This window comes from Chimaeribacter arupi (assembly GCF_002858805.1).
GTDB lineage: Bacteria > Pseudomonadota > Gammaproteobacteria > Enterobacterales > Enterobacteriaceae > Chimaeribacter > Chimaeribacter arupi.
Genome location: NZ_PJZI01000001.1, coordinates 1 through 230,686, shown reverse-complemented (window position 1 = coordinate 230,686; position 230,686 = coordinate 1). Strand labels below are relative to the sequence as shown.

The following is a 230,686-nucleotide window of genomic DNA, read 5'->3' as shown; positions in this document are numbered from 1 at the left end:
GCACCGGCCAGATTCTGGGGTAAAGAGCAAGCCTCAAGATATTCATTAATAATCCAGTGTGCAGTCATTATATTTCCTTTGTGGTTAACAGAATGAAAACGTAGCGGGTAAGAGGCGTTAAGCCTGTTTCCGCAGTCTATGCAGGCTATTTAACTTTTTGGTGAATATAAATAAATGAGGGCCGTAATGACAAATTATGTAATTAAAGGGCTGAGTTCTGTGATTTTGGTCGCATAGTTAATAACAGGTAAGCATAACCTAAGAAATAATGCATTGAGTCCAATATATAATGAGGGTAGTAGTTTTAACCCAAAACTATTTCCGCATTTGTGTTCTCCCTGACGCAAACCTGAATTGCGTCAGGGCGTCCGTGTTATTTGCTTTTTTTCTGGTTATCCATGCGGCTGAGCAGAAATTTCAGCAGCAGTACCAGTGCCACTGCCCCGATAATCAGCAACGCGCCGGACGTCTTTTTGTCCAGTGACCCCAGCAGGGTTTCAATGAAATGGCCGCAGAAATAGCCCAGCAGCACCCAGACCAGCGCCCAGATGCAGGCACCCAGAATGTTCAGGCTGACAAAACGAGCCACCGGCATTTTACTGGCACCAATAATCAGCGGGCCAATAATGCGGAAGCCATACATAAACCGGACACCCAGGACAAACAACGCCGGATGGTGGTTAATGAGCTGGTTGGCGCGGTCAATCTGCGGTTTCCGGCGTGTCAGTTTGCCCAGCAACATTGGGCCAAACCGGCGTCCGGCAAAGTAGAGGATCTGATCACCCAGGCAGCCGCCAAAAGCCACGACTGCCAGCACCCAGGGTAATTTCAGCAAGCCATGATGTGCGGCAATACCGCCGAGCAAGGTAATGGTTTCCCCCTCCAGCAGGCAGCCGGCCAACAGCGCCCAATAACCATAGTCAGTAATAAGCTGTGCAATATCCGGCATAAAGGTCCTTACAGACTGAGCGTGATGCGAATAAAAAATAAACACATTGACTCAGGTAATACAAAACAGAGATAACAATAGCTTAGTCAATAAATGGCCGGGAACCTACGCTCGCCGTGCCGTCTTTTTCAGCTGCCAAGGAGCACACCATGTTTACCCTGTATGTGGATGATCACTATTTCAGCCCTTATGCCCTGTCTGCATTTGTGGCGCTGACAGAAAAAGGCGTTGCGTTCACGCTGGAGACCGTGGCGTTGGGGGCGGGTGAACAGCAGCAACCGGCATACAGTGCCCTTTCACTGACGCAGCGGGTGCCGACGCTGGTGGAGGGCGATTTCCGGTTATCAGAGTCCTCCGCGATTGATGAGTATCTGGAAGAGTGTTTTCCGGCCCCCGATTATGTGGCCCTTTACCCGGCGTCGCGCCGGCAGCGGGCAAAAGCGCGGGAAGTGCAGGCATGGTTGCGCAGTGATTTGGGCGCAATCCGTACTGAGCGGCCAACAGACGTGGTTTTCGGCGGGTTGCGAATGGCACCATTGACCCCTGCCGGGCAGCAGAGCGCAGAGAAACTGATCGCTGCCGCCGGGAAACTGTTGCCGGAGGGGCAGCACACGCTGTTTGAGACGTGGAGCATCGCGGATACCGAGCTGGCGCTGATGCTCAACCGGCTGATCATGAACGGAGATGCCGTACCGGCCCGGCTGGCCGCGTATGCACACGCGCAGTGGCAGCGCCCGTCCGTGCAGCGCTGGCTGATGTTGTCGCAGCAAAAGCAGTAACATCAACAAGAAAGGCGCAGCAGATGCCGCGCCCTCTGAAACAGGCCCAGACCGTCGCAGGATCAGGCCGTGCCGGTGCCGCCGTCCGATCCCCAGACCTGCCCGGAGGTGAAACTGGCTTCCTGGGAGGCCAGCAGCACATACAGCGGGGCGATTTCGACCGGCTGGCCGGGGCGGCCAAACGGCGCATCGCTGCCGAACTGCATCACTTTTTCCTGTGGCTGACCGCCGCTGGACTGCAAAGGTGTCCAGTAAGGGCCGGGCGCCACGGCGTTAACCCGGATGCCTTTCTGTGCGATCTGCTTGGCCAGCGCTTTGGTAAACGCCACAATCGCGGCCTTGGTTGACGCGTAATCCAGCAGGGCTTCACCCGGTTTGAATGCCTGCACCGAGGCAGTATTAATAATCGCTGCGCCCGGTTGCAGATGCGGGATGGCGGCTTTGGTCAGCCAGAACATCGCATAGACGTTGGTTTTGAAGGTGGTATCAAACTGTTCGCTGGTGAGATCCAGAATCGAATCCACGGATTGCTGGTGACCGGCGTTATTCACCACAATGTCCAGCCCGCCGAGCTTCTCCACGGCTTCACTCACCAGTTTTTTGCAGAATGCCTCGTCACGCAGATCGCCGGGGATCGCCACGGCATTGCGCCCTTCGGCACGGATCAGGTCGATCACTTCGCGCGCATCCGGCTCTTCTACTGGCAGGTAGTTGATGGCGACATCGGCCCCTTCACGGGCGTAAGCAATGGCCGCGGCACGGCCGATGCCCGAATCACCGCCGGTGATCAGCGCCTTGCGGCCAACCAGTTTGCCGGCACCGCGGTAGCTGTTTTCCCCATGATCGGGGCGCGGCTGCATTTTGCCTGCCAGCCCCGGCGGGTCTTGCGGCTGGCGGGCGAAAGGCGGTTTCGGATACTGATCAATCGGGTTCTGTTTAACCGCCAGCGGCACGGCCTGCCCGGCGGTGCTGGTGTCCCCGGTGGCGGCTTGTGCCACGCCCGGCAGCGCCATGCCTGCCGCCACGCCGCCTAACATGCCGCCGACCACCTGTCGCCGCGAAATACCTTTTTTGCCTGTGGGTTCCACTTCCTGCCTCCTTAAGGTCTGCATTGTCTTTGTCCGGGCTGGCCGGAAAAGCGGGAGTTAACCCTTAAAGGATAGTGGGCATGTGACGGCCGTCCACAAATTGAGCAAAATTGGTGTAATAGCGTCTCGCTTTCCGGCCGGCAATGGCTGGGTTTACCACGGCCGGCCGGGGCGGCGTTCTAAAATGCTTAGCGGCGTGTGGTTGCCAGGCGGGCAGCAAACGCCAGGAAAACGCAGCCGGTCAGCCGATCCAGCGTTTTGACCACTGCCGGGCGGCGCAGCCAGCGTGCCAGCGGGCGGGTAGCGGCAATCAGCGTGCAGGACCACAGCGTACCGATCAGCACATGGATCACCGCCAGGCCAAATACCGAGGCAGCCATCGGGTAACCGGACGGCACAAACTGCGGCAGGAAGGAGACATAAAACACGCCCATTTTAGGGTTGAGGAGATTGCCGAACAGCCCTTTGACGAACCAGTTACTGCCGGGGGACGCCGCGGTTGCCGTTTCCGGTGCCATAGCGGTGCGCGGCCGCAGGATCATGTTCAGGCCAAGCCAGCAGAGGTAGCCCGCGCCGATCCATTTCAGGGTGGTAAACGCCAGCTCGGAGGCGGCCAGCAGCGCCCCCAGCCCAAGCGCCACCAGTGCGCCCCACACCAGGCACCCGGCGTTAATGCCCATCGCGGCCTGTAAGGCTTTACGGCTGTTTTCTGTGGCGGCAGTGCGCAGGATTAAGGCAGTGTCCAGCCCCGGCGTCAGGGTCAGTACCCCGGCAGCAAAGGAGAAGGAAATCAGGGATTCAGTGAGGGTCATGGCGGCTCCGGCTAAAGAAAGAGGCCAGCATATAAGCCGCTCAACAGGCAGGCAACTGCTTGTTAGTGAAAGGTTGTCATTATGGAAGATGTGCCGAAAAACACGCTGTAATTAAGGGAAGGGGGTGACATCAGGCATCCAGTGAACCGGCATCGCGTTGCGCCTGCCGGCATCACCTGGAATACGCCGGGCTTATTTATAGAGTTCAGCTGTACCGTGCAGCTTGTTGTTGCCGGTCACGGAAATGATGCGGTAGGAAGAGGCACCCGCCTGCTGGGCTTTCTCTGCCAGTTGCGCTTCTACGGTGGAGAGGTCGGTTGCACCGCTGGCAGTGACCACGCCCAATTTCTCACCGGCGTCTTGTTGGGTCAGGGTTGCTGCCGCAGCAGTACCGGCGAAGGCAGCCAGGGAGAGGGTAGCAGCTACTGCAAAATATTTGATGTTTTTCATGATGCATTTCCTGTCAGTAAGAGTTGAATTTATCCGGTTTGAAAGGGCGTTTCCTTTCGATGAGATAATTATAGGCGGCAGGGGTTCAAAAGAAAAACGGGATGTTTTGAGGAACTCATTCAAAAAAACTGGTGTATATTTTACGCAACCTTACCCTGAACAAACCTTGATTGACATGCTTTATGTCAGCGCTGGAAAAAGGCCCGTAAGTGGTACAAAAAAACGCCGCAGATGAAGAAATAAGCGCCTACATGCTGATTTTGTGCAGTTTTCTTAACCCCTGCTAGACTTACTTTTGTTTACACCGCGGCGGGAGATGCCGGTGCGGCACAGGAACGTAAACATGTCGCTGTGGCGACGCCCGCATGGCGTAACAGCCCGGCTAAAGACACTGTTGGAGGAGTCTATGGGAATTTTATCTTGGATTATTTTTGGTCTGATCGCAGGTATCCTGGCTAAGTGGATCATGCCGGGTAAAGATGGCGGTGGCTTCTTCATTACCATCATCCTGGGGATCATCGGTGCCGTGGTCGGTGGCTGGATCAGTACGTTCTTCGGCTTTGGCCGGGTGGATGGCTTCAACTTCGGCAGCTTTGTTGTCGCGGTTATCGGTGCGCTGGTGGTGCTGTTTATCTACCGTAAAGTCCGTAGCTGACACAGACCGTTGTTCAGGGCCGGCGGCGTGATAAGCCAGGCCCGATACGGCTGAAAAGCCTGAACCTGCTTTCCAGGGGTTCAGGCTTTTTTATTGCCGCCTGCCTGGCTTCAGCCTTTTACTGGGGCTGATGCCGGCCAGGTTTTTAACGTCACGGCGACGTCCATCAGCGGCTCATGCTGCTGGAAACACTGGATCCCCATCCTGAGCACAACGCCGCCGGCGCTGTCGCCCAGAACCAGTGTCGGCGTAATGCAATAGTGCAACGAAGCAGGCTGTTGCACCCGGCCGGTATAGAGCAGCGACGCCGAAAACCGGGTTTCATGGTGGGTTTGCACCAGCGGCACCTGCGTAAAAACATCAACCAGGTTGGTGGCGTGCAACCCAGGCAACACGTCATGCACGGTTATCAGGGTTTCAGGCGCATGCACGATCCGGCTGAACAGCATGGCATCCAGGGCTATCCAGGGGTATGCGCCGGTCACAGCAGAGATCTTATCCAACAGGGCAAACATCGGGCCGTAGCAGAGTTCATACGGGGTATAGGCCTCTGCAAAGGTGAGGGCTGACGTTTCATGCAGCGCGGCGGAATAGGTGACGTCACCAGTATGCCGCGCCACACATTTCGCCTGCCACTTTTTTGCCTCCGGCGATGCGGCGATCGGCAATTCATACGGGGTGCGGCATAGCGTCGGCTGCCGTAAGCGTGCATGAAACCGCAGCACGGTGTCTTCCGGGAAGGTGGCCCGGCCTGCCGCCCGGCTCAGTGCGGCTTTGCCGTCCAGCAGGGCGCGCATCCCATGAATGGCTACCTCGGGTAAGCCCATGCTTGCCGCCCGTTTCAGGTCAAAATGCAGCGGATTGCGGTCACCTGAAAATTCGGCCCACTGCTCAGCATGCTGTGCGGTATAGATGAGGCTCATTGCGCACTCCGGAAAATATCCTGCGCGGCTCCTTCCAGGCACTGATTCAATGTCGTTATCTCCTGTTCTGTTTATGATGTTTTTCAATACCGCCGCGGCCTGGTGCCATCGCCTTAATAGGGGGACAGGGCGTAAATAGCCTGATCAGAAAGGTATAGAAAAACAGAATAATAACGTGCTCCGTAAGATGCTATTAACGTATTTATAACGATGCGGCGGCCATTAAAAAACCGGCGTGTAAAAGGCCGGTTCGGGGCGTGTCATCAGCACCAGTTTTTCGGATGATATTCGATAAATGACTTATTTTTATCGACGTTACCATGTTTGTTATAGCATCTGTAATCGACAACACATGCGTTTTTGTTGTCGCTTATATAGGTAAATGCCTTACATGTATTCGGTTTGCCGCCGCCGACGATCTCATTTGCTTTCAATGGGCTGATAATTTGCATAAAAACATCCTTTTATAAAATGAATCATGATGGGGAAAGTAATCGTTATTAAGGTGGTTACATTTCCTCAAAAGCCTATTGATAACTTTTTCAGAAATTAAACAACCGGTGACGCTTTATTTAAGCTGTTTTTCTGGTAACGCAGGCTGTACATATTAATAAAACAGGGAAGCACAGTATTTATTCAATGGCTTGTGAGCAATTAAAGGGGAAAGATAAAAATGAGTCAAGAGATTTGTCTTTAATTAATTATCTATAAGGGGAATGAGTTATTGCGCAGGTTAATAAAGTACAACGTTATTTTTATTTTATATTTTCATTTTGGAATATATTCAGCCCGGATATTAATTTAAGCCGCCGTCACGTTGACTTTTTACAGCAGGGCCGCGAACGCGCGGCCACCCTCAAATTGCCACCAGCCCCCGTACCCCGTCTGCGTCCATCTCCGGGCCACGCCCGCGCTGGATAATCGTGCCGCGTGACATCACCAGATAACTGTCCGCCAGCTCTGCGGCGAAATCATAAAATTGCTCCACCAGCAGAATCGCCATATCACCGCGTGCTGCCAGCGTGCGGATAACCAGCCCGATTTCCTTGATCACCGAGGGCTGAATACCTTCGGTGGGTTCGTCCAGAATCAGCAGTTGCGGCTTACCGGCCAGCGCCCGGCCAATCGCCAGTTGCTGCTGCTGGCCGCCGGAGAGATCGCCGCCGCGCCGCTGTTTCATTACCTTCAGCACCGGAAACAGGCTGTAAATTTCCTCCGGCACCTGCCGCGCCTGCGCGCCGTTAAAGCGCGACAGCCCCATCAGCAGGTTCTCCTCCACGGTCAGCCGGGGGAAGATTTCCCGCCCCTGCGGCACATACGCGATGCCTGCCTGCACCCGCTGGTGTGGTTTGCGGCGGGTGATCGCCTCATTCTGCCAGTGAATGGTGCCGGATTTAGCCGGCAACAGCCCCATCAGGCACTTCAGCAGGGTGGTTTTCCCCACACCGTTACGCCCCAGCAAACAGGTGACCTCGCCCACACGTGCCTCAAACGACAGGCCGCGCAAAATGTGGCTGCCGCCGTAATACTGGTTCAGCTCATTGACCTGTAACATCTTTTCTCCTCAGCGCCCAAGATAAACCTCAATCACCTGCTCATTGGCCTGTACCTGTTGCAGCGAGCCTTCCGCCAGCACCTGCCCCTGGTGCAGCACCGTGACATAGTCAGCGATGGTTTCCACAAAGCCCATGTCATGCTCTACCACCATCAGCGAATGTTTACCGGCCAGCGAGCGGAACAGCTCGGCGGTGTACTCGGTTTCTGCGTCAGTCATGCCGGCGGCCGGTTCGTCGAGCAGCAGCAGGTGCGGCTCCTGCACCAGCAGCATGCCAATCTCCAGAAACTGCTTCTGCCCGTGCGAAAGCAGCCCGGCCGGGCGGTGGCGCTCGGCGGCCAGCCGCAGGGTGGTGAGCATCTCATCGATGCGGTCACGCTGTTCGCCGCTCAGCCGGGCGCGCAGCGATGCCCAGACGGACTTATCCGCCTTCTGCGCAATCTCCAGGTTTTCAGAGACCGTCAGCGCCTCAAACACCGTGGGTTTCTGGAATTTGCGGCCAATACCGGCCTGGGCAATCGCCATCGGCGCCAGGCGGGTGAGGTCGGTGCGCTGGTCAAAGGTGACGCTGCCGCTCTGCGGCCGGGTTTTGCCGGTGATCACATCCATCAGGGTGGTTTTGCCTGCGCCGTTGGGGCCGATAATGCAGCGCAACTCCCCGACACCGATCTGCAATGAGAGATCGGTCAGCGCGCGGAAGCCGTCAAAACTGACGTTAATCTTCTCCAGCGACAAAATCGGGTCACGCTGGTGGCGGTATTTGTCGGCCGGTTGCGGCTGGGTAAACAGCGGTTCAGTGATCATGGCGTTGCCCCCGTTTTTTCCGGCGTAACAGCCCGATCACACCCTGCGGCAGGCAGAGCGTCACCAGAATGAACATCCCGCCGAGGAAGAATTGCCAGTATTCCGGCATCGCCACGGTGAACCAGCTCTTGGCCCCGTTAACAATCCCGGCACCCAGCAACGGCCCGACCAGCGTGCCGCGCCCGCCAAGCGCCACCCAGATCGCCGCCTCAATCGAGTTGGTCGGGGACATCTCGCCGGGGTTGATGATGCCGACCTGCGGCACATAGAGCGCCCCGGCCAGCCCGCACAGCACGGCGGAGAGCGTCCAGACAAACAGCTTAAAGCCGCGTGGGTCATAGCCGCAGAAGGTCAGGCGGTTTTCGGCGTCACGCACGGCGGTCAGCACCCGGCCGAATTTGCTTTTCGCCAGCGCAAAGCCCAGCGCCAGGCTGGCGGCCAGCAGCAGCACCGTCGCGACAAACAACCCGACACGGGTGCCGGTGGCGGTGACCGGGAAGCCGAGCAGGGTGGTGAAACCGGTAAAGCCGTTATTGCCGCCGAAGCCGGTTTCATTGCGGAAGAACAGCAGCATCCCGGCGTAAGTCAGCGCCTGCGTCATGATCGAGAAATAAACCCCTTTGATTTTCGAGCGGAACGCGAAGAAGCCAAACAGATAGGCCAGCCCTCCCGGCACCAGCACGATCAAACAGAGCGCCCAGGCAAAATATTGCGTCCCGGCCCAGAACCACGGCAGTTCCGTCCACGACAGGAATGACATAAACGCCGGCAGGCCGTCACCTGCGGCCTGGCGCATCAGGTACATGCCCATCGCATAGCCACCGAGGGCAAAAAACAGCCCGTGCCCCAGCGACAGCAGCCCGGCATAGCCCCAGACCAGATCCAGCGCGATCGCGACGATCGCATAACAGAGGATCTTGCCGAGAAGTGTCAGGGTATAGGTGGAGATCGCCAGCGGGTGCGCCGCCGGCAACAGCGCCAGAAAAGGCAGCGCCAGTAACCCCAGCAGCGCCAGCGTGCCGAGGCTCAGGGTCAGGCGAGGCGCTTTCTGCACGCCGGTTAAGGTCAGTGGTTGTGTCATCAGTCAGTCACCCGGCCCTTGAAGGCGAACAGCCCCTGCGGACGTTTTTGGATAAACAGGATAATCAGCGCCAGAATCAGGATCTTGCCCAGCACTGCGCCCATCTGCGGCTCAAGGATTTTATTGACGATCCCCAGCCCAAACGCCGCCACCACGCTGCCCGCCAGTTGGCCGACGCCGCCCAGCACCACCACCAGGAATGAATCGATGATGTAGCCCTGGCCCAGTTCCGGGCCGACGTTGCCGAGCTGCGACAGCGCCACGCCACCCAGCCCGGCGATGCCGGAGCCGAGGCCGAAGGCCAGCATGTCGATACGGCCGGTCGGCACGCCGCAGCAGGCGGCCATCGCCCGGTTCTGGGTCACGGCGCGCACGTTCAGCCCGAGGCGGGTTTTATTCAGCAGCAGCCAGGTCAGCGCCAGTACCAGCAGCACAAACCCAATCACCGCAATGCGGTTCCACGGCAGCACCAGGTTCGGTAACAGCTGGATGCCGCCGGAGAGCCACGCCGGGTTGGCGACTTCCACGTTCTGCGCGCCGAACAGCATCCGCACGCCCTGGATCAGCATCAGGCTGATGCCCCAGGTCGCCAGCAATGTCTCCAGCGGGCGGCCGTAGAGATGGCGGATCACCGTGCGCTCCAGCGCCATGCCGATCCCGGCGGTGATAAAGAACGCCACCGGCAGGGCCGCCAGCGGGTAGAGCGCCAGCCAGCCGGGCGCGTAGTGCTGGAACAACGACTGCACCAGCCAGGTGGCATACGCGCCGAGCATCAGCATTTCGCCGTGCGCCATGTTGATCACGCCCAGCAACCCATACGTAATCGCCAGCCCGAGTGCCGCCAGCAGCAGAATCGAGCCGAGCGACAGCCCGGTAAATGCCTGGCCGAGCAGGTCACCGATCAGCAGCCGGTGCTGGATCTGCGCCAGGCTCTCCGCGGCGGCCCGGCGCACGGCGGCGTCAGGTTCGGTGCGGGCATCGGTCAGCGGTTGCAGCCGCGCCTGGGTGTCCGGGTCAGCCGCGTCACCAAGCTGCCGGACCGCGTTCAGCCGCACCTGTGGGTCGGCGTCGGCCAGGTGCAGGTTAGCGATCGCCAGTACCAGCGCCGCATGGACATCCGGGTCTTTTTCCTGCGCCAGCCGCGCCGTGAGCAGCGGCAGCTGGTCAGGCTGCGCCTCCCGTTGCAGCGACGTCGCCGCCTGCAACCGGGTGGCAGTATCGGTGCTGACCAGCCGGTGTGCGGCCAGCGCATTGGCGATCAAAATCCGCAACCGGTTGTTCATCCAGACTTTTTTGGTGCTGCCCACCGGTGCGGCGCTGCCTTCCAGCGGCGTCAGGGTATCGCCCTGGCGGGTGAAGGCGTGTTTTGCCTGGTCAACCACTACATTTTCCTGCTTCAGCGCCTGCAACAGCGGCAACCGCGCCGGCTGCGGGTCGGCTGCCCATGCCTGTAACAGCGTCGCCTGCCGGCTGCGGTTGGCGGCGGCGAACTCGTCCGCCGGGCCGGCCTGTACCAGCCACGGCAGGCAGCCGAGCGTTGCTATCAGCAGGCGCATCATGAAAGGGAGTCGCATCAGAGATCTCCTGTGCGGGCCGGGCGAACCCGGCCCCGGTCGGTTACTGGCCGCTGGTTTTCACCGGCGTATCCGGTTTTTTGTCATTGCCGGGAATGTACGGGCTCCACGGCTGGGCGCGAACCGGCGCATCGGTCTGCCACACCACGTTGAACTGGCCGCCCGGCTCAATCTCGCCAATCATCACCGGTTTGTGCAGGTGGTGGTTGGTCTTGTCCATCGTCAGGGTGAAGCCTGACGGCGCGGCGAAGGTCTGCCCGGCCATCGCATCACGCACTTTGTTGACGTCGGTCGTGCCCGCTTTTTCCACCGCCTGCGCCCACATATGGATGCCGACATAGGTCGCTTCCATCGGGTCGTTGGTCACCGCGGAGGCGGCATTCGGCAGGTTGTGTGCTTTGGCGTAAGCTTTCCATTCGGTGACAAACGCCTGGTTGGTCGGGTTATCGACTGACTGGAAGTAGTTCCAGGCCGCCAGGTTGCCCACCAGCGGTTTGGTGTCGATGCCGCGCAACTCCTCTTCGCCCACGGAGAAGGCCACCACCGGCACGTCGGTGGCTTTTACGCCCTGATTTGCCAGCTCTTTATAGAACGGCACGTTGGAGTCACCGTTGATGGTGGACACCACCGCGGTTTTGCCGCCGGCGGCGAATTTTTTGATGTTGGTGACGATGGTCTGGTAGTCGCTGTAACCGAACGGCGTGTACACCTCTTCGATGTCTTTGTCCTGCACGCCTTTGCTGTGCAGGAACGCCCGCAGGATTTTGTTGGTGGTGCGCGGGTAGACGTAGTCCGTGCCGAGCAGGAAGAAGCGTTTGGCTTCGCCGCCGTCTTCACTCATCAGGTACTCCACCGCCGGGATCGCCTGCTGGTTCGGCGCGGCACCGGTATAGAAGACGTTCGGCGACATCTCCTCGCCCTCATACTGCACCGGGTAGAACAGCAGGCCGTTCAGCTCCTCAAACACCGGCAGCACCGATTTGCGCGACACCGACGTCCAGCAGCCGAACACCACGGCCGCCTTGTCCTGCGTCAGCAACTGGCGCGCTTTCTCGGCGAACAGCGGCCAGTTGGAGGCCGGGTCGACCACCACCGGCTCAAGCTTTTTGCCGAGCACGCCGCCTTTGGCGTTGATGTCATCGATGGTCATCAGCGCCACATCCTTGAGCGGCGTTTCAGAGATCGCCATCGTGCCGGACAGCGAATGCATGATGCCGACTTTGATGGTGTCAGCGGCCTGAACGCCGAACGCCAGGCCAACACTGACCATAGTGGCGGAGAGGGCGAAAGCCTGGATAACGCGACGAGGTTGCATAAAACGCACTCCTGATGAAGGTGAAAGTAAAGGCGCGCGGAAACCCGCTCACGCCCTGCCTGCCGCAGCAGGCGGTGATGTTCCCGCGCGGGCAGCGCGGTGTTATGGTGCCGCGCCGGTGGCGCGGGGTCGTGTTGCGCTAACTGCGCCGGGCGGGGCGCGCCCCAGGCTCCTCCTCTGCACCGGGTGGTGCCGTGCGTGCCTCATGCAGCCGGTGCAGGGTGATTTTGCGCACCTCCGCCTTGCTGACGGCGATGTGGTCATGCAGCAGGCGCTGCGCCTCGTCGGTGCGGCGCTGCATAATGGCGTGCAACACCGCGGCGTGCTCCCGGTAGGTGGCGTCAACGCGCGCACCCTGGGTGAAATCGAGCCGCCGGATGATGCGGATCTTCTCGGTGATATCGCGGTGAATGCGCGCCATTTCCCCGTTGCCCACCGCCTCCACCAACGCCATGTGGAACGTCTCATCAAAGCGCGACACCTCCGCGCCGTCCGGCAGCGGCGGCTGGTCTACCCAGAAATCCACCACCGGCAGCAACAGCGCGGGCAATGTCTCGCCGTGGCGGGCGCAGAGCCGTTTCACGGCTTCCAGCTCCAGCACAATCCGCAGGTCATACAGCTGTTCGAAATAGGCGAAATCGAACGGTTTCACCTGCCAGCCGCTGCGGAAATGCACCTCGACATAGCCTTCGCGCTCCAGCCAGAACAGCGCCTGCCGCACCGGCGTGCGGCTGGCCGCCATCCGCCCGGCGATTTCGCTCTCGCTGAAGCGGTCACCGGGCAGCAGGCGAAAGTCAAAAATCTCCTGTTTCAGTTGCTGGTAGATCCGTTCCGCCAGCCCTTCCGGGCGGGCTTTGGTGGGGTGTCCCGCAAGTTGCATACGCATCCTTAAGGGGCCGGTCTGCCCGGCCCGTCTCCGTTATGAGGCCGCCGTATCCAGCCACAAAAGGGCATCGCCGGGGCCAACCGGCCGGCCGGGGCGGCAGCGGATCTGCGTCACTGTCCCGGCGCAGGGCGCGTAGACTGACAGCTCCATTTTCATCGCCTCGACCACAATCAGCGGTTGCCCTTCGCGCACCACGTCGCCCGGCGCCACCAGGATTTTCCAGACGTTGCCGTTGAGATCGGCACTGACCAGCTGCCCTTCGCCTTCCTGCTCCTCCACCGGTTGCGGGCGGTTGGCGGCATCGGCCACGGCGGCGCTCTCCTGGGCCTGCCAGTGCGCCACTTCGGTGGTAAAGGCGGTGTGCTGCCGGGTGCGGAATGCGTCGATATCGTCGGCGTTCTCCGCCAAAAAGCGGGTGTATTCAGCGAAATCAAACTCACCCGGCTCAATCTTCACCCCGGCGCGCCCTTCGCGGAACGCCTCGCGGAAGGTGTCCAGTTCTGCCTCGCTGACCGGGTAGAAGCGCACCTGATCAAAGAAGTGCAGCAGCCACGGCTCGCCGGGCGCGAATTGCGGATTTTTGAGGAATTTGTTCCAGATCGGCAGCGTGCGGCCCACCAGCTGATAACCGCCCGGCGAATCCATGCCGTAGATGCACATGTACATTCCGCCGATGCCCACGGTGCCTTCGGCGGTGTAGGTGCGCGCCGGGTTATATTTGGAGCTGAGCAGCCGGTGGCGCGGGTCGAGCGGCACGGCGCAGGGCGCGCCGAGGTAGACGTCACCCAGCCCGAGGATCAGGTAACTGGCGCTGAAAATGATGTCGCGCACGTCCTCGCGGCTCGCCAGCCCGTTGATGCGCTGGATGAAATCGACGTTGTTCGGCAGCCACGGTGCCTGTTCCCGCACGGTTTCGCGGTAGCGTTCCACCGCGCCCAGCGTGGCGGAATCTTCAAATGCCATCGGCAAATGCACGATGCGCGTCGGCACTTTCAGCGTGCTGACGTCGCCCAACTGGTTTTCCAGCGTCAGCAAGAGCTGGAGCAGCGCCGACTGGCTGAGGGTGCGGTTGTCATAACGGATTTGCAGCGAGCGCACGCCGGGGGCGAGTTCGGCAATGCCCGCCACCGCCGCTTCGCGGATCGCCTGCATCAGCAGGTAAAGGCGCAGCCGCAGCGCCAGATCGAGCACGTTGTCGCCATATTCCAGCAAAATGTAGCTGTCACCCGCCTGCCGGTAGACCACGGACGGGCGTTCTACCGTGGCGGGCAGCGTGGCCAGAATCGCCGCCGACGGCGTGGTTCCCGGCAGCAGCGACGGCACCGGCAGCGCCAGTGCCTCAACCGGGCTGAGGGCGGCAAGGGTGCCCGCCTGCGCCTGTTCCAGCGCCTGTGCCTGCTCAATGCTTATCGGGTGGAAGCGCAGGCGGTCGCCCGGTTTCACCTGCCCGACTTTCCACAGCTCGGCGTTGGCAATGGTCACCGGGCAGACGAAGCCGCCGAGGCTTGGCCCGTCACGGGTGAGGATCACCGGGAAATCGCCGGTAAAGTTGATCGCGCCGATGGCGTATTCGCAGTCATGCACGTTGGAAGGGTGCAGCCCGGCCTCGCCGCCATCCTGCCGCGCCCACGTGGGTTTCGGCCCGGTCAGGCGCACGCCCAGCCGGTTGGAGTTGTAATGCACCTGCCACTCGGCCGCGAAAAAGTCCGCGATTGATTCCGGCGTGAAGAAATCCGGCGCGCCGTGCGGCCCGTACAGCACGCCGATGTGCCACAGGCTGCCGTAGTGCGGCAGCAGTGCGGTATCGGCGGCCTGCGGCGCGTCAGTGGGTGCCGGGGTGGTGCAGGCGGGCAGGTGTGGCTGGGAGATCGGGAGCAGATCCGCCACCCGCAGCGTGCGCCCGGCGTGGCCGCCAAACTCACCAAGGGCAAAGGTCGCGCGGCTGCCGAGATAGACCGGTACGTCCAGCCCGTTGCGCACCGCCAGATAGGTGCGGCAGCCGTGGCGCGCACGGCCGAGCGTCAGTGTCTGCCCGGCGCTGACCGCCACCGGTTCGGCATAGCGCACCGGTGTGCCGTCAAGGTCGGCCGGGCAGTCGGCCCCGGTCAGGGCGATCAGGGCATCCGCATGAAAGCGCAGCGTCGGCCCCTGGAGGGTAAACTCCAGCCCGGCGGCGTCCGGGTGGTTGCCGACAATCCGGTTCGCCAGCCGGAAGGCGAAATCATCCATCGGCCCGGACGGCGGCACGCCGATATCCCAGTAGCCCAGGCGGCCGGGGAAATCCTGCACGCTGCTGTAGGTGCCGGGTTGCAGCACCTCAATCGCCTGCGGGCGGTAGGTGAAGCTGTCGAGCATCCGCGTCCAGACGTCACCGTGGCGGAAGGCGTCGGTGGCGACGATCTGGCGCAAATAATCGAGGTTGGTAGCGATGCCGTGCAGCCGGGTGGCGTTGAGTGCCGCCGTGAGTTTTTCCAGCGCCTGCGTGCGGTGCTCACCATACACAATCAGCTTGGCGATCATCGGGTCGTAGAATGCCGACACCTCGCTGCCGGTCGAGACCCAGCCATCCACCCGCACACCTTCCGGGAAGTGCACATCGGTCAGCACGCCGGGGCTGGGCTGGAAATTGCGCAGCGGATCTTCTGCATATAAGCGCACCTCTATCGCCGCCCCGTGCGGCGCCCGCGCCAGATGCAGCCAGTCCGGCGCGTCACCTGCCGCCACCTGCAACATACAGTCGATCAGGTCGAGGCCGGTGACCAGCTCCGTGACCGGGTGCTCGACCTGGAGCCGGGTATTCACTTCCAGGAAATAGAACGCCTCCTGCGCGGCGTCGTAGATGAACTCCACCGTCCCGGCGCTGCGGTAGTTGACCGATTCGCCCAGCGCCACGGCAGCCCGGTGCAGCGCGGTGCGGGTTGCTTCCGGCAGGTGCGGCGCGGGCGTTTCCTCAATCACTTTCTGGTTGCGGCGTTGCAGTGAGCAGTCACGTTCGCCCAGTGCCACCACGCGGCCGCTGCCATCACCAAAAATCTGCACCTCAATGTGGCGCGCCCGGTCGATAAAGCGCTCCAGGAAGACGCCGTCATCACGGAAAAACTGCCCGCCGAGCCGCCGCACACTCTCCCAGGCGTTCCGCAGCGCGTCTGCGTCATCACAGCGGGTTAAGCCAATGCCGCCGCCGCCCGCGGTGCTTTTCAGCATGACCGGGTAGCCAATCTGTTCCGCCGCCGCCAGTGCCGCACCGAGATCCGGCAACAAGCCGGTGCCGGGCGTCATCGGCACCCCGGCGGCGGCAGCCAGCTCCCGTGCGCGGTGCTTCAGGCCAAATTCGCGGATCTGCCGGGCGGTCGGGCCGATAAAGGCCAGCCCGGCGGCTTCGCAGGCGTCAGCAAACTCTGCGCTCTCGGATAAAAACCCGTAGCCGGGGAAAATGGCCTGCGCGCCGCTTTGTTTCGCCGCCGCGAGGATTTTGCCGATGTCGAGATAACTGTCGGCGGGTTTCTCACCGCCGAGTGCGACGGCGATCTCCGCCTCGCTGACGTGCGGTGCATTGCGATCCGGGTCGGCATACACCGCCACGCTGGTGATGCCGCGTTTTTTCAGGGTGCGGATGGCCCGGCAGGCGATTTCGCCGCGGTTAGCGATCAAAACAGTGGTGAACATGGCGCAGTTCCTCAGGACGCGGTGGAGGGAGAGAGGCTGCTGAGGTAATTGCGCCAGCCGCCAAAGGAGGTGATCTCCTGCGCGCCGTTCAGCGCCGCAAGCTCGCAGATAAACCCTTTTACCCGGCGGCCGTCCGCCAGTTCCAGCGTGCCGATGCCGAGCGGCGCAGGAATTTCCGCCACAAACTCGCCGAAGCGCGCCAGCGGCATCGCCCACAGCTCGACCGTGATGGCGCTGCCGCCCTCATCGCGGACCAGGCCGGGTTTGGGCGGCTGGGTGCCGGGCAGGGCGAACAGGCGGTAATGGGCGGCGGTGGTGGTCTGCGCCAGTAACACCGCGCGGCGGGTGGTCAGCTGGTGGTTGAGCGGCATCCCGGTAAGGTGTGCGCCCACCACCGCCACCTGCACCACGCCGTCGGTGGGCGGCAATGGCGGGGTGAGATAAGCGGGCGGCAGCGGCCGGCCGGTGGCCCCCAGCGGCAGGGTCAGGCTTTGTTGCCAGCGCCGGCCGAAGTGCGCCAGCGCGGCGTCATGCCAGGCAGGGGCGATCAGCGTGATCCCGGCGGGCAGGCCGTCTTCACGCAGGGAGGCGGGCAGGGCCAGCGCGCTGAGGTCAGCCAGGTTGGTGAAGTTGGTATAGGTGCCGAACTGGGAATTGAAGCGCACCGGCTCCTGTGCCATTTCGTCGAGTGTGCGGAGGGTGGGCGAGGTCGGCACCACCAGCGCATCAAAGGGGGCCAGCGCATCATTGATCTCACGGGCCAGCTCCGCCCGCAGGTATTCAGCGCGCCAGGCATCACAGGCGCTGTAATTTTTGCCGCCGGCAATAATGCCGCGCACCACCGGATCCATCGCCTCCGGCTGCTCATCCAGCAACGCGCCCACGGCCACGGTACGTTCGGCGACCCACGGCCCCTGATAAAGCTGCTCAGCCAACGCACGGAACGGGCTGAAATCGACGGTTTCCAGCGTCACGCCGCAGGCTTTCAGCTGCGCCAGCGCGGCGGCGAACGCCTGCTGGTTCTGCGTATCGCCGAAGAACGCCAGGCTGTCCGGCACCGCAAAGCGCGGGGCGGCGGGCATCATCGCCGGGGCAGTGTGTGGGTTGCGGCGTGAATAGGCATCGGCCGCGTCATAACCGCCTGCGGCCTCCGCGACCGTCAGCGCATCCGTGACTGTCAGGGCGAACACCGAGACGCAGTCATTCAGCCGGCAGGCGGGCACCACGCCCCGGTTGGAGAGCCAGCCTTTGGTGGGTTTCAGCCCGACAATATTGTTAAACCCGGCCGGGACGCGGCCGGAACCGGCGGTGTCCGTGCCGAGGGCAAAAGCCACCAGCCCGCGCGCCACCACGGAGGCCGAACCGGCGCTGGAGCCGCCGCTGACGTAGGCCGGGTTAAAGCTGTTACGGACTGCGCCGAACGGCGAGCGGGTGCCGACCAGGCCGGTGGCGAACTGGTCGAGGTTGGTTTTGCCGAGCACAATGGCCCCTTTGGCGCGCAGGTTCGCCACCACCGCGGCGTCACGCTCTGCCTGATAGGTGAACGCCGGGCAGGCGGCGCTGGTGGGCCAGCCGCCGACGTCGATGTTGTCTTTGACGGCAAACGGCACGCCGAACAGCGGGAAGGCCGCCAGATCGCCGCCCTGTGCTTCCAGGCGTTGCAATAAAGCTTCGGTCTGCGCGTTAAGCTGTTCCACCGTGGCGCGGTAAATCCAGGCGTTGTCCTGCGCGTCCAGCCCGGTGAGCACCTCATGTAATGTGGTGAAAAGCGTTTCCGGCGCGGCGCGGTAGTGCTCGCGATAGTGCTGTTGCCATTCATCAAGGGTAAAGCCGTTATAAGGAGTCGGTTGCATCTGCTGAATTCCACCCTGTACACAAGTTTGAATTCACCAGAGCAAAGCGCGTGCCACAATGTAACTGTTTGTTATAAAGCGGATATTTTTGAGGGTAGGCAAAAGGGCGGGACGCGGTGCACCAGCGCTGAACATTTTTTGCGCGCTGAAGGCGCACACCAACAAAGTGCCGGATTCACGCTGGGCGGGCTATGATGATCACCATCATTGACTCAGCAACGGTGGAAGGGCATGCGGTTTCGGGCATTCAGGAAGAGGGTAAAACGCCTGACAATTTTGGTGGCGGTCGCGGCGGTGACGCTGTTTACGGTGCGGGTATATGACACCCAGCGTGGCCCGGCACTGGAGCCGTGGCACACAGAAGCGCCGCCGGAGCTGGAGGCGGATGCGCTGGATCACACCGATTGGGCCGGCTACCTGAAAGCCGAGCAGCGGGCATTTGATGACGTCTACCGAAATGTGACGCAGAAACTCGACAGCAGTGAACGCGTGCCGCTCAACCGCTATTTTGAGGGCAGCCCGATCTACCCGGAGCATTTCCGCCAGGACTGGAACCGCTCTTATGAGCTGGTGCCGCCGGGCCGGCCGCGCGGCGCGGTGGTGATGCTGCACGGGCTGACCGATTCCCCCTACAGTTTGCGCCACCTGGCGGCGCACTACCGGGAGCAGGGCTGGCTGGTGGTGGGGATCCGGTTGCCGGCGCACGGCACGGTGCCGGGCGCGCTGTCCCGCGTCAGCTGGGAAGACTGGCTGGCCGCCACCCGGCTGGCGGTGCGTGAGGCACGGGCAAAAGCGGGGCCGGATGCGCCGCTGCAACTGGTGGGTTTTTCCAACGGCGGAGCGCTGGCGATGAAATATACGCTGGATGCCTTGCAGGATCGGGCACTGCCGCGCCCGCAGAGGGTGATCCTGATTTCACCGATGATAGGAGTGACCGCCTTCGCCCGCTTTGCCGGGATCGCCGGTTGGCCCGCCGTGTTCCCGCCGTTTGCCAAGGCCGCCTGGCTCAGCATTCTGCCGGAGTTTAACCCGTTCAAATATAACTCGTTCCCGGTTAACGGCGCGCGCCAGTCCTGGCAACTGACCCAGGCGCTGCAACAGCAGATTGCGGCGGCGCAACGCAGCGGGCAACTCGCACAGTTGCCGCCGGTGCTGACGTTCCAGTCGGTGCTGGATTCCACCGTCAGCACCCGCGCTGTGGTGGATGCCCTCTATAACCGGTTACCGGCCAACGGCAGTGAACTGGTGCTGTTTGACATCAACCGCCGGGCGGATTTCGGCCCGCTGCTGCGGCCGGATGCAGATACCGCGATCGATACGCTGTTGCCCCCGCCGCCGCGCCGTTACACCACCACCATCATCAGCAATGGCCCGCAGGAGACGGCCAATGCCGGGGAGTCCGCCGTCGCCGCCACGCTCAGTGCCGGGCAGCGGGTGCCGCAACAGCAGGTGCTGGGCATCCCTTACCCGCCGGAGATCTATTCGCTGTCCCATGTGGCGCTGCCGTTCCCGCCGGATGACTCGCTCTATGGCCGCACGCCCACGGCACCGCGCCAGTTCGGCATCAGTTTCGGGACGCTGGCATCGCGCGGCGAGCGCGGGGCGCTGGTGGAGAGTATGGATGCGCTGATGCGCATCGCGTCAAACCCGTTTTACCCCTATCTGCTGGCGCGGATTGATCAGGGCATCACTCAGGAGTGAGGGCGATCGGCGTTCAGGTAGGCGCGTTCGGTGTCCCGGAACCATTGGGCTGGGACGTTGTACGGCGGCTGGTGCAGGCTGTCGAGCGCCTGATCGATGATCTTCCGGGCGCGCTTCCACAAGGTTTTGTTGCCCTCTTTCAGCACCTCAAGCTGTAGCCGTTTCTCGATCAGGTAAGTTTTGGCAAACTCGGCATCACATTTCAGGATTTCATCGAGGTTGTCGATCAGATCGGCCAGTTTGATGGTTTTGGCCTGCGGGCTGGCCTGCGCAGTATGGCGGCGGTCGAGGTTTTTCCGCTGGATGCGGTCACCTTCGTCGGGCTGGCTGGCGTTGGTCAGCATCCCGACCAGTGTGGCCACCTCCGGCCCGAATTCACGCTCAATGTCCTGAAGGGTGGTCGGGGTGTCTTCCACCGTGTCATGCAGCCAGGCGGCGGCCAGCATGGCTTCGCTGTGCGGTACCCGGCTGACGATCTCCGCGACGGCGCGCGGATGCACAATGTAAGGATCGTCCGTATACTTGCGTCGTTGGTTAATCCCGGCGTGGGCTTTGCCGGCAAATAAACGGGCGCGTTCAACTAAAGTCGTCATGAATTTCTCCCTTTATCCCTGTGGCGCGGCCTGCATCAGCAGGCAAGAAACATGCACGCCTCTCTATCATTTACGTAAAAGAAGACAGGTTCACGCAGAAGAAGGCGGCTCATACGCTTTGTGACTTCTTTCAAGATAGCGTGGTTTACCGGATTACGCTGCCGGCAGCCCGCTTTTTCAGAGCAGGCTGAGTGGCGCGTACAAATCTGCGTCATGAATGCTTGCTATTATATCGCACACTATCTATATTGGCACTATGAACAAGAAAACAGATGATGCATTGCCCGATCTGCCGCTGATGCACCTCGACCAGCAGATGTGTTTCGCGCTCTATTCCGCCAACCTGGCGTTGCACAAAGTGTATCGCACGTTGCTGGCGCAACTTGGCCTCACTTACCCGCAATATCTGGTGATGCTGGTGCTGTGGGAGCGCGATGGCGTCACGGTCTCTGAGATTGGCGAACGGCTGTTCCTGGACTCCGCCACCCTCACGCCGCTGTTGAAACGGCTGGAGAGTGCCGGGCTGCTCTCGCGCCGCCGTGCCGCCGCGGATGAGCGCCAGGTGATGATTACCCTGACCGACGCCGGGCGTGGCTTGCGCGCGCAGGCACAGTCGGTGCCGGAAGCGGTGGCCTGCGCTGCCGCGTGCAGCACTGAGCAGTTGAACGGCATTAAGCAGCAACTGGAGTTGTTGCGCAGCAACCTGTTGAAAAAAGGCTGAACCGCTGCCCGTCCGGCAACGCGCTTTAGCGCCGGGCGGGATGTAAAAACCGCGACATCGCGGCGCGCTGTTCTATACTTAGCTTGTCAGTGCTATTTGAATCGCACACGATTTAATCGTGAATATTTGCACCATCGCCCGGCCCCGGCCGGTTCTGTTCCTACCTGAAGAAGGAAATGTGTATGTCTATCGAAAAAGTTGTCTACCAGGCCCATGCTAAAGCTACCGGCGGCCGTGACGGCCGTGCCACCTCGTCAGATGGCGTGCTGGATGTGAAACTGGGCGTGCCGAAAGAGATGGGCGGTGCAGGCGGTGAAGCCACCAACCCGGAGCAGCTGTTTGCCGCCGGTTACTCGGCCTGCTTCCTGGGTGCGCTGAAATATGTGGCGTCACAAGAAAAAGTGAAAATCCCGGCCGAGGCGCAGATTGAAGGCACGGTGGGTATCGGCCCGGTGCCGACCGGCTTTGCGATTGAAGTACAACTGGACATCAGCCTGCCGGGCGTTGAGCGCAGCGTAGCAGAAGATCTGGTGAAGAAAGCGCACGTGGTGTGCCCTTATTCCAATGCCACCCGCGGCAATATTGATGTGACGCTGAACATCAAATAAGGCTGATTTCGAAAATAAAAACAGCGAATTTCTGCATAAAAAAGAGGGGTTACCCCTCTTTTTTTATCAACCAACTGTTTTCAACTCCTTTTCCGGCATTTTCGCGGCTTTTCGCTCAGAATTTTCTTGTTTTGGTGAGACATTAAGCATTTATTCAGCAGCTAAATGAACCCGATTTGATCAATAATGTCTGATTGATTCAGATTGCGTTATCGGACCGGGGTTCAGACAGTACATGAATAGAGTTAAAACTCTATCGCAACAAAATCTTTCTCTCTTGTTAGCGATTTATATCGGCATTTTTCTTAATTTTTCCGTTTTTTACCGTCGTTTTGACACATTCACCCAGGGTGTGCATACCTTACAATTGATCTCCGCCGTGACGGAAGTCATCGCCATCGTACTGTTTACTTTCTTTGTGATGCGTATGGTGTCGCTCGGCGGCAAGCTGTTTTACCGCCTGATTGCCTCGTTGCTGGTGCTGGTGTCAGTGGCGGCCAGCTACTACATGACCTTTTTCAACGTGGTGATTGGCTACGGCATTATTGTGTCGGTAATGACCACGGATGTGGATCTGTCAAAAGAGGTGATTGGCTTCCACTTTGTGCTGTGGATGGCGACAGTCAGCGCCTTGCCGCTGCTGCTGATCTGGAAAAATAACCTCAGCTTTACCCTGATTGAGCAGATCAAAACACCGGGGCACCGCATCAAACCGCTGGCCGTGCTGCTGGGTGTCGGGTTGCTGGTGTGGCTGCCGTTGCGCCTGCTGGACCTCGAACAGTCCGCTAACGAGAAAGTCACCAATATCGACATGCCGAGCTATGGCGGCGTGGTGGCGCACTCCTACCTGCCGTCTAACTGGCTGGCCGCGCTTGGCCTGTTTGCCTACACCCAGTATGACGAAAGCCAGGATGCGGAAGACCTGGCTGACCCGGCCAAAAAGTTCACCTACATTCCCCCGGCCGGTATCGACGATACCTATGTGGTGTTTATCATTGGTGAAACCACCCGCTGGGACCACATGGGGATGCTCGGCTATAACCGCGACACCACGCCGCGCCTCTCCAAAGAGAAGAACCTGGTGGCCTTTAAAGGCACCTCGTGCGATACCGCCACCAAGCTCTCTCTGCGCTGCATGTTTGTGCGTGAGGGCGGGGTGGAAGATAACCCGCAACGCACGCTGAAAGAACAGAATGTGTTTGCCGTGCTGCGATCGCTCGGCTTCACCTCGGAGCTGTTCGCCATGCAGAGCGAGGTGTGGTTCTACAACAACACCAACCCGAATAACTTCTCATTCCGTGAGCTGATCGCGTCTGAAAAACGCAATGATGGTAAACCGGTCGACGACATGCTGCTGGTGAACGAGATGCATGAATCGCTGAAGCGCTACCCGACCGGCAAGCACCTGATAGTGCTGCACACCAAAGGCTCGCACTACCTCTACTCCCAGCGTTACCCGCGTGAGTATGCGCGTTACACCCCGGAGTGCATGGGCGTGGACCAGTCCTGCAGCAAGCAGCAGCTGATTAACGCGTTTGATAACAGCGTGCTCTATACCGACAGCTTTATTGATAACGTCATCGATCAGGTGCGCGACAAAAAAGCGCTGGTGTTCTATGCCGCTGACCACGGTGAGTCGATTGATGATAACTATCACTTCCACGGCACACCGCGTGAAATGGCCCCGCCGGAGCAGTTCCGCGTGCCGCTGATGGTCTGGGCGTCGGACAAATTCCTCTCCCAGCCGGAGCACCGCAGCGCCTTCGAGCAGTTGCAGGCACAGCAGCGGATAGGCGAAACCCATCGCCATACGGAGCTGTATGACTCGATTCTGGGTTGCCTGGGCTTCACCTCACCGGACGGCGGCATCAACCCGAAAAACAACTGGTGTCACTTGCCCGGTAAGGCGTAATGCCGGGCTGATGAATTAATAAACAGTTGATGAAAAGGACAGAAAAAAGGGATTGACGATAAAGGCGCAGCGGCAGTAAGATGCGCCCGCACTCTCGGTGAGTGGCGCAGCCTGGTAGCGCACTTCGTTCGGGACGAAGGGGTCGGAGGTTCGAATCCTCTCTCACCGACCAAATTCTGCATCACGGTTCCCGACCCGTGAAATAAAAAACCCGCAACCTCTGGTTAGCGGGTTTTTTATTGCCTGCAATTTACCGCGATACCCGCCGTGTGGCCACTGCGGGTAAAAACGGGTGCCGAAGGCCCGGCCTGACAATGCTCAATCAGCGGGGCAATCTGCCGCCCCGCCGTTGCTCTTAACGTTTAACTTCGTAGGCTAATACCGCTGCAAGCGTGGTGTTTCCCATGGTGACCTGTAATTCACAAAGCGAATCACGCACCAGCCAGGTAAAAACCAGGATGGTGAAGCACACCATGAAAACCCCTGTATTAAACTTATGCAGCATATCAGTTCCCTCCATTGCCTTGCGGCGGTTAAGAGGCTAACATCCACATTGTTGAGGTGTGAGTGTTAGCCCCACGTTGGTATAAACCTCGTGGGGCTTTTCTCTGCCTGACCGATGCTTAAGCCAGACAGCCTTAAGCACCCGCCGCGCAGTGTACGCCTTATTTCCTTATGCTATCTCCTTTTAATCATTGATATTTTTTTGTCGCATGAATAAAAGCAATTCGTTGCTGAGAAAATAGTTTGAAGGCAATTAAATAAATCACGTAAAACCCGTAACAGGATTGCGTCATTTATTTTTTGATGGGAAACAACGTTATTTTTTTATAATGGCGGGCGCGGGAAGGAAATAAAAAAGGCCGCCTGCAGGCGGCCTGGGAAACAGATGCCCATTACGCCTGGGCAGTTTCATGCACCACCCGCCGGGCATGGGCCATGCTCAGCTCATGCTTTTGCATTTCCATCATCAACCTGCCGGTGGTGCGTTCCCGGCCGGTTGCCACCACGGCGACCAGTTGCTCTTTCAGGCCATACAGCGCCACAAAGTCCTGCCCCTCCAGCGATCCGATCAGATCGATCTGATCCCAGCGTTGCGGGTGGCCAAGGTAGTCGAACCGGGTGCCGTAATGCTGTGTCCAGAAGAACGGGATGCGGTCGAAGACCTCGTCCCCGCCCAGCATGTTTATCGCCGCGACGCGCCCTTGCTGCTGCGCAACCCGCCAGTGTTCAATGCGGATCGGGTTGCCCTCATAAGGGAAGGTGGCGATGTCCCCGACTGCATAGATGTTTTCCGCCGCCTGCATCGCCTGATTTACCCGCAGGCTGCCGTCTTCACACAGCGGCAAGTCATGGATAAAAGAGGTCACCGGCTCAATGCCGGTCGCCAGCAGCACCAAATCAGTAGGAATTTCCCGCCCATCTTTCAGTTGCACCGCCGTGACCCGGCGATCACCACGGAATCCGGCGGCTTCGCCATCCACAAACGTCACCCCGTGTGACTCATGCAGCTCACGGAAATAGTGCGCAATGCGCGGGCCGAACTGTGCTTCGAACGGCAGCGGATGCGGCGCAATCACCGTCACCTCAATGCCGCGTTTGCGCAGGGCAGCGGCCATTTCCATGCCGATGAAATTGCTGCCGACGATCACCAGCTTTTTCAGGGTGTCCACCGCATGCAGCAAGGTTTTCTCATGCTGGAGATTACGCAGCACATGGATGCCGCTGAGGTGTACGCCCGGCAGATCCGGCACCTGGGGCCGCCCGCCGCTGGCAATCAGCAGGGAGTCAAAGGTGATGCGGCGCTGGTCTTCCAGCACCAGCGTGCGCGCCGGGCTGTCGAGCTGCGCCACCCGTGCGGTAATGCGCTCCACATTGGCCTCACCGGTGACGCCATCGTCCAGCAGCCCCGGTACCTCTTCCACCGCCATATTGCCCATCGGCACGAATTTGCTCAGTGCCGTGCGGTCATAACCCGCCTGTTTTTCGGCATCAATGGTGATGATCCGGCCGCGGTAGCCGCGTTCATGCAGCGCACTCAGCGCCGCGCTGCCGGCCGCCCCGGCACCGAGGATCACCAGCGTGCCTTTGTCATCCGGCGCGTCCGGGCTGGCCGGCGGCAGGGCGATGTCCGGGTCGACCCATACCGCACCGGCTTCTGTTTTCACTGCATAGCGGGTCAGCCCTTCCAGAGCGGGCGGCTCGAGCAGCATGCCGTCATCCAGCGAGTACACCGCTTTGTGCCACGGGCACACCAGCTTACCGTCACACACGGCCCCTTCGGCCAGCGGCGCACCGGCATGGGGGCAGGTTGCCTGGAAGGCGTGCACGCGATCGCCGCGCCGGACCACCATGATCTTGTGCTCGCCCAGCGTAACCGGTTCGGGTTGGCTGTCGGTCAGTGCTGATAAAGCGATGACTTGTTGATAGGCCACGACATGCTCCTTTTATGTAGGGTGGTAAGAAGAGGGGCGTCTTACAGAGGCCCGGATCAGGCCTGTTTCGGCTGGCCGTTGGACGCCGTAATACCGCCGTCTACCGGCAGGTTGACCCCCGTGATGTAGCGCGCATCGTCACTCGCCAGGAAGGCGATGACAGCAGCCACCTCTTCCGGCTCGCCGGGGCGGCCAAGCGGGGTACGCTTGCGGAACTCGTCCAGCAGCGGTTCGTTCTTTTTGATGTCAGCGGCCATCGGCGTGATGATAAGGCCGGGGCAGACCGCGTTGACGCGCACGTTGTCGGCACCGTGATCCATCGCCAGTGAGCGGGTGAAGTTGGTCACGCCGCCTTTCGCCGCGTTATAGAAACTCATGCCCCAGTCGCCGCCCAGCCCGGACACCGACGAGACGTTAACAATGTTGCCCTGGCTTTTGATCAGCGCCGGCATGAAATAGCGGCAGCTATGGAATACGCCATACAGGTCAACCTTGATCGCCTTTTCCCAATTTTCGTAATCGCCTTCATGGACTCTGCCCTGGGCCGCGACCCCGGCATTATTCACGACCACATCGACCCGGCCATATTTCGCCAGCACGTCTGCCGCCAGTTGCTCAACGTCTTGTGCTTCTGCCATATCAGTAGGGCGCACCAGATGGTCACCACCCGCCAGGGACTGTAAGGTTTCCTGCAATTTGTCTTCAGTGCGGCCTACCAGCACCACAGACGCGCCTTCTTCGGCGAAGCGTTTGGCAGTGAATTCGCCGATACCGGAACCTGCACCGGTTACCACCACGACTTTTTTGCTGAATCGTTGCATGTTGCCTCCTTTCTGGTTACCGGGCCTGATGCCCGGCAACGTTGCTGATGTGATCACTACGTCTGTCATAAGCCTAGCAAACCGCGGGGAAATACCCCGGCCAAACCCCTCCCGTACCGGATAACCTGCTGTTTCCCGGCCTTTTTAAAGTTTTAAAAAGTGTTAACAGCACACCTGGGAGTGATCATTGAGCTTAGGGTAATAGAGGCCAGGGAGCTGAACGTGGATGGGCAAACGCCGGGAGGGAAGGGAAGAAGATTGCCGCGGCTTCTGCCGAGGGCAGGGCCGCCAGGCAGCATATTGTCCGGTAAAAAATGACCAGTGCGGAATGAGACGTTTTTTCGTTACGCGGCAGATGTCATCGCCATAGGCACAGCTTATGGTAAAAAGGCTCCCCATTTTGGGTTAAGGGTCAGCATTTTACGCTGATTTTCCTGCACTTCCCGGCGATAACCGCTCAGATTATCGCCATTTGATGAAAAAGTTTTTTCGTTTTTTAGCGGTGGAAACCTCTGAAGACAAACTGTTACAGCGGGACGAATCGCCTGCTAATTCTCACTGTTCATTATTTAATCCTGAATATGTTAGAGAATGGTTTTTTTTATGTTTGTTTGCTGTTTCTCACACTCTGTGTAAATGCCCGTTGGTTATATTGACGTCACCTCAAACAGTTGCCAAATTGGTAGCCTCAGGGGTATGACCAGAGGATAGTTCGGGTGAATTCCACGCACCCGGACACGCCGGTAAACGCTTTCACCGGCACCCGCACCGTATTCCTTCAGACGCCTCCCGGCGTCAGCCGCAACCGGCCACCGACAAAAACATTACAGGCCGGATTGTACAAATAACACACAACACCACATCACTATCTATGGAGTAACGCAATGAGAATCTCCTTGGGAAAAACAGGGATACTGAAGTTTGGCATGGGCTTGCTGGCACTGTCTGTGGCAGCGGGCGTGCAGGCGAAAACGCTGGTCTACTGTTCAGAAGGGTCGCCGGAAGGCTTCAACCCGCAGTTGTTCACCTCAGGTACCACGTATGACGCCAGCTCCGTGCCGATCTACAACCGTCTGGTGGAATTCAAAATCGGTACCACGGAGATTCAGCCCGGCCTGGCTGAGAAGTGGGAAATCAGCCCGGACGGCAAAACCTACACCTTCCACCTGCGTAAAGGTGTGAAGTGGCAGACCAGCAAGGATTTCAAGCCGACGCGTGAGTTCAATGCCGACGACGTGCTGTTCTCCTTCAACCGTCAGAAAGACGAAGCCAACCCGTACCACAAAGTCTCCGGCGGCAGCTATGAGTACTTCCAGGGCATGGGGATGCCGGACCTGATCAGCAAGATTGAAAAAGTGGACGACCACACCGTGCGCTTCGTGCTGACCCGCCCGGAGTCGCCGTTCCTGGCGGACATGGCGATGGACTTCGCGTCCATCCTGTCTGCGGAGTATGCGGACAACATGCTGAAAGCCGGCACGCCGGAGAAAATCGACCTGAACCCGGTCGGTACCGGCCCGTTCCAGCTGCTCCAGTACCAGAAAGATTCACGCATCCTCTACAAAGCCTTTGATGGTTTCTGGGGCACCAAGCCGCAGATTGACCGCCTGGTCTTCTCCATCACGCCGGATGCTTCCGTGCGTTATGCGAAATTGCAGAAAAACGAATGCCAGGTGATGCCGTACCCGAACCCGGCTGATATCGCGTCAATGAAGAAAGACAAAGCGATCAACCTGATGCAGCAACCGGGGCTGAACGTCGGTTATCTGTCATACAACGTCGAGAAAAAACCGCTGGATAACGTGAAAGTGCGTCAGGCACTGAGCATGGCGGTAAACAAGAAAGCGATCATCGACGCGGTTTACCAGGGTGCCGGCCAGTCCGCCAAAAACCTGATCCCGCCGACGATGTGGAGCTACAACAACGACATCAAAGATTACGACTACAACCCGGAGCAGGCCAAGGCGCTGCTGAAAGAGGCCGGGATGGCGGACGGCTTCAGCATCGACCTTTGGGCAATGCCGGTGCAGCGCCCGTATAACCCGAACGCCCGCCGCATGGCGGAGCTGATCCAGTCTGACTGGGCGAAAATCGGCGTGAAAGCCAACATCGTGACCTATGAGTGGGGCGAATACCTCAAGCGCGCCAAAGCGGGCGAGCACCAGACGGTGATGATGGGCTGGACCGGCGACAACGGGGACCCGGACAACTTCTTCGCCACCCTGTTCAGCTGCGATGCGGCCAAACAAGGCTCGAACTACTCCAAATGGTGTTACAAGCCGTTTGAAGACCAGATCCAGCCGGCCCGTGCTGAATCCGACCACAACAAGCGTATTGAGTACTACAAACAGGCGCAGGTCGTGATGCATGACCAGGCCCCGGCGCTGATCATCGCCCACTCCACCGTCTATGAGCCGGTGCGCAAAGAGGTGAAAGGCTACGTTGTTGACCCGCTGGGCAAACACCACTTCGAAAACGTCTCTATGGAGTGATGCCGCCACGGCATCCGGCACAGGTTCCCGGCCTGTGCCGTCCCTGCTTTTATCGATGGATCGATATGTGACTACTGTGAGCTGTTGGGGCGCGGTTTTCCGCTGCGCCCGATTCAGATGTGAGCCTTAAATAAGCCCGGCGAGCTACGGTTCTCCGGGCATTTTATACAGAGAGTTCGGGTTATGTTTCAGTTCATACTCCGGCGTTTGGGGCTGGTTATCCCAACGTTTATCGGCATTACCCTGCTGACCTTCGCGTTTGTCCACCTGATCCCCGGTGACCCGGTGACCATTATGGCCGGTGAACGCGGCATCTCCGCCGAGCGCCACGCGCAATTGATGGCCGAGATGGGGCTGGACAAGCCCCTGTATCAGCAGTACTTCCATTACATCGGTGCCGTGCTCCAGGGCGATCTGGGCATCTCGCTGAAAAGCCGCATCCCGGTCTGGGATGAGTTCATCCCGCGTTTCCTCGCCACGCTGGAGCTGGGCATCTGCGCCATGCTGTTTGCGGTGGTGGTGGGCATCCCGGTCGGCGTGCTGGCTGCGGTGAAGCGCGGCTCTATTTTTGACCACACCGCCGTGGGCATCTCACTGACCGGCTATTCGATGCCGATTTTCTGGTGGGGCATCATGCTGGTGATGCTGGTCTCGGTGCAGCTGAACCTGACGCCGGTTTCCGGGCGCATCAGCGATACCGTGTTCCTCGACGACACCCTGCCGCTGACCGGCTTTATGCTGATCGACACCTTCTTCTGGGGCGAGCCGGGTGACTTCAAAGACGCGGTGATGCACATGATCCTGCCGGCGATTGTGCTCGGCACCATCCCGCTGGCGGTGATTGTGCGTATGACCCGCTCCTCGATGCTGGAAGTGCTGGGTGAGGATTACATCCGCACCGCGCGCGCCAAGGGCGTCAGCCGGATGCGGGTGATCATCATCCACGCCCTGCGCAACGCCATGCTGCCGGTGGTCACGGTGATCGGCCTGCAGGTCGGCACGCTGCTGGCAGGCGCCATCCTGACGGAGACGATTTTCTCCTGGCCGGGGCTGGGCCGCTGGCTGATCGATGCGCTGCAACGGCGTGACTACCCGGTGGTGCAGGGTGGGGTGCTGCTGATCGCGACCCTGATTATTCTGGTTAACCTGCTGGTAGATCTGCTCTACGGCGTGGTCAACCCACGTATCCGACACAAGAAATAGGGGGGCGCACATGTCTCAAATCAGTGAGCCGGTCGGCACAGAGTCACAACGCAGCACCGCGCCGGTGCCGATGACCCCGATGCAGGAGTTCTGGCACTACTTTAAACGTAACAAAGGGGCGGTGGTGGGGCTGGTCTACATCATCATCATGCTGGTGCTGGCGATTGGTGCCGGTTTCCTCGCCCCGCACGCCCCGGCGGAACAGTTCCGCGATGCGCTGCTGAAACCGCCGGTCTGGCAGGAGGGCGGCAGCTGGAAATTCCTGCTCGGCACCGATGACGTCGGTCGCGATATCCTGTCACGCCTGATGTACGGCGCGCGGCTGTCGCTGCTGGTGGGCTGCCTGGTGGTGGTGCTGTCATTGCTGATGGGCGTGGTGCTCGGCCTGCTGGCCGGCTACTTCGGCGGCATGACGGACATCATCATCATGCGCGTGGTGGACATCATGCTGGCGCTGCCGAGCCTGCTGCTGGCGCTGGTGCTGGTGGCGATTTTCGGCCCGTCGATCGTCAACGCCTCGCTGGCGCTGACCTTTGTGGCGTTGCCGCACTATGTGCGCCTGACGCGCGCGGCGGTGCTGGTGGAAGTCAACCGCGACTACGTCACCGCCTCCCGGGTGGCGGGTGCAGGCGCGATGCGCCAGATGTTCGTCAACATCCTGCCCAACTGCCTGGCACCGCTGATTGTGCAGGCGTCATTGGGCTTTTCCAACGCCATCCTGGATATGGCGGCACTCGGCTTCCTCGGTATGGGCGCGCAGCCCCCGACGCCTGAGTGGGGCACAATGCTCTCCGATGTGTTGCAGTTCGCCCAGAGCGCCTGGTGGGTCGTGACCTTCCCCGGCCTGGTGATCCTGCTGACGGTACTGGCATTTAACCTGATGGGGGATGGCCTGCGTGATGCCCTCGACCCCAAACTCAAGCAGTAGAGGACGCACGATGTCTGCAACAGAAACGTCTATTCAGGCGCAAGCATCTGCTTCCGCCACCAATAAAACCTTACTGACCGTGGATCAGCTGTCCGTGCATTTTGGCGAAAAAACCGCGCCGTTCCGCGCCGTTGACCGCATCAGCTATCAGGTGAAACAGGGCGAGGTGCTCGGCATTGTCGGCGAGTCCGGCTCCGGCAAATCGGTGAGTTCGCTGGCGATCATGGGGCTGATTGATTTCCCCGGCCGCGTGATGGCTGACCGGCTGGAGTTCAACGGCCGTGACCTGCAACAGATCAGTGAAAAAGAGCGCCGCCAGTTGGTAGGCTCGGATGTCGCGATGATCTTCCAGGACCCGATGACCAGCCTCAACCCGTGCTACACCGTGGGCTACCAGATCATGGAAGCGCTGAAGGTGCACCAGGGCGGCAATAAAAAAACCCGCCGCCAGCGCACCATCGACCTGCTGACGCAGGTGGGCATTCCTGACCCGGCCTCGCGGCTGGATGTGTACCCGCACCAGCTCTCCGGCGGGATGAGCCAGCGCGTGATGATCGCGATGGCGATCGCCTGCCGCCCGCAGTTGCTGATTGCCGATGAGCCGACCACCGCGCTCGACGTGACCATCCAGGCGCAGATCATTGAGCTGCTGCTGGAGCTGCAACAACGCGAGAACATGGCGCTGATCCTGATTACCCACGATCTGGCACTGGTGGCGGAAGCCGCACACCAGATTATCGTGATGTATGCCGGGCAGGTGGTGGAAGTGGGCAAGGCCGCGGAGATCTTCCGCGCGCCGCGCCACCCTTACACCCAGGCGCTGCTGCGCGCCCTGCCGGAGTTCTCCACGGACAAGGCGCGGCTGGCCTCCTTGCCGGGCGTGGTGCCGGGCAAATATGACCGCCCGACCGGCTGCCTGCTCAACCCGCGCTGCCCGTACGCCACGGAGCACTGCCGCGCCGTAGAACCGGCGTTACGCCAGATCCCCGGCCGCCAGTCCAAATGCCACTACCCGCTTGATGATGCCGGGAGACCGACTTATGACCACTAATGCGCCGCTGTTACAGGCGATTGATTTAAAAAAGCACTACCCGGTGAAAAAAGGGCTGTTCGCCCCGGAACGCATGGTAAAAGCGCTGGATGGCGTCTCGTTCACGCTGGAACGCGGCAAAACGCTGGCGGTGGTGGGCGAGTCCGGTTGCGGTAAGTCCACGCTGGGGCGTTTGCTGACCATGATTGAAATCCCGACCGGCGGTGAGCTGTACTATCAGGGCCAGGATCTGCTGAAACCGGATGAGACAGCCGAAAAGCTGCGCCGCCAGAAGATTCAGATCGTGTTCCAGAACCCGTACGGCTCGCTGAACCCGCGTAAAAAAGTGGGGCAGATTCTGGAAGAGCCGCTGCTGATCAACACCGGGCTGAGCGGGGCGGAACGGCGGGAAAAAGCGCTGGCGATGATGGCGAAAGTCGGCCTGAAAACCGAGCACTACGACCGTTACCCGCACATGTTCTCCGGCGGCCAGCGCCAGCGTATCGCCATCGCGCGCGGGCTGATGCTCAACCCGGACGTGGTGATTGCCGATGAGCCGGTCTCCGCGCTCGACGTGTCAGTGCGTGCGCAGGTGCTTAACCTGATGATGGATCTGCAACAGGAGCTGGGGTTGTCTTACGTCTTTATCTCGCACGACCTGTCGGTGGTGGAGCACATTGCCGATGAGGTGATGGTGATGTACCTCGGCCGCTGTGTGGAGAAGGGCACCAAAGAGGCGATCTTCAACAACCCGCGCCACCCGTACACCCAGGCGCTGCTCTCTGCCACGCCGCGCCTGAACCCGGACCAGCGCCGCGAGCGCATCAAGCTTACCGGCGAGCTGCCCAGCCCGCTCAACCCACCGCCGGGCTGTGCCTTCAATGCCCGCTGCCGCCGGGCGTTCCACATCTGCCCGCAGCAGCAGCCGCAACTTAAGCAGTACGGCGACCAGCTGGTGGCCTGCTTCGCGGTGGATCAGGACGAGCAGGAAAAAGCAAAACAGGCCGCACCGGCCCACGGCTGATCCCTCTAAAAACCACCCAGGGCGCGAGCAATCGCGCCCTTTTTTATGGGCGCTGTCCGCACTACCGATCAAGTAGCGGCTACGTCCTGGCCACCTTACCGGCATAAAAAAACCGGGTCTCCCCGGTTTTTTCCTTCAGCTTACGGCTATTTTTGCAGTGACCAGTAAGCGAGTTGCTGGAGGGCGGAAGAGTAGTAGCCGTCATCCGGCGTCAGGGTGTCATTCACATAGAAGTTATTGCCGAGCGTCACGTCGCGGATTGCCAGCATCCCCGGCGACAGCGGATAGTCAGCTTTTGCGCCGCTCTGCACATCAATAAAGGCCGGGGTATTTTCACGCGGGTAGCCCTGCCAGTAACGGATAAAAGGTTGCAGCGCCGGGGAATTCGGTTCCGCCCAGCTGATGTAGAGCGGGATGCGGATGGCGTCATAACTGAAGCGCGGCGGCCAGCCTTTGCCCGGTGTCAGGGTGCCGTCTGCCTGCATCGTCACCCAGTCAGTCGGCAGGCCAACCTTGCCGAAATCCATCTGCTTCAGCAGCGCCAGCCCATCATCATTCAGGGATTTCCACACCTTCAGGTGGCTGTGCTGGTAGAACGCTTTCCACGCCGGGAAGAGGAAGTAGGAAGGGTTGAGCGTGATGGTGCTGGTGTGGTTAAAACCGTAAATGCCCGGCAGCATCACCGTATGCCCGGCGAACTCAATGACATTGTGCTTCACAATCGCCGCCTGCAACTTCTCAGAGGCGTCGGTATAGACGGAGTTATGCCATTTTTCCCCGGCCAGCAGCAGCGCCCACGCCATCAGCATGTCACCGTCTGAGGCGTTGTTTTTGTCCGCCACCTTATCTTTGGCATTCGGGTCATAACGCCAGGCATACAGCCCGACGTCTTTGCGGTAGAGGGTTTTGTCCGCCCATTTCAACAGCTGGTCAAACGTCGCGCGGTCGTCATTAAACACCGCCAGCAGCATACTGAAACCCTGCCCTTCGGTATGGCTGACATTGCGGTTGGCGGTGTCAACAATCCTGCCGTCCGGCATCAGGAAACGCGTTTTGTACTGATCCCAGCCAGTTTCCTGCGCACAGGCCAGCGAAGAGAACAGGCTGAGTGCCAGCCCGAAAATCAGCGCCATGCGGCGTACGGTACTCATCATCAGTGGGTATCCCTATAAACAGCGGCCGCACCGGGAAGGCGCGGCCGGGAAACCGCCTTAAAGGCCGGCCTGGTAACGGAAATGTAAGGTGTGCTGCGGGTTGGCGCCCTGCCAGCGTAACGGCACCCGGTCGTGGCCGCCCTGCGCCTGCAACCAGACGGCATACGCGCCCTCCAGCACCGCGGCGAAAGCCGCCTGCCAGTTCCCCTGATCGGCATCGGGGGCTTGCGGCCAGGCGATGTGCGTCAGCGTCAGGCTGCGCTCGCCCGGCATCAGCGTCACTTCACCCCAGTCAAACCCGGCCAGCAGCCGGTTAAGGTTGTCCTCCAGCTCACCGACCGTCCGGCAGGCGGGCAGCGGGTGGCGGCGCGCCAGGTCACCGCCCATCAGGCGCAGGAACTGGTGGCCGTCCTCGCCTTCGGCCGTGGACAGAATGCCGGAAAACAGCGTCTGAACCAGATCCTGCCAGCCCGGTTTGCACTGGCGGCGCTGGTGGTAGGCGAGTTGTTGCGCGTGGGCGTCTTGCATTAAATGGCTCATTCCGCATTAATTCCTGTCGAGCAGATAGCGGAAGTAGAGTTCCGCCCTGCTTTCATTGTAGTCACCAAAGGTGTCATAACCCACTTTCCCACCGACGATCATATTGCGGTTCAGGTGGTAGTTGCCGGCGGCCCCCAGGTTCCAGCCGATGCCGTTCTCACTGCTGCCGGCGTAATACGCCTCGCTGCCGAAACCGGCCGCGACCAGCGATTCAAGCTGCGACTGGAGCGCCGGGTCATCCGGGAAGTAGGCGCTTTTGTCTTTCGAGTAGGACTGGTAGCCCACGGACGCATTCAGCTTCAGGTCCCAGTCATCCATCTTCTGCGTGTACTCCACCGGGAAGGCGACGCTGACGTAGTTCTGCGGGCTGAAATAGCCGCCCTGGCCGTAGCTGAAGTAGCTGAGGTTTTTCGAGAAATCCATATAGCCGACGTTAACGCCGGTTTTCAGCTCGCGATCCTCGAGGCGGTAAGGGCGCACATACAGCCCGGCGTTGGTTTCAATGCTCTGGTTTGAGGCGACGTGGTGGCCGAGGTAACTGTAGTAGCCTACCCCGGCGTAGAACCCGGCGTCGCCGTTGTCATAGGAGAGGTTGAGGCTGCCGCCGTTTTTGGTGACCTGCCCCCACGTTTTGCCGCTGTAGGTGTCTTCGGTGCCGACGTAAGCGAGCAGGCTGTCCGTGACGGCGCGGCGTTCGGCGGTCACGGTCAGCGTGGTGTTGTCGCCAAGCTTCGGTGACCACTGCACGCCGCCCACCAGCGCGTTGAGATCCTGCCCCAGCGGGGTGGAGCCGATGTCCGCTTTATAGCGATCGCCGCTGACCGCCAGCGCCAGTTCCACGCCGGACGCGTTCTGGTTGCCCGATTCCGGCGCGCTGTAGGTGGTCGGGTCGGCGCTGGTAATCGCGGTGTAGGCGGCGCACTGCGCGGTGGTGGCGTTGGTGCCGCAGTTGGCAATGTAGCCGGCAGCGGCGGCCGTTTGCAGTTTCGCCAGCGTACTGTAACTGGCGATGTCCAGCCCGGCTGCGGTGGCCGCTGCGGCAACGGTCTCTTTCGCCGATTGCGCCTGTGCCAGCGCGCCCTGGCCGAAGCGGCTGTTGCCGGTATCACTGCTGCTGCCGGCGCTGAGCGACACCGGGGTGGCGGTAAAGCTGACGCGCGCGCTGTCAAACGGCTCGGCCGAGAAGGTCATCGGCGCTTTCGCCTCGGTCAGCTGGCTGAGGCCGCTTTCGCCGTCACGCCCGCGGATCGACAGGCCGCCCTGCGCCCAGGTGGCATGCTGTTCCTGCAACGCGTCCAGCATCGCATCGACCTGTTTCAGCGTCGCGGATTGGCGCGCCCGCAACGGTGACACCGGCGCACCGGGGATCTGCCCGCCGTTGAGGGTGGCGTCAGATTGCTGCCACGGCATTACACTGCCGTAAGAGGAGGCAGTGGTTGGGCGGGCGCTGCGCGTGGTGCGGTTGATAAACGGGTTATCCGCCAGTGCCAGCCCGGCGATGGACGGCGTGCCGCGGCCGTCTGCCCCCTGAAGGCCAATCATCTTGCCTTTGGCCGAGCGCAGCAGGGCGAGCGCCTCCTCGTGATCGCCCTGCGCCTCGGCGACGCGGGCCGCCTGCAACAAGCGCTGCGGCGTGCGCGGGCCGGTGAAGCCGCTCATCAGCTGGCGCGCGCGCGGAATGTCATTGTCGGCCAGCGCCACATCGACTGCGCCTGCGCGGGCATCCTGCGCCGGGGTGTCGCGGGCCAGCAGGTAGTCATAGACCTTACCGGCTTCTTTATTCATCTTGCCGGACTGGTAGAGCCGCGCCATCGCCAGCATGAGATCGCGGTTTTGCGGATCGTTTTGCAGCGCGACAATCAGCGTGTCGTAAGCGGCGGCGTTCTGCCCCTGCTCACGCAGCTGATCCGCCTCGTTGATCACAAAGCCGGTACGTAACGTGCTGATCTGCTGCGGGGAACTGTTGGCCTGAATTGCCGGGTTGCTGAGCCAGGCCTGCGCCTCACTGCTCAGCCCGGCGGCGTTCAGCACGGTAATCTGGTCGGCGTAATCCCCGGCGTTGCCTTTCACGCCCTGCTGCATACTTTGGCGTACCAGCGCCACCGCGCTGTCAGCCTCACCCGCTGCCAGTAACCCTTTCGCCAGCGCACCGCTGTCTGCCGGGCTGGTGGGCGGCGTTTGCGCCAGCGCATGGAATGTATTGGCGGCGGCGGTGAGGTTGCCGCTTTGCAGGTAAGCATTGGCGGCGGCCATCTGCCGGTTGAACCGGGCGCGCCCGGCCAGCTCGCGCATCGCCGCCGTGCGGTTGCGCGCCGGAATACGCGCCAGCAGGGTGTCCGTTTGCGGCCAGTTGCCGTTTTCCGAGGCAAACAGCGCGGCGGCATAGGCGGCGCTGGCCGGGGCATTGGGTTCTGCGGCCTGGGCCATCAGCGCCTGCGCCTGGGCGCTGTCCCCCAGTTTGGCCAGGATGCGCGCCCTGTCGAGCGTCACCCAGATGTTGTCCGGCTGCTTCTCCTGTGCCTGTTGCAGCAGGAGCAGGGCGCGTTGCGGGTTATTGGCCTGTAGCGCCTCCGCTGCCTCACGGCGCAGCGGCTCAACGTTGACCCCGGCCGGTTGCACCCGCGGCCGCAGTGCGACGGGCAGGGTTTGCAGCACCGCGTTGGCCTGGGCGTTGTCCCCTTGCTGGCGCAGCACATAATACAGCCCGCTTTTGGCGTCATTATTTTCACTGTTTTGCGTCAGCAGCGCGCGGTAGAGCTGCACGGCCCCCGGCAGGTCGCCGGTGCGGCGCAGCACATCCGCGCGGAACAGCGCCGCCGCCGTGCCTTTTTCACCGCCCTCTGCGGTCAGCGGCGCAGAAAGGGTGAGCGCGCGGTCGGTGTCTCCGGCCGTGGCCGCTTTTTTGGCGTCGGCCAGCGCGGCATAGAAATGGGCATCCTGCGCCTGGGCGCGCCATTTTTCGCTCTCCGGCCCGCCCTGTTGGGCGGCGCGGGTCAGGTACTCTTCCGCTTTGGCGAAGTTGCCGCTGCGCTGGGCGATGTAGCCCATCCCGGCCAGGGCGTCAGCGTCGTTTGGGTTGGTGGCCAGCACCGAGGCAAATTTGGCCTCGGCATCGCCGGTATTGCCGCTGTTGAGGGCAGTGAAGCCCTCGCCTTTGGCTGCGCCGCCGACATTTTTCTGGAAATAGGTCATCACACCGCTGTCGTTCGGGTGCTGCTGCTGATACGCCTGATAGAGCGGCTGATCTTCCGGCTGCGGGGTGAGCCACAACAGCGCCTGGCGCAGCGCCGCCGCGGCATCGGTGCTTTTTTCCGACAGCCCCGCCAGCAGGCTGATGCCGTCGCGGCGGGTGGCGGCCTGGTAAGTCATCGCTTTGCCGAGCGCCAGGCGCGCTGCGCTGTCCGTGGGCCGTGCGTTAACCCGTGCCTTCAGGCCGTCGATCGCCTGCGGCAGCAGCGTCTGGTCTCCGGCCATCGTCAGGTAGTATTCATCGGCCAGGCTCTCCGGCGGCGTACTGCCGCTGAACAGCATACGGTACGCCTCAAGCGCCTGGCCCACGGCACCGCGCGCGGCCAGCTGGCGTGCGGTAGCGAGCTGCGTCGGCGGGATCGCCTGCACCGCGCTGGCGTTGTCGAGCGCGGTTAAACGCGGGTCGCCCGGCGAGGCCGCGCTGAGTTTCTGCCGCCACTGCGCCGCTGCGGCCTTGTCACCGCCCTGCATCGCGTACAGTGACATCAGGTAGAGCGCCTCCGGGTTGTCGGCCTCCACCATCAGCACCTTTTGCAGGGCGTCCCTTGCCAGCTCGTCATGCGCTTTCTCATGCCAGTAAGCGGCCTGATCAAACAGCGCTTTCAGCGCCGGGTTGCTCCCGGCGGCTGTGGCAGGCAGCACCGCCAGCCCGGCGGCCCACAGGGCGAGGCGCAGGCGGGACGGAATCAGGAAGGGCACCGCGCGCCCCGTCGGGTTACTCGTTTTCATCAGGGAAATCCTTGCCGGCGGAGCCGCGGTGCGGGGCCAGACGCTGTGCCGCATGGCGCGCCAGCAGCACATAAATGCTCAAACCGATCGCCGCAGCGAACAGCAGTGTCACCAGCGACAGCACCACAATGTGCTGGCTGGCGTACCAGACAATCATCAGGTACCACGGCAACTGGCCGACCGGGAATTGCGGGCCGACGCGGAAACTGCGCACGCCGTTCTCATCGGTGATCACCGCCAGGTCGCCGCGTACCCCGGCGTTGATCGCGGCGGTGTTCAGGTCCTGGTTAATCTTCAGCAGTTGGTCATCATCGGTGGCGGTGGCCAGCACCACCACGCGGTTTTTCGCCCAGGCGGAAGGGAAACTGACGAAACCGCGCCACGCCTCGGTGGAGGAGAGGTAACGGTCAGCCTCGACCGGCGTGCGGAACCAGTCGCCGGTGGCCCAGGCTTTCAGGCGTGCCGGCATGTCCGGCGTGCGCACCGTCAGGGTGTCATTCTCCGGCTGGAACGGCGTGCCGCGCAGCAGGGCCCCGGTGAATGCCTTGTCCTGCAGCGGCGCAACCGCCAGCACGTCGCGATCCGCCGTATTGCCCGGCACACCGAACGCCACCTGCACCTGCGCCACCGGGATGCCGGTGGCATTACCGGCGCGGCCCATCAGCCCCAGCAGGGTGTGCAGCTCCGCTGCGCCCGGCTGTGCCGGCAGCAGCAGCAGCGTCTGCGAGAAGTCCGCCAGGCGCGAGAAGGGGAACGACGCGCCGACGTAGTAAGAGAGGTTCGGCAACTGCGAGAAGTGGTGCGTGTGCGTCAGATCAATATAGGAATCGTCATCGATGCGGCTCTTGATATTGCTGCTGGTCAGCAGGTTACAGGGCGCATCCTTTTTCGGCGCGATGGCGTAATAGAACGTCAGCTGGTTGTCGCCGTAGATCAGGTAAGGGGCCAGCCGCAGCGTGGTGCTCTCCTGCCGGGTGTCGCCGCCGAGGGCGCGCCAGGCGCTCTCCACCAGCCCGTTTTTGTTGACCGTGAGGTTGCGCAGGAAGGTGCCGTTGATCGAGACATTCAGCTGCGATTTATCCTCATCAATCCAGTTTTCCGTCGGGAAACGGTAGCCGAGGTGCACCGGGATGGTGTCGCCGTCCCACATAAAGAGATCCGGCGCGGCGCGGAACGCCACATGGATGCTGTCATGGTAGATGCCGTTGGCGGTCAGCGCGTCCGGGTTCGCCACCAGGCTTTTCAGGGAAACCGGCGCGTGGGTGTTGATCCAGCGCGGCGCATCATAAGGCTGCCGCGGCGGGATGGCGTGCGGCACCACCGGCAGCGTGCTCTGGCCGGCAGGCAGCGGGGCGTTCACCAGCCGCCACGCCGCCTGGCGCAGCTGTTGCGGGTCACTGCCCATCACCAGCAGCAGTTTGTAGACCGGGTTGATCGGGTTGTCGATCACCTGGAGCTGCGGGCCGGTGGCGGCGGGCAGCGTCAGCGTGCCGATGCGGTCACCCGGTTTGCCGAACACAATCCCGTTCTGTTCCGGCAGGCGGTCGAGCGCCACCGGGAAATCGATGCCGCGGTAACCGGCGCGCATCCCGAGGTAGGAGGCGACGGTGGCCGCGGCACTGACTTCCGCCGGTTGCAGCGACGCCGGGAACACCATCGTGACCTGTGACGCCTTCATCTGGAGCGGATCAAAGAACGGGCGCGGGAAGTGGCCGAGATCGCGGCCGATGTTCAGCCGCTGCCCTTCCAGTTGCAGCCGGGTTTTCGGCAGCACCGTGACCCAGTATTTATCTGACAAATCGCGCTCGCACTGCATGGCGTTGCTGTCCTGCACCTGGAAACTCAGGTTGTTGCTGGACACCACCATCGCGGCCGGAATATCCAGCTCATACTCGTTGTCGCGGCTGCCGTCGCCGGTCAGCGGCAGCGCGCCGAGCGGCTGGCCGTTGAGCATCAGTTGCAGGCTGGTGTCACGCGCCAGCAGGGCAGGGGAGACCTTGAGCACCAGCGTCAGGCGGGCGTTGGTCATCACCTGGTCGCCCGGCAGGGTGAAGATGACGCCGGAATGGAGTTGGCCGCCGCTCAGCGTCAGGCCGTTTTGCTGGCCCATCTCCGCCAGCGTCAGGCTGGTAGTCACGCCCTGCGTCAGGGCGATGTCCGGCACCGCAGCCTCCGGGGCCGGCACATCCGGCGCGGGCATATCCGGCGCTGGCGGCGCGGCGTCCGGCTGCGGCGCGTTGTCTGCCGGGCGCGGCAATGTGGAGAGATCCAGCGCGGCCGGCTCCGCCTGGCCGACAGCCAGCGGCAGCAGGGCGAGGCCGACCGCCAGCCACGGGCGGGTGCGGCGCAAGGCCGCGAGGAATCGGGTCGGGTTCATCAGGCGGCCTCACCCTTATTGAGTTTTGCGCTGCGGCGGCGTGCCTGGCGCTCTTTCCAGGTGTGGTAGAAGAGTTCAAACACACAGCGCACGATGCCCATCAGCGAATGCAGCGGGCGATCTTTCGGGTACGGCGGCTCAATCCAGGCGTCGGCACGCGCCAGCACCACCCGCACCAGCTCGCGGCGGCGGGAGAGCGGCATCTCACCGAATTGCAGGCGGATCACCTCCGGCGTGGCATCGATCAGGCTCACCGGAATGCAGACCGCACCCGATTGCAGCAGGATTTCCACCTCTTCAATCACGTCATGCTGGTAGCGGTCATCCGGCGTGACCAGCTTGACCCCACCCATCGACATATCCACCGTGGTGGTGCGCACCGAGATACCGCTGGCGTAATGCACGATCGCCGGCAGGGCCACATCAATCCGGATGGTTTTGCGCACCTGACGCGTCTCTTTGGCGACGGCAATCGCCGCCAGCAGGATCAGCACGCTGAAGCAGCCCCAGCCGATGTTAAGCGCCATGACTTTCGGGTCTACGCCAAAATAGTTGTGCGCCACGGCGCGGACGATGCCCGCCACAATCCCGGTCAGCATCATCACCACCACAATCACGTGCGGTTTCACGATGTTGAAATCAAAGAAGCCGTTGTCGAGCAGGCCGCCTTTGTCGGTCACGTTGAATTTGCCGTGTTTCGGCGAAATCAGCGTCAGCAATGTCGGGATCACCAGGTGGAACGCCATCACCGTTTCATAAATTTCACCCCAGAAGGCGTAACGGTAGCGGCCGTTCATCCGTGAGTTGATATACACCGACATCAGCAGGTGCGGCAGCATGTAGGCGAAAATCATCGTCGCCGACGAGGAGATAATGTTCTGGTTAAACAGCAGGTAGGCCATCGGTGCGGTGAGGAAGATCACCCGCGGCAGGCCGTACTGGAAATGCAGCATAGCGTTGAGGTAGCAAAGGCGTTGCGGCCAGCTCAGCCCGCGGCCGAACAGCGGGTTATCGACGCGGAAAATCTGCGTCATGCCGCGCGCCCAGCGGGTACGCTGGATAACATGCAGGCCGAGGCGCTCTGTCGCCAGCCCGGCGGCCAGCGGCAACGCCAGAAACGCGGAGTTCCAGCCCAGGCGCTGCATTTTCAGCGCGGTATGCGCATCTTCAGTCACCGTTTCCACCGCAAAGCCGCCGATTTCTTCCAGCGCCACACGGCGGATCACCGCGCAGGAGCCGCAGAAGAACGTCGCGTTCCAGTTGTCATTGCCCTGCTGCACCGGGCCGTAGAACAGTGCGCCCTCATTCGGGATATGGCGCGCCGCTGACAGGTTGCGCTCAAACGGATCGGGCGAGTAGAAGTAGTGCGGCGTCTGGAGCAGCGCCAGCCGCTCCTCTTTCAGGAAGCTGCCGACGGTGGCCTGCAGGAAAGCGCGGGTGGCAACGTGGTCGCAGTCAAAGATGCAGATCAGCTCACCTTTGGTCAGCGTCAGCGCGTGGTTCAGGTTGCCGGCTTTGGCGTGGCGGTTGTCATTACGGGTGATATAGCCGACGCCCGCATCGGCGGCGAACACCGCGAACTCATCACGTTTGCCGTCATCCAGCACGTAGATTTTCAGCTTGTCTTTCGGGTAGTCGATGCATTGCGCCGCCAGCACCGTGTCGCGCACCACGTCGAGGCTTTCGTTGTAGCTCGGCACATAGATGTCCACCGTCGGCCACAGGCTCATGTCGTCCGGCAGGGGTTCAATGGTGCGTTTCAGCGGCCAGGTGGTTTGCAGGTAGCCGAGCAGCAGGATCACCCAGACATACAGCTCTGCCGCAAACAGGCCGGTGCCGAGCACCGCCTCAATGGTGGAGTTAAAGTGCAGCGTCTCGGTCGCGCGCCAGTAGATGTAGCGGGTGGACATCAGGATCGACATCACCACCATGATCACACTGACTTTTTTGCTTTTGCTCAGGCCGAGCAGGAACAGCATCGCGATGCCGATCAGGCCGAAAATATACTGCTTTTCGCTGTCGAGCGGCGTGACGATGACCAGCAGGGCCACCGGCAGCAGCAGGAGCAGCAGCAGGGAAAACAGGAGTTTGTTCATGACGTCAGGGGATCGCTGTCAGTAAGTGTGGGGAGGGGTGATCGACGCGTGGAATTCACCATCGCCAACGTTGATGCCCAGGATGGCCGCCACTTTTTTGCTGACCAGCTCAATGTCGAAGGCCGCGGCAGAGACCGGGCTGAAATCGATGATTGCCCGCTGGGAGGCGTTGGCCTCCGGCACGCACTCGTCACGGTGGACGGTGCCGAGCAGGCGGTCACCCAGGCGTTGCTCAAAAAATTGGGTGACGTCGCGGCTCAGGGTGCGGCGCATGTCGATCTGGTTGATGACGTAGTAGTCGCCCTGTTTGTCGTTCAGCGCGCTGCCGATCATCTTGTGGTTTTCCATCTGCGGCAGCAGCGACAGCGAGGCGGTGTCTGCCAGCATCACCACCAGGTGCAGGTCCGCCAGGGTTTTCATGGCTTTCAGCGCCGGGCTGGGGCCGGGCGGGAAGTCCGCCAGAATCACCAGGCCGGGGTAGTTCAGCACCGACTGCAGGCCGCGCGCGAGGAAGTGCGGATCGGTGGTGAGCTGCTGCTCAAAGGCGAGGCGCTGCGCCTCTTCCACGTCACCATATGGCAGCACAAAAGTATTGGAACCGGCCTTGAGGATGAACTGGCTCCAGTCGGAGGCGTCTGCCGCTTCCGCCACAAAGCCGCGCCCGTCAGAGACCGGCACGCCAAAATGCAGCCGCAGGGCGTTCTGCACATCGAAATCAATCACCAGCACTTTGCTGCCGCTGCGCGCCAGCGCATAAGCAAGATTGGCGGTCAGGGTGGTTTTGCCGACGCCCCCTTTGGGCGAGCAGACACAGACTAACGGCATGAGGCAATCATCTCTAACAGGGGTTGAAGCGGTGTGTCACGGCGGCTGTCCGCCGCCGGTTGGGCAACGGGTTTGGGCCGGAACAGCGAGGTGTAACGCGCCGCCTCAGGGGCCGGGGGCGCAGCGGCGGGCTGCGCAGGCGATACCGCCGCCGGGGCCGGTGAGGCGGTGTGGGGTGCGGCCGGGGCAACGGCCGGGACCGCCGGCAGCATGTCGCTCAGGGTGCTGAGCAGGCTGTCAGTGGCGAACTCGCGGTCTGACACCGGCGTCGGGGCCGGTTGCACCGTGCGCTGGCTGCTGCCCAGGGCGCCGGGGGCCTCTGCCGTCGCGGACAACTGGCGCAGGATCGCCCAGTTCTGTTGCGCGCCCTCCTGGCTGCTGTCAGAAATTTCCTTGTAATCAATCCCTTCCATATGGGTTTTTTCTTTGAAGCGTTTTATATCGTCGTACTTATTCATCAGGGCGGCCTATACGATGGGGTCAATGCCGGGGATAAAGACGCAAAAAGCCGCAGTCAATCGTGCCGGCATTCCTTACAGGAAAGGATGTTCAGGTGACGTCGCAGCCCCCCGTTGCTGGAGCGTGCCTAATATATCAATTCCTAAACAGATTAATAGTGCAGCGATTAAGCAGAAAAAACAGCGCCTGAAGAGTGCGTTAGTGTTTTGTTCTGAGGTAAATCCTATTAGGATTTTTTCATACTTGCCTAAATGAATCATTAAATTACTGCCAGCGGAAAGCTCTGTTTATCCCATATTGATGTAGTGAATTTTATAAATATTTTTAATGTTTTAGCGTGATCATCCGACCACCGTCAGCCGCAGGCGGCAGGGGGCCGCGGGCGGTGGGGCACTGAAAAAGGGGGAATTGGGCCGCTTTAGGCTAGGATAAGGATGAAAACCGGCTTTTTCCTGCTGAATATCACGGCCGCAGGGCCGTTGCGGGGGGGAAATCCGTATACTGGGGCGTGCGGCGGCGGCCGCTGAGCCGGTTGTCCGGGCCGCCCTGGTTTTGGTAATGAATTTAACTGTTTGTTACCAACGCGGATCACGTATTACCATGAGGAACCGTGCCGGAGGGGTTGACCTCCGATGTGACGGCCAAAAAACATGATGAACAGGCAATGATGCCGCGTGAGACACTTCCGCGCCGGACGCAGTTCTCAACTCTTTCCAGCCACGGGCGCGCGCCGGTGGCCGATCCCAGTGTGTGACGGAGACGTATGTTGCGGGTCAGACGTTCGTTAACGATTAAGCAGATGGCAGCGGTATCCGGTGTAACGCTGGTAACGCTCTGCATCTTTATCACCATCCAGCTGTTTCACCTGGCGCAGCAGCGCCGGGAAGATTACGCCCAGCAAATGGAACAGGTTGCCCATTCCATCCGCCAGCCGCTGGCGGAGGCCGTGCTGAATGTTGACCTGCCGCAGGCACATGCGTTGCTGAATACCTTTAAGCCGCTCGGCATTGTGACGCGCGCCAACGTGGTGCTGCCGAATGATATCCAGGTGCTGCACGGCGATTTCCCGCCGGAACGGCCGGTGCCGGGCATTATCTCCAGCGTGTTTGACCTGCCGGTGCGCATCAGTGTGCCGCTCTATACGCTGGAACGGATGCCCGCCCACCCCAAACCGCTGGCCTACCTGGTGTTGCAGGCGGACTCCTGGCGGCTCTACCAGCAGATCCGCAGCATCATGATTACCCTGCTCGCCACCTATTTGCTGATGGCGCTGGTGCTCTCCGTGGCGGTGAGCTGGTGCATGAACCGGCTGATGGTGCACCCGTTGCGCCATATCGCGCGCGAGCTGGACGCACTGGAAGAGGGGCAGATCCTGCACCATCAGCTGAAGGTGTCGCCGCTGCATAAAGATGACGAGCTGGGGATGCTGGCGCGCCACTACAACCGGAACCAGCAGTTGCTGGCGCGGCGCTTTGGTGAAAACCCGCGCGAGTGGCCGCGCCACCCGGTGACGGCGCTGCCGAATGACTCCCTGTTTACCGAGCTGCTGGCGCAGTACCTGCGTTTCCAGCCGCGCCCGGCGCGCTTCAACCTGTTGCTGATCGATGTGGAGACGTTACAGGAAGCGGCCGGGGTGCTGAGCGAGGCCCAGCGCAACGCGATGTTGCAGACGGTGGTGGGCCGCATCTGCAGCGCGCTCTCTGACAATGATGAGCTGGGCCAGCCCGGCCCGCATGAGTTTATTGTGCTGGCGCGCGATGCCGAGCGGCCGTTCCAGGCGATGCGGCTGGCGCGTGAAGTGATGGCGGCGGTCAATGCGCCGTTGACCGAGGGTGAGCTGACGGTGCGCCCGGTCGCCAGTATCGGCATCGCCCATTATGCCGGTGACGGCAACCTGGGGGCAGAGGCGCTGATCCTGAATGCCCGCTCGGCGCTGGTGTCTGCCCACCATCAGGGCAAAAACCAGATCCTGTTCTTTGACCCGGAACTGACGCGCAAAACCCAGCAGCGGCTGACGCAGGAGAGCGATACGTTGCAGGCGCTGGAGCACAACGAATTCACCCTGTTCCTCCAGCCGCAGATTGACCTGAAAAATAACCGGATTGTCGGGGCCGAGGCGCTGTTGCGCCGCCGGATGCCGGACGGCAATTACAGCCTGGATGCGGAGTTCATCCCGTTTGCGGAAGAGATCGGCCTGATTGTGCCGCTGGGTTACTGGGTGCTGGAGCAGAGTTGCCGCATCCTGGCGGACTGGCAGCGCGACGGGATCACCATTCCGCTGTCGGTAAACCTGTCCGGGGTGCAGATTCAGCAGCGTAACTTCCTGCTGGAGCTGAAAACGCTGCTCAGCCGTTACCAGATCAAACCGGGGATGCTGGTGCTGGAGATTACCGAAACTGCCCGCATCGACGATCTTGACCGCGCGCTGAAGTTGCTCAGTGAATTGCACCATTCCGGCGTATCGGTGGCGCTGGATGATTTCGGCATGGGCTATTCGAGCCTCAATTACCTGAACCGCCTGCGCGGCCTGCCAATCAATATCATTAAAATTGACCGCAGCTTTATCAGCAGCCTGCCGGGCGATGACCTGATGGTACGGATTGTCAGCTCGATCGCCGGGGCCATGAACATCAGCATTATTGCGGAAGGGGTCGAAAACGCGGCCCAATACCAGTGGCTGAAAGACCACGATATTCCGATGGCGCAAGGGTACCTGTTTGCCCGGCCGATGCCGCGTAACGCGTTTGAAACGCTCCTGCGCCAGGGCTTGCCGCCGGCCGGCCTGCTGCCGGAGGAGACGGGCCGCTGACACCTTTTCAGGCCGGGCGTATTGCCCGGCCTGCTCCGCATTCATTCCCCTCATTTTTTCATTGAATCGATTCAGCTCATATTTTGTCATGAACATTTGTTGCAATGGGAGACAAGGCATTTCCAAGATGTTGTCTTGGTGTTACTTTCGCCCCTGCTGTCATGCCCGTTTGGATGGCGGGTAGCGGTCCTCTCCAGCACAGGATATCGATCATGAAAAAGTTGTTTAAGAGCCTCTATTTTCAGGTATTAACCGCGATCACCATTGGGGTGTTGCTCGGTCATTTCTATCCGGAGCTGGGGGCGCAGATGAAGCCGCTGGGTGACGGTTTCGTCAAACTGATTAAGATGATTATCGCCCCGGTGATTTTCTGTACCGTGGTGACCGGTATCGCCGGCATGGAAAGCATGAAGGCGGTCGGGCGGACCGGGGCCATTGCGCTGCTCTATTTTGAGGTGGTGAGTACGCTGGCGCTGATTATCGGGCTGGTGATTGTGAACGTGGTGGAGCCGGGTGTCGGCATGAACATCGACCCGGCCACGCTGGATGCCAAATCCGTGGCGATCTATGCCGAACAGGCGCAGCAGCAGGGCATCATCCCGTTCCTGCTGGACGTCATCCCTGCCAGCGTGATCGGCGCATTCGCCAGCGGCAATATTTTGCAGGTGCTGCTGTTTGCGGTGCTGTTCGGCTTTGCGCTGCACCGGCTGGGCGACAAAGGCCAGCTGATGTTCAATATGATTGAGAGCTTCTCGAAGGTCATTTTCGGCATCATCAATATGATCATGCGCCTGGCGCCGCTGGGGGCATTCGGGGCGATGGCCTTCACCATCGGCAAATATGGCGTCGGCTCACTGGTGCAGCTCGGCCAGCTAATCCTCTGCTTCTACCTGACCTGCGTGCTGTTCGTGATTGTGGTTCTGGGGCTGATTGCCCGCGTGACCGGCTTCAGCATTTTCCGCTTTATCAACTACATCAAAGAAGAACTGCTGATTGTGCTCGGCACCTCCTCGTCTGAGTCGGCACTGCCGCGGATGCTGGACAAAATGGAGCGGCTCGGGTGCCAGAAATCGGTGGTGGGGCTGGTTATCCCGACCGGGTACTCGTTCAACCTCGACGGCACCTCCATTTACCTGACGATGGCGGCAGTGTTTATCGCGCAGGCCACCAACTCGCACATGGACATCTGGCACCAGATAACCCTGCTGGTGGTGTTGCTGCTCTCTTCAAAAGGAGCCGCCGGGGTGACCGGCAGCGGCTTTATCGTGCTGGCAGCGACGCTCTCTGCCGTAGGCCACCTGCCGGTGACCGGGCTGGCGCTGATTCTGGGCATCGACCGCTTTATGTCTGAGGCGCGTGCGCTGACTAACCTGATTGGTAACGGCGTCGCTACCGTGGTGGTGGCAAAACGGGTTGGCCAGCTGAACGAAAAACAGCTGCACACCGTGTTACACGACAAAAAATCCACCCCCGGCGCGATCTCCTCTTCCTGATCGCGCCACTATCGCGGCATTAAGCCGCACTTGCACGCGGTTTGCTGCTAAAAGCCACCCTTTACTTGATGTAAGCGGTGGCTTTTCCTCATAATACCCCGCCGCCCCTGGCCCGCTGATGTTCAAATCGCCGCTTTTTTTCACTTTTCCGTGGTGACATCGGCAGGGGTTCGCTGTCAAACACGGGTTACCTCCCGTTTCCGCATGATTGACACGCACAGGGCAGAGCTGCGTTCCCGGAGTATGGAACGAACGAATTCTAATAGAAAAATCGGACTGTTATTTAAGTAGGGGTTCACATGCAGGGCACCAAAATTCGTCTTTTAGTTGGTGGGTTACTGCTGGTTGCCGCCGGCAGCAGCGTGCAGGCTGAAGCACTACAACCCGATCCTGCCTGGCAGCAGGGTAAGCTGGACAATGGGTTCACCTGGCAGCTGCTGGCCACGCCGCAGCGTCCCTCCGACCGTATTCAACTGCGCCTGATCGTACGCGCCGGTTCGCTGGTGGAAAGCGCGCAACAAACCGGTTTTGCCCATCTGTTGCCGCACCTGGCACTGATCCGCAGCCAGAGTTTCAGCGCCCCCCAGCTTCAATCTTTGTGGCAGCAGGCGATCGACAACGACCGGCCGTTGCCGCCGGCCATCTCGTCGTATGACTACACCATGTATAACCTGAGCCTGCCCAACAACCGCCCGGAGCTGTTGAAAGAGGCGCTGGCGTGGCTGTCTGACGCCAGCGGCGCGCTGGTCACCGACGCCCCGACCGTGCAGGCGGCGGTGGACGCCTTCCAGGACCCGATCGGCACCCAGCCGGCAGACGCACAAGACCCATGGTGGCGCTACCGCATGAAAGGCTCCACGCTGCTGGCGCATGATCCCGGCCAGCGGCCTGACCGGCCGGTCAATATTGACGAGCTGAACAAATTCTACCGCCAGTGGTACACACCGGACGCCATGACCCTTTATGTGGTCGGCAATGTGGACAGCCGCAGCATCGGCGAGCAAATCACCAAAACCTTCGGCGGGCTGAAAGGCAAACGCGAGACACCGCCGGTGATGCCGACCCTGTCGCCGCTGCCGTCACAGGCGGTCACGCTGATCAACGAGAGCTTATCGCAGGATCGGTTGTCACTGGTCTGGGATGCGCCGTGGCAACCGATCCGCGATTCCCAGGCCCTCAGCCGTTACTGGCGCAGCGATCTGGCGCGTGAAGCGCTGTTTATGCACCTGCAACAGCAACTGAACGGCAAGGCCAAGGCGATGAACCTCGGCTTTGACTGCCAGGTGCAGTACCAGCGCAGCCAGTGCGCCATCCGCATGGAAACCCCGAACGCCGCGCTGCTGCCGGACTTTACCGCGCTGGTCACTGCGCTGGCTAAAGTGCGGGATAACGGCCTGACGCAGCAGGAGTTTGATGCGCTGATGGCGCAGAAGAACGAGCAACTCAGCAAGCTGTTCGCCACCTATGCCCGCACCAGCACCGATGTGCTGATTACCCAGCGCCTGCGTTCGCAGGAAAATGGGGTGGTGGACATCGCGCCGGAGCTGTACCAGAAATTGCGCCAGGAATTTTTAACTTCGCTCAGCCTGCCGTTGCTGAACCAGGAGCTGAAGCAGCAACTGTCGGTTGACCCGGCGCTGGTGCTGATGCAGCCGAAAGGCGAAGCGGAGATGAGCGTGCAGGCGTTGCAGGATGCCTATAACAGCGTGATGCTGCCGGCCCCGGCGGTGGTGCCGTCGGTGGAAGAGGCGAAAGCCGACGCTGCGGCGACTGTCACGCCGTAACCCGCCACGGTGGGGCCATCAAAAAAACGTGCCGGCATTTGCCGGCACGTCTGTTTCTGCGGTACGCAACGGGCAGCGCAGCCGGCGGTCAGCGCGGCATGGCTTCCAGCGGGATGATGGCGCCCCGGTGGCGGATGACGGTGCTGGCGGTCAGGTGGCCGCGCTCAGCCGCGGCCACCACATCCCCGCCGGTCAGCCGCACGGCCAGATACCCGGCGCTGAAGGAGTCCCCGGCGGCGGTGGTGTCGACCACCTCCTCTTTCGCCAGTTTCACCGCCGCCACTTCATGCAGTGTGCCCTGCTCATCAGACACCAGGCAGGCGTCTGCCCCGCGTTTGATCACTATTTCCGTCACACCCAGCGCGCGGGTGCGGGCGATCACCGCCTCAACCGGCTGTTCGCCCCACAGCGCATCCTCATCATCCAGCGTCAGGAACGCGATGTCGGTGCAGGCGAGCATCGCCTGATACGCCTGCTGCGTCTCTTCCCGCTGTTGCCACAGGCGCGGGCGGTAGTTGTTGTCAAAAATCACTTTGCCGCCGTGGGCGCGGCAGTCACGCAACAGCGCCATTAACCGTTCGCGCCGTTCCGGCGTCAGGATCGCCAGGCTGATGCCGCTCAGGTAGAGATAGTCATAGTGCGCCAGTTGCTCACAGAGCGCGTCAGCCTGCGGGCCGTCCAGCCAGAAGCGGGCGGCGGCGTCATTGCGCCAGTAATAGAAGGTGCGTTCGCCCTGGGCATCGGTCTCGATGAAATAGAGGCCGGGCAATTTGTTCTCCAGCCGCTGCACCAGGGAAGTCTTGACCTTTTCACGCTGCCAGGCGGCCAGCATCTCCTGACTGAACGTGTCGGTGCCGAGCGCGGTGACGTAGTGCACGCCCAGCTGGGTGTCCGGCACCTGGCGGGCAAGGTAGACGGCGGTGTTCAGCGTATCGCCGCCAAAACCGCGGCTGAGATCCGCGCCTTTTTGCGACAGTTCGATCATGCATTCGCCGATAACGGCAATTTTCTGGCTTGTCATGGTGGCTGGCCTGCTTAAGGAGTGAAAAGGGGGTTTCCGGTAGTCTTAACCGAAGGCGAAGGTGAGTCAACAGTAATAAAACAACGTTTTAAAATTATTGGCAGAGATCGCGCTTTTGGCGTCATCAGGGATTTCAGCAGCTTAGCGCATACGCCGTGAGAGGGCCGCGAACCCTGCGCCAAAGCGGCTTCCGGAGGTAAAGTTTTAGGCGCAGAAGCCGATAGTAAGTAGGCGTATAAAACACGGCGCAGGGCAGGTGATCGGCGGTGGCATCCCGCTGCTGCACCCGGCATACGATGTCGGCTTTCCCTCAACCACCACGAACATGGCAACAGCAACGATGATAACCAAGATGATGTCTGGTCTGTTCACGCCATCATTCTCTGTGATTGATCGCGCGAAAGAACAGAGTTTCTGGCGGCAATGCCAGCGGACCTACAAATTTCAGCCCATTTACCTGACCAGCGGCCATATGCTGGGTCTGGAGCTGCTGACCGCCGTGTCACATCCTTCAAACCCTGGGAAATTCCTCTCGCCGGAACGTTATTTCGCCGCCATCAGCGTGACGCGGCGGCTGCTGATTATTCAGGAACAGCTTCAGCTGTTGGAACAGTGGCGGCCCGAACTCGAGCCGAGCGGGCTATTGGCCTCTATCAATGTGGACGGCCAGTCCCTGGAGGCGTTGCAGCAGCAACCGGCCCTGTGCGCCCGCATTGCGGCGATGCCGTTTGTCCGTTTCGAACTGGTTGAGCAGGCAGAAATGGCGTTGACCCGGCCACTGGGCCAGATTGCCCAGTCAGACCGTTTATGGCTGGATGATTTCGGCAACGGTCTCGCCAATTTCTGCTCGTTCACTGCCTGGAAGTATGAATACATTAAAGTGGCGCGGGAGCTGTTTATCCTGCTGCGCCAGAGCGAAGAAGGTTCCCGGCTGTTCTTTACGCTGGTGACGCTGCTGAACCGCTACAGTAAAGGCGTGATCATTGAAGGGGTCGAAACCGCCGAAGAGTGGGCGATGGTGTGCGAGTCTGACGCCCATGCTGCCCAGGGCTACTATATGTCCCGCCCGCAAGTCTTTGACCGTGACGCCGGCCTGCCGCTGTTTTTCTCCGGCTGACATACCGGGTTACACTCCCGGCTTTCCTTGTAAACCCAGTTACCTTCTGCCCTGACCGCCTCTTTTCCTCGTTTGCCACGGGTACCGCACAGGCAAGACCGGCCAATTTAAACTATTGTTAAGCTGACGAAACTGTTAATTCTCTGTCAGGTATAACTCATGTCGCGAACAGGAAAAATCATAAGCTGGGTCGTGGGCGTCCTGGTGGTCGTGCTGATCGCCCTGGTGGTGTTCATCATGACCTTTGACTGGAACCGCCTGAAACCTACCATCAATGAAAAAGTCTCCACCGAGCTGAACCGGCCTTTTGCCATTCGCGGCAACCTGGGGGTGGACTGGTCACGCCAGAAAGAGGAGCGCGGCTGGCGTTCATGGGTGCCGTGGCCGCATATCCATGCGGAAGATATCGTGCTCGGTAACCCGGAGGGCATCCCGGACACTAAAGATCTCGGCAACAATATGGTGATGCTGCAACGGGCGGATGCCACCCTGGCCCCGCTGGCGCTGCTGGGCAAAACCGTGAGCATTCCGCATATCCGCCTGACCAAACCGGACGCCGCCCTGCAACGGCTGGCGGACGGCAAGAACAACTGGACGTTTAACCTCGCCAGCAGCCAGAACCCCGATCCCAACCCGCAACCGTCCGCCTGGTCGGTCAACATCGGTGATATCGCCTTTGATCGCGGCCAGATCGATTACAAAGATGCCATTGCCAAAGCCGATGTGCGCGCTGTGATTGACCCGCTAGGCAAACCGCTGCCGTATGCGGAAATTTCCGGGCAGAAAAAAGACGAGGGCGCGAAACAGAAAGCCGACACCACGCCGCCGGACTTTATGTTCGGCTGGAAAGTGAGCGGCCGCTACAACGGCCAGCCGCTCTCCGGCAGCGGGAAAATCGGTGGCCTGCTGGCGTTGCAGGATGCCCGCACCCCGTTCCCGGTGCAGGCGGATGTGCGCTCCGGCAATACGCGGGTAGCGGTGTCCGGCACCTTAACCGACCCGACCAACCTCGGCGCGCTGGATCTGCGCCTGAAACTTTCCGGTGAAACGCTCTCTGACCTCTATGGCCTGACCGGCGTGCTGCTGCCGCAATCCCCGCCGTATGAAACCGACGGACGCCTCTCTGCGGCGTTGAAAGAAAAGGGCGGCGCCGTCTACCGTTACCGTGATTTCAACGGGAAAATCGGCGACAGCGACATCCACGGTTCGCTGGTGTACCGCGCCAGCGAACCGCGGCCGAAACTCACCGGCGATGTGGTGTCGAAACAGCTGCGCTTTGCTGACCTCGCGCCGCTGATTGGGGCGGATTCCAACAAAGATAAGGCGAAACGCGGCGAAACCACCCGTCAGCCATCGGATAAAGTGCTGCCGGTCGAGAAATTCGATACCAAAAGCTGGGACGTCATGGATGCGGATGTGAAATTCGCGGCCAGACGCATCGAGCACGGCAAATCCCTGCCGCTGAACGATTTGAGCACCCATCTGAAACTCACCAACGGCGTGCTGCTGCTCGACCCGCTGCGCTTCGGCGTGGCCGGCGGTAACCTGAACTCCACAGTCCGGCTTGAGGGCAATAAAAACCCGATGCCGGGGCGGGTGGATATGCACGCGCGCGGCCTGCAACTCAAACAACTGTTCCCGAACGTGGAAGCGATGCGCAGCAGCCTGGGCCAGCTGAACGGCGATGCCTCCTTTACCGGCACCGGGAATTCCGTCTCTGCACTGCTCGGCAGCAGTAACGGCCAGTTGCAGCTGTTGATTAACGACGGCGTGATCAGCCGTAACCTGATGGAGATTGCCGGGCTGAACGTGGGGAATTACGTGGTCGGCAAACTGTTCGGGGATGATGAAGTGGCGATCAACTGTGCCGCCGCAGACATCAACATCCGGGACGGGGTCGCGGCACCGCGGCTGTTTGTGTTCGACACAGAGAACGCCATCATCAACATCAGCGGCACCACCAACTTCGCCAATGAGCGGATGGATCTTTCGATAAATCCGGACAGTAAAGGGCTGCGCATCATCACCCTGCGCTCACCGCTCTATGTGCGCGGCACCTTCAAAGACCCGGATGCCGGGGTGAAAGCAGGGCCGCTTATCGCCCGCGGTGCGGCTGCGGTGGCGCTCGGTGCTGTGGTCGGCCCCGCTGCCTCGCTGCTGGCGCTGATCTCCCCCAGTGAAGGGGAAGAGAACCAGTGCGGCCCGCTGTTGCAGAAAATGAAAGCCGGTAAATAAGCCACGACGGCAATAAAAAAACCGCTCCCAAAAGGAGCGGTTTTTGTTTTAGCGTTACCTGGGCTGGAACAGGTTCAGCTGAAGCTGAACGTTGGAGACGTTAATCTGCCAACTTTCCTCCGCAGCCGTCTGCATCACCAGCGCAACGAACAGCGTAATAAACACTTTACGCGTAGTTTTCATTGCCGAATCCCTGACAGGCGATCCGCTATTTCTGCAAACCCACCGGGAAGCCTCCAGAAAAACAAGCAGCGTGGTACTGCCTGTGATTCACGGAAGGAGGTTATCCGTTACCCAAACCCGGTGACCCGCTGCTAAACGGGCGGAACGGCCCCGGCAAGAGTCTACAGGGTTTGGTGCTGATAATAAGCCTTTCACATTTAATCTGTTATTAATCAAAACTTTACTCTTAGTTAATCGTCAAGTAAAAACGGGTTTTCTGCCCTTTTTTCTACAAAGAGCGTGACGGAGAGAAAGCAGAGAGATATCATTGTTGAGCGTGGTACTGCTTGTGTTTTTTTTCAAAGCACCCCTGCCTGCGTAGCCTGCTAACTGCGTAGGCAGACAAAAAAACCGCTGAAAGGCGGTTTTTTTGTGTCTGTTATCTGCCCGGTGGTACACCGGCGTTCTCCAGCAACCGGCACTCATGGTCCTGCAACGTTTCGGCCGAGGCCAGGTTCAGTGACAGCAGGTCACGTTCAATCGCCAGCAGCAGGAAATCCCCGCTTTTCGCCCTGACCATCGCCAGCCCGTAATGGCCCATTTTTTCTTTTGCCCCCGGTACGCCCTCGGCCAGCAGGCGGAAAGCGCCCTCATGCGCGAATTCCTCCGGTGTGACCCGCCGTGCCAGCCAGGGCCGGCCGTCCAGCGTCAGCGGCTGCCAGCGCGGCGTAATGCGGCGGTCAGCCGCCTGAAGCTGTTGCTGCACTGCCGGGCGCAGACAGGAAAGATGGATATGCAGCTGGTTCTGCGTCCGCCCCCATTCAGAGTTAATCGCCAGGGAAATCACGCTGTCATCAATCGGCCGGCCGTAGCGCCGGGCCATCACGCCGCGCGCCTGCCAGGCCTGCATAAAGAAGTTCGGCGTTTTCGCCGCCAGCAATTCAGGGCTTTCGATGCCGGTTGTCTTCGCGGCAGGCATCAGCAGGTATTGCAGCGGGCCGTTCTGGTCTTTCAGCACCACATAACCGGCGGCCGGGTTCGCCAGCGCACAGGGCGAAGCCTGCCCGGTACGTTGCAGGTTGGGCAGACACTGTTCACTGACAATTTTCCACAGGGCGTCCGGATGGGCCGGGCGCAGCCAGAGGTACGCCCCCGCCGCCAGCAGGCACAGGGCAATACACAGAACACTCCATACACGATAACCGCGGATTCGGGGCATACAAGGGATTCCGGTAACAGGTTGAAAAGAGAGCATACGCGGGGGGTATGACGAAAGAAAGGCGGGACGCAAACAGAAAAAAGCCGGTGCAGGGCACCGGCTGGGGGAGAGGGTAAGGCTTACAGCGCCTGGTGACGGGTCTCTTTCATCAGCAGCAGCGCAATCAGCGTCAGGGACGCCATCGCCGCCAGATAGAAACCGACATAAGCGAGGCCGTAGTGGGTCGCCAGCCAGGTGGCGATGTACGGTGCCACCGAGGCCCCGAGGATCGACGCCACGTTATAGGAGAACGACGCACCGGTATAGCGCACTTCCGTTGGGAACAGCTCCGGCAGCAGCGCACCCATCGGGCCGAACGTCAGCCCCATGATGCTCAGGCCGAGCAGCAGGAAGCCCATCACTAAGACCTGATTACCGGACCCCAGCAGGCTCGGGAACACAAAGGCGAAGGCGATCATCAGCAGGGTAATCGCAATCATGGTTTTGCGGCGGCCGAAGGCATCCGCCAGCAGCCCGGCGATAGGCACCATGATGCCGAAACCAATCACCGCCACCATCAGCATCCACAGGAAGCTGTTGCGCGAGTAACCCAGCCCCAGTGGCTGTGCAGTGGTGCCGTAGGTCATGGAATAGACCGTCATCAGGTAGAACAGCGTATAGGTCGCCAGCATGATGAAGGTGCCGAGAATGGTTGCCTTCATATGTTTGCTCAGCAGCGTGCCGAGCGGAATTTTTACCTGTTTGCCCGCTTTCGCCACCTTGGCGAACACCGGCGTTTCGTGCAGTGACACGCGCACATACAGGCCGATCAGCACCAGCGCCGAAGAGAGGATGAACGGCACACGCCAGCCCCATGACATAAATTGCTCATCGGTGAGCAGCCAGGAGAGCAGCAGGAAGGTGCCGTTGGCAAAGAAGAAGCCGATCGGCGCGCCCAGTTGCGGGAAGGAGCCATACAGCGCCCGCTTTTTCGCCGGGGCGTTTTCGGTGGCCAGCAGCGCCGCGCCGCCCCACTCACCGCCCAGGCCGAGGCCCTGACCGAAACGCGCCAGCGCCAGCAACATTGGGGCAAATACGCCGATGGTGGCGTAGCCCGGCAGCAGGCCAATCAGGACGGTCGAAATCCCCATTGTCAGCAGCGACGCCACCAGGGTGACTTTCCGGCCGACGCGATCGCCGAAGTGGCCGAACAGGGCGGAACCGATAGGCCGGGCGACAAAGGCGATGGCAAACGTTGCCAGGGATTGCAGCGTGGCGGCGGTCGGGTCGCCCTGCGGGAAGAAGATGTGCGGGAACACGATCACGGCCGCAGTGGCGTAGATGTAGAAATCAAAAAACTCGATGGCGGTACCAATAAGGGAAGCAACGATCACTTTGCCGCGTGAGTTGGTCGGTGTGGCCTGTTGCTCAGAATCGATGGGCGGTGCGATGGTGGCTTGCATAAATGTATCTTATTTAGGATTTATGTAAAAAATCATCTTAAGCACAGCAAAGCGCCATTTCAACGCTGTAAAAAGCGCCGGAATCCGGGTGTTGGGGCAAAAAAGAATATTCTTTCTGAGATAACCGGTTTAGCACTTCATAAGTTTGCAGTATGGATAAATCACAGCGGAAGACACCAGAAACCAGTGAAAGAAAATTTTCAGGGTAGTGAGATATGCTGGTTTTAGCTGTGTGCCACTGCAAAGTTCAGCATTTATGAGAGGTTTTTGATAAACAGATTGGAATATCATGCCAGGCATCAGGCGGTGCCTGGCATGATAGGGAAGTTTACGGTGCTTTTGTCGGCGGCGGTGTACCAATCGGTTGGTCGCCTTTATACCTGGCGGTGGCGATCCAGGCGGCGCAAAACAGCGTCAGGCGGGCGAAATAGTAGAAGAACGCCATCAGGCCGATAACCGAACCGAACGCCGCGCCGGAGGCGGATTTCGCCAGGCTCGGCAGCGTCAGGGTCATGATCATCTTAATCACCTCGAAACCCACGGCGGCGATCAGCGTGCCGCGGAACAGCGCCTTTTTACGCGGCTTGTGGCGCGGCAGCATCCAGAAGATCCACAGGAACAGCAGATAGTTCGCCATAATCGAGATGCTCAGGGCGATGATGGTCATCGCCGGGCGTAACCACTCCACATGCGACAGCCCCAGCGCCTCAACAATCGTCTCCTGCGCCGACCCGGCCACCGACGTCAGGGAGAGCGTCAGGATCAACGCCACCACCAACCCAATCAGCGAGATAAAATCACGCAGGTAGCGCAGGTAAATCTTCTCTTTATCCTGCGGGTTACGTTCCCAGACTTCACGCGACTGCGCCAGAATCGCCTCACGCAAATTGCCCATCCAGCTGATGCCGGAGTAGAGCGCCAGCAGCAAACCGGTCAGGCCCACCGCGGTGCGCTGCTGAACCGCAGTGTTCACCGTGTTTTTCAGCGTGGCGGCCAGCGACGGATCGCTGATGCTGTTCACAATCTTGCCAATCAGCTCGGTAAGCAGATCGGGGTGCGAGGCCAGCACAAACCCCACGGCGGCGAATGACACCATCAGAATCGGGATCAGCGACAGGAAGGAAAAATAGGTGATCGCGGCACCAAACTGGCTGCCCAGCCGGTCATTAAAACGTTCAACGGCCCGCAGCACATGGGCGACCGGCGCCCACGCCTGAAAGCGGGCCACCAGCCGGGAAAAACGGCTGATCTGGTGGTCAATGTCGGCGTTGCCGGTTTTGACATTGATCAGCGGTTTTTCCGCCGACAGGTTAGCGGTGGCGTGCTCCGTGATGGTCGGGTGGTCGCTGCGCTGCGCCACGCGATGCAATTCAGAATCTTTCGGCATTACGTACAGTGTCCTTTGTGAAAACGTCAGGGCTTGGGGCTAATTATAGCCGAGGCCACCCGGCTTTCCGGTTTACCCCTGAAGAGTCAGCCGGATAGCGTAAAGGAAACGGCAAAAAACCGGCAATTGCGTAAAGAATGGTCATTTTTTCCCCGGCACGCAGATGCCCGGATAGGATGTGCTACGGTGTGATGGCCATTCCGGTGCCATACACCCTTTACCGGCCGCTTTTTGGCGGCCAACAGTTTACGAGTCAACAACAGGAACCTGCTGATGAAACTGCTCCCGACCCTGGTACCGGTGCTGGCGGCGCTGCCGTTTGCCGCACTGGCTGCCCCGGCCACCTATGACGCTGAACTCTCTGGTTTTACCTACCCCCATCCGGTGGAACATTTCTCCTTTACCTCACAGGGCCAGCCGTTGCAGATGGCCTACATGGACGTCAAACCGGCAAAGCCGAACGGCAAAACCGTGATGCTGATGCATGGGAAAAATTTCTGTGGGGCGACCTGGGAGCAGACCATTACCACCCTGAGTGACGCCGGTTACCGCGTGGTCGTGCCGGACCAGATCGGCTTTTGCAAATCCTCCAAACCACAACATTACCAGTTCAGCTTCCAGCAACTGGCCGCCAACACCCACGCGCTGCTGGAGAAACTGGACGTGCAGCACCTGACGGTGATGGGCCATTCCATGGGCGGGATGCTCTCCACCCGTTATGCGCTGATGTACCCGCAGCAGGTTGAACAACTGGTGCTGGTGAACCCGATCGGCCTGGAAGACTGGAAAGCGCTCGGTGTCCCTTACCAGGGCATTGATGCCGCCTATCAGGGCGAGCTGAAAACGAATGCCGATTCCATCCGCGCCTACCAGCGCAGCACCTATTATGCCGGCCAGTGGAAACCGGAGTATGACCGCTGGGTCAACATGCTGGCGGGCATGTATGCCGGGCCGGACAAGCAGAAAGTCGCGTGGGATCAGGCACTCACCACTGACATGGTCTTCACCCAGCCGGTGGTGTATGAGTTCCCGCACCTGAAAATGCCGACGCTGCTGCTGATTGGCGGCAAAGATAATACCGCGATCGGCAAGGCGCAGGCACCGGCTGACCTCAAGCCCAAACTGGGGCGCTATGAGGAGCTGGGCAAACGTACCGCCGCCGCCATTCCGCAGGCGACGCTGGTGGAATTCCCGGCGCTCGGCCACTCACCGCAGATCCAGGACCCGGCCGCGTTCCATCAGGCGCTGATGGGCTGGCTCGCCGCGCCGCATAACGGCAGTTAAGCCGCCGTTGCCCCACTTCCCCCCCCAAAGCCGTTGCGCCTGCGCAGCGGCTTTTTTAAACAAATTGCGCAACGCATCAACACCCTCGCCATAAACCCACACAAAATTTGTTGACAAATTTTAAAGTTTAAAATCCTTTTTAGCCGGGCTAACAACGATGTTATATTGATAACGAAAAGTTGAATTTTTCATATTTCTTGACCAGATATGTTAATTTATTGTTAAATTCAACCTTCAACCGGTTGTGGGAATAAAGGATGCAACGCCGCGATGCACACATTGCTGACGTTGTACGACTCAGCATGTTTTATTTTCATGAAGTTATTGTTTTTCAAGGATGCAGAGACGGGTTATGAACAAACTACGTGCCAATGCGCTTTGCTTGAATACGGTAATGTCTGTTACGCAAGCGGCAGCAGAGGAAAAGCCGGTCGTCGATGTGGTACTGATCGGCGGCGGCATCATGAGCGCGACGCTCGGCACCTATTTACAGGCGCTGGAGCCGGACTGGACGATCCACATGGTGGAGCGCCTCTCTTCCGTCGCGGACGAAAGCTCCAACGGCTGGAACAATGCCGGCACCGGCCATGCCGCACTGGCTGAAATGAACTACACGCCGGAGAAGCCGGACGGCTCCATCGACATCAGCAAAGCGGTGGCGATTAACGAATCGTTCCAGATTTCGCGCCAGTTCTGGGCGCATCAGGTGCAGCGTAACGTCATGCACTCGCCGCGATCCTTTATCAACAGCGTCCCGCACATGAGCTTTGTCTGGGGCGAAGACAACATCAACTTCCTGCGCAAACGCCATGCGGCCCTGCAACAGAGCACCCTGTTCCGCGGCATGGAGTACTCCGAAGACCCGGCGCAAATCCGTGACTGGATCCCGGCGGTGATGGACGGGCGCGACCCGCAGCAGAAAGTGGCGGCGACCCGCATCCCGATCGGCACTGATGTTAACTTCGGTGAAGTGACCCGCCAGCTGGTGACCTCCCTGCATAACAGCCCGAACTTTGTGCACCAGACCGGCCATGAAGTGCGTGACATCAAGCGCAACAGCGACAAAACCTGGACGGTGACCATCGCCGACCTGCAAAACGGCGGCCGCGAGCGTCGCGTGCGCACCCGGTTCATCTTTATCGGGGCGGGCGGTGCCTCCCTGACACTGTTGCAGAAATCCGGGATTCCGGAAGCGCGTAACTACGGCGGTTTCCCGGTGGGCGGGGAATTCCTGGTCACTGAGAACCCGGAAGTGGTCAAACGCCATATGGCGAAAGTCTACGGCAAGGCGACCGTCGGCGCGCCGCCGATGTCGGTGCCGCACCTGGATACCCGCGTGCTGGACGGCAAACGCGTGCTGCTGTTCGGGCCGTTCGCCACCTTCTCCAGCAAGTTCCTGAAAAACGGCTCGCTGTGGGATCTGTTCGGCAGCCTGCGCCCCGGCAATATCATGCCGATGGCGCACGTCGGGCTGGATAACTTCAACCTGGTGAAATACCTGATTGGGCAGTTGATGCTCAGCGAGGACGACCGTCACCGTGCGTTGCAGGAGTATTTCCCGGAGGCCCGCAAAGAGGACTGGAAACTCTGGGTGGCCGGCCAGCGCGTGCAGATCATCGAAAAAGATGAGAAGAAGGGCGGCGTACTGCGCCTCGGCACCGAAGTGGTGACCTCGCGTGACGGCACCATCGCCGCGCTGCTGGGTGCCTCACCGGGTGCCTCCACCGCCGCGCCGATTATGCTGGAGCTGATGGAGCGGGTATTCAAAGAGAAAGTCGCCTCGCCGGCCTGGCAGGCGAAGCTCAAAGAGATCATCCCTTCTTATGGCCAGTCATTGAACGGCAACCCGGCCCTGGCGGAACAGGTGCTGGAAGAGACCAGCCGCGTCCTGCAACTGGAGAGCCTGCCGCAACCGGCCCCGGCCAGTGCGCCGGCCGGCACCCCCGTGCACGGCCTTACCCACGCCGAAGCCGCACTCTGAGTGCCGCTGAAAAAAAGCCCGCGTAATGCGGGCTTTTTTATGCCTGAGGCTGCCGGTCAGCCTGCCGGTGTGATGCGTTGGCCATCAGCACCGATGACCGGTTCGCCATCCTCTTTGCTGAACGCGCCCTGCTGGGCGTCGGGCAGCAGATCCAGCACCTTTTCTGACGGGCGGCAGAGCGCCGTGCCGCGTGGCGTGACCACAATCGGCCGGTTAATCAGAATCGGGTGTGCGACCATCAGCGCGATCAGCTGTTCATCGCTGTGCGTTGCCTGCTCCAGCCCCAACTGCTCGTAGGGGGCGGTATTTTTCCGCAACAGGTCGCGCGCCGGGATGCCCATCGCGGCGATCAGCGCCGTGAGTTGCGCCATTGTCGGCGGCGTCTCCAGATAGTGAATAATCTGGGGTTCTACGCCGCTGTTACGGATAATTGCCAGCGTATTGCGCGAGGTGCCGCACTCCGGGTTGTGGTAAATCGTGATTTCAGTCATCGCAAACACCTTCTTATTACCGTTAAACGGGCCGGGCTGTCCGTGTGTCCGGCCGTATCATATAGTTCGGGCATTATTTTCCTGAAGCGAAAATTCATGGGGTCAATACGCCTCAGAATAATGTTAAAAACGGCGGCGTCGTTTCTTTCAATAATTGCGAGGCCAGGCTCAAATTTTTAACCTGAATAACGTGACGGTGCATTGGCTTTTTACCGGGTGAGCAAGCAGGCGTACTCTTTTCTCCGGTTTTCTATCAGAGATAAACAGAGGATGTGATTCATGATGTTTGCCTATATGTGGTTAAAAGATGAAAACGGGGAGCCGGTTCCGGGGTCAGTAAAAGAGGCGGGTAAAGAAGGGAGCTGTGAAATCCTCGGGATGGATTATGACATAGGGATTTCAGCCAACCACGATGTGCAGCCGCCTGTGCTGACCCGGCGGCGCGGGCCGGTGCATGTTGAGAAGCCGCTGGACAGGGCTACACCCTGGCTTCAGGAAGCGATTGATACCGGGCGTAAGCTCGGGGAAATCAAAATAATGTGTTACCGCAACGAGAAAGCGCGCCAGGAAGACCAGCCCTTCTCCATGACGTTTACTGGGGTGCAGCTCACCTCCATTTTCGTGAATATCGGCCCCGGCTTTGAGAACGGCACGCCGCCGCACTCCATGCTGGAAACGCTGGGTTTCCGTTACGACGCCTTTATCTGGAAAGATGAGCAGGGTGACGTGGTGTATGAAGACCCGGGCGATGAAAACCCGGGTGAAGCAGCATAATAAAAAAACGCCGGGTATCCGGCGTTTTCAGCAAAAACAGAGGCAGGGTGCCGGTCTGTGAGTATCAGAACGACATGGTCACACCGGCATAATAGGCGCGGCCCGGTTCGTTATAGGTTGAGGCACCCTCATTTTCACGGTAGATCTGTTTATCAAACAGGTTGCTGATTCCCGCATTCAGGCGCAGGTTCTTCACCAGTTCGTAATTTGCCCCGATGCCGACCACCGAATACGCGCCCACTTCCCGGTCAGACATCGCCCCGGCTTCGTTACGGATTTCCGCATAATCACGCGGTTTCTGCCGGCCATACATCGTCCAGGTCAGGTTGGTGGAGAGCTTCTCCGTGACCTGCCAGTCCAGCATGGTGTTGATGGTGTATTCCGGAATAACTGACAGCGGGTTGCCGGTCTCTTTGTCTTCCGAGGTGATCATATAGGTGGCGTTGGTGCGCCAGTCGAGTTTTTCACGGATAACCGGTACCGTCAGGTTGGCTTCCAGCCCTTCGACCAGCGCTTTGCCGCCATTTTCCCAACGCAGGATGTTATAGCCGTTGGAGGCGTAACCGATGAGGTCCGTCCCCGAGACAATTTTGTTTTTGTAATCATTGCGGAAATAGGTGATGCCCGCCTCATAGCCACTGCGGCTGAACTGCAGCCCAATCTCTTTGTTGATGCTGACTTCCGGGTCGAGGTCATCATTGCCCAGCAAATAGCAGCTGCCGGACGCGATGCCGATCGGGCAACCGTTGCCGCGCGTAGAGAGCAGATAGCCTTCGCTGGACTGGTAAAGGTTAGGCGCTTTGAAGACCCGCGCAATCCCGGCTTTGAGTTTGAAATCCTCGCCCAGATCCTGTGACACGTTCAGGCTGGGGCTGAAATTGCCGCCGAATTTGCTGTGGTAGTCGAACCGGAGCCCTGGGATTATCACGGTGCCGGGGATGGCCTCGATATTGTCTTCAACATAGAGGGCGCTCAGCTCGGCGCTGTTTTTGCTGCTGCGGCCGGACGGATCGCCTGATATGCCGTTGATGGCTACGCCCGCGGCGTTGGTGGCGCTCATCGACGCCGGATCGTCAAGCTCCTCGCGGTTCCACTCCGCGCCGACCGTCAGTGTCTGGTCAACCCACAGATTCAGCGGAATATTCAGCTCACCGCTGGTGCGATAGTTCTCCAGCCGGCTGGTGTCATAGGCGTCACTGTTGATCATCCCTTCTACCCGGCCGGTCGAGCCTTCCTGCATACGGGTATTGTTGGTTTTTTCGTAATACACGCCGAATTTGGACTGGCCCCAGTCCCAGATGCCGTTATGGGTGATGCCGTAGTTCTGGCGGTAGAGCCGGTTAGTTTCGTCCCCATACAGCGTTGACACCAACCCATTTGGGCTGACGTTGCCGTTACTGTATTGGGTGTCCCCGGCATAGATGTTGCCCTGGCGGCTGTAGCCGTAATTGAAATCCACAATCTGCGTCGGTGTGATTTTCCAGGAGAGCAGGGCGTTGATGTCTTTATTGCGTACGCCTTCGTGCCCGGCGGCGTAGGAGCCGTTTTGCGCCGTGTTGATATCAGCCGCATCGGCATCGGTTTTATTCAGGTTGCCGTACAGCCGCATGGTCAGCGCATCTCCCGCCAGCGGGCCGTTCAGGCTGAAGTTGGTGCGTTTGGTGGCACCCTCTTTGTCGTTTTCCGGCTGGTTGGTGTAAAACGACAGGGAGCCGTGCCAGTCATTGGTCGGGCGTTTGGTGATGATGTTCACCACGCCGCCTGCCGCGCCGGAGCCGTAGCGGGCCGCTGCCGGGCCGCGCAGCACTTCAATGCGTTCGACCATTTCCGGCGGCACCCAGTTGCTGTCGCCCCGGGTGTCACGCTCGCCGCGCCAGCTGTAGCGCACGGAATTGCGCGAAGTCACCGGCACGCCGTCGATCAGGATTAATGTGTTTTCCGGCCCCATGCCGCGGATGTCGATCTGCCGGTTGTTGCCGCGGCTGCCGGTGGCGCTGTTGCCGGTGAGATTCACACCGGGCATTTTGCGGATGATGTCGGAGAGATCGTTCACCGGCGGGGTTTTCTCAATATCTTTGGCGGTAATGATTGAGACGCCGGGCTGCTGTTTCAGCTCCTCGGCTGCCGTGGCCTGCACCGTCATCACTTCGCCATCGTCCCCGGAGAGCGCAGGCGTTGCGCCTGCTGCATAACCACTTCCGCTAATCAGCCCCGCCAGCATCACCGCACAAGGCCGGAGACGGTAAGATTTTGTGGTATTCATTAAGAAAAGCCCCTGTTTTTTATATGAATTTGTAACTAAATGCATATGGTAATGATAATCATTTTTATTTAAATAGCGAATCGTTAACTTTCATAATTTCTTCACAATTTATCCAGTACCCGGCAAACCGGTCAGATACGCTGCTTTTTTGTACGTTATCGGCCATAAGTGATTCATAAACAAACCTAATTCTGGTGGGCAGTCAGCAAGTGCAGCAGAAAAAAAGGGCTGGGGAGGGGGCCAAAAACCAAACTGTTCATCCTGGCCCTCAATCAGGTATCATCCGGCTCGACAAATAAGAATAGTAATGATTACTATTTGCAATCAGTGGTTACTTAGCGACATCAGGAGATGAAATGCGTTTACGTGCAGCTTTGTTTGCGTCATTGATGACGGCCTCCCTCGCCCTGACCGGGTGCGATGACTCTTCTGCCGGGGCCGACACCGCCCCAACCCTGAAAGTGGATCATGCACAGGGCAGTACGCAGGTGCCGCTGAACCCGAAAAAGGTGATCATCCTTAACCCCGCCACGCTGGACAACGCTGACGCGCTGAAAATCCCGGTGGCCGGGGTGCCGCAAACCAGCACGCATCTGCCGTCCTATCTGGCGAAATACCGCGGCAGTGAGTACCTGAATGCCGGCACGCTGTTCGAGCCGGATTATGAAGCGCTCAGCAACGCCAAACCTGATCTCATCATCGCCGGTGGCCGCGCGCACGATGCCTATGACAAGCTCAGCGAAATCGCCCCCACCGTCGCGCTGGACGTTGACCCGCAACACTTTATGCAGAGCCTGGCGCAGCGCACCGAGCAACTGGCCGCCATCTTCGGCAAACAGGCCGACGCCAAAACCCTGCTGACGAACTTCACCGCCCAGGCAGAAAAAATTAAGCAAAAGTCCGCCCATGCCGGATCGGCGATGATCCTGATGATCAGCGGCGGGAAGATGTCCGCCTACAGCGCCGGGTCACGCTTTGGCTTTATCTTTGATGAGTTGGGTTTCACCCCGGCTGCCACCTTCCCGCAGGCCGGTAAACACGGCAACGTGGTGTCGTCAGAGTTTATCCTCAACGCCAACCCCGATTGGTTGTTTGTGCTGGATCGCGATAACGCGATTGGCCGCGCCGAAGGGCAATCTGCGCAGCAGGTTCTGGATAACCCATTGATTGAGAAGACCAACGCCTGGAAAAACCAGCGGGTGATCTACCTGGATTCTGCCTCCCTCTATATCGCCGGCGGCATCCAGAGCTATACCCAGCTGATGGACAAGGTCAGCGCGGCACTGGACAGTGCGGCCGTGCAGTAACCCACCATGAAGCTCCTTACCTTAACCGGCCTGGCGATGCTGCTGGGCCTGATGGCCTGCAGCCTGTTTATCGGGGCGGGGCAGGTGACACCGGCAGGGTTCTGGTCTGACCCGGCCATGCGCGACATCTTCCTGCTCAGCCGGGTGCCGCGCACGCTGGCGCTGCTGCTGGCCGGCAGCGCCATGAGCGTGGCCGGGCTGATTATGCAGATGCTGACCCAGAACCGCTTTGTTGAGCCTTCCATCGCCGGGACGACCCAGTCCGCCGGGCTGGGGCTGCTGCTGGTGATGGTGGTCAGCCCCGGCGCGCCGGTGATGGTGAAAATGCTGGTGGCGACCCTGTTTGCGCTGGGCGGCACGCTGTTGTTTATTCTGTTGCTGGGACGAATGAAGATGAAATCGCCGCTGATGGTGCCGCTGACCGGCATCATGCTTGGGGCGGTGTTCAGCGCGGTTACCACGTTTCTGGCAATGGAATTTGACCTGTTACAGTCGCTTGGCGGCTGGGAATCCGGGGATTTTTCCGGCGTGTTGCAGGGGCGTTATGAACTGCTGTGGGTCGTCGGCGCGTTGACGCTTATCGCCTGCCTGATCGCGGACCGCTTTACCGTGGCCGGGATGGGGCGCGAGTTCTCAGTGAATGTCGGGCTGAATTATCAGCGGGTGATGCTGGCAGGGATGGCGATCATTGCGGTCATCAGCGGCGTGGTGGTGGTGGTGATCGGCGTGCTGCCGTTCCTCGGGCTGATTGTGCCCAACATCGTCAGCATGATGATGGGCGACAACCTGCGCCGCACCCTGCCGTGGGTCTGCTTCGCCGGCGGCGGGCTGGTACTGCTGTGCGACATCATCGGCCGCCTGCTGATCGCGCCGTTTGAGATCCCGGTGAGTGTGATCCTCGGGGTTATCGGGGCGGCGGTATTTTTGGCCCTCATCATAAGGAACCCGCGCCATGCACGTTAAAGAGTGCAGCCGGCACGCCGAAAAACCCCAGGCACGGCAGCCGCTGAGCCGGCCGGCGAAACGCCTGCTGCTGCTCGCCGCGCTGGCCGGGTGTGCCGTCACCGGGTTTATGACCCTCGGCCTCGGCGGCAATATCGGCTACATCCTGACGCACCGCGGGCTGGTGCTGGCGACCATGCTGCTGGTGGCATTTGCCTCCGGTACGGCGACGCTGCTGTTCCAGACCGTGACCGGCAACCGCATCCTGACGCCCTCCATCATGGGGCTGGAAGCGCTGTTTATCCTGATCCAGACCCTGCTGATTTTTCTGATTGATGCCAACGGCCTGGCGCATCTGGGCGTCAGCGGGAAATTCCTCTGTGACACGTTGCTGCTGCTGGTGTTCTCGCTGTTCCTTTACCGCTGGCTGCTGGCCGGGGCAGGCATCGACCTGCACCGCGTGCTGCTGGTGGGGCTGGTGTGCGGCACCCTGTTCCGCAGCCTCTCCGGGCTGCTGCAACGCCTGCTCTCGCCGGGGGATTTCGCCATTTTGCAGGGGCGCATTTTTGCCACCTTTACCCGTGCCGCGCCGGAAATCATCGCGCTGGCTGCCGGGCTTTGCGCCCTGGTGGCGCTGATGGTCTGGCGGATGCGCCACCAGTTGGATGTGATCGCCCTCGGGCGGGAAACTGCCATCAATCTGGGCATCGCCTATCAGAAACAGATCACGCTGATCCTGCTGCTGGTGTCGCTGCTGGTGGCGGTGTCAACCGCGCTGGTGGGGCCGCTGACGTTTCTTGGGCTGTTGGTGGCTAACCTCGCCTATCAGCTCATCGGCTCCGCGCGGCACCGCCACCTGTTACCGGGCGTGTTTCTGATTGGCGCGGTTACGCTGGTGGGCGGCCAGGTGATTCTGGAACGCCTGCTGAACATGGCGGGCACGCTGTCGGTGGTGATTGAGTTCATCGGCGGCGCGCTGTTTATCATTCTGTTGATCAAAAAGGCGGCCGTGTGATTGAGATAAAGAACATCAGTAAGCAGTACCACCAGACGCCGGTATTGCAGGCGATTGCCGAAACCATCCCGGCCGGGGGCGTGACGTCCATCATCGGCCCCAACGGGGCGGGAAAATCGACCCTGCTGTCGGTGATTGGCCGCCTGCTCACGCCGGATGCCGGGCAGGTGCTGGTGGGCGGGCTGGATGTGGCGCGCACGCCCGGCAAACAGATGGCGACACGGCTGTCAGTGCTGCGGCAGGAGAACCACTTCACCAGCCGCCTCACAGTGTACGATCTGGTCGGCTTCGGCCGCTACCCCTACACGCAGGGGCGGCTCAACGACGAAGATCGTCAGCATATCCAGATTGCGCTGGCGTTCCTTGACCTGGTGCCGCTCCAGGATCGTTACCTCGACGAGCTCTCCGGCGGCCAGCGGCAGCGGGCGTATGTGGCGATGGTGCTTTGCCAGAACACCGACTATGTGCTGCTGGATGAGCCGCTCAACAACCTGGACATGAAGCACGCGGTGTCGATGATGAAGCAACTGCGGCGTGCGGCGGATGAGCTGCATAAAACCATTATTCTGGTGATCCACGACATCAATTTCGCTGCCGCCTACTCAGACCACATCATCGCGATGAAAGCAGGCCGGGTGGTCTGCCGCGGCGGGCCGGATGCCATCATGCGCCCGGAGGTGCTGGAGGCCATTTTTGACACCGAGGTCAGCATCGAACAGGTGCGCGGCCGCCCGGTTGCCATCTATTACCGCTGATTGCCCTGGTACAGATAACAAAAAAGGCCGGAATTCTCCGGCCTTTTTTACAGGTTACGCCGCGCTTAGCGCATGGTAACGAACTCTTCTGCCGCCGTCGGGTGAATCGCCACGGTGTTGTCGAAATCTTTCTTGGTTGCGCCCATTTTCAGCGCCACTGCGAAGCCTTGCAGGATTTCGTCCATGCCGAAACCGATGCCGTGGATACCGACAATCTTCTCGTCTTTACCCACGCAGACCAGCTTCATGCGGCACGGCTGGCGGTGCTGGGTCACTGCGGTGTACATGGCGGTAAACGCGGATTTGTACACTTTTACTTCGCTTTCGCCATACAGCTCAACCGCCTGCGGCTCAGTCATGCCGACAGTACCAATCGGCGGGTGGCTGAAGACCACGGTCGGGACGTTGCTGTAGTCCAGGTGCTCGTCCGGCTTGTTGTTGAACAGGCGCTCGGAAAGGCGGCGGCCGGCGGCCACGGCAACCGGGGTCAGCTCAATGGCACCGGTGTTGTCACCCACGGCGTAAATGCCCGGAACGTTGGTGTTCTGGTATTTATCGACGTTGATATAGCCTTTTTCGTTGGTTTCCACACCCGTGACGGACAGGTTCAGGTTGTCGGTTTCCGGCTCACGGCCGATCGCCCACACCAGGCAATCCACTTCAAAGCTGTTGCCGTTTTCCAGCTCCAGCGTCAGGCTGCCGTCGGCATTTTTCACGATCGCTTTCGGGATAGATTCCGTGTGCAACGACGGGCCTTCGGTGTTCATGACTTCCACCAGCGTATCGACGATCAGCGGATCGAAGGTACGCAGCGGCGCGTGCTTACGCACAAACAGGTGGGTCTGCGCGCCGAGGGCGTTCATCACACCGGCAATCTCTACCGCGATGTAACCCGCGCCGACCACGGCCACGCGCTGCGGCATTTCGTCGAGGTCGAAGAAGCCGTCAGAGTCGATGCCATATTCCGCGCCCGGAATTGCCGGGTGGCTCGGGCGGCCGCCGGTGGCGATCAGGATGTGGTCAGCCGTGATCTTCTCACCGTTCACTTCTACGGTGTGCGCATCAACGAAACGCGCATAGCCGCGGATCACGTCGACGTTGTTTTTGCCCAGCACGGTGTCGTAGGAGGTATGGATACGGTCGATGTAGGCGGTACGGTTGGCGACCAGTTTTTTCCAGTCAAACGCGTTGACGGTGGTGTCAAAACCGTAATCCGGGCCGTAGTTATGGATCGCTTCAGCGATCTGTGCGGCGTGCCACATCACTTTTTTCGGTACACAACCTACGTTGACGCAGGTGCCGCCCAGCGCTTTGGCTTCAATGAGCGCGCACTTCTGGCCGTACATGGCTGCACGGTTAATTGAGGCGATGCCGCCGCTGCCGCCACCAATTGCAAGGTAGTCATAATGTTTGGTCATCGAAAGTGTTCCATAAAGATGAGAAGAAAAATTGATGTAGAGTTTAACGCCAGTCTGCCGATTGCCGCAAAGTTTGCGCCTATGATTGTGATAGGGCGACAACGATCTATTCGGATACAGACGTTTAACAAAGTGGAAGCATAGCATGTACCTGACCTTTCTCGGCACCTGTGCCGGTACCCCAAGTTTGCAGCGTAACGTCACGGCGATTGCCCTGACCCTGCGCAATGCCCGCAGCGGCGGCACCTGGCTGTTCGATTGCGGTGAAGGCACCCAGCACCAGTTCATGCGCAGCCCGCTGAAACCGGGCAGGCTGGAAAAAATCTTCATCACCCACCTGCATGGTGACCACATTTTCGGCCTGCCGGGCCTGCTCACCAGCCGCTCAATGGGCGGGATCACCGAGCCGCTGACGGTCTACGGGCCAAAGGGCATCCGGGCGTTTATCGACACCAGCCTGACCCTCAGCAGCTCCTTTGTGACCTTCCCGCTGGAGATCGTGGAGATAGGTGCCGGTGAAGTGTGTGATGACGGCAACGTCCGCGTGACGGCCTGGCCAATGAACCATGTGGTGGAGTGTTACGGCTACCGGATTGAGGCGCATGACAAGCCGGGCTACCTGGACGGCGAACGCCTGAAAGCGGACGGCGTGCCGCGCGGGCCGTGGTTCCAGCAACTGAAACGGGGCGAAACCGTGACGCTGCCCGATGGCCGGGTGATTGACGGCAGCGCCTATCTCGGGCCATCCACTAAAGGGAAATCGCTGGCGATTTTTGGGGACACGGCCCCCACACCGGTTTCCGACCTGCTGGCGGACGGGGTGGATCTGATGGTGCACGAAACGACGTTAGAAGCGGCGATGGCAGAAAAGGCCAACGGCCGCGGCCACTCCACCACCGTGCAGGCTGCTACGGCTGCCCGGCTGGCCGGGGCGAAACGGCTGATCGCCACCCATTTCAGCTCGCGCTACGGTTTTGCCGAGTGCGAGCAGTTACTGGCAGAGTGCCGGGCCATTTTCCCCAATACCGAACTGGCACGTGATTTCGCCGTGTTTGAGGTGTGACGGCATTCCGCCCCTGTCATATGCGCATAAAAACCTGCGCGTAAAACGCTGTGCCGCGCCGGGTTGCCCGGCACGGCGGGCCATCACTCCGGCACAATCCATTTCACCAGCGTGTGGCCGTTACCGGACGGCACCAGCACCTTGTGCAGCCACGGCAGCACGTTGTTCATCTGCTGTTCCAGCTTCCACGGCGGGTTGATCACAATCATGCCGGAGGCGGTCATGCCGCGCTGGTCGCTGTCCGGGCGCACGGCCAGCTCAATTTGCAGGATGCGGCGGATGCCGGTGGCTTCCAGGTCGCGCGTCATGCGTTTGATCTGCTGGCGGATAACCACCGGGTACCACAGGGCATAGGTGCCGGTCGCAAAGCGTTTGTAGCCTTCCTGAATCCCTTTCACCACGTCCTGATAGTCGGTTTTCATTTCATACGGCGGGTCAATCAGGATCAGCCCACGGCGGGAGAGCGGCGGCAATTGCGCTTTCAGCTGCTGGTAACCGTCCGCTTTCAGCACTTTTGCCCGCTCATCTTTCTGGAATTCACTGCGCAGCAGCGGGTAGTCGCTGGAGTGCAGCTCAGTCAGGTGCAGTTTGTCCTGCTCGCGCAGCAGGTGGCGCGCAATCAGCGGCGAGCCGGGGTAGTAACGCAGCGTGCCGGTGCGGTTGAAGGCGTGCACTGCCTCCAGGTACGGTGCCAGTTCTTCCGGCAGATCTTCCTGTTGCCAGAGGCGGCCAATGCCTTCCAGGTATTCCCCGGTGCGTTCCGCATGTTCCCCGCTGAGCTGGTAACGCCCGGCACCGGAGTGGGTGTCCAGATAGAGGAAAGGTTTCTCTTTTTCCTTCAGCGACTCAATGATCAGGCTCTGAACGGTATGTTTCAGCACGTCGGCGTGGTTGCCGGCGTGGAAGCTGTGGCGGTAACTAAGCATGGCGGTAATGGGTTCCGGTTTTTAAGGATGCACTGCGACATCAGGCAAAATGGCAATCGCCGCACCGCACCCGCCTGGCTGGCAGGCGGCAGGCGCACAGGGTGCGCCGGGGGCGATAAAGCAAACGCCCTGCGGTATTCGGCAGGGGAGGCATGACGCACAGTATAAACTGTCTGGCCGTGAAAAAGGGAAAAGCCTTTTGCCCTCTGCGAGACAGGTTCCAGGAAACGTTCGCCGCCTGCTATTCCCCTTGCTATCACCCCCCTCCCGATTACAATGCAACTCCTTGAAATCCATTGACCGAGCAAAAGCCTATGGAGTTGTTGCGCGTTGTGTACCGCCAGTATCGCTGGCCTTTCCTGATGGTGATTCTGCTCAGCCTGGCCAGTGCCGCGCTGGGTATTGGCCTGATTGCGTTCATTAATACCCAGTTAATCAACCGGTTTGACGGCTCACTGGCGGTGCTGCCGCAATTCCTGGGCTTCCTGGTGCTGCTGATGGCGGTCACGCTTGGGTCACAGCTGGCGCTGACCACGCTGGGGCACCATTTCGTCTACCAGTTGCGCGGCGAGTACATCAAACGGATCCTGGATACGCACGTGGCGCGTATTGAGCAGATCGGCAGCGCCCAGTTGCAGGCCAGCCTGAGCAGTGACATCCGCAACATCACGCTGGCGTTTGTGCGCCTGCCGGAGCTGTTGCAGGGCATCATCCTGACGATAGGCTGCGCCCTCTACCTTGGCTGGCTTTCGCCGAAAATGCTGGTGGTGACCGCGCTCTGGCTGACCGTGACCATCGTGGGCGGCTGGCTGCTGGTGGCGCGGGTTTACCGCCACCTGAGCAGTGTGCGTGAGGCGGAAGATGCCCTCTATCAGGACTACCAGACGGTGATTGACGGCCGCAAAGAGCTGACGCTGAACCGCAGCCGCGCGCGCCATATCTTTGAAGAAGAGTACCAGCAGCATGCGCAGGCGTACCGCCGCCATGTGATCCGCGCTGACACTTTCCACCTCAGTGCGGTGAACTGGTCAAATATCATGATGCTGGGCGCCATCGGGGCGGTGTTCTTTATGGCTAACCGCCTCGGCTGGGCCAACACTGCGGTGGCGGCCACCTATTCGCTGACGCTGCTGTTTCTGCGTACCCCGCTGCTGCAGGCGGTGGGCGCGCTGCCGGTGCTGCTCAGCGCGCAGGTGGCGTTCCGCAAGCTCAAGGCGCTGGAGCTGGTGCCGCACCAGCCGGGCTTCCCCACCGCCGTCGCGGCCAAAAACTGGCAGACGCTGGAGCTGCGTGACGTGACCTTCCGCTATGCCGGGGCCGGTTTTGAAGTCGGCCCGGTGAACCTGACGCTGCGCCGGGGCGAACTGGTGTTCCTGATTGGCGGCAACGGCAGCGGCAAATCGACCCTGGCGATGCTGCTGACCGGGCTGTATACACCGACGTCCGGCACCCTGCTGGTGGACGGCGTGCCGGTCACGGCAGACACGCTGCCCGCCTACCGCGCGTTGTTCTCGGCGGTGTTTACCGATTTCCACCTGTTTGGCCGGGCGATGGGGCCGCAGGGCAGTGAACCGGATGCCGCGCTGGTAGAAAGCTGGCTGCAACGGCTGAAAATGGCAGAGAAACTTACCTGGGAGGCGGGGCAGGTCACCAACCTGAAGCTGTCGCAGGGGCAGCGCAAGCGTGTGGCGCTGTTAATGGCGGTGGCTGAACAGCGTGACATCCTGCTGTTGGATGAGTGGGCTGCGGATCAGGACCCGCAATTCCGCCGCACCTTCTACCGTGAACTGCTGCCGCAACTCCATGCGATGGGCAAAACCGTGCTCGCCATCAGCCACGACGACCACTATTTTGAGCACGCTGACCGGCTGCTGGAGATGCGCACCGGGCAATTGCATGAACTCACCGGCGAGGCGCGCCGTGCCGCCAGCCGGGATGCCGTGGCGCAGATTGACCAGGCTGCCCTCTCCGGCGAAGGCCACCACGCACCTGCAGAGAGTGTACAGCCGGGCAGCGGGGTGCATTGATTTTCACTACACTTGGCCTCATGTTACTTATTGGCCTTACAGAAGGGCGCTGAGGCGCCTTGACAGCCGGAAGCGGATTGCGCGCAACCGGCCCACAACGATAAACAGGACTGCCTTATGACAAACCCATTGCTGACGCCTTTTACCCTGCCGCCGTTCTCTAAAATTGAACCTGAACACATTGTGCCGGCGATGGAATCCGCGCTGGATGCGTGCCGCAAAACGGTCGAAAGCGTGGTCGCACAAGGCGGGCCGTACACCTGGGACAATTTGTGCCAGCCGCTGGCGGAGTCTGATGACCGCCTGAGCCGCATCTTCTCGCCGGTAAGCCACCTGAACTCCGTGAAAAACAGCCCGGAGCTGCGCGCCGCCTATGAACAGTGCCTGCCGCTGCTCTCTGAATACAGCACCTGGGTCGGCCAGCATGCCGGCCTGTACCAGGCTTACCGTGACCTGAAAGAGGGCGAGAATTTTGCCCGCCTGACCGCGCCGCAGCAGAAAGCGGTGGACAACGCCCTGCGTGATTTCGAACTGTCCGGTATTGGCTTGTCACCGGAAAAGCAGAAGCGTTACGGTGAAATCTCGACCCGCCTGTCGGAACTCGGCTCCACTTACAGCAACAATGTGCTGGATGCCACGATGGGCTGGAGCAAGCTGATTACTGACGTCAACGAGCTCGCCGGCATGCCGGAAAGCGCCCTGGCCGCCGCCCAGGCGCTGGCGCAGGCAAAAGATCAGGAAGGTTATCTGCTGACGCTGGACATCCCCAGCTACCTGCCGGTGATGACTTACTGTGACAACCAGGCGCTGCGTGAAGAGATGTACCGTGCTTACGGCACCCGCGCTTCCGACCAGGGGCCGAACGCCGGCAAATGGGACAACAGCGCCGTGATGGCCGAAGAACTGGCGCTGCGCCACGAACTGGCCCAGTTGCTCGGTTTTGCCTCGTTTGCCGAGAAATCCCTGGCAACCAAAATGGCGGAAAGCCCGCAACAGGTGCTCGACTTCCTGCAGGATCTGGCGAAACGTGCCCGTCCGCAGGGCGAGCAGGAGCTGGCGCAGCTGCGTGCCTTTGCCAAAGAGCATTACGGCGTTGAGACGCTGGAAGCCTGGGATCTCTCCTACTACGGCGAGAAGCAGAAACAGCACCTGTTCTCCATCAGTGACGAGCAGTTACGCCCTTACTTCCCGGAACAGCGCGTGCTGGGCGGCCTGTTTGAGGTAGTGAAACGTATTTACGGCATCACCGCCAAAGAGCGCCACGACGTCGATACCTGGCACCCGGAAGTACGCTTCTTTGACCTGTTTGATGAAAGCGGTGAACTGCGCGGCAGCTTCTACCTCGATCTCTACGCCCGTGAGCACAAACGTGGCGGGGCCTGGATGGACGATTGCGCCGGCAGCCTGCGTAAAGCCAACGGTGAGCTGCAAAAGCCGGTGGCCTACCTGACCTGTAACTTCAACCGCCCGATTGGCGACAAACCGGCGCTGTTCACCCATAACGAAGTGACCACGCTGTTCCATGAGTTCGGCCATGGCCTGCACCATATGCTGACCAAAATCGACACCGCCGGCGTCGCCGGGATCAGCGGTGTGCCGTGGGATGCCGTGGAGCTGCCGAGCCAGTTTATGGAAAACTGGTGCTGGGAGCCGGAAGCGCTGGCCTTTATCTCCGGCCATTACCAGACCGGCGAGCCGCTGCCGCAAGAGATGCTCGACAAACTGCTGGCAGCGAAAAACTACCAGGCGGCGCTGTTTATCCTGCGTCAGCTGGAGTTCGGCCTGTTCGACTTCCGTATGCATGCCGAGTATGACCCGGCCAAAGGCGCGGAAATCCTCCAGACCCTGGCTGAAGTGAAAAAACAGGTGGCGGTGGTGCCGTCCCCGAGCTGGGGCCGCTTCCCGCACGCGTTCAGCCACATCTTCGCCGGGGGCTACGCCGCAGGTTACTACAGCTACCTGTGGGCGGAAGTGCTCTCAGCGGATGCCTACTCCCGCTTTGAGGAAGAAGGGATCTTTAACCGCGAAACCGGCCAGTCGTTCCTGGATAACATCCTGACGCGCGGCGGTTCCGAGGAGCCGATGACGCTGTTCAAACGCTTCCGTGGCCGTGAGCCGCAGATCGATGCAATGCTGCGCCACTACGGCATCAAAGGCTGAGTTGTGAGCATCTGTTTACTTTGTGAAGAAGGCGCCGATCCCGGCGCCTTATCGCTTTTGGCGGCGCGCTGGCAACTCACCTCTGACGATAACGCCGTGATGGCGCTGGTGCTGACGCCGGAACGTCTCGAACTGCGTAAGCGTGATGAGCCGAAACTGGGCGCCATCTATGTGGATTTCGTCACCGGCACGATGGCACACCGCCGCCGTTTCGGTGGCGGGCGCGGGGAGGCGGTCGCCAAAGCGGTGGGCATTAAGGGCAGTTACCTGCCGGACGTGGTGGATGCCACTGCCGGGCTGGGGCGTGATGCATTTGTGCTGGCGGCGTTGGGCTGCCGGGTACGGATGCTTGAGCGTAACCCGGTGGTGGCCGCCCTGCTGGATGACGGCCTGCAACGCGGCTATCAGGATGCAGAAATCGGCCCCTGGCTGCGTGAGCGCCTGACGTTGCTGCACGCCTCCAGCCTGACTGCGCTGGCAGACATCACCCCGCGGCCGGAAGTGGTCTACCTCGACCCGATGTATCCGCACCGGCAAAAGAGTGCGCTGGTGAAAAAAGAGATGCGGGTATTCCAGTCACTGGTAGGGCCGGATCTTGATGCTGACGGGCTGCTGGCCCCAGCCAGAGCGCTGGCGTCCAAACGGGTGGTGGTAAAACGCCCGGATTACGCACCACCGTTGGCCGGCATTGCCGCCCAGGCCGCCATTGAAACCAAATCCCACCGGTTTGATCTCTATCCCGGCACCGCTGACCCAGCGGACAAGTCATAAGTCAGTGAATACGGTATAGGATCGCCGGCTGGCCATGTGCCCCGTTTTCGCTGCAGGGGCACACCATTTCTGCCTGTTTTCCCTTCATGTTGCGAAGAAGTTTCCTTTAACGCAGCATTTTCCTGTATGGTTCAAAAAACGCCCATCCCACTTAAGGAAACCGGCATGGCACTCTATAGTATCGACGTCGTGGCACAACTTTGTGGTGTCAACCCGGTCACCCTGCGCTCCTGGCAGCGGCATGGCTTGCTGAAGCCGCAGCAGGGTGAAGACGGTAAACGACGTTATTCAGACAGCGATCTTTCACGCGCGCACATTATCCTGCATTGGGTATCACGCGGGGTGCCGCTGACGCAAATCCGTGCCATTTTAACCGGTGATGCAAAACAGGTCTCCCAGGGCTGGCAGGCGCAACAGGAAGCACTGCTTTACCACCTTGAGCACCATCAGACGGCCAAACTGCGCCATCTGCTGTGGCGTTACGGGCGTGAAATTCCCTCTGAGAACCTGGTCAACGATATTCTGCGCCCACTGCGGCTGTTCCTGAGTTCCGGCCGCCAATCGGCGCTGTTGCAACAGCGGGCAATGCTGGATGTGGCGATCATGGAATATGCCAGTTTCGCCATGCACACGGCCCGCAAACGGCCCGGTGCGCCGGTGCTGTTGCTGGCCTGGCAGGTCAAAGACAGCCTGGAGCTGTGGCTGGAAGTGATCCGGCTGGTCAGTGAGGGGCTGCGGGTCGAGCTGTTGCCTTATCCGCTGCCGGAGCCGGAGCTGGAACGCTATCAGGTCGAGAATTTCTTTATCTGGTCAGACAAACCGCTGACCGTGGCGCAGCAGGTGCAGTTTGACGCCTGGCTGGCGAAAGGGCTGGCCGTGATGCTGGTAGGCGCGGCGGCAACCTCGGTGTTAATGGCCCCGGCCAACGCTCTGGTTCTGCCGGCGGAGAATGACAATGAGATTCAGGATAACGTCACCGATCTGCCTGCCTGAAAAAAAGACGCCCGCATTCGCGGGCGTCCGGCAGAGCCTGAGGCTGTTTGCTGCCTTACTCGTCGTCTTCATCATCCTGCAACGGCACAATCAGCATGTCGATGTGGATGGTGTTAATCAGCTGGCGGGCTGAAGACATCAGCTTGCTCCAGAAATCCTGATGGTGGCCGCATACCACCAGATCAACATCATATTTTTTAATCGCGTCCACCAGCACCTGGCCCAGGTCACCGCTGCCGCTCAGGGTTTCCGCCACCGGGTAGCCCGCGTTGGTCGACAGCTCCGTCAGCGCGTTGTGGGTCTCCTCAGAGATACGCTTTTGCATATCCCCCAGATTGACGTCAATCAGGCCGGTGTAGAGGTCGGAATAGTTAACATCGACGTGGATCAGGGAGACTTTGGCATTGTAAGGTCTTGCCATTGAAACCGCCTTGTCGACCAGGATTTTGCTCTCCGGGGACAGGTCAACAGCAATCAGAATATGTTGGTAAGCCATAAGTGTACTCCTTCCATAAAGCCGGTTAAAAAATCACTCTCTGAGGCGCTGCCCGGGAGCAGAATGCGCTGCGGCCAGCCCCATCTGAATCATTATTGTTTTACCTGTTCGCGCCGTTCCCGGCCGCGTAACGCACTCGCTGCTTTTCACCCTCAACGGCAACCTTTAACACCTTGTTGCGTATCCTGTTCTCCTGCGGCAGCCCCGCCATGACGGCGGCTTACCTCTTTTTTACACCTTAACGCCTGAAAAGTACCCTTTTTTCCTTTTCAGCGCGCGTTAGTGTGAGAAATATCAGCAGCATGAGCTAAGTATAGCGCCTTTGGGGCACTCCAGATTTTATCATTAATCCGGGGGTAATCCCGCCGTGCTGTGGCAGGGGCGTGAAGGGGGTCACGTGCGGTTGCAACACACAGCCCCGCTTATGCATCCGGGTATGATCCCGGCGGCGCACAGCACGGCAACGGCGAAAAAACGGCAGGCTTCGAACAAATTGTTATGAACAGGCACGCCGTTTTACTTTTTCATTTTCTACACTCAATAAGGAGCCACCGCCCGGCGTGTGCCGGGGGCGGTAGCTCAACAAAAAGATGATCCAGGGGCGAGGGTAGGTAAACGCCCCGGTATGTCAGGAGTCAAGCAGACGCGGGGCGAGTGCGTTCCCTACCGGCCAGGCCGGCTTTGGGAGCGGTGCCCTGAGGGGGGATCATGATCAGTACTGTTGCGCTGTTTTGGGCATTGTGTGTGGTATGTGTGATTAATATGGCGCGCTATTTTTCTTCATTGCGGGCATTGCTGGTGGTGTTGCGTGGCTGCGATCCGCTGCTTTATCAGTATGTGGATGGCGGGGGATTCTTCACGTCACATGGGCAGCCCAGCAAACAGATCAGGCTGGTGCGTTATATCTATTCCCAACGTTATCTTGATCATCATGATCCTGAATTTATCCGCCGTTGTGCCAGGGTTCGCGGGCAGTTTATTTTGACCAGCGCCCTGTGCGGATTGGTGGTCATCAGTCTGGTCGCGATGATGATCTGGTACTGAGTACGGTACGGGCATAAAAAAGGCGACCCCGGAGGGTCGCCTTTTCTTTGCATGTCGCCCGGCCGGGCCGGTGGCAACGGAGGTTAAATCACCTGCAATGCCAGCCAGTAGAGCACGCCGGAAAGCACAATCGCAATCGGCAGGGTCAGGAACCACGCCAGCAGGATGTTTTTCACGGTTTTGCTCTGTACGCCGCCGCCATCCACGATCATGGTGCCGGCAACCGCAGAGGAGAGCACATGGGTCGTTGAAACCGGCATACCGGTGTAGCTGGCCACGCCAATCGACACCGCCGCGGTCATCTGCGCGGAGACGCCCTGGGCGTAGGTCATGCCTTTTTTACCGATCTTCTCACCAATCGTGGTCGCCACACGGCGCCAGCCCACCATCGTGCCCAGTGAGAGCGCGAGCGCCACGGCCAGAATGATCCAGACCGGTGCGTACTCGACGGTCGCCAGCAGGTCAGTGCGCAGGTTGCTCAGGAAGCGCTTGTCTTCCGTAGAGGTGCCCGGCAACTTGGCCGCCTTGTCAGCGGTATCCGCCACGCACATCAGCAGGCGGCGCATATGGCTGCGCTGGTCTACGGAGAGGTCGCTGTAGCTGGCCAGGTTGGTCAGCAACGTCTGGGCGCGGTTAATCGCCTCCAGCGCGCGGCTGCTGTCACAGTGGAACTCTTTCGGCGTATCCGGCAGGGTTTCTTCCGGCGTCGGCACCAGCGGCTTCTGCACGGCAATATGCGACAGGGCATCAGTGTGTTGCTGATAATACTGTTGCAGGTGCACCACGGCATCACGGGTACGGGTGATGTCATAACCGGTGGCATTCATGTTGACCACGAAGCCAGCCGGAGCCACCCCAATCAGCACCAGCATAATCAGGCCGATGCCTTTCTGGCCGTCATTCGCGCCGTGCGAGAAGCTGACGCCAATGGCGGAGAGGATCAGGGCGGTACGCGTCCAGAACGGCGGCTTTTTCTTGCCGTCGACTTTTTCGCGTTCTGCCGGGGTCATGTGGATACGGCGGCGCTTCTTGGTGCCGCTCCAGTAGCGGCGCAGCAGGAACACCACCGCACCCGCCAGACCCAGGCCGACCAGCGGAGAGATAATCAGCGACAGGAAAATGCTGACCATTTTCGGGATGTTCAGCGCGTCGACCACGGAGCTGTCCGTGATGATGGCGTTGGTCAGCCCGATGCCGATGATGGCACCAATCAGGGTGTGGGAACTGGAGGCCGGTAACCCAAAATACCAGGTACCGAGGTTCCAGATAATCGCTGCCAGCAGCATGGAGAAGACCATCGCCAGGCCGTGGGAAGACCCCACGTTCAACAGCAGATCGGTAGGCAATAAGTGGACAATAGCGTAAGCAACACTCAATCCGCCGAGTATGACGCCAAGGAAGTTAAAGAAACCCGCCATTACGACCGCAATTTGCGAACGCATAGCACGGGTATAGATCACAGTGGCTACCGCATTTGCCGTGTCATGGAAACCGTTAATGGCTTCATAGAACAGCACAAACAGCAGCGCGAGGACTAACAACAGGCCGGTATGGAAATCCAGCCCAGCGAACAGATGTAGCATAAGCGTTACGCCAGTTGGTGGACATGAACGCGGCGCATTATCCGCGACAAGGGGGGGTATCGGAAAGCAAAATATGTCATTTTTTTGACAAAAACGTTGCCAGGCTCACGGTATTTTTAAGAAAACTTAAAAGGAATCATACTGTTAATAAGGCTTACGCTTTTTAACGTTTGCTTACGCTGGTACTTCCATCAGGGCAGACATACAATTTGCCGCCTGAATATTCTGCCCGAAGCGATTCGGTACTTCTTTATATGTAGCAGAAAATTCAGGTATAGCGCGTAAAATCAGTGACTTCATAAGCAAGAGGTAAGGCAGTGGAACAGTTTGATGTGGTGGTGATCGGCGCAGGGGCAGCCGGGATGTTTTGTGCTGCGCTGGCCGGGCAGGGAGGCTGCCGCGTTCTGCTGCTGGATAACGGCAAAAAGGCCGGGCGTAAAATCCTGATGTCCGGCGGGGGCCGCTGCAACTTCACCAATATGTACACCGAACCGGCCGCCTACCTCTCGCAAAACCCGCACTTTTGCAAATCAGCGCTGGCGCGTTACACCCAGTGGGATTTCATCGATCTGGTTAACCGCCACGGTATCGCGTACCACGAAAAGACCCTCGGCCAGCTGTTTTGTGATGACTCCGCGCAGCAGATTGTCGATCTGCTGCTGAAAGAGTGTGAGAAGGGCAACGTGACGATCCGCCTGCGCAGTGAGGTGCTGGCGGTGGCGAAGAGTGACGAGGGCTACACGCTGGCGCTGAACGGTGCTGAGGTGAGCGCCCGCTCAGTGGTGGTGGCGTCCGGCGGGTTGTCGATGCCGGGGCTGGGGGCATCGCCGTTTGGGTATAAGCTGGCGGAGCAGTTTGGCCTGAAGGTGCTGCCGACCCGCGCCGCGCTGGTGCCGTTCACCCTGCACAAGCCGCTGCTGGAGCACCTGCAAACGCTGTCCGGCGTGTCGGTGCCGTCGGTGGTCACGGCGGAAAACGGCGTGGCGTTTAAAGAGAGCATCCTGTTTACCCACCGCGGCCTCTCCGGCCCGGCGATCCTCCAGCTCTCGAGCTACTGGCAGCCTGGTGAGTTTGTGAGCATTAACTTACTGCCGAATCTGGATCTGGCAGCGTTTCTGGATGAGGAGCGCCGCGCGCACCCGAACCAGAGCCTGAAAAACACGCTGGCGCAGCAGTTGCCGAAGCGGTTGGTGGAGTGCCTGCAAACCCTGGGGCAGTTGCCGGACGTCACCCTCAGGCAGCTTAACGTGCCGCAACAGGCGGCACTGGTAGAGAGCCTGCAGGCGTGGCGGGTGCAGCCGAACGGCACCGAGGGCTACCGCACCGCCGAAGTCACGCTGGGCGGCGTTGACACCCGCGCGCTCTCCTCCAAAACCATGATGGCGAACAACGTGCCGGGGCTCTACTTTATCGGCGAGGTGGTGGATGTCACCGGCTGGCTGGGCGGCTATAACTTCCAGTGGGCGTGGAGCAGCGCCTGGGCCTGTGCGCAGGCGCTGGTGGCGGAACAGCAGCCGTAAAAACAAAAAGGGCCTCATGATGAGGCCCTTTTGCTTATCCGCGTTTTATGTCCCCCGCGCCATCGGGGGGAGCGCATTACTCTTTGTGATGCAGTGACTTACGCACGTCAGCGACCTGTTCTTTGGTCACGGCCTCAGCGTGGTTGCTCCAGCCCTGGCGGATGAAGGTGGTGAGCGCGGCCACCTCTTCATCGCTCAGGCGCGCCGCGAAGCCCGGCATCGCCAGCGTGGACGGTGCTTTCGCGGTGGAAGGCTGTTGCGCGCCGGCCAGCACGGTGTGGATCAGGCCGGTCGGGTCATCCGCATTCACAATGGTGGCCTGGTCCAGCTCCGGGAAGATGCCCGGTGCGCCCTTGCCGCTGACAAAGTGGCAGGCGCCGCAGTTGTCGAGGTACAGGCGCTCGCCTTCGCTCAGGTTTTTCGCTGCCGTGAGTTTGGCTTCGGTAGCCTGTGCCGCTTTCTCATTGCGTGCCGGCAGGGCCGGGTTGCCGCCCAGGAACTTCAGGTAAGCCGCCACCGCTTTCAGGTCAGCCTCCGTCATGTGCGAGGAGCTGTGCTCGACCACGGAGGTCATTTCGCCGCCGACTGCCGCTTTGTCATTACGCCCGGTCTGGAGGTAATCCACGATCTCCTGCTCCGTCCAGCGCGGCAGGCCGCGCAGGGACGGCACATCCCAGTGGTTCAGGCTGCCGCCGGAGAGGAACTTATCCTCGCCGCTGTCGAGCGCTTTCTCGTTCATGCCGAGGCCGCGCGGAGTGTGGCAACTGCCGCAGTGGCCGAGGCTCTCCACGATATAAGCGCCGCGGTTAACTTCCGCTGACGCGCCGCCAATCGGCTTGAACGGCGTGTCCGTGGTAAACACCCAGTTCCAGAACATCATGCCCCAGCGCTGGTTGAACGGGAAACTGAGATCGGTTTCCGGCGGCTGCTCGGCGCTCGGTTGTACCCCTTTCATGAAGTAGGTGTACAGCGCGTGCATATCCTCATCGCTGATTTTGGCGTAATCCGGGTACGGCATCGCCGGGTAGAGGTGGCTGCCGTCCGGCAACACCCCTTTGCGCACCGCGTCCGAGAACTGCTGCTCGCTGTAATTGCCGATACCGTGCTTCTTGTCCGGTGTGATGTTGGTGGAGTAGATCGTGCCGAGATCGGACTCGATCGCCAGGCCGCCGGAGTAGGCCGGTTTGTTGGGCAGCGAGTGGCACGCCATGCAGTCACCGAGCCGGGACAGGTACTCACCCTGCTTAATCAGTTGCGCGTCATCCGCCGCCTGCGCCTGCCAGGCGAAACCGGCCGCCAGCGCCACCGTGCTTACTTTAAAAAAACGTTTCATCGTTAACATTTTCATGCGCTTACACCTGCACCAGTGGACCGGGGTTTTTCAGATACTGTTCCTTGATCGCCTGCGCCGCCATCAGGGTAATGGCACCGATGGTGTCGGTGGGGTTCGCCTGGAAGTTCTGCGGGAAGGCGTTGCCGCCCGGCACAAACACGTTGTGCACGTCCCAGCTTTGCAGGTAACGGTTCAGCGCTGAGGTGCGCGGGTCGTCGCCCATCACCGCGCCGCCCACGTTATGGGTGGAGACGTATTTGGTGAGGTCAAAGGTGGCGTCCATCGGCAGGAAGCTCATGCTCATGCTGTCCGGGTTCAGCTCTTTGGCGATGTTGCCCACAATCCCTTTCAGGTACTGTTGAAGCTTCAGCTCGTTCTGCTTCCAGTTGAAGGTCATGCGCAGCAGCGGCTGGCCATGCTCATTGGTGTAGTTCGGATCGAGATCGAGGTAGATATCGCGATACGACATACAGGTGGTGGTGATGCTGATCTTCATCGAATGGCCGTACCACTCTTCCAGGCCCTCTTTCCAGCCGGTGCCCCAGCTCGGGACGCCTTTCGGCAATGCGGTACCGATCGGGGTGCCGGTGGCCTGTGAGCTGTGGATCTTCGCGCCGCCGATAAAGCCAAGGCCGGGGCCGTCGAAGTTGCCCGGCGAGATGTCATTGAACATCTGCCCGGTCGGGCCGGAGGTGGCGAACGGGTTGAAGTTTTTGTCTTTGAAGAACAGCGTCGCGCCGCCGTTGCTCAGGAACGCATAGTTACGGCCAACCACGCCCTCTTCAGTCACCGGGTTGTAAGGCTTGCCGATGCCGGAGAGCAGCATCAAATGCACGTTGTAGAGCTGGAAGCTGCTCAGCACCACGATTTTTGCCGGCTGGAAGCACTCGTTGCCGTCCCGGTCGATGTAGGTCACGCCTTTGGCGGTTTTCTTGTCATCATGCAGTTCGACTTTCAGCACATTGGCGTGCACTTCGTAGGAGAAGTTGTCCATGCGCTTCAGCGCGTCCATCACTGCCGTCTGCGGCGAGGCTTTGGAGTAGTTCAGGCACGGGTATTTACTGCAATAGCCGCAGTAGTTACACGGCGCGATCTGGTTGCCGTAAGGGTTGGTCCAGGCACGGGAAACCGCGGCGGACGGGTTCGGGAACGGGTGGTAGCCGAGCTTTTTCGCTGCTTCCGCGAACATCACGTTATTGAGCGTGTCATCCAGCGCCGGCAGCGGCATCGGGTTGGAGCGCGGGCCTTCGAACGGGTCACCGCCCGGCAGGATCTTGCCGCGCAGGTTACCGGTATTACCGGACTGGCCGCAAATGCGCTCGAACTTGTCAAAATAGGGTTCGATCTCATCCCAGGTGAACGGGAAATCCATAACGCGCATATCGTCCTGAAGGATACCCGGCTTGTACGCCTCATCGGCATAGGTTTTCAGCTTCAGGTCAATCGGCGTCGGGCGGATCAGTACCCCGGTCCAGTGCAGGCCGGAGCCGCCTACGCCGCCGCCGGGCACAAACGCGCCCCATTTACGGGTCGGCAGGGCGGTGTCCTGCATGGTATAGCGCACCGTCACGGCAGATTCCGCCGGGGTGGTCATCACTTTGTTACGCACGCCGTAAGCGTACTCGTCTGCCGGTTTCGGATAGGCGAAATCGTCATAGGTACGGTCCGCGCCTTTTTCCAGCGCCCGCACTTTTAATCCTGCCATTGCCAGCTCGATACTCATCAGCGAGCCGGCCCAGCCCAGGCCGACCACGACAACGTCGACTTCTTCTTTATTCAGCTGTGCCATCATTTACCCTGTAAAAATCACAAAAATTGCTTAAAAACACCTCACGGCTGCCCGGTTCAGGCACGCGCGCCCTGCAGGCTCACCGGCCCCAGCGGATAAGGGATGTTGTGTTGCTTCACCCACTCCAGATAGCTGGCGCGTGCACCGGGGAAGCCAATGGCGATCCAGGCTTTCATCCCTTTGTTGCCGCCGTAAATCGGGTCAGAGAGGTAGCCGTGTTTGGTATCGGTCAGCAGCTGGTTAAAGAAATGCGAGGCTTTCAGGTCGTTTTCGCCCAGCGTGGCGAAATCGATGCCGTTTTTCTGCATCTGCGTCAGGGCGTCATCTTTTTCTTGCTGGGAGAGCTGGTGGAACGGTTTCTGGTGCGTTGCCTGGCTCCAGGCATTCACCAGGCGGATACCGTTTTTATAGATCTGCTGCGGGCGGAACGGCAGCTGGTAACCCATGGTGGCCGGGGCGTGCGCATTGAACGGCCCTTGCATGTAAATCTCTTCGCCGAAATCGCCGTGCAGTTGCTGGTCGATAAACACCGGCACATTGGTTTCCAGCGCGCCGGGCGCTTTGCCTTTGCCGCCGGCCGGGATCAGGCGATCGGTCGCCGCGAGGATAAATGCCCACTCCTCAGGGCCAAAAAAGATCGGTTTGTAGTCTGCCAGCTCCGGGGCAGCCAGTTCAGCGGCTTCTGCGGCTGTCAGGCCTTTCAGAATCATGCCGCTTAATGGCAATGCAGCCAGCGACCCAAGCAGGAACTTGCGTCGGGAAGTCTCTTTTTGAAGAAGCATAAAAGGAGGTGTCTCACATTAAAGGGTTGTTAATTTTTTATAGGTATCTTTAAAAGTTCGTTAGTTTACATAGCCGGACTACACCTGAAAATGTTAATGGAATTACAAGATACGAATAAATGTAAATATAATTCAATAAGTTGGCTAAAAACCCACCAATTTAAAAAGCCAAATTCATTAACTATTTCTTATATATCAGTGTGATAAAGATCACACCCCTGCACTGGAACCGGTTCCTGCCTTACGCCTGAAAATGTAACAATGCACCGCACTTTTCGGTAAAGGGGTTTACTGATTGCCAATCTGCAAGCTTTCAGGGTTACGAATGAGGCCGCTTTCGCGTTTATATGACAGAAATGTTAAAAGAAACGCAGCACTCACACTCAGTATCGGCCGGAAACCGGCAGGACTTTACTACGCCGTGCCGCTGCCTGATATTGTGGTGAAAATACATCTAAGATATATTTTACGCCCGCAGGCAGTGATGAACCGCCCGGTGGCACCTCTCCTGTACGTTCCTATTTCAACCAGAAGGCCCCGTGATGCAGCACTCTACTTCCCCAGCTTTAACCCCATTACCCACCCGCGTGCGCAATCCGCTGGTGTTCCGGCAGATCACCGTAAAACAGGCGGACACCGTCGCCGGCTGCTTCCGCCGGATCGTGTTCCACGGCGACCAGCTCAAGGGCTTCAGCTCTGCCGGGTTCGATGACCACATCAAAATTTTCTTCCCCGATCGGGAAACCGGCGAGCTGCACCTGCCGCAGGTGACGCCGGAGGGCATCGTCTGGGGTGACCAGCGCCCGGCCTCACGTGACTACACGCCGCTGCATTTTGATGCGGCGGCGAACGAACTGACGGTGGATTTCTTCATCCATGCGCAGGGCCTGGCGAGTGACTGGGCCGTGGCCGCCAAACCAGGGGACGCGCTGGCGATGGGCGGGCCGCGCGGATCGCTGGTGGTGCCGGAAACCTACGCGCACCAGATTTACCTTTGTGATGAGTCCGGTTTGCCGGCGTTACGCCGCCGCCTGTTGGCACTGGCCCCGCATCAGCACATTACGTTGACGGTGCTCGTCAGCCTCCACCGCCCGGAAGCGAAAGCCTATCTGGCGGATCTGGATCATGTGCAGTGCGAATGGCTGCCGGCGGATGCTGCACAGCTTAACGCCCGCATGGCCGCACTGGCGCTGCCGCCGGAAGACAGTTTCATCTGGGTCACCGGTGAAGGGGAAGGGGTGAAAGCGATCAGCGACCAGTTGATTGAACGGGGCGTTAACCCGGACAGGCTGCGCGCTGTGGCCTACTGGCATCAGAAATAATTCTCCGGCTCCCTGGCCGGGGAGCCTTATTTCCCGTGCGCCTTACCGGGTTATTTCCTGCGGCGGCTATTCAAAATAGCCTGAACCCCATGCGTTATTTTTATCACGCTGCGTCCCTGCAAAAAAAACGGGTAAGGTTATTCCCCGGATATATCCTGTTTCATTTTCTGAAAAAAGCCTGACGCCATCACGTAATAACGCCGGAATTAAGGATGTGGGTAAAAAGGTATGCTGAAGGCGGCATAAAATAAAAAGGAACAATCATGGTGTTTACCCGTAATAAGTATTACCGCGCGATCTTTGCCTTAATAACGGCAGGCATGGGCGGGCTAAGTGGCCATGCGCACAGCGCAGAAAACCCGGTTCCGGCTTTATCTGTGATTAAACCCGCCACCGGCTGCGCAACACTGACGAATATTGACCTGACGGGGATAGGCGGCGCAGGCAGCAAAATTACCTCTGCCGCCGAGACCACGCAGAACGGCGCAGCGTTCTGCATGGTGGAGGGCACGCTGGCCCCGGCCATTGGCTTCCGGGTAGCATTGCCGATGGCAAGCTGGCGCCAGCGCTTCCTGCAAGTGGGCTGCGGCGGGCTGTGTGGCCGGATTGATTTGCAGGCCGGCGCGGCAGCGGGTTGCGCCCCGCTTAACAGCAATGGTTTCGCCATCGCCTCGACCAATATGGGCCACACCCAGGAAGAGGAAGACTTCGGCAATGATGCGCAAAAACGTAAAGATTTCGCTTACCGCGGCGTGCACCTGACGGCGGTGGTCTCGAAGAAGATTATTGAGGCGTTTTACCACCACCCGGCAGCCTACGCCTACTTTGACGGCTGCTCAGACGGCGGCCGCGAAGCACTGATGGAAGCCCAGCGTTACCCGCAGGATTTCAACGGCGTGATTGCCGGCGCGGCAGCGATGAACTTCCAGTCGCAGAACGCGCTCTACCATGCCTGGCAGGCGGTGACCAACACCGGCAGCGATGGCAAGGCGATCATCACGGCAGCCCAGTTGCCGCTGATCCACCAGGCGGTGCTGGCGCACTGTGACGCCCTGGACGGCCAGAAAGATGGACTGATCGCGGATCCGCAGGCGTGCCATTTTGATGTCTCCAGCCTGCGCTGCAAGGCGGGTGACAATGCCTCCTCTTGCCTGTCCGGGCTTCAGGTTGCGACCTTGCGCCGCCTGTATGACGGCCCGCGCGCGGAAGGGAGCGGGCAGAAAATGATTGTCGGCGGGCCGCAGTTTGGCTCGGAGCTGGCCTGGGCCGGGGTGTTTATTCCGCAGTCCGCCAATGACCCGATCTTCAGCCGTAATATTGCGCTGCCGGCGCTGAAGACCATAAGTTTTGTGAACAACCCTCCGGCAGGCTATACCCTGAAGGATCTGCGCTTCACCCGTGAAACCTTTGATGCCCTGCGCGCGCTGCACCCGCTGTATGACGCCACCAACCCGGATCTGTCGGCATTTGCTGCCGCAGGCGGCAAGCTGATCATCTGGCACGGCTGGGCCGATCCGCATATTTCACCGCTGAATTCAGTGGCCTACCACACGGCGGTGGGTAAAACGCTGGGCGAGGCGAAACGCGACAGCTTTGAGCGCCTCTACCTGTTGCCGGGCATGTACCACTGTTCCGGCGGTGAAGGCCCAAGCCTGCTCGACCTGCTGACCCCAATGGTCAACTGGGTGGAGCGCGGCCAGGCCCCGCAGGCCATCACCACCTGGCAGGCGGCGCCGCAGCAGAAAAACAGCTTTGGGCAACCGATGATGGAGAAAGGCACCCCGCCGCCGGAGGCCGCCGGGCACCAACAGCCACCGATGCGCCTGGAAACTATCCCGGCCAATGCAGCCTCACGCCCGGTATTCCCCTACCCGGATTACGCGGTATACAGCGGCAAAGGGGATGTGAACCGCACTGACAGCTACGTCCGTAAGCCCCTGCACCAGACATATGACACGTATCATTGGCTGGGCGAAGATTTCTACACGCCTTATACCTTTATTGAATAATCCCACTGGGGCAGCACAGGCTGCCCCATTTTATTTCCAGCCTCCTTTTATTTCCGGCCCCGATGGCGGCCGCGCGCCTTGTAATCCGCAGGCTGCCCCGATATGCTTCGGGGCTGTTTCCCTGCCTGTGCCGTGACCTATGAAAAATCCCGTTACTCATGCCGATGCCCCGCTTATTTTTTCTGCCGGTGAAAAAGCACGGAGCGATCGCAGGCAGGGAATGGGCGGCAAAAAACAGCGCCGTGAAAAATTATTCGATGCCAATGATATTCGTTTGCTGATGCTGTCGGCGCTGGAAACCCGCCCGGCACATGGCTATGAATTAATTAAGGCGATTGAAGATCGCTCCGGTGGGGAATATGCGCCCAGCCCCGGCATTATTTACCCTAATCTCACGCTGATGGAAGAGATGGGGTATATCGACGCCTTTGATCATGCAGGCGGAAAAAAAGCCTACCGCCTCACTGCACAGGGCGCCGCCTTCTTGCAGGAAAACCGGGAAACACTGGCGCGCGCCGCCGGGCGGTTACATGCGCTGGCGGTACTGGCCAATAACCGCGCTATCCCGGAAATTGAACGCGCCATTAATAATTTCCGCACTGCGCTGAATATGCGTCTATCGAAAGAGAATTTATCCGCTGAGACGCTGCACGCCATTATTGACAGCCTTGACCGCACCGCCAAAGAGATTGAGCGCAGCTGACGCACCTTGCGTTAGACGTACCTTGTGTCATCGGCACGTTACCCTTTCCCCTTTATTTGTGCGCCGGCACATATCGGCATTATTTGTGATCCGGTGCTGAAAAAACGCTTTTTCCTCCCTGCTGGCGGCCATTAAAAAAGCAATGTGCGATCTATCGCGCATTGCTTTAGGCATCCCGATATTTATCGGCTTTTATTCATCGCGTGAATTGTACATTTGCACAATGGTATTCGGATGAATGTCCTTTAAGATTTCATTTCTTTCCTGAATGTTTATTACCCCCATTATTTCCCGCGGCGGCGGGCTGATGCCGCTGTGCCGAATAAAAGGCAAAAAATCAATCACTTTGAGGATCAAGAGATGAGCGTCACGACCGTTGAAGCGGCAGCAAAGGGCCATCGCACCCGCTATCTGATCTTACTGATTATTTTTATTGTGACGGCGGTCAATTATGCTGACCGCGCCACCCTCTCTATTGCCGGCAGCGCGGTGGGTAAAGAACTGCACCTCAGCGCCATGTCGATGGGCTATATATTTTCGGCATTCGGCTGGGCCTATTTATTGATGCAGATCCCCGGCGGCTGGTTGCTTGACCGCTTCGGCTCTAAAAAGGTCTATACCTACAGCCTGTTTTTCTGGTCGCTGTTTACCTTCCTGCAAGGGTTTGTGCATCTGGTGCCGTTGGCCTGGGCGGCGGCCTCGATGTTTGCCATGCGCTTTATGCTCGGTTTTTCTGAGGCTCCCTCTTTCCCGGCCAATGCGCGTATTGTCGCCGCCTGGTTCCCGACCAAAGAGCGCGGCACCGCCTCCGCGATTTTTAACTCGGCACAATACTTCTCCCTGGCGATCTTCTCGCCGCTGCTCGGCTACCTGACCTACGCCTGGGGCTGGCAACATGTGTTCACCGTGATGGGCGCGATAGGCTTTGTGCTGACGGCGGTGTGGGTGAAATATATCCACAACCCGACCGACCACCCGCGGATGTCCAAAAGTGAGCTGGAATACGTGGCGCAGGGCGGCGCGGTAGTTGACATGGATCACCCGCAGGCGAAAAAAGCGGGCGGTGGCCCGAAACTGGGTTACCTCAAACAGTTGCTGGCGAACCGGATGATGCTCGGCATTTTCTTCGGCCAATATTTTATCAACACCATCACCTGGTTCTTCCTGACCTGGTTCCCGATCTATCTGGTGCAGGACAAAGGGATGTCGATCCTGAAAGTCGGGCTGGTGGCCTCGATCCCGGCGCTGTGCGGCTTTATCGGCGGGGTGGCGGGCGGCCTGTTCTCTGATTCGCTGATCAAACGCGGGATGTCGCTGACGCTGGCGCGTAAACTGCCGATTGTGCTGGGGATGCTGCTCGCGTCCAGCATTATTTTGTGCAACTACACCGACAGCACCACGCTGGTGGTGGCGCTGATGGCGCTGGCGTTCTTCGGCAAAGGGTTTGGTGCGCTGGGCTGGCCGGTGATTGCCGACACCGCACCGAAAGAGATTGTTGGTTTGTGCGGCGGCCTGTTTAACGTTTTCGGTAACGTCGCCTCGATCGTCACCCCGCTGGTGATTGGCTACCTGGTCAGCGAGCTGCATTCATTCAACGCCGCGCTGATCTTTGTCGGCTGTTCCGCGCTGATGGCGATGGTCTGCTACCTGTTTGTGGTCGGCGAGATTAAACGGATGGAACTCAAGGTGTAACCGGCCTCCTTTCTCCTGCAGGCACCCTTCGCGGTGCCTTTTTTCTTCCACCCAGGCACCCTTCGCGGTGCCTTTTTCTTTCCCGGACAAACCAGCCTGAACTACCCTTGAAACAGGCGGGGCCGTACAGTTTCCCCTTTTTCTCTTCAGCAATCAGCGTGGTATCCAATGAAAGCAGCCAAACGAGGGCAAACGCCCGGTATCGAAAATATTGTGATTGAACAGGTAGCGGAACCGGGCGAACCGGGGCCGGGTGAGGTGCGGGTGCGCATCCACGCCAACTCCCTTAACTTCCATGATTACGCGGTAGCGGCCGGGATGATGTCCTCAGAGGCCGGGCGGCTGTTGCTGTCTGATGGCGCGGGCGTGGTAGAGAGCGTCGGTGCGGGCGTCACCACATTGAAAGCGGGCGATCATGTGGTTTCTTGTTTCTTCCCGGACTGGGAAGACGGCCCCTGCCCGGTGACCGGGTTTTCCGGCACGCCGGGCGACGGCATTGACGGCTATGCTACGCCCTGGGTGGTGCGCCCGGCCCGGTTCTTCACCCTTGCGCCGCAGGGCTGGAGCCATGCGCAGTCTGCCACACTCACCACCGCCGGGCTGACCGCCTGGCGCGCGCTGGTGGTCAACGGCGGGTTAAAAGCGGGGGACGATGTGCTGATCCTCGGCACCGGTGGTGTGTCGTTGTTTGCGCTGCAACTGGCCCAGATGATGGGCGCACGCGTCTTTGCCACCTCCTCATCTGATGAAAAACTCACACGCCTGAAAACGATGGGTGTGCATGCCGGGGTGAACTACCGTCAGCACCAGGACTGGGGCAAACAGATTTGGGAACTGACCGGCGGCCGCGGCGTTGACCATGTGATTGAAATCGGTGGGCCGGGCACGCTGGCGAACTCCATCGATGCGGTAGCCATCGGCGGCCATATCGCGCTGATTGGCGTCTTTACCGGGCTGGCGGGTGATGTGCCCACCGCCCAGCTGATGGCCAAACAGGCGGCGCTGCGCGGCATCACCGTGGGCAGCCGCCGCCATCAGCAGGAGATGATCCGCGCGCTGGACGCCAACCGCGTCACGCCGTTTATCGACAAATCCTTTGCCCTTGAGGAACTGGCAGACGCCTTTAACTACGAATATTCCGGCCAGCATATGGGCAAAATCGTTATTGAACAGTGACCCGGCGTCACCCCACGCCATACGGGCGGCCTGAGCCTGCACACTGCGCTCAGGCCGCCTGATCTTTTGATTTCACCCGTCCCACTTTCCCAGGAGAACATCATGAGCAACGCGATAACCCCGGAACAGGCCACGACCGACCGCCATATTGAGCAGTTTCTCAGCCAGCTGAACGCCGCGGGTGGCCCGCCGATGGAGCAGCTCTCACCGGAAGCGGCGCGGCAGGTGCTGACCGATGCGCAGAACGCCGTAGCGGTCGACCTTTCCGGCGTGGAGATCACGGAGCGCACCGTGAACAGCGGCGGGCACGATCTCAGCCTGACCGTGGTGCGGCCGGCAGGGGCGGTGGGTATGCTGCCGGTATTTATGTTCTTCCACGGTGGCGGCTGGGTGCTGGGGGATTTCCCGACGCATCAGCGGCTGGTGCGCGATCTGGTGGTGGAGAGCGGCGCGGCGGCCGTGTTCGTTAACTACACGCCCTCCCCGGAGGCGCAATATCCGGTGGCTATTCATCAGGCCTATGCCGCGACCTGCTGGGTGGCGGGCCACGGCGCAGAGCTGAACCTTGATGGCGGGCGGCTGGCCGTGGTGGGCAACAGTGTCGGCGGCAATATGGCGGCGGTGGTGGCGATGATGGCAAAAGAGCAGGGCGCGCCGCATGTGCGTTTCCAGCTGCTGCTCTGGCCGGTGACGGATGCCGCGTTTGACAGCGGATCTTACCAGTCTTACCCGGAAGGCTTTTTCCTCAGCCGCAATATGATGAAATGGTTCTGGGACAACTACACCACGGATGAGAGCAAGCGCGTAGAGCTGCACGCGTCGCCGTTGCGGGCCACGCCTGACCAGCTTGCCGGGCTGCCGCCCGCTCTGATTCAGGTGGCGGAATTTGATGTGCTGCGTGATGAGGGCGAGGCGTACGGGCGCAAGCTGAATGAAGCCGGGGTGGAAACCACGCTGGTGCGCTATAACGGCCTGATCCATGATTACGGGCTGCTGAACCCGCTCAGCCAGGTGCCGGCGGTGAAAATGGCGTTGTCGCAGGCGGCACAGGCGCTGAAAACATACCTCGCCTGACGCGCCTCGCCTGACACATCTCGTCTGCCACACCTCGTCTGACACGCTCCCCCCGCGCCTGACACGCACAGCGCAGAAATGCCCGGCCATAACAGCGGCCGGGCAGTCAGATCACGCCAATAACGGCCTCGGCTGACGAGTGGCCTCAGCCCTGAATCAGCGCCATGCTTTGTTTGATTTCACGCTCAATATCCGCTTCCTGCCAGTTTTCCAGCACCGAGGAGAACGGCTCAAACGAATAGATCCCCTGATACCCCAGCCGTTCCAGGTTATCCACCTGCTGTTTGCTTTTCAGCAGGTCGCCCTGGCTCAGCATGATGCGCTCTTCATCGGTCAGCAGGGATTTGTCACGCGGGTCTTCCACGCCGGAAAGGTGCACCAGCCCGATGCTCTCCATCGCCATTTGCTGGTCAAACGCGGCCTGATCCACCTCATCCAGATGGTGGTGGAAGGTGTCGATCACCAGTTTATAAGGCGCGGCTGAATCCCGGATCAAGGACTGGGCCAGCAATGAGGAGCGCAGTGAACTGATGCCGAAACCCAGCGGCTCCACTAGCCCAGTCACGCCATACTGTTTGAACAGCGGCGCAAGGGCGATCAGCGCCTGAAGTGTTTCCTGCTGCTTCTGTTCCGCGCTGCGCGCATCACCGGCGCTGCAATGCGGGCAGAGGATCAGCCCACGGCTTCCGATCGCCTGCGCTTCCTGCAACATTGCTTCTGCATTGGCCCAGACCTTGTCGCGCTCCGCCCCGAGGTTAAAGCGGCCCAGCGCGTTAATGGTGATGATGTCCATGCCGTATTGCTGCGCCAGCGCCCTGACCTCGCCGGTGCTCAGGCCGTCCGTGACCTGGCCGCTGGGCATATCATTGCGTAACTCCACCTTATTCAGGCCACATTTCTTCACCACCCTGAAAAACTGCTCAAGGCTCAGGTTGGGGGCAATTTTACGGTTGATACAAAAACGATGTTGCGCGATAGCCATGTTGTTACTCCATACGCGGTAGCGTTATGACGAGGTTGACGTTGACGTGTCCTGCGCGGCGGGGGGCTGCCGGGCCGTCAGCGGCCGGCGGTCGCGCTTCGCCAGGATCACATCATCCATTTTTTCCAGAGAGACACCTTTGGTTTCCGGTACATAGCGGGAAATAAACCAGAAACTGAATACGCAGAGCAGCGCGAAGACCCACATCGGGAACGCGCCGTGGAAATGGGAGAAGAGGTAAGGGTGGTCATTGACCATCGGGAACGACTGTGACACCACAAAATTCACGATCCACATGGCGCCCACCGCCAGGCTCATGCCCTGCGCCCGCATCCGGTTGGGGAACACCTCAGCGATCAGCACCCAGGTGCCGACGCCCCAGGAGAGCGCATAGAACGTCATAAAGAACAGCATGCCGCACAGCGCGATGTAGCCGCTGTCCTGGGTGTAGAGGCCATAAGAGGTGATCAGGAGGCCGATGACCGCCCCGGCTGTTCCGGCGCGCATCAACGGGATGCGGCCCATGCGGTCCATCAGGGACGCGCCGATAACGGACCCGGCCAGTTGCACCACGCCGATCCAGATGGTCTGGAACATTGCCGTTTCGGCACTGCCGGTCACCTCTTTCAGCACCACCGGCGCGTAATACATCATCACGTTCACACCCGTCACCTGTTGCAGCACCGCAATCATCGCGCCGACAAACAGGATGAAGCGCACATTGCCGTCCCGCAGGCTCAGCCGGGCGCTGTGTTGCTGTGCATCCTGACGCAGTGATTCCTTAATCTCCGCCAGCACATGGGCGGCATGGGTGGGGTTCGAAAGCCGGGAGAGCAGTGTGAGCGCCTGCTCATCACGCCCGGTCATGGCACACCAGCGCGGGGATTCAGGAATAAACAGCACCAAAATGCAGAACAACACACAGGGCAGCACGCCGGAGGCGAACATCCAGCGCCAGCCCATGTCGACCAGCCACTGTTCCGTGGCGATGCTGGCGATTTTGTAGTTCACATAGAAAATCAGGATCTGGCCGAACACGATGGCGAACTGCTGCATACTCAACGCCCGGCCGCGCATGTCTTTGGGCGACACTTCTGACATGTACATCGGTGACACCGTGGCCGCCAGCCCGACGGCCACGCCGCCGATGATGCGGAAAATCACAAACCCGGTGAAGGTGTGGGCCAGCGACGCCCCAACGGCGGACACGGTAAACAGCACGGCCGCCAGCATCAGCGCTTTTTTACGCCCCCAGCGTGCCGCCACGCCGCCGGCACAGAAGGCCCCCGCCACACAGCCGATCACGACATTCGACACCGCCCAGCCGGTTTCAGCCGGAGTCAGTTGGAAGTAAATCTTTAAGGATTCAATCGCCCCCGAGATCACGGCCGTGTCATAGCCGAAAAGGATGCCCCCGAGGGCGGCGATGGCGCAGATGCGCAGGATGTACCCGGTATTATGCTTTCGTTGAATGACCATACAGACTCCGTTTGCGCGCACGACAGTGGCTCGCGTGCTGTGAGGAACATCAGGGTAATTCGTGCCGTGAGGGAACCCACGCCTCCGGGTTTTAAAAGAACATTTATTCCATAAATTTAAAATAATGAAATATTGATTTTTAGACACGGTTCAAAAAATTCATCGGCTTTTCACGCAACACCATTGCAACATGCGAGCCAGCTTCCAGGATAAATCCACGGCCTGCATAGGCGTTGTCCTCCCAGCAGGCGCGCGGCTCTGTTAACTTTTTGTGAATGCTGGACGAAGCCCTGGAAAGGGGCTCGCAAAGCTGCCTGCACTTTCTTGGTCACATTCACATTTTTGCGAGGTGTGCCGCTAAAATAAAACATTCCAAAATAAAATATTTGAAACTTTTTTTTCAATGAAATAGAGTTTTTGCCAACAGCGGCTGAACCGGGCGTGCAGGGTGCACACCGGTTTATGCCCCCGCAAACCCGGCACTGCCCGGCTCCACCGATCACATAACGAGGGTGAGACATGAACATCGTGGGTAACTTTATTGGCGGCAAAACCAGCGTCAGCACCAGCAACCAGACGCTGCCGGTCTATAACCCGGCAACCGGCAAGGCAGATCGTGAAGTCACACAAAGCACCGGCGAAGAGGTGCTGGCGGCCATTGAAACGGCACACCAGGCTTTCCCGGCCTGGGCCGCCACCACGCCGCTGCGCCGCGCCCGCATCCTGTTCAACTTCAAAGCCCTGCTGGAGCAGCACCGTGATGAACTGGCTGAACTGATCGTCAGTGAGCACGGCAAGGTCTACTCCGACGCACTGGGAGAACTGACCCGCGGGCTGGAAGTGGTTGAGTTTGCCTGCGGCATTCCGCACCTGATCAAAGGCGAATACTCGCCGGATGTCGGCAGCGGCGTAGACAGCTTCTCCATGCAGCAGCCGCTGGGGGTGGTGGCGGGCATTACGCCGTTTAACTTCCCGGCGATGGTGCCGATGTGGATGTTCCCGATTGCGCTGGCCTGCGGTAATACCTTTGTGCTGAAGCCACCGGCACTGGTGCCGTCTGCCTCCGTCCGCATGGCGGAACTGCTGAAAGAAGCGGGCCTGCCGGACGGCGTATTCAACGTGGTGCACTGCGCCAATGAACATGCCGAACAACTCTATACCGACCCGCGCGTGCAGGCGGTGAGCTTTGTCGGCTCCTCCACTGTGGCGGAATATATCTACAAAACCGCCAGCGCCCACGGTAAACGTGTGCAGGCGTTCGGCGCGGCGAAAAACCACGCCATCATCATGCCGGATGCCGATCTGGACGCCACCGTCAATGCCCTGATGGGCGGCGCGTTCGGCTCAGCGGGCGAACGTTGCATGGCGCTGCCGATCGCCGTGGTAGTGGGTGACAGCACCGCCGATAAGCTGGTGGAAAAGCTCAAACCGCTGATTGCCCAATTGCGGGTGGGCCCCGGCCTGCAACAGGGCGGTGAAGAAAACGAGATGGGGCCGTTGGTCTCCTCAGATCACCAGAAAAAAGTGCTGGGCTACATCGACAAAGGGGTGGAAGAGGGAGCCACGCTGGTGGCCGACGGCCGCAACTACAAGGTGCCGGGTGCGCCGGACGGCTACTTCGTGGGCGGCACACTGTTCGACCACGTGACGCCGGAGATGGTGATTTACCGCGAAGAGATCTTCGGGCCGGTACTGGGCATTGTGCGGGTGCCGGACTACCAGACCGCCATCGAGACGGTAAACGGCCATGAATACGGCAACGGCAGCGCTATTTTCACCAGCAACGGCCGCTATGCACGTGAGTTCGTCAGCAGCGTGCAGGCGGGCATGGTCGGCGTGAATGTGCCGGTGCCGGTACCGATGGCCTTCCACAGCTTCGGCGGCTGGAAACGCTCGGTGTTCGGCGCGCTGAACGTCCACGGTAATGACGGCGTGCGCTTCTATACCCGCATGAAAACCGTTACCGCCCGTTGGCCGACCGGCCAGCAAACGGTGTCTGAATACAGTATGCCGACGCTGGGCTAAGTGAACGGACAAGACGACAGTTAACCGACAGTAAAGGAGGGAACGATGTCTTCACTGCTTTCCAAATGCCAGAAACCGGACGCGCAGGGGCGCGTCCAGCACGTCACCCCAGAGAATGCCGGCTGGGAGTATGTCGGGTTTGACGTCTACCAGCTCAACGCAGGCCAGTCGCTGACGCTGCAAAGTGACGGCAATGAACTCTGCCTGGTGCTGGTGGCCGGGCTGGCTTCTGTCTCGACCAGCAAAGCGGAGTTTCCGCATATCGGCAAACGCATGAGTCCATTTGAGCGGGTGCCGCCCTATTCGGTCTATGTGCCGCACCATGAGAGAGTGAACGTGCTGGCCGAAAGCGACCTGGAGCTGGCGGTGTGTCGTTCACCTTCAGCCGGTTCGCTCCCTGCACGGCTGATTTCGCCGGAAGAGGTCGGCGTAGAGCATCGCGGTAAGGGGCGCAACAAACGGCTGGTACATAACATCCTGCCTGACAGCGAACCCGCCGACAGCTTGCTGGTGGTGGAGGTGTATACCGCTGAAGGGGATACCAGTTCCTACCCGAGCCACAAGCATGATGACAAAAACTCGCCGGATGAAACCTATCTGGAGGAGTCCTATTATCACCGGCTCGACCCGGCGCAGGGGTTCTGTATGCAGCGCGTCTACACGGATGACCGCTCCCTGGATGAGTGCATGGCCGTTTATAACGGCGATGTGGTGAAAGTGCCGCGTGGCTACCACCCGGTCGCCACCCTGGCCGGTTACGACAGTTACTACCTTAACGTGATGGCCGGGCCGGTACGGAAATGGAAATTCACCTGGGAAAAAGATCACGCCTGGATCAACAGCGATCACTATCCCAAAGGGTGATCGCGCATTTCAAGCCGGATCGCGTTTGACGCATGATTATGACCCAACGAAAAGCGGCCACCCCAGGGTGGCCGTTATGGTTGTCAGAGGGCCGGTTTGCTGCCCTATTTGGCGGGCTGGGCGTTCAGGGCGTCGACGGGGCCGTGACGGGCGTTAGTGAGCGCGAGGGAGACGGCGAGGGTCTGGGCGAGGCACATCGAGGCAACCTGTGAGCGGAAACCGTCTACCTGTGCTTCACGCACCACAAAACAGACATCGCTGAAAGCGGCCAGCGGGCTGACCTGGCTGTCCGTTATCGCAATCTGCTGCGCGCCCTGTTTCGCGCCGAGTTGCACCAGATCCACCGCTTCCTGTGCGTATGGCGAGTAGCTGATGGCAATCACCACATCTTTGGGTTTCACCATGCTGAGCTGCTCGGTGAACATGCCGCCCAGCCCGTCGATCAGGAAGGCGCGGCGTTCCAGGTGGCGCAGGGCGTAGGTGAGGTAAGAGGCCACGCTGAAGGAGCGGCGCAGGCCAATCACATAAATGGTGTCGGCGTTGTTGAGCAGATCGACCGCTTTTTCAAGCTGGTCCGGGCTGATTTGCATGGCCAGTTGCTGCAACGCCTGTGCATTCACCATCGTGAAGACGTTCAGGATCTCAGCAGGTTTTTCCGGGACGTTGTTCTCTTCGGTGGAAGTCTGGCGGAACAGGCGCGCACGCTCGGTATAGCTCACCGTCTCTTCCATCAGATGCTGGCGGAAAACCTGTTTCATCTCATTAAAGCCGCTGAAACCAAAGGCATTGGCGAAACGGATCAGGGTTGAGGGCGGCACGCTGGCCTGCGCGGCGATTGAGGCCACGGTGTCAAAGGCAATGCTGTTACTGTTATCAAGAATATAGCGGGCCACCTGCTTCAGGCGCTTGCTCAGCGTGTCGTAGCGACGGCGGATCTCATCCTGTAACAACGAGAGTTGGGTCGGGTTAGTCATGTCAGTGGCTCACAGAGAGAAGACAGGGGATCAGGAAAACGAAACATGTTTTCATTGCGGCTATTCTACCAGACGAATCGAAAATTTCATTTAATGTGGCAGATCCCCAGCTTTATTTCATCGGACCTTGAAAAGGCTCACAGATTGCTCAAAAAATAACAAAAATGCACGGTGGCAGGCCATAAAAAACGGCCCCCGCAGGAGCCGTTTCAACCCGCTACTGTTTCAGCGCGTCCGGCAGTGGGCGCACGTCCCGCCAGTAGCCGATCAGCGTCAGGTAGTTCTGTTTCACTTGCCGGATAAGCGCGGCGTCATCCAGTTCGCCCTGCAGCCACTGGCGTGACGCCTGGCCGAAAATAGTTCGCCCGACGGCAAACCCTTTCACACACGGTGCGGCGGCTGCCTGGGCAAAGCCCGCTTTCAGCTCCGCTTCCGGTGCATCCAGGCCGAGAATCACCACCCCACGGCAATGCGGGTCGTTAGCCTCAATCACCTCACCCACCTGTGTCCAGCCGGCGACGGAGAGCGGCGGCAGTTTCCACCAGTCAGGCTGAATGCCGAGCTGATAAAAGCGCGACAGTGACGCCACATAGAAACGCTCATCTTTATCAGCGCTCCCTTCCGGCAGAATCACCTCCAGCAGCAGTTCATGGCCGCTCTGGCAGCAGGCGCGCCATACGTCGAGCAGCTGCGCTTCTTGCTCCTGGCGCAGGGCCGCCGGGTCTTGCGGATGGTAAAACACCAGGCATTTCACGACATGTTCCAGCGGCCAGCTCACCAGCTGCGAGCCGAGATTACCGTGTTCCAGCCGGAGCGGGCGTGAACCGGGCATTTCAATCGGGCGGCCAATCCACCAGCCCTGGCCGGTAATGGCATTCAGCGCCGGCTGGCCGTAGGTGGTGTCTGCCAGGATGCCGCTGTTGTGCGCCAGCCCGGCCTCGGCGGCCGCTTCCCTGGCGGCCTGTAACAGCAGCTGTTTCAGCGGCGGGATGTTCTGGTAACTGACACCCGCGTCATCGGCCATCTCTTCCAGCTGTTTGCGGTGGTCGAAGGCGAACACGCACAGCTCCGGCCACGCCTGTTGGCGGGTGGTGACGCGGTGCAGGTGGTTGAGGCGTGCATCGCGATCCGGGCGTTTCACTTCGCGGTCACGTTTCAGGTAATCGTCCAGTTCCTCTTTGGTCGGCATTGCCGGGGCGCAGCCGTGGCGTGACACCACCAACGCGCCGCAGGCATTGGCGTAGCGGCAGGCCTGATCCCAGCCCTCATCATTCAGGTAGCCGCGCAGCAGGCCGGACATAAAGGCATCGCCTGCCCCCAGCACATTCAGTACGTCCACCCGGACGCCCGAATGCAGTTTGACCTGATCCCACCCCTCCGGGATCGCGCCCTCAAACACCGAGCAGCCTTGTGCGCCGCGTTTGCACACCAGCGTTGCCTGGCTGTGGCGGCGCACGTTGGCCAGCGCCGTCAGGGTATCGGTGCTGCCGCCGGCGATATGGAACTCCTCTTCGGTGCCGACAATCAGGTCAAACTTGTCCAGCACTTGCTGGAGCTGGCGCGTGACCGGGCCGGACTCGATGAAACGCGTTTCACCGTCGCCCAGCGAGGTCAGCCCCCAGAGCACCGGGCGGTAGTCAATGTCCAGCGCGGTGCGCAGGCCATGTTTGCGGGCGTAATCCAGCGCTTTCAGCACGGCAGCGCGGGTGTCCGGGTGTGAAAGGTGGGTACCGGTCACGGCCACGGCGCGGGCAGAGGCGATGTAGTTCTCGTCAATATCGTCCGGCACCAGCCCCATGTCTGCGCAGTTATCGCGGTAGAAAATCAGCGGGAACGTCTCTTCATCCTTGATGCCGAGCATCACCAGCGCGGTCAGGCGCTGGGTGTCGGTGATCAGGTATTGCGTGTCTACGCCGGCCCGTTGCAGCGTTTCACGCAGGAAACGGCCGTTATGCTCATCACCAACACGCGCCAGCATGGCGGACTTCAGCCCCTGGATGGCCGTGCCGTAGGCCACATTGCCGGATGAACCGCCGAGATATTTGGAAAAGGTGCTCATATCTTCCAGCCGGGCGCCGATCTGCTGGCCGTAAAGGTCAACCGCGATGCGGCCAATACAGATGACATCCAGCTGTTTTGGGTGTGTCGCCATACCAGATTCCTTCTTTGAAAGGGTGAAGAAGCATTTTTCCGCAGTATGAGGAATAAAAATTTCAAAAACAAGAAAGAGTGAAACTTGAAAACCAGAATTGTGAGAGGGATAAAACAACGGCCAAAGAGAGTAAATAATTTTTCATCAAAACAAGGGCGGAAGCCGCGTCATGTCTCGTTTTTCTGGAGAAGCCCCCCGTGCCGCACCTCAGTGCCCTGCGTAGGGAAACCTGGCTGCTGCCTGGGCTAACCCCTTGAATTGTCATGTATGGGTAACGGGGTTGTGGCAGAACGGTGAATGGACGTTTTATTTCATTTTTTGATCTCTCTCGCAAAATGAAATGTTTCTTCTGGAATGGGATTTTGTGGAAAAAAAATTTGTTTATAATCGCTCCACGTTTCACCCCGACGGGCTAAAAAGCAGCCGCTCTACGGCCCGGTGCCACCAGATAACGCAAACAGGAAGGGTACAACAATGGCTAAGACGAGACTCACGATGGCGCAGGCGCTGGTTAAGTTCCTGGATAACCAATATGTCCTGGTGGATGGGGCGGAGCACAAGTTCGTCAAAGGGATTTTTGCCATTTTCGGCCACGGCAACGTGCTGGGGCTGGGCCAGGCGCTGGAGCAGGACCGCGGCGGGCTGGTGGTGCATCAGGGGCGCAACGAGCAGGGCATGGCCCATGCGGCCATTGGCTACGCCAAGCAGAAGCTGCGCCGTGAAATCTACGCCTGTAGTGCCTCGGTGGGGCCGGGCTCGGCCAATATGGTGACGGCTGCCGCCACCGCCACCGCCAACCGGATCCCGCTGTTGCTGCTGCCGGGAGATGTGTTCGCCACCCGCCAGCCTGACCCGGTACTGCAACAGATTGAGCAGCCGCATGACCTCAGCATCAGCACCAATGACGCCTTCCGCGCCGTGAGCAAATACTGGGATCGCATTACGCGGCCGGAACAGCTGATGAGCGCCTGCATCAACGCGATGCGTGTGCTGACTGACCCGGCGGAAACCGGTGCGGTCACGCTCTGCCTGCCGCAGGATGTGCAGGGCGAAGCCTATGACTACCCGGATTATTTCTTCCAGAAACGCGTGCACCGTATGGATCGCCGCCTGCCGACTGAGGGCATGATGCAGGATGCGCTCTCCCTGCTGGCCGGTAAACGCAAGCCGTTGATTGTGTGCGGCGGCGGGGTGAAATATGGCGCGGCCGCGGCCGCGCTGCAACAGTTTGCCGAACGCTTCGGCATCCCGTTTGCGGAAACCCAGGCGGGCAAGGGCGCGATTCTCTCTGAGCATACGCTGAACCTCGGCGGCATCGGTGAAACCGGCAGCCTGGCCGCCAATACGCTGGCCAAAGAGGCCGATCTGGTGATAGGTATCGGCACCCGTTATACCGACTTCACCACCTCCTCGAAATGGATTTTCCAGAACCCGGAGGTGGCCTTCCTTAACATCAACGTCAGTGCGTTTGATGCCGGCAAACTCGACGGCGTACAGATCCTGGCGGATGCCCGTGAGGCGCTGGAAGCCCTGACACCGCGGCTGGCTGCCACGGGCTACCACGCCGCCTGGGGCGATGCGATCCGCACAGCGCGCGAAAGCCTCTACCGTGAAGTAGACCGGGTCTATCAGGTGGAGTACAGCGGCGAGGCGTTTGTACCGGAAATCGACGACCATCTCGACCGTAAGACGGTGTTCGCCGAATTTATTGAACAGACAAACTCCGTGCTGACGCAAAGCAAAGTGCTCGGCACGCTGAACGAATGTTTGCCGCAAGATGCGGTGATCGTGGCTGCTTCCGGCAGTTTGCCGGGCGATTTGCAGCGCGTCTGGCGCACCACCGGCATCAACGGCTACCACGTGGAATATGGCTACTCCTGCATGGGCTATGAGGTGAACGCCTCGCTGGGCGTCAAACTGGCGGAGCCGCACCGCGAGGTATACACCCTGCTGGGCGACGGCTCATTCATGATGCTGCATTCCGAACTGGTCACCTCAATTCAGGAAGGCTGCAAAATCAATGTGGTACTGCTCGACAATATGACCAACGGCTGCATCAACAACCTGCAGATGGAACACGGCATGGACAGCTTCAGCACCGAATTCCGTTTCCGTGACCATGAGGCCAATACCCTGACCGGCGGCTTTGTGCCGGTGGACTTCGCCATGCTGGCCCAGGCCTATGGCTGCAAAACCTACCGGGTCACCACCTATGCGCAGCTGCGCGAGGCGCTGGAGGATGCGCGCAAGCAAACCGTCTCCACGCTTATCGACATCAAAGTGCTGCCGAAAACCATGGTGCACAAGTATTTCAGCTGGTGGCGGGTAGGCGGCGCGCAGGTGTCAGACAGCCCCCGTATCCGGCAGGTGGCCGATATGCTGAACGAAAACATCAGCCAGGCCCGCGACTACTGAGCCGCCGGGCAGCCCCGGCTGCCCGGATAAGCCGCGTCACGCCTTTTACACCCTTAAACGCAATTAAGCCGTATGCGATGAAGAAAACGTATGCGGGCGGGCAGCCCGTTGATCTGAATCCAGAGGAGTTTCCACTATGTCATTGAATATTGGCGTTATCGGCACCGGTGCGATCGGCCAGGAACATATTCGCCGTTGCAACAAAGTGCTTCAGGGTGGGCGTGTCGTGGCGGTAAACGACATCAATGCTGACCATGCGGCAAAGGTGGTAATCAACCAGCGCCTCGAGGCCAAAGTCTATGAAAACGGGCACGACCTGATCAACGCGCCGGACGTCGATGCGGTGCTGGTCACCTCCTGGGGGCCGAGCCATGAAGAGTTTGTGCTGTCTGCCATCCAGGCCGGTAAGCCGGTGTTCTGCGAGAAGCCGCTGGCGGTGACGGCGGAAGGCTGCAAACGCATTGTGGAAGCGGAGGCACGGCACGGCAAACGGCTGGTGCAGGTCGGCTTTATGCGCCCGTATGACAGCGGCTACCGCGCGCTGAAAGCGGTAATCGGCAGCGGCCAGATCGGCGAGCCGCTGATGCTGCACTGCGCCCACCGCAACCCGGAAGTGGGTGACAGCTACACCACGGATATGGCGATCACCGACACGCTGATCCATGAAATCGACGTGCTGCGCTGGCTGCTGGATGACGACTACGTGTCGGTGCAGGTGGTGTTCCCGCGCAGAACGTCCAATGCCTACAGCCACCTGAAAGATCCGCAGATCGTGCTGTTCGAAACGGCGAAAGGCACGCGGATTGACGTCGAGATCTTCGTGAACTGCCGTTACGGCTATGACATCCAGTGTGAGGTGGTGGGTGAAACCGGCATCGCGCGCCTGCCGGAGCCTTCTTCGGTGCAACTGCGCAGCGAGGCAAAACTCTCTACCTCGATCCTTATGGACTGGAAAGATCGCTTCATCGACGCCTATGACGTCGAGTTGCAGGGCTTTATCAATGACGTGCTGGCCGGGCAGCTCACCGGGCCGTCTGCCTGGGATGGTTACGCCGCTGCCGTCACCGCCGATGCCTGCGTGGCCGCGCAGCTGAGCGGCGAGATCGTGCCGGTGACCATGCCGCCGCGCCCGGCCTTTTATAACCAGCCGGCGGGCTGACCTTATTTTGCCGGGTTGCTGCCTGCGGCCCGGCTGCTGCCACACTGACTTAGGGAGACACCATGAAAATCGCGTTTGATGTCGACGTCATCAAAGATATGGGCATTACCAGAATGGTCCATCAGGTAGCGGAGTGGGGCTACAACTACATTGAGCAGTCGCCGCACCCGCAGATTAACCCGTTCTACAAGCACCCGAAAGCCAGCCGTGAAGTGATGACGGAGTACCGCAATGCGCTGAAGGCCACCGGCGTCGAGATCTCGTCGTTTATCGTGGTGTATCGCTGGTCCGGCCCCGGCGAGGATCGCCGTGTGGCGGCGGTGAAGAACTGGAAACGCATGATTGAGATTGCCGTCGAGATGGGCGTGCAGGTGATCAACACCGAGCTGGCCGGTAACCCGAACGAGCCGGAGATCTGTGAGGAGCTGTGGTACAAATCGATGGAGGAGCTGCTGCCGATCATCGAACGTGAAGGCATCCGCATGGAAATCCAGTCCCACCCGTGGGATTTTTGCGAGCTGAACAACGAAACCTGCGATCTCGTGAAATCCCTGCGCAGTGACCATGTGAAATACCTCTACAGCGTGCCGCACACCTTCTTCTATGACAAAGGCGTGGGCGACGTGGCGAACATGCTGCGTTACGCCGGGGACGATCTCTCCCACGTGCTGATCGCTGACACCCATAACCACACCAAACATTGCCGTTACATCGTCAACCCGCCGGGTGTGGATGCCGCGGTGCATCAGCACGTCGGCATCGGTGAAGGGGAAGTGGACTTCGACACGCTATTCAAAACCCTGCGTGAGATGGATTTCGCCAATAAAACCTTCAAGGTCGGCGGCGAGCCGATTATCGCGGCGTCGCTGTTTGGTTACCCGGAAAAGATGAAATATCAGGCTGTCGAAACCCGCGAGCGCATCGAGCGGGAACTGTTGGTCAAATAACGTTTTCCTGCCTGCGGGCGGGGGAGGCTTACCCATGAACAAAGACAACATCAAACTGGCCATCGCGCCGATTGGCTGGACCAACGACGACATGCCGGATCTGGGCAGTGAAAACACTTTCCAGCAGTGCGTCAGTGAAATGGCGCTGGCCGGGTTTACCGGCAGTGAAGTGGGCAGCAAATACCCGCGTGATACCGCGCTGCTGAAACGGATGCTGGACGCGCGCGGCATCCGCATCTGCAACGCCTGGTTCAGCACCTTTTTCGCCGATGGCCAGAAAGAGAAGACCATTGACGAGTTCGTCAACCACATGAATTTCCTGCATGAAATGGGCGCGAAGGTGATTGGCTGTTCCGAGCAGAGCAAAAGCATCCAGTGCACCACCAAAGCGGTGTTTGATGAGAAGCCGTACTTTACCGATGAAGAGTGGCAGCGGGTGGCGGACGGATATAACCAACTGGCGAAGATCGCAGCGGAGAAGGGGATGCAGGTCTGCCTGCATCACCATATGGGCACCGCCATCCAGACCCCGGCCGAGATTGATCGCTTTATGGCGCTGGTGAATGACGATGTCTACCTGCTGTTTGATACCGGCCACCTCTACTACTCCGAAGGCTCCCAGCAGGTGATGATGGACGTACTGGAAAAACATCTGCCGCGCATCAACCATATCCACCTGAAAGATGTACGTGATGAGAAAGTCGCTGACGTGCGGGCGCATCGCCGCAGCTTCCTGGATGGCGTACGCATGGGCACCTTTACGGTGCCGGGCGACGGGGTCATTGATTTCCGCCCGGTGTTCACGCTGTTGGACCAGCGCGGCTATAAAGGCTGGATGGTGGTTGAGGCGGAGCAAGACCCGGCGCTGGCCAACCCGTTTGAATACGCCGTTAAAGCGCGCCGCTATATCCGTGAGGTTGCCGGGCTGTAAGCCGGCATCAATGCATTGAAAAAGCCACCGGGATTGCCGGTGGCTTTTTATTTTGTAGCGGGGAAAAGCGCCGATTGAGCCGCTATCCGCCGCGATGTGGGCATCTGCGTCAGTGGCCCCCTTTCAGCCGGCCCATATGGTAGGCATCCACGAACAGGCCATCGCGCATGGCAAATTGCGGGCTGGTGCCTTCCACCTCAAACCCAAATTTGCGGTAAAGCGCCAGCGCTGCGTGGTTATCGGTGTAGACCGTGAGTTCGATGCGCCGCACCGCGAGCCAGTTGTCACAGAGATCGATGGCGGCCCCCAGCAAGCGGCTGCCGACGCCATGCCCCTGATACTCCACTGACACGCCCATGCCGAACGTCGCCACATGGCGGCGGCGTGGCGTCAGGTTATGGCTCAGCATCAGTTGCCCGGCGAGAGTGCCGTCCAGCAGCGCGACCAGGTTGCAGGTATCCGGGGCAGGGTTTTTCAGGCGTTCCTCCCAACGGGCAAGCGGTGCGTAGGGGAGTTGCAACGTATCACGGTATAGCGCCGGCTCGCTGTAAAGGCGGTGCAAAGCAGCGGCATCTTCCGGGATGGCGTGGCGGACAGTGATCTCCATAACAGGCTCCTTGTTGAGGGCGTGATAATAACCCCTTAAATTATCTGCTTTATTTTTTTGTGCAAGCCAAAAATTGGGCAAAAAAATACTTTACAGATACGAATGATAATGATTATTATTGTCATGCGTTCCGGGGAGACCGCACTGACATGCTGAGGTTTCCCTGCGAAGGCACGACATTGCTCACATTGCTTCCAGTATTATTTTAAGCCAGCTCGGGTGCTGGCTTTTTTTTTGCCTGCTGTTTCCCCCTCGCCCAATTTCCCTGCGCAAACCGCGCAAAGTCATTCACTTTTTTTGACCAGAGGCGTTAAGTTTTTGCGCTTTCATATTCCCGGCCCGCCGCTAGACTAAGTGAAAACATTGAGGAGAATTGAACATGATTTACTTACGTAAAGCACAAGAACGCGGACACGCCAATCATGGTTGGCTGGACAGCTGGCACACCTTCTCATTCGCGAATTATTACGATCCGAGCTTTATGGGCTTCTCCGCCCTGCGGGTGATTAATGAGGATGTTATCGATGCCGGCCAGGGGTTTGGCACGCACCCGCACAAAGATATGGAGATCCTGACTTACGTGCTCTCCGGCACTGTTGAGCATCAGGACAGCATGGGCAACAAAGAGCAGATCCATGCCGGTGAGTTCCAGATCATGAGCGCCGGTACCGGGGTGAAACACTCGGAGTACAATGGCCGCGACGATGCGCCGCTGCACCTTTACCAGATCTGGATTATCCCGGATACGCAGGGCCTGCCGCCGCGCTATGAGCAGCGGATGTTCGACGCCGCGCAGGGCCGCCAGCTGGTGCTGTCGCCGGACGCGCGTGACGGCTCGCTGAAAGTGTTCCAGGACATGACGCTGTGGCGCTGGGCGCTGAACCAGGATGAACAAAACAGCTACGCGATCGAAAACGGCCGCCGCATCTGGATTCAGGTGGTACGCGGGTCAGTGACGGTCAACGGCCAGCCGGCCGGGAAAAGTGATGCGTTCGCCGTCTGGGATGAACCGCATCTCGACATCCGCGCGACAGAAGAGAGTGAAGTGCTGCTGTTTGACCTGCCGCCGGTGTAAGCCACACGGTACACAGGCAGGGACAGGAGAAGGGCGATGCGCAGGCATCGCCCTTTTTTATGCGTCAGAACCTTTGGCTAAGGTTCAGCATAAAGCCGGTATCCGTGAGGCCATCCTCTTTCCAGTGATAGGCATCCAGCCCCAGCGTGGCGGCGTTGCTTTGGTAGGCCAGCCCAATTTGGGCCAGCCCATTGATACCACCGCCCTGTTGGCCGTCATCTACCCGGAACGTCTGCCCCGCCGCGCCTGCCAGTGATGCGCTGCGCTGGCGTTGGTGATAACTCAGATTCGGCCCGCCCTCCAGCAGCGCCGTCGCGCGCCAGCCGTTTTGCCCCTCATAGGCCAGTTTCAGCCCGGCCACGGCATCTACTGCGGTTTCCGCGCCCGCGCCCATGTTCAGGTTAAAATCTCCGGCGCCGCGCTCCTGATATCCCTCTTCCATCACATGGCGCAGTGCCAGCCCGGCAAACGGCGTGACCGTCAGGTTTTCACCCAGCGTCAGGGGCCTGGCGGCTTCGCTTCGGAACGATAACGCGTGCTGACGCTGGCTGGCATCACTGCTTTTGTTGATGCCGTCGTAACGGATGGCGCGGCGGCTGTCGAGCGAGTGAACGTCATAATGCAGTGCGTTGCGCCACATCAGCGTATCACCCAGCGGCTGCGTATGTTGCAGGCCAAAGAACTGGCTGTAACCGCCGGTCACGCCGTTGTCACCCGGTTGCCGGCTGCCGTTGCCGGCCAGCCGCGCGATGCCGTACTCCACTTCCAGCGCCTGATTGCTGCCGAATGCCAACGACTTACGCAGCGCCAGCATGTCATATTGCGTGTCATTGCCCAGTTCTGCCCTTGGGTCGCCCTGTGCTACCACATTGAATGCCAGCCCGTTGCCAAACTGCGGCGCGCTGTCAGCCAGCATGGAGAAGCGGTTGCTCAGCACCCTGGCTTCACGCGTTAATGAGGTCGCCTGGTTGCCGGAGATCTGTTTCAGCGCGTTGTTCAGCGCTTGCGTCGTGCTGAGGTTCAGGCTGGTGAAGAGTTCGTTATTGGTGTAACCCTTATCCAGCGCCTGCGCGACCCCACTCGCCTGCGGGTCAGTGACCAGCCCGGCGTAGCTGTTTTTGGTCATGGTGATGTCGATGTTGCCGTGTTCATCTTTATCGGCCTGCGCCTGCCATACCACGCTGGCGGAGCGGATGTTCTGCTCGTTGATCTGGCCGCTGGCCAACGCATCCTGTAACACCACCTGTTGCGCGTCTGTCCCGGCAGTAAAGCCGGTACCGATGCGAACACCGGTTACGGCGATGCGTTTCGCGCGGGCAGCGCCATCCGTCAGGCGGGCAGTCAGCACCGGCGAGGCCCGGCCACGGGATAATGTATCCGCGCTTTCCAGTGTCATGTAGCCGGCAGCGTTATACGTCCACGTCAGATTGTCATCACCGTAGGTGCCTTCCAGCAACAGGTCGCCATAGGAATCTTCCCACCTTTTCAGGTACAGCACGTTACCGTATGGGGAGGTCAGCCGGTAGCCGCTGCCATAGGTGTCATAGGTAAAGGTGATATTGGGGTAAAAGCCGTGATTCAGAAAAAGAGAATCAAAAGTCAGGGTATGGGCCTTTTTATTGAGCGTGACACCGTTGTCGTAAGTAATCTTTACCGGTGGGTCAACCTCCAAATACCCATAATAACTATAGGACCAGTTGCGCTCGTCCTCATCGCCAACGCCACTCAGATAAACGGCATTATCTCTTACCCCCCAATCTGTCAGGTAAATAAGCCGGCCTTCTGGCGTAGTAAGTGTGTAGTCGTTGCCGGAAGTTTCATAACGCAGGGTGGTGTTGGTATAGGTTGTGCCGTCGACCGTTAATGAATTGAAGGTCAGGGTTTGAGCGACAGTATCCACGCTTACCCCATTACTGAAGGTATGGCGTTCCGGGTAGGGGGTGGGCTCTGGCGTTGGGGACGGGCCGGTGTTCAGCGTGAGGCCGCGGGAGTCATACGTCCACGTCAGATTGTCATCACCGTAGGTGCCTTCCAGCAACAGGTCGCCATAGGATGTATACCATCCGTTTAGTATCAGCGTTTTGCCATCCGGCGAGGTTAACTGGTAGTCGATGCCATAGGGCGTGTAGGTAAACGCCGTATTGTAATAGGTTTGGTTGTTTACCGTCAGCTCACCAAAGGTCAGGGTTTTGGCGCGGGTATCCAGCGTCACGCCATTGCCATAGACAAACAGCGTCTTATCAGGGTCATTAGAGGGCGTAGGGGTCGGGTCGGACGGCGAATCATCACCCCCACCGCCGGCGGCGGCGCTGATGGCTACCCCGGCGCCCGCAATAGCGAGGCTGCCGAGTGTGGCCCACAGCGCCCCATTGCCTTGCTCTGAATGCGCTGCCGCCGGGGCCACTTTCCGGCACGATTCCGGCAGGGCGTCCCGTTGTGCTTTGGTTAACGTCTGAAGATCAGCAGGGCAATCCGCTGACGCCGCAGGCGGGGTGGCGGCCACGCTCTGCGTACTGATAGCGAAGGCGATACAAAGAGAAAGCATTTTCCGTTGCATACGGTTCCTTATCTTATTTTCAACCAGGGGTTGCCTGCCATGCGTGAACAGGCAGAAATAAATAACAACATCACACCGAAGGACAAAAAATCGCGGGAATGCTAATACAAAGAAAGTAATGGTGGCTATTTGTCAGGAATAAGGTTTTATGGAAATCACTTATTTTTTATCAATAAATACAATGGTTAATGTTGGTTTATTTCTTCTATTAAAATCTAATTAATTCAACTTTAAATTAATTTAAAATTAAATAGGCAAGACGCCGCTATTTTTAAGAATAATGCATAAGATGATTCTCATAATAATTCAGGTGACATGCGGCATCTTTATTTACTGAAGCATTGTTCACTACTGCTTCTCATAAAGCAGCTTATGTGAAAACCAGCGCCGCCCAACGCAACGCGGAGAGTCAGCTAAACTAACACTATGACAGGGTTACCATTACTGACTGGTGAGAACAAAAATAAGGAGATAAGCGTTTATGTTGATGACATTTGCTGTGATGAGCTGGATCTGTAGCCTGATTACCGGCGGCTGCATTGTGAACTGGAAAAACAAGCAAAACTCCGACAGCCGGATCGCGATGATTGTCGCTATCGCCGTCACGGTGATTATTTGCGGGATCTATCTGGTCGTGTTGATGAAGTACTGATGCCCCCTGGCGTCTGCCCCTTTCTGCGCGCTGACCGGCGCGCATCTTGCCCACCGTTAGCCTGCCGTGTATAGGCTGGTTGAAATTTCAGCGCAATCCGTGAAGCACTTCACAATGGTAACAGGGCATTTCGCAGAATTTTGAAAGCGCTCCCAAATTCCCGGTGTGAGGATGGAAACCGGTTTCCATGTCTGTTTCAAATAGAACCCGGCCCAAAGGCCGTGGCTGGAATATGGCATGCAGCATAGCGGTAACATGCCCGATTCTTCTTTTTGAACGATTGAACGGGGTAGGGTTATGAGCAGGTTATATCAGGCGATGGTGGAGGTAATTGAGCAAAAAATTACCCCACTGGCCGGTGCACTGGGTCAGCAAAAATACATTATTGCCATCCGCGACGGCTTCACCTCGGCGCTGCCGTTTATGATCATCGGCTCGTTTATGCTGGTGTTTATCTTCCCGCCATTTGCCGCCGATACCACGCTCGGCTTTGCCCGCGCCTGGCTGGACTTCTCGCTGCGCTACCGCGAACAGCTGATGTTGCCGTTTAACCTCAGCATGGGGGTGATGACCTTCTTTATCGCGGTCGGCATCGGCTCGAGCCTCGGCAAACAGTACCAGCTTGACCCGATCATGACCGGGCTGCTGGCGCTGAGCGGCTTTTTGCTGGTGGCCGCACCCTACCATGACGGCCAGATCTCCACGCAATACTTCTCCGGCCAGGGCATTTTTACCGCCATCCTGACCGGCATCTACTGCACCGAGGTCTACCACTTTTTGAAGCGGCGCAACATCACCATCCGCCTGCCGAAAGAGGTGCCGACCGGCGTGGCGCGCTCCTTTGAGATCCTGATCCCGGTGATCGTCATCGTCGCCACGCTGCACCCGCTTAACCTGCTGATCCAGTCCACCACCGGCATGATCATCCCGGAAGCGATTATGCACCTGCTGGCCCCGCTGGTGTCGGCGTCAGACTCCCTGCCGGCCATCCTGATTTCAGTGCTGATCTGCCAGATCCTGTGGTTTGCCGGTATCCACGGCGCGTTGATTGTCACCGGCATCATGAACCCGTTCTGGATGACCAACCTGGCGCTGAACCAGAGTGCGCTCTCTGCCGGCGGCGCGCTGCCGCACATCTATTTGCAGGGCTTCTGGGATCATTACCTGCTGATTGGCGGCGTCGGCTCCACCCTGCCGCTGGCGTTCCTGCTGCTGCGCAGCCGGGCGGTGCACCTGCGCACCATCGGCAAAATGGGCGTGGTGCCGAGCTTCTTCAACATCAACGAACCGATCCTGTTCGGCACGCCGATTATCATGAACCCGGTGCTGTTCCTGCCGTTCATCCTGGTGCCGATGCTGAATGCCACCTTTGCCTACATCGCCACCAAACTCGGCTGGGTCGCGCAGGTGGTGTCGCTGACACCGTGGACCACCCCAGCGCCGATCGGGGCCTCCTGGGCCGCCAACTGGGCCTTCAGCCCGGTGATTATGTGCCTGTTCTGTATGGTGCTTTCCGCGGTGATGTATTACCCGTTCCTGAAAGCCTACGAGCGCACCCTGCTGCGTCAGGAGCAGGAAACCGCCCAACAGGAACGCGCAGGTGTCGCGGTCAGCCAGTGATTCCGGCTTTTGCCGTCAACGTAACGTGAGGGACAACATGCACTATCAGTTTCCGGACAATTTTTGGTGGGGCAGCGCCAGCTCGGCGCCGCAAACCGAGGGCGAGAGCCTGAACTTCGGCAAAAGCGAAACCATCTGGGATCGCTGGTTCCGCGAGCAGCCGGGGCGTTTTCACCAACAGGTCGGCCCGCAGACCACCTCGACCTTTTACCAGCACTGGCGCGAAGACATCGCGCTGTTAAAACGCACCGGCCATAACAGCTTCCGCACCTCGATCTCCTGGGCGCGGCTGCTGCCAAATGGGCGCGGCGAGCCGAACCCGCAGGCGGTGGCGTTCTACAACCAGGTGATTGATGAGCTGCTGGCGCAGGGCATTACGCCGTTTATCAACCTGTTCCACTTCGACATGCCGATGTGTATGCAGGAGGAGGGCGGTTGGGAGAGCCGGGAAGTGGTGGCCGCCTATGCTGACTACGCAGAAACCTGCTTTGCGCTGTTCGGCGATCGGGTGGCGCACTGGTTCACCTTTAATGAGCCGGTGGTGCCGGTCGAGGGCGGTTACCTCTACGATTTCCACTACCCGAACGTGGTGGATTTCAAACGCGCTGCCACCGTTGCCTACCACACCATGCTGGCCCATGCGGAGGCGGTGCGCCGTTTCCGCCGCTGGCAGCAACAGCCGCAGGCGCACACAGACGCGCAGATCGGCATTATCCTGAACCTGACGCCCTCCTACCCGCGCTCACAGAACCCGGCGGATGTGAAGGCGGCGCATATCGCCGATCTGATGTTTAACCGCAGCTTCCTCGACCCGGCGCTGCGCGGCCACTACCCGGACGACCTGGTGGCGCTGCTGAAGGCGCATGGGCAGTTGCCGGAGTGCCGTGACGGTGACCGCGAACTGCTGGCCGGCGGCGTGGTGGATCTGCTCGGCATCAATTACTACCAGCCGCGCCGCATCAAGTGCCGCGACAGCCTGGTCAACCCGGACAGCCCATTTATGCCGGAATGGTTCTTTGAGAGCTACGAGATGCCGGGGCGCAAGATGAACCCGTACCGTGGCTGGGAAATTTACGAGCCGGGCATTTACGACATCCTGACCAACCTGCGGGAAAACTACGGCAACCCGCGCTGCTTTATCTCCGAAAACGGCATGGGCGTGGAGAACGAGCAGCGCTTCCTGCAACAGGGGCAGATTCAGGATGATTACCGGATCGCGTTCGTGCGTGAGCACCTGACCTGGCTGCATCGCGGTATTGCCGAAGGCAGCCGCTGCCTCGGCTACCACATGTGGACCTTTATCGATAACTGGTCCTGGTGCAACGCCTACAAAAACCGTTACGGCCTGGTGCAGCTCGACCTCGCCAGCCAGCAGCGCACGGTGAAAAAAAGCGGCGAATGGTTTGCGGCCACGGCTGCCAATAATGGGTTTACTGACACCACCAACACCACTGAGGGAGAGGCATCATGAGAGATCTGGAAACGACCGTCATGGAAATTATCGTCAACGCCGGGCAGACGCGCAGCCTCTGTTTCGAGGCGCTGTATGCCGCCCGCGAAGGCAATTTTGACCAGGCGCAGGCCCTGCTGAAAGAGGCAGACACCTACGCCCACGCCGCCCACCGGGTGCAGACCCAGCTGATTGAGGAGGACGCAGGGGAGGGCAAAACGCCGATGACGCTGATCATGGTACATGCGCAGGATCACCTGATGAATGCTATTCTGGCGCGCGAACTGATCGAAGAGATGGTCAGGCTTTATCAGCGCTGACGTCCGGCGCGGGCGGCCGCAGAAGGGGAACAGGCTATGGCCAATATCAATGATGTGTCACGGCTGGCGCAGGTTTCAAAAGCCACGGTGTCCAGGGTGCTGAGCGGCAGCCGGGGCGTGCGGCAGGAGAGCCGCGAGGCGGTGCTGCGGGCCGTCGAGATCCTTGGCTACCAGCCGAACGTGATTGCCCAGTCACTCACCAGCCAGTCCACCGGCTGTGTTGGGGTCATCTGTGCCACAGAACATATGCAACAGGGCACCGGTTACCTCTATGCGCTGGAAGGGCAGTTGCGCCGCCATAACAAACACCTGCTGCTGCGGTTCGCCAATGATCCTGACGGCGTGGCCCATGCGGTGCGTGAGCTGGGGCGCGGGCTGTGCGATGCGATGGTGGTGATCGGCGCGCGTTTCACGTTGCCGCCGCTGCCGGAAAACGTGCTGCTGCTCGATTGCCTGGCCCCGCCCACCGCCAACAGCATCGGCGTTGACCACCGTTTCGCCGCGGAGACGGCCACCCGTTACCTGGTGGCGCAGGGGCGGCGCAACATCGCCTTGCTTAACTACCCGGCGGGGGATGCCGCCGAAAACACCCTGTTCGGCTACCGGCAGGCGCTGGAAAGCCACCTGATCCCTTACCACCGCCAGCGGCTGCTGACGGTGGATGAGCCGGTGGCCACGGCGCTGGCGACGCTGCTCAGGCACGATCCGGGCTGCAATGCGTTGCTGGTCACGGACGATCACCAGGGGCGGGAGGCGATAGCCGCGCTGGCAGCCCTGCGGCGCGCGGTGCCGCAACAGATGATGGTGTTCAGCCTCGACGGTTCGCAAACGCTGCCCGGCGCACCCCCGTTGCCCGCCATTACCTATTCACTCGATACCCTGGCGCGGCAGGTGGTGGAGCGGCTGGCAGGCGGCGGCAACAGCGACCCGCTGCGCGGGCGCTTAATCACCCCCTGAACGCCGGGCGCGCAATATCACCGGGGCATTTTTTTTGCTACACTAACGCCCCGCTCACCTCTACTTAGCGCGTTGATAATGAAGAAAAAAAGGCCAGTGCTTCAGGATGTTGCCGACCGCGTCGGCGTCACCAAAATGACGGTGAGCCGTTTTCTGCGTAACCCGGAACAGGTTTCCGAGGCATTACAGGCAAAAATCTCTGCGGCATTGGATGAGCTGGGCTACATTCCCAACCGCGCGCCGGATATTCTTTCCAACGCCAAAAGCCGCGCCATCGGCGTGCTGCTGCCCTCCCTGACCAACCAGGTATTCGCCGAAGTGTTGCGCGGTATCGAAAGCGTGACCGACGCGCACGGCTACCAGACCATGCTGGCGCACTACGGCTACCATCAGCAGCGTGAGGAACAGCGGCTGACCTCACTGCTCTCTTACAATATTGACGGGCTGATCCTCTCCGAGCGCCAGCACACGCTGCGCACGCTGAAGATGATTGAGGTGGCGGGCATTCCGGTGGTGGAGCTGATGGATTGCGTGTCGCCCTGCCTGGATCTGGCGGTGGGGTTCAATAACTTTGAGGCAGCGCGCCAGATGACCCAGCAGATCATCGCCCGCGGCCACCGCCACGTGGTCTACTTCGGCGCGCGGCAGGACGAGCGGACGCTGATTAAATTCCAGGGTTACGAGCAGGCGATGCGTGAGTCGGGGTTACAGCCCGCCAGTGTGATGACCACGCGCTCGTCGTCCTATTCTGCCGGTGGCGAGTTGTTGCGCCAGGCGCAGCAGCAGTACCCGGAGATCGACAGCATCTTCTGTACCAATGACGATCTGGCGGTCGGCGCGGTGTTTGAGTGCCAGCGGCAGGGGTTGCGCATCCCGCAGGATATGGCGGTGGCAGGCTTCCACGGCCATGACATCGGCCAGTCGATGGAGCCGCGGCTGGCAAGCGTCGTCACGCCGCGTGAAAAGATGGGGCAGATTGGGGCGGAGCGCTTGCTGGCGCGGTTACGCGGTGAAACCGTGACGCCGCGCATGATAGACGTCGGCTTTACGCTCTCGCCGGGCGGCAGTATCTGAGCCACCCGGCGGGGTAAGCCCCGCCGGGCGCCTGCGCGGCGTGTTTATTAACGTTGATAATCTTTAAGCGCCTCGACGCAGCGGCGCACCACTTCATCAATGTCCGCCCCGTCGATATCCACAAACAGCACGTCTTTCTCATCCGCACCCGGTTCTTCCAGCGCGGCGAACTGCGTTTTCAGCAGGTCAGTCGGCATAAAGTGGCCGGTTCGCGCCTTCATGCGTTGCAGGATGACGTCGTAACTGCCCTTGAGATAGAGAAACACCATCTTGTCATTGCCTTCGCGCAGCGCATCACGGTAGCGGCGCTTCAGGGCGGAACAGACAATAATGCCGTTCTCATTTTTGTGGGCCAGGCTGTAGGCGGCATCGCTCAGGCGGACCAGCCAGGGTGCACGGTCTTCATCATTCAGCGGCGTGCCGCTGCCCATTTTATCGATGTTGGCGCGCGGGTGCAGATCATCGCCATCGATGAATTTGGCCTTGATAAGGCCGGCGACGCGGGCGCCGACGGTGGTTTTACCGCTGCCTGAAACGCCCATCAAGATAATGCTGTGTCCTGCCATAAGTTTGATCTCTATCTCAAAATGCGAATTTCGCCAGTGACTCGGGTTCCGTATCTTAGCATGTTACCGGTATCATGATACCGGTAACAAGGGGAGATGTGACTACTATCACAGGATAGAACACTCTCCTCTTTTCACATTTACATAACAGAAAGAACCGATTATTTACGCGTAACCCGCGAACTGATACCTGCAACGTTTCGCCTCACCGGCAAACGTCTTACTGAAAATGAACGCGCCCCGTTTTGCGGGGAGAATGCGGTAAAAAGGTGGAAAACATTATGCCCTTAGTCATTGTCGCGATTGGCGTTGTCCTGTTGCTGATACTCATGATCAAACTGAAACTAAACGGGTTTATCTCGCTGATCCTGGTCGCACTGGCGGTAGGCATCATGCAGGGAATGCCGGTGGACAAAGTGATCGCCGCGATTAAAGCCGGGGTAGGCGGCACGCTCGGCAGCCTGGCGCTGATCATGGGCTTTGGTGCCATGCTCGGGAAATTGCTGGCCGATTGCGGTGGCGCGCAACGCATCGCCACCACCTTGATCAACAAGTTTGGCCGTGACTACATCCAGTGGGCGGTGGTGCTCACCGGCTTCACCGTCGGCTTCGCGCTGTTCTACGAAGTGGGCTTTGTGCTGCTGCTGCCGCTGGTGTTTACCATCGCGGCCTCGGCGCGCATCCCGCTGCTGTATGTCGGCGTGCCGATGGCGGCCGCGCTCTCCGTGACCCACGGGTTTCTGCCGCCGCACCCCGGCCCGACGGCCATCGCCACCCTGTTCCACGCGGACATGGGCAAAACCCTGCTTTACGGCGCGCTGCTCGGCATCCCGACGGTGATCCTGGCCGGGCCGGTCTATGCCCGCTTCCTGAAAGGTATCGACAAGCCGGTGCCGCAGGGGATGTACAACCCGAAAGAGTTTACCGAAGCAGAAATGCCGAGCTTTGGCGTCAGCGTCGCGACCTCACTGGTGCCGGTTATCCTGATGGCTGCGCGCGCCGTGGCGGAGATGGTGCTGCCGAAAGGCCACGCGCTGCTGCCGTATGCCGAGTTCTTTGGTGACCCGGTGATGGCAACGCTGATTGCCGTGCTTATCGGTATTTTCACCTTTGGCCTGAACCGTGGCCGCCCGATGGAAGATGTGATGGACACCCTCACTGACTCCATCAAACTGATCGCCATGATGCTGCTGATTATCGGCGGCGGCGGGGCGTTCAAGCAGGTGCTGGTAGAGAGCGGGGTGGACAAATACATCGCGGCGCTGATGAGCGGCAGCAACGTATCACCGCTGGTGATGGCGTGGTCGATCGCTGCCGTGCTGCGCATCGCACTGGGTTCCGCCACCGTGGCCGCGATCACCGCCGGGGGCATTGCCGCACCGCTTATCGCCACTACCGGCGTCAGCCCGGAACTGATGGTAATCGCCGTCGGCTCCGGCAGCGTGATCTTCTCCCACGTGAATGACCCCGGTTTCTGGCTGTTCAAGGAGTACTTCAACCTGACGATTGTCGAGACGATAAAATCCTGGTCAGTGCTGGAAACCATTATCTCGGTATGCGGGCTGGCGGGCTGCCTGCTGTTGTCGATGGTGGTGTAACGGAGAGCGGTATAACGCCGGGCAGTACAAAAAAGCGGGCATTGGCCCGCTTTTTTTACATCTGAATAACTCATCTCATCATTAACCTTGATTATATTTAACAATGAGAGTTTAAATTTAGTTAATTTTGAATTAATTAATATTAAATTGATTCATAGATGATTGATTGCTTGCGAATAATACGTTCCTGTTACGAAACCCCTTCATTTGCTTTCCCCTGCCAACCTAAATATATTCCTATTTTCGTTATCAAGCTAATCATACATTTTTAAACTTACGCCCACAGGGAAGCACCAACATGAAGAGCACATTGAAGAAAACAGCGCTGTTAACCGGCCTGACATTTGCCGCGCTGGGAATGGCATCATCTGGATATTCTGCCGATACCGGGAAAGTGAATTTCTCCGGGAAAATTATTGCACCGCCTTGTGAAGTCGATGCCTCAAATACCGTCACCAATGTGGCGGCATTCAGCAGTGTGGGGGCGAATACCTTTAATGACCAGATTGGGGTTGAAGGCAGCGAAAGCCGTGACTTTGATATTATCCTGAAAAATTGCCCGACGGACACCACCATTAATGTCGGGTTCAGCGGGCCGACGGATGGCGCAAATACCACACTGGCGGTGGATGAAAGCAGCGCCGGTAAAGGGGTAGGTATTGTGGTTTATCATAAAGGCAGCACTGATAAGGTGAAATTCGATTCATCCATCGATGCGGCCCATAATAAAACGTTGGCGGAGAGCGGGGAATCAACGTTCTCTTATACCGCGAAATTAATTTCTACCAAATCAGTCAGCGACATGACGAACGGTGATTTTACCGCTTCTGCGGATTTCACGGTCTATTACCCTTAATAATGCCTGTCAGACACAGAGGGCATGGTGCTCTGTGTCTGCTTTATGATGAGTAAGCATGATGAATTTCCGTTTCACCGCGTTATTGCTGCCGCTGATGCTGGCACTCTCAGGCGCAGCCAGTGCCGGTGTCGTCGTGGGCGCAACCCGTATTATCTATAATGCCGACCAGCAGGAAGTGCAGTTACCGGTTAAAAATAACGATCAGGAGGCCAGCCACCTGGTGCAGTCCTGGGTCAGTAACCTTGACGACCAGGGGAAACCTGCATTTATTGTGACCCCGCCGCTGTTTAAGCTGGCCGCACAACATGAAATGCAGCTGCATTTTATCTATTCCGGCACGGCCGCTGCCTTGCCGCAGGATCGGGAATCGGTATTCTGGGCGAATATTAAATCGATTGCCGCGACCCCGGACGCAGTAAAAGAGAAAAGCAAATTACAGATTGCGGCGAAAACCCGCATCAAACTTTTTTACCGCCCCGCGGCGCTGACGAATAAAAGCGCACAGGAGGCGTATAAAAAACTGACGTTTACCCGTCAGGGAAATACATTGCATGTTACGAACCCGACGCCGTTTTATATCACGCTACAGGATATTACCGTCGGCGGTATTCAGGTGACGCCACCGGAAAATAGCCTGCCGGCGTTATCAATGATGATTGCGCCGTTCAGTGAACAGAATTATTCCGTGCCGGGAAATGCCCACGGTGCGGTGACTTGGTCAGCCATTACCGATTATGGCGGCCGGACGAAACCATTAACCCAATAATCCTTATCACCTGGCCTGGGGCTGTCTAACGCGGAAAATCACCATGACATCGTTAACCTTGAGATTATTAAGGCGCTTTCCGCACGCCCCGCTGATCATTTGCCTGTTATTTGCCGCGCCCACACTTTTTGCCAGCGAGGAATTTAACCTGAATGCGCTGGAATTTAATTCCCCATTGGAAAATACCGCTGAGCTTAAACACTTTATCCATAATAATGCGCTGATGCCCGGCCGTTATTTGTCGGCGGTGTATGTCAATAATGATTATTTCGGCCAGTTGAATGTCCAGTATGCTGTGTCAGCCGATAAAAAAGCGCTGATCCCCCAGTTCAGCCGTGCGGAGCTGCACACCTTCGGCGTGAAGGTAGAAGCCGTACCGGCGCTGAAGCGCGTGGCGGATGCCAGAATACTGGGCGATCTGGCTGGGTATATTCCCGGTGCACGCTACGAATTCCAGCCGGACACGCAGCGGCTCGACATCCGCATCCCGCAGGTGGCGCTGGACCAGCACGCCAGGGATTACATCGACCCGGCGCAGTGGGACGACGGGCTGCCGGCGTTGCTGCTCGACTACTACTACAGCGGCGCGCGTGAACACCATGCGCAAGGCGACGACACCGAAAACCATTACCTCGACCTGAACGCCGGGCTGAACGTCGGTGCCTGGCGGCTGCGCCATGCTTCCGGCCACAGCAGTGATGAAGGCCCGCAGTCACGGTATACCTACCTGCAACGGGACATTAAACCCTGGCGCAGCCAGTTTGTGCTGGGCGAAACCTACACCGCCGGGGAGGTGTTTGACAGCCTGCCGCTGACCGGACTCCAGCTGGAAACCGACACCGACATGCTGCCGTTCAGCGAGCAGGGGTTTGCACCGGCGATACACGGCATCGCGCAGAGTGACGCCAAAGTCACCGTGAAGCAGAACGGCTATGTGATTTACCAGACCTACGTTGCGCCTGGCCCCTTTGAAATCAACGACCTCAATCAGGTGTCGTCGGGCAGCGATCTGGATGTCACCGTCACGGAGGCAGACGGCAGCGAGCACCGTTTCACCCAGGCCAGCGCCTCGGTGCCGATCATGCAGCGCCAGGGGGCGCTGAAATACAGCCTGGCCGGTGGCCGCTACCGCAGTGAAGACAATGACGCCGCCCCGGAGATGGCGCAGGCGACGCTGATCTATGGCCTGCCGCGTGGCGTGACGCTGTACGGCGGCGCACAGGGGGCAAACTTTTACCACGCGGCGGCGCTGGGGCTGGGGATTGACCTGCATTCGCTGGGCTCGCTCTCGCTGGACGCCACCGCCGCCACCAGCGATCTGGATGACGGCAACGGCAACTATGCCGGCACCTCTTACCGTGCGCAGTATGCCAAAAGCCTGAGCACCACTCAGACCTCCCTGACGCTGGCGAGCTACCGCTACTCCACCGCCGGGTTTTACACCTTTGAAGAGGCGACCGACCGGCGGGCCGGTTACGCGGAAGAGGGCATCTACGCCTACCGTGACAGCAACACCCGCCGCAGCCGCCTTCAGCTCACCATCAACCAGCCGCTGGGGAAATGGGGATCGCTGTATGCCTCCGGCTATCAGCAGGATTACTGGGAGATGGGCGGGCACGAGCGCAACATCAGTGTCGGCGTGAATTCGTCCATTGAACAGGTGCGCTACTCGCTGAACTACACCCAGACCCAAACCCCCGGCGAGGCGGTGGACAAGCAGATCGCCTTTACCCTCAGCGTGCCGCTGGAGAAATGGCTGCATAACGCCTGGGCGAATTACAGCCTGAACCGCTCGCTGGGCGGGAGCGCCACCCACCAACTGGGCATGAGCGGCACCGCGCTGGCGGACGACCGCCTGAGCTACAACCTCCAGCAGAGCGTCACGCCGGAAGACGGCAGCACCAGCAGCAGCGCGTCGGCCACTTATCGCGGGTCACGCGGGGTGGCCACCCTGGGCTACAACACATCACCGGATAACCGGCAGATGAATTACAGCCTGCAAGGCGGGCTGGTGGTGCACCCCTATGGCGTGACACTGGCGCAATCCCTGCCGGAAACCGTGGCGCTGGTACGCGCGCCGGGGGCGGCCGGAGTGAAAGTCGAGAATACCCAAGGCCTCTATACCGACCGCCGCGGTTACGCCGTGGTGCCGAACCTGACCGGTTACCGGAAAAACCGCGTCGCCCTGAATACCCAGGGCAAACGCGGCATTGATATCCCGGAACCGGTGCAGACGGTGATCCCCAGCCGGGGGGCGGTGGTGCTGGCCGACTTTGATACCCATCTCGGCAGCCGGATGCTGGTGACCCTGCGTTACGGCCGCAAACCGGTGCCGTTCGGCGCTATCGCCGCCGTCGACGGTGCCACCGGGCAGACCGGCATCGTCGGTGAAGAGGGCGAAGTCTACCTGAGCGGGATTAACCACCGCACTGCGCTGCGGGTGAAATGGGGCGACGAGGCCTACGAGCAGTGCCGCGCCCTGATCACGCCCCCGGCACAGGCCGACGCATCGGCTGCCGTGGTGCGGCAAACCGTCACCTGCCATTAACCAGAGAGAACTGATGTTGACGCTAAACACGCTTTTCCGCCGCACGCTGATCTGTTCAGGGCTGGCACTCACCGGCCTGCTGACCGCCCAACCTGTCGTCGCCGGGGTCTGCTATTTTGTTAATGGTGCGGCCACCTCCACCGCCATGATGACGCTGCCTGCGGAGATCACCGTGCAGCAAGGCGCGCCGGTGAACACGGTGATCGGCACCTGGGACGCCGCCAACGGGCGCACGGACATTACCTGTTCGTCACGCTTCAGCACCTGGGTCGGGTATGACCTCATCACCGAGGCTGACGTGGCACCGGGCGTCCGCCATGTGTATAAAACTAATATTCCCGGTATCGGCGTGCGCGGCTGGAGCGGCAATGATCCCCGCTATCTGGTCACTGACCGCAACGTGCTGTTACCCAAACATATTGGCAGCAATAACAATGAGGGCATGCCCGGTTATGTGCCGTCGGCCAACTACCGGATCCAGCTGGTGGTGACCGGCCCGGTAGAGGACGGCACGCTGGATCTCAGCCATTTCACCGCCGGGCTGTGGTATGACGACCTGCTGGCGACCCGCCTGCAATACAGTTCGCCGGCCATCCATGTGATCGCCAACGCCTGTGAGATCCAGACCGGCAATATCCAGGTGCCGCTGGGTGAGACCTCCGCCGCGCTGTTGGACCAGCCGGGGAAAACCTCTGCGCCGGTAAATTTCAATGTGGACGTGCTCTGTGACGCAGGCACCAACGTCAATATCACCTATACCGGCACGGTCGTCAGCGGGCAGCCGGACACGCTGCAACTGGATAACGCCGGGGCAGCGGGCAGCGCCCAAGGAGTCGGGGTACAGATTCTTCAGGCGGGCAACAGCACCCCGCTGCACTTCGGCAGGCAGTACGCGATGAAGCAATCCGCACCGGCCGGGCTGCTGTCGTTGCCGTTCCAGGCGCGCTATATCCGGCTGGACGGCGCATTAGGGAGCGGTGAGGCGGATGCCACCGCCACCTTTGAGATGACCTATCGCTGACGGGATGGCTGAGGGACGCAGGCGGCGTTCGCCCGCCTGCGTCAAGACGGGCTAAATTTTCAGGTAGGCGCGGATGCCGTCGAGGAACATCTGGGTGGAGAGCATCACCAGGATCAGCCCCATCAGCCGCTCCAGCGCGCTGACGCCCTTGTCACCCAGCAGGCGCAGGAAGAGGTCGGAAAGCATCAGGATCGCCACTGAAATCCCCCAGGCGATCAGCAGCGCCAGCACCAGATGCGAGATCTGATTCGGGTACTGGTGCGACAGCAGCATCAGCGCCGCCAGAATCGACGGCCCGGCCACCAGCGGGATGGCCAGCGGCACCAGGAACGGCTCCTCGCCTGCCGACAGGCCGGTGCTGTTGGACTCGTGCGACGGGAAAATCATCTTAATCGCGATCAGAAACAGGATAATCCCGCCGGAGATCGAAACCGTTTCGGTGCGCAGGTTCAGGAACGCCAGAATTTTTTCACCGGCGAACAAAAAGACCAGCATCAGCAGCAGCGCGATCAGCATCTCACGGATCACAATCACCCGGCGGCGTTTCGGCTCCAGGTGCTTGAGCACTGACATAAAAATCGGCAGGTTGCCGAGCGGGTCCATGATTAAAAACAGCAACACCGTTGCCGCGATCATTTCAGTCATTATCACCTCAGAGTAAGTCACCGGCCTGACCGGCAGAATATGCTTTTATTATTGGGTGCAGTGACGGTTCATGCTGCCATTGAGGGCACAACCGGCGCGCTTGCCCGTCACCAGCGCGGAGTATATTAGCAACTCTGCTAACCCGCACGATGACATCGAATAAATTCACTTGCGACTTCTTATACATTTTGTAAGGTGGAGGGCATACGGCGTTTCCGGCGCCTTTCCCCCTCTCTTCACCCCTTACACCACAGGGCAAGTAATTATGAAAAATGTAGGTTTCGTTGGCTGGCGCGGCATGGTCGGCTCTGTTCTCATGCAACGCATGGTCGAAGAGCGCGATTTTGATGCCATCCGCCCGGTCTTCTTCTCCACATCCCAGCATGGCCAGGCGGCTCCGGCCTTCGGCGGCCAGCAGGGCACGCTGCAGGATGCGTCCGATCTGGAGGCGCTGCGTGCGCTGGACATCATCATCACCTGCCAGGGCGGGGACTACACCAACGAAATTTATCCGAAACTGCGCGCCAGCGGCTGGCAGGGTTACTGGATTGATGCGGCGTCCTCGCTGCGCATGAAAGATGACGCCATCATCATCCTCGACCCGGTCAACCATGACGTGATCCGCCAGGGTGTGGATCGCGGCATCAAAACCTTCGTCGGCGGCAACTGCACCGTGAGCCTGATGCTGATGTCCCTCGGCGGCCTGTTCGCGCAGGATCTGGTGGAGTGGGTCTCTGTGGCGACGTACCAGGCGGCCTCCGGCGGCGGCGCGCGCCATATGCGCGAACTGCTGACCCAGATGGGTATGCTGCACAACGACGTGGCGAAAGAGCTGCAAAACCCGGCCTCGGCGATCCTCGACATCGAGCGCAAAGTCACCGCGCTGACCCGCAGCGGCACCCTGCCGACCGACCAGTTCGGCGCACCGCTGGCCGGCAGCCTGATCCCGTGGATCGACAAGGCGCTCGACAACGGCCAGAGCAAAGAAGAGTGGAAAGGGCAGGCTGAAACCAACAAAATCCTGAATACCCAGTCGGTTATCCCGGTAGATGGCCTCTGCGTGCGCATCGGCGCGCTGCGCTGCCACAGCCAGGCCTTCACCATCAAGATGAAGAAAGATGTCTCCATCCCGGAGATTGAAAACCTGCTGGCCACCCACAACGACTGGGTGCGGGTGATCCCGAATGACCGCGACCTGACGGTGCGCGAGCTGACCCCGGCGGCGGTCACCGGCACGCTGAACACCCCGGTCGGGCGTTTGCGCAAGCTGAACATGGGGCCGGAGTACCTCTCCGCGTTTACCGTGGGCGACCAGCTGCTGTGGGGCGCGGCCGAACCGCTGCGCCGTATGTTGCGCATCCTGCTCTGATAGGAACAGCTGACGAGGCACCTGCGGGTGCCTCTTTTTTTGCCCTTTCCGGCCCGCGCCCTCCTGCCTTTTTTCCCTCTTTTCTCTCCATCGGGCGCGGGCGGTAAAAATCCTTATTCTTTGGCGCGTTTCTTCACATGTTTTGACTATGCTTAGCAGGATGAGCCGGATGGCTCCTTAACCTGCGGGATAATCTTAAAAAAGATGTAAATGATTGCCGTGGCTCACGCTTTTAACGATAAAAGGGAGAAATGATGGGTCAGGACGATCGTTTGGTACTTTAATGAATTCATTGATTTTATTGTTGCCATTAATCACAGGATGAAATGCCATGTCAGTTCTTCCCGATCAACATGTGATCAACCAACTTATTACCGGTCATTACACTGACCCTTTTTCCCTGCTCGGTATGCACAGCGTGGCTGCCGGGCTGGAAGTGCGGGCGTTGTTGCCCGATGCGCGCGAAGTCTGGGTGGTTGACGCTCAAAGCAACCGGAAAGTGGCCAACCTGCACTGTCGGGATGAGCGGGGTTTTTTTGTCGGGCTGTTGCCGCGGCGCAAAAACCCTTTCCACTACCAGTTACAGGTGAAGTGGGAAAACGACACGGTGATGATCGAAGACCCGTACCGCTTCGGCCCGCTGTTGCAGGACCTTGATATCTGGCTGCTGTCTGAAGGCACGCACCTGCGCCCCTATGAGCGTATGGGCGCGCACCCCACGACGCTTGACGGCGTCGAAGGCGTGAGTTTTGCCGTCTGGGCACCGAACGCGGTGCGGGTGTCGGTTGTCGGGGAGTTCAACTTCTGGGACGGCCGCCGCCACCCGATGCGCCTGCGTAAAGAGAACGGTATCTGGGAACTGTTCCTGCCGGGCGTCAAGCCGGGCCAGCTCTATAAATATGAAATCATCGACTGCCGCGGCCATACCCGCCTGAAAGCGGACCCCTATGCGTTCGAGGCGCAGATGCGCCCGGAAACCGCGTCCCAGGTCAGCACCCTGCCGCCGCCGGTGCCTCGCACGGCGGAGCGCCAGCGCGCCAATGATTTCGACCGGCCCATCTCGATCTATGAAGTGCATCTCGGCTCCTGGCGACGCCATACCGACAACAACTTCTGGCTGAGCTACGGTGAGCTGGCTGACCAGCTGATCCCGTATGTGAAAGAGATGGGCTTTACCCACATCGAGCTGATGCCGATCAATGAACACCCGTTTGACGGCAGCTGGGGCTACCAGCCGCTCGGCATGTATGCGCCGACCCGGCGTTACGGCTCGCCGGAGGAGTTCCGCGCGTTCATCGACAAAGCGCACGAGGCCGGGATTAATGTGATCCTCGACTGGGTGCCGGGCCATTTCCCGTCCGACGATCATGGCCTGGCGCAGTTTGACGGCACCGCGCTGTATGAATACGCCGACCCGCGCGAAGGCTTCCACCAGGACTGGAACACGCTTATCTACAACTATGGCCGCCATGAGGTGCGTAACTTCCTGGCCGGTAACGCTTTCTACTGGGTCGAGCGCTACGGCATCGACGCGCTGCGGGTGGATGCGGTGGCCTCAATGATCTACCGCGACTACAGCCGCGCCGAAGGCCAGTGGGTGCCGAACTACTATGGCGGCCGCGAAAACCTCGAGGCGATCGCTTTCCTGCGCTACACCAACCAGACGCTGGGCAAATCGTTGCCGGGCGCGGTGACGCTGGCGGAGGAATCCACCGACTACCCCGGCGTGACCAACCCGCCGGATGCCGGTGGGCTGGGCTTCCACTACAAGTGGAACCTCGGCTGGATGCACGACACCCTTAACTATTTCAAACTCGACCCGGTCTACCGCAAGCACCACCACAACCAGCTGACCTTCGGGATGCTCTACGCCTACACCGAAAACTTCGTGCTGCCGATCTCGCATGACGAAGTGGTGCACGGCAAAGGCTCGCTGCTCGACCGGATGCCGGGCGACACCTGGCAGAAATTCGCCAACGTGCGCGCTTACTACGGCTTTATGTGGGCGCACCCCGGCAAGAAATTGCTGTTTATGGGCTGCGAATTCGCCCAGGGCCGCGAATGGGACTTCAACAACAGCCTCGACTGGCACCTGCTGGAAGAGGGCTATGACGGCTGGCACAGCGGCGTGCAGAGCCTGGTGCGTGACCTCAACCATACCTACCAGCAGCAACCGGCCCTGTACGAGCTGGACTACCAGCCGCAGGGATTTGACTGGCTGGTGGTGGATGACAGCGACAACTCGGTATTTGCCTTTGTGCGCCGCGACCGCGCCGGGAATGAGCTGATCGCGGTCAGCAACTTCACGCCGGTGCCGCGCTATGAATACCGCATCGGCATCGACACGCCGGGCACGTACCGCGAAATCCTCAACACCGACTCGGAATTCTATCGCGGCAGCAATGTCGGCAATCAGGGCCTGATTGAGAGCCAGGAGATTGGCAGCCACCAGCGCCCGCACTCCCTGGTGCTCACCATCCCGCCGCTGGCGACGCTTTACCTGCTCCGGGAGGTGGAATGACGGCGTTGGAACCCGGCAGTCCCGGCCCCGCCGGTGCGCAGGCTGATGAACACGGCATCAATTTCAGCGTGTTTTCAGCCCACGCCACCGGCATTGAACTCTGTGTGTTTGATGACGAGGGCCATGAGCAGCGGCTGCCGCTGCCGGGGCGCACCGGCAATTGGTGGCACGGTTTCCTGCCGGACGGCAAACCCGGCCTGCGTTACGGTTTCCGTGCCTCCGGCCCGTTTGAGCCGCACAACGGCCACCGCTTCAACCCCAATAAATTGCTGCTCGACCCGTGCGCCCGTGCGGTTGAGGGCGATGTCATGGACGACCCGCGCCTGCACGGCGGGTGGGATCAGCCGGATGAGCAGGACAGCGCCGCCGTCGCGCCGAAAAGCGTGGTGGTCGCCCCCGCGTATGACTGGGAAGGGGACGCCCCGTTGCGCACGCCGTGGGGGCAGACGGTTATCTATGAAGCCCACGTGCGCGGGCTGACCAAACGCCACCCGGCGATCCCCGAGGCGATCCGCGGCACCTATGCGGCGCTGGCACACCCGGTGATGATCAAACACCTTACCGATCTCGGCATCACTGCGCTGGAGCTGCTGCCGATCCAGCATTTCGCTGATGAGCCGCGTTTGCAGCGCGAAGGGCTGAGCAACTATTGGGGGTATAACCCGCTGGCGCTCTATGCGCTGGAGCCGTCCTACGCCAGCCGGCCGGGGCCGGAAGCGGCGATCAATGAGTTCCGGGACGCCGTCAAAACGCTGCATAAGCACGGCATTGAGGTGATCCTCGATATCGTTTTTAACCATACCGCGGAGATTGACCTCACCGGCCCGACGCTCTCCCTGCGCGGGCTGGACAACAAAAGTTACTACTGGCTGCACGACAACGGCGACTACGACAACATGACCGGCTGCGGCAATGCCATCCGGTTAATGGATGAGGAGACCGTGGCGTGGGCCATCGGCTGTATGCGCTACTGGCTGGAGGAGTGCCACGTTGACGGCTTCCGCTTTGACCTCGCGCCGGTGCTGGGCCGCACCCCGGCGTTCTCCAAAGACGCGCCGTTGTTTAAGGCGATGCTGGCTGACCCGGTCATCTCCCGGTGCAAGCTCATCGCAGAGCCGTGGGACATCGGCCTCGGCGGTTACCAGCTTGGCCGGTTCCCTGCACCTTTTGCCGAATGGAATGACCGCTTCCGGGATGATGTCCGCCGCTTCTGGTTGCACGGGCACCTTCCGCTGGGGCAGTTCGCCACCCGCTTTGCCGGGTCCCAGGACTTTTTCGGCCACGACGGGCGGCAGCCGATCGCCGCCATCAATATGCTCACGGCCCATGACGGTTTCACCCTGCAGGACACCGTGAGTTTTAACCACAAACACAACCAGTCAAACGGTGAGCACAACCGTGACGGGACCAGTGAGAACCACAGTAACAACCACGGCCATGAGGGGCTGGATGCGGACGAGGCGGTGAAAACCCGCCGCCGCCGTTCGCAGCGCGCCCTGTTGACCACCCTGCTATTGGCGCATGGCACGCCGATGCTGCTGGCCGGTGACGAACAGGGACAGAGCCAGCAGGGCAACAACAATGCCTACTGCCAGGACAATGAACTGACCTGGCTTAACTGGGCCGACGCAGACGCCTCCCTGACCGCCTTTACCGCTGCGTTGTTACGCCTGCGCCGCCAGATCCCTGCTTTGCAGCACGAGGGCTGGTGGCAGGACGGCAGCAACGATGTGCAGTGGTTTAACGGGGAAGGGCAGCCGATGACCGTGCAACGCTGGGAGCGGGGGCCGCAGCAACAGCTGCAAATCCTGCTGTCGGACAAATGGTTGCTGGTTCTCAACGCCTCAGAACGTGACGACGGCATGGCTTTGCCGCCGGGCGCGTGGGTGGCGGTTGACCCGTTCAATCAGGATGAAAACCGTCCGGAGCATGGGCTCTGGCATGCACCCGCGCGTGCCCTCTGCGTGTTTGCGCGGGAATAAAAAAAGAAAAGGAGTCAGCCATGGTTAAGTTCGATAACGAAGATGCCTTGATGCTGGCCAGGCAACTGCCCGCCGATTCGGTGGCGCTGATCCTGGCCGGGGGCCGTGGCTCGCGGCTGAAAGATTTAACCTCTACCCGTGCAAAACCCGCTGTCCATTTTGGCGGCAAATTCCGCATTATCGATTTTGCCCTGTCGAACTGCCTGAACTCCGGCATCCGGCGCATCGGCATTATCACCCAGTACCAGTCGCATACCCTGGTGCAGCATATCCAGCGCGGCTGGTCGTTCCTTAACGAGGAGATGAACGAATTCGTTGACCTGCTGCCTGCCCAGCAGCGCAACGAGGAAGACAACTGGTACAAAGGCACGGCGGACGCGGTCTACCAGAACCTGGACATCATCCGCCGCTACCAGGCCAAGTACATCGTGATCCTGGCGGGTGACCATATCTACAAAATGGATTACTCGCGCATGTTGATCGACCACGTGCAGAAAGACGCGGAATGCACCGTGGCCTGTATGCCGGTGCCGATCGCGGAAGCCCGTGATTTCGGCGTGATCCATGTGGATGACGAAGGGCGCGTGCGCGACTTTGTTGAAAAACCAGCCAATCCGCCGGCCATGCCGGGTAATCCTGACCTGGCGCTGGCGAGCATGGGCATCTACATTTTTAATGCCGATTTCCTGTTCCGGCTGCTGGAGGAAGATCGCCAGTTGCCGGAATCAGAACGGGACTTCGGTAAAGACCTGATCCCGAAAATTACCCAGCAGGGCAAAGCCTGGGCGCACCCGTTTACGCTCTCCTGCGTGACGTCCAGCCCGAATGCCAAGCCCTACTGGCGTGATGTCGGCACGTTGCATGCCTACTGGCGCGCCAACCTTGATCTCGCTTCGGTCACGCCGGAGCTGGACATGTATGACCGCCGCTGGCCGATACGCACCCACATGGAACCGCTGCCGCCGGCGAAATTTGTCCAGGACCGTTCCGGCAGCCACGGGATGACCATGAACTCGCTGGTGTCCGGCGGCTGTATTGTCTCCGGCTCGGTGGTGGTGCATTCGGTGCTGTTCCCACGGGTGCGGGTCAATTCGTTTTGTACCATCGATTCATCAGTGCTGCTGCCGGACGTCAATATCGGCCGCTCCTGCCGTTTACGGCGCTGCATCATTGACCGTGCCTGCCATATTCCTGAGGGCATGGTGATCGGGGAAAACGCGGACGAGGACAGCCGCCGTTTTTACCGGTCTGATGAAGGAATTGTGTTAGTAACCCGGGCGATGCTGGCCAGGTTGGAAGGCGAACGCGCGCAGTAATTACTGCCGGGAAGCGCAACAGCTTGGGTGAAGCCAGACCCGCGGCATCAGGAGCCGCCGCGGGTTTTTTCGCCCCCCAGAATGTCTTACGTTGATGTCCGGTCGCAGAGGCGCCGGAGCCGACAATCAGGAGCGACGATGCAGGTTTTACATGTGTGTTCTGAGCTTTTCCCCCTGCTGAAAACCGGCGGGTTGGCAGATGTAACCGGAGCGCTGCCCGCCGCTCAGATAGCGGAGGGCACCGACGTCCGCGTGTTAATACCCGGCTTCCCTGACATTATGCAGGGTATCCCGGACACCGAACTGGTGCGTAATATTGATACTTTTGCCGGGCCGGTGGGGGTGCGCTTCGGCCACTTCCGCGGCGTGGGGGTGTATGTGATTGATGCGCCGGCGCTGTTTGACCGTGCCGGCAGCCCGTACCATGACCAGTCACTGTATGCCTACCCGGACAACCACCGGCGCTTTGCGCTGCTGGGCTGGATCGCCAGTGAAATGGCGCTGGGGCTGGACAACTTCTGGACGCCGGACATTGTCCACGCCCATGACTGGCATGCGGGCATGGCGTGCGCCTATATCGCCGCGCGCGGCCACCCGGTGAAAACCGTGTTTACGGTGCATAACCTGGCCTACCAGGGGCTGTTCTCTGCCGTGCACCTGCATGAACTGCAGATCCCGGAATCCTTCTTCCAGGTGTACGGGCTGGAGTTTTACGGCCAGATCTCCTTCCTCAAAGCCGGGCTGTTCTTTGCTGACCACATTACGGCCGTCAGCCCGACCTATGCCCATGAGATAACCCTGCCGGCCTTTGGCTACGGCATGGAAGGCTTATTGCAGGAACGCGAAAGCGAAGGGCGGCTGAGCGGCATCCTGAACGGCGTGGATGAGGCGATCTGGGACCCGCAAACCGACATCCTGCTGTCGGCGCGCTACAGTGCCGATAACCTTAAGGCGAAAGCGATCAACAAAGCCTATCTGCAACGGGTGATGGGGCTGGATGTCGATGACACCAAGCCGGTGTTCTCGGTGGTAAGCCGCCTGACCAGCCAGAAAGGGCTGGATCTGGTGCTGGGCGCGCTGCCGGGCATCCTGGAGCAGGGCGGGCAGATGGTGATCCTCGGGGCCGGGGACGCCGTGCTGCAACAGGCATTTCTGGCCGCCGCCGCCGATTACCCCGGCCAGGTCGGGGTACAGATTGGCTACCATGAAGCCTTCTCCCACCGCATTATCGGCGGGGCAGACGTGATTCTGGTGCCGAGCCGCTTTGAACCGTGCGGGCTGACCCAACTTTACGGCCTGAAATATGGCACGCTGCCGTTGGTGCGCCGCACCGGCGGGCTGGCCGACACCGTGGTGGACTGCTCGCTGGAAAACCTGGCCGACGGCACCGCCAGCGGCTTTGTGTTTGAAGACAGCACGGTTGAGTCGCTGAGCCAGGCAGTACGCCGCGCCATGGTGCTCTGGACACGGCAAAAACACTGGCGGCACGTGCAGCAACACGCCATGAGCCTGGACTTCACCTGGCAAGTGGCCGCACACGCCTACAACCTGCTGTACAAGCGTTTACTGAAGTAATTCCGGCGTGCCGCCCTGTCGGCACGCCCTGTAAAGATCAAGGCACGTCTGGGCCACGCCGCACATCCGGGCGGCGTGGCTAATGTCATTGAGCGGTTGCAGTATTCATCTGGATGGGAAAACGCTATGACTTCACCTTTTAACTACACGTCGCCGACCGTCAGCGTTGAGGCACTGAAACACTCTATTGCGTACAAGCTGATGTTTATGGTGGGAAAAGATCCGTCAGTCGCCACCAAACATGACTGGCTCAACGCCTCCCTGTATGCAGTCCGTGACCGTATGGTCGAGCGCTGGCTGCGCTCCAACCGCGCGCAGTTATCGCAGGATGTGCGCCAGGTGTATTACCTCTCTATGGAATTCCTGCTGGGCCGGACCCTCTCCAATGCGCTGCTCTCGATGGGTATCTTCGACGATCTGCGCCAGGCGCTGAATGAGATGGGGCTGGACCTGAACGAACTGATTGAAGAAGAGAACGATCCCGGCCTCGGTAACGGCGGCCTTGGGCGGCTGGCGGCCTGCTTCCTCGACTCACTGGCGACCCTCGGCCTGCCGGGGCGCGGCTACGGCATCCGCTATGAATACGGCATGTTCGCGCAGAAGATTGTGAACGGCGAACAGAAAGAGTCCCCGGATAACTGGCTGGAATATGGCAACCCGTGGGAGTTCCCGCGCCACAATACCCGTTATAAAGTGCGCTTCGGCGGCCGCATCCAGCAGGAGGGCGCGAAAACCCGCTGGCTGGAGACGGAAGAGATCCTGGCCTGCGCCTATGACCAGGTGATCCCCGGTTTTGACACCGATGCCGCCAACACCCTGCGGCTGTGGGGCGCGCAGGCGAGTAACGAAATCAACCTCGGTAAATTTAACCAGGGCGACTACTTCGCGGCGGTGGAAGACAAAAACCATTCCGAGAACGTGTCGCGGGTGCTCTACCCGGATGACTCCACCTATTCCGGGCGCGAACTGCGGCTGCGGCAGGAGTACTTCCTGGTCTCTGCCACCGTGCAGGACATCCTTAACCGCCACTGGATGATGCACCAGACCTTTGAAAATCTCGCCGATAAGATCGCCATCCACCTGAACGACACCCACCCGGTGCTGGCAATCCCTGAACTGATGCGCCTGCTGATTGATGACCATAAATTCAGCTGGCAAAAAGCCTGGGACGTCACCAGCCGCGTCTTCTCCTACACCAACCACACGCTGATGAGTGAGGCGCTCGAAACCTGGCCGGTGGACATGCTCGGCAAGATCCTGCCGCGCCACCTGCAACTGATCTTCGAGATCAACGAGCACTTCCTGAAGTTTGTCGCGGAAGAGGCACCGAACGATGCGGATCTTCAGGCACGTGTCTCGATCATCGACGAAAACCACGGCCGCCGGGTGCGCATGGCCTGGCTGGCGGTGATCGCCAGCCACAAAGTTAACGGCGTGTCTGAGCTGCATTCAGAATTGATGGTGCAGTCACTGTTTGCCGACTTCTCCCGCCTCTACCCAGACCGCTTCTGCAACAAAACCAACGGCGTGACGCCGCGGCGCTGGCTGGCGCTCGCCAACCCGCCGCTGGCCTCCGTGCTGGATGACAGCATCGGCCAGACCTGGCGTACCGACCTCAGCCAGCTCAGCGAGCTGAAACAGAATGTGGATTACCCGAGTTTCCTGCAGGCGCTGCAAAAAGCCAAGCTGGAGAACAAACGGCGGCTGGCAGTCTACATCGCCCGCCAGCTGAACACCGTGGTGAATGCGGCATCGATGTTTGATGTGCAGATCAAACGTATCCACGAGTACAAACGCCAGTTGCTCAACGTGTTGCACGTCATCACCCGCTATAACCGCATTCTGGCGGAGCCGGAGCGTGACTGGGTGCCGCGCACGGTGATTTTTGCCGGTAAAGCGGCCTCGGCCTACTATGCGGCCAAGCAGATTATCCGGTTGATCAACGATGTGGCACAGGTGATCAACAACGATCCGCGCGCCCATGCCAAGCTGAAAGTGGTGTTTATTCCGAATTACAGCGTCAGCCTGGCACAGTTGATCATCCCGGCGGCCGATCTTTCCGAACAGATCTCACTGGCCGGTACTGAGGCCTCCGGCACCAGTAACATGAAATTTGCCCTGAACGGTGCGCTGACCATCGGCACGCTGGATGGCGCAAACGTGGAGATGCTGGAGCATGTGGGTGAGGAGAACATCTTTATCTTTGGTAACACCACTGAAGAGGTGGAGGCATTGCGCCGCAACGGTTACAACCCGCACCAGTATTACGAGCAGGACCACGAACTGCACCAGGTGCTGACGCAGATTGCCACCGGCGTTTTCAGCCCCGGCGAACCTAAGCGTTACAGCAACCTGTTTGACTCGCTGGTCAACCTGGGGGATTACTACCAACTGCTGGCCGACTACCGCAGCTATGTGGATACCCAGGACAAAGTGGACGAACTCTACCAGCAACCGGAAGAGTGGACCCGCCGCGCGCTGCTGAACATCGCCAATATGGGCTATTTCTCTGCCGACCGTACCATCCAGGAGTACGCCGACGAGATCTGGCACATCAAACCGGTGAAGCTCTGATCCTGTCTGCTGTTCCGCTGCCTCACAGCCAAAAACCCGCTCCGGCGGGTTTTTTGTTGACGGCGTTGATGTTTGTTGGAGGAGCGATGGCATGGTGCCCCGCTCAAAATAGTATTGACCCTGCTGTCAGAAGGCGTAATATTTGCCTTAATGATGCCTGCAACAACCCTTCGGGGAAGTTAGTGGGCTTTTTTTTGGCGTTAATTCAGGGATGATACAACGATGCCAACCACCCTTTACCGTAAACCCTATCGTTCGCCCTCAGAACTCCTCGCTGATTTAAAACGTAAGCATCTCTCTTTCCTGGATGAGCAAGAAGCCATACGGGTGTTAAATCAGATAAGTTACTACCATTTTAAAATCTATCTGCACCCTCTTTTAGATTCAACCAGCCCTGATGGAAAGCATTACAGAGAGAATGAGTATTTTGAATATGGTATCGAGCTGTATCGTTTTGATGAAAAACTCCGGGCCTGCCTGTTTGGTATAATAGCGCGCCTTGAGGTAAAACTAAGAAGCCGCCTTGATCAAACGCTTTCCAGTTATACAAATAATGCATTTTGGTATTTGGATGATACGTATTTTTTCACACCCCAAGGGAATGTACAGGCTATCAATGCTATCCGGGATGTTATTAAGAAGGATTTTGAACGTGAAAAAGAGATGTATGCCAGAAATTATAAAGAAAAATACCATAACAATGTACATCCAGAATATCCAACGCTGCCCCTTTCTGGATCGCCAGTGAGTTCATGACAATTGGATGCCTCTATAAGATAGTTAATACCATTGATTTTTCTTACTTTAAATCTTTACCCTCACCACAAAGTAAGATCCTTGATGAGTTGGCCGCAGAGTTTGGTGCCCGTGATTTTAAGGCATGGGTGAACTGGATACAGCGTTTACGCGATATCCGTAACCGGTGTGCACATCATAGCCGCCTGTGGAATGCAAAGCTCGCTGTGCCAAGTGGCATTGCCAATGAACTTATTATCGATGCGACACAGCCTAACCGGCCTTATTTGTCTATTGCCGTTATTCAAAAGATGGTTAAAACGCTGGGGATGCATGATATTAACATGCGTGAAGCGTTACATTCATTATTCAACAGTCATCGAGCTGCCATGCTTTATCTGCATGATACTGGCTTCCCAGTTCACTGGGAAAATGACCCGTTTTGGCAATGAGATAAAATATACGGGTTTATTTACTAGATAATATATTCACCCGACAATAAAAAGCCCGGCATTGCTGCCGGGCTTTTTTGTGGCGTAATGCCTGCGATCAGGACGCCAGTGATAGTTTCTTCACAGGGGCGATGCGGTTGGCAAGCCAAGCTGCAACGCGCTGCTGTTGCGCGTCATTCAGCCACATACCGATCTTGGTGCGGCGCCAGATGGCGTCATCCAGCTCCTTGACCCACTCTTTCTCCACCAGGTAGCGCAACTCGGCCTCAAAGAAATGGTGGCCGAAATCTTCGCCCAGGTCGGCCAGGCTATTCGCACCGGCCAGGATCAACTCACTGTGGCTGCCGTAGGTGTTGGTCAGGCGGCGGGCCAGAGAATCCGGCAGCCAGCTGTGTTTGCGGCACAGTTGCGCAGCGTAGCTCTCACGGTCGCCCCCGATGTCGCCCCCCGGCAGGCTGCCGTTTTTCGTCCAGGCCGGGCCGGCACTCGGGTAGTATTTCGCCAGCTTTTCCATCGCATGTTCAGCCAGCTTGCGGTAAGTGGTCAGCTTGCCGCCAAACACCGACAGCAGCGGTGCCTGGCCGTTGTCATCATGCACGTCGAGCGTGTAATCACGGGTGACCGCCTGCGGCGAGTCAGACTCATCATCACACAGCGGGCGCACACCGGAGTAACTCCAGACGATGTCCTGACGCCCCAGCTGTTTCTTGAAGTGGCTGTTGTAGATTTTCAGCAGGTAATCTTTTTCCTGCTCATCAATCTGCACATTTTTCGGATCGCCTTTGTACTCGACGTCGGTGGTACCGATGATGGAAAACTCCTCCATCCACGGGATCACAAACACGATTCGGTGATCTTCGTTCTGCAGGATATAAGCCTGCTTCTGATTATGGGCGCGCGGCACCACGATATGGCTGCCTTTGATCAGGCGGATACCATAAGGTGATTTCAGCTTCAGGCCATTATCGAAGAAGTTTTTCACCCACGGGCCGGTGGCATTCACCAGACCGCGTGCGCGGCAGGTGAAGGTTTTGCCGCTCTCTACATCCTGCGCTTCAACCACCCACAGGCCATTTTCACGGCGGGCTGAGGTGACTTTGGTGCGGGTACGCACTTCGCCGCCGCGGCGTTCTACTTCCTGCGCATTCAGGACGACCAGACGCGCATCGTCTACCCAGCAGTCAGAATATTCGAAACCGCGCGTGATTTCCGGCTTAAGGACCGAATCCGCGCCAAAACGCAGGCTCTTACTGGCCGGCAGGCTGGTACGTTTACCAAGGTGATCGTACAGGAACAAGCCGGTACGGATCATCCACGCCGGGCGCAGGTGGGGGCGGTGCGGCAGGCGGAAGCGCATCGGGAAGGCGATATGGGGTGCCAGCTTCAGCAGCACCTCGCGCTCGGCCAGCGCTTCGCTCACCAGGCGGAATTCATAATGTTCCAGGTAGCGCAGGCCACCATGAATCAGCTTCGAGCTGGCGGAAGAGGTGGCACACGCCAAGTCTTGCGCTTCCAGCAGCAGTACGGACAGCCCGCGCCCGGCAGCATCCGCTGCGATGCCGGCCCCGTTGATGCCGCCACCGATCACGATCAAGTCTTTGGTTTCCACGTCATCTTCCTCCAGATGTTCGTAACAGTTCTTTAATGTTCGTTTTCGCTCATGATTGTAATCAAAAACCAACAAATAAGCCAAGACTTAACCGAATAAAAACATTTAGGCGTGATGCAGCTAACACTTTTCCGGCTTTATTACGTCGTCAGATCATTGACTCCGCAGTAAAAAAGGGGATATGCAGAAACAGCACGGCCCCGTTAAAAAACGGGGCCGTGAGGATGGGGGCAGAAAACGGCTTCAGGCCGCAGGCGGGATCAGCACAGCTCGAGCTGCACCTCATGCTGCTCAATGATTTTCATCACGCTGGCTGGCGGCATTTTGTCTGTGAATAAATAGTCGATCAGGTTCATGTTGCCGAGGTTGACCATCGCGTTGCGGCCAAATTTGGAATGGTCAGTCACCAGCATCACGCAACGGGAATTTTCAATGATAGCGCGCTTGGTGCGCACTTCATGATAGTCAAACTCCAGCAGCGAGCCATCCATATCAATGCCGCTGATGCCCAAAATGCCGTAATCGAGCCGGAACTGGGAGATGAAATCCAGCGTGGCTTCCCCCATGATGCCGCCGTCACGGGTGCGTACTTCACCCCCGGCCAGAATCAGGCGGAAATCCTCTTTGGCTGTCAGCAGCGTTGCCACGTTCAGATTATTGGTGACCACGCGCAGGTTTTTGTGGTTCATCAGGGCATGGGCGACCGCTTCCGGCGTGGTGCCGATATCAATAAACAGCGTGGCACCATCCGGGATCTGGCTGGCGACGCGCTGGGCAATGCGCGCCTTTTCAGTCGGCCACATGATTTTACGGTCATGGTAGGCGGCATTCACCGAGCTGGAAGGCAGGGCCGCGCCGCCGTGATGGCGCTGAATTTTATTCTGATCCGCCAGGTCGTTCAGATCACGGCGGATAGTTTGCGGGCTGACGGCAAAATGTTCCACCAGCTCCTCGGTACTGACATACCCCTGCTGACGCACCAGTTCAATAATCGCGTCATGACGCTGCGTTTGCTTCACATTACACCTCTAAAAAGACCTTAAAAAGCCGGCGGTTAGCGCTGATTGCGCAGGTGGCGCGTATCCTTGAAAGCCATCAGTAAGCCCAGGATTAACCCGGCTACGTGGGCAGCATTGGCAATCGCCAGGCCAAACACATCAAAGTAACCGGCAACCAGCCACACCAGTGAAAACACCATTAACCCGCGCGGAAGCGAAAGCCCCACGTTCGGTGCGCGCTCGCCGGTCAGCCAGACGTAGCCCATCAGCGCATAGACCACGCCGGAAAGGCCGCCGAAATAGATACCGCTGTAAAGGGATTGCGCCCAACCACTGAAAAAGGCGGAAACCAGCGCAATCGTTACCAGTTTGCCGGTACCAAGGCGCTTTTCCAGCGGCCCGGCCAGATACCACCACCACAGCAGGTTAAACATAATGTGCAAAATTGAGAAATGCAGCAGTGCATGGCTGACCCACCGCCAGAGTTGCCAGTATTGGCTGCTGTCGGCCGGCCAGCCAAGCCAGTTCATGATGCGGTCATCCCCCATCACCGGCATCAGCAGATAGATAACAATGCTCAGCACCATGATGGCCAGCGTCAGCGGCCCGGCCTGGCTGCGGATGCGCGCCAGGTAGGAGTAGCGTGGGTAAGACAGCGTGCTTTCTGTGTTGCCGGTCTGCCAACTGGCTGCCTGATAACGCGGATGGGCAGGATCGCGCAGGAACTGCTCAAGCTGATTTTCGACTTCGCTCAGCCGTGACTCATCCGCCAGCCATAACTCAACGGTATGCCCCTGTTGCGGGCGGCTTTCCAGCCGGATGCCCTGAGTCGCCATGTAATCCACAAACGCCAGGGCAACCCTGGGGTTGGACAACGTAATTATTCGCACCATAGTTTATTTGCAACCTTCACTGGCGGTGTTTTAACAGATTGATTTTTAATCATGATTTTGCAACTTACCATTCACCCTGCGGGCGCGGCAACCTGATTATACCTGCCGCATCATGACGCGTGCCCGTTGCTTTCTGCCGTATGCGCTGCCTCACAGTTACCTTGTTGTACCCGGTTCTGTTTGCATAACAGTTCATGTTGAGTATACCGGCGATAAGAGAAGTGCGATTGATATGGCCTATATCCACGTGATCCCTATAGCGCTTATCCGCGCAGCTACGCCGCCTTTGCGCACGGCATTCCATAGTACGCGTGCGCCTGTGGCCATAAGGGCATACCGCACTGAGCGTGCGCGTGTTATCGGGCGCATAGCCTGCCCGGCTGCCTGACGCTATTTTATGGGGGAGCTCCCGACCCACTGTTTCCTGTATCAAACTGGAAGCACAGGCAAAAAAAAGCCACCGGCAAAGCCGATGGCAGGCAAGGCGTAGGGAGGCTGTCAGGTGTTGTCAGCTTGCACGGCATCAGGGAATTGGCGCGCCCAGGCTTCAAAGCCCCCATCAATACTGTAGACCGCGTCATAGCCCTGGGTCAGCAGATACTGCGCCGCACCGCGGCTGCTGATGCCGTGATAGCACATCACCATCACCGGCTTATCGAAGGCGGTTTGCTGGATAAAATCAGGCAAATTGCCGTTAGTCAGGTGAAAGGCCCCCGGCGCATGGGCGGCGGCAAAACTCTGCGGATCGCGGATATCCACCATCACGGCGTCACCCTGGCTTAACCGGGTGTGTGCCTGCTCAACGCTGATTGCTTCGAACTGTTCCATACTGCAGGGTGCCTCTGAATTAGGGGAAAAACACGGCAACAGTGTACCTAATTTTTTACCGGACAAGACCCGGCGTAATGCAGGGCTATTATGAAAAGAGGCTTAGCGCTGTCTTACCCGATTTCAGCAACCATAAGCGCGGTTACCGGTGTATCGCCCTAACATTCTGTGCAGCAGGCAATTTTCATCAGCCATCAGTGACGGCCGGCATACAGCCTGGCATGTTACACAGCCGATGGTTTCCGGCCGCAATAAGCCATTCTCTCGTCTCGCAGCCGATTTTCGGCAGCAGCAATTTTCACCCGCCACTGCTGAATTTTAACGCACCTGCCCTGTATGCGCCCGGTGTGCCTGTAACACCGCTAATACCTCTGATTAGCCGGGCGGCGTACTGCATCCGGCTATCCCACCGCGATTACATCGATATCCCACCGCTATCACCCCGCTTTACACCAAAACGACCTCAACACCCTGCTTGCGTAAGTGTTCGACCAGGGCAGCATCCGCAGCCTGCCCGGTGATCACCACATCAATCTGCTCGGTGCGGCTGAACAGCATACCGGCGCGCTGCCCCAGCTTGCTGCTGTCCACCAGTACAGCCAGTTTCCCCACGGTGTTGAGCATCTTCTGCTCGGCCATCGCAGTCAGCATATCGGTTTTATACAACCCTTCTGCGGTTAACCCGATACCGCTGGTGAACATCCAGTGCCCGGCATACAGGGTGGCATCGCCATCTTGTGGCGCGAGGGTGATGGCCTGGCTTTTATTATATTGCCCGCCCATGATCACCACGCTCTCATGCTCTTGCTCAATCAGGTAATTCGCCAGCGGCAGATAATTGGTGATCACCTGTACCGGTTTTCCGCAGATCTCCTGGCCCAGTAAAAATGCCGTGGAGCCGCAGTTAATCACGACGCTTTGATCCGGGCTGCACAGCGCTGCTGCCGCTTTAGCAATGCGCATTTTTTCATTGAGATGCGCCGTCTGGTGGATATTCAGTGGCGTCCAGCTCTGGCGCGGCGTGCTGATGGCCTCTGCCCCGTTGCGTACTTTACGTAATTTTCCCAGCTCATTGAGCTTGGTGATGTCGCGGCGTGCCGTTGCCGGTGAAATGGCAAACTGCGTGATGACATCCGCGACAGAGAGCTGCCCCTGACGTTGAAGCAGCCCAAGGATAGCATTGTGTCGTTGTGCTTCAGTCATGATTGCCCCGCGTGGATAATGATTATCCGGTGATTATACGCGAGCATCATGCGCATTTGTATTTTTCGTTGTGCCTTACCGCGTCAGGCCGGGCAAGGGAGGCGCGCCCTGCCGCGCCTGACGTTATCTTAAAGGAACGAGGTAAAGGGCAGATCCGGTTCCTGGGTAAAGCAATCGTCAAACCCACGCGGGTAATGATATTCAAAATTATCCTTGTCCAGCGGCCAGGTAAATTTGCCGCCCACCTGCCAGATAAACGGCTTGAAGCCATAACGCAGCCGATCTTTTTTCATCTCCCACAGCATACGGATCTCCTGCGGGTCTGCCTGGAAGTTTGACCAGATGTCATGGTGGAACGGAATCACCACCTGGGTTTTCAGCGCCTCGGCCATCCGCAAAATATCGGCACTGGTCATCTTGTCGGTGACACCGCGCGGGTTTTCCCCATAAGACCCTAACGCCACATCAACGTGATACTCATTGCCGTGCCTGGCGTAATAGTTCGAGTAGTGCGAATCACCGCTGTGGTAGAGCGAGCCGCCCGGCGTGGTGAACAGATAATTGACGGCGCGTTGATCCATGCCGTCCGGCAATATCCCGGCTGCCTGCTGCCCGGCCGGCAGCGTAATCAGTGCCGTACGGTCGAAGGCTTCCAGCGCGCGGATTTCCACATCTTTGACGGTAATGACCTTACCCGGCGTCATCACGATGCAGCGCTCTGCCGGGACGCCCCAACTAACCCAGAGATCGACGCAAGTTTGCGGCCCGATAAACGGCACGGAGGCATCACAATTCTGCATCACAGCCGCCGCCACATTCACGTCAATATGATCGTTGTGATCGTGGGTGGACAGCACTGCGTCAATCTGCCGGATGGCAAACGGATCCAGCACAAACGGCGTAGTACGCAGGTTCGGCTGTAACTTTTTCACCCCGGCCATACGCTGCATCTGGTGGCCGGCCTTCATCAACGGGTTACCGTGGCTCTGTTTGCCGGTGCCGCACCAGAAATCCACACACAGGTTGGCGCCGCCCTCTGATTTCAGCCAGATGCCGGTACACCCCAGCCACCACATGGCAAATGTGCCGGGCGCGACCTGCTCCTGCTCAATCTCTTCATTCAGCCAACTGCCCCATTCAGGGAAGGTATTCAGGATCCAGGCTTCACGGGTAAGAGTGGTTACTTTACTCATAGCATTTCCTCATCGGGTTGGTGATAAGCATACGAACCGCTTAGTCATAATCAATCATTATGTGATTATTTATGATTTATTTGAGAGGAATCTAGCACTGTTTATGGGGGCTTACAACGTCGTATCTCAGTTTTTACGACAGGTATTCCGGCATTGATATTCGCACATCATGTTATCAGGTATTGATATGAATGATTTATTTCTATTTAAAAACAAAGGATTGTTCAGGCGTTCTGCGCATCCATTATGGAGTGTTGCTGTCGTTGAGTGAATATCTTGAGAAGATGCTCACAAATAATCATAAAGCATCTTTTTGTGAGAGGAGGTGAGCGGTAGAGTGCGACAACCTTAAGATTGTTGTGCCTTTACCCGGATACACACTTGCAGGATGTCCGGCCCAACGCGGAAAGCCTCACGGAGCGCTTTCTCATGGAGAGCCTTATGGAAACCCTCTATACCCTGTTTACCGTTTTTTTTAATCAGGTCATGACTAACGCCCCGCTGCTGCTGGGGCTGGTGACGCTGCTGGGCTACGCGTTGTTACGTAAAAGCGCTACCGTCATCATCAAAGGGACGCTGAAAACCATCATTGGTTTCATGCTGTTGCAGGCAGGGTCAGGCATTCTGACCAGCACTTTCAAACCGGTAGTCGCCAAGCTATCCGAAGTGTATGGCATCAACGGCGCCATCTCAGACACCTATGCCGCCATGATGGCGACCATTGAGCGCATGGGCGATGCCTACAGCTGGGTAGGGTATGCCGTGCTGCTGGCCCTGGCGCTGAACATTGGGTATGTGCTGCTGCGCCGCATTACCGGCATCCGTACCATCATGCTGACCGGCCACATCATGTTTCAGCAGGCGGGGCTCATCGCGGTGTTCTTCTATATCCTTGGCTACCCGATGTGGACGACCGTGCTCTGCACGGCGGTGCTGGTGTCACTCTACTGGGGCATCACCGCCAACATGATGTACAAACCTACCCAGGAAGTGACGGACGGCTGTGGTTTCTCTATCGGTCACCAACAACAATTTGCCGCCTGGCTGGCCTATAAACTTGCCCCGTTCCTCGGCAAAAAAGAGGAAAGCGTGGAAGATCTTAAACTGCCGGGCTGGCTCAATATTTTCCATGACAATATCGTCTCCACGGCCATCGTCATGACGCTGTTTTTCGGCATCATCCTCTGCTCATTCGGCCTGGAAACCCTGCAAACAATGGCCGGGAAAACCCACTGGACGATCTATATCCTCCAGACCGGCCTGATGTTCTCTGTGGCTATCTTCATCATTGTGCAGGGTGTGCGGATGTTCGTGGCGGAGCTTACGGAAGCGTTTAACGGCATCTCCCAACGCCTGATTCCGGGGGCGGTGCTGGCGATTGATTGTGCCGCCATCTACAGCTTTGCACCCAATGCCGTGGTGTGGGGCTTTATGTGGGGCACCATCGGCCAGCTGATTGCTGTCGGTATCCTGCTGGCGATCGGCTCTTCCATCATGATCATCCCGGGCTTTATTCCCATGTTCTTCTCCAACGCCACTATCGGCGTATTTGCCAATCACTTTGGCGGCTGGCGTGCTGCGCTGAAGATCTGCCTGGTCATGGGCATGGTCGAGATCTTTGGCTGTGTCTGGGCGGTAAAACTCACGGGGCTGAGCGCCTGGATGGGCATGGCGGACTGGTCGATTCTGGCCCCGCCGATGATGCAGGGTTTCACCACCGGCCTGTGGTTTATCGGGGTGATCCTCATGATTGCCGCGATCTACATGTTCTTTGCCGGCCGTACCCTGCGCGCCGAAGAGGACGCAGAAAAAATTGCTTCAGAACAACCGGTCGAACAATGACTGTCAGTTAAACAGCCACAGCCGGTTAAACAATAACAGCCAATTAAACAGCAACACTCTGTTGAACCATAAGGAGCCAAGATTATGACCGTGCGCATTCTGGCGGTATGTGGATGTGGGCAAGGCAGCTCGATGATCATGAAGATGAAAGTCGGCCAGTTCCTGACACAGGAAGGCATTAATCACAGCGTAAACAGTTGTGCGGTAGGGGAATACAAATCCGAGCTGGGCGGCGCAGACATTATCATCGCCTCTACTCATGTGGCGGATGAGATCACCGTCAGCGGCAATAAATATGTGGTCGGTGTACGCAATATGCTGTCCGCAGCGGACTTCGGGCCAAAGCTGCTGGAGGTGATCACCGCGCATTTTCCCCATGACCTTAAAAAACAGGAGCCGGTATGAAGCTGCGTGATTCGTTAGCGGAAAACCACGCTATCGCCCTTCAGGCGGAGGCGGCCACCTGGCAGGAGGCGGTGAAAATCGGCGTTGATCTGCTGGTGAAAGCCGGGGTGGTGGAACCCCGTTATTACCAGGCCATTCTGGACGGCGTGGCGCGTTTCGGGCCCTATTTTGTGATTGCCCCAGGGCTGGCGATGCCGCATGGCCGCCCGGAGGAAGGGGTCAACAAAACCGGTTTTGCACTGGTCACATTGAAAACGCCCCTGGTGTTTAACCATGAAGAGAATGATCCGGTCGATATCCTGATTACGCTGGCGGCAGTAGATGCTCAGGCACATCAGGAGGTCGGCATCATGCAAGTGGTGAACCTGTTTGAAGATGACGCCAATTTTGACCGGTTGCGCGCCTGCCGCACTGAACAGGACGTGCTGGCACTCATTGATGAAACCTCAGCCGCCGCTGACGCGGCCGCCCACTAAAAGGAGCGTTGTTATGTCTCACATCTTACCGATGTTACAAGTCGCCCTGGACAACCAGAGCATGGCTGATGCCTACCACACCACCCGGCAGATTGCGGCGGAGGTCGATATCATTGAAGTCGGCACCATTCTTTGTGTGGCGGAAGGCGTGCGCGCAGTACGTGACCTCAAAGCACTCTACCCGGAAAAAATTGTGCTGGCTGATGCCAAAATTGCTGATGCCGGGCACATCCTCGCGCGCATGTGTTTTGAAGCCGATGCGGATTGGGTAACCGTGATCTGCTGTGCCGACATCAACACCGTCAAAGGGGCACTGGAAGTCGCCCATGCGTTCAATGGCGATGTGCAGATTGAGCTGACCGGTTTCTGGACCTGGGAGCAAGCCGCGGAGTGGCGTGTGGCCGGCATTGGGCAGGTGGTTTATCACCGCAGCCGTGATGCGCAGGCTGCCGGCGTGGCCTGGGGCGAGGCCGATATTGCTGCGATCAAACGCCTGTCAGAGATGGGCTTTAAGGTCACGGTGACCGGGGGGCTGGCGCTGGCGGATCTGCCGCTGTTCCAGGGTATTCCGGTGCATGTGTTTATCGCCGGGCGCAGCATTCGTGACGCCGCAGACCCGGTTGAGGCTGCGCGTCAGTTCAAGCGTACCATTCAGCAGCTCTGGGGCTAAGGAGCCGGCATGTTACATAAAGCCGTTCCGCTCGGCATTTATGAAAAAGCACTGCCGGGGGGCGAAGACTGGCTTGCCCGCCTGCAACTGGCGGCATCGCTGGGGTTTGATTTTGTTGAGATGTCGATCGATGAATCTGATGCGCGTCTGGCCCGGCTGGACTGGTCACCCGAACAGCGTATGGCGCTGGTGAAGGCAGTAGCCGCGACCGGCGTACGCGTGCCCTCGCTCTGCCTCAGCGCCCATCGCCGCTTTCCGCTGGGCGCGGAAGAGGATGAGGTGCGCGAGGAGGGGCTGTCGATTATGCGCAAGGCGATCCGGCTGGCGCAGGATGTCGGCATCCGCGTGATTCAACTGGCGGGTTATGACGTCTATTACCAGCAGGCCAACGACCGCACCAGGGCGCGTTTCCGTGATGGGCTGGTGCAGGCGGTCGAGATGGCCAGCCGGGCGCAGGTGACGCTGGCGATGGAAATCATGGATTACCCGTTGATGAACTCCATCAGCAAGGCGCTGGGTTATGCGCATTACCTCAATAACCCGTGGTTTCAGCTCTACCCGGATATCGGCAACCTGTCCGCCTGGGACAACGATGTGCAGATGGAACTCGCCTCGGGTGCCGGGCACATCGTCGCGGTGCATGTTAAAGATACCCGCCCCGGCCTGTTCAAAAATGTGCCGTTCGGCGAAGGGGTGGTGGAGTTTGAACGCTGTTTTGCCACCTTGCAGGCCAGCGGCTACCGCGGCCCTTACCTGATTGAGATGTGGAGTGAGACGGCCCCCGATCCGGCAGCGGAGGTGGCGGCGGCGCGCCATTGGGTATGTGAGAAAATGCGCCGGGCCGGGCTTCCCGTGCCGGCACGGGAAGCCCGGGAAACAGGAGTGCAATGATGCTGGAGTCTCTGAAACAACAGGTGTTTGACGCCAACCTGGCACTGCCGGCACACCGGCTGGTGACCTTTACCTGGGGCAACGTCAGCGGTATCGACCGTGACCGGCAACTCATGGTGATTAAGCCCAGCGGCGTGGCGTATGAACAGTTGCAGCCAGAGGATATGGTGGTAGTTGATCTGGACGGGAACATCGTGGAAGGGCGCTACCGGCCTTCGTCAGATACTGCGACCCATCGGGTGCTTTATCAGCGTTACCCCACACTGGGCGGTATTGTGCATACCCATTCCACTCACGCTACCGCCTGGGCGCAGGCCGGGCTGACCATCCCGGCACTCGGCACGACCCATGCGGACTATTTCCTGGGCGACATCCCCTGTACCCGCGCTTTGCGGCGTGAGGAAGTGGAGGGCGACTATGAGCGGGAAACCGGCCGGGTCATCGTGGAAACCTTCACGGACCGCGATCCGCTGCATACGCCGGGCGTGATTGTCAGCCAGCACGGCCCATTCAGTTGGGGACGCTCACCGGAGGAGGCGGTACATAATGCCGTGGTGATGGAAGAGGTCGCCAAAATGGCCTGGATTGCATGCAGCGTTAACCCACACCTGCACCCGATTGACAGTTACCTGATGAAAAAGCACTTCAGCCGTAAACATGGTGCCGATGCCTATTACGGGCAGAAGCCAGCGCAGTGACCCGCACCACCTGGCCTTCGCGGTAAAGGACGGCAAGCAGCAGGTGAGAATGGCGATAAATGATAGTGGCGGCAGATGAAGATGGCGCTGAGTGGCCGCGGCGTGCGAGGGCAATGTCAGGTGACAGCAAGCCGCATGGAGTGGCAGCACGTTGCGTTGAATGGCGGCAGGCGTCGCGGAGAGTGGCAACAGCGCTGAGTGACGGCGGCCGTGGCCGCCGGTCCATCTGCAGAAGTGATCCTCTGTAAAGAGGATCAGTGGCAGCGCCTGATTGATAACCTCAGGCGCTGTACCCCATAAGCTGCATCAGCCGCTGCGCCTGCACCACGGCTTCCTGGCGGTGGGTGACACCCAGCTTCTGATAAAGGTTACGGATATGAGTTTTGATGGTGGTGGCCGCCACATCCAGCTCACCGGCAATCTGGTCATTGCTGTAACCGGAGTAGATCAGGCCCAGCACCTGCCATTCGCGTTGGGTCAGCGGGCTGGTGCGGATCAGTTCCGGCACGTGCGGGTGAGTCAGCAGCTTCAGCACAAAGCTTTCGTCGAAATGCGCGAACTTGTGGCGATGATGCTGATTTATATCGCGAAGAATACGCTGCGCCCGGTGTTGCTCCAGTTCTGCCAGGGCATTCAGCTGGATAAGCTGGCGTAATTGTTGGGCCATCAGTTCGCCCTCAATCACGAAATGGCTGATAAAACCGGTGCGGTTGGCCAGCGTCAGGGCTTCCATCAGCGCTTTCTGGGCATCCGCTTTCCGCTCACACAGCCAGTAGAGCCGGTTACTGAGCAGCAGGTTACGGTTGAGGTCGCTGTAGAGCTTCAGCCGCCGGGCGTTGTCGTTCAGCTCATCCAGCACCACTTCGGCTTCATTAAACTGGCCGAGCAGGATTTGTGTGCGGGCAATATTGCGCCATTGCCCCTGAAGGAAATGGTTATCCGCCATGCCCGGTTTTTCCGTATGGCGCAGCCAGTTAGCCGCGGCAGTGACATCATTGGTCATCTGCCAATAGAGTACCCGGGCTTTATCCGCGTTGGTGAGCCAGTCACGGTGATAGGCGCTGCTGAGCAACAGGGTTTCACACCCCTGAAGGTGCCGCCCGGCATTGTCGAGATCGCCCCGTGCCAGCGAGCATTTCGCCAGCATCGCCAGGCACTGTAACTGGTGTTGCGGCTGGTGGTTATTGAGCACTTCCAGGCCACGCCGGGCGGCCCCTTCGGCCTCGTCCAGCCGTGCCCATGACCATAACAGCTGGGAGCGCAGGCGCAGCAGGAATTCGTGCAGCGGCAACTGCTCCAGATGCTGTTCGCGCACCAGCTCAAAGGCTTTGTCCTGGGTTTCAAAGGCTGCCTGTAAAAAGCCCTGGGCGATCAGGATTTCGCTCTGTTGCAGCAACGCCCAAAGCGCGTAATGGGTGACCTCATGCCGCCGCGCCATCTGCTCGGTTTGCTGCATCATCGGCAGCGCGCGCGCCAGCTCGCCTTTGCAGTGGTGCACTTCGCCGGTCACGGAGGTTGCCACGATGCGGCTGTAGTAACTCGACAGCGGCAGGAATTTCAGCGCCTCACCGGCGAGCTGCTCGGCCTCTTCCGGTTTGCCGGCCGTAATGGCGACCTGCGCGCGCAGCGCGTTGAATTCGGCCGCCAAGGTTTTATCAATTTCCAGTTGTTGGGCCTGCATCGCCTCGGCAGCGCGATCCAGCAGGGTATCGACTTCCGTGAAGCGGTGCTGGCTTTGCGCCAGCCACGCCTGTAACAGCGCCAGTTTGGGGTTCTGCACCAGCCGCTCATAGGGCAGCGCATTCAAACACTGTTCAAGCAGAGTCAGTTCGCTTTGGTTGAACAGCATCCAGCCATGATGCAGCAGGATGTCGCGCAGCATCTCAATGTCACCGGCTGCTAACGCATGGTGGATGGCTTCAGCCGGGTAGCCCAGCGCCAGCCAGCCTTCGGCGGCGCTGCGGTGGATGGCCGGCAGCTCCAGCGCCAGTTCCCACTGGCAGCGCTGGCGCAGAAATGCGGCAAATAAGGGGTGGAAGCAGAACCATTCACCGCTGTCATCCATACGGTGGATAAACAGGCCCTGGCGCTCCAGCTCCTCCAGCCGTTGCTGGCCGTAATCCTCGCCGGTCAGCCGCACAATCAGCGCATCATTCATGGAGCGCAACACCGCGCAGCGCAGCAGGAAGTGGCGGGTATCGACGTCAATACGGTCGAGTACCTCATCCACCAGGTAATCATTCAGGTGGCTGGCGTTCAGCCCGGCCAGCCGTTGGGCTGATTTATGCGCCGCCGCCCCGGACTGGCGGGCAGAGAGGGCGATCAGTTGCAGGGCGGTTGCCCAGCCCTCAACGTCGTCACATAAACGGCTGCTGTCACCCTGTTCCAGCGGCGCATGGAGCCGGCAGTCAAAGAACTGTTTTGCCTCCTGGTGGTTGAAGGCGAGCTGGCTGCTGCCGAGTTCCAGCAGTTGATCGCGCACCCGCAGGTTGGCGATGCCGAGCGGCGGCAGCGAGCGTGAGAGCAGCACCAGCGTCAGGTTTTCCGGCTGGTGGCGCAGGAAAAAGCGCATCGCCTCATGGATCTGCTCATTGGTGATCAGGTGATAGTCATCAATCACCAGGTAGAGCGGCCGGTGCCATTCACTCAGGTCAATAAACAGTTGGGAAAACAGTGCTGACAGGCTGGCGTACTGGTGTTTCTGGCTCATGGCCTCGCTTTTGCTGCAATGCCCGCCAGTGGCCTGCTGGATAGCGGCCACCAGATAACTGACAAAGCGTTCCGGCTGGTTATCACTTTCATCCAGTGAATACCATCCCAACTCCGCGATATCGGCCGCCCACTGGGCGACAAGGGTGGTTTTACCGTAACCCGCCGGGCAGTTAACCAGCGCCAGACGGTAATTGGCTGCGCTGGCCAGTTTGGTCAACAAACGATCGCGCACCACAGTATTTTGCAGCCGTACCGGACGGCTGAGTTTTGAAGGGATCAGCATGAGGTTTCCATCTTCTCTGACAGCGGCGGAGGTGGCGGAAAGGTAGCCATCCAATACACCATGATTATTTTACGGCTTGTAATTAATCATTAGCCGTTAAGTTCAGCTAAGCCACTTTCTAATGCAATAACTGCCGGTTTTGAGGTGATGGTAAGTTGCAGTCGATCACACTTCACGGCTACGCCCTGCTTCTCCTCCCCAGCTAAGCGTCCGGCGGGATGATGCCGCGCCGCTCACTGCCCGGCAGGATAGCGCTAATTATTTAAGCGCCTGTCCGTCATGCCCAATTCACATGTTCAACATTTAACTGGTTAGCGTTAACTGGTTTAACTACAGGAATGAGACCTGCTATGTCACAGCCCACATTTAAAAAGGATGTCTTTTTGGCTGCGCTGTCGCGCCAGTGGCATCATTTCGGCCTTCATGCCGCAGAAGAAATGACGCCGCATCAGTGGTGGCAGGCGGTAAGCGCCGCCGTTGCCGAGCAACTGACTCCTCCGCCCCGGCCGGAAGCGGCTGAGAAGGGGCAGCGGCATGTGAACTACATCTCAATGGAGTTCCTGATTGGCCGGTTGACCGGCAATAACCTGATCAACCTCGGCTGGTATGACGACATTGCCGCTATCCTGAAAGGCTTTAACCTGTCGCTGACTGACATCCTTGAACAGGAGGTGGATCCGGCGTTGGGCAACGGCGGCCTCGGGCGGCTGGCCGCCTGCTTCCTGGATTCCATGGCGACCCTCAGCCAGCCGGCCACCGGCTATGGGCTGAACTACCAGTACGGGTTGTTCCGCCAGCGCTTTGTTGACGGCAAACAGCATGAGTCGCCTGACATCTGGCAGCGCGAAAATTACCCGTGGTTCACCCATAATGCCTCGCTGGCGGTGGACGTCGGTATGGGCGGCAAACTGGAGAAACAGGCCGACGGCCGCACGGTATGGCGGCCCGATTTCATCCTGCGCGGTGAAGCATGGGACTTGCCGGTGGTGGGCTACCGCAACGGCATCAGCCAGCCACTGCGCCTCTGGGAAGCTACCCATCCCGCCCCGTTTGACCTGGGTAAATTCAATGACGGGGATTTCCTGCACGCTGAGCAGCATGGCATCGACGCCGCCAAACTCACCAAAGTGCTCTACCCAAATGACAACCATCAGGCCGGTAAACGGCTGCGCCTGATGCAGCAATATTTCCAGTGTGCCTGTGCGGTAGCGGACATCCTGCGCCGCCACCATCGCGCGGGCCGTGCCCTGGCGGAGCTGCCGGATTATGAAGTGATCCAGCTCAATGACACCCACCCGACCATTGCGATCCCTGAGATGCTGCGCATCCTGCTGGATGAGCATCAGCTGGAGTGGGAGGCCGCCTGGCAGATCACCAGCCGCACCTTTGCCTACACCAACCACACGCTGATGCCGGAAGCGCTGGAGTGCTGGGATGAAAAACTGGTGCGCAGCCTGCTGCCGCGCCACTTCGCCATCATCAAGCAGATCAACGCGCACTTCAAAAAGATCGTGGATAAGCAGTGGCCGGGCGATGAGGCGCTGTGGGGCAAGCTGGCGGTGCTGCATAACAAGCAGGTACGCATGGCCAACCTGTGCGTGGTGGCCGGTTTTGCGGTGAACGGGGTAGCGGCGCTGCACTCTGATCTGGTGGTGAAGGATCTCTTCCCGGAATATCACCAGCTTTGGCCGCAGAAATTCCATAATGTCACCAACGGCATCACCCCGCGCCGTTGGCTGAAGCAGTGTAACCCGGCGCTGTCAGCCTTGATCGATGAAACGCTGAACACCGAGTGGGTCACGGATCTGGACGCGCTGAAAGGGCTGGAACCTTATGCCGAAGACGCCGGGTTCCGGGAGACATTCCGCCAAATCAAGCACCGGAATAAAGAGAAACTGGCAGCGTATGTGAAGGATGTCACCGGCATTGTGATCAATCCGGAGGCGATCTTCGATATCCAGATCAAACGGCTGCATGAGTACAAACGCCAGCACCTGACGCTGCTGCATATCATCGCGCGGTATCAGGAGATCCTGAGTAAAAAGGGCCCGGACCGGGTGCCGCGGGTGTTCCTGTTCGGGGCCAAAGCCGCGCCGGGCTACTACCTGGCAAAAAATATCATCTATGCGATCAACCAGGTCGCGGCGACGATCAACAACGATCCGCGGGTGAAGGATCTGCTGAAGGTCGTGTTTATCCCGGATTATAAAGTGTCGGTCGCGGAGCTGATGATCCCGGCGGCAGATGTCTCCGAGCAGGTGTCCACTGCCGGGAAAGAGGCGTCCGGCACCGGCAATATGAAACTGGCCCTGAACGGCGCGCTGACCGTCGGCACGCTGGATGGCGCTAACGTCGAGATTGCCGAGCAGGTGGGTGAAGAGAATATCTTTATTTTCGGCAATACCGTGGAGCAGGTCAAAGCGCTGAAAGCCGGTGGCTATGACCCGGTGAAATGGCGTAAAAAAGATAAACGACTCAATGCGGTACTGAAAGCGCTGGAGAGCGGCGAATTCAGCAACGGCGACAAGCAGGCGTTTGAAATGTTGCTGAACAGCCTGCTGGGCGGGGGCGACCCTTATCTGGTGCTGGCCGATTTCGCCGCCTATGAAGAAGCGCAACAGAACGTGGACGCACTCTACCGTGACCCGGAAGAATGGACACGACGCGCTATCCTGAATACAGCACGCGTTGGGATTTTCAGTTCGGATCGTTCGATCCGGGATTATCAGCAACGCATCTGGCAGGCAAAACGGTAAGGAGACCGCATGGACGAGAAACAGATTGATCAGGCGGCCACGCTGGCGGGTATTTCCGCCAGCTTTATCAACGCGCACGGCAAACAGCAGGCAATTTCAGCGCAGACCAAAATGAAATTGCTGACCGCAATGGGCCGTGATGAAGAGACCTCGCCGGCAGCCGGGCCGCTGCCGCCGGTGAAAGTCTTCACCCAGGGGCGGCCGATTTCCCTGTCGCTGGCCGGAAAGGGTGAATTCAGCTGGGTGCTGGAGCAGGAGAACGGCACGCGGGCCGAAGGGCGCGCCGGGGGAAGCAAACGTCTGACCCTGCCGGGGCGGCTGCCGGCGGGTTACCACCAGCTGACGCTGGAGCAGAAAGGGCAGCGCTGGAGCTGTCGCCTTATCGTCGCCCCGAAACGCTGTTATGAACCGGAAGCGCTGCTGACCGGCAAAAAACTCTGGGGTGCCTGCGTGCAGCTTTACAGCCTGCGCTCAGAGCAAAACTGGGGCATCGGTGATTTCGGTGACCTGCGGATGATGCTGGAAGAGACGGCGAAACGGGGCGGGGCGTTTATCGGCCTGAACCCGATCCACGCGCTCTACCCGGCGATGCCGGAGAGCGCCAGCCCCTACAGCCCCTCATCACGCCGCTGGCTGAATATCCTCTACATTGACGTGAATGCGGTAGATGAGTTCCGTCACAGTAAGGCGGCCCAGCGCTGGTGGAAACAGCCTGACACCCAGGCGGCGCTGGAGAAAGCGCGCGCGTCAGAATGGGTGGATTACAGCGCGGTGACGGCCCTGAAGCGGGAGGCGCTGCGATTGGCCTTCCCTGACTTCGAGGTGCTGCCCGCGACCCATGCCCGCAAGCGTGCCTACCTGCAATTCGTAGAGCAGGCCGGCAGCAGTTTGCGCCAGCAGGCTGCTTTTGATGCGCTGCATGAACAGCTGATCAAAGAGAACAAAGAGTGCTGGGGCTGGCCGGCCTGGCCGGAAAAATACCGTGACGGCACCGAGGCGGCGGAAGCGTTTTATCACTCCAACCGCGATGACGTCGAATTTTACCAGTGGCTGCAATGGCTGGCGCACAGCCAGTTCGCTGACTGTTACGCCCACAGTGAAGCCCTGGGGATGCCGATCGGCCTCTACCGTGATTTGGCGGTCGGGGTGTCAGAGGGGGGCGCAGAAACCTGGTGTGACCGTGAGCTGTACTGTTTGCGTGCCTCAGTCGGCGCACCGCCGGATATTCTCGGCCCGCTCGGCCAGAACTGGGGCCTGCCGCCGATGGACCCGAACGTGATGCAGACGCGCGGTTATCAGCCGTTTATCGATTTGCTGCGCGCCAACATGACTGACTGCGGTGCACTGCGGATTGACCACGTGATGGCGCTGCTGCGGCTGTGGTGGATACCTTATGGGGAAACGGCCGATCAGGGTGCATATGTCCAGTATCCGGTGGATGATCTGCTGGCGATTCTGGCGCTGGAGAGCCAGCGCTACCGCTGCATGGTGATTGGTGAGGATCTGGGCACCGTGCCGGTTGAGATTGTCGCCCGGCTGCGTGACAGCGGCGTGTACTCATACAAAGTGCTCTATTTCGAGCGCGATCGCGACAATATCTACCGCGCGCCGCAATCCTACCCGGTGCAGGCGATGGCAACCATCACCACCCACGATCTGCCGACCCTGCGCGGGTTCTGGGAGAGCGGGGATCTGACGCTCGGCCAGAAGCTGGGCCTGTACCCGGACAAAGAGGTGTTCGCCGGGTTACAGGAGGATCGGGATAAAGCGCGCCAGGGGCTGCTCAACGGCCTGCACCAGTACGGGTGTGTGCCGAAAAAGCTGGGGCATAAGGCCTCTATGATGGCGATGACCCCGACGCTGAACCGCGGCCTGCAACGCTATATCGCAGACAGCGCCAGTGCGTTGCTGGGGTTACAGCCGGAAGATTGGCTGAATATGAAAATGCCGGTGAACGTGCCCGGCACCACAGACCAGTACCCCAACTGGCGGCGCAAGCTGTCTCAGACGCTGGAGGCGATGTTTGCTGACCCGCAGGTCAACCGGCTGCTGAAGGATCTGGATAAGCGCCGCCGTAAGGTGTCGGTCTGAGCCTGTAGCCGGCCTGGAAAATGACAACCCGGAGATAACCCGGAAAAGAAAAGGGCACCCTGTAGGGTGCCCTTTTTTGTCGGTGCTGAACCTGCAACGTTCATGCCCCGACAAGCCGTGCCTTACTCAGGCCGGCCTTGATAATACGGCCTTAGTAATAAGAGTGCTCACCGCGCTGGTGTTCGGTCAGATCCCGCACGCCTTTCAGCTCCGGGAAGTTAGCCAGCAGCTCTTTTTCAATGCCGTCTTTCAGGGTCACATCAATCATCGAGCAGCCATTGCAACCCCCGCCGAATTGCAGGATGGCATAGCCGTCATCGGTGATTTCCATCAGCGACACACGGCCGCCGTGGCCCGCCAGTTGCGGGTTGATTTTGGATTGCAGTTCATACTCGACACGCTCCATCAGCGGTGCGTCATCCGAGACTTTACGCATTTTGGCGTTCGGGGCTTTCAGCGTCAGCTGGGAGCCGAGCTGGTCAGTCACGAAGTCAATTTCGGCGTCTTCCAGATAAGGTGCGCTCAGCTCATCCACATAGGCGGAGATCTGATCAAATTTCAATTCGGTGTCGGTGGCTTCTACTGCGTCCGGCGGGCAATAGGAGACGCCGCACTCAGCGGTAGGTGTACCCGGATTAATCACGAATACGCGAATCTGAGTGCCTTCTTCCTGGCTCGCCAGCAATTTGGCAAAGTGTGCTTGGGCTGCGTCGGTAATACGGATCATAGCATTCACTCAATAGTTGACTTCTCTAGTAGGTTATAATACGCCCAATGACGGCATCACTACAAGGTGCGGCACAGGCACCAGATTTGAATCGACGCCACACCCGCACGATTGAGCAACGCGCAAATCTCCGCCACCGTACTCCCGGTGGTGACCACATCATCCAGTAGCGCCACATGGCAACCGGCCAGATTCTGCCCGCAGTGAAACGCGCCGCGCAGGTTACGCTGCCGCCGGGCGGCCGTGAGTGCGCGCTGGGCAGGCGTCGCGCGGGTGCGTTGCAGCGTATCTTCCCGGTAACCGCAGCCCAGCCAGCGCGCCAGCGGCACTGCCAGCAAATCACTCTGGTTATAGCCGCGCCGCCATTGCCGCCGCCGGTGCAGCGGCACGCTGATCACCTGGTGCGGCCGCACGACCCGCCCGTGGCGGTGGGCCTCCAGCCAGCGCAGCAGCAACAGGCGCGCCAGCACCGGGGCCAGCTCCGGGGTGTGGCTGAACTTCAGCCGATGCACCAGGTGGCTGAGCGGCGGGCGAAAATCGGTAACGGCAACCAGCGCCTGCCAGGGCGGCGGCTGCCGCAGGCAACGGCCGCACGGCAAATCGGGCGAGGCTGAGGGCAGGCCGCAGCGCGGGCACGCCGGGGGCGCGGTCAGGTGCCGCAGGCAGTAACTGCAAATGCCGTGGCGGCTGAGGTGTAGCGGCATCCGGCATAGCCAACACAGGCCGCCGATTGTTAGCATACTCATCTTGGCTTCCTTGCAGAGATACAGAAACAGGACAATAACCTATGACGGAGCTTTACTGGCAGACAATGGGCGAAGGCGATCGCGATCTTGTGCTGCTTCACGGATGGGGGTTGAACGCCGACGTCTGGCAACAGGCTGCGGTGCGGCTTGCGCCGCATTTCCGGCTGCACCTGGTCGACCTGCCTGGTTACGGGCGCAGCACCGGTTTCGGCGCGATGACGCTGGCAGAGATGGCCGCACGGGTGCGGGAAAATGCCCCGCCGCGCGCCCACTGGCTCGGCTGGTCGCTGGGCGGGCTGGTGGCCAGCCAGATTGCGCTGGACGCCCCGGCGCAGGTGGACTCGCTGATTACCGTAGCCTCGTCCCCCTGTTTTGCCGCGCAGGGGGAGTGGCCCGGCATCCGCCCTGAGGTATTACAGGGGTTCCAGCATCAGCTCAGTGAGGATTTCCAGCGCACGGTGGAACGTTTTCTGGCGCTGCAAACCCTGGGTACCGAGAGCGCCCGGCGCGACGTCCGGCTGCTGAAGGCGGTGGTGCTGGAGCAGCCGATGCCGGGAGTGGACGTGCTGAACGGCGGGCTGGAGATTTTGCGGCAGGCCGATCTGCGTGAACCTTTGCGTGCGCTGACGCTGCCGTTCCTGCGCATCTATGGGCGGCTCGATGGCCTGGTGCCGCGTAAGATTATCCCGGAACTGGATGAGGCGTGGCCGCAGTCAACGTCCGTTACCCTCGACAAAGCCGCCCATGCGCCTTTTGTTTCCCATCCGGACGATTTCACCCAGGTGCTGCTTGATTTCCTCGCGGAACACTCGCCGGGCGGCCTGGCCTTGCCCCGATAACCCGCTGTTTATGGAGTTTATTTAGCGCAGTAAAGTGGAATTATTTAGGGGCCCGAGTGGATAAATCAGCAATCTGCTTAATACTTAGGTATCAGGCAGGTAACTGATTAACTGACAGACGGTGTGAACAGGGCGGATAAACGCGTCAGCCCTGTTCACGCGACTGTCACGCTTCTGGGCGGGATATCGCCGGGGTTCATTCGCACAAGGATGATGCTGTCTCCGTGGTGTTCGTTACCTGCTTATCTTGACTGCTTTCTTAAACACTAATCATTCTACGAGAGGTAAGGTCATGAAATTTATGTCTGCAATGAAGGCTTCAGCGATGACGGCAGCGGTGCTGGCGGGTGTGATGTCATTTGGCGCACTGGCAGCGCAGGAGATCTCCAAAGAAGAAGCCACCAAGTATGAGAAAGTGGGCACCGTTACCACGACGGCGGAAACCACCTCGCCAATGGATGCCAAAGAAGAACTCTCCAAACTGGCCGATGAGAAAGGCGGTAAATACTTTGTTGTGATCGCCGGCCGCGAACACGGCAAAGTCAGCGCCATCGCCGAAGTCTATAAATAATCTCTGATTGATCGGTCAACGGGGCGCCAAACGGCGCCTTTTCTATTACTGCGTCCGCCTTCTTCTTTCCCCGCGCCCTCTGCCGGATTACATCCTTCCCCGTTACGGTATAATTGCCCCGAATTTACCCTCACGTTGACGCGGAGATGCGTATCAGTGGCAGCTACGATTTATGACATCGCACGGATGGCCGGGGTCTCCAAATCGACCGTGTCTCGTGTGCTGAACAATCAGCCCAATATTTCCCCTGAGGCCCGTGACCGGGTGTTGCAGGCGATCGACACGCTGAATTACCAGCCCAGCAAACTGGCACGGGCGCTGACGTCCTCAGGCTTTGACGCCATTATGGTGATTTCCACCCGCCCGACCCGCAGCACGCTCGGCAACCCTTTCTTTGCAGACATTGTGCACGCCATCGCCTCCAGGGCCGAAGAGGAGGGGTTCGACGTGATTTTGCAGACGTCCCGTAACAGCGAGGACGATCTGCAAAAATGTCTCGTAAAGATCAAAGAGAAGATGGTGAAAGGGATCATCATGCTCAGCTCCCCGGCCGATGAGGCCTTTTTCGCCCAGCTCGACAGCTACACCATTCCGGTGGTGGTGATCGGCCGGGTGGAGGGGCAGTACCGCCACATCTTTTCGGTGGACACCGACAATGTGCATGACAGCTACCGGATGACCCAGGCGCTGATTGCGCAGGGGCACCGGGCGATCGCCTGCCTGCACGCCTCGCTGGATTTCCATGTGTCGATTGACCGGCTGGCCGGTTACCGGCAGGCGATGGCGGACGCGGGATTGCCGGTAGACCCGGCCTGGATTGTGGATGGCGGCAACAGCGTGGAGGAGGGGTATGAGGCGGCTTGCCGGTTGCTGGCGCTGCCGTCGCTGCCGACCGCCGTGCTGGCGACCGATGCGCTGAAAATTCTCAGCCTCTACCGGGCCGCGCAGGAGCAGGGGTGCAGCATTCCCGACCGGCTCTCCGTGATGGGGTTCAGCAATACCGGTATTTCACCGCTGTTGACGCCGCCGTTAAGCGGCATCGACGTGCCGACTGCCCAACTGGGCTGGCAGGGCGGCGACCTCCTGTTTGCCCGCATTGCCGGGCGCGAACCTTCGCAGATGCATACGCTGGTGGAGACTGAAATCCGTTACGCCCGCTCAACGGCCGCCCCGGCCCCCAGGCATAAGGCATAAAAAAAGGGAGGGTGCCGTCACCCTCCCTGTGTGGTTGCCCGGCGCTTACGAAAGCGTTGGGATCACCTGTTCGGTTTCGCTGTCAAAGAAGTGGGCGTGCGCCATGTCCAGCCGCAGGCCCAGTTTCTCCCCGGCGTGAATGTCACATTGCGCGTCCGTGCGCACCACCAGTTCATGCCCGCCAATCTGGCAATACAGCATAAATTCAGCCCCGGTCAGCTCCGCCACGGAGACGCTGGCCTCAATCTGCTGCTGGCCCGGTTGTGCCAGTTGGATTGACTCCGGGCGGATGCCGAGGATCAGCGGCTGGCGCTGATACCCGGCCGCGTTGAGTTTCTCCAGCGCCGCCGCCGGGATCGGAATATGCAGGCTTTCCGTCGCAAAGTGCCCGCCATCCAGCGCCCCGCGGATAAAGTTCATCGCCGGGGAGCCAATAAACCCGGCGACAAACATGTTGCATGGCCGGTTGTAGATGGTTTTCGGGCTGCCGACCTGCTGCACAATGCCGTCTTTCATCACCACAATCCGCGTCGCCATGGTCATGGCTTCGGTCTGGTCGTGGGTCACGTAGATCATGGTGGTGTCGAGCTTCTGGTGCAGCTTGCTGATCTCCGCCCGCATCTGGACGCGCAATTTGGCGTCGAGGTTGGAAAGCGGTTCGTCCATCAGGAACACTTTGGCATCGCGCACGATGGCGCGGCCTAACGCGACCCGCTGGCGCTGGCCGCCGGAAAGTGCGCTCGGGCGGCGTTGCAGCAGGTCTTTCAGCCCGAGGATCTGCGCCGCATAGGCCACGCGCCGCTCAATTTCCGCTTTATCCACGTTCATCAGCTTCAGCGCGAACGCCATGTTGTCATATACCGACATGTGCGGGTAGAGCGCGTAGTTCTGGAACACCATCGCGATGCCGCGGTTTTTGGCGGCCACGTCATTCATGCGCTGGCCGTCAATCAGCAGGTCGCCGTCGCTGATCTCCTCCAGCCCGGCGATCATCCGCAGGGTGGTGGATTTGCCGCACCCCGACGGGCCGACGAACACGATGAACTCTTTGTCTTCAATCTCCAGGCAAAAATCTTTTACGACGTGGACATTGTTGGGATAAATCTTCTGAATGTGCTGTAAAGAAATCTGGGCCATGCTCAGCTCCTGGTGATGGGTGTGGGGCAAGCCTGTTCTGCCTGCCAATGGGCCAGCAGATCTGGCCAGGCCAGCTCCCCGGTGTGGTTCAGCCGGTAATCCGCCCCGGTGAGCGATGCGCCGATCCCTACCGAGTACATGCCGCTGGCGTTGATGGCGGTGATCCCGGCCTGCGCATCCTCAATGCCGATGGCCTGGTCAGGCGCAACCCCCACCCCGCGGCAGGCGGTCAGGAAAATTTCCGGATGCGGTTTGGAGTGGGTTAATGCGCGGGCATCGGCGCAAAAATGGAACCAGTCGCATAACCCCAGCGATGCCAGCACCTGCGGGGCATTCTCCGACACGGAGGCCAGCCCGATGCGGCACCCGGCCGCCCGCAGGTCAGCCAGCAGCGGCAGAATGCCGGGCAGAATGTCCGCCGGGCTGAGGGTTGCCAGCAGTTCCCGGTAAAGATCGTTCTTTTCCGTCATAAATTGCTGACGCTGCGCCGGAGTATAGGCGTCAGCCTGGCCGCCGCGCTGCAAAATACGCGTCAGGGAGTCAGCGCGGTTTACGCCTTTTAACTGCTCGTTAAACGCACGATCGATACTGATGCCCAGTTTTTGCGCCAGTTGTTGCCAGGCGAGAAAATGGAATTCGGCGGTGTCAGTGATCACTCCGTCCAGATCAAACACGACCGCCTGGGGTAAAGGCTTCATTGCCATCATGCTTCCTTAGTGAAGTGCCAGCACCAGCCGGCGGGTGAAAGAGTGCAGCGTGCCGTGGACGCTGATGCTCAGCGGGGCGTCAGTGGCTTTTTCAATCTGCAAGTGCTGTTGGCTGATGCTGATCTGGAGCTGTTCACCCCGCCAGCGGAGCGGGAAGCGCAGTGTTTTCCAGTGCGGCGGCAGGCGCGGCGAGAGCACCAGTTGCCCCTCCTGATACTCCAGCCCGGCAAAGCCCATGATCGCCCCGAGCCAGATGGCCCCGGTGGCGGCGGCGTGGATGCCGTCATCACAGCTGTGCGGCTCCGGCCCCAGATCGATAGCCATTGCCTCGCGGTACAGCGGCCAGGCGAGGTCTGCCATGTCGTTGCGGCAGGCGACAATCGCGTAGATCGCCTTGCTGAGCGATGAGTCATGGATGGTACGCGGCAGGTAGTAATCCAGGTTGGCGCGTTGCACGTCACGGCTGAACAGCGACGGCAGCAGGAAGAACAGCATGATCAGGTCGGCCTGCTTGAGGATCTGCATCTCGTTGACTTCCGCCCGCGAGTAGTCGAGCAGAATCGACTGGGTGCCGGCTTTTGCCTGATAGCGCGTCAGGTCTATCGTCGGTTTGCTGAAGAAGCTGTCATCCTGCGGGATAACCCGATCGTTATCCGGCTGGGGCAACACGCAACGGGCCAGGAAATCCCGCCCGCGGGCGCGGAAGCCGGCATGTTCCGGTGTGTCCGGCAGGTAATGCAGCGCCTGCGCCACGCTGTAGTGCGCCAGATAATTGGTGTAGGCATTGTTGTTGACGTGCTCGGTGTACTCGTCCGGGCCAATCACATCATGCAGCTCCAGCCGGCCATTGACTTCCGTGGTGCGGCTCAGCCAGAACAGCGCGCACGCTTTCAACAGCGCCTGGGCTTCGGTGGCCTGGAAGGCGGCGTCACCGGTGGCCTGAAGGTAGCCCACGGTGGCGTAGGCGATATCCGCGACCAGATGGTGTTCAGCAAGCGCCGACGCCACCGGCTGGCGCAGACCGGTGCGGATGTTGATCAAGCCGAAAGCCGGCGTCTCCTCTTCACCGGTAAAGGCGCTCTCCCACGGGAACAACGCGCCCTCGTACCCGCAACGGGCTGCTTTCTGCTGCGCCTGCGGGATACGATGGTAGCGGTAGCGCAACAGCGCCCGCGCGGTTTCCGGCCGGGTCAGCAGGTGATAGGGCAGGATAAAGATGTCGGTATCCCAGAACACGTGGCCTTTGTAGCCTTCGCCGGTCAGCCCTTTGGCCGCCACACTGCACCGCTCATCATGCGCAGGCGTCATGGCGGCGAGATGGTAGGCGGACATGTCCAGCGCCAGTTGGTCAAAGGCATCACTGGAGTCAACCTCCACCCGCGCCTGCGGCCACCAGTGTTGCCACTGTTGCAGGCTGGCTGCGCGCAGCGCCGCGTAACCCTGTTCAACATGCGGGGCGAGTTGCGCGAGGCAGTGTTCGTCCCAGCTTGCCGGTTCCGCATCGCCCGGCAGGCAAACGTCAACCCAGCTGAATTTTTCCAGCGTCAGCGGCACGCCCACCTGTAGGGTGGTGCTGAACTGCTGGGTCAGCCGGCGGTTTTTTGCGGCATAGCTGATGCGCACGTCATCAGTGGAGAGACGGCAATGGCTGGTGAGCATCAGCGCCATGTCACCTTCGGGCGTGCGGTAGCAGCCTTGCAGCGTGTGCTGGTGCATCACGCGCACGCTCGCTTCCGTCAGGTGCTGGCGGCCGCTGTTGGTCTGCGTGGCGTCAATGCCGGTGGAGAGGCGCAGGGGCGTCGCCTGATCCAGCGCGGTCAGTGTCAGGGTGGCGGCCACCAGTTGCTGCGGCGCACGCGCCACAAACCGGGCGCTTTTCAGGCTGAACAAACCGCCCTCCGGCGATTGCCAGATCAGTTCACGGCAAAGCTCACCCAACTCCGGGTGGAATTCCCGCCGGTAGGAAAGCAGCGTCCCGGCCAGCAGTGAAAAAGGCGTGTTTCCCAGCTCAATTTTGCAGCCGGTGATGTCCGGCAGGTTCACCAGCTCAGTGACCTCATCCGGCGTGGCGCGGTGGTAGAACCCGGCCACAAACATGCCGCGCACCTGATCGGTGTAGGCCTCTTCGTGGCCGCCACGGATGCCGAGATACCCGTTGCCGCAGGTCATCAGGGTGGCGTATTTGTTCAGCTGGTGCGGGCTGAAACCCGGCTCGCACAGCACGGAGAACGGGGCGGAAGGGGAAGTCATCATAACGTCACGCTCTCACCCTGTTCAGCGGCCTGATAGATTGCTGCCACCAGTTGCTGAATGCGGTAACCCTGGCGGCCATCGGCCACGTCGCTCTCTTGCCCCATCACGCGGTCAACAAAAGCTTTCATGCTGTTATGGTGGCGCTGGCTGTCCGCTTCCTGGCGCTGGTAAAGCGTCAGCAGTTTGCCGCCGTCATCGGTATAAATGTGCGCCGGGAAGAGGGTGGCCCCCGCCTCGGCCCCGCAAAACTGCACGTTCATCACTGACTCTTCCGGGATATTCAGCGCAAAGGAGGTTTCCAGCCGTAAAATGCCGCCGCCCTCAAACTCCAGCGTGGCAAACAGGGCATCTTCCACCGTGTACTTTTCCGGCTGCCATTCACCAAACAGCCCCCGGTGTTTGCGGTTGCCGATTTTGCAGAACTGGTGGGCGCTGACGCGGGTGACCTGGGGGAAGCCCAGCACATACATCGCGGCATCCAGCATATGGATGCCGATGTCGATCAGCGGCCCGCCGCCCTGCTGTTCTTTGTCGATAAAGACGCCCCAGCCCGGCACACCGCAGCGGCGCAGGGCGCGCGCCTGGGTGACGTAAACCTCGCCCAGCATTCCGGCTGCCACTTTTTCCCGCAGAATGCGGCAATCCTCGGCGAAGCGGTGGTGGAAATCATAGGCCAGCACTTTCCCGGCACGGTCGGCGGCGTCGGCCATCGCCAGCGCCTCAGGCGGCGTCATGGCCGGGGGCTTTTCACACATGACGTGGCAGCCATGCTGCAACGCCTGCAGCACCTGTGCCGAGTGGAAGCGGTTTGGCGAACAGATACTGACCACATCCGGCTGTTCAAGGCGGTACATCTCGTCTGCGTCAGTGTAGGCACGGGGGATGTTATTGCGGGCGGCAAAGGCGTCAGCGCGTTCAGCCTCTTTGTCGACCACCGCAACCAGCGTGACGTCTTTGCGGGTAGCGTAATAGGCGGCGTGCACTTTCTCCGCCACCTGGCCCGCACCAATAATCGCGACCCGCAAGGGCCGCGATGCGTAAGCAGTAAACTCCATGTTTTTCCTGCCGATTAGCGCAAGGTGCGCAGATAGTCGAGGGAATCCTGATAGGCTTTGGCCGGATCGGCCGCCCGCACGCGGCATTCGTAGACGGCGTAACCGTCATAGCCATCTTGTTTGAGCTGGTTGAAATGGCGTGCAAAGTCCAGCGAGCCGCTGCCCGGCTGATAGCGGTGGTTATCTGCAATGTGGACATGCCCCAGCAGGTCGCGGTGCTGGTGCAGCGCGGCGCTGATGTCATCTTCCTCAATGCTCATGTGGTAGAAGTCACCAATGATCTGCGTGTGGTGCAGCTGGTTCTCTTCGATGTAGCGGCGGGCATCTGACAGCAGGTTAATCATGTGATCCTGATAGCGGTTCAGCGGCTCCAGGAAGATTTTGGTGCCGGTGTCGGCGGCGATGCCGTCGAGGAATTTCAGCGAGCTGCTGACGGCCAGGCGGTCACCGGCCACGCTGCGCGGTGAGGTCATCGGCGGCAGGCGGTAGGTGAACATGCCCCAGGCGGCCGGCACCACGATGCCTTTCGCGCCGACTTCAGCCAGCGCCCGCAGTATGGCGGCAATCTGTTGCAGGCCGTTCAGGCGGCGCTCTTCAATGAAATCCCCGATCCAGCCGTCATAGCCGCCACAGGCGCTGACCACCGGCAGGCCGGTTTCTGCAATCGCGGCTTTCACCTCTGCCAGGTTGTTCACCAGCAGCTTGCCGTCAATTTCAAAGCCGTCAAAGCCCATGTTTTTGATGTACTGGAACTTCGCCAGAATCCCTTCCGGGAAGAACGCCTGATTTTGGGTACCGATTTTCATCTCTTTATATCCTGTAAAGTCACATGTAATCAGAAGGTAACGCCCATTTTGATGCTCAGTTCCGGGTGCTGATCGACAAAGCGCATGTAGCTTTCGGCGCTGTCGCGGAACGTCACCACCGGATCGATCAGGTCACGGCAATCGAGGTAGCCGTTCATCAGCAACTGCCAGCAGCTGTCTTCAATGCGTTTGCGGTTCCAGCGCGGGTAATCCGGGTTGGGTTCGCTGCAGGCGCGGGAGAACACGATGCGCGCATTGTTGAAGTGCGCTTCACGGCCCAGGTTGAAGCCTTCCGGGAAGGGTTTGGCGAAAGCCACATAGGAGATGGTGCCGCCGTAAGCCAGGCCGCGCAGGGATGCCTGTAACGCCTGCGCATTGCCGCTGGTTTCGATGATCACGTCTGCGCCGCGTTTGTCGGTCAGGCGTTTGATCTCAAGACCCAAATCGCAGGCCGTCGGATCGAGGGCCACATCCGCGCCATGTTTGCAGGCGATCTCGCCGCGGTGGGCCAGCGGATCCACGCCGATCACCAGCGCTGCACCAGCACCTTTCGCCAGCTGCACCGCGATCTGGCCGATCGCGCCCAGGCCAATCACCACCACCACGTCACCTACGCGCACGTTGCCGTCACGCACGCCGCTCATGGCAAACTGGGCCGGGTCATAACAGACGGCGTTTTGCCACGCGGCCCCTTCCGGCATGTGACGCAGTTTGTAGTTGTCCACGCCGTTGACGATCACCGTCTCCTGCAACGGCCCGTAAGTGCAGACGCGGTCGCCCAGCTGATATTGCGTGACCTGCCCGCCTTTCTCCTCGACGGTGCCGACCACCATATTGCCCAGGGTGAAGTTACCGAACTCGATACCGCGCGCCTCGCCTTCCGCACGCGGCACAAACAGGTTCCATTCGCTGGAGAAGGCCTCATCGATAAACGGGCTGACGCCACGGAAATCCACCACTTCGGTGCCGTGCTTCGGTGCGCCGAACTGCACACGGATGCGTACTTCATGGGCCTGCAACGGGCGATCTTCATACTCCACCAGTGCGGCAACGCGCGGTGCAACGGCGACTAACTTTTTCATGCTGACTCCTTTATAAGTTCACGACGGGTAAGGGCGGGCGTCAGCCTTTGACGCCGCCATCAGTGAGATTGCCTTTGATGAATTTTTCCGACAGGGCATACATCGCAACTACCGGCAGCGCCGTCACCAGTGAGGCGGCCATCATGCGGCCCCAGATGTAATCAGGCGTGCTGAACAGGGCGTTGAGGCCCACCGGCAGGGTGAAGTGCTTCGCGTCAGAGAGGAAAATCGAGGCGAACAGGTAGTCATTCCACGCCACCATGAAGCAGTAGACGAACACGGAAATGATGCCGGAGATCGCCAGCGGCACGGTGATGTAGAAGATGATTTGCAGCCGGTTAAGGCCGTCCATCATCGCCGCTTCTTCGATATCCTTTGGAATGGTGTCGAAGTAGCTTTTCAGCATAAAAATGGCGGTCGGCAGGGTCTGTACCACCATGGTGATCACCAGCGCGGTCAGGGTGTCATACAGCCCCATCGACGAGATGATCTTGAACAGCGGCACCACCAGCAGAATGCCGGAGAACATATACACCGTGTAGAAACTGGTGTTGATGGTCAGCCGGCCTTTGAAGCGCAGCCGCGACAGGGCATAGGCGCCCAGAATGCCGAGCAGCACCGCAATGCCGGAGGCGACCAGTGACACGCTCAGGCTGTTCTTGAAGTAGGACATAAACGGGAAAATCGTCGGGTTGAAGATGTCCGCGTAGTGCTGCCAGGTCCAGTTTTCCGGCCACAGGGTCGGGTGCAGGGAAATCGCCTCCTTGCTGCTTTTGAACGAGGTCATCAGCATGATGAAGAAGGGGAACAGCACCACCGCAAGAAATGCAGCCAGCGCCAGATAGAACCCGGAGCGGCGCAGCAGGGAACGTTTAGTTGTTGCCATGAGGATTCACCCGTTTTCTCGCGAGGAGGATCACAATGAAAATAATGCCGAACAGCACCACAGACAGCGCCGCTGCTTTGCCCAGGTCATTGAGGGCAAAGGCCGTTTTGTAGAGGTAAACGCCCAGGATGTTGACTTTGTTGGTCAGCAGGTAGACGTCGGCAAACATGTAGAACATCCAGATCGCCCGCAGGATCACCACCGTCGCGAGAACCGGCATGATCGCCGGCAGGGTGATCATGCGGAATTTCTGCCACAGGTTGGCCCCGTCCATTTCCGCCGCCTCATACAGCGATTTGTCGATGGTCTGCAAAATCGCCAGGAAGGAGATAAAGGCGTACGGGAAATAGCGCCAGACGGCAAACAGCACCACCAGCACAAAGCTGCTGCCGGGGTTGTCGAACCAGAGCGGGGCCTGGTCAAACAGGTGCAGCAGGTCACCGCCGACCCAGTTGACGATGCCGTAGCCGCTGTTGAACATGTATTTCCAGGCGAACACCAGCGAGATGGACGGCGTCACATAGGAGAGGATCACCAGCGAGCGCGCGGTTTTACGGAAGCGGAACTCCCGGTTGAAGAACAGCGCGACCCCCAGCCCCACGCCGGTGCTGCCGAGCACCACCAGCGCGGTGTACCAGAAGGTGACCCAGAGCGAGTGGTAAAACTCCGGATCGCTGAGGATGCTCAGGTAGTTATCCAGCCCGACAAACCGGTCGGACAGACGTGGGTTAAGCGGCAACTGCAGGAAACTCAGTTGCAGGTTGGCGATCATCGGGTAGACCACCAGCAGCGCGAGCAGAACCATGCTCGGTGCCAGCAGATACCAGGCAAACGCCGTGTCCGTTTTTAAGCGTTTTCCCAGGCTCAGGCGTTTCGCCGGCAGCAGGGAAGGTTGACAAGCAGGCTTCATCAAATCCTCACTCAGCGTTTCTGGACAAGGTGGGTCACCCGGCCCTGGGTTTGCGCCAGCGTGGCAGGCACGTCTTTATTGCCGACCGTCACGGCGTTCACCATTTCACTCAGTGCGGCTGAACCGGTGATGTCACCCATGCTGGTGAAGTTTTTCTCACCGACTGAGCCGAACACCTGCACGTTGGCGAACTGCTGCACCAGCTCCATAGAGAGCGGGCCGAACGCTTTCACCACCGGGTTGTCCTGCCAGTTGCTGTTGCTGGTCACCAGTTTGGTGAGCGGCAGCGCAGCGCCCGGTGACATCAGCACCCAGCGGGTGGCGTTGTCAGACTGCTCCATAAAGGTGATGAATTTTTTGGCGGCGTCACGCTGTGCTTCGGTCTGCCCGGCGGTGATGGTGAGGGAGGTAATGGTGCCGTAGACCGCCTGTGATTTTTCTGCCGGCACGGCAAAGCCGATGTCCTGGGCAAACCCTTCGTTGTAAATCGCCGGCAGGATGTAGGTGGAGTAGACGGCCATCGGCACGGTGCCGTTCATAAAGGCGTCTTTGATCTCCATGATGTCGTTGGAGCCGGGCAGGGTGGTTTTGGCCAGTTGTTGATAGAAGCCGAGTGCCTGCTGCATTTCCGGGGTGTCGATGGTGATTGCGCCGTTGGCGTCAAACACGTTGGCCCCGTTGGAGAGCGCAAATTGTGAGAAGGATTGCTCTGTCATTACGCTTTCTGCGGTCGGCAGGCCGATGCCGAACTTTTTCTGTTCCGGGTGGGTAAAGGCGGTGGTGATGCTGAGCAGTTGCTGCCAGTTTTGCGGCTCGCTGAAGCCGGCATCCGCCAGTTGCTGTTTGCGATACCAGATGCCCTGGATCCAGCCGCTGATCGGCACGCCGGTGGCGCTGGTGCCGTCTTCGGTTTTCACAATGCGCAGCACGCCGTCGTAGAAGTTGTCAGCGCCGATGCCGGTAATGACGTCGTTCACCGCGTCGCGGTCAATCAGCTGCTCTTTATCCATGACTTTGGCGTAGTCGTGGCTGGTTTCGATCACCGCCGGCAGCGCGCCGCTGCGCGCCAGGGTAATCACCTTGGTGTTGTAAGCATCTTCTTCCACCGGTACCGGTTTAACGTGCACACCAGGGTTTTGCTGCTCAAATGTCTGAATCAGATCGTTAATAACCGCCTGCCGCTCCTGCTCGACAGAGGAGTGCATAAATTCGATGGTGACGGATTCCGTTTTTTTATCGTCACAGCCGGTTAATGCCAGGGCACTGAGCAGGGCTGAAATAAGAAGCGTATTTTTCTTATTCATGATGATTTCCTGTTTTTATTTAGGAGTGAAGCCAGTAATAGGCGTAGGGTTGCAGCGTAAAGGCGTGATCACCGGTTATTTCCTGCCCGCTGATGGCATCGAGGTAATTATTTTCCGGCAATGTCACCGTGATCGGACGATCGCTGACATTAAACAGGCAGAGCAGCGTGTGATTATTTTTATCAGTGCGCCGGAATGCCAGAACGGCGCTATCCAGCGTGATGACCTGCATCGCGGAATCAGGATGGAAGGCCGGTAAGGTTTTACGCAGGGCAATCAGATGGCGCAGCCCGACAAATATATCGGTGCGTAAGGTATTGCCGCCGGAAATTTGTGGTTCAATGTCACTTAACGGGTATTTCTGGCGGTTAATTGCCCGGTTATGGCCGCTGAGCATCACGCCTTCATCATCATTACGTGAACCGAGCAGGCTCTGGATATAGATCGCCGGGACGCCGGGGAAAGCCAGCAAAATAGCGTGTGCCAGCATAAAGCGGCGCACGCGCAGGGCGTCATCGTCGTCCTGCTTATTCAGCGCGTCCAGATAAGTGACGTTGATTTCATACGGGCTGGCGCTGCCGTCCGGGTTATTTTTATATGAGACGCGCGCGCCCTGATTTTCCATCGCCTGCGCCAGCGCCAGAATCTCCTCTTCCGGCAGCAGGCCGCGCAGCGGATTGAGGCCGATGCCGTCATGCGAAGAGAGGAAGTTAAAGAAGGTGCAGCCTGCGGCCGGAGTCTCCAGCGAGGCGGCCCAGCGGCTCAGCGTGCCGGCCTCCCCACGGTGGATAGCATGCAGTACCAGCGGCGGCAGCGGGAACTGGTAAACCATCTGGGCTTCGTCGCCCTGGCCGAAATAGCTGATGTTATCCCGGTGCGGGACGTTGGTTTCGGTGATGAGGACGGTGCCGGGCGCGACAAAATCCGCAATGGCGCGGAATAATTTGACCAGCAGATGGGTTTTCTCCAGGTGGATGCAGGAGGTGCCCGGCTCTTTCCACATGTACCCCACCGCATCCAGCCGGATGTAATCCCCGCCGCGCGCCAGGTAGGTAAGCAGTACATCCACCATGCGTTTCAATACCGCCGGGCTGGCGAAGTTGAGGTCAATCTGGTCGGCGCTGAAGGTCGTCCAGATGTAGCGGGTGTCGCCATTGGCCAGCATAAACGGCGTCAGCAGCGGCGAGGTACGCGGGCGCGTGACCTGATGCAGATCGGTTTCCGGGTCCATCTCAATGAAGTGATCGTCATACTCCGGCTGTTGCGCCAGATAGCCCTGGAACCAGCTGCTTTGTGCAGAAATATGGTTGCAGACGTAATCAAACATCAGCCGGGTTGAGCGGTTCAGTTCTGCCACGTGCTGCCAGTCACCGGCTACCGGGTTAACCTGGTGATAATCAATGACTGAAAAACCATCATCTGAAGAGTAAGGATAAAACGGCAACAGATGAACCAGTGAAAACGTATTTTTTAACCAGCGGTTATAAAAGCCGGTAAATGTTTCCAGCGTGGGTCTGTTATCTTCACTGAATTGATCGGCGTAAGTAATTAATACGATGTCTTCTTCATCCCAATGCAATTTACGCGAACGCGTAATAGCCGCTTTGGCAGTCAGAATAAGATCGCTTAATTCAGCAAAATAGTGCTGTTGAAGCGTATTTCCATAAATCGAAGTCAGAATTTTTTTAATAGTTTCCATGTTGCACCTTTGTCCGTGGGAGCGCTCCCACAAAAAGGCTACGCTGGCGTATAAACCAAGTCAACGGCACCGCAGGGCGACGAGGATCAGGGACAGGGTTACAGGGAGATATTTTCTTTATTTGTGAGGGTAATCAAATTTAAGGAGGGAAATACGTGGAGGGTAGCCCTATTTAATTAAATGGCAGGCTTTATTTATATTCATTCGAATTATATGTTGCTGGCGTTATACACACGGTAACGCACCGGCGCGCAGCGGGTGCTTGCCGGGCAATCACCGCACGCGCCGGTGGGGCAGCCGGTGGCCGCAGCGGGCACCGGCTCAATCTTTTTCATCCTTTCCAGTTGGCTCAGCAGGGCCGTCAGCATCGCCGGGGGGACCCGGCAACGCTGCTGTAACTGCGCCATGTCCAGCGACCCATGCAGCGCGAGAAGATGGTAAACCTCAAGCAGAGGATTCATGCCGTTCTCCTCAATGGCACGCCGGCTGGTGCGGGGATGTCACTGCCGGTGGGCGTGACGGGGGTGTGCCGGGGTGATGGCCGGCACGGCGCAGGCCGATGAAAATTCCCAGGTTAACCAGCACGACCAGTGTGATGGTCAACAGGCTGACTGCCGGGTGCGCGCGGAATGTGGCCGCCTGATAGAACAGCGCCGCCAGCGAATAGGCGACATTCAGCCCCCAGAGCACCGAGAAGATCATCCAGTTCCGTCCCGCCTCACGCGCAATCGCGCCCATCGCAGAAATGCAGGGCACATAGAGCAGCACAAAAATCAGGTAACTGTAGGCGGCGGCGACGCTGCCGAATTTGCTGCCCATCATGCTCATGGGGCCGGAGGCCATTTCGCCATCCCCTTTACTGGCTTCAATCGGGTTGAACAGCACGCTCAGGCTGAACGTCTCTTTCACGCCTTGCCAGGTTTCGGTCACGGCCTGGGTCAGTTCATCTGCCAGCGAAAAGGCTGCCGGGTCAAAAGGCGCGTCGGTAATGGCTTCGGCGGTATAAAGCGTGTTCAGCGTACCCACCACCACCTCTTTCGCCATCGCCCCGGTAACCAGCCCCACGGTGGCCTGCCAGTTGTCCGGCTGCACGCCAATCGGTGCCAGCAGCGGGGTCATTACTTTACTCACGGAGGCCAGCGCGGAATCAGTGAGGTTGTCGGCGGGTTTGCCGCTCAGGGAGAAACTGTTCAGCGCGCCGATAAAAATGCTCACCAGTACGATCACTTTCCCGGCCCGCAGCACAAACCCTTTCAGCCGTTGCCAGGCTTGCAGCAGCAAACTTTTCACATGCGGGACGTGGTAAACCGGCAGTTCCATCACGAACGGGGAAGCATCGCCGCGCATCAGCGTATGTTTGAGCATTAACCCGGTGAGGATCGCCACCACGATGCCGAGCAGGTAGAGGGAGAAGACCAGCAGCGCACCGCCCTGCGCGAAGAAGGTGGCCGAAAAGACCGCAAAGATGGCCAGCCGCGCCCCGCAGGACATAAACGGCGCCATCATCACGGTGATCAGCCGCTCGCGCGGGGCATCCAGCGTGCGGGCGCCCATAATGGCCGGCACATTACAGCCGAACCCGACAATCAGCGGCACAAACGATTTTCCCGGCAGCCCAATCGCCTGCATCAGCCGGTCCATCACAAACGCGGCACGTGCCATATAACCGGAGTCCTCCAGAAATGAGAGGAACAGATACATCATGCCGATTTGCGGCACCAGCGGCAGCACGGTGTTGATGCCGCCGCCGATGCCCTGTGCCAGGAACAGCGTCAGCCAGCCGGGGAAGTGCAGCACCGCGCCGAGCCATTGCACGCCGTGAATGAAAATAGCCGCGGAACCGAGGTCAAATATCGGCTGCAATGCCCCGCCGAGGTTAATCGCCAGCAGGAACATCAGGTACATCACCAGCAGGAAAATCGGCACGCCAAGCAGCCGGTTGAGGATCAGCCTGTCCAGCCGCTGCGTCAACCGGTCGGACGCCGCCTGGTGGGTATTACTCACGGCGGCGCAAATCGCCATGATGCACTGGTAACGCGCACCGGCAATCAGCAGGGCGGCATCATCCGGCAGGGCATGGCGCAGGGTGCTGCGTACCTGGGGCAACAGGGCCGCCGCGCGGGGGGCCACGGCATGGCTGCAAATGTCGCCTTCCAGCATGTGCAGCGCCAGCCAGTGCGCCTGCCTGTCGGTCAGGGTTTCCGGCATGACGGCGGCCAGTTGTTGGGCCGCGTCAAGCAGCGGTGCAGGGTAGTCGAGCGCAACCGGCTGCGGCGCGCTGAAGGGGCGGTCAATCTGCTGTTTAAGTTCGGCAATGCCCTGCGCGCGGGTGGAAACCAGCGGCACCACCGGGCAGCCCAGCCGGTCGGCCAGCGCCGCGGTATCAATGGTGATCTGCTGGTTTTGGGCGATATCCAGCATATTCAGCGCAACGATGCAGGGAATGCCCAGCGCCAGCAGTTGCAGAGTCAGGTAGAGGTTGCGTTCCAGATTGGCGGCATCCACCACGTTGATCAGCAGATCAGCCTCGCCGCTGAGGATATAGCGGCAGGCGATCTGCTCATCCAACGAGGTCTGCTCAGAGATGGTGGTCAGGGAGTAGGTACCGGGCAGGTCAACCAGCGTCACCTGGTGGCGGGGGGTGGAAAACTGCCCCTCTTTGCGTTCAACCGTCACACCTGCCCAGTTGCCGACCCGCTGGCGGGCGCCGGTTAACTGGTTGAAAAGGGTGGTTTTGCCGGCATTCGGGTTGCCAATCAGGCCAATCGTTAATGTGTTCATCATGCGTATCGCCGTGGGAAAAGAAACGTCCGTAAAGATCAGGCGCAGGTTTCCAGTACCAGCGCCGCCAGATCATTGCGGCGCAGCACCAGGCTCACGCGGCGGGTTTCGATCTGGATCGGGTCGCCCAGCGGCGCAACCCGTACCACTTTAAACAGTGAACCGGGCAGCATACCGAGGGAGAGCAATTTTTGCCGGTAAGCCGGGCTGATGTGCGGTGCAAAACCGGCAATTTTGTAGTGATGCAGAGGTTGAAGCGGCATGGCGGTCACCTTCTTTCGCGGGGGCTGAAAACGTGTTACACGCGGCAGTTATGCGTGCGCCTGGGTGCCTCTTTTATCGCCAGTGCTGGCAGGCGAGCATGAGAGTATTGAGAAGCGTTATCGTATGCAATCGGGTAACGGGCACGATCTCGCCCTTACCTAATCCAGATCAAATTTATGGCAAATTTAGCTAAAAAATAACCAATCTGCGGCTTTTGTCGTCGGAGTAAACGACACAGTTGTGAGAGATTAATGGTGAATAATCAGTAATATAAGTTAATTTTTTATGGCGAAAGTGTGGTGGTGATGTAAATGTGAGGATCGGGAGGCGGGAAGGCAGAAGAGGAAATATTCCGCCATCCCGGAGGATGGCGGAGCCGGCATTAACGTTTTTTACCGAACGCAGCCGCCAGGGCGTCGCCCATGATGCTGTTCCCGGCGGGTTGGGCAGCGCGCGGCTTGCCGCCGCGTGCATCCTGACGGCCTGCGGTGCGTGTCTGCGTTTTTCCGGCCGGGGCGCTGCCGCCGCGGCGCGCAGCGGTTTCTCCCGGCTGTTCGTCCAGACGCATGGTCAGGGCGATACGTTTGCGCGGCAGATCCACTTCCAGCACCTTCACTTTGACGATATCCCCGGCTTTCACCACCGTATGCGGATCTTCCACGAATTTGTCCGCCAGTGAGGAGATATGCACCAGCCCATCCTGATGGACGCCGATATCCACAAAGGCGCCGAAGTTGGTCACGTTGGTGACGGCACCTTCCAGGATCATGCCCGGCGTCAGGTCATTCATGGTTTCGACGCCTTCCGCAAACGTCGCGGTTTTGAACTCAGGGCGCGGGTCACGGCCTGGTTTTTCCAGCTCTTTCAGGATGTCAGTCACGGTCGGCACCCCAAAGCGTTCGTCGGTGAAATCGCTGGCTTTGAGGTTGCGCAGGGCAGAGGGATTACCCATCAGATCCTGCAACGCCTGCTCGGTGGCGGCCAGAATGCGCTCCACCACCGGGTAGGTTTCCGGGTGCACCGTAGAGGCATCCAGCGGGTTGTCGCCGTGGTTGATGCGCAGGAAGCCGGCGCACTGTTCAAAGGCTTTCGGCCCCAGGCGGCTGACTTTCAGCAACTGTGCACGGTTATTGAACCGGCCGTGCTCATCGCGCCAGCTGACAATGTTTTGCGCCATCATCCGCGTCAGCCCGGCGACACGGGTCAGCAGCGCCACAGAGGCGGTGTTCAGGTCTACCCCAACGCCGTTTACGCAGTCCTCGACCACGGCATCCAGCTTTTTCGCCAACTGGCTCTGGCTGACGTCATGCTGATACTGGCCGACGCCGATTGATTTCGGGTCAATTTTCACCAGCTCGGCCAGCGGGTCCTGAAGGCGGCGGGCAATGGAGACGGCCCCGCGCAGCGACACATCAAGATCCGGGAACTCCTGCGCCGCCAGTTCAGACGCGGAATAAACGGACGCCCCGGCCTCGCTGACAATCACTTTCTGGGCGATGACAGCCGGGTACTGTTTTTGCAGCTCCAGGAAGAAGCGCTCGGTTTCCCGTGAGGCGGTGCCGTTCCCGATCGCCACCAGTTCCACCTGGTGCTTCACACAGAGTGCAGCCACGGCGGCAGCGGCTTTGGCCGCCTGGCCGGTGTGCGGGTAGACGGTGTCAGTGGCCACCAGTTTGCCGGTGGCATCCACTACCGCCACTTTCACCCCGGTACGCAGGCCCGGATCGAGGCCCATCGTCGCGCGCGGCCCGGCCGGCGCGGCCATCAGCAGGTCATGCAGGTTGCGGGCGAAGACGTTGATCGCCTCTTCTTCCGCGCGTTCGCGCACACTGCCCATCAGCTCGGTTTCGAGGTGCAGCAGCACTTTGATGCGCCATGTCCAGTTGATCACTGCCCGGCGCCAGCTGTCTGCCGGGGCGTTGTTCAGCCGCAGGCCGACGTGATCCATGATGATCTGTTCGGCGTAACTCTCACGCGGCGGCTCATCAAATTGCGGATCGGCATTTAGCGAGAGTTGCAGCACGCCTTCATTGCGGCCACGGAACATCGCCAGCGCCCGGTGTGAAGGCACCGTGGCAATCGGTTCATGGTGATCGAAGTAATCGCGGAATTTTGCGCCTTCTTCCTCTTTGCCTTCTGCCACGCGGGAAACCAGATGGGCATTTTTCCACAGGTAGTCACGCACTTTGGCCAGCAGGGCGGCATCCTCGGCGAAACGCTCCATCAGGATATAGCGTGCGCCGTCCAGTGCGGCTTTCACATCCGCCACGCCTTTTTCGGCATCCACGAACGCGGCGGCCGCGTTTTCCGGCACCTGCTGCGGCGCGTTCCACAGGCTCTCCGCCAGCGGGGCCAGCCCGGCCTCCAGGGCAATCTGCCCACGGGTACGGCGCTTGGGTTTATACGGCAGGTAGAGGTCTTCCAGCTCGGTTTTGCTCTGGGTGCCGTTAATCGAGGCGGCCAGCGCGTCAGTGAGTTTGCCTTGCTCTTCAATCGATTTCAGGATGCTTTGGCGACGATCTTCCAGTTCGCGCAGGTAGCCGAGGCGGCTCTCCAGCTGGCGCAGTTGGGTGTCATCCAATCCGCCGGTCACTTCCTTGCGGTAACGTGCGATAAACGGCACGGTGTTTCCTTCGTCCAGCAGGCGGATAGCGGAGTCAACTTGCTCCGGTCTGGCCTGCAACTCACTTGCAATACTGCGGCTCAGGGGATCATTCATCATGGTATCTGTCGTAAGCTAAGGGGTTGTCAAATCAGGGCACCGTTATACGGAGTGTGCCGCCAAAATGCCAGCAGCGGGCGGCATTTGGCGGCGATGTGGGGCGGTTTCGGAACATTTACCGCCGTGTGCGTCAGCCGGGCGGCGGCTCCGGGCTGTCTTGTTCCTGCTCACCGGAGAGGTCAGGGTCAACCGGCTGATCGGGTTCATCCGGCAGGTACTCAATCAGGTTCACGCACCAGACTTTAATGCCCAGCGGCGTCGGGACGTTGACCTCGTCATCCACCTCTTTTTTGATCAGCGCCCGCGCCATCGGCGAGTCGATCGAGATGTACTGTTTGCGGCCATAGATCTCATCCGGCCCGACGATGCGGAAGCGTTTGACGTCGCCCGCCTCATTCTCCACCTCAACCCAGGCACCGAAAAAGACTTTGCCGTCTTGCTGCGGCGAGTAATCAATGACCCGCACCACTTCCAGCCGCTTGCGCAGGAACCGCACCCGGCGATCGATTTCACGCAGTAACTGCTTGTTATATTTGTAGTCGGCGTTTTCGCTGCGGTCGCCCAGGCTGGCAGCCCACGCCACTTTTTCGGTGATCTCCGGGCGGCGCTCGCGCCACAGGAAATCGAGCTCTTTTTTCAGCCTGTTGTACCCTTCACGGGTGATCAAATCACTTTTCATCCGGCGCCTTTTACGGTGTCACTCTCATCGGCTCTTTATAGCCTCTGACGGCAGGAATTAACACCGCTTATTGCCGCCTGCCCGCTCTGTCACAAAGTCAGTGAAATAAGCTTGCGTTACGGGGTATAAACACCGGAGTTTAGAAAGCGGCCGGAAAAGCGTCATCAGCGCGGCAGAGAAACGGAAGGTGAGCAGCGAAGCGGCAAAAGTATTGATAATTGGGCAAATCAATAATCTTTGTAACAATTTCGTCTAGAATATATACCATATAACGCTGTCTGAAGCGGCGGAGTTTTTTAACAATAGCCCGTGTTTACGACGCCGCATGACGTACCGGCAAAAAGGGTGCGCCTGAGCGAAAAGATAAGTGAGTATGGCTGCGGTAACCGGCCGTCCACGCGACAGGTTTTCCGGGTTAATTATGCCCGCGAGGGTTCAGGCTTAAGCCTTTGGGAGTAAAGAGATGCAAGAGAATCACAAGATTCTGGTGGTGGATGACGACATGCGTTTACGCGCCCTGTTAGAGCGCTATCTGACGGAGCAGGGCTTCCAGGTACGCAGTGTGGCGAACGCCGAACAGATGGACCGCCTGTTGACGCGTGAATCCTTCCATCTGATGGTGCTGGACCTGATGCTGCCGGGTGAAGATGGCCTCTCTATCTGCCGCCGCCTGCGCAGCCAGAGTAACCCGATGCCGATCATTATGGTCACGGCCAAAGGTGAAGAGGTTGACCGTATCGTCGGCCTGGAGATCGGTGCCGATGACTACATCCCGAAACCGTTCAACCCGCGTGAGCTGCTGGCCCGTATCCGTGCCGTGCTGCGCCGTCAGGCCAATGAACTGCCGGGCGCGCCGTCCCAGGAGGAGGCCGTGATCTCCTTCGGCAAATTCAAGCTGAACCTCGGCACCCGTGAAATGTTCCGCGAAGATGAACCGATGCCGCTGACCAGCGGTGAGTTTGCGGTGCTGAAAGCGCTGGTGAGCCACCCGCGTGAGCCGTTGTCACGCGATAAGCTGATGAACCTGGCGCGCGGCCGTGAATACAGCGCCATGGAGCGCTCCATCGACGTACAGATCTCCCGCCTGCGCCGCATGGTGGAAGAGGACCCGGCGCACCCGCGTTATATCCAGACCGTGTGGGGTCTTGGCTACGTCTTCGTCCCGGACGGCAGTAAAGCATGAGGCGATTGCGCTTTTCACCGCGTAGCTCGTTTGCCCGAACCCTGCTGTTGATCGTCACCCTGCTGTTCGTCAGCCTGGTGACGACCTACCTGGTGGTCCTGAACTTCGCCATCCTGCCCAGCCTGCAACAGTTCAATAAAGTGCTGGCCTATGAAGTCCGGATGCTGATGACAGATCGCCTGCAACTGGAAGACGGCACCCTGCTGGAGGTGCCGCCGGCCTTCCGGCGGGAGATCTACCGTGAATTGGGCATCTCGCTCTATACCAACTCGGCGGCGGAAGAGAGCGGCCTGCGCTGGGCGCAGCATTACCAGTTCCTCAGCCAGCAGATGGCGCAGCAACTGGGCGGCCCGACGGACGTCCGCGTCGAGATGAACAAGAATACCCCGGTGGTGTGGCTGAAAACCTGGCTCTCGCCGGACATCTGGGTGCGCGTGCCGCTCACCGAAATCCACCAGGGCGACTTCTCCCCACTGTTCCGGTACACGCTGGCGATTATGCTGCTGGCGATTGGCGGTGCCTGGCTGTTTATCCGGATGCAGAACCGCCCGCTGGTGGAACTGGAACATGCGGCATTCCAGGTCGGAAAGGGGATTATTCCGCCGCCGTTGCGCGAGTATGGCGCATCGGAAGTGCGGTCAGTGACCCGTGCCTTTAACCAGATGGCGGCGGGCGTCAAGCAACTGGCCGATGACCGCACGCTGCTGATGGCAGGTGTCAGCCATGACCTGCGCACCCCGCTGACGCGCATCCGGCTGGCGACGGAGATGATGGGCGATGAAGATGGCTACCTGGCGGAGTCGATCAATAAGGATATTGAAGAGTGCAACGCCATCATCGAGCAGTTCATCGATTACCTGCGTACCGGCCAGGAGATGCAGACGGAACTCAGCGATCTCAACACCATTCTCGGTGAGGTGATTGCGGCAGAAAGCGGCTATGAGCGGGAGATTGAGAGCGATCTTGCCCCGGCAGAACTGATGGTGGATGTGCATCCGCTGTCGGTGAAACGTGCCGCAGTGAACATGGTGGTCAACGCCGCCCGCTACGGCAATGGCTGGATTAAAGTCAGCAGCGGCCATGAGTTGCAGCGCGCCTGGTTCCAGGTCGAGGATGACGGGCCGGGTATCCGCCCCGATCAGCTCAAGCACCTGTTCCAGCCGTTTGTGCGGGGTGACAGCGCCCGCAGCACCAGCGGTACCGGGCTGGGGCTGGCGATTGTCCAGCGCATCATCGACGCCCACGCCGGGACGCTGGACATCGGCTCCAGCGAACGTGGCGGGTTACGCATCCGGGCCTATCTGCCGCTACCGGCGGTAAAAGGCAAGAACGGCGATACCCCCGGTGCGGGGCAGCCGCCGAAAGCGGCATCAGACAGCCGGGAAACGCCTGCGTCTTAAGGGAAACGTTCCGGCCATCGCTCACTGTCAGGGGGTGATGCCCGGTGCTGCATTCCGCCAGGATCGGCAGCCCCCGCGCCCTATCTCACGCTTTCCTGCCCGCCGCGTTTTGCCTATCGTTATTTGCCGCTCAGGGCTGTTTCCCGCTCAGGGCTGTCTCCCGCTCAGGGCTGTTTCCCGCTCAGGCTATTTCCGGCTCATCACATAATATTCTGCCGCGTCTTCGTGGAAGCGCGGTTTACCCTGTTCGCCCCATGGGTTAAGCACGGCAAGGCCGCAGTAGTGGAAATCTTCCGGGCGGCGGGTGGCCAGTTGCGCCTGATGGTGCAGGCAGATTGCCGCGGTGTAGAGATCAGATTGCGCGAGGGTCAGGCCCTGCCGGCGCAATTCTGCGGACAGGGCGGCGGCGCGCAGGGCGCAATGCGCATCAAACGGCAGCAGCCGGTGGGTGAACTCCTCATTCAGCAGCGCCAGCAGTGCCGTATTCAACTGGCGCTGCCGCGGGCCGGGCAGGGACTGGATGGCGGTAAACAGTTCCGCCACGGTGACGGCAGTCAGGCAGAGCTGGTTGGCGTCTTGCGCGTCCAGCCACTGCATCACCTGCCGGTGCGGGTCCGGCCGGATGATTTCGGTGATAATGCTGGTATCAAGCACGATCATTATTCGATCTCCAGCTGGCGCGTCGGCATATCGCGTGCCGGGATGGTCAGTTCGCTGTCACTTAACGCAGCAAAGCGCTGGCGGACCCGGCTGGCCAGGCCGTAATTGGGCGTGCTGCCCAGCATCGCCTGCCGGAGGATGGCGCGCACTTCTTCTTCCATTGAGTGGCCGTTGCGTGCTGCGGCAAGGCGCAGTTGTTCTTTTATTTCATCATCGAGATTGCGGATCGTCAGAGTAGCCATAGGGAACACTTATCAATAAACCGGGGGAACAGGCATAACACAGAATTTGCGCGGTAAAAGCACCCGGCAAAAGAAGAATTCAGGCGCACGGCGTGCGCCTGAAGAGGGGGATCAGAGCGCCGGGCCGGCTTTCACCAGGGCTGCGCCTGCCGGGGTATCCGTGTATTTATCGAAGTTGGCGATAAACTGGCGTGCCAGATCGTCCGCCTTCGCCTGCCACTGCGCGGCATCACTGTAGGTGTTGCGCGGGTCAAGCAGGTGCTCATCCACGCCCGGTACCGCCATCGGCACGGCCAGGTTAAAGACAGGCAGTGTGAAGGTTTCCTGCTGATCAAGCTCACCGCTGAGGATGGCATTGATGATGGCACGGGTATGTTTGAGCGAAATGCGTTTGCCGGTGCCGTTCCAGCCGGTATTGACCAGATACGCCTGGGCGCCTGCCGCCTGCATACGCTTCACCAGCACTTCTGCATACTGCGTCGGGTGCAGGCTCAGGAAGGCTGCGCCGAAACAGGCTGAGAAGGTCGGGGTCGGTTCTGTCACGCCACGTTCGGTACCGGCCAGTTTGGCCGTGAACCCGGACAGGAAGTGGTATTGCGTCTGGTCGGCGGTGAGTTTCGACACCGGCGGCAGCACACCAAAGGCGTCAGCCGTCAGGAAAATCACTTTGGTCGCGTGGCCCGCTTTCGACACCGGCTTGACGATGTTGTCGATGTGGTAGATCGGGTAAGAGACACGGGTATTTTCCGTTTTCGAGCCGTCATCAAAATCGATGGTGCCGTCTTCGCGCACTACCACGTTTTCCAGCAGCGCATCGCGGCGGATAGCGTGGTAGATCTCCGGCTCAGCCTGTTCGGAGAGTTTGATGGTTTTGGCGTAGCAGCCGCCTTCGAAGTTGAACACGCCGTCATCATCCCAGCCGTGTTCATCATCACCAATCAACTGGCGTTGCGGGTCGGTGGAGAGGGTAGTTTTGCCGGTGCCGGAAAGGCCGAAGAAGACCGCCACATCGCCCTGCTCGCCCACGTTGGCTGAGCAGTGCATAGAGGCGATGTTTTTCAGCGGTAACAGGTAGTTCATCACCGAGAACAACCCTTTTTTCATCTCGCCGCCATACCAGCTGCCGCCGATTAACTGGATGTTTTCCGTAAGGTTGAACGCCACAAAGTTCTCGGAGTTCAGCCCCTGTTCACGCCAGTTCGGGTTCGTGCATTTCGCGCCGTTCATCACGATGAAATCCGGCGTAAAATCAGCAAGTTCCTCGTCAGTCGGGCGGATAAACATGTTCTTAACGAAATGGGCCTGCCAGGCCACTTCGGTAATAAAACGTACTTTCAGGCGGCTGTCCGGGTTGGCACCGCAGAAAGCATCCACCACAAACAGGCGCTTGCCGCTGAGCTGATCCGTCACGCAGGCTTTCAGGGCGTTCCAGGTTTCCTGGCTTAAGGGTTTATTATCATTCTTGCCGGTCCCTTTATCCGCCCACCAGACGGTGTCCCGCGTGGTGTCATCCCGGACGATGTACTTATCTTTTGGCGAACGGCCGGTGAAGATGCCGGTATCCACAGCAATCGCGCCCAGGCTGGTTTCAATGCCACGCTCATAGCCTTCCAGCCCCGGTGCAGTCTCCTCCTGATACAGACGCGCATAGTCCGGGTTATAGACGATGTCGCTGACATTATGGATGCCGTAGGCGGCCAGGGTATCAGGTGTTATACCGTGATCACGCATTTCACTACTCCTTAGTTGCTATACGTTACTAACACAGTGTGTAGGGTCACGGTCTGTATTAAACGCGATGGGGGTCAAAAAAAATAATAGAGAACACTTATTTTTAACAATTCTGCGAGATAGCACACGTCATAAAATGAAACGCAGGCAAGATTGGCGGGGGATCGGACAAAAAAAGGGCAGCCGGGAGGCTGCCTCAGAAAAATTAATGAATTTGTGGGTTTTGCTCATTGCCCGCATTGCGCAGCGCGCCGACATCGACCTTGTCGAATACGTAGTCAGCACCGCAGTAATCACAATGCATATCAATCTGGCCTTCTTCTTCCAGAATGCTTTGCAGATCTTCATCCGGCAGGGCGCGCAGGGCATTCGCACAGCGCTCACGCGAGCAACTGCAACGGAAGCACACGGACTGCGGCTCATATACCGTGGCCTCTTCCTGATGGTAGAGGCGGTACAGCACCTCATGCGCCGGCAGGCCGAACAGCTCCTCGTTTTTCACGGTGGCGGTCAGCTGGGTCAGGTGGTCGAAATCATCGGTGGAGGCGTTCTGCGCCGGCAGCACCTGCAACAGCATCCCGGCAGCGGCCGGTTTGCCGTCGGCTTCGCCGGTACGGATGAACAGGCGGGTCGGCAGCTGTTCAGATTGCAGGAAGTAATTCTCCAGGCATTCTGCCACGGTGTCCCCTTCCAGACCGACCACACCCTGATAGCGCTCGCCTTCCGCCGGGGTAATCGTGATCACCAGGTAACCGTTGCCGATCATCTGCTTCAGCGTGCTTTCCGGCGCGATGGCGGCTTCTTCCTGCACACGGGCGACGCCGCGCATCTCCTGGCGGTTATTCCCGTTGACCACGGCCATCTTCAGCGGGCCGTCGCCCTGGATCTGCACGGTGATGTCACCGTCAAATTTCAGGGTGGCCGTCAGCAAACTGGTGGCCACCAGCAATTCGCCCAGCAGGGTTTTCACCGGTGCCGGATAGTGGTGGTTTTCCAGCACCTGTTGATAGGTGTCGCTCAGGGTCACCAGTTCGCCGCGCACGGCCTGGTTCTGGAACAGGAAACGATGCAGCTGGTCGTGCGTCGCGTTGGAATCTTGATTAGCCATAATAGTCTCTCTGTGCAGCGGAGGCTCACTCACCTTCGCCATATTTAAATTTGATCAGGTTGCGGCGCTCTTTCTTGTCCGGGCGCCGGTCCGGGTGGGGCATGGTCAGCGACTGGGTTTTACGCGCCAGCGCCACTTTCTCCCGGTTTTCGATACTGGCCGCCGTCTCCTCATACAGCAGCTGCGCCTCAGGGGCGCCGCGCCGCTGTGCGGTCACGGCCAGCACAGTCAGGGTCCGGTCGTCATTTCCCTGACGCAGTTTGATCTCGGCATTCACCTCAACCAGCTTGCTCGGCTTGGTGCGCTGTCCGTTATAGTGCACTTTGCCGCCTTCAATCATTTCACGGGCCAGGGCACGGGTTTTATAGAAGCGTGCGGCCCACAGCCATTTATCCAGACGGACGGCATTGTCATCCTGATGGGTCTCCTTCATCGCAACCTCCTGAACGGGTCGTTATGGGCGGGAAGCGGCCGGTAACAACGTGCGGTAGTCATGCATTGAGGGATGGCGCAAAAAGGTCTTTCTCGCCATGCTGGAGTCCGGGTTTTCAACGCCCAGGCAGTAGCGGATGCCGAATTGTTTGGCCGCATCCAGAATGGGTTCACCGTCATCCACAAATAATGTGCGCGCCGGATCGAACCCGGTGTGCTGCTGCACCGCCTGCCACAAGCGCTGATCCTCTTTGGGATAACCAAATGTATGGGTAGATAGCAATAAATCAAGGTGCGCATCGAGGCCGGTATGTGCCATTTTTACCGCCAGGCTGTGCGGGTGCGCATTGGTCAGCAAAATCGTCCGTTTTCCCTGCGCACGCAGGGCGTCGAGGAAGGGCAGGGTATCTTCCCGGACGCTGGCGCGGTGGCCCAGGGCGTGCGTCATGCTGTGGATGTCCAGATCGAGCGTGGTGCTCCAGTAATCAAAGCAATACCAGCTCAGCGTGTGCTGCACCGCCTGATACTGCGCCTCAATCAGTGCCTGCGCCTGCGCCAGTGGGATCCCGCGCCGTTCGCTGAGCGTTTGCGGTACATGCTTCAACCAGAAGTAGCTGTCAAACTCCAGATCGAGCAGCGTGCCATCCATGTCCAGCAAAACGGTATCGATGCAGGTCCAGTCAAAATCCGGCGGCATAAAAAGTTCCTGTCTGTGTGAATCCGCGGCGTGCAGAAGGGGAAGAGGGCGCGCCGTTAAACGTTTAGCCTAGCACAGACGCGGGCGGTTCTGCCCGGCGTCTTGCAGGAAGGCGATCAGCTGAAGGGGCGCAGCGGCATCGGGGAGAGTGACGGGTTAAAACAGTGATCGTAATAGTGCTGAATATCACTGATCCGGCGCTGGTGGCGGCGCAGGCGTTTCACCAGCAGCACGGCATTCACGATAAAGCTCACCGTGACCAGCAGCAGCAACAGGCTGGTGCCCATATAGCGCCACAACGTGATCATGTCCGGCTCGCTGTGCAGCGAGATGTGCCGCGTGCCGTTGGCATCAATGGTGATGTTGGTGATGATCCCTTCGGCCCGGAACGGCGTATGCAGCAGCAGGCCGGAAAGGCGCTGCAACTCATGCCACTGTTCCTGTGCGCTGTAATCGTAGAGCGACAGGGCAGGCTGCGCATGGCTCACCAGTTGCTTGCCCTCATCACTGGTGATCAGGAAGCCGCCCGGCGGCGGGCTGTTTAACGCTTCTGCCGCGCGGTGGGTCTCGTGGAAGAAGAAGGAAGACGCCGCGCTGTTAACCAGATTATCCAGCGATTCTGCGCTTACCGGGCGCAACAGCACATTCATGCCGCGCATACTGCCGGACTGCGCCCGCTTGACCAGCGCGCTCCAGTTCTGGGCATTCCCCAGGTTGACCAACGCATTCTTCAGCCGCACACAATCTTCATCGTTACTGCACAACGCCTGGGTTTTCAGCACGATATCCGCAAAGTTATCCAGCAGGATCATGCCCGATTTCTCAATGGCAGTCGCCAGTTGCGGGTTGATGTTCTGGTCTGTACCGCCCGCCGGGTGCAACTGGTTATTCACCGCCGCCAGCAGGGCAGAGGCTTTATCAATGGTGTCAGACTCCGGCAGCGGCAGCGGCGCGGCGTTGTTCCAGTAAATGCCGGAGCAATCAAACGGCATAAAGGCGTAATGTTTGCTGGTCTGGTAATGGGGCGGGATATAGCACATGCCGTTCCCCTGCGCCCGCAGGGTATCCCCGATGCGCAGCGGCGTATTTTCCAACGCCTGTACGCTGGTGACCTGCGTGCTGCTGGCCCCCTGGATCCACGCCAGGCTCAGTTTCAGCGGCAGGCTCAGGGAGATGTAGCTGGTCAGCATCAGCAGAACCAGCAGCGAGCCGCACATCAGCACCAGGCTTTTGGCCCAGCGTTGCAGCGGGAAATGTTTTACCTCGTCATGCAGGGAGAGGTAATGGCCCTGGCGCACCACCTGCCGGTTGAGGTAGATGTCCACATCCGTGACCTGCCCGAGATCGCGCGAGACATAAGGCTGCCAGTGCGCCGGGTAAATCAGGTCAATGATGCCGAGGGAAATATTGCTGATGTTGCCCTGATTCGATTCGCCAAACAGCCCCCAACGTTTCGGCGCGCCGCGCAGGCAGTGGATCTCCTGCAGGTCACGCTCCTGCGGGCGGCGCAGCAGGCGCCAGCCTGCCCAGGCGCTCAGGATCACGGCCAGCAAAATCAGCCACGGCAGGAACACCATCGGGCTGGTCAGGCTGAAAAACAGCAGGATCATCGCGCCGGACAGCGCCAACGCTTCACGCACGCCATTGGACTGATAAAGCGCGTGCTCTTCCGGCGTTTCACGGCGGATGGTCAGCAACTCAATGTGTTCGCTCTCTTCCTTGCGGATAGAGGCGTTCTGCGACGGTGCCACCACGACCGGGGCCGGCGGGGTGCGGCGGTCATACACATGGTTGAGCAGCGAATGGCCGTTCAGGGAGATCACCAGCGGAATGGTCTGGGTGCGGATGATCTCAACCTGGTTGTCCTGCGTGATGTAAGGCTCCCAGAACGGCGGCAGGTGTACCTCTTCCGTATCCAGGTAATAGCGCCATTTATTTGGCTCATCACTGGCGACCCCATAACGGGTGATCGCTTTGGTCAGTGAATAGACGGTATCGCTCTTCGGCGTTAAGGTGAGTTTGTCCCGCAGGGAGAAAATATTGTTGCTGGCAGAGAGCGAGCTGAGGCTCAGCCGGTCACTTTGGCGCAGGTAGCGCTCGACGGCCTGACGTTCTTCTGGTGTCAGTTTACGATGGGTTGGCTTCATGAAAGGCAGCGACGAAGCAAAGGGCGTACGATGACGCAAAATACTTCTCAAATAACCCCCGATAACGATCAGCATGGCAAACAGTGCAGCCAATATTACGGCTATTGTGCTCATCTATTCCCCGTTAGGGCGACGCTGACGTGTGTCAACTCTTTTAAAAACAGTATATTAAGTGTGTGTTGTGACATGCAAGCAGCTTAACGTACCACCAGAGAGAACGGTATACCGGGCTTAACCAGCGGTGACAAAAGGATAGGGCAAATATAGACCTCATTGGATGATAACAATCAGCTTGCCCTGCCAATATCGGCATAATCCTATTTTGCCTGCGAATCGCCGTAAGCGTAACCAATTGATAGAAAAAGATCTTGCAAAGCAGCGAAAAGAAATCACCCGCCGTCACGGTATGCTGGAAAAAAGCGCGTTCTGTGCAGAAAAAAGCCTGTAGCAAGCGGGCCGGCTCTGTTAATAATAAGTAAAAACTCAGCAGGCAATTGCCGCGGCCATACCGGGTAACGCACAATGGACCGCGTGCCGGGTCACTACGCCACCGGCTGCCCATTGCACCCTGAGCGCGCGGGGCGGCAGCACGCCCTGGGGTAATCGTACGCAATGGGATGTAACACGCCATAATGTAGCATGCCATGACAGGGTCATGGTTAACGCCTGTCGCAGGCTCGAATTCTTGGGGATGACATGGAAAAACCTCTGCAAAAACCAAAAATCCTGAAAGTTGAAACCGTGGCGCGCTCGCGGCTGTTCAACGTGGAATCGGTTGACCTGGCATTCAGCAATGGTGAACAGCGCGTCTATGAGCGGATGCGCCCCTCAGAGCGTGAAGCCGTGATGATTGTGCCGGTTATCGGTGATGATCTGCTGCTGATCCGCGAATATGCGGTGGGTATTGAGGATTATGAGCTCGGTTTCCCGAAAGGGTTGATCGACCCGGGTGAAGGGGTGCTTGAGGCCGCCAACCGGGAACTGATGGAAGAGGTAGGGTACGGTGCGCAGCGTTTTGACTACCTGACCAAACTGACGATGGCGCCTTCCTATTTCTCCAGCAAAATGAACATCGTGATTGCCCGCGATCTCTTCCCGAAAAAGCTCGAAGGGGATGAGCCGGAGCCGTTGGTACAGGTGCGCTGGCCGCTCGCGCGCATGATGGAACTGCTGCAACAGCCGGATTTCCGGGAAGCACGCAATGTGAGTGCACTGTTCCTGGCCCAGCAGTTCTTCCAGCAGTCGCTGTAAACACCGCACAAGGTATAAAAAAAGCCGGTCATTGCTGACCGGCTTTTTTATTGCCTGAAGAGACGATCAGAACAGCTCGTGTGTCTGGCCGTTGTCCATCAGGGTAGTGCCGACATCATGCACCGCGTGCTCGGTGGGCTGTGTCCCATCGATAAAGTACTCACTGCGGCTGCCGGCACCGCCGTCACCCAGTTTGCCGGTGCGCTTGTCGATCGTCACACTGACAATGCCGGGCGGTGGGGTCACCGTCTGTTCCGGGATGCCTTCCAGCGCGGTTTTCATGTACTCATCCCAGGCGGGTTGGGCACTTTTCGCCCCACCTTCTGCCCCGGCAATCTGGTCGGGAATGGCACCGGAGGCCGTGCTGCGGCCCAGATCGCGGCGATGGTCATCGAAACCGATCCAGACCGAGGTCACGGTATCCGGGCCGTAACCTGAGAACCACGCATCTTTCGAGTTATTGGTGGTACCGGTTTTGCCGCCGATATCATGGCGCTTGAGTTCACGGCCGGCACGCCAGCCGGTACCCATCCAGCCCGGTTCACCAAAGATGTTGCTGTTCAGCGCGTCGTGCATCAGGAAGGCCAGCGGGGTGCTTATCACATGCGGCGCATACTGCTGATTGCCTGCCGGCTGGCCGGGGCTGACCTGCTCCAGTTGCGGCATCGGGGCGGTGGCGTTGGCATTCGGGTCCTGCGAGACGGCCACGTTTTCCACATTATCATCCGACAGCATCACGGAACGCTGGGTTTCGCCGTAGATCACCGGCAGATTACAGCTTTCACAGACCACTTTCGGCGTGGTTTCAAACACCGTGTTGCCGTTCTCATCCTCCACTTTGGTGATGAAATACGGGTCTACCAGGAAACCGCCGTTGGCCAGCACCGCATAACCCCGGACCAGTTGCAGCGGGGTGAACGAGGCGGAACCCAGCGCCAGCGATTCAGAGTGAACGATATTCTGCGCCGGGAAACCGAAGCGTTGCAGGTATTCTGCTGCATAATCCACGCCCATTGCGCGCATCGCACGTACCATCACCACGTTTTTAGACTGCCCCAGCCCCTGGCGCAGACGGATTGGCCCGTCATACACCGGCGGGGAGTTTTTCGGCCGCCAGTCCGTACCGGCACCGGCATCCCAGCGGGAGATCGGCAGGTCATTGAGGATGGTCGCCAGCGTCAGCCCTTTGTCCATCGCGGCAGTGTAAAGGAACGGCTTGATGTTGGAGCCGACCTGACGCAACGCCTGCGTGGCGCGGTTGAATTTACTCTGGTTAAAGTCAAAGCCGCCCACCAGCGCTTTCACCGCGCCGTCTTTCGGGTCAAGCGAAACCAGCGCGGAGTTGACGTCCGGCACCTGTGCCAGCCACCAGTCGTTCTCAACTTTGCGTACCCAAATCTGCTGGCCCGGCTGCACCACATCCGACACCCGCTTCGGCGTCGGCCCTTGCAGGTTGTCAGACTTGAACGCCCGCGCCCAGCGGACACCTGCCAGCGGCAGGGTAACGGCTTCGCCGGTAGAGAGCATCGCCGTGGCCTGATCGGCCGTGGCTTGCGTCACCACCGCCGGGAACAGCGGGCCATACACCGGCAGGGCTTTCAGCGTTTTGGTAATCTGCTGCTGATCCCATTCCGGCTCACCGCGCTGCCACAGCACCTTAGACGGGCCGCGGTAACCGTGGCGCATGTCATAGGCCAGCACGTTATTACGCACCGCGGCCTGCGCAGCCAGCTGGTTCTTTTTGGTAATGGTGGTGTAAACCCGGTAGCCGTCGTTATAGGCGTTTTCACCGTAGCGCTTCACCATCTCCTGACGCACCATTTCTGACAGGTAAGGCGCTGAGAAAGCGATGCTTGGCCCGTGGTAATCCGCGTCCAGCTCTTCATCCCGCGCCTGCTCATACTGCGCCTGCGTGATGTAGTTCTCTTCCAGCATCCGCGACAGCACCACATTGCGGCGTGACAACGCGCGGGTGTGGGAATAGAGCGGGTTAAAGGTGGAAGGCGCTTTTGGCAGGCCGGCAATCACGGCCATTTCGCCCAGCGTCAGCTGGCTGACATCCTTACCGAAATAGACATGGGCAGCCGCCCCGACACCGTAAGCCCGGTAGCCGAGGTAGATCTTATTCAGATACAGCTCCAGGATTTCATCCTTGGTCAGTAACTGTTCAATCCGGATCGCCAGAAACGCTTCCTTAATCTTACGCATCAGTGTGCGTTCCGGGCTGAGGAAGAAGTTACGGGCCAGCTGCTGGGTAATGGTGCTCGCCCCCTGCGACGCATGGCCGGAGGCCAGCGCCACCGACGCGGCACGCACAATCCCTACCGGGTCAACGCCGTGGTGTTCATAGAACCGGCTGTCTTCTGTCGCGATAAAGGCATGCACCATTTCCGGCGGGATCTGGTCAAGCGTCAACGGGATACGGCGCTTCTCGCCATACTGGGCAATCAGCTCGCCCTCTGCGCTGTACACCTGCATCGGGGTCTGTAAGCGCACATCTTTCAATGTGGCCACATCCGGCAACTGCGGCTCGATATATTTGTACAAGCCATAGATCGAGGCAGCTCCCAGCACAATGCAACACACTGCAAGAATCAAAAAATACTTTACGAACTTCACCTGAGATTTCCCACTTAATGTCGTTTGGGCAGTTTATAAACAATCGCGGCGTAGTATAAAGGCAACCCTACAGCATAGATACGTTCTTTTATCATCAGACGCCAGGGAGGGGGGACAGGATGGCCAGGGAAAAATGGCAGATTGGTCTGGATATTCAACCGCATGCGTATTACGCGGTCGCGGTTGTCCGCAGGCGGGGCGAGTGGCAGCTTCGCGGCTGCTGGCACCAGCCGCTGGCCGATGCGGCCCTGCTTTCCGGTGGTTTGCCGTCACCGGATATCCAGAAAGAAACGCTGCGCCGCTGGCGTGGCGGGTTGCCCCGGCAGTTCTCTCTGCGGCTGGCGTTGCCTGCCGCCAGGGTGCTGCAACGCACGCTGCCGTCGCCGGCTCCCCAATTGCAGGAACCGCACCGTGAGGCTTTCCTGCTGGCGCACGCGGCCCGGCTTTTTCCGCTGGACCGTGATGCACTGGTATTTGATTACCGCACCGCACCCGGCCAGCCGGAGCAGGTGCTGGTCACGGCGGCGCACCGGCAGGAGCTGGCAGCCTGGCTCGCCCTGTTGCAGGCGGCAGGCCTGTACCCGGACGCCGTGGACATCTCACCTTGTGCATTGCATTACATCGGTGCGCTGTCGGGCGTACCGGCTGACGCGTTGATGCTCCACCATCTGCGGCAAGGGTGGGTCTGGGTGTCGCCGCGCCATCGTCCTTTCCAGTCCGGCATGGCAGACGCCGCAGAAAACGCCGGTGACGTGCTGGCCGCCCTGCCGGCACCGTTGCGTGCGTTGCCCTGCTTTTTCTCCTCTGAGCAGACGGAGCCTAACCCTGACGGTATGCAAGGCTGGACACCCTTTGCCTCTTTACCGGGCGCCTGCCCGACCGAGGGTGCGCCGCCGGGGGCATTTGCGCTGGCGGCAGGGTTAGCCGTACGGCCGGAGGATCATGAATGATGCAGGTGAATCTGCTGCCGTGGCGGCAGCGCCGGCGCCAGGTGCGCTGGCAACAGACGATGTACGCCACAGCCGCCGTCTTACTGCTCCTGGTGATCATGCTGGCAAGCGGCGGTGGGTGGCTGCATCTGCGGGCCGTCACCTTGAAAGCCCGGCAGGCGGTGGCCGATGCACAGTTGCAGGCGCTTACGCACCAACTGGCTCAGCGACAGGCACTCATGGCGCGCCATACATTATTACTGCAACAGGCGCATGAGGCGCAGCAGCGCCATACCGCCCGCCGCCGCGCGCTGCGGCTGCTGGAAGAGGTGGAAGCTGCTATTCCCGGTGGCGTGTGGTTGACCCACTGGCAGGAGCAACCGGGCAGCGTGCGCTGGCAAGGGTTGAGCGCGGGCTATGACCGGGTGATTGCGTTTACGCGTGCGCTGGAGCAGGGCCGGGAAACAGCGGCGGTGAGGCTGGAAAGCGTCCGCCAGCAACCTGATGGGCTGCTTCACTTTGTGCTTCAGGCAACATGGAAAGGGAGGGAACAGGATGACTCCTCGTCTGCAACAGAGTCTGGCGCAGTGGCAACACCGGCCGCGCAGGCAACAGATCGGCGCGGCCTCGCTGCTGCTTTTATTACTCACCGGCCTCGGTTGCCGGGTCATGTTGTTGCCCGGCTGGCGGCAGGTTAACGCCCTCGCTGCAACGCACGTCACGACCCGGCAGGCGATTGACCAGTATCAGGCCCGGCTGGCTGCACTGGCGCCCGCGGCCTGGCTGAACCAGCAGATCGCGCAGCTTGAGGCGCAACAGACGCGCCCGCTCGCGGCAGAAAAGGAGATGCCTTTCCTGCTGGCGGCGCCGCTCCGGCAGTCCGGCAGCGAACTGCTCAGCTGGGAGCCGGTAACCGGGCCGTCTCCTGCGTCGCCCCTGCGCTGGCGGCTGGCGATCCGTGCCTCTTACCACGGGTTAAAACATTTTCTGGCGGCGGTCGCCGGTTTGCCGTTGCCCGGTATCGAACAGATGGGCATTGAGCCGGGGCCGCACGGGCTGGACGTCACCTTAATGCTGGCGACGGCGCCGGACTCTGCAAAATGAAGGGGTTACCGATGAACGCGTCCCATTATTGGCTTGGCGGGCTGGCTTGCGGGTTACTTATCAGTGTGTTGGACGCGGGGGCCGCCACACCGGGCCGTGACCCGTTCGCCCCGCAGAGGCTGCCACCCTGTGCAGACGTCGCTTCACTGACGCTGGGCGGCATTGTGCAGGGAGGGGAAGTGCAACACGCCTGGCTGCGGGATGCTGCGGGCCACTGGCAAAAAGTCATGCCCGGCGTGCGGATGGGAACAACCGGCTGGCAGGTAGAACAGATTACGGCAGGCGGCGTAACGCTGACCGCCGACCCGGATGCGTGCCCGGCCCCCGGTACCCTCCGGTTGCAATGGGAAAAATAAGGCGTGGGAAACCTATTAGCGGTGGAAAACCAATACGCCATAAAGCGGGCAAAAAACAGCCGTAACGATAAGGATATCTGATGAAAAACTGGGTTCTGCACCTTTATTCTCTCCCGGCCTGCACGGCAGACTGGTTACAACACGCACTATCAAGCGCCCTGCGTGGCGCTTTTTCCTTGGCCGGAGGCGGGCTGCTGCTATGGTCTGCTGGCTGTGGCGCGCAAACCCCGCCCAGCACGCTGGATCTGGCTTTTCATGACGCCCCGGTCAGCGTGGTGCTTCAGGCACTGGCCGATCACCAGCAGCTGAATCTGGTGCTGGCACCGGGCGTTGAGGGCAACCTGACCCTGCGGCTGAACGATGTGCCCTGGCAACAGGCGTTGGATGTGGTGCTCAAAATGGGCAACCTGGTGCAAAACCGGGAAAAGAATGTGCTGATGATCTTCCCGCAAACCTATCAGGATGAACAGCAGCAACAGCAGCGCGCCCGGCAGAAGCAACAAGCGGACGACCATCCGCTCAGCACCCTGAGCATCACGCTGGAAAACGCAGAGGCGGCCGGCGTTGCTGCCAGCCTCAACGCACAGCGTGCGACCTTGCTGTCACCCCGCGGCAGCATCGTGACTGATACGCGCACCAATACCTTGCTTATTCATGACACAGAAGAAAAATTGGCGGCGCTGGAGCAGTGGATCACGGAACTGGATCAGCCCCTGCAACAAGTTCAGCTGACGGCACATATCGTGACTATCAGTAATGAAAGCCTGCGTGAGCTGGGGGTCACCTGGGGGCTGGCTGAGGCCGAAGGGGCGGCAGGCAGCTTCCGCCTGAATAATTTTGCGGTCGGCCTGCCGGTGGCAGACAGCACCGCCACTGCCGGTTTTACCCTGGCCCGGATAGACAGCCGCTTGCTCAGCCTGGAGCTGAGTGCGCTGGAGCAGGAAAACCAGGTGGAAATTATCGCCAGCCCGCGTTTGCTGACGGCACATTTGCAGACCGCCAGCATCAAACAGGGCACCGAGATCCCGTATCAGGTCTCCAATGGGGACAGCGGTGCCAACTCCATTGAGTTCAAGGAGGCCGTGCTGGGCATGGAAGTCACGCCGAAAGTGTTGAGTAACGGCAGAATTCAGCTGGCCCTGCAAATTTCCCAGAACATGCCCGGCCGCAGCATCCAGCAGGCGGAAGGGGAGGCGCTGGCGATCGACAAGCAGGAGATCAAAACCCAGGTCACGGTAGCAGACGGCGAAACCGTGGTGTTAGGCGGCATTTTTCAGCAACACCATGAAAACACCCAGGACAACGTGCCGGGGCTTGCCAGCATTCCGTGGGTGGGTTCGCTGTTTACCCACGACCGCAAAAAGCACCGCCAGCACCAATTAGTGATTTTTGTTACGCCTGCGCTGGTCAGCGCATCCTGAGGGTGAAAAAGCATGAGGGTGACCGGGCAGCCCACAGGATAGGGGGTTGAATAGGGGGAACTATTCGGGGGCGATCCGGGCAGCGTTATGCAACTTTTTGTGTCGGCAGAGACATCTGCGTTTGACGCTGCGACCGATTTAGCATACAAGGGTTACCGAATTGCGCACCGAGATTCTTATTCCACGAGAAATGCCGATAAAAACGTATGGTTTCCCTCCTGCGGCAGAGTAACGATTTATTCGGTTGCCAAACTACCAAGAGTGTTGAGATAATTTTTCGTCTGATCTCGCACTATCGCTCATGAGGTTTCAGTTTAGGTCCCGCCGCTGATTTGATTGGCGGGGCGGGTTATCATTAACGAATTGTCTTAGTAATACCGAAAAACATGGCAGAGAAACGCAATATCTTTCTGGTTGGGCCTATGGGTGCCGGCAAAAGCACTATTGGCCGTCAGTTAGCTCAGCAACTCAATATGGAGTTTTTCGACTCCGATCAAGAAATTGAGCGACGCACCGGAGCTGATGTGGGCTGGGTATTCGACGTGGAAGGCGAAGAAGGTTTCCGCGATCGCGAAGAAAAAATCATTAATGAGTTAACGGAAAAACAGGGCATTGTGCTGGCGACAGGCGGAGGTTCAGTGAAATCACGTGAAACCCGTAACCGTTTGTCCGCGCGCGGCGTTGTCGTCTATCTGGAAACCACCATCGAAAAACAGCTTGCCCGTACCCAGCGCGATAAAAAACGTCCGCTGCTGCAAGTTGATGCGCCGCCGCGTGAAGTGCTCGAAGCGCTGGCGAAAGAGCGCAATCCGTTGTACGAAGAGATTGCTGATGTCACCATCCGCACCGATGATCAAAGCGCCAAAGTCGTGGCTAACCAGATCATCAACATGCTGGAAAGCAATTGATTCATTCCCGTCATCTCTGAGGGTGCAGGTTAACAGCAGGTAAACGTCAAAAAGGTCACTGAGCGCGACATGGAGAAGATTACCGTAACGTTAGGGGATCGCAGTTACCCCATCACGATTGCTGCCGGATTGTTTAACGATCCGGCTTCTTTTATCCCGCTGAAAGCCGGTGAGCAGGCCATGCTGGTAACCAACCAGACCCTGGCCCCGCTCTATCTGGATAAGGTGCGTTCAGTGCTGGAGCTGGCAGGCGTGCGTGTTGACCACGTTATCCTGCCGGACGGCGAGCAGTTCAAATCGCTCGCAGTGCTGGAACAGGTCTTCTCCGCATTGCTGGAGAAACCCCACGGCCGTGATACCACCCTTATTGCCCTCGGCGGCGGCGTCATCGGTGACCTGACCGGTTTCGCTGCCGCTTGCTATCAGCGTGGTGTGCGCTTCATTCAGGTGCCCACCACGCTGCTGGCGCAGGTTGACTCCTCAGTCGGCGGCAAAACGGCCGTCAACCATCCCCTCGGCAAAAACATGATCGGCGCGTTTTACCAGCCGGTGTCTGTGATTGTCGATCTTGACTGCCTGCAAACCCTGCCGCCGCGTGAGCTGTCGTCAGGTCTGGCGGAAGTCATCAAATATGGCGTGATTCTCGACGCGGAGTTCTTCGTCTGGCTGGAACAGAATATTCATGCCCTGATGGCGCTGGATATGACGGCGCTGGCGTACTGCATCCGTCGCTGTTGCGAGCTGAAAGCCCAGGTTGTGGCGGCGGATGAGCGTGAAAACGGTCAGCGTGCCCTGCTGAATTTAGGCCATACTTATGGCCATGCCATTGAAGCAGAAATGGGTTACGGCAACTGGCTGCACGGCGAGGCCGTCGCGGCAGGCATGATGATGGCAGCGCATACCGCACGCCGTCTCGGCCAGTTCAGTGAGGAAGACGTGGCACGCCTCAAGGCGCTGTTACAACGCGCCAACCTGCCGGTTAACGGCCCGCAGGAAATGGCGGCCGCCGCCTATCTTCCCCATATGCTGCGTGATAAAAAAGTGCTGGCCGGCGAATTGCGCCTGGTGCTGCCTACGGCCATCGGCCAATCGGAAGTGCGCAGCGGCGTACCGCATGAGCTGGTGCTGGCCTCAATTGATGATTGTCGGGTCGGGGCGTGACCCTGACTTTTACCCCGGCGCTGTATTGGTGGCCGGTTCTATAATGATGCACACAGGTTAATCAGCCGGCACCCCATGCGGTGCAGGCTTTACCTCTGAGTTGGAGGATGACGATGGATGAGTTAAGACCCGAAGACGACCTGAAACCGGATACCAGCGATCGCCGCCCTGCACGCCGGCGCTCCGCCTCCCGCTCCTCCGCTCCCCGATTTGCCATTTCGCGCCAGCACCTGATGATCGCCATCGGGATTCTGGTGCTGTTGCTGCTGATCCTCGGCATTGGTTCTGCCTTAAAAGCGCCGACCCCACAGGAAGCCAGCCAGCAGAGCAATGCACCGAAAGATATCAATTTGTCCGGCAATAATGAGAGTGCCCCGGCATCTGCTGCGGCCAATGCGCCGGCGGCGGGCCAGCCGCAGGACATCAGCGTGCCGCCGATTTCTGACACCCCGACGCAAGCCGCCCCGGCCCAGCCGGCCACCGGCCAGCAACGCCTTGATCTGCCCGGCAACATGACGGATGCGCTTTCCCAGCAGCAGAGCCAGGTGGATACCGCTTCCCAGGAGATGATGGGCGGAGAGGGCACCTCTACCTTGCCAACCGCGCCGGCAACGCTTTCGCCGTCCGCTGTTCAGGCACCGCGCCCGGCGGCGGTAAAACCGGCTGCCCCACAGACGCGTACGGAAACCCATGCCGCTACGCCGCATAAAGCCCCGGTGAAAACTGCACCTGCTGCCCCGGCCCGTACGGCCCCGGCTGCCTCAGGCAGCAGCGGCAGCGCTTTGCGGAATGCCCCTGCCAGCCATTACACCCTGCAACTGAGCAGCGCATCCCGTGCGGATTCACTGAATGCTTTTGCCCGCCAGCAAAAACTGACCAACTATCAGGTCTACCAGACCAGCCGTGACGGGAAACCGTGGTTTGTGCTGGTGAGCGGCAACTATGCCTCATCAGCAGAAGCAAAACAGGCGATCAGCCGGCTGCCGGCAGAGGTGCAGGCCAAAAAACCGTGGGTCAAACCTGTACGTCAGGTACAGCAGGACCTGAAGAAATAAACCTTAGTTGTGCGCTGATGTGCTGTCTGAAACTAGAGTACAATCCGCGGCTCTGAATTGTATAAGTAGCTAAACGACGGCATGAAGAAAAACCGCGCATTTTTAAAATGGGCCGGTGGCAAATATCCCCTTATTGAGGAGATCAAACGCCACCTGCCTGCAGGTGACTGCCTGATCGAACCCTTTGTTGGTGCAGGTTCTGTGTTTCTCAACACGGATTATGATGCCTATGTACTGGCTGACATCAACAGTGATCTGATTAACCTGTATAACATCGTTAAAATCCGCACGGATGACTTTGTACGTGATGCGCGCCTGTTATTCAGCGAGTCTTACAACAACGCCGAGGCGTTCTACACCCTGCGGACGGCGTTCAACCTGAGCCGCGATCCTTACGAGCGGGCAACCCTTTTCCTTTATCTCAACCGCCACTGTTACAACGGCCTATGCCGTTACAACCTGAGCGGTGAGTTCAATGTGCCGTTTGGGCGCTATAAGCGGCCCTATTTCCCGTACGATGAGCTCTATTGGTTTGCCGAAAAAGCGCAAAACGCCACCTTTGTCTGTGAGACTTACCAGCAAACGTTGACCAACGCTGCCCCCGGCGCAGTGGTGTATTGCGATCCGCCTTATGCACCGCTTTCTGCAACCTCGAATTTCACGGCTTACCATACCAATGGTTTCGGCATGGCCGATCAGCAGGAGCTGGCACGCCTCGCATCGCTGCTTTCGTCTGAACGCCGGATCCCGGTGCTGATTTCCAACCATGACACGGCGCTGACGCGTGACTGGTATCAGCAGGCGGCCGAAATGCACGTGGTTCAGGTGCGCCGCACCATCAGCAGCAATGCGTTCGGGCGTAGCAAAGTGGACGAGCTTTTGGCACTGTATAGACGCTGAGGATGGCGCTGGCCGGTCGCGGTCCGTGATCCTGAGGCTGACTAACCCTTACCGTTTGGAGATGCGGATGAAACAGTTTTTGATTGCGCCGTCTATTCTGTCGGCAGACTTTGCCCGCCTGGGTGACGATACCGCCCGTGTACTGGCGGCAGGCGCGGACGTGGTGCACTTCGATGTCATGGACAACCACTATGTCCCGAACCTGACCATTGGCCCTGCGGTGTGCAAAGCGCTGCGTGATTATGGGATTACCGCACCGATTGACGTTCACTTGATGGTGAAACCGGTAGACCGGCTGGTGCCGGATTTCGCGGAAGCCGGGGCCAGTTACATCTCTTTCCACCCGGAAGCCTCCGAGCATATTGACCGCACACTGCAACTGATCAAAAGCCACGGCTGCAAAGCCGGCCTGGTCTTTAACCCGGCGACTCCCCTGAGTTACCTCGATTACGTCATGGACAAGCTAGACGTGATTCTGCTGATGTCGGTAAACCCCGGCTTTGGCGGCCAGTCCTTTATTCCGCACACCCTGGACAAACTGCGCCAGGTGCGTCAGCGCATTGACGAAAGCGGCTATGACATCCGGCTGGAAGTGGATGGCGGGGTGAAAGTGGAAAACATCGGTGAAATTGCCGCGGCAGGCGCCGATATGTTCGTGGCCGGTTCAGCCATTTTCAATGCGCCGGACTACCGCACGGTAATCGACCAGATGCGTGACGAACTGGCGAAGGTTTCACGTGGCTGATTTCAGCGCGATCCGCGCGCTGGCATTTGATCTCGACGGCACGCTGGTGCACAGCGCGCCGGGGCTGGCGCAGGCCATTGACCTGGCGCTGGCGGAAGCAGGGTTACCGCAGGCCGGTGAGGCGCGGGTAAGCACCTGGATCGGCAACGGTGCTGATGTGCTGGTAGAACGCGCGCTGGCGTGGGCGCAGGCGGAAAGTGAGGGCGCAACCCTGCCCGGCCGCGCCGCGATGCGTGCACGCTTTGATCACTTCTATGCCCAGACCGTGGAACACGGCAGCCAGCTTTTCCCGGAAGTGCGCGATACCCTGGCGCAACTGGCCCGCCACGCTCTGCCGATGGGCATTATCACCAATAAGCCGACGCCGTTTGTTGCACCGCTGCTGAGTGCCCTGGGCATTGCTGAGTATTTCTCACTGATCATCGGCGGTGATGATGTGGTGGTGAAGAAGCCGCACCCGGCACCGCTCTATCTGATGCTGGGCAAACTGGGGATGCGGGCCGGCGAAATGGCGTTTGTCGGCGATTCGCGTAACGATATTCAGGCCGCACAGGCAGCCGGTTGCCCGTCAATCGCCCTGACCTACGGTTATAACTACGGTGAGGCGATCGCGCTCAGTCAGCCCGATCAAGCCATAGATCGTTTTGCCGACTTGTTGCCCACTCTTGGGCTGTCATCCTTTAAGAATCAGGAAGCATAAAATGAGTAAGCCCATTGTATTTAGCGGTGCGCAGCCGTCTGGTGAATTGACCATTGGTAACTACATGGGTGCGCTGCGTCAGTGGGTCACGATGCAGGATGAGTTTGAGTGCATTTACTGCATCGTTGATCTCCATGCCATCACCGTGCGTCAGGATGCGGAAAAGCTGCGTAAAGCCACGCTGGATACGCTGGCGCTCTACCTGGCCTGCGGCATTGACCCGCAAAAAAGCACCATCTTTGTTCAGTCGCATGTGCCGGAGCATACGCAGCTGAGCTGGGTGCTGAACTGCTACACCTATTTCGGTGAGCTGAGCCGCATGACGCAGTTCAAGGATAAATCCTCCCGTTACGCGGAAAACATCAATGCCGGTCTGTTCAGTTACCCGGTGCTGATGGCGGCGGATATCCTGCTTTACCAGACCAATCAGGTGCCGGTGGGCGAAGACCAGAAACAGCACCTGGAGCTGAGCCGTGACGTGGCGGCCCGTTTCAATGCCCTGTATGGCGATGTCTTCAAGGTGCCGGAGCCGTTTATCCCGAAATCCGGCGCGCGCGTGATGTCATTGCAGGAACCGACCAAAAAAATGTCCAAGTCGGACGAAAACCGCAACAACGTGATTGGCCTGCTGGAAGACCCGAAAGCGGTGGCGAAGAAGATCAAACGCGCCATGACGGACTCTGATGAGCCGCCGGTGGTACGCTATGACGTTGCCAACAAAGCGGGTGTGTCCAACCTGCTGGATATCCTGTCAGGCGTGACCGGCAAACCGGTGGCCGAGCTGGAGCCGGAATTTGAGGGGCTGATGTATGGCCACCTGAAAGGTGCGGTGGCGGATGCGGTGTCCGGTATGCTGACTGACCTGCAGGCACGCTACCACCATTTCCGCAATGATGAGGCGCTGTTGCAGCAGATCATGCGTGATGGTGCAGCCAAAGCCCGCGCCCGTGCGCAGGAGACCCTGAAAAAGGTTTATGATGCGGTAGGCTTTGTGGCGCAGCCATAATCCTGACGCTGTAAAAAAACCGCCTGCGGGCGGTTTTTTTGTGCCGGAAACCCGGGGGCGCAGGCATAAAAAAGGGTGCCGCAAAGGCACCCTGGGGTCAATCTGACAGGAAATCAGTGGGCCGCATCGGCTGCGTGGCTGTGCATCCGGTGTTTGGTCACGAAGCCCAACAGCAGGCACATCACGAACACCACCAGGTAAAGGCCATTGGCGGTGGCCAGCGCTGCGTGTTCACCGCTTTTCGCCACAATCGGGCCGGTAACCACAAAGGTCAGCATGGTGCCGACGGTGCCGCAGGTCAGGATAAAGTTCACCAGCTTCGGTGACGAGACTTTGGTCTGCTGCGAGCCAAGGGTAATCAGCGTGGTGTAAATCGCGCTGGAAACAAAGCCCAGGCCCAGAATGTAATAGTGCAGCATCGCGGCATCAGAGGTGCTGATAAACAGGTACATCAGCAGGGTCGAGGCCGCAGCCAGAATCGTGACAATGCGTTGCAGGTCGAAGAAACGCAGCACGGCGCTGAATACCCACATGCCGACCATATACGCCGTCCAGAAGTTACTGACCAGGCTGCCCGCCTGCGTGATGTCCATATTGAACTGTTTGGCGGCATAGGTCGGCACCCACTGGATAAAGCCCAGCTGGCCAAGGATGTAGCACAGTGCGGCCACTGACAGGAACAGCACACCAATGCCCCATTTCTCTTTTTTCACTGACTGCGCCGCTTTCGGTGCGTCGTTGCCCAGTTTCGGGAAGTCAGACATCAGCGTCAGGATGAAGATGGCGATATAGAGCACGCCGATGCAGGCATACACCCAGTACCAGGCAATGCTGCGTGCCAGCAGGGCGGCCGCGATGATCGGGAACAGCGTACCGGCCATGCTGAAGAAGGAGTCGGTAAACAGCAGGCGTGAACCGCGCTGACGGCCTTCATACAAATGGGTAATCAGGAAGGTGCCGATCGACATCGTGATGCCGCTGACCACACCGAGAATGAACATGCAGCCGGAGAATACCGCCAGGCTGTGGCTGTTCATCAGGCCGACAATGGCAATCAGCATCAGGAAGAAACCAAAGACCAGCTGGCGCTTCAGGGCGATGATTTCCATCAGCCAGGCGTTAAGGAAAATAGAGACCAGGATCCCGGCGTTTAAGAAGGTAAAGGTGTTACTCATGCTGGAAATCGGCAGGTTGAAGTACTGCGCGATATTGCCCATCACCATCCCGGTGACGATCACCAACGCGCCGGTAAGCGCGTAAGAGAAGAAACTAATCCATGTGAGCCTGATTCGATTGCTGTTAGTCATAGACGTGCCTGGTTGTCAGTTGAACATAAGTATGGGGGTGTGAACTGGCAATCCGCCTGAAGGGTCAGGCGTGAAGCGCAGAATCGTAACACAGGGCATGTAATAATTTGTGACGTATATCGTAGTTCAAGTGTAATGAATGCAATAAAGCGCAAAAGTCTGTCGGGTTTCACGGGTTTCATCCCGGTACACTGTAGCCGTAACGCCTTGAAGGGCAGACATAACGCTAAAAATCACAGGCGTTTGCAGGAAAATGCCGTGTGAATGTGACCTCCCATCCTACCCGGTAACCCGGCCTGCACGTTTGTTAAAGTAAATATAGGTAAAGCGCTGGCGCGGGTAGGGGAGCCTCTTTAGAATCAAGGCGTTTGTGTTGTTTGTATCCGGAGAAAGGAACCCGTTCATGTTCAAACGTACTATGGTGGCCCTGGCCACGCTGTTTTCCCTGACGGCATTGTCCCCGGCGGCCCTGGCCGCGGCAGAGACACATGTCATGCTTACCACGTCAGCGGGAAATATTGAGCTGGAGCTGGATAGTCAGAAAGCCCCGGTTTCCGTAAAGAATTTTATCGATTACGTCCAGAGTGGCTACTATAACAACACCATTTTCCATCGCGTGATCCCTGGCTTTATGGTGCAGGGTGGTGGCTTTACCGCGGATATGCAGCAAAAAATCACCAACGCGCCGATCAAAAACGAAGCGGACAACGGCCTGCGTAACCTGCGCGGTACCCTCGCGATGGCCCGTACTGCCGATAAAGACAGCGCCACCAGCCAGTTCTTTATCAACGTTGCGGACAACGCCTTCCTGGATCACGGCCAGCGTGATTTCGGCTACGCCGTTTTTGGTAAGGTCGTCAAAGGCATGGACGTGGTAGATAAGATCTCGCAGGTGAAAAGCGAGAACGTCGGCCCGTACCAGAATGTGCCGTCCAAACCGATCGTTATCCAGTCCGCCAAAGTTCTGCCGTAACCTGCTGTCAGGCCGGCCATCACGCCGGCCTGATACGCCCGCCTCGCGATAATCCTTTCTTCCGGCCCGCTTCCCCCGATACCACTGTCTATACTTAGCCGCATACCGGCAGGCATTGTCCTGCTATTACCGGAGGCATCACCCGCCCAAAAGGAGGTCTGCTGTGGCGAAGAAAATGACGCAGAAACAGAAAGAGAAACTGTTTCAGCAACACCGAAATGCCAATTTCCAGGCGAGCATGGCGCTTGATGGCTATCAGGTAGAAGCCGTTGCGCTCTCTGCGGAGCAGGCGCTGGCACAGCTTGAGCAGGTGAGGGCAAAGTATGAACGATAAGTTTGGTGACGGGGCCGATCCCTATCTGTATGCCAACTCACAGGTGCTGAAAAATAAGCTGGGCATCCGTAAAGCGGCCACCTTGCGTGAAGCGGAGCTGGCGCTGACACCGCTGCGGGCCGCCACTATTGAGCTTGGCCCGCGTGAGTGTGGGTTGCCGCACTTGTGTGCCATCCATCAGGCCCTGTTTCAGGATCTCTACGCCTGGGCCGGTGAGCTGCGTGAGATGGATATCTACAAACAAGACACGCGTTTCTGCCACTTTGCCTATATCGAAAAAGAGGGCAATGCGCTGATGCAGGCGCTGGAAGATGAGGATTACCTGGCGGATCTGCCGCGTGACACGCTGGTGGAGCGCCTGGCCTACTACTATTGTGAGCTGAATGTGCTGCACCCGTTCCGTGAAGGGAATGGCCGTGCGCAACGCATCTTCTTTGAGCAACTGGTGATTCACGCCGGGTATGTGATCGACTGGTCGCAGACCGATCATGCCGCCTGGGTGGACGCCAATGAAAAGGCTGCCTTTGGCGACCTCACGGCGCTGACGGCCATCTTCAATAAAGTCGTGAGTGAACCCGGCGAAAATGCGTAGAATTGCCCGGAGATAGTTTGCCGGAATGACTTATGCTGTTGCTGATAGATAACTACGACTCCTTCACCTATAACCTGTACCAATATTTCTGCCAGCTTGGGGCAGAGGTACAGGTTGTCCGTAACGATCACCTGACCCTGACAATGATTGAGCAGATGGCGCCTGAACGGCTGGTGATCTCACCGGGGCCGTGCACACCGGATGAGGCCGGGATTTCGCTCACGGCGATCCGCCATTTTGCCGGGAAATTACCGATTCTGGGCGTCTGCCTGGGGCATCAGGCGATGGCGCAGAGTTTTGGGGCGAAGATCGTGCGGGCGCGCCAGGTGATGCACGGGAAAACCTCGCAGATTACGCATGACGGGCAAGGTGTATTCCGGCAACTTAATCAGCCGCTGACGGTAACGCGCTACCATTCCCTGGTGATTGACCCGGACAGCCTGCCGGACTGTTTCAGCGTGACCGCCTGGACAACCCGTGATGGTGCGCGGGATGAAATTATGGGCATCCGCCATCGCAGCCTGCCGCTGGAAGGCGTGCAGTTCCATCCTGAAAGCATCCTGAGTGAACAAGGATTACAGCTGCTGGATAATTTTCTTCAGCTGTAATGTTCCGCCTGGGTAAAACGCGCGGTTATTTTTCTGTACAGCGGGCTTTCAGGTTGCCTGAGTGTGATTTATTATGCATATTTCGTGATTATAATTTCACATGTTGACGCGGGCGAAGCTCGTGCCGGCTGATCTAACGGCAGATGGAGAGCGGTATGATAGATAAAGCAGCAGTAGGGCGCGACACCTTTGATCAGGTAATTTTGCCTGTTTATGCACCGGCGCAGTTTATCCCGGTAAAAGGCAAAGGCAGCCGCGTCTGGGATCAGCAGGGCAAAGAGTACGTGGATTTCGCCGGCGGCATCGCGGTGACGGCGCTCGGCCACTGCCACCCGGCGCTGGTGGCCGCCCTGCAACAGCAGGGGGAAACCCTGTGGCATGTCAGCAACGTCTTTACCAATGAACCGGCGCTGCGGCTGGCGCAAAAGCTGATTGATGCCACGTTTGCAGAGCGCGTGTTTTTTGCCAACTCCGGTGCCGAGGCCAATGAAGCCGCGTTCAAATTGGCACGCTATTACGCCTCCCATCGCCACAGCCCCTACAAAAGCAAAATCATCGCGTTCCATAACGCTTTCCACGGCCGCACGCTGTTTACCGTGTCGGTCGGCGGCCAGCCGAAATATTCCGATGGCTTCGGCCCGAAGCCGGCAGACATCGTCCATGTGCCGTATAACGATCTTGATGCCGTGAAAGCAGTGATCGATGACCATACCTGCGCCATTGTGGTTGAGCCAATCCAGGGCGAGGGCGGGGTCACCCCGGCCGATCCGGCCTTCTTACAGGGGCTGCGTGCGTTGTGTAACGAGCATCAGGCCCTGCTGGTGTTTGACGAGGTGCAGAGCGGCATGGGCCGCAGCGGCAAGCTGTTCAGCTACATGAATTACGGCGTGACGCCTGACATCCTGACCACCGCCAAAGCGCTGGGCGGCGGGTTCCCGGTCAGCGCGATGCTGACCACCCATGAAATCGCCTCGGCGATGACGGTCGGCACCCACGGCACCACCTATGGCGGTAACCCGCTGGCCTGTGCGGTGGCTGAAGCGGCGCTGGATACCATCAACACCCCGGCGGTGCTGGCAGGGATTGAGGAGCGCCGCCAGCATTTCCTGCAGGCACTTGAGGCCATTAACCAGAAATATCAGGTGTTCAAAGAGGTGCGCGGCATGGGGCTGCTGATCGGCGCTGAACTCAATGACGCGTACCGCGGCAAAGCACGCGATATTCTGATGGCGGCCGCGGCGCATGGGCTGATGCTGCTGAACGCCGGGCCGGATGTGATGCGCCTTGCGCCGTCCCTGGTGATTGAGTTTGACGATATCAAAGAGGGCATGGCCCGGCTGGAGAAAGCGATCGCCACCGTCATTAGCGCGTAGCGGTCTCTTCGTCTTGTGTAACCGCCTCCGGGCGGTTTTTTTTGTCCTGTTTCAGGTGGCGGCTGAGCCAGATGCCGTGGTGCGGGCGCTGCGGCCAGGCCAGCGATGAAATGGTATTCATCACGCTGAGGTGGGAGATGATACGTTGCAGATGGCGCTCCATCTCGGTGACCGGCATGTCAGGCTCGCTCTCCGGTGCGCGGAACAGCGGGCGCTGGTTCTGGCTGCCCTCGGCCGGGCCGTCATACATCAGCCGCTGCTGACAGCTCTGAATGGCGATTTCGCTGGTTTCCAGATACGCCTGCGCGCGTTCTGCCGACAGCATGTCATGCTCACGCGCCAGGATCGTCATCGCGTTGAGGTGTTCCACAATCGACTGGCTGTGCATCACCCACAGGCGCATGTCCGCCAGGTAGCGGGAGTTAAAGCCCGGCTCCTGCATCGCCTGATTCAGCGAGGTGTACAGCGTGTTATGCGCCTGATTCGCCATTACACGCGTATAGGCCAGCTTCGCCGGGTCAGGGTTTTCCTGCAACAGCAGGCGGATGGCCTCCTGATCGGCCTCCAGCGCCTGGTAGGCATTTTCCCGCAGCAATCCGCTCTGCCATTGCGGCCAGAGCCAGATGGTGCTGCCCAGCGCCAGCCCGCAGCCGAGCAGGGTATCCACCAGGCGGGGGATCAGGAAATTAATGCCGTTCTGCGTCACCAGTTGCAGGGTGTACACGGCGGTGACGGTTAGCCCGACCATCGCCAGCCCATAGTTTTTGCGCAGTACCAGATAGGAGGGCAGCATAATCAGCACCATCAGGCCCAGCATAATGCCCTGGTGCAATTGCAGGTGCAGCACCCCGGCGGCAATCACCAGCCCGGCCAGCGTGCCGACTGCCCGGTGCTGGATGCGCACGCGGGTGGCGTTATAACCGTTCTGAATGACCAGCAGGGCGGTCAGCAGGATCCAATAAGGTTTGGGCAGGTCAAAGAACAGGCCGAGGGTACTGCCGGTCGCCAGCATCACTCCCACGCGCGCCGCATTGCGCAGTGACATCGATTTCCACGACAGATAGCGGCGCAGCGCCGGCCAGAACGGCAGGCGGTTCTGGGCCGCCATCAGATCACGGCGGTAAAGCGGGCGCTGGGTCTGCAACAGGCGGGCGATACGGCTGAAGTGGTAATAGCAGAAGCGGCCGACCGGGTTGTCCTGGTAGCGGTTGGCGAGCTTCTCCAGCGCCTGCAGCTCTTTGTCCATCGCGAACGGCCCGGGGCGGCGATGGTAGAGGATGTCGTCCGCCACCATCCGCAGCCGCTGGGCGATCACTTCCGCATTGCGGCGGATTATCGCTTCTGCCTGGCTCTGCGCCACCAGCTTCTGCACCTCTTCCGGCTGGTGGAGGCTGACGGTAATGTGCTCTTGCAGATCCAGCGCCACCTGGAAGGTGCGGAACAGCTGTTTATTGTGCGGGTTATTTTCACTGGAAAGCATGTGCAGCTGCTGGTAGCTCTGGACGATAAGCTCCATCACTTTCTGCTGGCGTTTCAGCAGCGGCGGCAGCGCGGTTTCCGGGTCGGTATGCTGGGTCAGCAGGCTGTATTTCGCCTCCAGATAATCCCCCAGTTCACGGTAGAGCAGGCTTAAGTTTTCGCGCATCGGCTGCTCTTTCCACAGGCGGAACCAGCCCCAGGTAAACAGCCCGTACCAGACTGTCCCAAGCACAAACAGGCCCGGTGCCTGCCACAGCGGTGCCGTCCCGGCCATGCTCAGGGTGAAAATGGCCGCCACCAGGGTACCGTTCAGCAGGCGGCCGTGCAGCGGGCTTATCTCCCCGGTCACGCCGAGCAGCAGCGCCAGCGTCAGCATGATCAGCGGCAGCGGCCAGTGGGCATAGAGCAGCAGCAATTGCAGCACGAGGCTGCACACCGCGAACAGGGTGCCGCCGATGGCCAGCCGTTTGAAGTAACGTTTGTGCGGGGTATCGAGGCCGGCGATGTTGCAGCAGGCAGGGACCAGGGAGAACAGCAGGCCGGTTTGCAGCTGGCCGAACAGCAGGGCAATCGCCGCCGGCAGACAAAGTACCAGCGTTTGTCTGAGCGCGTAATTGACCTCAGGATGGTAGATAAGCCTACGCCACATGGGTGCTCACAAAGACAACGGCGCAGCGCGGGCGGGCCGCGTATGCGCCGTTTTTACGAGAGGTTAACGGGTGCCGTAAACGACAATCGTCTTACCGTGGGCGGAGATCAGGTTCTGATCTTCCAGCATTTTTAGGATACGGCCAACCGTTTCGCGGGAGCATCCCACAATCTGGCCAATTTCCTGACGGGTGATTTTGATCTGCATACCATCCGGGTGCGTCATGGCATCCGGCTGCTTGGCCAGGTTCAGCAAGGTTTGCGCGATCCGGCCGGTCACGTCCAGGAACGCTAAATTGCCGACTTTCTCTGACGTGACCTGCAGGCGGCGCGCCATCTGCGAGGAGAGGCGCATCAGAATATCCGGGTTAACCTGGATCAGCTGACGGAATTTTTTGTAGGAAATCTCCGCCACTTCACAGGCTGTTTTGGCGCGTACCCACGCGCTGCGCTCCTGGCCCTCTTCGAACAGGCCAAGTTCACCGATGAAATCCCCCTGGTTGAGGTAAGAGAGGATCATCTCTTTGCCCTCTTCATCTTTAATCAGCACGGCGACCGAGCCTTTTACGATGTAGTAGAGCGTTTCGGCTTTTTCACCCTGGTGAATCAGCGTACTTTTGGAAGGGTATTTATGAATATGACAATGAGACAGGAACCATTCGAGAGTAGGGTCTGTTTGCGGTTTGCCGAGAACCATTTGCTTTTATCCTCTGTTGTAATCGCTGCCCAAAATCACAGGGCTCAGAGTTCCCTGTACGGCGTTCTTAAAAAGAGATGCATTATTGTAGAGTATTAACTGTCTGATAATGTTGCAAGGTAACGGCCAAAAAGGAACCATCGGGCAGCCCCGCCGCTCCGTTAAAAACCTGACCTTGCTCCATACAGAACATTTTGTTTCGGGTTTGTTTTATCACAGCCAGAACCGGGTGTCTTCTGTTGTCTCGCTTCAGCATGATGAAGATCGGCCTGATTGCCTGTTTTAGTACGGCAAGGTAGGCTGTTTTAAGAAAATAACCGGAGAATGACGTATGCAGGCACGGGTTAAGTGGGTTGAAGGGCTGACGTTTATGGGCGAATCCGCCTCAGGCCACCAGGTTCTGATGGACGGCAATGCCGGTGATAAAGCGCCAAGCCCGATGGAAATGGTGCTGATGTCGGTGGGCGGCTGCAGCGCCATTGATGTGGTTTCTATTCTGCAAAAAGGGCGCAATGATGTGCGGGATTGCGAAGTGCGCCTGACGTCGGCGCGCCGTGACGAGGCACCGCGCACCTTTACGGAGATCAACCTGCATTTTGTGGTGACCGGCAAAGGGCTGACGGAGAAAGCCGTGGAGCGTGCGGTGAATCTGTCAGCGGAGAAATACTGCTCCGTCTCGCTGATGCTGGGTAAGGCCGCCGCGGTCACCCACAGTTTTGAAATTATCGCTGTCGGGTAATCTGACCGGGCGGCTCTTGCGCCGCCCGGCCTCAGATGATTTTCTTCCCTTCCAGCAACCGCTGTACCAGCGGCCCCATGATTAACTCCATCGCCAGCCCCATTTTTCCGCCCGGCACCACCAGCGTGTTGATGTGCGAAATAAATGATCCCTGAAGCATCGCCAGCAGGTAAGGGAAGTCGATGGAATCCAGCCCGCGGAAGTGGATCACCACAAAACTCTCGTCCAGGGAGGGGATCGCTTTGGCGGCAAAGGGGTTGGACGTGTCAACAGTGGGCACACGCTGGAAGTTGATGTGGGTGCGGGAGAACTGCGGCGTGATGTAATTGATGTAATCCTCCATCGATCGCACCACCGAATCCATGACCGCTTCACGCGAATGGCCGCGCTCGCTGGTATCGCGGATCAGTTTCTGGATCCACTCCAGGTTCACGATCGGTACCACGCCCACCAGCAGGTCAACATGCTGGGCGACGTCATGCAACTCCGTGACCACGCCGCCGTGCAGCCCCTCATAAAACAGCACGTCCGTCTCTTCCGGCAGCGGGTGCCACGGGGTAAACGTACCCGGCACCTGGTTGTAAGGCACCGCTTCGTCGTAGGTGTGCAGGTATTTGCGTGAGCGGCCGGTGCCGTCTTTCCCGTATTGGATAAACGATTGTTCCAGCAGGCCGAAATCATTGGCTTCCGGGCCGAAGTAACTGATGTGCCGCCCCAGGTCGCGTGCTTTGCGGATCGCCATGTCCATTTCCGGCCGGGTGTAGCGGTGGAAGCTGTCGCCCTCCAGTTCGGCGGCATGGAGGTTCAGCTCCTGGAAAATTTTACGAAATGCCAGGCTGGTGGTGGTGGTACCGGCTCCGCTGGAGCCGGTGACGGCAATGACCGGGTGTTTGGCTGACATAGTGTTCAAAACTCCGTTAAGGGGTAGTGCCTGCAGAGGGTGCAATCAGCATAATTAATTATAGTGTTATCATAATTATGCGTATGCAGCCAGTGCCGGCAGGCCACCGTATGACGTCAGCCCTGTTCGTGTGCATCGCCCCGGAACTGGCCGCGCGGCATAATATTGACCGACTCATGCAACTCAGACCAGACCAGCACCACCTCGCCGCTTTTCAGCTGACGGCGCACATCCTCAACTTTCTGCGCCAGCGTGCGCTCATGTTCGCCATAATCGGTGCCTTCACGCAGCACAAAGGCTTCAATCAGGTTATCCAGCGTGTCACTGTCGAGATCTTTCCAGGGAATAATCATGTTTCAGGCTCCTGTAAATAGGGGGCCAGCCAGGCGGGGATCCGCTGTTCCAGCCACATTTGCGGCCGCTTAAAACTGCCGCTGACAAAACCCACATGGCCGCCGTGCTCGGTCAGCTGGTACTCCACATTCGCCGGCAGGTGGGCGGCATCCGGGATCACGGCGTCGGTCATAAAAGGATCGTCCCTGGCGTGAATAATCAGCAGGGGCGTGGTAATGCGCGGCAGCAGCGGCATGGCGCTGCACCGGCGGTAGTAATCCAGCGCGTTGTGGAAGCCGTGCGCGCGGGCGGTAATGGCGTCATCAAAATCACGCAGGCGCTTCAGCGCTTTTAGCTGCTCAAGGCTGACGGGCAGCGTGTCGGGGTAAGCCTGCAATTTCCGCGCGGCATTGCGTTTAAGCTGGTCGAGCAGGTAACGCTGGTAGACGCGTGAAAAGCCCTGCTCCAGCTTGAGTGAGCAGGGTTCCAGCATCAGCGGTGCCGAGACCACCACCGCCGCGCAGAGCCGCGCGCGCTCCGACTCTTCACCCAGGTAACAGGCCAGCATATTGCCGCCCAGGGAGACGCCGACCGCTGCCGTCGGCACCCGGCCGTGTGTCTCCTCCAGCCAGCGCAGGAAGAAGCGGGCATCTTCGGTTTCGCCGGAGTGGTAGATACGCTTCAAACGGTTGGCTTCACCGCTGCACCCGCGAAAGTGCATTACCACGCCCAGCCAGCCGCGCTGTTGCCAGGCGTGCAGCAGCCCATGCGCATAGGGACTGTAGAAGCTGCCTTCCAGCCCGTGGAACAGCACGACGCGCGGCTTGTGCGCGGCCTGCTCCGGTGGCTCGCTCCAGGCAAGATCGACGAAATCACCGTCCGGCAATTCCAGCCGTTGCCAGTGGGGCGTAAGCAGGGCGCGCCGCCGGTAAAGCCGGGGCAGCAGCGTTTGCAGGTGCGGGTTACGGGCACCGCGCATCGCCTGAAAGGTTTCATGCATAACGTGACGTTTTTCTTTTATCAGCAGGGGCGGTAAGGATTGGTGTCAGGTAAATACTATAGCCTGATCATGTTTATCATATCGCACAACCGCAGGGCCAGGCGCGCCCGGGATGTACGGCGCAGAAAAAAGCCCGGCATGGCCGGGCTTCTCTGTACGGCATCCGCGCCGGTTACTCTGTGTCGAACTGCTCGAGCTGCTCCTGAATCTCCAGCCAGGCCATCTCCGCCTCTTCCAGCGCAGATTTTGCCTGCGCCTGCGTTTGCAGGCAGGCGGTGAGTTCGGCCTTGCGGCTCGGGTCGTAGAGGGCTGTGTCGCCTAACAGTGCCTCGGCGCCGGCCAGCTCTGCGCCCAGCTTCTCCATCTGCTTCTCCAGTTGCAGCAATTTTTTGCGCAGCGGTTGCGTCTGGCTGCGCAGCTCCGCCTCGCGGCGTTTCTGGTCTTTACGCGCCTGTGCGCTGTTGCTGCCGGCCTCTTTGGCCGGGGCATCCTGCTGGCTCTCCTGCCGTTGCAGCTCCACCAGCCATTGCTGGTAATCTTCCAGATCGCCGTCGAACTGCTCAACTTTACCGCCATGCACCAGGTAGAGATCGTCGGTGGTGGAGCGCAACAGGTGCCGGTCATGCGAAACCACCACCAGCGCGCCTTCGAAGTCGATCAGCGCTTCCGTCAGCGCCTGGCGCATATCAAGGTCGAGGTGGTTGGTCGGTTCGTCGAGCAGCAGCAGGTTGGGGCGCTGCCAGACAATCAGCGCCAGCACCAGCCGCGCTTTTTCGCCGCCGGAGAAGCGTTCGGTTTTGTCCGTGACCTGATCGCCCTGGAAGCCGAAACCGCCGAGGTAGTCGCGCAGTTGCTGCTCGAGTTCACGCGGGGCCAGCCGGCTCAGGTGCTGCAGCGGTGATTCATCGGCGCGCAGGAATTCCAGTTGGTGCTGGGCGAAATAACCCAGCTTCACCCCTTTTGCCAGGCCGATTTCGCCCTGTTGCGGTTGCAGGGTACCGGCCAGCAGCTTGATCAATGTCGATTTACCGGCACCGTTGCGCCCCAGCAGGCCGATGCGCGAGCCGGGCACCAGATTCAGCTTGATCGACTCCAGGATAGTGCGCTCGCCATAACCGGCACTGACTTTTTCCATGCGCAGTAACGGGTCGGGCAGGCTCTCCGGCGCGCGGAAACTGAAGTGGAACGGGTTATCCACATGTGCCGGGGCGATAAGCTCCATGCGCTCCAGCATTTTGATGCGGCTCTGCGCCTGTTTGGCTTTGGTGGCCTGGGCGCGGAAACGGTCAATGTAGCTTTGCAGATGCGCGACTTTCTCCTGCTGGCTCTGGTAGAGCGACTGCTGCTGCGCCAGTTTGGTGGCGCGCTGGCGTTCGAACGAGGAGTAGTTGCCGGTATATTCGTTCAGCGTCTGCTGCTCAATGTGCAGGATTTTGTCTACGATCGGATCGAGGAAATCCCGGTCGTGTGAGATCAGGAGCAGGGTGCCGGGGTAGCTTTTCAGCCACTTCTCCAGCCAGATCACGGCGTCGAGGTCCAGGTGGTTGGTGGGCTCATCCAGCAGCAGCAGGTCAGAGCGGCACACCAGCGCCTGCGCCAGGTTCAGGCGCATCCGCCAGCCGCCGGAGAAATCCTTCACCGGTTGCTGGAGCTGGCTCTGCGAGAAGCCCAGCCCGTGCAGCAGGCTGGAGGCGCGTGACTGGATCGTCCAGGCCTGGATGGCGTCCAGTTTGCCGTGGACCAGCGCAATCGCGTTGCCGTCATTGCGTTCGTTGGCCTGGGCCAGTTCCGCTTCCAGTTGGCGGAACTCGCGGTCGCCGTCAATCACATACTCCAGCGCCGGGACATCCAGCGCCGGCGTCTCCTGGTTCACCCACGCCAGCGCCCAGTTGCCGGGAAACGTGACACTGCCGGCGTCGGCACTCATTTCACTTTTCAGCAACGAAAGCAGGGTAGATTTACCGCAGCCATTTTTACCCACCAGCCCGACTTTCTGGCCCGGATTGACCGTCGCGGTGGCGTTGTCCAGCAGCACCCTGGTACCGCGTCGTATTTGAAGCGAGGAGAAAACAATCATAAAGCGCCGTATGTTCAGAATATGTTAAATTAACGACCGGTAAGCTGACCACAATGCGTGGTAACCAGACGCCAGGCGTCCTGATCTAATCTTGCGGAGCATGGTAACGGAAAATCCGCACCCTGACGACGCTTTGGAGGGAATGATGTCGCAGCCGCCCAAGGTTTTGCTGCTCTACGCCCACCCGGAATCGCAGGACTCGGTTGCCAACCGCATCCTGCTGGCGCCGGCCCGGCAGCTCGGGCATGTCACCGTGCACGATCTCTACGCGCACTATCCCGATTTCTTTATTGATATCCATCACGAACAACAGCTGTTGCGTGAGCACAGCATCATCGTTTTCCAGCATCCCCTCTATACCTACAGTTGCCCGGCCCTGCTGAAAGAGTGGATGGACCGTGTGCTGGAACGGGGCTTTGCCAGCGGGGCAGGCGGCAACGCCTTGCACGGCAAATACTGGCGAACGGTGATCACCACCGGGGAGCCGGAGGGTGCGTATAGCGCACAGGGCTATAACCGTTGCCCGATGTCAGACATTTTGCGGCCGTTTGAGCTGACCGCCGCCATGTGCCGTATGCACTGGCTTTCACCCATGGTGGTGTACTGGGCGCGCCGGCAGCCGCCGGATGTGCTGGCCAGCCACGCCAGCGCGTATGCCGACTGGCTGCGCTCGCCGCTGCCGAATGGAGGACGTTAGATGGAAGGATCGCATGTACTGACGGCGGCACTGATTTTCCTGTTCGCCGCCGTGGTGGCCGTACCGATTGCCCAGCGGCTGGGGATCGGCGCGGTACTGGGCTACCTGCTGGCGGGCATTGCCATCGGCCCTTGGGGCGTTGGGGTGATCCGCGACGTGGAGGAGATTCTGCACTTCTCCGAACTGGGCGTGGTGTTCCTGATGTTTATCATCGGGCTGGAGCTGAACCCGGCCAAGTTGTGGCAATTGCGGCGCTCTATTTTTGGCGTGGGTGCCGGGCAGGTGCTGCTGACGGCGGCGGTACTCAGCGCACTGCTCTACTTTACTCAGTTTGCCTGGCAGGCGGCGGTGATTGGCGGCATCGGGCTGGCGATGTCTTCCACGGCGATGGCGTTGCAGCTGATGGAAGACAAAGGCATGAAGCGCAATGAGGGCGGCCAGCTCGGCTTCTCGGTGCTGCTGTTCCAGGATATGGCGGTGATCCCTGCGCTGGCGTTGATCCCGTTGCTGGCCGGTGCCGGGGAAGGGGAGTATGACTGGAGCCGGATTGCCATGAAAACCGCGGCGTTTGGCGGGATGCTGATCGGCGGGCGATACCTGCTGCGGCCGCTGTTGCGGTTTATTGTGGCGGCCAAGGTACGTGAAGTCTTTACCGCCGCGGCGCTGCTGACGGTGCTGGGCGCTGCGCTGTTTATGGATGCGCTGGGCTTTTCGATGGCGCTCGGCACGTTTATCGCCGGGGTGCTGCTGGCAGAGAGCGAATACCAGCATGAGCTGGAGATTGCCATTGAGCCGTTCAAAGGGCTGCTGCTCGGCCTGTTCTTTATCTCGGTAGGGATGGCGCTCAATCTGGGCGTATTTTACACCCATGTGGTGCAGGTGCTGATTGGCGTCGCGCTGCTGGTGCTGGTGAAAAGCAGCATCCTGTATGCGCTGGCCAGGGGGTTTGGCCTTGGCCGCTCGGTCAGGCTGCAATTTGCCGGGGTGCTGAGCCAGGGCGGTGAATTCGCGTTTGTGATTTTCTCGGCTGCCGCCGCGCAGCGGGTGATTTCGTCCGACCAGCTGGCGCTGCTGCTGGTGGTGGTGACGCTGTCAATGATGACCACACCGCTGCTGATGCAGAACATCGATCGCCTGCTGGCCCGGCGCTATAACGCGCAGGAGGAGCAGGATGAACAACACCATGTGGAAGATGACGATCCCCAGGTGATTGTGGTGGGCTTCGGGCGCTTTGGGCAGGTGATTGGCCGTTTGCTGATCGCCAATAAAATGCGCATTACCGTGCTGGAGCGGGACATCAGCGCCGTCAGCCTGATGCGCAGCTACGGCTATCACGTCTACTACGGCGATGCCACCGAACTGGAACTGCTGCGCGCCGCCGGTGCCGGGAAAGCGCGCTCGATAGTGATCACCTGTAACGACCCGGAAGACACGATGGCGATCGTGCGTTTATGCCAGCAATATTTCCCTGACCTGGAGATTCTGGCGCGCGCCCGCGGCCGTGTGGAAGCCCATGAACTGTTACAGGCCGGGGTGGCGAACTTCTCGCGTGAAACCTTTTCCAGCGCGCTGGAGCTGGGCCGTAAAGCATTGACTACTTTAGGGATGCACCCGCATCAGGCCTACCGTGCGCAGCAGCATTTCCGGCGGCTGGATATGCGCATGTTGCGCGAGCTGGTGCCGCAGCGCCAGGGCGAGGTGGCGCAAATCTCCCGCATCCGCGAGGCACGGCGTGAGCTGGAGGATATTTTTGAACGTGAGATGCATAATGAACGCCGCCAGCGGGATGGCTGGGATGAACATGAATAGCCACACGGATTGAGGTGTGCGCCTATCCGTTCTAGACTGGTAGTCAGTGCGAAGCGCCGGGCGTGACGTCCGGTGCTTTATTTCATTGGAAAGAACCTTTTCCGGCCGAGGTGCATCCGGATAGTCAGACAGACCGGAAGTATGGCGGTTTATTCTGGAGTCAACAGCATGTCAGCAACACGTAAGCGCTTCATTGCCGGGGCCGTTTGCCCGCAGTGTAAGGCGCTGGACAGCCTGATGTTATGGCGCGAGGATCAGGTGGAAGTGGTGGAGTGTGTCAAATGCGGCCATCATCAGCGTCAGACGGAAGAACAGGTTAAGCAGCATGTGCGCCCGCAAGAACAGGTTATCGGTATTTTCCATCCTGAGTAGGGTGTCGCGACGCGTTTTTTTATGCTGATGAGTACAGCGCCGCAGATTTCCGCTACAATCTGCGCCAATTTGCTTTCCAACGGTAGGAGATATCATGAAAGTTGCAAAAGACCTGGTGGTCAGCCTGGCTTACCAGGTACGTACAGAAGACGGTGTGTTGGTTGATGAGTCTCCGGTGAGTGCGCCGCTGGACTATCTGCACGGTCACGGTTCCCTGATCGCAGGTCTGGAAAACGCGCTGGAAGGTCATGACGTCGGCGATCGTTTCGACGTGCATGTCGGCGCGAACGAAGCCTACGGTAACTATGACGAAAACCTGGTGCAGCGTGTACCGAAAGACGTCTTCATGGGCGTTGACGAACTGCAGGTAGGGATGCGTTTTATGGCGGATACCGATCAGGGTCAGGTCCCGGTTGAAATCACCGATGTGGAAGACGACCACGTGACCGTTGACGGTAACCACATGCTGGCTGGTCAGAACCTGAACTTCAACGTTGAAGTTGTGGCGATTCGTGAAGCGACCGAAGAAGAACTGGCCCACGGCCACGTTCACGGCGAGCACGACCACCACCACGGCCATGACCACGGCGACGGCTGCTGCGGCGGTCACGGCCATGACCACGATCACGACCATGATCATGGTAAAGGCGGATGCGGTAACGGCGGCTGTGGCTGCCACTAAGCACCGGCACCAATAAGCGCTCGTCACCCTGAGCGCGTGCCACAAAAAAGGCTGCCTGAGGCAGCCTTTTTTATGCGCGGAGCCTGGCGTTTTTCGACCGGCGTCCCCTCAATAATGCGGCGGCGGGGTCTCTTCCGACGGATGCGCAACCGCTGAAGGCTGTGCCGCGCGCAGTTTTTCCGTCAGCAGGCGCAGGCGGTCCTGAAGTTTACTCATCTCAAGCTGGTGTTCTGTCACAATCAGATTCAGCTCCTCGATCGTCACTTCCTGAAAGGCCAGGCGGCTTTCCAGCATGTCTAACCGTTGTTCGAAGGCGTTCTGATCCATACTTGCTGTCCTCTGTCATTCGCCGGTCCGGCGGATCGGGGTAAGAAGCAGGATTCTACCTGCATTGTCCGCGGATTGCTTGGTGTCTCGCCCGGCGGTAACACGATGAATTCACCGGAAACGAAACTTCCTGGGGGAATCAGGGTCGGAATATAACGCATTTGGTGAGTATAGAGATTGTTTTGCCGCCGCGCAGACAGTTATAGTAGCCAGAGAAATTTTGTAATCGTTGCTTGGGGCCATACCCCCTAAGCCATTGGAGAAATGGATGAAATCACTTTTTAACGTAACCTTGTTGGCAACAACAATGGCAATGGCATTGAGCGCCACTCAGGTGATGGCGGCGGATACGGCTAAAGCAGCAGAGACTACCGCCGCCGCGGCCGCCCCGGCCGTTAACAGCGCCTTCAAAAATGAAGATCAGCAATCCGCGTATGCGCTGGGTGCCTCCCTGGGCCGTTACATGGATAACTCCCTGAAAGAGCAAGAGAAGCTGGGCATCAAGCTGGACAAAGAGCAGCTGATCTCCGGTGTTCAGGATGCGTTTGCCGACAAGAGCAAACTCTCTGACCAGGAAATTGAACAGACCCTGCAAGCCTTTGAAGCGCGCGTAAAAGCGTCTGCTCAGGCGAAGATGGAAAAAGACGCGCAGGAAAATGCGGCCAAAGGCCAGGCATACCGCGATAAGTTCGCCAAAGAAAAAGGCGTGAAGAAAACAGAATCCGGCCTGCTGTACCAGGTAGAGAAACCTGGTACCGGTGATACGCCGAAAGACAGCGACACTGTCGTGGTGAACTACAAGGGCACCCTGACCGACGGCACGGAGTTCGATAACTCCTATACCCGTGGTGAGCCGCTCTCCTTCCGTCTGGACGGCGTTATCCCAGGCTGGACCGAAGGCCTGAAACACATCAAAAAAGGCGGCAAGATCACCCTGGTCATCCCGCCGGAACTGGCTTACGGTAAAACCGGTGTCCCGGGTATCCCGGCTAACTCCACGCTGGTGTTCAATGTTGAACTGCTGGATGTGAAAGCTGCGCCGAAAGGGGATGCGAAAGCAGAAAAACCGGCTGACGCTGCTGACGCGGGCGCCAAAGGGCAATAACCCGCCCTGGTTTCTGCTGAAAACCGCTGCCTCCGGGCGGCGGTTTTTTTATGCCTTTTCCCTGGTCTCACGCCTCATCACACCGGGCTGATGTGGATAACTTGACGCCTTTCGCCCACAGGCATAACGTCTTTAGCAATTCCGGCGTCGTTACTCCCGCAGATTTGCTAGACTGACGGCCTAAAGATATTGCGTGATGAGCCTGCCGGCGGGAAGCCGGGTAGGCTCTCTACACAGAGGATGGTATCTCCGATGTCTAATTCGCTCTTACCTGGCGAAACCAGCGACCTTGATCTGCTGGAACAACGCCCTTTTACCGCCACCGATTATGAAATTCTGAAATCTTATGAAGCGGTGGTAGACGGGCTGGCGATGCTGATCGGTTCGCATTGCGAAATTGTCCTGCACTCGCTGGAAGATCTGAAGTGCTCAGCGGTCAGGATCGCCAACGGTGAACACACCGGCCGTAAGATCGGCTCACCGATTACCGATCTGGCTCTGCGGATGTTGCATGACATGGCCGGCGCCGACAGCAGCGTCTCCAATGCCTATTTTACGCGGGCAAAAAGCGGCGTGCTGATGAAATCAGTGACCATTGCCATCCGCAACCAGGAGCAGCGGGTTATCGGGCTGTTGTGCATCAACATGAACCTGGATGTGCCGTTCTCCCAGATTATGCAGACCTTTATGCCGCCGGAGGCGCAGGAAGTCGGTTCGTCGGTCAACTTTGCGTCGTCAGTGGACGATTTGGTCGCGCAGACGCTGGAGTTCACCATCGAAGAGGTCAACGCCGATCGCAACGTCTCCAACAACGCCAAAAACCGGCAGGTGGTTTTGAACCTGTATGAGAAGGGGATTTTTGACATCAAAGACGCCATTAACCAGGTGGCCGACCGGCTCAATATCTCCAAACATACGGTTTATCTCTATATCCGCCAATTTAAGAGCGGTGACCTGCTGGGCAATGACCGCTGATGCTGCGTTATGCCTTACTGGTCACCGGCCCGGCTTACGGGACACAGCAAGCCAGCTCTGCCTGGCAATTTGCGCAGGCGCTGCTGGCCGAAGGGCACCGGCTGGAAAGCGTGTTCTTTTATCGGGAAGGCGTGTTGAATGCCAACCAGCTCACGGCACCGGCCGGTGATGAATTTGACCTGGTGCGTGCCTGGCAGCAACTGGCCGCAGAACATCAGGTTGCCTTGAATGTCTGTGTGGCGGCGGCATTGCGCCGTGGCGTCACTGACGACCATGAAGCACAGCAACTCGCGCTGGGACAGGCCAACCTGCAGGCCGGGTTTACCCTGAGCGGCCTGGGCGCATTGGCGGAAGCCGCGCTGAGCTGTGACCGGCTGGTGCAATTCTGATGGACGAAAATATGAAACGTGTGGCGTTTGTCTTTACCCGCGGGCCACATGGCACCTCTGCAGGCCGCGAGGGGTTGGATGCCCTGCTGGCCACCTCTGCGCTCAGCGAGCAGGTAGGGGTGTTTTTTGTGGGGGACGGTGTATTGCAACTGCTTCCCCATCAAACCCCGGAAAAAATTCTGGCCCGTAATTACATCGCGACCTTTGGTGTCCTGCCGCTTTATGACGTGGAACAGTGTTACCTGTGTGAGGCCTCCCTTCAGGCACGTGGCCTGCCGGTTGATCTGGACTGGGTACTCGATGCCGAGGTGCTGGCCCCGGAGGCACTGCGTAAGCGGCTGGCCGGTTTTGATGCCGTCATGACTTTTTAACAGGTACCCCATGCTGTTTACGCTTTCCCAATCCCCTTTTCAATCTGACCTGCCTGCGTTGCTGCGCCTGGCGGGGCAGGGCGATGACCTGTTGCTGATGCAGGATGGTGTGCTGGCCGGCTTAAAAGGCAGCGCGGCCCTTGATTGGCTGTTGGCTGCCCCCATCTCTCTTTATGCGCTGAAAGAGGATGTGGAAGCCCGCGGGCTGACTGCTCAAATTTCAGACAAAATCACGCTGATCGGTTATACTACTTTCGTTACGCTGACCGTAAAGCACGCACAACACGTCGCAGGGTAATTACAGCTGGCGCTGTATATTTCTTGACACCTTTCATGGTCAGCCATAAAATTCTGCGTCCTCGTACTTTGCCTATCCGCATACGAGGCGATTTATTACGTGTTTACGAAGCAAACCCAGGAGCTTTTTTAATGGCAACGATTAACCAGCTGGTACGCAAACCACGCTCTGTGAAGGCTGCGAAAAGCAACGTTCCGGCGCTGGAAGCCTGCCCGCAGAAACGTGGCGTATGCACCCGCGTATATACCACTACCCCGAAAAAACCGAACTCCGCACTGCGTAAAGTATGCCGTGTTCGTCTGACCAACGGTTTTGAAGTCACCTCCTACATCGGCGGTGAAGGTCACAACCTGCAGGAACACTCCGTGATCCTGATCCGTGGCGGTCGTGTAAAAGACCTGCCAGGTGTGCGTTACCACACCGTGCGCGGCGCACTTGACTGCTCCGGCGTTAAAGACCGTAAGCAAGCTCGTTCTAAGTACGGCGTTAAGAAGCCGAAGTCTTAATGGTTCTCCGTTAAGTAAGGCCAAACATTTTCACTTTAATGTCAAAATAAACTCGTAGAGTTTTGGACAATCCTGAATTAACAACGGAGTAATTCCATGCCACGTCGTCGCGTCATTGGTCAACGTAAAATTCTGCCGGATCCTAAGTTCGGATCTGAGCTGCTGGCCAAATTTGTAAATATCCTGATGGTAGATGGTAAGAAATCTACTGCTGAAGCAATCGTCTATACCGCGCTGGAGACCCTGGCTCAGCGTTCTGGTAAAGGCCATCTGGAAGCTTTCGAAGTAGCTCTGGACAACGTGCGCCCGACTGTAGAAGTTAAGTCCCGTCGCGTTGGTGGTTCTACTTATCAGGTACCAGTTGAAGTCCGTCCGGTTCGTCGTAATGCCCTGGCAATGCGTTGGATCGTAGAAGCTGCTCGTAAACGCGGTGATAAATCCATGGCTCTCCGCCTGGCGAACGAACTTTCTGATGCAGCAGAGAACAAAGGTACTGCTGTTAAGAAACGTGAAGACGTTCACCGTATGGCAGAAGCCAACAAGGCGTTCGCCCACTACCGCTGGTAATCACCACGCCGTAGTTATGCTAACCAAGCGGGCGCTTCAAGAAGCCAACCCGCTTGGGTTAACTGAACTTGAACGTCCTAGTGATAGAGGAATCAAATGGCTCGTACAACACCCATTGCACGCTATCGTAACATCGGTATCAGTGCTCACATCGACGCCGGTAAGACCACGACTACCGAACGTATCCTGTTCTACACCGGTGTAAACCACAAAATCGGTGAAGTTCACGACGGCGCCGCCACCATGGACTGGATGGCTCAGGAGCAGGAGCGTGGTATTACCATTACTTCTGCTGCAACCACGGCTTTCTGGTCTGGTATGGCGAAGCAATTTGATGCTCACCGTATCAACATCATCGACACCCCGGGACACGTTGACTTCACCATCGAAGTAGAACGCTCCATGCGTGTGCTCGACGGTGCAGTAATGGTTTACTGTGCGGTTGGTGGTGTTCAGCCGCAGTCTGAGACCGTATGGCGTCAGGCTAACAAATACAAAGTTCCGCGCATCGCGTTCGTTAACAAAATGGACCGCATGGGCGCCAACTTCCTGAAAGTTGTAGGCCAGATCAAAACCCGTCTGGGCGCGACTCCGGTTCCGCTGCAGCTGGCTATTGGTGCTGAAGAGAAATTCACCGGTGTTGTTGACCTGGTGAAAATGAAAGCCATCAACTGGAACGATGAAGACCAGGGCGTGACCTTCGAATACGAAGACATCCCGGCCGACATGCAGGAACTGGCTGAAGAGTGGCATCAGAACCTGATCGAATCCGCAGCTGAAGCATCTGAAGAGCTGATGGAAAAATACCTGGGCGGCGAAGAGCTGACCGAGGAAGAGATCAAAACCGCTCTGCGTCAGCGCGTGCTGAACAACGAAATCATTCTGGTTACCTGTGGTTCTGCGTTCAAGAACAAAGGTGTTCAGGCGATGCTGGATGCGGTAGTTGACTACCTGCCGGCACCGACCGACGTTCCTGCCATCAACGGCATGCTGGACGACGGTAAAGACACCCCGGCTGAGCGTCACGCTAGCGATGATGAGCCGTTTGCTGCTCTGGCATTCAAAATTGCTACCGACCCGTTCGTGGGTAACCTGACCTTCTTCCGCGTGTACTCCGGTGTGGTTAACTCTGGTGATACCGTACTGAACTCCGTGAAAGCTGCACGTGAGCGTTTCGGTCGTATCGTTCAGATGCACGCTAACAAACGTGAAGAGATCAAAGAAGTTCGCGCAGGCGACATCGCTGCTGCTATCGGTCTGAAAGACGTAACTACTGGTGACACCCTGTGTGACCCAGAGTCGCCGATCATTCTGGAGCGTATGGAATTCCCTGAGCCGGTAATCTCCATCGCCGTAGAACCGAAAACCAAAGCTGACCAGGAAAAAATGGGTCTGGCTCTGGGCCGTCTGGCGAAAGAAGACCCGTCCTTCCGCGTATGGACTGACGAAGAATCTAACCAGACCATCATCGCTGGTATGGGTGAGCTGCACCTCGACATCATCGTTGACCGCATGAAGCGTGAATTCAACGTTGAAGCTAACGTGGGTAAACCTCAGGTTGCTTACCGCGAAGCGATTCGTGCGAAAGTTACCGATATCGAAGGTAAACACGCCAAGCAGTCTGGTGGTCGTGGTCAGTATGGTCATGTTGTTATCGACATGTACCCGCTGGAGCCGGGTTCCAACCCGAAAGGCTACGAGTTCGTCAACGACATCAAAGGTGGTGTAATTCCTGGTGAATACATCCCTGCCGTTGATAAAGGCATCCAGGAGCAGCTGAAAGCCGGTCCGCTGGCTGGCTACCCGGTTGTTGACATGGGTATCCGTCTGCACTTCGGTTCTTACCATGACGTTGACTCCTCTGAACTGGCGTTTAAACTGGCTGCCTCTTTAGCGTTTAAAGATGGCTTCAAAAAAGCTAAACCAGTTCTGCTTGAGCCAATCATGAAGGTTGAGGTAGAAACGCCGGAAGAGAACACCGGTGACGTTATCGGTGACTTGAGCCGTCGTCGCGGTATGCTGCGCGGTCAGGAATCCGAAGTGACTGGCGTTAAGATCCACGCTGAAGTGCCGCTGTCTGAAATGTTCGGATATGCAACTCAGCTGCGTTCTCTGACCAAAGGTCGCGCATCATACACCATGGAATTCCTGAAGTATGATGATGCACCGAACAACGTCGCTCAGGCCGTTATCGAAGCCCGTGGTAAATAAGCCTTCGGGTTTAACACAATGATCCCGTGCTCTCTCCAATAGGGGGGAGCACAAGATTAAGGAATATAGCCGTGTCTAAAGAAAAATTTGAACGTAAAAAACCGCACGTTAACGTTGGTACTATCGGCCACGTTGACCACGGTAAAACTACCCTGACTGCTGCAATCACCAACGTACTGGCTAAGAAATTCGGTGGCCAGGCGCGTGCTTTCGACCAGATCGATAACGCACCGGA

The 230,686-nt window shown here is 59.1% G+C and carries 195 protein-coding genes, 1 tRNA gene and 2 pseudogenes (1 of these 198 cut by a window edge); 109 read left to right on the top strand and 89 right to left on the bottom strand.

Features of this window, described 5'->3' with window-relative positions:
* Together CYR52_RS00970 and CYR52_RS00965 are read right to left on the bottom strand one after the other, a co-directional pair.
* On the bottom strand, positions 1-68 hold the 5' end (the start) of the coding sequence (locus tag CYR52_RS00970) for a hypothetical protein (protein WP_072927707.1). Its footprint begins 229 nt before the window's first position; the window shows 68 of its 297 coding nt (coding positions 1-68); its start codon is at positions 66-68; its stop codon lies beyond the left edge, outside the window.
* Positions 69-373: 305 nt separating this feature from the next.
* Entirely contained in the window at positions 374-949 is a 576-nt protein-coding gene (locus CYR52_RS00965; RefSeq protein WP_072927705.1) for a DedA family protein, read from the bottom strand.
* A 149-nt stretch (positions 950-1,098) separates the two neighbouring features.
* Between CYR52_RS00965 and yfcF the strand changes: the two genes are divergently transcribed.
* Positions 1,099-1,728, top strand: a complete 630-nt coding sequence (gene yfcF, locus CYR52_RS00960) for a glutathione transferase (RefSeq protein ID WP_101827790.1) — start codon at positions 1,099-1,101, stop codon at positions 1,726-1,728.
* A gap of 62 nt (positions 1,729-1,790) precedes the next feature.
* On the opposite strand, the gene CYR52_RS00955 is transcribed toward yfcF, so the two are convergent.
* From CYR52_RS00955 to bhsA, 3 genes are all read right to left on the bottom strand, one after another.
* Positions 1,791-2,816, bottom strand: coding sequence for an SDR family oxidoreductase (locus CYR52_RS00955; RefSeq protein ID WP_241506093.1), 1,026 nt, complete (start codon positions 2,814-2,816; stop codon positions 1,791-1,793).
* A gap of 188 nt (positions 2,817-3,004) precedes the next feature.
* Positions 3,005-3,628, bottom strand: a complete 624-nt coding sequence (locus CYR52_RS00950) for a LysE family translocator (RefSeq protein WP_072927702.1) — start codon at positions 3,626-3,628, stop codon at positions 3,005-3,007.
* Positions 3,629-3,820: 192 nt separating this feature from the next.
* On the bottom strand, positions 3,821-4,078 hold the full coding sequence (bhsA, locus tag CYR52_RS00945; protein ID WP_072927700.1) for a multiple stress resistance protein BhsA: 258 nt from the start codon (positions 4,076-4,078) through the stop codon (positions 3,821-3,823).
* Positions 4,079-4,484: 406 nt separating this feature from the next.
* On the opposite strand from bhsA, the gene CYR52_RS00940 reads away from it, so the two are divergent.
* Complete coding sequence (locus CYR52_RS00940; protein ID WP_072927699.1) at positions 4,485-4,733, top strand: GlsB/YeaQ/YmgE family stress response membrane protein; 249 nt, start codon at positions 4,485-4,487, stop codon at positions 4,731-4,733.
* Between the two features lie 110 nt (positions 4,734-4,843).
* On the opposite strand, the gene CYR52_RS00935 is transcribed toward CYR52_RS00940, so the two are convergent.
* The 10 genes from CYR52_RS00935 to atzF form a co-directional block, all read right to left on the bottom strand.
* Positions 4,844-5,656: a hotdog family protein gene (locus CYR52_RS00935; protein ID WP_101827789.1), complete on the bottom strand. Its 813-nt coding sequence runs from the start codon at positions 5,654-5,656 to the stop codon at positions 4,844-4,846.
* A gap of 263 nt (positions 5,657-5,919) precedes the next feature.
* The gene (locus CYR52_RS00930; protein WP_072927696.1) at positions 5,920-6,108 is read right to left on the bottom strand and encodes a hypothetical protein; all 189 of its coding nucleotides are present in this window, start codon (positions 6,106-6,108) and stop codon (positions 5,920-5,922) included.
* A 404-nt stretch (positions 6,109-6,512) separates the two neighbouring features.
* A complete protein-coding gene (urtE, locus tag CYR52_RS00925; RefSeq protein ID WP_072927694.1) occupies positions 6,513-7,211 on the bottom strand; it encodes an urea ABC transporter ATP-binding subunit UrtE in 699 nt (232 codons plus the stop codon).
* A gap of 9 nt (positions 7,212-7,220) precedes the next feature.
* Complete coding sequence (gene urtD, locus CYR52_RS00920) at positions 7,221-8,015, bottom strand: urea ABC transporter ATP-binding protein UrtD (RefSeq protein WP_175558134.1); 795 nt, start codon at positions 8,013-8,015, stop codon at positions 7,221-7,223.
* On the bottom strand, positions 8,005-9,096 hold the full coding sequence (gene urtC, locus CYR52_RS00915) for an urea ABC transporter permease subunit UrtC (RefSeq protein WP_101827788.1): 1,092 nt from the start codon (positions 9,094-9,096) through the stop codon (positions 8,005-8,007). The genes urtD and urtC overlap by 11 nt, the downstream gene beginning before the upstream one ends.
* Positions 9,096-10,655, bottom strand: coding sequence for an urea ABC transporter permease subunit UrtB (gene urtB / locus CYR52_RS00910; RefSeq protein ID WP_241522374.1), 1,560 nt, complete (start codon positions 10,653-10,655; stop codon positions 9,096-9,098). Before urtB ends, urtC begins: the two co-directional genes overlap by 1 nt.
* Before the next feature lie 58 nt (positions 10,656-10,713).
* Positions 10,714-11,985, bottom strand: coding sequence for an urea ABC transporter substrate-binding protein (urtA, locus tag CYR52_RS00905; RefSeq protein ID WP_072927689.1), 1,272 nt, complete (start codon positions 11,983-11,985; stop codon positions 10,714-10,716).
* A gap of 139 nt (positions 11,986-12,124) precedes the next feature.
* On the bottom strand, positions 12,125-12,865 hold the full coding sequence (locus CYR52_RS00900; RefSeq protein WP_101827786.1) for a GntR family transcriptional regulator: 741 nt from the start codon (positions 12,863-12,865) through the stop codon (positions 12,125-12,127).
* 39 nt (positions 12,866-12,904) lie between these two features.
* Entirely contained in the window at positions 12,905-16,537 is a 3,633-nt protein-coding gene (gene uca / locus CYR52_RS00895) for an urea carboxylase (RefSeq protein ID WP_072927685.1), read from the bottom strand.
* 11 nt (positions 16,538-16,548) lie between these two features.
* Positions 16,549-18,390, bottom strand: coding sequence for an allophanate hydrolase (atzF, locus tag CYR52_RS00890; protein ID WP_101827785.1), 1,842 nt, complete (start codon positions 18,388-18,390; stop codon positions 16,549-16,551).
* Between the two features lie 191 nt (positions 18,391-18,581).
* Here atzF and CYR52_RS22985 point away from each other — a divergent pair, with 191 nt between their 5' ends.
* Together CYR52_RS22985 and CYR52_RS00885 are read left to right on the top strand one after the other, a co-directional pair.
* A complete protein-coding gene (locus CYR52_RS22985; protein WP_277621911.1) occupies positions 18,582-18,713 on the top strand; it encodes a hypothetical protein in 132 nt (43 codons plus the stop codon).
* On the top strand, positions 18,685-20,091 hold the full coding sequence (locus tag CYR52_RS00885) for an alpha/beta hydrolase (protein ID WP_241522371.1): 1,407 nt from the start codon (positions 18,685-18,687) through the stop codon (positions 20,089-20,091). Before CYR52_RS22985 ends, CYR52_RS00885 begins: the two co-directional genes overlap by 29 nt.
* On the opposite strand, the gene CYR52_RS00880 is transcribed toward CYR52_RS00885, so the two are convergent.
* Positions 20,082-20,684, bottom strand: coding sequence for an HD domain-containing protein (locus CYR52_RS00880; RefSeq protein ID WP_072927680.1), 603 nt, complete (start codon positions 20,682-20,684; stop codon positions 20,082-20,084). The two genes, CYR52_RS00885 and CYR52_RS00880, sit on opposite strands and share 10 nt — an antisense overlap.
* A gap of 256 nt (positions 20,685-20,940) precedes the next feature.
* Between CYR52_RS00880 and CYR52_RS00875 the strand changes: the two genes are divergently transcribed.
* The 4 genes from CYR52_RS00875 to CYR52_RS00860 all read left to right on the top strand — a co-directional run bounded on the left by CYR52_RS00875 (position 20,941) and on the right by CYR52_RS00860 (position 24,097).
* Positions 20,941-21,405, top strand: coding sequence for a MarR family winged helix-turn-helix transcriptional regulator (locus CYR52_RS00875; protein ID WP_072927679.1), 465 nt, complete (start codon positions 20,941-20,943; stop codon positions 21,403-21,405).
* 182 nt (positions 21,406-21,587) lie between these two features.
* The gene (locus CYR52_RS00870; RefSeq protein WP_072927677.1) at positions 21,588-22,013 is read left to right on the top strand and encodes an organic hydroperoxide resistance protein; all 426 of its coding nucleotides are present in this window, start codon (positions 21,588-21,590) and stop codon (positions 22,011-22,013) included.
* 235 nt (positions 22,014-22,248) lie between these two features.
* On the top strand, positions 22,249-23,925 hold the full coding sequence (eptB, locus tag CYR52_RS00865) for a kdo(2)-lipid A phosphoethanolamine 7''-transferase (RefSeq protein ID WP_072927675.1): 1,677 nt from the start codon (positions 22,249-22,251) through the stop codon (positions 23,923-23,925).
* A gap of 95 nt (positions 23,926-24,020) precedes the next feature.
* Positions 24,021-24,097 (top strand) — tRNA-Pro (locus tag CYR52_RS00860).
* A 183-nt stretch (positions 24,098-24,280) separates the two neighbouring features.
* Here the strand turns inward: CYR52_RS00860 and CYR52_RS00855 are convergent.
* The 3 genes from CYR52_RS00855 to budC form a co-directional block, all read right to left on the bottom strand.
* The gene (locus CYR52_RS00855; RefSeq protein WP_072927674.1) at positions 24,281-24,430 is read right to left on the bottom strand and encodes a Hok/Gef family protein; all 150 of its coding nucleotides are present in this window, start codon (positions 24,428-24,430) and stop codon (positions 24,281-24,283) included.
* Positions 24,431-24,821: 391 nt separating this feature from the next.
* Positions 24,822-26,360 carry an FAD-dependent oxidoreductase gene (locus CYR52_RS00850; RefSeq protein WP_072927672.1) on the bottom strand — a complete coding sequence of 513 codons (1,539 nt, stop codon included), beginning with the start codon at positions 26,358-26,360 and terminating at the stop codon, positions 24,822-24,824.
* A gap of 56 nt (positions 26,361-26,416) precedes the next feature.
* Complete coding sequence (gene budC / locus CYR52_RS00845) at positions 26,417-27,181, bottom strand: meso-2,3-butanediol dehydrogenase (RefSeq protein WP_072927670.1); 765 nt, start codon at positions 27,179-27,181, stop codon at positions 26,417-26,419.
* A gap of 884 nt (positions 27,182-28,065) precedes the next feature.
* Here budC and dppA point away from each other — a divergent pair.
* The 5 genes from dppA to dppF all read left to right on the top strand — a co-directional run bounded on the left by dppA (position 28,066) and on the right by dppF (position 33,858).
* Entirely contained in the window at positions 28,066-29,673 is a 1,608-nt protein-coding gene (dppA, locus tag CYR52_RS00840) for a dipeptide ABC transporter periplasmic-binding protein DppA (RefSeq protein ID WP_072927669.1), read from the top strand.
* 183 nt (positions 29,674-29,856) lie between these two features.
* Complete coding sequence (gene dppB / locus CYR52_RS00835; RefSeq protein ID WP_072927667.1) at positions 29,857-30,876, top strand: dipeptide ABC transporter permease DppB; 1,020 nt, start codon at positions 29,857-29,859, stop codon at positions 30,874-30,876.
* A gap of 10 nt (positions 30,877-30,886) precedes the next feature.
* Entirely contained in the window at positions 30,887-31,804 is a 918-nt protein-coding gene (gene dppC / locus CYR52_RS00830) for a dipeptide ABC transporter permease DppC (RefSeq protein WP_072927665.1), read from the top strand.
* Between the two features lie 10 nt (positions 31,805-31,814).
* Complete coding sequence (dppD, locus tag CYR52_RS00825; protein ID WP_072927664.1) at positions 31,815-32,855, top strand: dipeptide ABC transporter ATP-binding protein; 1,041 nt, start codon at positions 31,815-31,817, stop codon at positions 32,853-32,855.
* Positions 32,845-33,858 carry a dipeptide ABC transporter ATP-binding subunit DppF gene (gene dppF, locus CYR52_RS00820; RefSeq protein WP_072927662.1) on the top strand — a complete coding sequence of 338 codons (1,014 nt, stop codon included), beginning with the start codon at positions 32,845-32,847 and terminating at the stop codon, positions 33,856-33,858. The genes dppD and dppF overlap by 11 nt, the downstream gene beginning before the upstream one ends.
* Positions 33,859-34,004: 146 nt before the next feature.
* Here the strand turns inward: dppF and CYR52_RS00815 are convergent, their stop codons facing one another.
* From CYR52_RS00815 to CYR52_RS00785, 7 genes are read right to left on the bottom strand one after another with little or no spacing between them, the layout of a single operon-like run.
* Positions 34,005-35,009, bottom strand: coding sequence for a family 8 glycosyl hydrolase (locus tag CYR52_RS00815; protein WP_072927908.1), 1,005 nt, complete (start codon positions 35,007-35,009; stop codon positions 34,005-34,007).
* A gap of 60 nt (positions 35,010-35,069) precedes the next feature.
* Positions 35,070-35,552, bottom strand: coding sequence for a cellulose biosynthesis protein BcsD (gene bcsD, locus CYR52_RS00810; protein ID WP_241506091.1), 483 nt, complete (start codon positions 35,550-35,552; stop codon positions 35,070-35,072).
* A gap of 6 nt (positions 35,553-35,558) precedes the next feature.
* Complete coding sequence (locus CYR52_RS00805) at positions 35,559-39,530, bottom strand: cellulose biosynthesis protein BcsC (protein ID WP_101827783.1); 3,972 nt, start codon at positions 39,528-39,530, stop codon at positions 35,559-35,561.
* On the bottom strand, positions 39,517-41,907 hold the full coding sequence (gene bcsB / locus CYR52_RS00800) for a cellulose biosynthesis cyclic di-GMP-binding regulatory protein BcsB (protein ID WP_101827782.1): 2,391 nt from the start codon (positions 41,905-41,907) through the stop codon (positions 39,517-39,519). Before bcsB ends, CYR52_RS00805 begins: the two co-directional genes overlap by 14 nt.
* Positions 41,907-44,003 carry a UDP-forming cellulose synthase catalytic subunit gene (gene bcsA / locus CYR52_RS00795; protein ID WP_101827781.1) on the bottom strand — a complete coding sequence of 699 codons (2,097 nt, stop codon included), beginning with the start codon at positions 44,001-44,003 and terminating at the stop codon, positions 41,907-41,909. The genes bcsB and bcsA overlap by 1 nt, the downstream gene beginning before the upstream one ends.
* 18 nt (positions 44,004-44,021) lie before the next feature.
* Entirely contained in the window at positions 44,022-44,828 is an 807-nt protein-coding gene (bcsQ, locus tag CYR52_RS00790; protein ID WP_101827780.1) for a cellulose biosynthesis protein BcsQ, read from the bottom strand.
* Positions 44,819-45,286 carry a cellulose biosynthesis protein BcsO gene (locus CYR52_RS00785; protein ID WP_101827779.1) on the bottom strand — a complete coding sequence of 156 codons (468 nt, stop codon included), beginning with the start codon at positions 45,284-45,286 and terminating at the stop codon, positions 44,819-44,821. Before CYR52_RS00785 ends, bcsQ begins: the two co-directional genes overlap by 10 nt.
* A 767-nt stretch (positions 45,287-46,053) precedes the next feature.
* Between CYR52_RS00785 and hmsP the strand changes: the two genes are divergently transcribed.
* From hmsP to CYR52_RS00770, 3 genes are all read left to right on the top strand, one after another.
* A complete protein-coding gene (gene hmsP, locus CYR52_RS00780; protein WP_101827837.1) occupies positions 46,054-48,096 on the top strand; it encodes a biofilm formation regulator HmsP in 2,043 nt (680 codons plus the stop codon).
* Between the two features lie 209 nt (positions 48,097-48,305).
* Positions 48,306-49,589, top strand: a complete 1,284-nt coding sequence (locus CYR52_RS00775) for a dicarboxylate/amino acid:cation symporter (protein WP_072927902.1) — start codon at positions 48,306-48,308, stop codon at positions 49,587-49,589.
* 299 nt (positions 49,590-49,888) lie between these two features.
* Positions 49,889-51,373, top strand: a complete 1,485-nt coding sequence (locus tag CYR52_RS00770) for a M16 family metallopeptidase (RefSeq protein WP_072927654.1) — start codon at positions 49,889-49,891, stop codon at positions 51,371-51,373.
* Between the two features lie 88 nt (positions 51,374-51,461).
* Here the strand turns inward: CYR52_RS00770 and kdgK are convergent, their stop codons facing one another.
* Positions 51,462-52,394, bottom strand: coding sequence for a 2-dehydro-3-deoxygluconokinase (gene kdgK, locus CYR52_RS00765; RefSeq protein ID WP_101827778.1), 933 nt, complete (start codon positions 52,392-52,394; stop codon positions 51,462-51,464).
* A gap of 325 nt (positions 52,395-52,719) precedes the next feature.
* Here kdgK and pdeH point away from each other — a divergent pair, with 325 nt between their 5' ends.
* Entirely contained in the window at positions 52,720-53,511 is a 792-nt protein-coding gene (pdeH, locus tag CYR52_RS00760; RefSeq protein ID WP_165699060.1) for a cyclic-guanylate-specific phosphodiesterase, read from the top strand.
* Between the two features lie 159 nt (positions 53,512-53,670).
* Positions 53,671-55,746, top strand: coding sequence for an AsmA family protein (locus CYR52_RS00755; protein ID WP_101827777.1), 2,076 nt, complete (start codon positions 53,671-53,673; stop codon positions 55,744-55,746).
* 54 nt (positions 55,747-55,800) lie between these two features.
* On the opposite strand, the gene CYR52_RS22980 is transcribed toward CYR52_RS00755, so the two are convergent.
* The 4 genes from CYR52_RS22980 to yhjD all read right to left on the bottom strand — a co-directional run bounded on the left by CYR52_RS22980 (position 55,801) and on the right by yhjD (position 59,956).
* Complete coding sequence (locus tag CYR52_RS22980; RefSeq protein WP_277622360.1) at positions 55,801-55,929, bottom strand: hypothetical protein; 129 nt, start codon at positions 55,927-55,929, stop codon at positions 55,801-55,803.
* A 418-nt stretch (positions 55,930-56,347) separates the two neighbouring features.
* Positions 56,348-57,127 (bottom strand): CDP-diacylglycerol diphosphatase, encoded by a 780-nt coding sequence (locus tag CYR52_RS00750; protein ID WP_101827776.1) that lies wholly within the window; start codon positions 57,125-57,127, stop codon positions 56,348-56,350.
* Positions 57,128-57,246: 119 nt separating this feature from the next.
* Positions 57,247-58,569, bottom strand: a complete 1,323-nt coding sequence (locus CYR52_RS00745; RefSeq protein WP_072927647.1) for an MFS transporter — start codon at positions 58,567-58,569, stop codon at positions 57,247-57,249.
* A 328-nt stretch (positions 58,570-58,897) separates the two neighbouring features.
* Positions 58,898-59,956: an inner membrane protein YhjD gene (gene yhjD / locus CYR52_RS00740; RefSeq protein ID WP_079205189.1), complete on the bottom strand. Its 1,059-nt coding sequence runs from the start codon at positions 59,954-59,956 to the stop codon at positions 58,898-58,900.
* A gap of 273 nt (positions 59,957-60,229) precedes the next feature.
* On the opposite strand from yhjD, the gene CYR52_RS00735 reads away from it, so the two are divergent.
* Both CYR52_RS00735 and mqo read left to right on the top strand, forming a co-directional pair.
* Positions 60,230-61,240 (top strand): alpha/beta fold hydrolase, encoded by a 1,011-nt coding sequence (locus CYR52_RS00735; RefSeq protein ID WP_072927645.1) that lies wholly within the window; start codon positions 60,230-60,232, stop codon positions 61,238-61,240.
* Positions 61,241-61,592: 352 nt separating this feature from the next.
* A complete protein-coding gene (gene mqo, locus CYR52_RS00730; RefSeq protein WP_072927638.1) occupies positions 61,593-63,221 on the top strand; it encodes a malate dehydrogenase (quinone) in 1,629 nt (542 codons plus the stop codon).
* 56 nt (positions 63,222-63,277) lie between these two features.
* Here the strand turns inward: mqo and arsC are convergent, their stop codons facing one another.
* Positions 63,278-63,712 (bottom strand): arsenate reductase (glutaredoxin), encoded by a 435-nt coding sequence (arsC, locus tag CYR52_RS00725; protein WP_101827775.1) that lies wholly within the window; start codon positions 63,710-63,712, stop codon positions 63,278-63,280.
* A 279-nt stretch (positions 63,713-63,991) separates the two neighbouring features.
* On the opposite strand from arsC, the gene tssD reads away from it, so the two are divergent.
* The gene (gene tssD / locus CYR52_RS00720; RefSeq protein ID WP_101827774.1) at positions 63,992-64,486 is read left to right on the top strand and encodes a type VI secretion system tube protein TssD; all 495 of its coding nucleotides are present in this window, start codon (positions 63,992-63,994) and stop codon (positions 64,484-64,486) included.
* A 64-nt stretch (positions 64,487-64,550) separates the two neighbouring features.
* Here tssD and CYR52_RS00715 read toward each other — a convergent pair whose 3' ends face one another.
* Positions 64,551-66,749: a TonB-dependent siderophore receptor gene (locus CYR52_RS00715; RefSeq protein WP_165699058.1), complete on the bottom strand. Its 2,199-nt coding sequence runs from the start codon at positions 66,747-66,749 to the stop codon at positions 64,551-64,553.
* Positions 66,750-67,105: 356 nt separating this feature from the next.
* Here CYR52_RS00715 and CYR52_RS00710 point away from each other — a divergent pair, with 356 nt between their 5' ends.
* Genes CYR52_RS00710 through CYR52_RS00695 form a run of 4 tightly spaced genes read left to right on the top strand, consistent with a single transcriptional unit; the run spans position 67,106 to position 70,768 of the window.
* Positions 67,106-68,056, top strand: coding sequence for a siderophore ABC transporter substrate-binding protein (locus CYR52_RS00710; protein ID WP_072927631.1), 951 nt, complete (start codon positions 67,106-67,108; stop codon positions 68,054-68,056).
* 6 nt (positions 68,057-68,062) lie between these two features.
* On the top strand, positions 68,063-69,019 hold the full coding sequence (locus CYR52_RS00705) for an ABC transporter permease (RefSeq protein WP_072927629.1): 957 nt from the start codon (positions 68,063-68,065) through the stop codon (positions 69,017-69,019).
* A complete protein-coding gene (locus tag CYR52_RS00700) occupies positions 69,009-70,013 on the top strand; it encodes an iron chelate uptake ABC transporter family permease subunit (protein WP_101827773.1) in 1,005 nt (334 codons plus the stop codon). The genes CYR52_RS00705 and CYR52_RS00700 overlap by 11 nt, the downstream gene beginning before the upstream one ends.
* Complete coding sequence (locus CYR52_RS00695; protein WP_101827772.1) at positions 70,010-70,768, top strand: iron ABC transporter ATP-binding protein; 759 nt, start codon at positions 70,010-70,012, stop codon at positions 70,766-70,768. The genes CYR52_RS00700 and CYR52_RS00695 overlap by 4 nt, the downstream gene beginning before the upstream one ends.
* A 65-nt stretch (positions 70,769-70,833) precedes the next feature.
* Here the strand turns inward: CYR52_RS00695 and gorA are convergent, their stop codons facing one another.
* Complete coding sequence (gene gorA, locus CYR52_RS00690; RefSeq protein ID WP_072927624.1) at positions 70,834-72,186, bottom strand: glutathione-disulfide reductase; 1,353 nt, start codon at positions 72,184-72,186, stop codon at positions 70,834-70,836.
* Positions 72,187-72,331: 145 nt separating this feature from the next.
* On the opposite strand from gorA, the gene rnz reads away from it, so the two are divergent.
* Positions 72,332-73,249 (top strand): ribonuclease Z, encoded by a 918-nt coding sequence (rnz, locus tag CYR52_RS00685; protein WP_072927622.1) that lies wholly within the window; start codon positions 72,332-72,334, stop codon positions 73,247-73,249.
* Positions 73,250-73,332: 83 nt separating this feature from the next.
* Here the strand turns inward: rnz and CYR52_RS00680 are convergent, their stop codons facing one another.
* Positions 73,333-74,175, bottom strand: coding sequence for a 23S rRNA (adenine(2030)-N(6))-methyltransferase RlmJ (locus CYR52_RS00680; RefSeq protein ID WP_072927620.1), 843 nt, complete (start codon positions 74,173-74,175; stop codon positions 73,333-73,335).
* A gap of 314 nt (positions 74,176-74,489) precedes the next feature.
* Here CYR52_RS00680 and CYR52_RS00675 point away from each other — a divergent pair, with 314 nt between their 5' ends.
* From CYR52_RS00675 to CYR52_RS00660, 4 genes are all read left to right on the top strand, one after another.
* The gene (locus CYR52_RS00675; RefSeq protein ID WP_072927619.1) at positions 74,490-76,202 is read left to right on the top strand and encodes a multidrug ABC transporter permease/ATP-binding protein; all 1,713 of its coding nucleotides are present in this window, start codon (positions 74,490-74,492) and stop codon (positions 76,200-76,202) included.
* A 117-nt stretch (positions 76,203-76,319) separates the two neighbouring features.
* Positions 76,320-78,362: an oligopeptidase A gene (gene prlC / locus CYR52_RS00670; protein WP_072927617.1), complete on the top strand. Its 2,043-nt coding sequence runs from the start codon at positions 76,320-76,322 to the stop codon at positions 78,360-78,362.
* Positions 78,363-78,365: 3 nt separating this feature from the next.
* A complete protein-coding gene (gene rsmJ, locus CYR52_RS00665) occupies positions 78,366-79,133 on the top strand; it encodes a 16S rRNA (guanine(1516)-N(2))-methyltransferase RsmJ (protein ID WP_072927616.1) in 768 nt (255 codons plus the stop codon).
* Between the two features lie 165 nt (positions 79,134-79,298).
* On the top strand, positions 79,299-80,126 hold the full coding sequence (locus CYR52_RS00660) for a MerR family transcriptional regulator (RefSeq protein WP_241522370.1): 828 nt from the start codon (positions 79,299-79,301) through the stop codon (positions 80,124-80,126).
* Positions 80,127-80,181: 55 nt separating this feature from the next.
* Here CYR52_RS00660 and uspA read toward each other — a convergent pair whose 3' ends face one another.
* Positions 80,182-80,622 carry a universal stress protein UspA gene (uspA, locus tag CYR52_RS00655; protein ID WP_072927613.1) on the bottom strand — a complete coding sequence of 147 codons (441 nt, stop codon included), beginning with the start codon at positions 80,620-80,622 and terminating at the stop codon, positions 80,182-80,184.
* Positions 80,623-81,330: 708 nt separating this feature from the next.
* Here uspA and uspB point away from each other — a divergent pair.
* Positions 81,331-81,666 carry a universal stress protein UspB gene (gene uspB / locus CYR52_RS00650; protein ID WP_072927611.1) on the top strand — a complete coding sequence of 112 codons (336 nt, stop codon included), beginning with the start codon at positions 81,331-81,333 and terminating at the stop codon, positions 81,664-81,666.
* A gap of 83 nt (positions 81,667-81,749) precedes the next feature.
* On the opposite strand, the gene pitA is transcribed toward uspB, so the two are convergent.
* A complete protein-coding gene (gene pitA, locus CYR52_RS00645) occupies positions 81,750-83,249 on the bottom strand; it encodes an inorganic phosphate transporter PitA (protein WP_072927610.1) in 1,500 nt (499 codons plus the stop codon).
* 317 nt (positions 83,250-83,566) lie between these two features.
* Between pitA and CYR52_RS00640 the strand changes: the two genes are divergently transcribed.
* Positions 83,567-84,769 (top strand): BaiN/RdsA family NAD(P)/FAD-dependent oxidoreductase, encoded by a 1,203-nt coding sequence (locus CYR52_RS00640; RefSeq protein WP_101827770.1) that lies wholly within the window; start codon positions 83,567-83,569, stop codon positions 84,767-84,769.
* A gap of 76 nt (positions 84,770-84,845) precedes the next feature.
* Here CYR52_RS00640 and CYR52_RS00635 read toward each other — a convergent pair whose 3' ends face one another.
* From CYR52_RS00635 to CYR52_RS00625, 3 genes are read right to left on the bottom strand one after another with little or no spacing between them, the layout of a single operon-like run.
* Entirely contained in the window at positions 84,846-86,117 is a 1,272-nt protein-coding gene (locus tag CYR52_RS00635) for a c-type cytochrome (RefSeq protein ID WP_072927606.1), read from the bottom strand.
* A 4-nt stretch (positions 86,118-86,121) separates the two neighbouring features.
* Positions 86,122-87,891: a GMC family oxidoreductase gene (locus CYR52_RS00630; protein WP_072927604.1), complete on the bottom strand. Its 1,770-nt coding sequence runs from the start codon at positions 87,889-87,891 to the stop codon at positions 86,122-86,124.
* A gap of 56 nt (positions 87,892-87,947) precedes the next feature.
* Positions 87,948-88,673, bottom strand: a complete 726-nt coding sequence (locus CYR52_RS00625) for a gluconate 2-dehydrogenase subunit 3 family protein (RefSeq protein WP_072927602.1) — start codon at positions 88,671-88,673, stop codon at positions 87,948-87,950.
* A 542-nt stretch (positions 88,674-89,215) separates the two neighbouring features.
* Here CYR52_RS00625 and CYR52_RS00620 point away from each other — a divergent pair.
* The 6 genes from CYR52_RS00620 (at position 89,216) to CYR52_RS00595 (ending at position 96,649) form a co-directional block, all read left to right on the top strand.
* On the top strand, positions 89,216-89,995 hold the full coding sequence (locus CYR52_RS00620) for a siderophore-interacting protein (protein ID WP_072927601.1): 780 nt from the start codon (positions 89,216-89,218) through the stop codon (positions 89,993-89,995).
* 263 nt (positions 89,996-90,258) lie between these two features.
* Positions 90,259-92,004: a tannase/feruloyl esterase family alpha/beta hydrolase gene (locus CYR52_RS00615; protein WP_101827769.1), complete on the top strand. Its 1,746-nt coding sequence runs from the start codon at positions 90,259-90,261 to the stop codon at positions 92,002-92,004.
* 220 nt (positions 92,005-92,224) lie between these two features.
* Entirely contained in the window at positions 92,225-92,707 is a 483-nt protein-coding gene (locus tag CYR52_RS00610; protein ID WP_101827768.1) for a PadR family transcriptional regulator, read from the top strand.
* 360 nt (positions 92,708-93,067) lie between these two features.
* A complete protein-coding gene (locus CYR52_RS00605) occupies positions 93,068-94,399 on the top strand; it encodes an MFS transporter (RefSeq protein ID WP_072927589.1) in 1,332 nt (443 codons plus the stop codon).
* Positions 94,400-94,567: 168 nt separating this feature from the next.
* On the top strand, positions 94,568-95,575 hold the full coding sequence (locus tag CYR52_RS00600) for a zinc-dependent alcohol dehydrogenase family protein (protein ID WP_072927588.1): 1,008 nt from the start codon (positions 94,568-94,570) through the stop codon (positions 95,573-95,575).
* Between the two features lie 99 nt (positions 95,576-95,674).
* Positions 95,675-96,649, top strand: a complete 975-nt coding sequence (locus CYR52_RS00595; RefSeq protein WP_394853996.1) for an alpha/beta hydrolase — start codon at positions 95,675-95,677, stop codon at positions 96,647-96,649.
* 145 nt (positions 96,650-96,794) lie between these two features.
* Here the strand turns inward: CYR52_RS00595 and CYR52_RS00590 are convergent, their stop codons facing one another.
* The gene (locus CYR52_RS00590; RefSeq protein WP_072927584.1) at positions 96,795-97,631 is read right to left on the bottom strand and encodes a TIM barrel protein; all 837 of its coding nucleotides are present in this window, start codon (positions 97,629-97,631) and stop codon (positions 96,795-96,797) included.
* Between the two features lie 24 nt (positions 97,632-97,655).
* Entirely contained in the window at positions 97,656-99,110 is a 1,455-nt protein-coding gene (locus CYR52_RS00585; protein WP_072927583.1) for a sugar porter family MFS transporter, read from the bottom strand.
* 519 nt (positions 99,111-99,629) lie between these two features.
* Here CYR52_RS00585 and CYR52_RS00580 point away from each other — a divergent pair.
* Both CYR52_RS00580 and iolB read left to right on the top strand, forming a co-directional pair.
* Positions 99,630-101,135 (top strand): CoA-acylating methylmalonate-semialdehyde dehydrogenase, encoded by a 1,506-nt coding sequence (locus tag CYR52_RS00580; RefSeq protein ID WP_072927581.1) that lies wholly within the window; start codon positions 99,630-99,632, stop codon positions 101,133-101,135.
* 45 nt (positions 101,136-101,180) lie between these two features.
* Entirely contained in the window at positions 101,181-101,999 is an 819-nt protein-coding gene (gene iolB / locus CYR52_RS00575; protein WP_072927579.1) for a 5-deoxy-glucuronate isomerase, read from the top strand.
* A gap of 104 nt (positions 102,000-102,103) precedes the next feature.
* Here iolB and CYR52_RS00570 read toward each other — a convergent pair whose 3' ends face one another.
* Both CYR52_RS00570 and CYR52_RS00565 read right to left on the bottom strand, forming a co-directional pair.
* Complete coding sequence (locus tag CYR52_RS00570; RefSeq protein WP_072927578.1) at positions 102,104-102,973, bottom strand: MurR/RpiR family transcriptional regulator; 870 nt, start codon at positions 102,971-102,973, stop codon at positions 102,104-102,106.
* A 217-nt stretch (positions 102,974-103,190) separates the two neighbouring features.
* On the bottom strand, positions 103,191-105,125 hold the full coding sequence (locus CYR52_RS00565; RefSeq protein ID WP_101827766.1) for a bifunctional 5-dehydro-2-deoxygluconokinase/5-dehydro-2-deoxyphosphogluconate aldolase: 1,935 nt from the start codon (positions 105,123-105,125) through the stop codon (positions 103,191-103,193).
* Between the two features lie 474 nt (positions 105,126-105,599).
* Between CYR52_RS00565 and iolD the strand changes: the two genes are divergently transcribed.
* From iolD to iolE, 4 genes are all read left to right on the top strand, one after another.
* Positions 105,600-107,540: a 3D-(3,5/4)-trihydroxycyclohexane-1,2-dione acylhydrolase (decyclizing) gene (gene iolD, locus CYR52_RS00560; protein WP_101827765.1), complete on the top strand. Its 1,941-nt coding sequence runs from the start codon at positions 105,600-105,602 to the stop codon at positions 107,538-107,540.
* Positions 107,541-107,676: 136 nt separating this feature from the next.
* Positions 107,677-108,699 carry a bifunctional inositol 2-dehydrogenase/D-chiro-inositol 1-dehydrogenase gene (iolG, locus tag CYR52_RS00555; protein ID WP_072927573.1) on the top strand — a complete coding sequence of 341 codons (1,023 nt, stop codon included), beginning with the start codon at positions 107,677-107,679 and terminating at the stop codon, positions 108,697-108,699.
* A 62-nt stretch (positions 108,700-108,761) separates the two neighbouring features.
* Positions 108,762-109,646 carry a sugar phosphate isomerase/epimerase family protein gene (locus tag CYR52_RS00550; protein WP_072927571.1) on the top strand — a complete coding sequence of 295 codons (885 nt, stop codon included), beginning with the start codon at positions 108,762-108,764 and terminating at the stop codon, positions 109,644-109,646.
* A 34-nt stretch (positions 109,647-109,680) separates the two neighbouring features.
* On the top strand, positions 109,681-110,577 hold the full coding sequence (gene iolE / locus CYR52_RS00545; protein ID WP_101827764.1) for a myo-inosose-2 dehydratase: 897 nt from the start codon (positions 109,681-109,683) through the stop codon (positions 110,575-110,577).
* A 109-nt stretch (positions 110,578-110,686) separates the two neighbouring features.
* Here iolE and CYR52_RS00540 read toward each other — a convergent pair whose 3' ends face one another.
* Positions 110,687-111,184: a GNAT family N-acetyltransferase gene (locus CYR52_RS00540; RefSeq protein ID WP_101827763.1), complete on the bottom strand. Its 498-nt coding sequence runs from the start codon at positions 111,182-111,184 to the stop codon at positions 110,687-110,689.
* 379 nt (positions 111,185-111,563) lie between these two features.
* Between CYR52_RS00540 and CYR52_RS00530 the strand changes: the two genes are divergently transcribed.
* The gene (locus CYR52_RS00530; RefSeq protein ID WP_101827762.1) at positions 111,564-112,259 is read left to right on the top strand and encodes a pirin family protein; all 696 of its coding nucleotides are present in this window, start codon (positions 111,564-111,566) and stop codon (positions 112,257-112,259) included.
* A gap of 64 nt (positions 112,260-112,323) precedes the next feature.
* On the opposite strand, the pseudogene CYR52_RS23135 reads toward CYR52_RS00530, so the two are convergent.
* Positions 112,324-113,583 (bottom strand): annotated as a pseudogene (locus CYR52_RS23135) (autotransporter outer membrane beta-barrel domain-containing protein); the annotation flags it as partial.
* Positions 113,584-113,658: 75 nt separating this feature from the next.
* Positions 113,659-114,804 (bottom strand): annotated as a pseudogene (locus CYR52_RS23130) (BigA/YdbA N-terminal beta-barrel domain-containing protein); the annotation flags it as partial.
* 493 nt (positions 114,805-115,297) lie between these two features.
* Between CYR52_RS23130 and CYR52_RS22550 the strand changes: the two are divergent.
* The 6 genes from CYR52_RS22550 (at position 115,298) to gntR (ending at position 120,889) form a co-directional block, all read left to right on the top strand.
* Positions 115,298-115,468 (top strand): hypothetical protein, encoded by a 171-nt coding sequence (locus tag CYR52_RS22550; RefSeq protein ID WP_165698454.1) that lies wholly within the window; start codon positions 115,298-115,300, stop codon positions 115,466-115,468.
* Positions 115,469-115,765: 297 nt separating this feature from the next.
* On the top strand, positions 115,766-117,088 hold the full coding sequence (locus CYR52_RS00520) for a PTS sugar transporter subunit IIC (protein WP_072927562.1): 1,323 nt from the start codon (positions 115,766-115,768) through the stop codon (positions 117,086-117,088).
* 37 nt (positions 117,089-117,125) lie between these two features.
* Positions 117,126-118,559, top strand: a complete 1,434-nt coding sequence (locus CYR52_RS00515; RefSeq protein ID WP_165699057.1) for a glycoside hydrolase family 1 protein — start codon at positions 117,126-117,128, stop codon at positions 118,557-118,559.
* The gene (locus CYR52_RS00510; RefSeq protein WP_175558133.1) at positions 118,556-118,858 is read left to right on the top strand and encodes a PTS lactose/cellobiose transporter subunit IIA; all 303 of its coding nucleotides are present in this window, start codon (positions 118,556-118,558) and stop codon (positions 118,856-118,858) included. The genes CYR52_RS00515 and CYR52_RS00510 overlap by 4 nt, the downstream gene beginning before the upstream one ends.
* 36 nt (positions 118,859-118,894) lie before the next feature.
* Positions 118,895-119,815: a LacI family DNA-binding transcriptional regulator gene (locus CYR52_RS00505; RefSeq protein WP_101827760.1), complete on the top strand. Its 921-nt coding sequence runs from the start codon at positions 118,895-118,897 to the stop codon at positions 119,813-119,815.
* Between the two features lie 78 nt (positions 119,816-119,893).
* Positions 119,894-120,889 carry a gluconate operon transcriptional repressor GntR gene (gene gntR, locus CYR52_RS00500; RefSeq protein WP_101827759.1) on the top strand — a complete coding sequence of 332 codons (996 nt, stop codon included), beginning with the start codon at positions 119,894-119,896 and terminating at the stop codon, positions 120,887-120,889.
* A 47-nt stretch (positions 120,890-120,936) separates the two neighbouring features.
* Here gntR and CYR52_RS00495 read toward each other — a convergent pair whose 3' ends face one another.
* Positions 120,937-121,455 carry a gluconokinase gene (locus CYR52_RS00495; protein WP_072927545.1) on the bottom strand — a complete coding sequence of 173 codons (519 nt, stop codon included), beginning with the start codon at positions 121,453-121,455 and terminating at the stop codon, positions 120,937-120,939.
* A 281-nt stretch (positions 121,456-121,736) separates the two neighbouring features.
* Between CYR52_RS00495 and gntT the strand changes: the two genes are divergently transcribed.
* From gntT to CYR52_RS00470, 5 genes are all read left to right on the top strand, one after another.
* Entirely contained in the window at positions 121,737-123,053 is a 1,317-nt protein-coding gene (gene gntT / locus CYR52_RS00490; RefSeq protein WP_072927894.1) for a gluconate transporter, read from the top strand.
* Between the two features lie 298 nt (positions 123,054-123,351).
* Positions 123,352-123,909 (top strand): fimbrial protein, encoded by a 558-nt coding sequence (locus CYR52_RS00485; protein ID WP_079205186.1) that lies wholly within the window; start codon positions 123,352-123,354, stop codon positions 123,907-123,909.
* 58 nt (positions 123,910-123,967) lie between these two features.
* On the top strand, positions 123,968-124,678 hold the full coding sequence (locus tag CYR52_RS00480) for a fimbrial biogenesis chaperone (RefSeq protein WP_241522369.1): 711 nt from the start codon (positions 123,968-123,970) through the stop codon (positions 124,676-124,678).
* 43 nt (positions 124,679-124,721) lie between these two features.
* Complete coding sequence (locus CYR52_RS00475; protein ID WP_072927541.1) at positions 124,722-127,226, top strand: fimbria/pilus outer membrane usher protein; 2,505 nt, start codon at positions 124,722-124,724, stop codon at positions 127,224-127,226.
* A gap of 13 nt (positions 127,227-127,239) precedes the next feature.
* The gene (locus CYR52_RS00470; protein WP_101827758.1) at positions 127,240-128,247 is read left to right on the top strand and encodes a fimbrial protein; all 1,008 of its coding nucleotides are present in this window, start codon (positions 127,240-127,242) and stop codon (positions 128,245-128,247) included.
* Positions 128,248-128,298: 51 nt separating this feature from the next.
* On the opposite strand, the gene CYR52_RS00465 is transcribed toward CYR52_RS00470, so the two are convergent.
* On the bottom strand, positions 128,299-128,892 hold the full coding sequence (locus tag CYR52_RS00465; RefSeq protein ID WP_072927538.1) for a YhgN family NAAT transporter: 594 nt from the start codon (positions 128,890-128,892) through the stop codon (positions 128,299-128,301).
* A gap of 265 nt (positions 128,893-129,157) precedes the next feature.
* Here CYR52_RS00465 and asd point away from each other — a divergent pair, with 265 nt between their 5' ends.
* From asd to CYR52_RS22835, 8 genes are all read left to right on the top strand, one after another.
* Positions 129,158-130,261 (top strand): aspartate-semialdehyde dehydrogenase, encoded by a 1,104-nt coding sequence (asd, locus tag CYR52_RS00460; protein ID WP_072927536.1) that lies wholly within the window; start codon positions 129,158-129,160, stop codon positions 130,259-130,261.
* Between the two features lie 331 nt (positions 130,262-130,592).
* Entirely contained in the window at positions 130,593-132,782 is a 2,190-nt protein-coding gene (gene glgB, locus CYR52_RS00455; protein WP_072927535.1) for a 1,4-alpha-glucan branching enzyme, read from the top strand.
* Positions 132,779-134,764, top strand: a complete 1,986-nt coding sequence (glgX, locus tag CYR52_RS00450) for a glycogen debranching protein GlgX (protein WP_072927533.1) — start codon at positions 132,779-132,781, stop codon at positions 134,762-134,764. Before glgB ends, glgX begins: the two co-directional genes overlap by 4 nt.
* Positions 134,765-134,784: 20 nt before the next feature.
* Positions 134,785-136,080: a glucose-1-phosphate adenylyltransferase gene (gene glgC, locus CYR52_RS00445; protein ID WP_072927532.1), complete on the top strand. Its 1,296-nt coding sequence runs from the start codon at positions 134,785-134,787 to the stop codon at positions 136,078-136,080.
* 138 nt (positions 136,081-136,218) lie between these two features.
* A complete protein-coding gene (glgA, locus tag CYR52_RS00440; protein ID WP_072927530.1) occupies positions 136,219-137,655 on the top strand; it encodes a glycogen synthase GlgA in 1,437 nt (478 codons plus the stop codon).
* A 126-nt stretch (positions 137,656-137,781) separates the two neighbouring features.
* Positions 137,782-140,229 carry a glycogen phosphorylase gene (glgP, locus tag CYR52_RS00435; RefSeq protein WP_072927528.1) on the top strand — a complete coding sequence of 816 codons (2,448 nt, stop codon included), beginning with the start codon at positions 137,782-137,784 and terminating at the stop codon, positions 140,227-140,229.
* A gap of 222 nt (positions 140,230-140,451) precedes the next feature.
* Positions 140,452-140,985, top strand: a complete 534-nt coding sequence (locus tag CYR52_RS22840) for an Abi family protein (protein ID WP_241522368.1) — start codon at positions 140,452-140,454, stop codon at positions 140,983-140,985.
* Positions 140,982-141,416: an Abi family protein gene (locus tag CYR52_RS22835; RefSeq protein WP_241522367.1), complete on the top strand. Its 435-nt coding sequence runs from the start codon at positions 140,982-140,984 to the stop codon at positions 141,414-141,416. Before CYR52_RS22840 ends, CYR52_RS22835 begins: the two co-directional genes overlap by 4 nt.
* 97 nt (positions 141,417-141,513) lie before the next feature.
* Here CYR52_RS22835 and glpD read toward each other — a convergent pair whose 3' ends face one another.
* The 6 genes from glpD to ulaG all read right to left on the bottom strand — a co-directional run bounded on the left by glpD (position 141,514) and on the right by ulaG (position 148,140).
* Positions 141,514-143,025, bottom strand: a complete 1,512-nt coding sequence (gene glpD / locus CYR52_RS00425; RefSeq protein WP_072927524.1) for a glycerol-3-phosphate dehydrogenase — start codon at positions 143,023-143,025, stop codon at positions 141,514-141,516.
* Positions 143,026-143,285: 260 nt separating this feature from the next.
* The gene (locus CYR52_RS00420) at positions 143,286-144,044 is read right to left on the bottom strand and encodes a DeoR/GlpR family transcriptional regulator (protein ID WP_072927522.1); all 759 of its coding nucleotides are present in this window, start codon (positions 144,042-144,044) and stop codon (positions 143,286-143,288) included.
* A 35-nt stretch (positions 144,045-144,079) separates the two neighbouring features.
* Positions 144,080-144,916 (bottom strand): rhomboid family intramembrane serine protease GlpG, encoded by an 837-nt coding sequence (glpG, locus tag CYR52_RS00415; protein ID WP_072927521.1) that lies wholly within the window; start codon positions 144,914-144,916, stop codon positions 144,080-144,082.
* Between the two features lie 498 nt (positions 144,917-145,414).
* Positions 145,415-145,744 carry a thiosulfate sulfurtransferase GlpE gene (gene glpE, locus CYR52_RS00410; RefSeq protein ID WP_072927519.1) on the bottom strand — a complete coding sequence of 110 codons (330 nt, stop codon included), beginning with the start codon at positions 145,742-145,744 and terminating at the stop codon, positions 145,415-145,417.
* A 447-nt stretch (positions 145,745-146,191) separates the two neighbouring features.
* Positions 146,192-146,947 carry an HTH-type transcriptional regulator UlaR gene (ulaR, locus tag CYR52_RS00405; RefSeq protein WP_072927518.1) on the bottom strand — a complete coding sequence of 252 codons (756 nt, stop codon included), beginning with the start codon at positions 146,945-146,947 and terminating at the stop codon, positions 146,192-146,194.
* Positions 146,948-147,075: 128 nt separating this feature from the next.
* Positions 147,076-148,140, bottom strand: a complete 1,065-nt coding sequence (ulaG, locus tag CYR52_RS00400; protein WP_101827757.1) for an L-ascorbate 6-phosphate lactonase — start codon at positions 148,138-148,140, stop codon at positions 147,076-147,078.
* Between the two features lie 441 nt (positions 148,141-148,581).
* Here ulaG and ulaA point away from each other — a divergent pair, with 441 nt between their 5' ends.
* The 6 genes from ulaA (at position 148,582) to CYR52_RS00370 (ending at position 153,122) form a co-directional block, all read left to right on the top strand.
* Entirely contained in the window at positions 148,582-149,982 is a 1,401-nt protein-coding gene (ulaA, locus tag CYR52_RS00395; RefSeq protein ID WP_072927515.1) for a PTS ascorbate transporter subunit IIC, read from the top strand.
* Between the two features lie 84 nt (positions 149,983-150,066).
* The gene (gene ulaB / locus CYR52_RS00390) at positions 150,067-150,387 is read left to right on the top strand and encodes a PTS ascorbate transporter subunit IIB (RefSeq protein WP_072927513.1); all 321 of its coding nucleotides are present in this window, start codon (positions 150,067-150,069) and stop codon (positions 150,385-150,387) included.
* Positions 150,384-150,863 (top strand): PTS ascorbate transporter subunit IIA, encoded by a 480-nt coding sequence (ulaC, locus tag CYR52_RS00385; RefSeq protein WP_072927511.1) that lies wholly within the window; start codon positions 150,384-150,386, stop codon positions 150,861-150,863. The genes ulaB and ulaC overlap by 4 nt, the downstream gene beginning before the upstream one ends.
* Before the next feature lie 13 nt (positions 150,864-150,876).
* The gene (locus CYR52_RS00380) at positions 150,877-151,533 is read left to right on the top strand and encodes a 3-keto-L-gulonate-6-phosphate decarboxylase UlaD (RefSeq protein ID WP_101827756.1); all 657 of its coding nucleotides are present in this window, start codon (positions 150,877-150,879) and stop codon (positions 151,531-151,533) included.
* A 9-nt stretch (positions 151,534-151,542) separates the two neighbouring features.
* A complete protein-coding gene (locus CYR52_RS00375) occupies positions 151,543-152,424 on the top strand; it encodes an L-ribulose-5-phosphate 3-epimerase (protein WP_101827755.1) in 882 nt (293 codons plus the stop codon).
* 2 nt (positions 152,425-152,426) lie between these two features.
* On the top strand, positions 152,427-153,122 hold the full coding sequence (locus CYR52_RS00370) for an L-ribulose-5-phosphate 4-epimerase (protein WP_101827832.1): 696 nt from the start codon (positions 152,427-152,429) through the stop codon (positions 153,120-153,122).
* Positions 153,123-153,402: 280 nt separating this feature from the next.
* Here the strand turns inward: CYR52_RS00370 and malT are convergent, their stop codons facing one another.
* Entirely contained in the window at positions 153,403-156,117 is a 2,715-nt protein-coding gene (gene malT, locus CYR52_RS00365) for an HTH-type transcriptional regulator MalT (RefSeq protein ID WP_072927507.1), read from the bottom strand.
* A gap of 350 nt (positions 156,118-156,467) precedes the next feature.
* Between malT and malP the strand changes: the two genes are divergently transcribed.
* Entirely contained in the window at positions 156,468-158,873 is a 2,406-nt protein-coding gene (gene malP, locus CYR52_RS00360; protein WP_101827754.1) for a maltodextrin phosphorylase, read from the top strand.
* A 9-nt stretch (positions 158,874-158,882) separates the two neighbouring features.
* A complete protein-coding gene (gene malQ / locus CYR52_RS00355; protein ID WP_101827753.1) occupies positions 158,883-160,964 on the top strand; it encodes a 4-alpha-glucanotransferase in 2,082 nt (693 codons plus the stop codon).
* 151 nt (positions 160,965-161,115) lie between these two features.
* On the opposite strand, the gene nfuA is transcribed toward malQ, so the two are convergent.
* Complete coding sequence (gene nfuA / locus CYR52_RS00350; RefSeq protein ID WP_072927501.1) at positions 161,116-161,691, bottom strand: Fe-S biogenesis protein NfuA; 576 nt, start codon at positions 161,689-161,691, stop codon at positions 161,116-161,118.
* Positions 161,692-161,750: 59 nt separating this feature from the next.
* A complete protein-coding gene (gene gntX, locus CYR52_RS00345; RefSeq protein WP_072927889.1) occupies positions 161,751-162,431 on the bottom strand; it encodes a DNA utilization protein GntX in 681 nt (226 codons plus the stop codon).
* Positions 162,432-162,478: 47 nt separating this feature from the next.
* Here gntX and bioH point away from each other — a divergent pair, with 47 nt between their 5' ends.
* The 3 genes from bioH (at position 162,479) to CYR52_RS00330 (ending at position 165,041) form a co-directional block, all read left to right on the top strand.
* Entirely contained in the window at positions 162,479-163,276 is a 798-nt protein-coding gene (gene bioH, locus CYR52_RS00340; protein ID WP_101827752.1) for a pimeloyl-ACP methyl ester esterase BioH, read from the top strand.
* 310 nt (positions 163,277-163,586) lie between these two features.
* Entirely contained in the window at positions 163,587-163,847 is a 261-nt protein-coding gene (locus tag CYR52_RS00335; protein WP_072927888.1) for a YdgH/BhsA/McbA-like domain containing protein, read from the top strand.
* Positions 163,848-164,003: 156 nt separating this feature from the next.
* Positions 164,004-165,041 carry a LacI family DNA-binding transcriptional regulator gene (locus CYR52_RS00330; RefSeq protein WP_072927498.1) on the top strand — a complete coding sequence of 346 codons (1,038 nt, stop codon included), beginning with the start codon at positions 164,004-164,006 and terminating at the stop codon, positions 165,039-165,041.
* A gap of 45 nt (positions 165,042-165,086) precedes the next feature.
* Here the strand turns inward: CYR52_RS00330 and CYR52_RS00325 are convergent, their stop codons facing one another.
* The 15 genes from CYR52_RS00325 to greB form a co-directional block, all read right to left on the bottom strand.
* Positions 165,087-166,178, bottom strand: a complete 1,092-nt coding sequence (locus CYR52_RS00325) for an ABC transporter ATP-binding protein (RefSeq protein WP_101827751.1) — start codon at positions 166,176-166,178, stop codon at positions 165,087-165,089.
* 2 nt (positions 166,179-166,180) lie between these two features.
* Entirely contained in the window at positions 166,181-166,882 is a 702-nt protein-coding gene (gene pgmB, locus CYR52_RS00320) for a beta-phosphoglucomutase (protein ID WP_420912694.1), read from the bottom strand.
* 9 nt (positions 166,883-166,891) lie between these two features.
* Positions 166,892-169,138, bottom strand: coding sequence for a glycosyl hydrolase family 65 domain-containing protein (locus tag CYR52_RS00315; RefSeq protein WP_241506086.1), 2,247 nt, complete (start codon positions 169,136-169,138; stop codon positions 166,892-166,894).
* Complete coding sequence (locus CYR52_RS00310) at positions 169,135-170,193, bottom strand: Gfo/Idh/MocA family protein (RefSeq protein WP_101827750.1); 1,059 nt, start codon at positions 170,191-170,193, stop codon at positions 169,135-169,137. The genes CYR52_RS00315 and CYR52_RS00310 overlap by 4 nt, the downstream gene beginning before the upstream one ends.
* Before the next feature lie 14 nt (positions 170,194-170,207).
* The gene (locus CYR52_RS00305) at positions 170,208-170,999 is read right to left on the bottom strand and encodes a sugar phosphate isomerase/epimerase family protein (protein WP_072927493.1); all 792 of its coding nucleotides are present in this window, start codon (positions 170,997-170,999) and stop codon (positions 170,208-170,210) included.
* Positions 171,000-171,028: 29 nt separating this feature from the next.
* Complete coding sequence (locus tag CYR52_RS00300; protein ID WP_101827749.1) at positions 171,029-172,081, bottom strand: zinc-dependent alcohol dehydrogenase; 1,053 nt, start codon at positions 172,079-172,081, stop codon at positions 171,029-171,031.
* A 40-nt stretch (positions 172,082-172,121) separates the two neighbouring features.
* On the bottom strand, positions 172,122-172,967 hold the full coding sequence (locus CYR52_RS00295; protein ID WP_072927490.1) for a carbohydrate ABC transporter permease: 846 nt from the start codon (positions 172,965-172,967) through the stop codon (positions 172,122-172,124).
* Positions 172,954-173,772 (bottom strand): carbohydrate ABC transporter permease, encoded by an 819-nt coding sequence (locus tag CYR52_RS00290; RefSeq protein ID WP_241506095.1) that lies wholly within the window; start codon positions 173,770-173,772, stop codon positions 172,954-172,956. Before CYR52_RS00290 ends, CYR52_RS00295 begins: the two co-directional genes overlap by 14 nt.
* 116 nt (positions 173,773-173,888) lie before the next feature.
* Positions 173,889-175,181 (bottom strand): ABC transporter substrate-binding protein, encoded by a 1,293-nt coding sequence (locus tag CYR52_RS00285; RefSeq protein WP_072927488.1) that lies wholly within the window; start codon positions 175,179-175,181, stop codon positions 173,889-173,891.
* A gap of 19 nt (positions 175,182-175,200) precedes the next feature.
* On the bottom strand, positions 175,201-176,880 hold the full coding sequence (locus CYR52_RS00280) for an alpha-amylase family glycosyl hydrolase (RefSeq protein ID WP_072927486.1): 1,680 nt from the start codon (positions 176,878-176,880) through the stop codon (positions 175,201-175,203).
* Between the two features lie 209 nt (positions 176,881-177,089).
* A complete protein-coding gene (locus tag CYR52_RS00275; RefSeq protein WP_072927485.1) occupies positions 177,090-177,341 on the bottom strand; it encodes a FeoC-like transcriptional regulator in 252 nt (83 codons plus the stop codon).
* Between the two features lie 10 nt (positions 177,342-177,351).
* Positions 177,352-179,661 carry a Fe(2+) transporter permease subunit FeoB gene (gene feoB / locus CYR52_RS00270; RefSeq protein ID WP_101827829.1) on the bottom strand — a complete coding sequence of 770 codons (2,310 nt, stop codon included), beginning with the start codon at positions 179,659-179,661 and terminating at the stop codon, positions 177,352-177,354.
* 38 nt (positions 179,662-179,699) lie between these two features.
* Positions 179,700-179,924, bottom strand: a complete 225-nt coding sequence (feoA, locus tag CYR52_RS00265; RefSeq protein WP_072927483.1) for a ferrous iron transporter A — start codon at positions 179,922-179,924, stop codon at positions 179,700-179,702.
* Between the two features lie 383 nt (positions 179,925-180,307).
* Entirely contained in the window at positions 180,308-182,647 is a 2,340-nt protein-coding gene (locus tag CYR52_RS00260; RefSeq protein ID WP_101827748.1) for a Tex family protein, read from the bottom strand.
* Between the two features lie 130 nt (positions 182,648-182,777).
* Positions 182,778-183,326 (bottom strand): transcription elongation factor GreB, encoded by a 549-nt coding sequence (gene greB, locus CYR52_RS00255; RefSeq protein WP_079205183.1) that lies wholly within the window; start codon positions 183,324-183,326, stop codon positions 182,778-182,780.
* A 463-nt stretch (positions 183,327-183,789) separates the two neighbouring features.
* Between greB and ompR the strand changes: the two genes are divergently transcribed.
* Entirely contained in the window at positions 183,790-184,509 is a 720-nt protein-coding gene (gene ompR / locus CYR52_RS00250) for an osmolarity response regulator transcription factor OmpR (RefSeq protein WP_009635740.1), read from the top strand.
* Positions 184,506-185,909, top strand: a complete 1,404-nt coding sequence (envZ, locus tag CYR52_RS00245) for a two-component system sensor histidine kinase EnvZ (RefSeq protein WP_241506085.1) — start codon at positions 184,506-184,508, stop codon at positions 185,907-185,909. The genes ompR and envZ overlap by 4 nt, the downstream gene beginning before the upstream one ends.
* Positions 185,910-186,095: 186 nt before the next feature.
* Here envZ and CYR52_RS00240 read toward each other — a convergent pair whose 3' ends face one another.
* The 7 genes from CYR52_RS00240 to CYR52_RS00210 all read right to left on the bottom strand — a co-directional run bounded on the left by CYR52_RS00240 (position 186,096) and on the right by CYR52_RS00210 (position 193,040).
* On the bottom strand, positions 186,096-186,569 hold the full coding sequence (locus CYR52_RS00240; RefSeq protein ID WP_072927481.1) for a type II toxin-antitoxin system VapC family toxin: 474 nt from the start codon (positions 186,567-186,569) through the stop codon (positions 186,096-186,098).
* Complete coding sequence (locus tag CYR52_RS00235) at positions 186,569-186,811, bottom strand: FitA-like ribbon-helix-helix domain-containing protein (RefSeq protein ID WP_072927480.1); 243 nt, start codon at positions 186,809-186,811, stop codon at positions 186,569-186,571. The genes CYR52_RS00240 and CYR52_RS00235 overlap by 1 nt, the downstream gene beginning before the upstream one ends.
* A 111-nt stretch (positions 186,812-186,922) precedes the next feature.
* Positions 186,923-188,542, bottom strand: a complete 1,620-nt coding sequence (pckA, locus tag CYR52_RS00230) for a phosphoenolpyruvate carboxykinase (ATP) (RefSeq protein WP_072927478.1) — start codon at positions 188,540-188,542, stop codon at positions 186,923-186,925.
* A 205-nt stretch (positions 188,543-188,747) separates the two neighbouring features.
* Positions 188,748-189,650, bottom strand: a complete 903-nt coding sequence (gene hslO, locus CYR52_RS00225) for an Hsp33 family molecular chaperone HslO (RefSeq protein ID WP_072927476.1) — start codon at positions 189,648-189,650, stop codon at positions 188,748-188,750.
* 25 nt (positions 189,651-189,675) lie between these two features.
* Positions 189,676-190,083, bottom strand: a complete 408-nt coding sequence (gene hslR, locus CYR52_RS00220; RefSeq protein ID WP_072927474.1) for a ribosome-associated heat shock protein Hsp15 — start codon at positions 190,081-190,083, stop codon at positions 189,676-189,678.
* A gap of 21 nt (positions 190,084-190,104) precedes the next feature.
* Positions 190,105-190,779: a GMP/IMP nucleotidase gene (gene yrfG, locus CYR52_RS00215; RefSeq protein WP_072927473.1), complete on the bottom strand. Its 675-nt coding sequence runs from the start codon at positions 190,777-190,779 to the stop codon at positions 190,105-190,107.
* A gap of 116 nt (positions 190,780-190,895) precedes the next feature.
* Positions 190,896-193,040 (bottom strand): intracellular growth attenuator family protein, encoded by a 2,145-nt coding sequence (locus tag CYR52_RS00210; protein WP_072927471.1) that lies wholly within the window; start codon positions 193,038-193,040, stop codon positions 190,896-190,898.
* Between the two features lie 582 nt (positions 193,041-193,622).
* Between CYR52_RS00210 and nudE the strand changes: the two genes are divergently transcribed.
* Positions 193,623-194,177 (top strand): ADP compounds hydrolase NudE, encoded by a 555-nt coding sequence (gene nudE, locus CYR52_RS00205; RefSeq protein WP_072927469.1) that lies wholly within the window; start codon positions 193,623-193,625, stop codon positions 194,175-194,177.
* A 66-nt stretch (positions 194,178-194,243) separates the two neighbouring features.
* On the opposite strand, the gene mrcA is transcribed toward nudE, so the two are convergent.
* Positions 194,244-196,796, bottom strand: coding sequence for a peptidoglycan glycosyltransferase/peptidoglycan DD-transpeptidase MrcA (gene mrcA, locus CYR52_RS00200; protein WP_072927468.1), 2,553 nt, complete (start codon positions 196,794-196,796; stop codon positions 194,244-194,246).
* A gap of 119 nt (positions 196,797-196,915) precedes the next feature.
* Between mrcA and pilM the strand changes: the two genes are divergently transcribed.
* From pilM to trpS, 12 genes are all read left to right on the top strand, one after another.
* Complete coding sequence (pilM, locus tag CYR52_RS00195; protein ID WP_101827747.1) at positions 196,916-197,746, top strand: pilus assembly protein PilM; 831 nt, start codon at positions 196,916-196,918, stop codon at positions 197,744-197,746.
* The gene (locus CYR52_RS00190) at positions 197,743-198,423 is read left to right on the top strand and encodes a PilN domain-containing protein (protein WP_101827746.1); all 681 of its coding nucleotides are present in this window, start codon (positions 197,743-197,745) and stop codon (positions 198,421-198,423) included. Before pilM ends, CYR52_RS00190 begins: the two co-directional genes overlap by 4 nt.
* On the top strand, positions 198,395-198,829 hold the full coding sequence (locus tag CYR52_RS22545; protein ID WP_165699056.1) for a hypothetical protein: 435 nt from the start codon (positions 198,395-198,397) through the stop codon (positions 198,827-198,829). The genes CYR52_RS00190 and CYR52_RS22545 overlap by 29 nt, the downstream gene beginning before the upstream one ends.
* Positions 198,830-198,840: 11 nt before the next feature.
* On the top strand, positions 198,841-199,185 hold the full coding sequence (locus tag CYR52_RS00180; protein WP_165699055.1) for a HofP DNA utilization family protein: 345 nt from the start codon (positions 198,841-198,843) through the stop codon (positions 199,183-199,185).
* Positions 199,186-199,361: 176 nt separating this feature from the next.
* Positions 199,362-200,606, top strand: a complete 1,245-nt coding sequence (gene hofQ / locus CYR52_RS00175) for a DNA uptake porin HofQ (RefSeq protein ID WP_420912789.1) — start codon at positions 199,362-199,364, stop codon at positions 200,604-200,606.
* A gap of 386 nt (positions 200,607-200,992) precedes the next feature.
* Positions 200,993-201,514 carry a shikimate kinase AroK gene (aroK, locus tag CYR52_RS00170; RefSeq protein WP_072927460.1) on the top strand — a complete coding sequence of 174 codons (522 nt, stop codon included), beginning with the start codon at positions 200,993-200,995 and terminating at the stop codon, positions 201,512-201,514.
* A gap of 69 nt (positions 201,515-201,583) precedes the next feature.
* A complete protein-coding gene (aroB, locus tag CYR52_RS00165) occupies positions 201,584-202,675 on the top strand; it encodes a 3-dehydroquinate synthase (protein WP_072927458.1) in 1,092 nt (363 codons plus the stop codon).
* 113 nt (positions 202,676-202,788) lie between these two features.
* On the top strand, positions 202,789-203,730 hold the full coding sequence (locus tag CYR52_RS00160) for an SPOR domain-containing protein (RefSeq protein WP_072927457.1): 942 nt from the start codon (positions 202,789-202,791) through the stop codon (positions 203,728-203,730).
* 81 nt (positions 203,731-203,811) lie between these two features.
* Positions 203,812-204,630, top strand: coding sequence for an adenine-specific DNA-methyltransferase (gene dam, locus CYR52_RS00155; RefSeq protein WP_101827742.1), 819 nt, complete (start codon positions 203,812-203,814; stop codon positions 204,628-204,630).
* A 67-nt stretch (positions 204,631-204,697) separates the two neighbouring features.
* Positions 204,698-205,375: a ribulose-phosphate 3-epimerase gene (rpe, locus tag CYR52_RS00150; protein ID WP_072927453.1), complete on the top strand. Its 678-nt coding sequence runs from the start codon at positions 204,698-204,700 to the stop codon at positions 205,373-205,375.
* A complete protein-coding gene (locus CYR52_RS00145) occupies positions 205,368-206,075 on the top strand; it encodes a phosphoglycolate phosphatase (protein WP_101827741.1) in 708 nt (235 codons plus the stop codon). Before rpe ends, CYR52_RS00145 begins: the two co-directional genes overlap by 8 nt.
* Before the next feature lies 1 nt (position 206,076).
* Positions 206,077-207,081 carry a tryptophan--tRNA ligase gene (gene trpS, locus CYR52_RS00140; protein ID WP_072927450.1) on the top strand — a complete coding sequence of 335 codons (1,005 nt, stop codon included), beginning with the start codon at positions 206,077-206,079 and terminating at the stop codon, positions 207,079-207,081.
* A 113-nt stretch (positions 207,082-207,194) separates the two neighbouring features.
* On the opposite strand, the gene tsgA is transcribed toward trpS, so the two are convergent.
* Positions 207,195-208,388 carry an MFS transporter TsgA gene (gene tsgA / locus CYR52_RS00135; protein ID WP_101827740.1) on the bottom strand — a complete coding sequence of 398 codons (1,194 nt, stop codon included), beginning with the start codon at positions 208,386-208,388 and terminating at the stop codon, positions 207,195-207,197.
* A 403-nt stretch (positions 208,389-208,791) separates the two neighbouring features.
* On the opposite strand from tsgA, the gene ppiA reads away from it, so the two are divergent.
* The 5 genes from ppiA to argD all read left to right on the top strand — a co-directional run bounded on the left by ppiA (position 208,792) and on the right by argD (position 212,268).
* Positions 208,792-209,361: a peptidylprolyl isomerase A gene (ppiA, locus tag CYR52_RS00130; RefSeq protein ID WP_072927447.1), complete on the top strand. Its 570-nt coding sequence runs from the start codon at positions 208,792-208,794 to the stop codon at positions 209,359-209,361.
* Positions 209,362-209,524: 163 nt separating this feature from the next.
* On the top strand, positions 209,525-209,695 hold the full coding sequence (locus CYR52_RS00125; RefSeq protein ID WP_072927445.1) for a YhfG family protein: 171 nt from the start codon (positions 209,525-209,527) through the stop codon (positions 209,693-209,695).
* Entirely contained in the window at positions 209,685-210,287 is a 603-nt protein-coding gene (locus tag CYR52_RS00120) for a putative adenosine monophosphate-protein transferase Fic (RefSeq protein WP_072927444.1), read from the top strand. The genes CYR52_RS00125 and CYR52_RS00120 overlap by 11 nt, the downstream gene beginning before the upstream one ends.
* A 32-nt stretch (positions 210,288-210,319) precedes the next feature.
* Positions 210,320-210,895 (top strand): aminodeoxychorismate synthase component II, encoded by a 576-nt coding sequence (locus CYR52_RS00115; protein ID WP_101827739.1) that lies wholly within the window; start codon positions 210,320-210,322, stop codon positions 210,893-210,895.
* 155 nt (positions 210,896-211,050) lie between these two features.
* Entirely contained in the window at positions 211,051-212,268 is a 1,218-nt protein-coding gene (gene argD / locus CYR52_RS00110; protein WP_101827738.1) for a bifunctional acetylornithine/succinyldiaminopimelate transaminase, read from the top strand.
* Here the strand turns inward: argD and CYR52_RS00105 are convergent.
* Complete coding sequence (locus CYR52_RS00105) at positions 212,258-214,396, bottom strand: YccS/YhfK family putative transporter (protein ID WP_101827737.1); 2,139 nt, start codon at positions 214,394-214,396, stop codon at positions 212,258-212,260. The two genes, argD and CYR52_RS00105, sit on opposite strands and share 11 nt — an antisense overlap.
* Positions 214,397-214,459: 63 nt before the next feature.
* Positions 214,460-215,092, bottom strand: a complete 633-nt coding sequence (crp, locus tag CYR52_RS00100) for a cAMP-activated global transcriptional regulator CRP (protein ID WP_000242758.1) — start codon at positions 215,090-215,092, stop codon at positions 214,460-214,462.
* Between the two features lie 331 nt (positions 215,093-215,423).
* On the opposite strand from crp, the gene CYR52_RS00095 reads away from it, so the two are divergent.
* Complete coding sequence (locus CYR52_RS00095; protein ID WP_101827736.1) at positions 215,424-215,831, top strand: OsmC family protein; 408 nt, start codon at positions 215,424-215,426, stop codon at positions 215,829-215,831.
* 31 nt (positions 215,832-215,862) lie between these two features.
* On the opposite strand, the gene CYR52_RS00090 is transcribed toward CYR52_RS00095, so the two are convergent.
* The 4 genes from CYR52_RS00090 to CYR52_RS00075 form a co-directional block, all read right to left on the bottom strand.
* A complete protein-coding gene (locus tag CYR52_RS00090; RefSeq protein WP_072927435.1) occupies positions 215,863-216,732 on the bottom strand; it encodes a phosphoribulokinase in 870 nt (289 codons plus the stop codon).
* 116 nt (positions 216,733-216,848) lie between these two features.
* A complete protein-coding gene (locus tag CYR52_RS00085) occupies positions 216,849-217,085 on the bottom strand; it encodes a YheU family protein (RefSeq protein WP_072927434.1) in 237 nt (78 codons plus the stop codon).
* The gene (locus CYR52_RS00080; protein ID WP_101827735.1) at positions 217,082-218,065 is read right to left on the bottom strand and encodes a hydrolase; all 984 of its coding nucleotides are present in this window, start codon (positions 218,063-218,065) and stop codon (positions 217,082-217,084) included. Before CYR52_RS00080 ends, CYR52_RS00085 begins: the two co-directional genes overlap by 4 nt.
* A 172-nt stretch (positions 218,066-218,237) precedes the next feature.
* Positions 218,238-220,142, bottom strand: a complete 1,905-nt coding sequence (locus CYR52_RS00075) for an ABC transporter ATP-binding protein (RefSeq protein ID WP_072927430.1) — start codon at positions 220,140-220,142, stop codon at positions 218,238-218,240.
* 145 nt (positions 220,143-220,287) lie between these two features.
* On the opposite strand from CYR52_RS00075, the gene kefG reads away from it, so the two are divergent.
* The 4 genes from kefG (at position 220,288) to slyD (ending at position 223,702) form a co-directional block, all read left to right on the top strand.
* Positions 220,288-220,839 carry a glutathione-regulated potassium-efflux system ancillary protein KefG gene (gene kefG / locus CYR52_RS00070; RefSeq protein ID WP_072927878.1) on the top strand — a complete coding sequence of 184 codons (552 nt, stop codon included), beginning with the start codon at positions 220,288-220,290 and terminating at the stop codon, positions 220,837-220,839.
* Positions 220,840-222,648, top strand: a complete 1,809-nt coding sequence (gene kefB / locus CYR52_RS00065; protein WP_072927429.1) for a glutathione-regulated potassium-efflux system protein KefB — start codon at positions 220,840-220,842, stop codon at positions 222,646-222,648.
* Between the two features lie 168 nt (positions 222,649-222,816).
* Positions 222,817-223,020, top strand: coding sequence for a YheV family putative zinc ribbon protein (locus CYR52_RS00060; RefSeq protein WP_072927427.1), 204 nt, complete (start codon positions 222,817-222,819; stop codon positions 223,018-223,020).
* A gap of 94 nt (positions 223,021-223,114) precedes the next feature.
* Positions 223,115-223,702 (top strand): peptidylprolyl isomerase, encoded by a 588-nt coding sequence (gene slyD / locus CYR52_RS00055; RefSeq protein ID WP_072927426.1) that lies wholly within the window; start codon positions 223,115-223,117, stop codon positions 223,700-223,702.
* 108 nt (positions 223,703-223,810) lie between these two features.
* Here the strand turns inward: slyD and CYR52_RS00050 are convergent, their stop codons facing one another.
* Positions 223,811-224,029, bottom strand: coding sequence for a protein SlyX (locus CYR52_RS00050; RefSeq protein ID WP_072927424.1), 219 nt, complete (start codon positions 224,027-224,029; stop codon positions 223,811-223,813).
* A 268-nt stretch (positions 224,030-224,297) separates the two neighbouring features.
* Between CYR52_RS00050 and fkpA the strand changes: the two genes are divergently transcribed.
* The 9 genes from fkpA to CYR52_RS00005 all read left to right on the top strand — a co-directional run.
* Positions 224,298-225,134, top strand: a complete 837-nt coding sequence (fkpA, locus tag CYR52_RS00045) for an FKBP-type peptidyl-prolyl cis-trans isomerase (protein ID WP_101827733.1) — start codon at positions 224,298-224,300, stop codon at positions 225,132-225,134.
* Between the two features lie 252 nt (positions 225,135-225,386).
* On the top strand, positions 225,387-226,109 hold the full coding sequence (locus tag CYR52_RS00040) for a helix-turn-helix transcriptional regulator (RefSeq protein ID WP_072927421.1): 723 nt from the start codon (positions 225,387-225,389) through the stop codon (positions 226,107-226,109).
* A 2-nt stretch (positions 226,110-226,111) separates the two neighbouring features.
* A complete protein-coding gene (tusD, locus tag CYR52_RS00035; RefSeq protein WP_165698456.1) occupies positions 226,112-226,498 on the top strand; it encodes a sulfurtransferase complex subunit TusD in 387 nt (128 codons plus the stop codon).
* Between the two features lie 11 nt (positions 226,499-226,509).
* Positions 226,510-226,869, top strand: coding sequence for a sulfurtransferase complex subunit TusC (gene tusC, locus CYR52_RS00030; protein ID WP_101827828.1), 360 nt, complete (start codon positions 226,510-226,512; stop codon positions 226,867-226,869).
* A gap of 10 nt (positions 226,870-226,879) precedes the next feature.
* Positions 226,880-227,167, top strand: a complete 288-nt coding sequence (gene tusB, locus CYR52_RS00025; RefSeq protein WP_101827731.1) for a sulfurtransferase complex subunit TusB — start codon at positions 226,880-226,882, stop codon at positions 227,165-227,167.
* 131 nt (positions 227,168-227,298) lie between these two features.
* A complete protein-coding gene (rpsL, locus tag CYR52_RS00020; RefSeq protein WP_072927415.1) occupies positions 227,299-227,673 on the top strand; it encodes a 30S ribosomal protein S12 in 375 nt (124 codons plus the stop codon).
* Between the two features lie 96 nt (positions 227,674-227,769).
* Positions 227,770-228,240 (top strand): 30S ribosomal protein S7, encoded by a 471-nt coding sequence (gene rpsG, locus CYR52_RS00015; protein WP_005969574.1) that lies wholly within the window; start codon positions 227,770-227,772, stop codon positions 228,238-228,240.
* 96 nt (positions 228,241-228,336) lie between these two features.
* Positions 228,337-230,451 carry an elongation factor G gene (fusA, locus tag CYR52_RS00010; protein WP_072927413.1) on the top strand — a complete coding sequence of 705 codons (2,115 nt, stop codon included), beginning with the start codon at positions 228,337-228,339 and terminating at the stop codon, positions 230,449-230,451.
* Between the two features lie 71 nt (positions 230,452-230,522).
* A partial coding sequence (locus CYR52_RS00005) for a GTP-binding protein (RefSeq protein WP_241506094.1) occupies positions 230,523-230,686 on the top strand: 164 nt, incomplete at its 3' end.

Excerpts from the sequence above, each read along its gene's own strand:
- CYR52_RS00260 (WP_101827748.1), bottom strand. The coding sequence starts at position 182,647 with ATGATGAATGATCCCCTGAGCCGCAGTATTGCAAGTGAGTTGCAGGCC.
- CYR52_RS00190 (WP_101827746.1), top strand. The coding sequence starts at position 197,743 with ATGATGCAGGTGAATCTGCTGCCGTGGCGGCAGCGCCGGCGCCAGGTG.
- CYR52_RS22550 (WP_165698454.1), top strand. The coding sequence starts at position 115,298 with ATGTTGATGACATTTGCTGTGATGAGCTGGATCTGTAGCCTGATTACC.
- CYR52_RS00120 (WP_072927444.1), top strand. The coding sequence starts at position 209,685 with ATGAACGATAAGTTTGGTGACGGGGCCGATCCCTATCTGTATGCCAAC.
- rpe (WP_072927453.1), top strand. The coding sequence starts at position 204,698 with ATGAAACAGTTTTTGATTGCGCCGTCTATTCTGTCGGCAGACTTTGCC.
- CYR52_RS00815 (WP_072927908.1), bottom strand. The coding sequence starts at position 35,009 with ATGAGTACCGTACGCCGCATGGCGCTGATTTTCGGGCTGGCACTCAGC.
- gntR (WP_101827759.1), top strand. The coding sequence starts at position 119,894 with ATGAAGAAAAAAAGGCCAGTGCTTCAGGATGTTGCCGACCGCGTCGGC.
- CYR52_RS00485 (WP_079205186.1), top strand. The coding sequence starts at position 123,352 with ATGAAGAGCACATTGAAGAAAACAGCGCTGTTAACCGGCCTGACATTT.
- ulaB (WP_072927513.1), top strand. The coding sequence starts at position 150,067 with ATGACCGTGCGCATTCTGGCGGTATGTGGATGTGGGCAAGGCAGCTCG.
- eptB (WP_072927675.1), top strand. The coding sequence starts at position 22,249 with ATGAATAGAGTTAAAACTCTATCGCAACAAAATCTTTCTCTCTTGTTA.
- CYR52_RS00880 (WP_072927680.1), bottom strand. The coding sequence starts at position 20,684 with ATGACGACTTTAGTTGAACGCGCCCGTTTATTTGCCGGCAAAGCCCAC.
- CYR52_RS00600 (WP_072927588.1), top strand. The coding sequence starts at position 94,568 with ATGAAAGCAGCCAAACGAGGGCAAACGCCCGGTATCGAAAATATTGTG.
- arsC (WP_101827775.1), bottom strand. The coding sequence starts at position 63,712 with ATGACTGAAATCACGATTTACCACAACCCGGAGTGCGGCACCTCGCGC.
- CYR52_RS00875 (WP_072927679.1), top strand. The coding sequence starts at position 20,941 with ATGAACAAGAAAACAGATGATGCATTGCCCGATCTGCCGCTGATGCAC.
- pilM (WP_101827747.1), top strand. The coding sequence starts at position 196,916 with ATGGCCAGGGAAAAATGGCAGATTGGTCTGGATATTCAACCGCATGCG.
- CYR52_RS00950 (WP_072927702.1), bottom strand. The coding sequence starts at position 3,628 with ATGACCCTCACTGAATCCCTGATTTCCTTCTCCTTTGCTGCCGGGGTA.
- ulaA (WP_072927515.1), top strand. The coding sequence starts at position 148,582 with ATGGAAACCCTCTATACCCTGTTTACCGTTTTTTTTAATCAGGTCATG.
- CYR52_RS00870 (WP_072927677.1), top strand. The coding sequence starts at position 21,588 with ATGTCTATCGAAAAAGTTGTCTACCAGGCCCATGCTAAAGCTACCGGC.
- CYR52_RS00630 (WP_072927604.1), bottom strand. The coding sequence starts at position 87,891 with ATGGCACAGCTGAATAAAGAAGAAGTCGACGTTGTCGTGGTCGGCCTG.
- CYR52_RS00855 (WP_072927674.1), bottom strand. The coding sequence starts at position 24,430 with ATGCTGCATAAGTTTAATACAGGGGTTTTCATGGTGTGCTTCACCATC.
- CYR52_RS00470 (WP_101827758.1), top strand. The coding sequence starts at position 127,240 with ATGTTGACGCTAAACACGCTTTTCCGCCGCACGCTGATCTGTTCAGGG.
- CYR52_RS22980 (WP_277622360.1), bottom strand. The coding sequence starts at position 55,929 with ATGAAAACTACGCGTAAAGTGTTTATTACGCTGTTCGTTGCGCTGGTG.
- CYR52_RS00510 (WP_175558133.1), top strand. The coding sequence starts at position 118,556 with ATGAGAGATCTGGAAACGACCGTCATGGAAATTATCGTCAACGCCGGG.
- CYR52_RS00300 (WP_101827749.1), bottom strand. The coding sequence starts at position 172,081 with ATGAAAAAGTTAGTCGCCGTTGCACCGCGCGTTGCCGCACTGGTGGAG.
- fkpA (WP_101827733.1), top strand. The coding sequence starts at position 224,298 with ATGAAATCACTTTTTAACGTAACCTTGTTGGCAACAACAATGGCAATG.
- CYR52_RS00770 (WP_072927654.1), top strand. The coding sequence starts at position 49,889 with ATGCAGGGCACCAAAATTCGTCTTTTAGTTGGTGGGTTACTGCTGGTT.
- CYR52_RS00935 (WP_101827789.1), bottom strand. The coding sequence starts at position 5,656 with ATGAGCCTCATCTATACCGCACAGCATGCTGAGCAGTGGGCCGAATTT.
- ulaR (WP_072927518.1), bottom strand. The coding sequence starts at position 146,947 with ATGACTGAAGCACAACGACACAATGCTATCCTTGGGCTGCTTCAACGT.
- envZ (WP_241506085.1), top strand. The coding sequence starts at position 184,506 with ATGAGGCGATTGCGCTTTTCACCGCGTAGCTCGTTTGCCCGAACCCTG.
- urtA (WP_072927689.1), bottom strand. The coding sequence starts at position 11,985 with ATGCAACCTCGTCGCGTTATCCAGGCTTTCGCCCTCTCCGCCACTATG.
- CYR52_RS00115 (WP_101827739.1), top strand. The coding sequence starts at position 210,320 with ATGCTGTTGCTGATAGATAACTACGACTCCTTCACCTATAACCTGTAC.
- CYR52_RS00050 (WP_072927424.1), bottom strand. The coding sequence starts at position 224,029 with ATGGATCAGAACGCCTTCGAACAACGGTTAGACATGCTGGAAAGCCGC.
- CYR52_RS00615 (WP_101827769.1), top strand. The coding sequence starts at position 90,259 with ATGGTGTTTACCCGTAATAAGTATTACCGCGCGATCTTTGCCTTAATA.
- CYR52_RS00515 (WP_165699057.1), top strand. The coding sequence starts at position 117,126 with ATGCACTATCAGTTTCCGGACAATTTTTGGTGGGGCAGCGCCAGCTCG.
- CYR52_RS00210 (WP_072927471.1), bottom strand. The coding sequence starts at position 193,040 with ATGAGCACAATAGCCGTAATATTGGCTGCACTGTTTGCCATGCTGATC.
- dppD (WP_072927664.1), top strand. The coding sequence starts at position 31,815 with ATGTCTGCAACAGAAACGTCTATTCAGGCGCAAGCATCTGCTTCCGCC.
- CYR52_RS00090 (WP_072927435.1), bottom strand. The coding sequence starts at position 216,732 with ATGTCAGCCAAACACCCGGTCATTGCCGTCACCGGCTCCAGCGGAGCC.
- CYR52_RS00745 (WP_072927647.1), bottom strand. The coding sequence starts at position 58,569 with ATGCAAGCCACCATCGCACCGCCCATCGATTCTGAGCAACAGGCCACA.
- iolD (WP_101827765.1), top strand. The coding sequence starts at position 105,600 with ATGGCTAAGACGAGACTCACGATGGCGCAGGCGCTGGTTAAGTTCCTG.
- uca (WP_072927685.1), bottom strand. The coding sequence starts at position 16,537 with ATGTTCACCACTGTTTTGATCGCTAACCGCGGCGAAATCGCCTGCCGG.
- malQ (WP_101827753.1), top strand. The coding sequence starts at position 158,883 with ATGGACGAGAAACAGATTGATCAGGCGGCCACGCTGGCGGGTATTTCC.
- CYR52_RS00680 (WP_072927620.1), bottom strand. The coding sequence starts at position 74,175 with ATGCTTAGTTACCGCCACAGCTTCCACGCCGGCAACCACGCCGACGTG.
- tssD (WP_101827774.1), top strand. The coding sequence starts at position 63,992 with ATGATGTTTGCCTATATGTGGTTAAAAGATGAAAACGGGGAGCCGGTT.
- pgmB (WP_420912694.1), bottom strand. The coding sequence starts at position 166,882 with ATGGCAATGAAGCCTTTACCCCAGGCGGTCGTGTTTGATCTGGACGGA.
- CYR52_RS00235 (WP_072927480.1), bottom strand. The coding sequence starts at position 186,811 with ATGGCTACTCTGACGATCCGCAATCTCGATGATGAAATAAAAGAACAA.
- urtB (WP_241522374.1), bottom strand. The coding sequence starts at position 10,655 with ATGATGCGCCTGCTGATAGCAACGCTCGGCTGCCTGCCGTGGCTGGTA.
- urtD (WP_175558134.1), bottom strand. The coding sequence starts at position 8,015 with ATGATCACTGAACCGCTGTTTACCCAGCCGCAACCGGCCGACAAATAC.
- CYR52_RS00550 (WP_072927571.1), top strand. The coding sequence starts at position 108,762 with ATGAAAATCGCGTTTGATGTCGACGTCATCAAAGATATGGGCATTACC.
- urtC (WP_101827788.1), bottom strand. The coding sequence starts at position 9,096 with ATGACACAACCACTGACCTTAACCGGCGTGCAGAAAGCGCCTCGCCTG.
- mqo (WP_072927638.1), top strand. The coding sequence starts at position 61,593 with ATGAACAAACTACGTGCCAATGCGCTTTGCTTGAATACGGTAATGTCT.
- rpsG (WP_005969574.1), top strand. The coding sequence starts at position 227,770 with ATGCCACGTCGTCGCGTCATTGGTCAACGTAAAATTCTGCCGGATCCT.
- ppiA (WP_072927447.1), top strand. The coding sequence starts at position 208,792 with ATGTTCAAACGTACTATGGTGGCCCTGGCCACGCTGTTTTCCCTGACG.
- urtE (WP_072927694.1), bottom strand. The coding sequence starts at position 7,211 with ATGTTACAGGTCAATGAGCTGAACCAGTATTACGGCGGCAGCCACATT.
- fusA (WP_072927413.1), top strand. The coding sequence starts at position 228,337 with ATGGCTCGTACAACACCCATTGCACGCTATCGTAACATCGGTATCAGT.
- CYR52_RS00325 (WP_101827751.1), bottom strand. The coding sequence starts at position 166,178 with ATGGCCCAGATTTCTTTACAGCACATTCAGAAGATTTATCCCAACAAT.
- glgB (WP_072927535.1), top strand. The coding sequence starts at position 130,593 with ATGTCAGTTCTTCCCGATCAACATGTGATCAACCAACTTATTACCGGT.
- CYR52_RS00285 (WP_072927488.1), bottom strand. The coding sequence starts at position 175,181 with ATGAATAAGAAAAATACGCTTCTTATTTCAGCCCTGCTCAGTGCCCTG.
- CYR52_RS00590 (WP_072927584.1), bottom strand. The coding sequence starts at position 97,631 with ATGGCTATCGCGCAACATCGTTTTTGTATCAACCGTAAAATTGCCCCC.
- CYR52_RS00305 (WP_072927493.1), bottom strand. The coding sequence starts at position 170,999 with ATGAAAATCGGTACCCAAAATCAGGCGTTCTTCCCGGAAGGGATTCTG.
- bcsQ (WP_101827780.1), bottom strand. The coding sequence starts at position 44,828 with ATGCCGTTAGTCTGTGTCTGCTCGCCCAAAGGGGGCGTCGGCAAAACC.
- glgC (WP_072927532.1), top strand. The coding sequence starts at position 134,785 with ATGGTTAAGTTCGATAACGAAGATGCCTTGATGCTGGCCAGGCAACTG.
- CYR52_RS00480 (WP_241522369.1), top strand. The coding sequence starts at position 123,968 with ATGATGAATTTCCGTTTCACCGCGTTATTGCTGCCGCTGATGCTGGCA.
- CYR52_RS00610 (WP_101827768.1), top strand. The coding sequence starts at position 92,225 with ATGGGCGGCAAAAAACAGCGCCGTGAAAAATTATTCGATGCCAATGAT.
- bcsD (WP_241506091.1), bottom strand. The coding sequence starts at position 35,552 with ATGAGCCATTTAATGCAAGACGCCCACGCGCAACAACTCGCCTACCAC.
- glgA (WP_072927530.1), top strand. The coding sequence starts at position 136,219 with ATGCAGGTTTTACATGTGTGTTCTGAGCTTTTCCCCCTGCTGAAAACC.
- malT (WP_072927507.1), bottom strand. The coding sequence starts at position 156,117 with ATGCTGATCCCTTCAAAACTCAGCCGTCCGGTACGGCTGCAAAATACT.
- CYR52_RS00160 (WP_072927457.1), top strand. The coding sequence starts at position 202,789 with ATGGATGAGTTAAGACCCGAAGACGACCTGAAACCGGATACCAGCGAT.
- CYR52_RS00715 (WP_165699058.1), bottom strand. The coding sequence starts at position 66,749 with ATGAATACCACAAAATCTTACCGTCTCCGGCCTTGTGCGGTGATGCTG.
- ulaG (WP_101827757.1), bottom strand. The coding sequence starts at position 148,140 with ATGAGTAAAGTAACCACTCTTACCCGTGAAGCCTGGATCCTGAATACC.
- CYR52_RS00735 (WP_072927645.1), top strand. The coding sequence starts at position 60,230 with ATGAAACTGCTCCCGACCCTGGTACCGGTGCTGGCGGCGCTGCCGTTT.
- dppC (WP_072927665.1), top strand. The coding sequence starts at position 30,887 with ATGTCTCAAATCAGTGAGCCGGTCGGCACAGAGTCACAACGCAGCACC.
- CYR52_RS00375 (WP_101827755.1), top strand. The coding sequence starts at position 151,543 with ATGTTACATAAAGCCGTTCCGCTCGGCATTTATGAAAAAGCACTGCCG.
- crp (WP_000242758.1), bottom strand. The coding sequence starts at position 215,092 with ATGGTTCTCGGCAAACCGCAAACAGACCCTACTCTCGAATGGTTCCTG.
- CYR52_RS00940 (WP_072927699.1), top strand. The coding sequence starts at position 4,485 with ATGGGAATTTTATCTTGGATTATTTTTGGTCTGATCGCAGGTATCCTG.
- CYR52_RS00570 (WP_072927578.1), bottom strand. The coding sequence starts at position 102,973 with ATGACTAACCCGACCCAACTCTCGTTGTTACAGGATGAGATCCGCCGT.
- atzF (WP_101827785.1), bottom strand. The coding sequence starts at position 18,390 with ATGCAACCGACTCCTTATAACGGCTTTACCCTTGATGAATGGCAACAG.
- rpsL (WP_072927415.1), top strand. The coding sequence starts at position 227,299 with ATGGCAACGATTAACCAGCTGGTACGCAAACCACGCTCTGTGAAGGCT.
- CYR52_RS00295 (WP_072927490.1), bottom strand. The coding sequence starts at position 172,967 with ATGGCAACAACTAAACGTTCCCTGCTGCGCCGCTCCGGGTTCTATCTG.
- bioH (WP_101827752.1), top strand. The coding sequence starts at position 162,479 with ATGACGGAGCTTTACTGGCAGACAATGGGCGAAGGCGATCGCGATCTT.
- bcsA (WP_101827781.1), bottom strand. The coding sequence starts at position 44,003 with ATGAACAAACTCCTGTTTTCCCTGCTGCTGCTCCTGCTGCTGCCGGTG.
- CYR52_RS00565 (WP_101827766.1), bottom strand. The coding sequence starts at position 105,125 with ATGGCGACACACCCAAAACAGCTGGATGTCATCTGTATTGGCCGCATC.
- CYR52_RS22985 (WP_277621911.1), top strand. The coding sequence starts at position 18,582 with ATGATGATCACCATCATTGACTCAGCAACGGTGGAAGGGCATGCGGTT.
- hslR (WP_072927474.1), bottom strand. The coding sequence starts at position 190,083 with ATGAAGGAGACCCATCAGGATGACAATGCCGTCCGTCTGGATAAATGG.
- CYR52_RS00465 (WP_072927538.1), bottom strand. The coding sequence starts at position 128,892 with ATGACTGAAATGATCGCGGCAACGGTGTTGCTGTTTTTAATCATGGAC.
- CYR52_RS00085 (WP_072927434.1), bottom strand. The coding sequence starts at position 217,085 with ATGATTATTCCCTGGAAAGATCTCGACAGTGACACGCTGGATAACCTG.
- CYR52_RS00335 (WP_072927888.1), top strand. The coding sequence starts at position 163,587 with ATGAAGGCTTCAGCGATGACGGCAGCGGTGCTGGCGGGTGTGATGTCA.
- CYR52_RS00495 (WP_072927545.1), bottom strand. The coding sequence starts at position 121,455 with ATGGCAGGACACAGCATTATCTTGATGGGCGTTTCAGGCAGCGGTAAA.
- CYR52_RS00475 (WP_072927541.1), top strand. The coding sequence starts at position 124,722 with ATGACATCGTTAACCTTGAGATTATTAAGGCGCTTTCCGCACGCCCCG.
- tusB (WP_101827731.1), top strand. The coding sequence starts at position 226,880 with ATGCTGTTTACGCTTTCCCAATCCCCTTTTCAATCTGACCTGCCTGCG.
- dppA (WP_072927669.1), top strand. The coding sequence starts at position 28,066 with ATGAGAATCTCCTTGGGAAAAACAGGGATACTGAAGTTTGGCATGGGC.
- tusC (WP_101827828.1), top strand. The coding sequence starts at position 226,510 with ATGAAACGTGTGGCGTTTGTCTTTACCCGCGGGCCACATGGCACCTCT.
- CYR52_RS00605 (WP_072927589.1), top strand. The coding sequence starts at position 93,068 with ATGAGCGTCACGACCGTTGAAGCGGCAGCAAAGGGCCATCGCACCCGC.
- aroB (WP_072927458.1), top strand. The coding sequence starts at position 201,584 with ATGGAGAAGATTACCGTAACGTTAGGGGATCGCAGTTACCCCATCACG.
- glgP (WP_072927528.1), top strand. The coding sequence starts at position 137,782 with ATGACTTCACCTTTTAACTACACGTCGCCGACCGTCAGCGTTGAGGCA.
- CYR52_RS00530 (WP_101827762.1), top strand. The coding sequence starts at position 111,564 with ATGATTTACTTACGTAAAGCACAAGAACGCGGACACGCCAATCATGGT.
- CYR52_RS00315 (WP_241506086.1), bottom strand. The coding sequence starts at position 169,138 with ATGATGACTTCCCCTTCCGCCCCGTTCTCCGTGCTGTGCGAGCCGGGT.
- uspA (WP_072927613.1), bottom strand. The coding sequence starts at position 80,622 with ATGGCTTACCAACATATTCTGATTGCTGTTGACCTGTCCCCGGAGAGC.
- CYR52_RS00280 (WP_072927486.1), bottom strand. The coding sequence starts at position 176,880 with ATGGAAACTATTAAAAAAATTCTGACTTCGATTTATGGAAATACGCTT.
- dppB (WP_072927667.1), top strand. The coding sequence starts at position 29,857 with ATGTTTCAGTTCATACTCCGGCGTTTGGGGCTGGTTATCCCAACGTTT.
- bcsB (WP_101827782.1), bottom strand. The coding sequence starts at position 41,907 with ATGAACCCGACCCGATTCCTCGCGGCCTTGCGCCGCACCCGCCCGTGG.
- CYR52_RS00635 (WP_072927606.1), bottom strand. The coding sequence starts at position 86,117 with ATGAAAATGTTAACGATGAAACGTTTTTTTAAAGTAAGCACGGTGGCG.
- CYR52_RS00675 (WP_072927619.1), top strand. The coding sequence starts at position 74,490 with ATGGAGTTGTTGCGCGTTGTGTACCGCCAGTATCGCTGGCCTTTCCTG.
- CYR52_RS00660 (WP_241522370.1), top strand. The coding sequence starts at position 79,299 with ATGGCACTCTATAGTATCGACGTCGTGGCACAACTTTGTGGTGTCAAC.
- nfuA (WP_072927501.1), bottom strand. The coding sequence starts at position 161,691 with ATGATCCGTATTACCGACGCAGCCCAAGCACACTTTGCCAAATTGCTG.
- tsgA (WP_101827740.1), bottom strand. The coding sequence starts at position 208,388 with ATGACTAACAGCAATCGAATCAGGCTCACATGGATTAGTTTCTTCTCT.
- CYR52_RS00240 (WP_072927481.1), bottom strand. The coding sequence starts at position 186,569 with ATGATCGTGCTTGATACCAGCATTATCACCGAAATCATCCGGCCGGAC.
- CYR52_RS00705 (WP_072927629.1), top strand. The coding sequence starts at position 68,063 with ATGAAGCTCCTTACCTTAACCGGCCTGGCGATGCTGCTGGGCCTGATG.
- CYR52_RS00585 (WP_072927583.1), bottom strand. The coding sequence starts at position 99,110 with ATGGTCATTCAACGAAAGCATAATACCGGGTACATCCTGCGCATCTGC.
- ulaC (WP_072927511.1), top strand. The coding sequence starts at position 150,384 with ATGAAGCTGCGTGATTCGTTAGCGGAAAACCACGCTATCGCCCTTCAG.
- glpE (WP_072927519.1), bottom strand. The coding sequence starts at position 145,744 with ATGGAACAGTTCGAAGCAATCAGCGTTGAGCAGGCACACACCCGGTTA.
- iolE (WP_101827764.1), top strand. The coding sequence starts at position 109,681 with ATGAACAAAGACAACATCAAACTGGCCATCGCGCCGATTGGCTGGACC.
- iolB (WP_072927579.1), top strand. The coding sequence starts at position 101,181 with ATGTCTTCACTGCTTTCCAAATGCCAGAAACCGGACGCGCAGGGGCGC.
- CYR52_RS00750 (WP_101827776.1), bottom strand. The coding sequence starts at position 57,127 with ATGCCCCGAATCCGCGGTTATCGTGTATGGAGTGTTCTGTGTATTGCC.
- iolG (WP_072927573.1), top strand. The coding sequence starts at position 107,677 with ATGTCATTGAATATTGGCGTTATCGGCACCGGTGCGATCGGCCAGGAA.
- feoA (WP_072927483.1), bottom strand. The coding sequence starts at position 179,924 with ATGCCGCTTCAACCTCTGCATCACTACAAAATTGCCGGTTTTGCACCG.
- CYR52_RS00930 (WP_072927696.1), bottom strand. The coding sequence starts at position 6,108 with ATGCAAATTATCAGCCCATTGAAAGCAAATGAGATCGTCGGCGGCGGC.
- CYR52_RS00580 (WP_072927581.1), top strand. The coding sequence starts at position 99,630 with ATGAACATCGTGGGTAACTTTATTGGCGGCAAAACCAGCGTCAGCACC.
- budC (WP_072927670.1), bottom strand. The coding sequence starts at position 27,181 with ATGCAACGATTCAGCAAAAAAGTCGTGGTGGTAACCGGTGCAGGTTCC.
- dam (WP_101827742.1), top strand. The coding sequence starts at position 203,812 with ATGAAGAAAAACCGCGCATTTTTAAAATGGGCCGGTGGCAAATATCCC.
- greB (WP_079205183.1), bottom strand. The coding sequence starts at position 183,326 with ATGAAAAGTGATTTGATCACCCGTGAAGGGTACAACAGGCTGAAAAAA.
- CYR52_RS00310 (WP_101827750.1), bottom strand. The coding sequence starts at position 170,193 with ATGGAGTTTACTGCTTACGCATCGCGGCCCTTGCGGGTCGCGATTATT.
- malP (WP_101827754.1), top strand. The coding sequence starts at position 156,468 with ATGTCACAGCCCACATTTAAAAAGGATGTCTTTTTGGCTGCGCTGTCG.
- ompR (WP_009635740.1), top strand. The coding sequence starts at position 183,790 with ATGCAAGAGAATCACAAGATTCTGGTGGTGGATGACGACATGCGTTTA.
- aroK (WP_072927460.1), top strand. The coding sequence starts at position 200,993 with ATGGCAGAGAAACGCAATATCTTTCTGGTTGGGCCTATGGGTGCCGGC.
- CYR52_RS00275 (WP_072927485.1), bottom strand. The coding sequence starts at position 177,341 with ATGAATCCTCTGCTTGAGGTTTACCATCTTCTCGCGCTGCATGGGTCG.
- CYR52_RS00520 (WP_072927562.1), top strand. The coding sequence starts at position 115,766 with ATGAGCAGGTTATATCAGGCGATGGTGGAGGTAATTGAGCAAAAAATT.
- CYR52_RS00965 (WP_072927705.1), bottom strand. The coding sequence starts at position 949 with ATGCCGGATATTGCACAGCTTATTACTGACTATGGTTATTGGGCGCTG.
- kefB (WP_072927429.1), top strand. The coding sequence starts at position 220,840 with ATGGAAGGATCGCATGTACTGACGGCGGCACTGATTTTCCTGTTCGCC.
- glpG (WP_072927521.1), bottom strand. The coding sequence starts at position 144,916 with ATGGTGCGAATAATTACGTTGTCCAACCCCAGGGTTGCCCTGGCGTTT.
- CYR52_RS22835 (WP_241522367.1), top strand. The coding sequence starts at position 140,982 with ATGACAATTGGATGCCTCTATAAGATAGTTAATACCATTGATTTTTCT.
- uspB (WP_072927611.1), top strand. The coding sequence starts at position 81,331 with ATGATCAGTACTGTTGCGCTGTTTTGGGCATTGTGTGTGGTATGTGTG.
- pckA (WP_072927478.1), bottom strand. The coding sequence starts at position 188,542 with ATGCGTGATCACGGTATAACACCTGATACCCTGGCCGCCTACGGCATC.
- CYR52_RS00095 (WP_101827736.1), top strand. The coding sequence starts at position 215,424 with ATGCAGGCACGGGTTAAGTGGGTTGAAGGGCTGACGTTTATGGGCGAA.
- bhsA (WP_072927700.1), bottom strand. The coding sequence starts at position 4,078 with ATGAAAAACATCAAATATTTTGCAGTAGCTGCTACCCTCTCCCTGGCT.
- gorA (WP_072927624.1), bottom strand. The coding sequence starts at position 72,186 with ATGACCAAACATTATGACTACCTTGCAATTGGTGGCGGCAGCGGCGGC.
- kefG (WP_072927878.1), top strand. The coding sequence starts at position 220,288 with ATGTCGCAGCCGCCCAAGGTTTTGCTGCTCTACGCCCACCCGGAATCG.
- gntX (WP_072927889.1), bottom strand. The coding sequence starts at position 162,431 with ATGCTAACAATCGGCGGCCTGTGTTGGCTATGCCGGATGCCGCTACAC.
- CYR52_RS00755 (WP_101827777.1), top strand. The coding sequence starts at position 53,671 with ATGTCGCGAACAGGAAAAATCATAAGCTGGGTCGTGGGCGTCCTGGTG.
- glgX (WP_072927533.1), top strand. The coding sequence starts at position 132,779 with ATGACGGCGTTGGAACCCGGCAGTCCCGGCCCCGCCGGTGCGCAGGCT.
- CYR52_RS00040 (WP_072927421.1), top strand. The coding sequence starts at position 225,387 with ATGTCTAATTCGCTCTTACCTGGCGAAACCAGCGACCTTGATCTGCTG.
- yfcF (WP_101827790.1), top strand. The coding sequence starts at position 1,099 with ATGTTTACCCTGTATGTGGATGATCACTATTTCAGCCCTTATGCCCTG.
- CYR52_RS00540 (WP_101827763.1), bottom strand. The coding sequence starts at position 111,184 with ATGGAGATCACTGTCCGCCACGCCATCCCGGAAGATGCCGCTGCTTTG.
- CYR52_RS00620 (WP_072927601.1), top strand. The coding sequence starts at position 89,216 with ATGCAGCACTCTACTTCCCCAGCTTTAACCCCATTACCCACCCGCGTG.
- CYR52_RS22840 (WP_241522368.1), top strand. The coding sequence starts at position 140,452 with ATGCCAACCACCCTTTACCGTAAACCCTATCGTTCGCCCTCAGAACTC.
- prlC (WP_072927617.1), top strand. The coding sequence starts at position 76,320 with ATGACAAACCCATTGCTGACGCCTTTTACCCTGCCGCCGTTCTCTAAA.
- CYR52_RS22545 (WP_165699056.1), top strand. The coding sequence starts at position 198,395 with ATGTTGTTGCCCGGCTGGCGGCAGGTTAACGCCCTCGCTGCAACGCAC.
- CYR52_RS00075 (WP_072927430.1), bottom strand. The coding sequence starts at position 220,142 with ATGATTGTTTTCTCCTCGCTTCAAATACGACGCGGTACCAGGGTGCTG.
- CYR52_RS00785 (WP_101827779.1), bottom strand. The coding sequence starts at position 45,286 with ATGAATAAGTACGACGATATAAAACGCTTCAAAGAAAAAACCCATATG.
- argD (WP_101827738.1), top strand. The coding sequence starts at position 211,051 with ATGATAGATAAAGCAGCAGTAGGGCGCGACACCTTTGATCAGGTAATT.
- yhjD (WP_079205189.1), bottom strand. The coding sequence starts at position 59,956 with ATGCCGAAAGATTCTGAATTGCATCGCGTGGCGCAGCGCAGCGACCAC.
- CYR52_RS00290 (WP_241506095.1), bottom strand. The coding sequence starts at position 173,772 with ATGGTTCTGCTCGCGCTGCTGGTGGTCTACCCGATGATCGCCAACCTG.
- rnz (WP_072927622.1), top strand. The coding sequence starts at position 72,332 with ATGTACCTGACCTTTCTCGGCACCTGTGCCGGTACCCCAAGTTTGCAG.
- CYR52_RS00080 (WP_101827735.1), bottom strand. The coding sequence starts at position 218,065 with ATGCATGAAACCTTTCAGGCGATGCGCGGTGCCCGTAACCCGCACCTG.
- hslO (WP_072927476.1), bottom strand. The coding sequence starts at position 189,650 with ATGGCTAATCAAGATTCCAACGCGACGCACGACCAGCTGCATCGTTTC.
- pdeH (WP_165699060.1), top strand. The coding sequence starts at position 52,720 with ATGGCAACAGCAACGATGATAACCAAGATGATGTCTGGTCTGTTCACG.
- yrfG (WP_072927473.1), bottom strand. The coding sequence starts at position 190,779 with ATGCCGCCGGATTTTGACTGGACCTGCATCGATACCGTTTTGCTGGAC.
- CYR52_RS00625 (WP_072927602.1), bottom strand. The coding sequence starts at position 88,673 with ATGCTTCTTCAAAAAGAGACTTCCCGACGCAAGTTCCTGCTTGGGTCG.
- CYR52_RS00180 (WP_165699055.1), top strand. The coding sequence starts at position 198,841 with ATGAACGCGTCCCATTATTGGCTTGGCGGGCTGGCTTGCGGGTTACTT.
- trpS (WP_072927450.1), top strand. The coding sequence starts at position 206,077 with ATGAGTAAGCCCATTGTATTTAGCGGTGCGCAGCCGTCTGGTGAATTG.
- feoB (WP_101827829.1), bottom strand. The coding sequence starts at position 179,661 with ATGAACACATTAACGATTGGCCTGATTGGCAACCCGAATGCCGGCAAA.
- CYR52_RS00900 (WP_101827786.1), bottom strand. The coding sequence starts at position 12,865 with ATGCAACTTGCGGGACACCCCACCAAAGCCCGCCCGGAAGGGCTGGCG.
- CYR52_RS00805 (WP_101827783.1), bottom strand. The coding sequence starts at position 39,530 with ATGAAAACGAGTAACCCGACGGGGCGCGCGGTGCCCTTCCTGATTCCG.
- nudE (WP_072927469.1), top strand. The coding sequence starts at position 193,623 with ATGGAAAAACCTCTGCAAAAACCAAAAATCCTGAAAGTTGAAACCGTG.
- gntT (WP_072927894.1), top strand. The coding sequence starts at position 121,737 with ATGCCCTTAGTCATTGTCGCGATTGGCGTTGTCCTGTTGCTGATACTC.
- kdgK (WP_101827778.1), bottom strand. The coding sequence starts at position 52,394 with ATGACAAGCCAGAAAATTGCCGTTATCGGCGAATGCATGATCGAACTG.
- pitA (WP_072927610.1), bottom strand. The coding sequence starts at position 83,249 with ATGCTACATCTGTTCGCTGGGCTGGATTTCCATACCGGCCTGTTGTTA.
- slyD (WP_072927426.1), top strand. The coding sequence starts at position 223,115 with ATGAAAGTTGCAAAAGACCTGGTGGTCAGCCTGGCTTACCAGGTACGT.
- CYR52_RS00710 (WP_072927631.1), top strand. The coding sequence starts at position 67,106 with ATGCGTTTACGTGCAGCTTTGTTTGCGTCATTGATGACGGCCTCCCTC.
- CYR52_RS00700 (WP_101827773.1), top strand. The coding sequence starts at position 69,009 with ATGCACGTTAAAGAGTGCAGCCGGCACGCCGAAAAACCCCAGGCACGG.
- CYR52_RS00105 (WP_101827737.1), bottom strand. The coding sequence starts at position 214,396 with ATGTGGCGTAGGCTTATCTACCATCCTGAGGTCAATTACGCGCTCAGA.
- CYR52_RS00380 (WP_101827756.1), top strand. The coding sequence starts at position 150,877 with ATGTCTCACATCTTACCGATGTTACAAGTCGCCCTGGACAACCAGAGC.
- dppF (WP_072927662.1), top strand. The coding sequence starts at position 32,845 with ATGACCACTAATGCGCCGCTGTTACAGGCGATTGATTTAAAAAAGCAC.
- CYR52_RS00505 (WP_101827760.1), top strand. The coding sequence starts at position 118,895 with ATGGCCAATATCAATGATGTGTCACGGCTGGCGCAGGTTTCAAAAGCC.
- asd (WP_072927536.1), top strand. The coding sequence starts at position 129,158 with ATGAAAAATGTAGGTTTCGTTGGCTGGCGCGGCATGGTCGGCTCTGTT.
- CYR52_RS00060 (WP_072927427.1), top strand. The coding sequence starts at position 222,817 with ATGTCAGCAACACGTAAGCGCTTCATTGCCGGGGCCGTTTGCCCGCAG.